Source organism: Polaribacter sp. IC073 (assembly GCF_007997075.1).
Classification (GTDB): domain Bacteria; phylum Bacteroidota; class Bacteroidia; order Flavobacteriales; family Flavobacteriaceae; genus Polaribacter.
In genome coordinates this window covers 460,853-656,477 of record NZ_VORS01000001.1, presented here as the reverse complement: position 1 = coordinate 656,477, position 195,625 = coordinate 460,853, and the positions used below count along the sequence as shown (strand labels likewise).

The window sequence follows — 195,625 nt, the reverse complement described above, 5'->3', positions numbered from 1 at the left end:
GTTATAATTTGATTCGCTGTTGCTGTCTCGCCATTTCCATCACTTATTACATAAGCAAATGTTGAACTTCCATTGTAATTCGCGGTCGGTGCAAAACTAATTGCCCCACCTGAAGTTACTGTTACAACGCCGTTAGAAACGGTAATTGTCTGTAATGTTCCTGGTGTTAATGCGGTTCCGTTGATACTTGTGATTGTTAAAGTATCTCCATCAATATCGCTATCTCCTGTTAAAGGAGTTAAAGTTACTGACGTATCTTCATTTGTTGTATAATTGTCATTTACCGCTACTGGTGCATCATTAATAGGATTTACGGTAATGTCTAAGGTAGAATTTGCCGTATTTGTTCCGTCACTAACCGTATACGTTACTTGTGGTAAGGTTCCGTTGAAATTTAATATTGGTGCAAATGTGTAACTACCGTCTGTATTTATTGTTAAAGTTCCTTTTCCTGCAATTAATGTTGATCCTGCGGTCGTTGGGCTTACTGTTATTGGAGATCCTCCATCTACTACAAATTTTGTAATATTTAAAGTAGTTCCTGCATCAATATCTGTATCATTTACATCTATCAATCCATTTTCTTTGACAACCGTTAAGGTTTCATCTTCATTTGTGCTTCCAGTATCTGGATTCGCTTGCGGCGCATCATTTACTGCAGTGATCGTTATAATTTGATTTGCTGTTGCTGTTTCGCCATTTCCGTCACTTATTACATAAGCAAATGTTGAACTTCCATTGTAATTCGCGGTCGGTGCAAAACTAATTGCCCCACCTGAAGTTACTGTTACAACGCCGTTAGAAACGGTAATTGTCTGTAATGTTCCTGGTGTTAATACGGTTCCGTTGATACTTGTGATTGTTAAAGTATCTCCATCAATATCGCTATCTCCTGTTAAAGGAGTTAAGGTTACTGACGTATCTTCATTTGTTGTATAACTATCGTTTACCGCTACTGGTGCATCATTAATAGGATTTACGGTAATGTCTAAGGTAGAATTCGCAGTATTTGTGCCATCACTTACGGTATACATTACCTGTGGTACGGTTCCGTTGAAATTTAATATTGGTGCAAATGTGTAACTACCGTCTGTATTTATTGTTAAAGTTCCTTTTCCTACAATTAATGTAGATCCCGCAGCACTTGGTGTTACATTCACATCAACGCCATCTACTACAAATTTTGTTACTGTTAAAACATCTCCTGCGTCAATATCTGTATCATTATCATCAATTAATCCATTAGCTTTTACAACCGTTAAAGTTACATCTTCATCTGTACTTCCGGTATCTGGATTCGCTTGCGGAGCATCATTTACTGCATCAATAGTAATGGTCTCATTTGCCGTTGCTGTCTCTCCATTTCCATCACTTATCACATAAACGAAAGTTGAACTTCCATTGTAATTTGCCGCTGGTGCAAAACTAATTGCGCCCGCTGTAGTTACTGTAACAACTCCGTTAGGAACGGTAATTAATTGATTACCTCCGGAAATATTTATCGTTTCTCCGTTGATACTTGTGATCGTTAAAGTGTCTCCATCAACATCACTATCTCCTGTTAAGGGTGTTAAGGTAACTGACGTATCTTCATCTGTTGTATAACTATCATTTACCGCAACTGGGGCATCATTAATAGGATTTACGCTAATATCTAATGTAGTGTTTGCTGTATTGGTACCATCACTAACCGTATAGGTCACTTGTGGTACCGTTCCGTTGAAGTTTAATACAGGTACAAATGTATAACTACCATTTGAATTGATGGTTATTGTTCCTATCCCTGCAATTAATGTAGAACCAGCTGTAGTTGGTGTTACAGTTATTGAGGCCCCTCCATCTACTACAAATTTTGTAATACTTAATGAATTTGCATCAACATCAGAATCGTTTTTTAATAAACCATTTACTGCTGTTACATTCAGTGTTGTTTCTTCATCCGTATTTCCAGAATCTGCTACTGCAACGGGTGCATCATTTACTGGAGTTACCGTAATGTTTAGAATAGCTTGATTAGAGATTAGACCATCATTATCCTTTACTGTATATTTTATATTTGCAGAACCATTAAAATTTTCTAAAGGTGTAAAAACGACTGTTCCTGCACCATTTACAGTATAAGTACCAACATTATCTATCACTAAAGGTGTTGCTGAATTACCTGTGTTACCTGCATCATTTGGATCAATTAAAATAATAGAAGTTGTATCTATTGTACCATCTACATCAGTATCATTTGCACCAATAGTTGTTAACGTTAATGTTGCTCCTTCTAAAATTGTTCCAGCATCAGTATTAGCAACCGGTGCATCATTTACAGAGGTTACCGTAATTTCAATTGTTGCTTCATTAGAAACATTATTACTACTATCTTTTATAGTATATTTTATATCTGCAGTACCGTTATAATTAAGTACTGGTGTAAACTTAACATTTCCTAAAGGATCAACTTCATAACTACCAATATTAGCAATTACTAAAGGGGTATCTGTTTTTCCTGTATTTGCTGCATCATTTGGATCTATTAATGTAATTGTTGATGCATCTGGAGTTGTATCTTCTACATCTGTATCGTTTCCGCCAACTGTAGACACGGTTATAACAGTATCTTCTAAAATTGTATTTCCTAAATCGTTAGCCGCAACTGGTGGATTATTATTTACCGTTAATTTTGCGGGTGGTGTTGAAGGAATAAAACAAGCATAATCTGTTTTCGAAACAATTACTTGATATTGGTAATTATTTTCTGTGGTTGATAAATTTGATATTGTTAATTTGTTTGTGGTTGCTCCTGCATATTTACCTCCGTTAGTTACATCTGTAAAAGTAGTACCTCCATCGATACTTTCTTGCCATTGAAAAACGGTTCCTGTTGAACTTACTTCAAAAGACGCGCTTCCTGCAATAAAACCTGATTGATCTTGAGGTTGTTGACTAATTACAACCGGAGTTCCTGCCGTTGTAACATTTGTATTTGTACCAGAGTAAGCTGTACTCGTTGGCGTTACTTTACCGTTTGTTTCATAACCACTACCAACAACTTCACCTGCTTTGGTTGTACTTTCTTTGTGGCCTGCTTCAGTAACATCCGGACAACCATCATTATCTGAATCGGTATCTTGATGATTTGGAATACCATCTAAATCTGTATCAAAATTGTCATTAACACCATCTGAATTCGTATCTACAAAACCAGCATAATCTGCATCTTTATAATCTGGGGTACCATCATTATCTGAATCTGCGTCTGGATTTACTCCATTTGGCGATTCCACAGTATCTAAAATACCGTCATTATCATCATCTAAATCTAAAGCATCTGCAACTCCATCATTATCAGCATCTAAAATATCTCTATAATCTACATCACCTCCTGTATTAACATCTCCATCTTCATCAGGAAAATCTGTTTTTGGATCATTGTAAATTCCGTTTGTATCATTATAATCATCTACATTTTCAGAATTATTATCTAAACCATTAATACCAATAGTATTATCAGTTTTTCCATCACCGTCTGTATCTGCGGTTCCATTTCCAACTTCTACAATGTCCTTTAGTGTATCATTGTCCGAGTCTAAATCTAAATAATCTGGAATTCCATCTCCATCTGTATCTACCGGAATTACTGCTGTTCCTACTCCGTCTGAAGAATCATAAGCATCATTTAGTCCATCATCATCTGCATCTGTTGCCGCATGAGTAATATACCCTGTAGTACTCTGACCTTCAACATTATCTGGAATTGTATCATTATCTGAATCTAAGTCTAAATAATTAGGAATTCCATCTAAATCTGTATCCGGAAGCGTTAATTTTTTATTCGGATTTAGAGCTGTATCTAAATTACCATCTCTATCATCATAAGGATCAATTTCATCTGCTAAACCATCTGAATCTACATCATTTATACTCCCTAATCCATATCTTCCATCTCCATCAGGATCTGTTCCTCCTGCTTCAATTGTATCTGTAATTCCATCATTATCAGAATCTAAATCAATAAAATTAGGATTGTCTGCTCCTGCAGTATTAGGAATTGTTAAATTCGAAGTTTCACTAGTTCCTGAAGTTTCTGTATCTGGTGATACTGCTAAAGGAATACCTTTTGCATTTACTTCTGATCTCTCTAAAACTCCCGTACCTGGTTGTCCATTTCCATCAGGATCATCTGTTCCACCTGCTTCTATATAATCTGTAATTCCATCATTATCTGTATCTAAATCAAAATAATTAGGAACTCCATCTCCATCTTTATCTGAAGGATTTGTTCTTGGATTACCATCTCCATCTTCATTAAAATCTTCATCGATATCTAAAATACCATCATTATCATCATCTAAATCTACAATATCATTAATACCATCTCCATCATAATCTTGTGCTGATGCTTCTCTCCAATCTCTATCTCCACCTGGTGCAGCAGGATCATCATCTGGATGTGTTTGTGAAGTTTGGCCACCATTTGTTGCATTATTTACTGTTCCATTTCCAGAAACTTCATCAAAATCATCATGCAATCCATCTCCGTCTACATCTACAAATTTCAGGATATCTACGATTCCATCATTGTCTGAGTCTAATGAATTTGTAGCCGTAATTGTTTTATAAAAACCTTCATCAATATCATCAATACCATCATTTTCTGAATCTGTATCTGCATAATCTGGTGCAGATCCCCCATCTGTATTCGTATATCCAATACCAACACCACCATTATCAACATCATAAGCATCATCAATACCATCTCCATCTGTATCAGTTCCCTTCGGAGCTTTGTATGCTGAAGTTGATTGTCCTTCAATATTATCTATAATTCCGTCATTATCAACATCAATATCTAAATAGTTTTTTACACCATCTCCATCTCTATCTTGGTTGAAACCAAAACCACCTAAAATATTTCCTGCGGCGTCTGGGTCATTTGTATCTGCCAAACCATCTGCATCTGCATCTGCAGGAGTTCCTGTACCAACAATACCATTATTATCTCCATCTGAAACTTGAAAATTTCCTTCAAACGTATCTGGTAAACCATCTCCATCTGAATCTAAATCTAAATAGTTAGGAATTGCATCTGTATCTGAATTTAAAAATGTTGGAAAAGTTCCTTCTCCATCAATAGTATCATGCCAACCATTATTATCTGAATCTACAAAACCATCTACAATACCATCATTATTCGTGTCATTATATATAGCATTGTTAGAAAATGCTTCTTCGGTATCTGAAATACCATCATTATCTGAATCTCTATCTAAAAAGTTATAAAGATTTACATTGATATCTGATGAAGCATCTGTATTAACTAACGTATAATTTGGTGTTCCGTTATCTGCAACCGTTTCTAAATTATCTGCAAAACCGTTGGTACCAAAACCTGTGTTATCTGCAATTCCATCATTATTTGCATCTGTTAAACCTGCTTCTAATACATCTGGAATAGCGTCATTATCTGCATCTAAATCTAAATGATTTGGAATTCCGTCACCATCGAAATCAAAACCTGCCGCAATTCCGTTTCCATCTAAAGTACCAGAATCTGCATCTAAATAATTTGGTGTTCCGTCTAAATCTGCATCTGCAGTTGGGTCTGTTCCTTGTCCTTCTACAGTATCTAAAATTCCGTCATTATCGGAGTCTAAATCTGCAACATCTGCAACACCATCATTATCTGAATCTACATTTAATGTTAAAGTTAATGTAGCGGAAGCTGAACCTCCTGTATTGTCTGTAATATTATATGTAGTTACTGGTATTGCGCCAAAATAATCTGTATTTGGTGTAAATACGTAACTACCATCTGCATTAATTTGTAAAGTACCAACACCTGTTATTGTGATGGTTTCACCTGCATTTTTTGTTTGTCCATCTGCAGTAAAGTTCGTAACATTTAATGTTGTGCCTGCATCTACATCTGTATCATTATTTAATACTCCGTTTGCAGCAGTTACTGTTAAGGTTGTATTTTCTGTTGTAGAGTTTGCATCGGCAACAGCAATCGGATTGTCATTTACTGGTGTTATTGCAATATCTAATAATGCTTCATTAGAAGCAAAACCACTATTGTCTTTTATTGTATAGTTAATATCTGCATCTCCATTAAAGTTTGCTTCTGGAGTAAAAATTACATTTCCTGCTGCATCAACTGTATACGTTCCTTTTCCAACAATTACTAAAGGCGTTCCTGTTTTACCTGTATTTGCTACATTTGCTGGATCGATTAAAATAATAGTAGACGGAACAACATTTCCATCTTCATCTGTATCATTATTTCCAATAGTTGCAATACTTACAGCATTGTCTTCTAGAGCTGTTCCCGAATCGGTTACTGCAACTGGTACATCATTTACTGCTGTAATAGTAATGTCTGTTGCTCCAGAAACAGGATCTGCGATTCCGTCTGAAACTGTATACGTAAAATCTCCTGCATCATCGGTTCCATTATAAGCAGTTGGTGCATCGTAAATTAATCCTATTAATTCTGCTGAAGTTAAGGTTGAACCGTTTGTTACAATTGCTCCGCCTGCTTTTTTTACCACACCTAAAATTGGTAAACCTGTAACCGTAATTGTTAATGGGTTTCCATCTGCATCTGTTGGTGCAGTTAATTCTAAAGAAGAACCTGTACTTTCTTCTAAAACTGTAATTGCACTGCTATCTGCAACTGGTGCTTCATTTGTAAATACAGTTAAGATTCCTGCATTTGAAGTGGTTGTACAAACATAATCTGCTTTAGAAATTACTACTCTATATTGGTAATTGTTTTGTGCTGATGTTACTCCTGTAATTGTTAATGTATTTGTAGTAGTACCTCCATATATAGTACCGTCTAATATTGTATTGTATGTTGCACCACTATCTGTACTTAATTCCCATTGAAAAACAGTACCATCTGTAGTTACTGGGAATGTGGTATTTTTACCTACTTCTATATCTCTATTTGGTGGTGGCGCATTAACTATCGCTGCAACTCCTGCAGAAGTTACATTTGTATTTGTACCTGTATAACCTGTTGTAAAACCGGTAACTTTACCGTCTGCTCCATAACCAGATCCTTGAACTTCACCTGTTTTTGTTGAACTTTCTATATGACCTGCTTCTGTAACATCTAAACAACCATCATTATCTGAATCTGTATCTAAATGATTTGCGATTCCGTCTGAATCAGTATCAAAAGTAGCTACGATACCACTACCATTTAAAGTACCAGTATCTGCATCTTTAAAATCTGGAATGCCATCATTATCTGAATCTGCATCTGGATTTACGTTTCCTGGTGTTTCTGCAGTATCTAGAATACCATCATTATCATCATCTAAATCTGTAACATCTGCAATACCATCATTATCTGAATCTGCATTTATTGTTAATGTTAATGTTGATGAAGCTGAACCTCCTACATTGTCTGTAATGTTATAAGTTGTTACTGGAATTGCTCCTGTATAATTTGTTTCTGGTGTAAATACATAACTACCATCTGCATTTATTAATAAAGTTCCTACTCCTGCAATTGTTGCAGTTTCTCCTGCATTTTTTGAAATTCCATCAACGGTAAAATTGGTAACGTTTAAAGTAGTTCCTGCGTCTACATCTGTATCATTATTTAAAACTCCATTTACAGCATTTACTGTTAAAGTTGTATTTTCTGTAGTTTCGTTAGCATCTGCAACTGCTATAGGATTATCATTTACTGGCGTAATTGAAATATCTAATAAAGCCTGGTTTGAAGTTGCTCCACTATCATCATTAATTGTATAGTTAATGTCTGCATCTCCATTAAAGTTTGCTTCTGGTGTAAAAATTACATTTCCTGCTGCATCTACCGTATACGTTCCTTTACCTACAATTACTAGAGGTGTTCCTGTTATACCTGTGTTTGCTGCATTTGCAGGATCTATTAAAATAATAGTAGATGGAACAACATTTCCATCTTCATCTGTATCATTATTACCAATAGTTGCAATACTTACAGCATTGTCTTCTAGTGCAGTACCAGAGTCAGCTACTGCAACGGGTACATCATTTACGGCTGTTATTGTTATATCTGAAGTTCCTGTAGTTGGTGCTGCTGTTCCGTCTGAAACGGTATATGTAAATTCTCCGGCATCATCTGTTCCATTATATGCTGTTGGTGAATCGTAAATTAAGTTGGTTAATTCAATAGAAGTTAAAACGGTTCCGTTTGTAACTACTGCACCGTTCGCTTTTTTTACAACACCTAAAATTGGCAAGCCTGTTACTGTAATTGTAAGCGGATTTCCATCTGCATCTGTTGGTGCTGCTAATCCTAAAGCTGTTCCTGTACTTTCTTCTAAAACAGTAATTGCATTACTGTCTGCAACAGGTGCTTGATTTGAAAAGACAGTAAGTGTACCTGCATTTGAAGTAGTTGTACAAGCATAATCTGCTTTAGAAATTAAAACTCTATACTTATAGTTATTTTGTGCTGTTGTTACTCCCGTAATTGTTAAGGTACTTGTTGTTGTTCCGCTATAAACAGCATCGTTTGATATTGAAGTGTATGATGAACCGCCATTTGTACTTAATTCCCATTGAAATACAGTACCATCTGTAGTAACAGGAAATGTTGTATTCTGACCAACTAATATGTTTCTATTGGGTGGTTGAGACGTAACTGATGCTGGTGTACCTGCAGAAGTCACATTCGAATTTGTACCTGTGTAAGCAGTTGTAAAACCTGTAACTTTACCATTGGCAGCATCATAACCTGTTCCTTTCACTTCCCCTGCTTTTGTGGTGCTTTCTAAATGACCTGCTTCTGTAACATCAGGACAAGAATCTCCGTCTGAATCTGTATCAAATTGATCTATAATTCCGTCCTGATCAACATCATATCTATCATCTATACCATCTGAATTAGCATCTACAAAACCAGAAAGTGCGGTGTCTTTATAATCTAAAACGCCATTATTGTTCGTATCTACTATTGGGTCTCCACTAATTGCATTTTCTGCTGTATCTAAAATCCCATCATTATCATCGTCTAAATCACAACCATCTGCGACACCGTCATTGTCATTATCTAAAGCATCATCAAATCCGTTACATTCATCAACAGAATCTAACACACCATCCCCATCAGAATCACCATCTACCACCACAATTATTTCTGCAGTATCACAGTTATTTGTATCAGAATTGTCACATATTTTATACGTTAAAATATAACTACCTGTTGCAGAATTCATTGAAACAGCAACGTCTCCATTAGCAGCTATGGTTGCTCCTGTTAAACCTCCATTAGAAACAAGTGTTGGTGTTACGTTTGTTGCTGTAGCTGTTGCCCCATCAACAGTATCATTAATAAAAGCATTACCAGCTGTTCCGCCTGCGATACCATTAATAACTGTTGTTGAAAAATCATCGTCTGTAGCAATAATATCTGAAATACCATAAACAGAAGCATAAGAAATATCATCTTCATGAACATTTTCTGTATGTGTTTCTGATTGAGCTGTTGTAATTTCTGTACTTGTAACACTAAATACATTATCTACTTTTGTCGCGTCAATATCTGCTTGTGTAAGAGTATGAAAACCGGTGTACACCCAGCACTCATCTGTATCTAAAATATTATTTGTATTTGAGTCTCCAGAACTTAATGTAACTGCAGTACCTATATCACTAGAAATTACTACACTATTAAGTGGAATACCTCCTGAGTTATAAACAGCAATACTATAGTTTATTAAATCTCCTACGTCATCACTACCTGCTGGTGTAGTTGCATTAGGAACAATAGTTACAGCCTGTGCAAAACTGGCACTGGTAGCAATAAAAAAGAAACCGAAGAGCATAATAAGCTGCCTCGTTTTTCTATTAAATTTATTCTGTAAGCTGAAAATTGTGTACATTTTTTTCATCTTTTATATTTCTTTGTTAGTTGTTACTGTTAGGTGTTGAATCTTTATCTGTTTCTGTTGCAGTAAAGATTTCTGTATTATTGGTAATAATGACACCAACAGCATTTACTGTTGCTTCAATTTTTAATTCTATTGTTTGATTTACTGCAATTGTTAAACTACTTAAATCCCATATTCCTGTTCCTGGTGTATATGTTGTATTAGTAGGTGTTATTGCAGAGCTAAAAGTTAACCCTGTTGGAAGCAAATCTTTTACTTGAACATTTGATGCAGGTTGAGAACCTTCATTTTTTAATATTAAAGTAAATACAACGTTTGTTCCTTTTTTTAATACAGGTTTGCTTACCGTTTTAGTAATTGTTAAATCGATAGCACAAGCGGTATTTTGATTCGCATCTGTAACTGCTGTGGTTTGATTTTGTGTATATCCTGATGCTCCTTCACCACTAACAATTGGACTTCCGTTTGCATCTACATTTGTTCCTAAATTCTTAGAACTTCCACCAGAGCTTCCACCAGAAAGTATTGTTAACTTATCTAAAGTTAATGTACCCGAAGCTTCAATTGCATCTGGACAACCATCATTGTCTGAATCTGTATCAAATTGATTCGGAATACCATCTCCATCATCATCTGGGCAAGTTGTTTGTGATAAAATAACATTATCAATTAAAACACCTGTTTGCCCTGAACCTAAACTAGTAGATTGGATAATAATTTTAACCGTACCTGTTGCAGTAGGCAATAAACTTGCGGTATAATTAACCCAAACTACTGTAGATATTCTTGCCCCAACCACACCAGGACTAGCTGTAGTAGCTGTAGTACTAGGTTTTAAAGTGGTTAACAAAACCGGTCCTGAACCGTAATCTACCGAAACCGTAGCTTCGAACAATTCTGCCACAGAACTATAATCTAAAGAAAAGTCTACTGCGACACCTTCTGTAAATCCTGAAAATGTTTTTTGAATACCTGTTGCTCCAGGCGTACCATACAAATCGATACTTTGTAAGCCTTTGGACGCGTTATAAATATCATAAGCAATATCAAAAGAATTTGTATTATCTGTTCGATTCCATCCTTCAATACTTGTTTGAGATAAAAACATATCTGCTTCACCATCTGCATCACTATCTGGTCTGGTTACATCTCCTACAGGACTTGGTCCCAATGCATCTAAATCTGGCACTTCAAAGGAATCGTTATAAACAACAGGTCCCGGACATTCATCAGTATCTAAAATACCATCATTATCATCATCTACATCTACAGCATCAATTACACCATCATTATCATTGTCTTCACACGTACTAACAGTTGCGTCTAAATAATAAGCATTTGGAGAAGAATATGCGGCACCAACTACTTTTCCTTCTAAATCTACCGTTGGGGTGCCAGAACCGTAAGTTCCATTATTATCTGCATCTGCATTATCTACAGCACCGTAATATGCTTCATCTGCATCGCTACATCCGTCACCATCACTATCTGTGTCTAAATAATCTGGTACGCCATCTGAATCTGTATCTTCACATTTTTCTTTAATAACATTTACTAAACTAAACGAAAGCCTATCTCCTGATGTATCTGGAATATTTGTTGCAGTATATCTTACTCTTTTTAAAAGATCGCCAGATTTTGAAGTTAACTTAAGAGCTACATTCAGAGTCTTATCCGTAGGGTTAGAACCAGTATCTGTAACTGTGTACTGAAAAACACCACTTCCTAAATCTGTTACTGAAGACAATGTACCTGTTGTATTAGGTAGCATAATGAAATTAATATCTGATGGTGAAGTATATTGTGCTGTTTCCGACCATACTTCTATTGTAAATGTTGTACTTGTTGTATCAAAATCTGTTATTACAAGCGAATTTGAAATTACACTTGAATTAGGTGCTGTTGTAGACGACACCTTATCTGCATCAATATCAACGATACCTAAAGTACCTGATGTTGTACCACCCGTAACTTGTCCGTTTTTAAAAAAATTTACACCTATCGAATTTGCATCTACAGCTGTTTCTCTAACATCTGTATAGGTATATGTACCATTTTGTGTTGCTGGTGACGAAGAAAAAACTAAATTATTTACAACCCCAGTTCTTGGAATAAACCCTGCACCAGTTGACGCTAATGCACCCCCTAAACTCTCATTAATAGGTGTTTTAACACTACATTCTACACTATCTAACACACCATCATTGTCTGAATCTAAATCTAAAATATCTGCAACCCCGTCATTGTCCGTATCTATAAAGTAAGTTATTATTACAGAGCCATCCGTTCCGTTTTGTTGAGTTCCTCCTGTAGCTGCACCATCTTCACCCGCTGTTATGGTATGACTAACATACTTGGTAAATAGAGTATTTACATAAGAGCCACCACCACCTGCAGAACCTCCTGCACCAGCAGCTCCACCACCAGAGTAACCTCCACCACCTGCAGAATACTGATAACTAGCACCACCTCCACCAGTAAGTCCTCTACCACCATTTCCTGCTACACCACCATTACTAGATGTGTATTCAAACCCTACACCACCTGCTGCAAGCGCATAATTTGGGTCCGATTTTGCTCCTCCCGAACCAGATAATGAAGCTCCGTTAGTATTAATACCAGCTCCAGCACCACCTGTGCCATCACCAGCTGTTGATATAGCTGTACCACCGTTACCGTTTACACCTCCTATACCTGGATCTGTACCAGTGGCATCATCTCCATTTGCGGTACTATTAGCACCTAAACCTACGGCATTAGCACTGTTATCTCCACCTCCAGCTCCACCAGCAACCATTACTAGTACATCGTTTATATAAACCCCTGTACTTCCACCTCCACCTCCTTCGGCAAAATCTCCCGTTCCCCCTTGACCTCCTTCAGCTACTAAGTACTGAATTACATCCCCTGAGACAAGATTAAACCTTGCTACTGTTTTAGCAGCTTTTCCTCCTTTAGTATTTGTGCCTTCTGCTCCTTCACCACCAACAATAGCAATTTCTATTAAGCCATCTACTGCAACAGTATAATTATTAGATACAACAGCTGTTTCATTAACTAAAACTGTCTGTGCATTTATAAAAAAACTAGAAAACATTAGAACAATATAGCATGCTACTTTACGTTCTTTAGCAAAGAAAGAAAGCTGTTCTACCGATTTATAAGTTAATAATAAGTAATTTTTTATCATAGTATAAAATAATAATATTGTTGCAATAATAGAATAGGTATGTTATAGCCTCGTTTCATTTAGATTTATTGAGAATAAATACATAAAACGAACAAACCTACTAAAAAGAAAGAGAGTGGTAAAAGAAGTCTTTTTATAATCATACGCGTTTTTTTTAGAGGAACTAAAAAGTATTATCAAGTCAAATCTAAATAATTATTTTAATTTATTAACACAATTTAACATTATTTTTAAATTTTAACACTAAAGTAATCATAACGTTATTGTACAAGAGCATAATTCGATGAATTGCCTTATTTTTATGTTGAATGTAACTTAATGCTTTAACTTATATTATTTGTTATAAAATCTACATCTATTTCACTTATCTTAATACTTCTGTCGGAGTTCACTTAAATTTATTACCAATAACTTAGAAATAGGTGTTTATTTTCTAAAAAAAGCAATAAGTAATCTTTGAAATAACAAACGTTTTAAAAAAAATTAATTTGAACTATTTGGAATAGAATCCTTATCGGTTTCTACTGTTATAAAAATCTCTGTCTTATTGGTAATGATTGCTCTAATAGTATTTACTATGGCTGCGATTTTTAATTCTATTATTTGATTTTCTGCAATTGTTAGACTACTTAAATCCCAAATACCAGTACCCGGTGTATATGTTGTATTTGTAGGTGTAATAGAGCCCACAGAACTATATGTTAAACCTGCTGGCAATATATCTTTTACTTTAACTCCGGTTGCATTTAAGCTTCCATCATTTTTTAATTGTATCGTAAAAATAACGATTTGCCCTTTTTTTAAAACTGCTTTATCTACCGTTTTTGTAGTGCTTAAGTCAATTAAACAAGCATCTTTATTATTAAGATCTTTTACTGCTGCTGTTGTAGCTTGCTCAAAACCTACATTATTTACTATTGGATTTCCGTCTGCATCTGAAGTTGTTCCTAAATTATTTGAGCTACCACCATTGCTTCCTCCTGCAAGTACTGTTAACTGATTGAATTGAATATTCCCCGCTCCTTCTAACGCATCTGAACAACCGTCGTTGTCTGAATCTGTGTCTAAATAATTTGGATTCCCGTCATTATCGTCATCACAACCACTTACTATTGATGCCACACCTTCAATTGCATCTGGACCATTACCATCAGGGTTTTGAATAACAAATGAATTACTTCCAATATTTTTAAAAATAATTGAATTAAAAGAAGACCCATCAGACATTTTCATTGATTCTAAAGAGGTAGAATTCGTTGTTCTCGTTCCTAATAACTTTACATTCCCATCATTCTCTACAACAATCCTAACTCTCGGAAGACCATTGTTGTTAGCAATCCACGGAGTATTAATATAGGCATTGTCTGATGAAAAATTAGCTGGAAGCGCATTGACAGAACTAGACTCAAAACCAATAATACTATTATGTATTCCTCTATCGTTAATACTTACACCTACAGCATCGTCTATAAAGGTTAAATCTATTTGAATGCGTATTGCGCCATTGACCGTAAAGTTTTTTATTGAACCTCCATTTCCTCCAGAAAAGTTTTCTAATTGAGTACAAAATCCTTCAACGGTATCTAATATACCATCATTATCATCATCTACATCTGTAGCATCTGGTACACCATCATTATCATAATCATTGTCTGTATTGTCTCTATAATCTACATCTCCTCCTGCAATTCCTAAATCATTATCTTCATCGGGCAAAGCACTTGGAGTGATATTACCGTCTACATCTTCTGGCCCTGAAGTTGCATCTGTAGCATCATCTAATCCATCATTATCTGTATCCTTATCCGCTAAAGTTATTCCTGCTTCTGTTGTATCTAGTATTCCATCTCCGTCTGAATCTGTATCTAGATAATCTGCATTTACATCACCATCGGTATTTACCGGCGCAATACCACCTGCAAAGTTTACAGGTACACCGTCTCCATTTACTGCCGTGTTTGCTGCAACAAAACCTGTGGTAGATTGTGCTTCTACATTGTCTGGAATTCCATCTCCGTCTGAATCTAAATCCCAATGGTTCATAATACCATCTAAATCTAAATCGAATCGATCATCTACCCCATCGGAATTTGTATCTATAAACCCTGGAAATTGAGGATCTATATAATCTGGAATTGTATCTCCATCATGATCTCCGTCTGGGTCAAAAGAACCTAACTCTACAGTGTCTAAAATACCGTCATTATCATCATCTAAATCTACATTGTCTGAATACGTATCATTATCTACATCGCAATTAGGAACGGATACTGATGCGTTTGGTGATGTTACTTCTTCACCATAAAACCAAGTATTTAAGACTCTTTCATTACCATAATCATCTAATGTAGAACCAGTAGAGCTTCCTTTAGAACCTGATGGAGCAGGATTATTCTCTAAATTATCTCCTGGAGGATTGTCTCCATTCCATTTATGGGTTGGCCCTAACTGACCGTCTTCTGCGTTCGATTTATTTAAGCCTCCAATAGTATTATTGTTCGGTGTAGTAACAATACCAGAATCATCCCAAAACATTCTCCTATTAGACAGCACAGGTGATAAAGCGTTGATAACTAATCCGTTAGGGTTTAATTCGGCATCTATCATTGGCACACTTGTTCTACCCCTTAAACTAGTTAAAGTAGCAGAAGTAGTTGTGTTTCCTAAAACTGGGTTCCCTTCACCATCTATTCCGTCCCAAGGAATTACAATATTTCCTTTTGGTTGATTAAATGCTTGCACAATAATATCTCTGGTATTTTCTTGAAAACCAATAACTCCGTTTAAATCTAAAGTTATATCTACATCTCCTGCTTCTACTGTTTTTACGGTAATTAGATAATTACCAGGGCAACCAAATATTCTACCTATAGAAACCGGAGGAACTGGAACCCCAATTGGAAACGCTGCAGCATCTGGTTCTGTAATAAAAACAGGATAACCATTTAGCAAGTTTGGAATAGAATTGCCTGTCGAACCACCATAGGAAATAGACTTTCTTGTTGCAGTCCATACATTGGCAGGATCATTATCATCATTTACAATTCCGAATTTATTCATTGATAACAAATAACCAAATGGTCTAAACCCTTCTTGAAACTCTACTGTTACAATTATCTTATCATCTGTATACCCAAAAAATTTTCCTTTAAAATCAAAACCAATAGCTGGTACAAAAGTTGCCGGATTGTAAGTAATGAAACCCCATTTTTGTGAAAAAACACGTCCTTCTGTTCTATTATTAGAAGTATCTGAAACTGTAAAATCAAAATATGGAATTACAACATCTGGCCCATCAACAGTTCTTGTAGCCCCACTATCGTTACTTTTATATATTTCTATATAATAATCTCCATTCGATGAAGGGTTAAAAGACAAAGGATTATATCCTGTTGGTACCGCATTATTAATATTAGGACCTGCAACGGCCTGATTGTAATTACTTATATAACCTGGGCTACCATCTGTTGTGTTAAATTTAAAGGGGCCAGCAACCGAATTTCCTGCAGCATTTTTTATTAAGTAATATAAATTTGTACTCAATACTAAAGGACTTCCATTTCGTTGCCTTGGGTTTAAACCAAAATATAAGTTTTCTGTTGTATGGTCTAAAATTCTAAACTGTAGCCTTTGCGAAGGTGATGAATTTAAATGAGGGCCATATTGCCCATTATCTGTAATATACATAGCTACTCCATTATTCGCGTCTGGCATAACTTGCTTAGTACCATCAGCAAACAAATTAGTAAACACTGCTAAAGCAAAAATTACTGACAGCAGTTTTCTTTTACTAATTTTATTCTGATAATTGAAAATTGTATGTATTTCTATCTTCATTAAGGTTTCGTAATTATTAGGTAATAGTAAAAACATATAAATGTAATTAAATCGTGTTATATGTATTATTATTTTTTCGTTAAAACGATTAAATTTTAAGTTAAACGGGTTAATAAGGCTTTTAAAAAAGATTAAGAACAAAAAATAATTCAACAGAAAAGATAAAAAAAAAGCATAAACATCTATTTAATTACCATTATTTGGTACAGAATCTACATCTTTTTGTTCTGTTCTAAATATTTCAGTCGTATTTAATTTGAAATCATTACCAGTTACCGAGGCAGCTATTTTTAAAATTATTGTTTCTCCGTTTGTTAGAGTTACCGCACTCACATCCCAAATACCTGTACCAGATATGTATGTGGTATTCGCAGGTATTGTTGAGTTTGCAGCATTATAAGTTAAACCAGAAGGCAGTAGGTCTTTAACTTGAACGCCTGTGGCAGCTTGGGGACCGTTATTTTTTAAACTTAATGTAAAAATTACTTCATCTCCAATTTTTACAACAGGTTTGTTAATTATTTTTATCAAGGTTAAATCTGCTTTTTTAGCTATAATTGTAAATGATTCTGTTAAATCATCTGCTGTTGTATTGCTATCAACTTCAGTTTGAGTGTTTGAAACCGTATTTGTGAACGTACCTTCTGTTGGTTTCTTAGGAACTTTAGATTCAAATTTTAAGGTATGTAAATCTCCCGGGTTCATAGTACCAATTGTCCAGTTTGGGCTATTCCAAGTACCAAAACTAGGCGCAACATTTAGCAAGTCTAATTGGGAAGGAAATGCATCTGTTATTACCAAGTCTGTAACAGGATTTACACCAAAACTCTCTACTTTTACTGTAAAATTAACAATGTCACCATCTGTAACATCTCCTGTAATATCGGATGTTTTTTTAACTACAATATCTGGGTCGCAGTTATATACTGCTATAATTGACGATGTGTAAGTACAAGTAGCATCTGTAACCTCTAAATAATAACTACCAATTTCTGTTGGTTGATATGTTCTAGAAGTTGCGCCAGCTATTAAATCCCCGTCAAGATACCATTGATAAGCATCAAATGACCCCGTAGTTTCTTCTAAAACCCCTGATGGAAAACAACCACCACCAGAAGTAGTAATACCTACAAACGGAACCGTATCAAACCCAGAAAAATAACCTGCTAAACCTGCATTTGTTCCTAAACTCATAAAAAGACCTACTGCTATTGGCCCTGTAGATTTTACATCTATTTCTCCTGTTAAACCTTTAACGTAATAGGCCTTCCAATCTGAAGTTCCTGATGGAAACACTGGAGAAGGAGTTGTAATTCGAACCCCATCTTGCCTAATTTCAATATCATTATTTGGCGTTAAAGCAGAGGCTATAATTGTAATCGCAGATATATTTGAATTTACTCCTGCAATAAGATCTATATCAGAAATTTCATCCATTATTTCTGGTAACAAACAATTTACAGGTGCTATAAAATTCATACCAATCGTCTGAATTTTATTACCTCCCGCTCCCTGTAAACATTGATATGCGTACGCTTCTTTTGAGGTTTCTACGTACATACTTGCACCTGCATTATTAGAAGAATAATAACTACCAGGTACTTCTAAATAATCTCCATCATTAATTACACCAAGCGAAACACCACCTGCAAAAACCTCTGTGTTATTTTGCGTAGCCACAATAATTGGAAACTCTGCTTCATTGGTTCCTAAACCTCTAATAAAAACATATTCTCTACCTAAAGACTCTATTGATACTGGTTGATCTATACCCACATCTCTAAACTGACTTCCTGCTCTAACACCAACATTTAAACCCCCATTACTTATAACTATAGGTTTTGTTGCTTGTATTTTTGTTCCCAACCAGCCATCTATATTATTAGTTGATGCATTCTTATTAGCTTCTAGTACAAAAGTTTCACCTTTCTCTAAATTTATAGTTTGCACACTCGCGGTAATTGCAGTTGTATTTCCGCCAACTCTAAATACAGCACCTTTATTATTAATAACAGTAACTACGGTTCCGTTTTCCGTAGCCATCATACCCAAACTAGTTGTTAGGTTAGAATTTGTTGCTCTGTTGGGTATTCCTCCCCATCTAAAATCTGTTCCTTTTGCTTTCGAACCTTTTGAAGTTAAAGACCCTGCTTGTGCATTAGATCTACCTCTGTAATTTACATAAAATTTTTGTCCGCCTGCGGCAACAATTCTTAATCCAGAATTTGTTAAAACTTTACCTGTATTCGCATTGGTAACTAATGTAATATTATTATCTCCATCTGCTAAACCATTTGAATTATCTAAAACTTTACCTGCTCCTTTTGCTAACCCATTAATAGTTAAAAAAGCCGTATTGCTATTTCCTCTGTATATTTTTATTGAAAAAGGGGTGGTTTCTGGTGTAGAAAAATAAACTGCCTGCTGCTTTATGCCCGCGTTGTTAGCAACTTGTTTTAAAGGGGGTAAATAATGTTCGCTATCTAATTGTGCGTAGCTATTAGTTACACAGAATATTATTATGGATAATATGAAAAAAGATTTTAACAATCTTAAGTTATTTCTTTTTGTTTTTTTCAAGATACTATGTCATTAGGGACGTCATTATAAATAATACAATTTTAGAATTATAAACAACAAACGAACAAACTTACATTTTTAAAATTAAAAATTAGTTAATTACATGTATCTAGAGTAATTAAAATTTCTCTAATCTCTTAAAATTTTACATTCCTCGCTCTTTTTTAATTCTGTCATAAGATTCTTGAATGCTTTGAAACTTTTCTTTTGCTCCTTTTAAATGTTCTTCCCCTAAATCTTGTAATTTATCTGGATGGTACTTTTTAACCATCTTTCTGTATGCTTTCTTAACATCATCATTAGAAGCCTCTTTTGTGATTTCTAAAATCTTATAAGCGTTGTCTGCCTCGTCATAAAACATGGCTTTTATAGAAGTGTAATCGCTATTATTTATATACAAATAGCCTGCAATTTTTCTTATTTCTTCCACTTCACTTTCTGTAACAAATCCGTCTGCTTTTGCAATACCAAATAAGAAATGCAATAGTTGTAAACGAGAAGCATGTGGCATGTGACTTCTTATCTGCATACAAACCTGTCTTGCAGAAATTTCTTTTTTAACAACATCTTTAAAAAGTTTAAATGCATTATTAGCACGCTCTTTACCATACATACCTGTAAATTGTGCGCGGACAAAATCTAACTCTCTTTGGTCTACTTTACCATCTGACTTTATAACAATAGAGGCCAAAACTAACAAACTCATTTCGAAATCGCCAGATTGTGTGTTCCCCTTATCTGAACCAACTCTTTCTTTATATGCTCTTTGCTCTGTCGTTAAATCTTCTACAGAAAAACCGTCTACAAAACTACCAATTGCAAAACCTAATGCAGCACCAATTGGCCCACCAAAGGTAAATCCTAATCCTGCTCCTAACCATTTTGTGAAACTTGCCATATACTTTTTGTTTTTAAAGAGCGGCAAAGTTACAAAAGTAATAGACTTAAATTGTCCTTTTTTTTAGATGTTCTAGTTTTGCATGAGGAACTATAACATTTTTTTGAGTTCTTTTTGGAGTAACGAAAAAAAACAAGTGTCTTTCGACAAGCTCAAAAGAAACTCCAAGCCAGACGATTTAAAAAAAAGGTAGTACAACGAAACATTTTTTTTAAAATAGACATGACCAAAAATTAAAAACTGACAGATATTTGGGTTTTAAAAGGTTTAATTGGCATCAATTTTATTGATGTTTCCATTGAAACTACCACTTTTAAGTATGTTAATTTTGACAAACAAATACCTATCTTTGTATTTTAAAATTATAATAATTATGTATCCAGAAGAATTAGTAAAACCAATGCGCGAAGAATTAACAAACGCAGGTTTTGAAGCATTATATACAAGTGAAGACGTTGATAACGCAATATCTAAAAAAGGAACAACTTTAGTAATGGTAAACTCGGTTTGTGGTTGTGCAGCTGGTACTGCTAGACCAGGAGCAATTGCTTCTTTAGGTGCAGAAAAAACGCCTACAAACTTAACTACTGTTTTTGCTGGTGTAGAAAAAGAATCTACACAGAAAGCACGTGAGTATATGATTCCTTTCCCTCCATCTTCACCAGCAATTGCATTGTTTAAAGATGGTAGCTTAGTACACATGTTAGAAAGACATCATATAGAAGGTAGATCTGCACAAATGATTGCTCAGAATTTAGCGCAAGCTTATGAGGAGTTTTGTTAAAATCCTTTTAAAATAAAAGACTTTTAAAAAAAATCCACTCTACCATGAGTGGATTTTTTATTTTTACAAAAAATAATTTTATGGCATTATCTACCTATTCAAAAGAAGAGTTATCAAAAAAACTAAAATCTCAAAAGACAATGTTTGCCGTAAAAGGTATTATAATTGTTTTAATGATTGTATTTGCAATCTTTTCTACCATTGAAAACGGATTCTCTTTTCATACTTTTTTACCATTATTTTTTATTCCGATGAGTATCTATATGTATACGGAAAAGAAGAAAATAGAAAAAGAATTGGCTTCAAGAAAATAAGTATGAATCAAGAAAAAATTATTACCGCTGCCATTGTTTTTGTAAAAGAAGCACTAAAAGATGCTGAAGGTGGCCACGATTGGTTTCATATAGAACGTGTTTTTAAAAATTCTATTTTAATTTCTAAGGAAGAAAAAGTAGATGTTTTTGTGGTTTCTTTAGCGGCACTTTTACATGACATTGCAGATCCTAAGTTTCATAATGGAGACGAAACTGTAGGCCCGAAAGTAGCTACTAAATTCCTAAAAAAACAAGAAGTTAGTAAAGAAATTATAGCTCATGTTGTAAACATTATCAACCATATTTCTTTTAAAAATTCTTTTGAAAAAGGAACTAAAAAATTCACTTCTAAAGAGTTAGAAGTTGTGCAAGATGCAGATAGATTAGATGCCATTGGTGCTATTGGTATTGCACGTTGTTTTAATTATGGTGGTTTTAAGAACAGGGCTTTGTATGATCCAGAAATTATTCCGAATTTAGAAATGACCAAAACCGAGTATAAAAAATCTAACGCACCAACAATTAATCATTTTTATGAAAAGTTATTGTTACTGAAAGATAAAATGAATACTGTTTCTGGTAAAAAAATTGCTACTCAAAGACACGAATTTATGGAAAGCTATCTAAAACAATTCTATGATGAATGGAATGGCTTTAAATAGTTTTTATCGATAGTTTTGTAATTATAATAATATAAAACTATTAAAAATGTGGTTTTTTTATATACTTTTAATGAATTTAAAAAACAACAAAACCCAATTATAAAGAGAGAAGCAGTACCCCTCTTAAATAACGTTAAAATCAATTTTAAATTTTAATTTTCGTTTTTAACGTCTAAAGTTGCTGTTTTATAGGCTAAAACAGAAAGTTCTACTACTTTCTCTAGAATGTCATCTACAGACAAGTTGAATTTTAAATTTATACAATACTGGTTTTTCCAAATTTTTAAAATTAGACGAACCGAAGACTTCTTCAATTTAACTATTTACACTTTCGTTCTATAGTTTTTTTATTTATTGAACAAGGCTCAACATTTCACTTCTATATTTTGAAGCAGATTTTCCCGTAAATTCTTTGAACAATTTATTAAAATGAGAAAAATTATTAAAACCACACTCAAAACATATATCTGTAATGTTCATATTACTTTCTGAAAGTAGTTTTGTAGCATGTACCACTCTATATTCATTTACCAATTTTGTAAATGTTTTAGAAGTTGTCTTTTTAAAAAAACGACAAAATGCAGGCACCGTCATACTAACCAAACTAGCAATTTCGTCTAAACTTATATGCTGATTAAAGTTCTCATTTATATGCTTAAAAATAATATCTATCTTACTACTGTCTTGTGGCTGTGTTTCAAAAGCAAAACCATCTGCATTTAGTATGGTATAGTCATCTGTTTGTGCTAATTCTTTTAAGATGTGTAAAAAGGAAATAATTCGGCTAGGTCCTTCTAAGTCTACTAATTCTTCAATTTTAGCACCAATTCTTTTCTTTATTTCAACATTAAAACGAATGCCCTTTTTTGCACGCTCAAAAAGTTGCGCTATAGCAATCATTTCTGGAATCTTAAAAAAATGGGCTCCTAAAAACTCGGGTTTAAATTGTATCAGTGTCTCAGAACCATTGGTTGTTAAGCGGTCCATAAAACCTAAATGCGGCAAATTAGAGCCAATTAACACTAACTGACTGTTATTAAAATAACTAATATGATTTCCAATATGTCTTTTTCCCTTTCCTTTATTTACATACACAATTTCAATTTCTGGATGAAAATGCCAAAAAGCCTTATTCTTCTTTAAAAACTGAACATGTTTTTTAACAAGTAAAGAGCTACCAAAACTTGGTGTAATTTTTTCTAATGTTGGTTTTGTTTTCATTTGAGAATCATTTGAAAAGCAAAACTACAACACTAAAGCATCATAAATGGTATAAAATTAACTTTATTATATGCTATATTAACTTAACGGTAATTTAACATTGCCTATCATGATAATTTAGCACACATATTTACCAATTTAGATGTTTTTAGAGCTTTAAATCTGTTATAAATTTGCAGTGTTCATAACAATGAATTTTAATAATATGAAAACAATAATTAAAAAGTATTTAGTAGCAATTATAATGTTAGTAACATCTATAAACTACGCAAACGAAAAAGCGACTTCTATTAATACAATTGATGGGAAAAAAGTAAGAGTTGAATTTAAAGCGGTTAAAAAAGGACATACTTTATCTATAAAAAATGAAGATGGCACGCTAATCTATAGTAAAGAGCTTAAAAATTCTGGTAACTTTTCTCAAATATTCGATTTATCTAAACTAGAAGAAGGAAATTATACTACAGAGTTAGAAAAAGATTATGAAATTACTGTAAAATATTTTGCAGTGTTAGACAATAAAATTTCTTTTAACAAAGAAGAAACAATCTTTAAACCAGTAATAAGAGCAGAAAACAATTTAGTTCTTATTTCTAAAATTACTTTTAATAAAGAACCTTTAAAAGTTTCTCTTTATTACAAAGATGAATTGATTCTTTCTGAAACAATCACAAGAACAGCTTCTGAAACTATTTTAAATAAAGTTTACAGAGTCTCTAAAGAAAAAAAAGGTGATTATAAAGTAATTGTTAGCAGCAACGACAGATCTTATCTTAAGAATTTTAGTCTCTAAAAAACAGTTAATTGTTCATCAAGTTACTGCTGTAATTTAATGTAAAAGTGAGCCTTAATTGGTTCGCTTTTTTTTATTGTATCATCTTAAAAGTAGGCATGCGTAGTAATTAAAATAATTTAGTTTACATCTCAAAAAAAGTAGTAGAACTAACTATGTATGAGTGAAACAAAAAAAGCGAACCTAATTGGTTCGCTTTTTTGTACTATATATTTAATGGAAGTTTCTTAAACTATTGCAGAAGCTTTCATTGATTTTCTATACGTAAAAGAATTAAAAATATTTCTTTTACCGAAATTGTTCATAGATTTTGCATTTACAAATTTTCCGAAAAGTATTTTACTAACACCAAAGTATTCGTATTTATTTCCGTCTGTAAAAGTAACTTCTAACAACATACTTTTATGGTGCCAATCTGAAACTTGAAACTCTGTAATTGTTGTTTTATAAGCGTCTAAATTAGCCGCTTTAGTTTCTGGTGCAATACTTACCAAAAAGTGATACCCGTCTATAATTTGAGTACTCATAACCTCTGCTTCATCCTTTTTTTCTTGATCTTGAAATTTATCTGGATGCCATTCTTTTACTAAACCTCTGTAAGACGTTTTTAATTCTTTTAAATTAATTGGACCTTCTACTTTAAAAATCTTTTTATATTCTTTAATACGTTTCATTCGTGTGTTTTCAAATTGCGTGCAAAAGTACTGATATTAAATGGATTGTGAACAAAAAATAAGTGTTAAATAAAATTTCAATTCTTTTTCTAAAACTGTATATACAAATTCAATAGCATTTTCGTTTTTAAGATAGTTTATTACTGATTTTTATCATTTTATACTCCCTTCTTAGTTGCAGCATTCTATAAATTTAAAAGTAATTTAGTACACCAACAAATGTTTCTTATTATAAAAAAAAAATGAGTTTCGTCTATTTGTAACCAAATGATATTCTAATTTAATTCAATTAAAAAAGGAAGAGAACCGAACTTTTTTTAATGATTTGGTCTTAAAATCTTACCAAAAATAAGAAAATAAAAGATTGCATAAACCATAAAAAAAGGACACTTTTCTAAAAAGAAATACAAAGAAGTTTGTTTAATAGGTATGTTAAAATTAAGAATAGTAGCAATTTATATTTTAATAATATCTGTAGGTGTCTCCACTAGAATGGTAATATCTCCATGTAAAGCAATAGGTTGTTTCATGATTTCAGGGTGATGTTGTATCATTTTTATCCAATCATTTGTAGATAAGTTATGATGTTCAAGAATAGATGTATAAGAAGGATGTTCTTGGTTTACTAAGTCTTCAACCTTAATTTTTAATCTATCTGCAAGTTCTACAATTTGAGTTCCTGTTATTTTTGTTTTTAATAAATCAATTTCTAAAATAGCCAAACCTTCTGCCTTAGCATACGCTAAAGTTTGTTTAGCTCTTACAGAACTTGAATTATAAAATAATGTAATCTGCCTTTCAGATGTAGCTATTTCTCCCATGATATTTGTTTATTAGTATTTATTTATTCGTTTTATGTGTTTCTATATGATGCCATAACAGTTGCTTTAAATTTTCTAAATATTCTTGCATTACAGTTGCATCTATATGCGGATGATTTACTGAAGGAATAGTCATTGGGTTTTCATCTAAAGACCTATATAACTCTGGGTAATTCGTTTCAATATTAGTGGTAAGTTGTGTAATTTGAGTTAAAATTGTTTGAAGATTTTTCATAATTAATCGTATTTTAGTACTGATACATACCGTAACAATTTAACACTTTTAATGAGATTTTAAATGATATTAATCAGTCTATAAAAATAGGGTTTATAAAATTAAATCGCTTTATTATTTAATAATTTTATAAATACAACTGTAAAGAAAACACAAAAGAGAATGTCATTAATACCATAGATTGCATAGAAAATACCAGCCATTATATCTTCATTAAAAATTAAAGAAACATCATTTTTAAATCTCCAATTGATCCATATAATTCCGTAAATTAACTTCTCAACAGCAAAAACAGCAATAATCCACTTTACTTTAGCGTAATTCTTTGCAACAGATATATACGCAAAACCCCAAACAACAATCATTAACAATCCGAAATTAGACATTACTGCATGGTCATACTTCGTAATAAATTCGTTCGTAAAAAATCGAGAGAGTATTAATACTGCAACAATATTTGATAATCCTGATAAGATGAAACCTTTTTTTATGATGTTTTTCATAATTAATTTTATTGCAAGCCTAATTCTTTTCTTTCTTCTACATCTGCAACTCCGTTTTTACTCCAATAAGCAGAAAGTATGGTGTTCATTTTCTCTGCTGTTGTAGTTAAAGTTTTTCCACGGCTGATTATTGTTTCTTCCCAAGATTCAATCGTAAACGGAAAATCTTTAGTCGTCTTTATTGCTAGTGTTCTTTTTAATTCTGGATAATTAATTGTGTACACCATAAAATTACCCTCCTTTTTTAAAGAAGCTTCGGCGTTGTATCCTTTTATTTCTTGATGGTTTAAAGCTAAAAATTCAAAAGACGGAACGATTTCTAATTTTCCTACGGGTAAATTTTCTGGCGAAATTCTTAATTGATTCCAAAGTTCATTTTCTAAAACAGCTTTTTCTAATACTACTTTTCTGTCTGCATTACTTTCAAAATACGAATGAAAATCGATCTCATATTTTTCTTTATTATTTAACTGAACAAATGTGTTTCCGCACCATTCTTGTGCTGAAAAAGAAATTTTAATTGCTTTTTTATTGAGATCTGCAGGAGAGAACGTACTTGTCATTATTGAATACGGATATATACCTGTTGTAAATTCTTTAGTACTATTCAGTTTTAAGACTGGCACATTATTTTCATTTCGACTGTCTGCTTTTACTTGTTTATTAGGCAGAAAATCTTCCGTAACAAAAACATTTACAGCAGTTCCCTCATAAATCTCTCCGTACCTAACTTGCGACAACTTATAAGAGGTTATTTCTGCTTTACCAGCATACCAATATGCATTAAATTTCAGATGCTTATCAATAGGTATAACAATTGTATTTTTTTTTGATTCAGTTTTATTTTCTGAACAAGAAATACATAGGAAGAAAGAAAATAGTAGCGTTTTAAAAAGTATAGATTTCATTTTAAATGGTTTTAGAAAGTACTAATTTACAAAGAACAATCTAGGTGTCTTATTAAATATAGATCACAATAAAAAAAAGCCATCAAATTGATGACTTTTAATTTTAATTTTAGAGAATTATGCTTTTTCATTCTTCTCTGTACTATCTTCTTTATACTCTTTACTACTTTTCTCTTTTTCTTTTATTTCTTCAAAATTGTGTGCATTTTTAATTTCAATATTTGTTGGAAACGGTAAATCAATTCCGGCTTTATCCATTGCGTTTTGCGTGTTTAAAATAACCTTAGAAAACGTGTTTACCACATCTGGCCTATCGCTATTTGTCCACCATCTTACTCTAATCGTCAACCAACTATCTGCCTGATCCCAAGGTAAAATATCTACGTTTTTCTCTTTACTAACACCTACTGTGTTTTCTATGGTTTCTTTTAAGATTTGCATTGCTTTGTCTCTATCTTGATCATACCCTAAACCAATATCATATTGAGAACGAATTAAATCGTTGGCAGTGATTACTTTTACAGAATTGGTATAAATTTCACTGTTAGGAACTACAATTCTTTTTCCGCTATATTCTTTAATAATGGTTGCTCTGGTTTCAATTCTTTCTACCGTTCCTTCAAAACCATTTACAACAATCTGATCTCCAATCTCAAAAGGTCTTCTCATTAAAATTAAAATTCCTGCCAACCAATTTTGCAAAATATCTTTAAAAGCAAAACCAATTGCTACAGAACTAACTCCTAAACCTGCTATTAAATCTGCCGGACTTAAATTTGGCGACATAATTGTAAGAGACAGCATTAGCCCCATCAGTAAGAAAACCCACTTAGAAAAACTTCCTAAAATCTCTCCAAAATTTTCTCTCCCTCTTTTCTTTAGTAATTTCCGAATACCTCGTCCTGCATATTTTGCGATGTATATAAAGGCAATAAAGACAAGAATGGCAATTAAAATGTTAGGTATGTTCTTAATGAATCCATCCAACCAAGTATCTAATTTCTCTATGATACTTTGGGTGTTGACATCAATTTCACCTGTTTGATCCTTTGGAGTTTCTTGTATAAATAGTGAGCGCATAATTTTATTTTTGTCAAAAATAATAATGATACTGGTTTCTAATTAACTGTATTGCTAAAATTTTTAACACAAAAAAGACCATCTATAAAGATGGTCTTTTAAACAAACAACTAATTCTTAAAACCTTGATCGTTTTAAAAAAAATTAAATATTTTTAAAAACAGTATTTATTTTCTGATTTCACTTTTTCTGCGATTTCATTACGTAAATCTACAATATCTGGGTAATTTGTATATTTAGTAAAACGCTTTAAGCCCATTAACATCATACGTTGCTCATCACCTTCTGCAAAAGAAATAATACTTTCTTTCCCTTTCTCTTCGATAATATCTACCGCATGATATAGGTATAATTTAGACATTGCAATTTGTACAGATTGTGCTTCTTTACTTGTACGTTTTACATTTTTTTCTGTTCTTAAAATCGCAGATTCTGCCATGTAAATTTCAATTAAAATATCTGAAGCCGCAATTAATAACTGCTGATGCTCTTCTATTTCTTGACCATATTTCTGAAGTGCTGCACCTGCAACCATTAAAAATGTTTTCTTCAACTTGGCAAGCATGTGTTTTTCTTCAGAAAATAATTCAGAATAATCTGGTGTATCAAAAGAAGGAATACCCATTAAGCTATTTGCTACTTCCGTTGCAGGGCCTAATAAATCTACATGACCTTTCATTGCTTTTTTAATTAACATACCAACAGAAAGCATTCTGTTAATTTCATTTGTACCTTCGTAAATACGAGCAATTCTTGCATCTCTCCAAGCAGACTCCATCGGCGTCTCTTCAGAAAAGCCCATTCCTCCAAAAATCTGAATTCCTTCATCTGCACAACTTTGCACATCTTCAGAAACGGCAACTTTTAAAATAGAACATTCAATCGCATATTCTTCTACCCCTTTTAATTCTGCTTCTTGGTGAGAATTACCAGCTTCAACTCGCATTGCAATTCTATCCTCGATATCTTTTGCTGCTCTATAAGATGCAGATTCACCAACATAAGCATTGGCAGACATTTCTGCTAATTTTACTTTAATTGCACCAAAATCTGCAATAGGTGTTTTAAATTGTTTACGTTCTGTAGCATATTTTACTGCATACGTAATTATCCTTCTTTGAGAATCTAAGCAAGCTGCTGCTAATTTTATACGACCAACATTTAAAGCATTCATGGCAATTTTAAAACCTTCACCACGACCCGCTAACATATTTTCTGCAGATACAACAGTATCATTAAAAAATACTTGTCTTGTAGAAGAAGCTCTAATACCTAATTTATGCTCTTCTTCTCCCATGGTAATTCCATTCGGATTTTCTTTATCATATTCAACAATAAAACCAGTAATGTTTTTATCATTTTCTATACGTGCAAAAACAATCATTAAACGACAAAAACCTGCGTTAGAAATCCACATTTTCTGACCGTTAATCTTATATGATTTTCCATCAGCAGACAATTCTGCAGTTGTTTTTCCTGAATTCGCATCAGAACCAGCTCCAGGCTCTGTTAAACAATACGCTCCAAACCACTCGCCAGTAGCCAATTTAGGCACATACTTTTCTTTCTGTTCTTGCGTACCATATAAGGTAATTGGCATGGTTCCAATTCCTGTGTGTGCACCAAAAGCAGTACTAAAAGAACCGGTTCCAGAAGAGATATAATCACAGGTTAACATGGTAGAAACGAAACCCATTCCTAAACCACCAAATTCTTCTGGTACAGCAACACCTAAGAAACCTAATTCACCAGCTTTACGCATAACCTCTTCCGTTAATGCATAATCTTTCGCTTCGAAACGTGCTTTGTGAGGAATGATTTCTCTGTCATTAAACTCCATTACTGCTTCCTTCATCATTTGTTGCTCCTCAGTAAAGTCTTCCGGAGTAAATACGTCTTCGCAATTTGTTTCTTTTACAAGGAACTGACCACCTCTTAATAATTCTTTTTTTGATTCTTCCATTTTTGATTAGATTAAAGAAGATAGAAAATAGAAAATAGAGTTTATTTAAGACTATTTTGGAACCCCATCGACATTCTTTGGAACTCTTCTATTTTTTCTTCTAATTTTTTTATTTATTTCTGTTATATATTTTCTGTGCTTTGCAACTAATAATTGAGTTCCTAATTCAAAAGAAAAGCCTAATGAAATGTCTATATAATTGCTAAAAGGTTTATTTGTTCTTGATGAACCTTCTGTTATATTACTAGGCATTGAAACTGAACATCTGCTTATTTGAGAACTTAAATCATATCTTTCATGTTTTGGAAACTCTAACAAAATATCAGAAATATCATTTGTAATCTCTAAACCGAGTTTCCAAATTTTTAAATTCTTATAAGTATGTCTTTGTTTAGCACACACAGTCTTTTCTCTTTTTTCTATATTCTCTTTTCTTTTTTAAGAAAGAAACTCAAATACACCAGCAGCACCTTGCCCTGTACCTACACACATGGTGACCATTCCGTATTTATTTTTCATATCTCTTTTACGCATTTCATCGAATAACTGTACAGATAGTTTTGCACCTGTACAACCTAATGGATGTCCTAATGCAATGGCACCACCATTTACATTCACAATTTCTTGATTCAAATTCAACTCACGCATTACTGCCAAAGATTGAGAAGCAAAAGCTTCATTCAATTCAATTAATTCAATGTCGCTTTGTTTTAAACCTGCTTGTTTTAAAACTTTTGGAATCGCAGCAACAGGACCAATTCCCATAATTCTTGGCTCTACACCAGCTGCAGCATAATTTACGACTCTTGCAATTGGTTCTAGATTTAATTCCTTTACCATTTCTTCACTCATTACCATTACAAAAGCTGCACCATCACTCATTTGAGATGAGTTTCCAGCGGTTACGCTTCCTCCAGCTGCAAAAACTGCACGAAGTTTGGCTAACGCTTCTTTTGAAGTTCCTGCTCTTGGCCCTTCATCTTTATTTACGGTGTAGTTTCTTGTGGCTTTTTTTCCATCAGCACCTAAGTACGTTTCTTCAACATTAATAGGAACTATTTGATCTTGAAAACGATTTTCTGCTTGCGCTCTTAAAGCTTTCATATGAGAATTAAATGCAAATTCGTCTTGGTCTTCTCTAGAAACCTTAAACTGTTTTGCAACTGCTTCTGCCGTGTTTCCCATTCCCCAATAATAATCTGCATGACCATCTTTTACAGTATCATAGTTTAATTCTGGTTTGAAACCTGTCATTGGAACAGAACTCATGCTTTCTGCACCACCTGCAATAATACAGCTTGCCATACCTGCTTGAATTTTAGCTGCTGCCATTGCAATTGTTTCTAATCCTGATGAACAAAATCTATTTACAGTAACTCCAGGAACATCTACAGAATTTAATCCTATTAGAGAGATAAAACGTGCCATGTTTAGTCCTTGTGAACCTTCTGGCATTGCGTTTCCTACAATTACATCATCTATTCGTTTTACGTCTAAATTCGGTAATTCTTTCATCATGTGCTGAATGGTTTCTGCACCTAACTCGTCTGCACGTTTAAAGCGAAAAACACCCTTTGGAGCTTTTGCAACTGCAGTTCTGTATGCTTTTACTATATATGCTGTTTTACTACTCATATCTTTTATTTTTGACTTATGATTAAAATTGACTTAAGACCTATGACTTTTCAATCAGTCTTGAAGCCATTCGTCATTCAGTCTTATATTTTTTTATTTATGCCTTTTTCAAATTCTCCATAAAACGTGTAATCATTCCTTGAGTAATTTGAATTTTATTTTCTAAATGTTTAAAAGTTTCTTCAGAAATATATCCCACTTCAAAAGAAATTATTAATTGTGTTTCCCACTCATAGGCAGAACCTAATGCAGTTTCTAAATATTGAGTAAAATGCTTGTCTGTTCCTTTACTTGTCCCTTCTGCTATATTCGAGGGAATTGAAATTGAACAACGTTGCATTTGACTTGACAAAGCGTAAACTTCAGACTTTGGAAACTTTTTAGTTTCGATATACGTATCTTTTACGATACTTATACCGTCTTTCCAAATAGTTAATTTTCTAAAGTTATGTCTTGCTGCCATTTCTTACTCAGTTTTTTATTCGACTTAAAACGCAAGCATAAAAGGCAATACTTTTACATATAGTCTTGTTGTCTTAAGTCATTTAGTCCTACGTCTTATTCATTTAGTTACGCAGCGGTTTACCAGTTTTTAACATCGCTTGAATACGCTCTAGTGTTTTACACTCTGTACAAAGAGATAAAAATGCTTCTCTTTCTAGATCTAATAAATATTGTTCGGTCACCAATGTTGGTTCAGATAAATCTCCACCAGCCATTACATACGCTAGTTTGTTTGCAATCTTCATATCATGTTCAGAAATGTAGTTGCTATCTTGCATCGCATCTGTTCCCACTAAAAACATTCCTAAAGCTTGTTTACCTAATACTTTTACGTCTTTTCGAGTAACTGGTTGTGTATAACCGCTTTCTGCCATTAATTTTGCGTGTGCTTTTGCTGTAGCAATTTGTCTTTCTTTATTTACAACAACAACATCTTTTCCTTGTTGAAGTAAGCCTAAATCGAACGCTTCATAAGCAGAAGTAGATACTTTTGCCATACCAATGGTTAAGAAGTTTTCTTGTAAAATGTTTAATTCAACATCTCCTTTATGAAAAAGGTCTGATGCTCTTAAAGCCATTTCCTTAGAACCACCTCCACCAGGAATTACACCAACTCCAAATTCGACTAGTCCCATATACGTTTCTGCTGCTGCAACTACCTTATCTGCGTGTAAAGAAATTTCACAACCACCACCTAAAGCCATTCCATGCGGAGCAGAAATAGTTGGTATTGAGGAATAACGCATGCGCATCATGGTATCTTGAAAATATTTAATAGCATAATTTAATTCATCATATTCTTGCTCTACAGCCATCATAAAAATCATACCAATATTTGCCCCAACAGAAAAGTTTGGTGCTTGGTTACCAACAACCAAACCTTGAAAATCTTTCTCTGCTAAATCAATTGCTTTATTTAAACCTGCTAAAACATCACCACCAATGGTGTTCATTTTAGATTGGAATTCTACATTTAAAATTCCGTCTCCGATATCTTGAACAGAAACTCCTGAGTTTTTAAAAACTTCAGTTGTTTTTCTAATATTATCTAAAATGATAAACGATTCTTGCCCTGGTTTTTTTGTTTGCTTTTTCGAAGGAATATCGTAGAAATAAGTTGCGCCTTCTTTTATAGAGTAGAAAGATTTAGAGCCAGCAGCTAACATTTCTGTTACCCAAGTTGCAGGCGCTGCACCTTCAGCTTTCATTAATTCGATTCCCTTTTCTACACCAACAGCATCCCAAATTTCGAAAGGTCCGTTTTCCCATCCAAAACCAGCTTTCATTGCATCATCAATCTTATACAATTCATCAGAAATTTCTGGAATTCTATTTTGAACATATGCAAACATTGCTGCAAAATTCTTTCTGTAGAATTCACCAGCTTTATCTTTTCCACCAACTAAAACTTTAAATCTATCTATTGGTTTATCTATTGTTTTTGTTAATTCTAAAGTAGCAAATTTTGCTCTTTTAGAAGGACGATATTCTAAAGTGTCTAAGTCTAAAGTTAAAATTTCTTTTTTACCTTCAGCATTTACCGTTTTTTTGTAAAAACCTTGTCCTGTTTTACTTCCCAACCATTTGTTTTCCATCATTGTGTTGATGAAACTTGGTAATTTAAAAAGCTCATGAGCTTCATCATTAGGGCAGTTTTCATAGATTCCATTAGCAACGTGTACTAAAGTATCTAAACCAACAACATCTACTGTTCTAAAAGTAGCCGATTTTGGTCTACCTATTACTGGCCCAGTTAATTTATCTACCTCCTCAACGGTTAAACCTAATTCTTTTACTTGGTGAAATAGAGATTGAATTCCGAAAATACCAACTCTATTTCCTATAAATGCAGGTGTATCTTTTGCTAAAACAGACGTTTTTCCTAAGAATTTTTCACCGTACGTCATTAAGAAATCTGTAACTTCTTGTTTACAATCTGGCCCAGGTACAACTTCAAAAAGTTTTAAATATCTTGGCGGATTAAAAAAGTGTGTTACTGCAAAGTGTTTTCTAAAATCTTCACTTCTGCCTTCATTCATAAATTTGATAGGAATACCAGAAGTATTAGAAGATATTATGGTTCCTGGAGTTCTATATTTCTCTAGTTTCTCAAAAACAATCTTTTTAATATCTAGTCTTTCAACTACAACTTCCATAATCCAATCTACATCAGCAACTTTTGCAATATCATCCTCTAAATTACCCGTAGTAATTCTACTTGCAAATTTCTGATTATAAATAGGCGAAGGTTTCGATTTTAAAGAAGCCGTTAATGCTTCATTAACCAATCGGTTTCTAACAACTTTGTCTTCTAACGTAAGTCCTTTTGCTTTTTCCTTATCAGTTAATTCTCTTGGAACTATGTCCAATAATAGAACTTCTACACCAATATTGGCAAAATGACAAGCAATACCACTTCCCATAATTCCGGAACCAATAATTGCTACTTTTTTAATTCTTCTAGTCATTTGTTTGATTTTTATACTGCTTTTTTGTTGATTTCTTTATAAATCTCTTTATCTGCAATCAATTCATTAATTCTTGACGTTACATTAAAAAAACCTTCTAGGTCTTTTTCTGTAACATTATTAACTACTGTTTCATTAAATTGAATCACATGGCCTTTAGAAACTTTACGCATCTCTTTGCCATATGCTGTTAATTTAATAATAACACTTCTACCATCATCTGGGTTCTTCTCTCTAGAAATGGCCCCTTTGTCTTCCATATTTTTTAAAATTCTAGAAAGACTTGTTGGCTCCATTCCCATTAAAGGTCCTAAAGCTGTAGAAGGTGTCCCTTTTTCTTTATCAATATTTAACAAAACAAATGCAGTAGCCATTGTACTGTCATGCTTTACAGCCTGTTCATTGTACACTTTTGCAACAGCTTGCCAAGTTGCTCTTAATTGATGATCTATGGATTTATGCTTATTCATTGGTTCAAATATAATAAAATTTATTATGCACGCATAGTAAATTGCAAAAAAGTTATGCATGCATAGTACATTTTAACATAATATTAAAAATGTAACGTTTTTATCTGTTTGTATACTAATAAATAGAAAATATGTAGATTTGTAAGCAATTCTACTCTAAAATAAATGAACTTTTATCGATGAAAAATTTATTAGAAATAAATAATGTAGTAAAAAAATATGGCGATTATACTGCTTTAAATGACGTTTCCATTCATATTCCCAAAGGAAGCGTTTATGGTTTATTAGGACCAAATGGTGCAGGAAAAACATCCTTAATTAGAATTATTAACCAAATTACAATGCAAGATAGTGGTTCTATTATTTTAGATGGCGAACCATTAGCACCAAAACATACCGCACAAATTGGGTATTTACCAGAAGAACGTGGTTTGTATAAATCGATGAAAGTTGGTGAGCAAGCTTTGTATTTAGCGCAATTAAAAGGGTTATCTAAAGCTGAAGCTAAAAAACGTTTAGAGTATTGGTTTGATAAATTTGATATTTCTGCTTGGTGGGGAAAGAAAATTGAAGAATTATCTAAGGGAATGGCACAAAAGGTACAATTTATTGTTACCGTGATGCACAATCCTAAATTATTAATTTTTGATGAACCCTTTTCTGGATTCGATCCTATAAACGCACAATTGATTGCGAAAGAAATTTTGCAATTACGTGATGAGGGTGCAACCATTATTTTCTCTACACATAGAATGGAGTCTGTAGAAGAAATGTGCGATGAAATTGCATTGATTGATAAATCGAACAAAATTTTAGACGGAAAATTAGACGATATCAAACGTGCATTTAGAACGCATACTTTTCAAGTTGGTTTACAAACAGCAAATCCTAAAGAAGTAGAAGCGCAGTTAAAAGAATACTTTGAAGTTTTTCCTTCAAACTTTAAATTATTAAACGATAGCTTAACTTTAAATGTGAAATTAACCAAAGGAAATTCTTCTAACGATTTACTGTCTTTTCTAACAAGTAAAGGAGAAGTACAGCATTTTGTTGAGTTAATACCAAGTGCAAACGATATATTTATTGAAGCAGTGCATAAAAATAGTTAAGAAAATGAGCAAGTTAAAACTAATTATACAGCGAGAATTTATTGCAAAAGTTCGTAATAAATCATTTATAATGATGACTTTTTTAAGTCCGTTATTATTGGTAGGTATGGGCGCTTTGGTATATTTTCTGATGCAAAAAAATGACGAGAAAATTAAAGAAATTGTCTATGTAGATAATTCTGCAATGTTTTCTAAAGAAGATTTTAAAGACACCAAATCTATCCATTATTTAGACTATACAGCTTTAGGAATTGAAGCAACAAAGAAAAAAGTAGAAGAAGGCGATTATTACGGGGCGTTAATTATTCCGAAGCAAGACAGTTTAGAGTTGTTGGCACAATCTATAGAATTTTATTCGACAGATTCTCCGGGAATATCTGTAATGAATTCTTTAGAAAATAAGATCGAACAGAAAATTAGAAATGAAAAATTAAACAGTTTTGGTATTGATTTAGAAAAAATAAAAGCTTCTAAAATTAGTACAGATATTAAAATGTTTAATTTTTCTGGCGAAGAATCATCAAAATTAATAAACGGATTAAAAATTGGTGTGGGTGCTCTTGCAGGGTACTTATTAATGATGTTTGTAATGATTTATGGTACTTCTGTAATGCGAAGTGTTATCGAAGAAAAAACAAGTAGAATTATAGAAATTATTGTTTCCTCTGTAAAACCATTTCAATTAATGATGGGTAAAATTTTAGGAAATGCATCTGCAGGTTTATTACAGTTCTTTATTTGGGGAATTCTCCTTTTTGTTATCGTTACAATAGCTTCATCTATTTTTGGTGTAGATATGGTAGAAATGCAATCGGCAAGAGTTCCTGCAGAACAAATGGATGCAATGAAACAAGCTACAGATGGCGACAAAGGACAACTAATTATTCAAGAAATTTTAAAATTACCTATTTTAAAAATGTTTGTATTGTTTATTTTTTACTTCTTAGGTGGTTTTATGTTGTATAGTTCTCTTTTTGCAGCAGTGGGTGCAGCAGTAGATAATGAGACTGATACACAGCAATTTATGTTACCTATAATGGCCCCTTTAATTTTAGGAGTCTATGTAGGGTTTGCTACGGTTATGAATGATCCGCATGGTTCTATTGCAGTACTCTTTTCACACATTCCGTTTACGAGTCCTATAGTAATGTTAATGAGAGTTCCGTTTGGCGTTTCTTGGACAGAATTAGCTATTTCTATGGCATTATTATTGGTTACTTTTATATTTATGGTCTGGTTGGCTGCAAAAATTTATAGAGTCGGTATTTTAATGTATGGTAAGAAACCAACTTATAAAGATTTATACAAATGGTTAAAATACAAAGGATAGATGCAGGATAAATTAGAGCAAGTTACAGATACTATTGTAGAGGAAGCAAATTCTATCTTAGATTATACTTTTACCTTTAGTAAAGAAATAAACATTTCTTTTAAAGGATTTTTATTTGTGGTGGTAGCTCTTATTGCTACCGCCTTTCTACTAAAGTTAATTAGGCGTTTTTTAACAAGAAATCTTCCAGAGATAGATAAAGTCAAATTCATAAGTGTTTTTAGCTATATAAGATGGCTTGTTTTTTTAGTGATATTTTTAATTGCTATGGATGCTTCTGGGGTTAATGTTACCGCAGTATTTGCCGCATCTGCAGTTCTTTTAATTGGTGTTGGTTTGGCTTTGCAAACCTTGTTTCAAGATATTATTTCAGGAATTTTTATCTTGGTAGATCAATCGGTGCATGTTGGTGATATTATTGAGCTAGAGGGACAAGTGGGTAGAGTTTTAGATATAAGACTTAGAACAACAAGAGCTGTAACTATAGATAATAAGATTCTAGTAATTCCGAATCACTTATATTTAACCAATATTTTGTTCAATTGGACAGAAAACGGAACCGAAACAAAAGAGTCTGTAAGCGTTGGTGTTGCTTATGGTAGTGATGTAGAACTAGTAAAACAAATTTTATTAGATACAACAAAAGTTCAAAACAAGATTTTAAAAATTCCAGAGCCAAAAGTATTATTTACAGATTTTGCAGACAGTTCTTTAAACTTTAAACTTGTTTTTACGTTAAATGATAGTTTTGAAACAAGATTTGTACAAAGTGATTTACGTTTTGCAATCGATAAGGCATTTAGAGAGCATAACATAACAATCCCTTTTCCACAAAGAGATGTACATATGTATTCAAATGTAAAATAAAATGAATAAAGGAGGTAAAATGAATAAATATTTAATTACTTTAATGCTGTTTACAAGCTTTTTTGCAAATGCACAACTAACAGATTTAGCAAGATTAGAATATTCATTTATTCCTAAAAATAATTCAGAAGATCAATATACAAGAATTAAAGCTTTGGTAAACTATCCGATAGAAGTTAAAGAAGATAGTTACATCATTTTAGGTGCAGAATACAACAGAATTATTTTAAATTTAAAAGATGAGTATCCGTTTGATACATCATCATTTGAAACCTTAACAGTGATAGATTTTAATATCGCCTACACCTACAAAATGAATAAAGATTGGAGAATAGGTTTTAAAATTACTCCAAGATTAGCCTCTACACTCACAGAAAGAATAACAAAGGATGATTTGTTTTTAAACGGAGGTGTTTTCTTCGTGAACGACAGAACAAACGAAACTTCTTTAAAACGACCTTACAGGTTAATTTTAGGTTTAACCTACAATACAACAACCGGTTTGCCTTTTCCGTTACCTTTTGTAAGTTACTACAGACGAGTAAACGAAAAGTGGTCTTTTAGTGCAGGCGTTCCTAAATCGAATATAAAATATCGTTTCAATGAAAATAGAAATTTACAAGCATTTATTGGATTAGATGGGTATTTTGCAAATTTACAGAGACCAACAACTGTATTAAATAAAGAAGCGAATACTGTTTCTTTGTCATTATTAATTACAGGTTTAGGATATGAATATCTCTTAAGTAAACATTTAGTTGTGTATGCTTATGGTGGTTACACATTAAGACTTAGTAATGTTTTAAGAGATAAAGACAGAGAGAATGTATATACTTTAGATGATGTAAATACATTTTATTTAAGAACAGGAATAAAATTTAAGATATAAATTATGTCAAAAATACTAATTATAGAAGACGAAGCTGCCATTAGAAGGGTTTTAACAAAAATCATTTCAGAAGAAAATGAGGCTTATAATGTAGAGGAAGCAGAAGATGGGTTGATAGGAATCGAAATGATTAAAAATAACGATTACGACTTAGTACTATGTGATATTAAAATGCCAAAAATGGATGGTGTTGAGGTTTTAGAAAAGGCAAAAAAAATAAAACCAGAAATACCAATTGTTATGATTTCTGGACATGGAGATTTAGATACCGCTGTAAATACCATGCGTTTAGGTGCTTTCGATTACATTTCGAAACCACCAGATTTAAATCGACTTTTAAACACAGTTAGAAATGCTTTAGATAAGAAAGTCTTAATTGTAGAAAATAAAAGATTAAAGAAAAAAGTAAGTAAAAGCTACCAGATGATTGGTGAAAGCACTGCTATTTCTTACATAAAAGATATTATTGAAAAAGTAGCACCTACAGATGCAAGAGTGTTAATTACAGGTCCAAACGGAACAGGAAAGGAATTGGTTGCGCATTGGTTGCACGAAAAATCTGACAGAGTGAAAGCCCCAATGATAGAAGTAAACTGTGCCGCAATTCCGTCTGAATTAATAGAAAGTGAATTGTTCGGACACGTAAAAGGTTCTTTTACAGGTGCAAATAAAGACAGAGCAGGTAAGTTTGAAGCAGCAAATGGTGGAACTATTTTTCTTGATGAAATTGGCGATATGAGCTTATCGGCGCAGGCAAAAGTACTACGTGCATTGCAAGAAAGTAAAATCTCTAGAGTTGGTTCTGATAAAGACATCAAAGTAAATGTTAGAATTGTTGCAGCAACTAATAAGAACCTAAAGGAAGAAATTGCAAAAGGTAGATTTAGAGAAGACCTGTATCACAGATTAGCAGTTATTTTAATTCAAGTTCCTGCATTAAATGATCGTAGAGAAGACATTCCGTTATTAGTCGATTTTTTCGCAAATAAAATTTCTGAAGAACAAGGAACTCCAAAAAAAGATTTTTCATCTGCAGCCCTTAAGTTATTGCAAGAATATGATTGGACGGGAAACATACGTGAGTTAAGAAATGTAGTAGAGCGTTTAATTATTCTTGGTGAAAAAGAAGTTTCTGCGAATGATATAAAACTATTTGCTAGTAAGTAAGGCTTAAAAAAACATAAATAAAAAGCTGAACAACGGTACCGTTGTTCAGCTTTAATTTATTCTTTTGACACGTAATCTAATACTTAATTTCCAGAGAAATTAGGCTTTCTTTTTTCTAAAAATGCAGTAGTTCCTTCTTTAAAATCTTCGGTTCCGAAACAGTCTCCAAAAGCTTTAATTTCTGTATCAAAACCATTTACACCGTCTTTAAAATTTGCATTTACAGCAACAATTGCTGCACTAATTGCGACAGAAGAATTTCTTAAAATTTTACTCGCTATCTTTTCTGCCAATGGTAACAATTCTTCTTGTGTGGTTACATGATTTACCAAGCCACAATCTTTAGCATCTTCAGCAGAAATCATTCCTGCAGTCATAATCATTTCCATTGCTTTTCCCTTGCCAACTAATTGTGGCAAACGTTGTGTACCTCCATACCCCGGAATCACACCTAGAGATACTTCTGGTAACCCCATTTTTGCGTTATCGGCTGCAATTCTAAAATGACAAGCCATTGCCAACTCTAAACCTCCACCCAATGCAAAACCATTAATTGCGGCAATTACTGGCGTGTCTAAATTTTCAATAAAATTAAACAACATCTCCTGTCCTGCTCTTGCTAAATCACTTCCTTCTTCAACAGAAAAATGTGCAAACTCAGAAATGTCTGCGCCAGCAACAAATGCTTTTTCTCCGCTTCCGGTAATAATAATGGCTTTAATAGTTTCATCTGTTTCTAAAGCATCAAAAGCTTTATGCAGTTCTTCTATAGTTGCCTTATTTAAAGCATTTAATTTTTTGGGTCTATTAATAGTTATTCGTGCTAAACTATTCTCTTTAGAAACTAAAATATTTTCGAAATTCATTTTTTATTAAGATTTTAAGACCCTTGAGCTGCTCCAAAGGTGATATTATTAAATTTTATTTTACTGTAAACTACAGCAGCCTACATGCATTACGTTTTTGGTAGAATCACTGTAAAAACAGTTCCAATTCCTACTTTTGAAGTGAAGGAAATAGTACCATCATAAGCCTCTATAATATTTTTTATAATTCCTAAACCTAAGCCCATTCCGCTTGACTTCGTCGTAAATTTAGGTTCAAAAATTAATTCTTTGACATCTTCAGAAATTCCTTTTCCGTTGTCTGAAACTGTTATTTTAACTGCATTTCCGTCAGAAAAAACTTTTACTTCTATTAAAGGATTTTCTTGTTTTTGTATTGCCTGACTCGCATTTTTAACCAAATTGGTTACAATTCTAATCAATTGTGTCTTGTCTAAATTCGCAAATAATTCTTGTTCTTGCGGATAGTATTTTATAGAGTCTTCATTAAAAATATCTAACGCTAACTTAACAACACCAATTACTTCAATCTTCTCTCTTTTTTGTGTTGGCATCTTTGCAAAATCAGAAAAAGCAGAGGCAATAGCACTCATAACGTCTATTTGCTGGATTAAGGTTTGGCTATATTCGGCTAATTTTTCTTTTGCATTTTCATCTTTCGGATCAAACTTTCGCTCAAAACTCTGCACCGTTAATCGCATTGGTGTTAACGGATTTTTAATTTCATGCGCTACTTGTTTCGCCATTTCTCTCCAAGCTTGTTCACGCTCGCTTTTTGCTAATCTCGCGGCACTTTCTTCTAGCTGATCTATCATATTGTTATAAGCATCTACCAAAACTTCAATTTCTGAACTTGCTTTATTCAATATAATTTTTTCATTTCTTTCATTTAAACGCGTTTGTTGCATTTTATCTGAAATGGTCTTTATAGAACGTGTAATGTAACTCGATAAGAAATAGGCAAATGAAATTGCCAACAAAAACATCAATACATAGACCAAACTTAATCTGTAAATAAACTCTTTTAGTTCGTGCTCAATTTCTGAATTGTCTTGTGTAAACTGTAACTCTAAAATACCAATTCGTTTAAATTTTGGGTCATGTATATACGAATAAGAGGTTTGATAACTTGTGCCGTCAATTTCTTTATTTTTGAAGATTCTATGGTTAGAGTTTTGTGCCAAATCAGCAACAATAAGAGCTGTAAGCGGTGTATTGTCTATCTTTTCAAATGCGTTGCCAAATGAAGTCTTTAAAAGCCTTCCTTCTAAATTATAAAAGGTAATGTTTAGTTTATTTATAGAAGAGATTTCATAGATTCTATTCTGAAATATTTTGGGTAAATTTTCTGTATTTACTGCGTACGAAGTTTTATTTGCAAGTTCTAACTCAATGGTCTTTGTTGCAATTGCTTCTTTACGCTCAAAACGCTGAATATTATAGTCTTTTGTTTGCTCGTCATATTGATAAACAGTTACTACCAAAATTAGAATTGATGCCAATAACACCAACAGTATCATGGATAAAAAGATACGAATTCTTAAAGAAATTTTTTTAAAACGATTCAATTTTTATAATTTTTATAATGCTCTTCAAAAACTGTACCTAAAGAAAGGCATTTTTAAATTTAGCTAAAGATAACCAAATAAAAAAGTCATTACAAATGCTGTAATGACTTTTAAAATATATTTATTTTTTTATAGCAAAAGTGACTCTTAAAATTTATACTAAAATTTCTCAACCACCTATAAAACAGCATCCTTTAAATAACGATGTTTATAATCTTACCAGGAACAATAATTACTTTTTTAGGAGTATTGCCTTCTAATTGTGCAATTGTTTTCTCGTTTTCCATGACTACTTTTTCTATTTCTTCTTTCGATAAATCTAAAGGAAGTTCTAATGTGAAACGCATTTTTCCGTTGAAAGAAATCGGATAATTCTTTGCACTTTCTATTAAATGCTTCGCTTCAAAAACAGGAAAACCTGCCGTAGAAATAGATCCTTTATTTCCTAATTTACTCCATAATTCTTCTGAAATATGTGGTGCGTAAGGCGATAATAAAACCAATAAAGGTTCTAAAATTGCTTTCTTATTACATTTTAAAGCAGTTAGTTCGTTTACCGCAATCATAAAGGTAGAAACCGATGTATTAAAAGAGAAATTCTCGATATCTTCTTCTACTTTTTTGATGGTCTTATGTAAAACTTTTAATTCTTCTTTAGTTGGTGCTGCATCAGAAACTTCAAAGACCTCTTCGTTAAAATACAGTTTCCATAATTTCTTTAAGAATGATGAAACACCAGAAATACCAGAAGTTTTCCAAGGTTTTGCTTGTTCTAAAGGGCCTAAAAACATTTCGAATAAACGCAAAGCATCTGCACCATATTCCACTACAATATCATCAGGATTTACAACATTGTATTTCGATTTAGACATTTTTTCTACTTCACGTCCTACTTTATAAGCTCCGTCTTCTAAAACAAATTCAGCGTTTTTATAATCAGCATTTAAAGCATGATTCTTAAAACCATCCACATCTAACTCATCAGAAGAGTTTACTAAAGAAACATCTGCATGTATCGCCGTTTTTGTAATCATTACTAAATCTGCAAAATTAGGATTCAATAATTTATTATCTAGCAAGTAATTTTTAACAACCGTTTCAAATTCATCATCTGAACTAAATAAGTTCTTAGAAACAAATATTGTTGGTATTTTCTCTAAAACGTCATCATTAGATTTATCTATAGAACAGCCATTTTGTACAAAAGCAGTAGCCTTGTATACAAAAGCAGAAGTTCCTAAAATCATTCCTTGATTAATGAGTTTTTTTGCAAACTCATCTACAGGTACAATTCCTTTATCGAACAAGAATTTTTGCCAAAAACGAGCATATAATAAATGTCCGGTTGCGTGTTCAGATCCGCCAATATATAAATCTACTTCTTTCCAATACTCTAAAGATTCTTTACTTGCAAATTCAGTTGCATTTGTAGCATCCATGTACCTGTTAAAATACCAAGAACTACCCGCCCAACCTGGCATTGTATTTAATTCTAAAGGATACACTGTCTTGTTTTTTAACTTATCGTTAGCAACCACTTTCTTACCACGAGAATCCCAAGCCCATACTGTTGCGTTTCCTAAAGGTGGTTTTCCATCTTCAGTTGGCAAGTATTTCTCTACTTCTGGCAATACGATTGGCAAGTGTTCTGCGTCAATCATTTGTGGCATTCCGTCTTTATAATATACAGGAAAAGGTTCTCCCCAATAACGTTGTCTACTAAAAACAGCATCACGCAAACGGTAGTTTATTTTTCCGTAACCAAAGCCACGTTTCTCCATTTCAAAAATGGCTAATTTTAATGCTTTCTTATATTTTAATCCTGATAAAAAGTCTGAATTTGCAATCTTTGTTCCGTCCTTTCCAGTATGTGCTTCTTCTGAAATATCTACGCCTTCAAAAATATTAGGAATTGGAATGTTAAAATGTTTTGCAAAATCATAATCACGTTGATCTCCACAAGGAACCGCCATAACTGCTCCTGTTCCGTAATTTGCCAATACGTAATCTCCAATCCAAATTTGAACCTTTTCACCCGAAAAAGGATGAATTGCATATGCGCCTGTAAAGGCACCAGAAATGGTTTTTACATCTGCCATTCTATCACGTTCAGAACGCTTTGCAGTTGCTTTAATATAATTTGCAACGTCTGCTTTTTGAGCGTCTGTTGTAATTTTAGAAACCAATTCGTGTTCTGGAGCCAATGTCATAAAACTTACACCGTAAATAGTATCTGGTCTTGTTGTAAAAACATCAATTTTATATTTATTCTCGTCTTTGGCAACTACTTTCTTTTCAACTGTTTTTTCAATCTTTTTTGGAAATTGAATTGCAGTATTAATGGCAGCAACAACTTTAAGCACGTTTTCAATTACTTCTTCGTTTTTAAAACGAACAACATTAAAACTTTCATTGTTAAAAAAAGCTGTTCTTTCAGCTTCATCTTCTTTGCCAGAAAATTCAACAATTAAGTTTTTTGCTAAACAAACATAATCTACCAAAAATGTACCAATCGTATATTTTTTTCTGAATTTTGCTGCTCCTTTTTTATTCTTTAATTCGTCCCAAAGAACTGTTTCTGCTTTCGATAAATTCTGACGTAATTCTTTTAAAGCTTCTAATTCTTTATACGATAATTTAACCTCAGACGATGTTTTTTCAGTACCATTTGCTACATCAAAAGAAACCATGGCTCCCTGCGATCTTCCAATCCAATTGGTTTGAGAATCTTTTAAAGGTTGTGGCCAATCAATTTTTTCTAATCCGTCTAACAAACGCTGTGCATATGCAGAAATTCGCATAGACCATTGTGTCATTTTCTTACGAACAACTGGGTGACTTCCTCGTTCTGAAACTCCGTTTACAATTTCGTCATTTGCTAAAACGGTTCCTAAAGCAGGACACCAGTTTACTTCTGTATCCGACAAAAATGTTAAACGATATTGCAATAAAATTTCTTCCTTTTCTGTTTTTGAAAATGCTTTCCATTCATCCGCAGAAAAAGTTTTTATATCTTCATCTGAAACTGCATTTATGGTCGCATTTCCTTCTTTTTTAAAGATTTTCTCTAAAGTCGCAATATCTTCTGCCTTGTCTGTATCTTTATTATACCAAGAATTAAATAATTGAATAAAAATCCACTGTGTCCATTTATAATATTCTGGGTTTGAAGTGCTCACTTCTCTGCTCCAATCAAAAGAAAAACCGATTTTATCTAATTGTTTTCTATACGTTGTAATATTTGCTTCTGTAGTTTTTGCTGGATGTTGCCCTGTTTGAATTGCGTATTGTTCTGCAGGCAAACCAAAAGAATCATATCCTTGCGGATGCAATACATTAAAACCTTTATGACGCTTGTAACGAGCATAAATATCACTTGCAATATATCCTAAAGGATGCCCAACATGCAAACCTGCCCCACTTGGATAAGGAAACATATCTAACACGTAATATTTTGGCTTTTCAGAATTATTTTCGGCTTTAAAAGTTTGATTCTCTGCCCAAAATTTTTGCCAATTTTCTTCTATTTCTTGATGATTGTATTGCATTTGATTCTTTTGTTAAAGTGTGCAAATTTACATTTATTCTCGTAAAGATTATCATTTGTAAACTGCTAAATTTTAGGCAAAAAAATGCCGCAAACAATGTTTGCGGCATTTTAAATTGTATCTTATAAAAAAGAAATGAATCTTCTTACATTTCTGCTGTAATTGGTACAGAAACTACGGTATTTGCCCAACCCATTTTTAAGGTCATGTCTTCATCAAACATCATAGAAAATGCTTCTATACTTTCACTTGAGTTAGAAACTACCCCAGAAACTCTAACAACATCTTCTTCCTCTTTGTAGGTGTAATGTCCCCAAACATTTTTTGCGGTGCTTAAAATAACCGTCCAATCTCCTTTTGCAACCGGAATTGTAAATAAAGAATAGGTTCCTGCTTTTACTTGTTTTCCTCCAAAAACTACATCTTTGTAAAATGTAATTTCTGCAGCTTCATTTGCACCAGTTCTCCAAATTTTATCTACTGGCGCTAATTTTGCTAAATCTCTTCCTTTTAATTGAGGTCTACCATAAACTACTTTTAATACTTTGTTAGATTCTCTCCAATTGTCTGGATATGTAGAAGCATCCATAGGACTTGCATCTAATTTTTTCCATTTTTGAGCAAAAGTGTCTGTTGAACTAATTAATGTGATTGCAAAAATTGCAATGGCTAAAACTGATTTTTTCATTTTAAATATATTTTATTGAGTTGTATGTTTCAAGTCTATCAAAAATAGAAATCATTACAAGAAAATGTTATTAATTTTCTGTTAATACTTTTAATGACAATCACAACCTGTGCTACAATCTCCTTTTTTCTTTGATGGAAACACGTATTTCTTCAATAGAAAAAACACCGCAAAAAGTAATAATAAATAAACGAGTATTTCTTGCATTAGCTTAATATTTGATAGATTATAAATGAGGAAACATACGCCAAACCTGTCATTCCGAAAAGCTGAATTAAGGGCCATTTCCATGTTTTAGTTTCGCGTTTTACAATGGCTAAAGTTGCCATACATTGCATCGCAAATGCGTAGAAAACTAACAAAGACATTCCTACAGGAAAGTTAAATAGCTTGCCTCCAGTTTCATTTACTTCAGAAGCCATTTTTTCTTTAATTGTTGCAGTATCTTCATCATCCGAACCTACACTATAAATGGTTGCTAAAGTTCCTATAAAAACCTCACGAGCTGCAAAAGAAGTAATTAATGCAATACCAATTTTCCAATCATACCCCAAAGGTTTTATTGCTGGTTCTATAGATTTTCCCATAATACCAATGTAAGAGTTTTCTAATTTTGCCGCCGCTATTTTCTGATTTAAGTCGTCTTCATTTAGATTTGTATTTGCAAAATTTTCAATCGTATTTTTTTCTGCATTTTTATAAGATTCTGGTCCGTTAGAAGCCAAAAACCATAATATAATAGACAGTGCTAAAATTATTTTTCCTGCTCCGAAAACAAATGCTTTTGTCTTTTCTACAACATCAAAAAATACATTTTTTATTGAAGGAAGCTTATAATTAGGCATTTCTATAACAAAAAACGACTTCGATTTTACTTTTAATGTTTTATGTAGAATATATGCTGAAATAATTGCGGTAGCAAAACCAAGCGCATATAAAGACAATAAGACCAAACCTTGCAGATTTAGAAATCCGAATATTTGCGTTTTAGGAATAATTAAAGATATTAAAATTGCATATACTGGTAACTGCGCAGAACAAGTGGTAAATGGAACTACTAAAATAGTTATCAACCGTTCTTTCCAACTAGAAATAGTTCTGGTTGCCATAATTGCGGGTATTGCACACGCGGTTCCAGAGATCAACGGAATAACACTTTTACCGTTCATACCAAAACGACGCATAATTTTATCCATTAAAAAAACCACCCGACTCATATAACCTGTTTCTTCTAAAATGGCTATAAACAAGAATAAAATAGCAATTTGCGGAATAAAAATAACAACTCCACCTATTCCCGGAATAATACCTTCGGCCAATAAATCTGTTAAAACTCCTGGTGCTAATTTGCTTCTTACAAAGTCTGATAGTTCTGCAAAAGTAGCATCTATAAAATCCATTGGTACGGTTGCCAAATTAAATATAGATTGAAAAATTATGAGTAAAATTAGAAGGAAAATGGCATAGCCAAAAATTTTATGTGTAAAAACTTTATCTAATTTAGCTCTTATATCTGTAGCTTTGCTTTTATCAATTATATAGGTTTTCTTTAAAATTTTATTAATTTCTTGGTACCGATAAATGGTTTCTTTGTGTTGGTATTTCTTCAACTTAGAAACGTCTTGCTTAAAAGCCAAAAGTTTATTTCTTTCTTCTTTACTAACGGTTTCTGGGTAATTGTTTTGAGTAACCATTAACCATAATTCGTACAAAGAATAATTAGGACTAATTTCTTTTAATTTTGAAAAATAATCTGGATCAATTTTAGAGTTTATTCCGCATAAAGGCGATGCTTTTGCCGCAACATGGCAACGAATAATTGCTGCTTTTACGTTGTCAATTCCTTGATTTTTTCTCGCACTAATTAGAACAACCTCTGTATTTAACTCTTTTTCTAACGCAGATAAATCAATAGTTATTCCCTTTTTTGTCATCTGATCTACCATATTGATAGCCAAAACTGTCGGGATTTCTAAATCTTTAATTTGCGAAAAAAGTAATAAGTTTCTTTTTAAATTCTCTACATCTGCAACGACTAAAATTACATCTGGCGATTCTTTAATATCTTTTTTAAGTAAGGTTTTTAAAACAATACTTTCATCTAAAGAAGTTGGGTTTATGCTATACGTACCTGGTAAATCTGTAATTAAAGCATTTTGTGTTGCTGTTAATTTACTGGTACCTTGTTTCTTATCTACTGTTACTCCTGGGTAATTACCAACTTTCTGATTTAAACCTGTAAGTTGATTAAATAGTGACGTTTTACCCGTATTGGGGTTTCCAATTAAAGCAACTTTTATATCGGTTTTAGACATTACAAATGTGCTTTTAAGATTTTTATTTTCGAAGCTGTTTCTTTTCTAATTGCCAAATGACTTCCGTTTACGCAAATATACAAAGGGTCTTTTAAAGGCGCAATTTGCACCAATTCTACCTCAGCTCCAGGCAAACAACCCATTTCTAATAATTTCAGCGGAATAAAGTCTAAAGATTCTTCAGAAATATAGCCCATTTCACCAATGTGTAAAGATGCAATTGTATTCAACGTTTTTTATTTGGATAGCAAAGATACTCATTTAGAATGATTCTAAACAAGTTATTTAGACGCATATTCTTCCTTTAACAAAACGATATCATTCTTTAATTTTATCATATCTTCTTTTTCGGTACCATCATAATACCCACGAATACGTCTTTCTTTGTCTACTAAAATAAATTGTTCTGTATGAATAAAATCATTTTCACCACCGTCACCCTCGTCTAAAACCGCAAAATAACTCTTTCTCGCCAACTCGTAAATGTGTTTCTTGCTTCCGGTAGTAACATTCCACTTGCCATCCATCACTCCTTTTCTTTCTGCGTAATCTTTTAGCACAGAAACACTGTCTATTACCGGCGTTACAGAATGAGAAAGAAACATTATATCGGCATCTTTTTTATAGAAATCTTGCAATTCACTCATATTATACGCCATTGCAATACAAATAGTTTGGCAACGTGTAAAAAAGAAATCTGCTACATAGATTTTATTTTTATAATTTTTATTGGTAATAATTTCTCCGTTCTGGTTGGTTAATTTAAAATCTGCAACCGTATGATCTTTGGTAATATGTTTCATCGAAAAATCTACCAACCTCGGGTTTACATCTGCAGGATTGTAAATTTTCAACTTTGTGTCTACTTTTAATAACTGATAAAAAACAGGAATAACTATTGCAGAAAACACTATTAAAAAAATAAGTGTAGGAATCGATTTTTTAAAGAATTTAATCTCCATAATATTGGTTTATACTACAAAAATACGACTTAAAAACACGGCAGAAAAGAGAACAAAGTCAACTTCTGTCTAAATTCTTTGTTAAAATAAAAAGCAACCTTTAATAGTTCTTTTAGAACTCTATCGAAAACCTTACATTTGCTTCTTTTTTAAATCTGATTTAACGCTGAATGGAAATATTAATAAAAGCATCTCAATTTATACTAAGTTTATCTTTACTAATTGTTTTGCACGAATTAGGGCACTTTATCCCTGCAAAATTATTTAAAACGAGAGTAGAAAAATTCTACTTATTCTTCGATTACAAATTCTCTATTTTCAAGAAAAAAATTGGTGATACCGTTTATGGTATCGGTTGGATTCCTTTAGGAGGTTACGTAAAAATCTCTGGTATGATTGACGAAAGTATGGATACTGAGCAAATGGCTTTACCGCCACAACCTTGGGAATTTCGTTCTAAACCCGCGTGGCAGCGTCTAATTATTATGCTAGGTGGTGTTTTTGTAAACTTCGTTTTAGGTATTTTTATCTATATTATGTTAATGTGGGGTTATGGTGAAAGATATTTACCAAACGAAAATGTAAAAGATGGTGTTTGGGTACAAGACTCTCTAGCGATGAGTTTAGGAATTAAAAATGGCGATAAAATCTTAACAGTTGATGGTCTAAAAATAAAAAAATTCTCTAGTTTAACATTAGAGTTTATCAATGGAAATAATTATCAAATTGAAAGAGATGGAGTCGTTTTAGACAAAGAAATTCCAGAAGATTTTATTTCTCAATTAATGGATAGAGGCAAAGATGCAGGTGCTATTTTACACCCACGTTATCCTTTTGCAATTGCGGGTATTTCTGAAGGATCACCGAACAAAGACTCTAATTTAAAAGCAAAAGATATTGTTACTGCCATTAATGGCAACCCCATAAAATATTTTGATGAAGTTCAAAATCAATTAGATAAATATAAGAATCAAGATATTTCTATTACCGTAAAAAGAGGTAAGGAAACAGAAGAAATTGCTGTTAAGGTTACTGAAGACGGTAAATTAGGAGTTGGTATTTTACAGCTGCCTTTCACAGATTTAGAAAAGCTAGGCTACTATACGTTAGCAGATAAAGAATATACTTTTGCAGAAGCGATTCCTGCTGGGTGGAACAAATCTTGGAAAACGCTTACAGATTACATCAAACAACTAAAGAAAATATTTAATCCAAGTACAGGAGCCTACAAAGGTTTGGGTGGTTTTATTTCTATTGGAAGTATTTTTCCTGATGAATTTAGTGCAGAGTCTTTCTGGAACATTACCGCTTTCCTTTCTATTATGTTAGGGTTTATGAACTTATTGCCAATTCCTGCTTTAGATGGTGGGCATGTAGTGTTTACACTTTGGGAAATGATTACAGGTAGAAAACCTGGAGATAAATTTCTAGAATATGCACAAGTTATTGGCTTTGTTCTATTAATTGCCTTATTACTTTTTGCAAACGGAAATGATGTCTTTAGACTCTTTAAGTGATAATTTAAAATTATAAAGCATTAAAAAAGCCTCACAATTTATAATTGTGAGGCTTTTTTTTTTAAATTCTTAAGGATAAATTTATAATAGAAACCCAAGTATATTTGGTTTTACACTTGTCACAAGCATATCCTTTTGTTCCTGGTATTAATTTCACAATTCCTTTTCTTTTCAATCTGTGTCTAGATACAGATTTACACCTTGGGCAAGCTTTCATAACATAGCATTTTTTACAACGGCAATATAATGAAACCCAAATACTTAAAACCTCCGTATTAATACTCCTTTTTAATATTGTTCCCCTTATTTGTTTGCACAATTGCTTTTTCATTTTTCCAATCAATCCATTTTTGCCCTTTTATTTTTCGCATAACCGTATCGATTGTTCTCATTACAAAAACATTATATATTGCTTTTGATAAGTTTTTTGGGGTTCTTGCAATTGCTCTTAAACTCATCGAAAAACCGGGCGTTATATACTTCATATAATGCCAATAACCTTCTGGCATATACAAAACTTGCCCATGCTCTAAATTTGTTTTATACCCTTTTGCCTTTTTTAAAGCGGGCCATTTCTTAAAATCCGGATTTGAAAAATCGATGTCTTCTCTTGTAATTAAAGAATACGGAACTTTATATAAATACTTATTTTGCTTTTGATTAAATAAAACAACTTCTTTTTTTCCTTCAAAATGAAAGTGAAAAATATTTGCTAGATCGATGTCATAATGCATAAAAGTATAAGAATTTGTTCCTCCAAAAAACAACATTGGCATCCCTTTCATTAATCGCAAACCAAAATCTGGAAATTTAAAATCTTTTTGTAAAACAGGTACTTCTTTCAAAACATTCCATAGAAAAATTCTAAACTTTGTCGGTTCGCGTTTTAACAAATCTACATATTCAGACATCTTCATTTTTGCGTGTGGCTCATTAAAACCATCTTTAAAATCTACAGGTCTGTCGTCATACAAAGGCACAACTTTATCCCCTGCAACTTCTTTTATATAGGCTAAATTCCATTTAGAATATGCTGGCCAATCTTCTATGAACCGTTCAATAACCACTGGTTTCTGTGGCTTAAAGTAGTTTTCTATAAAGTCTTCTTTCGTTAGGGTTTCAACCCTATCTATTTCCGATAAATTCAAGCTCGTTATTTTTTTTAGAGAGGCAAAGTTAAGGAATTGTTTTGTTCAAAAAAGAAAACCATCATTCAAAAGGATGAATGACGGTTGTATGCTAAAATTTGTGAATTTATTCTCTAATAATTATAACGCAACCCAAATAAAACATTGCTTGGTGGCATTGGTACAAAACCAGATTCTATATAATCTGCGTCAAAAATATTATTCGCAGTAACTGTGAAACTAAATTTATTAAAATCTACAATTACAGAAGCATCCCAAACATTATAACTTGTACCGATGGTTCTTTCTGCATGTTTGTAAATAATGTTTTGTCTTACGTTTTTAAATAATCTTGATGAAAAACGTGTTATAAATTGATGCTTTAAGGTGTTTAAAGAATACCGAGACAAATCCTTATTTTGTTCTAAAATATCATCTTCTAAAAAATTATAACCAAAAGACAATGTCTGGCTAAACTTATTTATTTTAAAATTATAAGCTGTATTTATCTCAAAACCTTGGGTATTTACTTTCGCGATATTGGTTGCTGTAAACTTAGAGTCTGTGGTGTTTTCTCTTACAAAATCAATTAAATTAGTTGCATTCCTGTTAAAAACTGCTACAGAAGTTGTAAACTTTCCTGAGTTGTATTTGAATCCTATTTCTTGCGCAAATGCTTCTTCTGGCTCTAAATTAGGGTTTCCTATTGTGCTAGGTGAATTGTAAAATAAATCTGTATAGGTTGGTATTCTATATGTAACCCCTAAATTTCCATACGCTTTTAAATTTTCTGAGATTTGATATCCGATATCTAAACCTGGAAAAGCATGAAATTTAAAATCAGAAAAGTACGTAACCGCAACTCCTGGTGTAATATCTAACTTGTCATTTGCTAATTTAAAACGGTGTTCTAAAAACAAATTTGCCATCGTTCTATTTCTTTTCCCTAGGTTGTTACTACTAATAAAAACCCTAGAAACATCTATTCCAAAACCTGTAATTCCTAAGTTTGATGTGTATGAGGCATTTGTTTCTACCCCCACTTTATTGGTAATATGTAAGTTTCTAAAAAAACTAGGATCGTCTCTCTTTAATAAAAAAATATCTTGCCCTCTTTTCCAATAAACTCTTGGTGTAATCTTAAATTTTTCTGTTTTAAAAGTAGTAGACACTCCAAATAAACTGCTTTGTGTTTCTTCATACTCATTCCAATTTGGGTTTGTAGTATAAAAATTTTCTGCGCCATATTTTTTATCGAAAAAAGTAGCTAACACTTCTATGGCTTGCTTTTTCTTATTGAAAACCCCTTTTAAGAAATAATTGTAATTGTTATAATCAGAATTAGTACGGTATCCATCTGAAGTTAACGCACCAACATGTGCAATTATTGATGAATTTTCGAATTCTTTACCAACCGTTACAGAACCATTTAATTGCCCAAAAGAACCGGTTTCAATATTTGCAGAAACCGTATTTTCTAACCTCTTTTTGGTGACAATGTTTATGGCTCCAGTAAATGCATTTTGTCCGAAGACTCTTGCTGCAGGTCCTTTAATAATTTCAATTCTTTCGATCACTTCAATTGGTAACGCTGCATTCATAGTGTGATGGCCGGTTTGAGAATCATCCATTTTAATACCGTCAATTAACAATAAAGTTTGATCGAAACCACCACCTCTAATGTATAAATCTGCTTGACTGCCTGCGGTTCCTCTTCTTCTAATATCTACCCCTGCAACTTGTTGTAATATATCAGCAACATTTGTAGCTGCACTATTTTTTATATCTTTTGAAGTAATAATATCTATAGTTCTAGAGTTTTCTTTAAATGGTAAATCTATTCTGGTAGATTTTATTATAATAGTATCTAACTTCTGGACTTCCTTTTTTTCTTGGGAAAACAACGTTGTCTGCAATACTAAGAATGCAATAATTAAGATTTTACTTTGGTTCATTTTAATTGTTATTTTGATTTTAAAACGTTGCAAAAGTCGTAACTTTCCGGACGACTAAACTAGTCCAGTTTTAAAATGATAGATAGTCCGGTTAGTGCCTTACTAAAACAACTCATCGATTTTGATAAATCGATACCTCAACCTGTATACATACAAGTTTCACAGCAACTTATAAATGCGATACAACGTAGGTATTTATCTAAAGGCATCATGCTACCAGGAACACGAGTGTTAGGGCAACTCTTACATGTTCATAGAAACACAGCCGTTGCTATTTATGAAGAGTTGGCTTCACAGGGTTGGGTAGAAATCATACCTAACAAAGGCACGTTTGTTTTAGAGCCAAAGCAAAAATCATCAAAAATAAAAGCTCCTTCTCAAAAAATAAATCAGGCATATACAACTGCCAAAACAACAGGATTTCCCTTTCAAGAATCATTTCATTTAGCATCCACTTCTCAATTAACAGCTGCGAAGTACACAATTAATGATGGAAAACCAGATTTAAGATTACATCCCGTTCATGAATTCACAAGATGGTACAGCGCTGCTATGAAGCGAAAAACGCTGATAAAAAAATGGAACAGCCCCAATGAACCTTCCTATTCTTTATTTCAAACGCAACTTTGTAATTATCTAAATGCAACAAGAGGATTTCATATCAATTCGAACAACTTAATAAATACACGAAGTACAGAAATGAGTTTGTACATCGTTTCTCAATTATTAATAAAACAAAAAGATGTTGTTTTAGTTGGTCATTTAAGTAATTATGCCGCCAATATGATTTTTCAACAAGCCAACGCAACTATCAAAACAATTCCTGTAGATGCTCATGGTTTAGATATCGAATACATAAAAAATCATTTTATAAAAGGAAGTATTCGATGTGTATATATATGTGCACATAGAGATTACCCAACAATGGTAAAGTTAAGTGTAGCGCGTCGTTTAGCCTTGTTGCAATTAGCTGCAGCATATGGTTTTGCTATTATTGAAGATGATTACGATTACGATTTTCAGTTTGATGGTTCTGCAATGTTACCCATGGCAAGTGCAGATACAAATGGAATGGTTATTTATTTAGGAAAGCTAGGACAATCCTTATTTCCTAGTTTTCAAACAGGATTTGTGGTAGCGCCAGAAAATTTGATTTCTGAAGCAAAGAATTATTTACAATTGCTAGACAAACAAGGCGATTTAATTCAAGAACAAATGTTGTCTGAATTAATTCATGAAGGTGAAATTTACCGTCTCATGAAAAAAAACAGTGTCATTTATAAGCAAAGACGCGATTGTTTGTGTGAACTCTTAACGCACTACTTTTCAGAAATAGCACAATGGAAAATTCCTTCTGGCGGACTAGCAATCTGGTTGCAATTTCAAACCAATATATCCTTAGTAAAACTAGCAGAAGAAGCCGAAAAAAACAATTTATTTCTACCAAAAACAGTTCTTTATCAAGATAAAAACACCTGTGCTATTCGTTTTGGGTTTGGGCATTTAAATCTAGAAGAAATAGAGCCTGTCATTACAAAATTAAAAGATGCTTATAATAAAGTATCTATGAGAGCTATTGAAAATTAGTGTTGTCTTTTTTAAAATTCTAATAATACAATCCGTTTTTTATAATTTCTGCTATCGCTTTCTTTTCATGCTTTACTAAAGCACTATATTCCTCTTGTTCAAAATTACTTTTTACTCCAAAAAAGGTCAGTTTATACTCTTTTAAAACCTCATTAAAAATTAGTTTTACGCGTTCTAAATGATAGTCTGAAGTAATAATTGTTACCTGTATATTTTCTAATACTGAAATAATATCTCGTGTTTTTACAGCATCTTCAACCGTGTTTGTTGATAAAGCAAATTCTAAAAAACGATCTTCTGGAATTCCTTTTTCGATTAAATAATTCTTGATATAAAAAGCATGGGGTTCACTAGCTGTATTAAAATGCGCTCCCCAACTTCCCGTGCACAAAACCAGCATTTCTTTTTGATATATTTCTAAACAAAAATCTACTCTTTCTTTTGAAATAGTACTTAATTCTCCTGTGGGCGAATTTGGAGATCCTAAAACAACTAAAATTTCTTTGGCCATAAATAACTTATAATTTTGAACAAAAATAATCAACAACTGTACTAATTTACAAATTATTTGATAAACCCATCAATACAAAAACAGGTAAATTTGCTATATCTTTACCGCCATGTTTGCATTGGTAGATTGTAATAATTTTTATGCTTCTTGTGAGCGGGTTTTTAACCCCAACTTACAACAAAAACCAGTTGCTATCTTAAGCAATAATGATGGCTGTGTTATTTCTATGAGCGATGAAGCTAAGAAGTTACAACTGCCTTTTGGTGCGCCTATTTTTAAGTGGGATGCCTTTTGTAAAGCAAATAATATTACCGTTTTGTCTTCTAATTATCCTTTGTACGGAGACATGAGTGCTAGAGTGATGAATATTTTGGCAGATTTTTCACCAGATGTAGAAGTCTATTCTATTGATGAATCTTTTTTAGAATTGAAAGGTTTTGAAAATTATAATTTAGAGGAATATGCAACAAAAATTAGAAGTCGGGTTTTAAAATGGACAGGCATACCAACGTGCGTAGGCGTTGCTCCAACCAAAGCACTTACTAAAGTTGCCAATAAAATTGCACGTTCTAACCTAAAACAGTCTAAAGGAATTTGTATTATAGATTCTGAAGAAAAACGAATTAAGGCTTTAAAATGGACGAAAATTGGTAATGTTTGGGGAATTGGAAGCCAATTAAAGAAGCGTTTGCAAGACAAAGGTTGTATTACTGCGTATGATTTTACACAACTTTCTAGTGATTGGGTTTTAAAAGAATTTTCTATTGTAGCATGGCGTTTGCAGAAAGATTTACAAGGCATTTCTAAAATACCTTTAGAAGACGCTGTTTCTTCTAAAAAAATGATTGCAACTACTAGAAGTTTCGAGTACACCTATTCTGATATCGATAATATAAAAGAACGAATTTCTACGTTTGCAGCAAGTTGTGCAGAAAAATTACGGAATCAAGAATCGAGTTGTCACATGCTAATTGTACAACTTTCTAGCGACCGGCATAAAAAAGAGCTTCAACAACACAGAGAAAGCACCACTGTTGTTTTTTCTTCTCCAACAGATTCTACTTTAACCATTGCAAATGCTGCTGTAGCAGCTGTAAAATCTATTTTTAAACCGGGCGTTAAATACAAAAGGGCAGGTGTAATTGTTACGGGATTGGTGCCAAATGATAATTTTCAATTGAATTTATTTTCAAGCGAAAATCCGAAACACAAACCTTTAATGTTTGCAATTGACAAACTGAATAAAAAGTTTAAAGCAGACAAAATTAAATTAGGAAATCAAGATTTACAACGCACTTGGAAAATGCGTCAAGAGCGTTTATCTAAAAAATTCACGACCAATATCAATGAAATTTTAATCGTTAAATAAAATACGAATAAGTTTAAAGAAAAGTTATAATTTGCACACAAATGGAAACATCAAAAACACTTACTTTTTTTACACCTAAAACTTCGTCTGGTAACGGGGCCGTTTTAGTTGATGTTGGCATTTCTGCGGGATTTCCATCTCCTGCAGATGATTTTAGAGAAACTAGAATTTCTTTAGATGATGAACTTATTCAGAATAAAGATGCTACTTTTTTCGCTAAAGTAAAAGGTCAATCTATGATTGGTGCTGGTTTAGACGACAACGATTTATTGGTAATTGACAGAAGTTTAGAACCTACAAACAATAAAATTGCCGTTTGCTTTTTAGACGGAGAGTTTACTGTAAAAAGACTTCGTGTAGAAAAAAATGAAGTTTGGTTGCAACCAGAAAATCCTAATTATCCGATCATACACATCACAGAAGAGAATGATTTTATGATATGGGGAATTGTAACAAGTGTCATAAAAAAAGTCTAAATTTCTACTTCACCTACACTTCTTTTCAAGAAAATTAATATCTTTATTTATCAATTTAAAAAACTATGGAAAACACTTTTGGAAACAAAGTATTGTTAATCGAATCTACAAATGAGATTCGGGTTGCATTTTATAAAAAAACATACGCACACGTTGCTGGTGGCGTTTTATTATTTGTACTTTTTGAATATTTACTATTACAAAGCGATACAATTGTAAACTTTATGATGTCTATGACACAAGGTTGGCGTTGGTTGGTAATGTTAGGTGGTTTTATGTTTGTTACTAGTTATGCAGAAAGTACTGTTTTAAAAACTGCCGATAAAAACGTACAATACATGGCGTATGCTTTATACGTTTTTGCACAAGCAATTATTTTTGTACCGCTTTTATACATGGCAATTTACTATACTGAAAGTGCCGAATTAGTGCAACAAGCTGCCGTTGTTACCTTGGCTTTATTTGCAGGTATTTCTGCAGTAGTTTTTGTAACTAAAAAAGATTTTTCATTCTTAAAAGCAGGTTTAACAGTTGGCTTTTTTATTGCCATGGGTTTAATAGTTGCAGGGGCTTTATTTGGTTTCGATTTAGGTTTGTGGTTCTCTGTAGGAATGTGTGTTTTGGCCGGAGGTGCTATTTTGTACCAAACGTCTAACTTGGTAAATAAATACGGAACAGAAGATTATATTCCTGCTTCTTTAGGTTTATTCGCTTCTTTAATGTTACTTTTTTGGTATGTGTTATCCATATTTATGTCTAGAGATTAATACTTAATTTAAAAATATAAATTATTATAGACCTCACATATTTTGAAAATCTGTGAGGTCTTTTTATGTCAATTTATTTTTTCACTAAAACTAAATAATTATCAATAAATAATATTTTATTATTGTTTTTCAATAATTTTTATATATTTGAAGTATTAAATTATATATAACTATGCGGAAAATTAATATTTTAAAAGCAATTGTAGATTTACTTTGGATATTTTCGATGCCAATAATACTATTAATCGTTGGCTTTTCATTTGCTGTTTTCTTTATTGACTTGGCTGATTTTAATATCAAGATAAACGCTGTAAACATCAATCAAAATGATCTGTTGTCAAAAGTATTGTTTGTGATTTCTGCCTTGAATTATCTATTAATTATTGCCGCTTTACATTTCTTTAGAAAAATATTAAATCACTTTATAAGAGTAAAAATATTTGAAGAGAGCGTTATAAAATCGTTTCAACAAACAGGAAACCTACTAACAATCTCTGGTTTCATTTCATTAACAATTTCAATAATAAGTAAAATCTATTTTGAGCAAAAAATAACTTTAGAGTTTGGGTTGAATCAACATTTAGTAATTATTTGTTTAGGCTTATTCTTTTTAGTTTTAAGTGAGGTATTTAAAATTGCAAAAAATCAAAAACAAGAAAACGACTTCACAATATAATTATGGCAATTATCGTAAACTTAGACGTTATGCTTGCCAAACGTAAAATGCGAAGCAAAGAGTTGGCAGAAATTATTGGCATCACTACCGCTAATTTATCCATCTTAAAATCGGGCAAAGCAAAAGCAGTTCGATTTTCTACTTTAGAAGCTATTTGTAAAGCGTTGGATTGCCAACCAGCAGATATTTTAGAGTATACAGAAGATTAATTTAAATAAAAAAACTCCGAATTTTCATTCGGAGTTTTTTTATGTTTTATCAACTTTACAAGAATAAAAAATATTTATTTATTCATCGGCTTATTTAAATTCATATATAAAATATCTACATCAGTTGCTTCTTCACCTAACAAATACTTGCTAAAATGATCTGCACGCAACCAAAAAGAATACTCTGTCATGCTTCCAAAACCGTGTCTTTGTCCAGGCATCATAACAAATTCAAAACGTTTGTGCGCTTTAATTAATTCGTTTGCCATTCTTATGGTTCCCGCAGGATTTACGTTATTGTCCATATCTCCATGAATCAACATTAAATGTCCTTTTAAATTTTTCGCTAAAGATTGGTTGTCGTCAATTTTGTAGGTATAAGAACTTTTTCCTTTTCCGTCAATCTCTTCTTTTACACCATGATGCGTTTCACTCCACCAAGAATTGTACACGTTATTATCATGATTTCCTGCAGATGAAACTGCCGCCTTAAAGAAATCTGGATAGACTAACATTGCTGCTGTAGACATAAATCCACCACCAGAATGACCGTAAATTCCTACTTTTTCAATATCGATAAATTTGTGTTTGTTTGCCAATTGTTGTGCAACATACTTTTTATCTGCCAGACCATAGTCACGTAAATTTCCGTAACCATAATTGTGATACCATTTAGAACGATCTGGATGACCTCCTCTATTTCCTAAAGTAATAACCACAAAACCAACTTGCGCCATTCTATCAACTCTATCCATTCTGTAAGAAAAAGCTTTGTTTACAGCTTCTGTTTGCGGCCCAGGATATACGTATTCTAAAAGCGGATATACTTTTGTAGAATCCATATCAAATGGCTTGTACATCACACCATAAATATCTGTAATTCCGTCATCTGCTTTCACTTTAAAAGGTTCTGGAAATTTATACCCAGAAGCCATTAATTGCGATAAATCTGCAGTTTCTAAATCTAGTACTTTTCGTCCGTTTGCGTCTCTCAATTCAGATTTTGGCACTGTATTTACTCTAGAATAATTACTTACAAAATACTCATTAGAATCTGCCATAGAAGAACTTGCTGTAAAATCTCCAGCATCTAACGTACGCATTCCGCTTCCGTTTAAATTAATTTTATACGTATGTAAATAATAAGGATCTTGCGCTTTATTTACACCATTTGCAGTAAAATAAAGGTTTCTACTTTTTTCATCTAAGCCCGCAAAATCAGCTACATGATAATTGCCTTCTGTAACTTGGTTTTTTAAGTTACCATCTGCATCATATAAATAGAAGTGTGCCCAACCATCTCTTTCTGCCCAATGCAAAATTTCTGTTTCATTATTAAATAAAATTAACGGACGAGATTCAATGTACGTATTAAAACGCTCTTCAATAATGGTTTTGTATTCACCAGTATTTAGATCTGCAACATTAATATCGTACTTTTTACGATCTCTAGAAATGACACTGAAATATATTTTTCCTTTCTTAGAAAGTAATAGAGAAGGTGTAAAATCATCATCTCTACTAGATTGTTTTCTAGGCGCTCTAAAAACAGAAATACTTTGCTGTTTAATAGTATCTAAAGCTACTTTTACGTGCGATTTTGTAGGAATATCAAAAATTAATAATTCAGATTTAGCGTATTCTTGTTCTCCTGGCATGTGATATTTATACGTTTCTAAGGTTGGTCTTTTCTTACCTGTAGAATTAATTACCCATAAATCTTTAATGTGTCTAGCGTCTGATTTTTGAAAAATAAACTTTTTAGAATCGTGAGACCAAGTTCCCCAAATTCCTTTTCTTTTGTCTTTATTCTTCTCTTTATCTACATTATCTTCTCTAGAACCACCGCCATAACCGTAGTTTTCTTCACCATCTTTAGTCCATTGATTCTCTACAACCGTACTATCTTTTTCATTTTTGATAAACTTTTTAAAGTTTACCTTATCCATCCAATGTAAATTGTAATTCTTAGAATATAAAACGATAGAACTGTCTGGCGCAACATTTGCCCACTTCTTCCAGTCTTCTTTTTCTTTCTTTTTAGTATCAATAATTGTCAAGCCATTTCCACCTAATCTGTACTCTAAACGGTAGACCTTTGGCTCCATTTTAGGCTTTTTACTTTTCTCTTTTTTTGTTGCTGTAGAATCCTTTTTGATTGCTTCTTTTTCTTCGTCCTTTTCATCATCAATAACTTCCACTTCTTCTGTTGCTGTTACTCTAAAACGAATGGCATTTTCGGCTTCGTTAAACTTAATACTCAAACGTGGTAAGTGTTTTGCATCATAAGGGTCTTTGGTTATTTCTGTTAACCATTTTGCCATTTTTACATTATCAAAAAGTAGTTTTTTAGATTTTTTGTCTGCATCAACTATATAGTAATTAGATCCTTCTGAAGTTTTATAAGAATACCAAAAACGATTTCCTTTTTTTAACCAATGCGGACTTACACTTGTAGAATGTACCATTTTCGCTAAGTTTGATGGCGAATATTTGGCGGCAGCTCTGTAATTTGGTTTTGGAGTTTCTTGTGCAGAAATTACTGAAACAGTAAATAAAAACACAAAAAGTAACGTAATTTTTTTCATTTGTAGTGCTTGTTAAGTTTGAATTAAAAGCTAAAGTTCTCTAAAACAAATTACCCCACAAATTTTATATTACTTTTTGTTAAAACATTAACAGTATTTAACACTAATTCAAATTACGTTTTTCAACAAAAAAACGCTTTAAAAGTTGCGAACATTCATTTTCTAAAACTCCGCCAACTACTTTTGTTTTTGGGTGAAGTGTTGTTTTTAAATTGATAAAACCTCTTTCTGGCTCAGACGCGCCATACACAATTTCACCTATTTGTGCCCAATAACTCGCGCCAGCACACATTTGACAAGGCTCTAACGTTACATATAAAATACAATCTTTTAAATATTTTCCTCCTAAAAAATCTGCTGCAGAGGTGTATGCTTGCATTTCTGCATGTGCCGTTACATCATTTAATGTTTCCGTTAAATTATGTGCTCTTGCAATTATCTGATCATTTAAAACAATAACTGCACCCACAGGAATTTCGCCTTTATCAAACGCATTTTCTGCTTCTTGATAGGCTTTTTTCATAAAATAAATATCGTCGAATGGTTGTATCATGTCTTATTGATTATAAGAGACAAAATTAAGTAAAATATTTGCGATAGATTTGTATTTATTAAACGGCTATTTTACAAACACACAAAGTTAAATTGTATTTTTGTATTCCAATGAAGAATTTGCTAGACAACATATCAAACCCAGAAGATTTAAGAAAGTTAAATCCGTCTCAACTGCCACAATTGGCAAAAGAGTTGCGTGCATTTATTATTGATATTGTTGCTACAAAAGAAGGGCATTTAGGTGCTAGTCTAGGTGTTGTAGAATTGACCATTGCCATTCATTATTTGTTTGACACGCCTAATGATTTATTGGTTTGGGATGTTGGGCATCAAGCATACGGACATAAAATTTTAACCGGAAGAAAAGACGTTTTTCACACCAATAGACAGTTTGGTGGAATTGCAGGATTTCCTTCAAGAAAAGAAAGTGAATTTGATACCTTTGGTGTTGGCCATTCATCAACTTCTATTTCTGCTGCTTTAGGAATGGCAATGGCATCGAACCTAAAAGGAGAAACAGAAAAACAACACATTGCCGTTATTGGAGATGCTTCTATTGCAAGCGGAATGGCTTTTGAAGCATTAAACCATGCTGGTGTTTCTAACGCAAATTTACTCATTATTTTAAATGACAATGCGATTGGCATCGACCCTTCTGTCGGGGCTTTAAAAGAGTATTTAACAAAGGTAAAAACAGACAGAAGACTAGCGGCTCAAAATAATATTATAAAAGCATTAAACTTTGATTATTCGGGTCCTATTGATGGGCACGATTTACCAAAAGTCTTATCTGAATTAGAAAGATTAAAAACGGTAAAAGGGCCTAAATTCTTACATGTTATTACCACAAAGGGCAAAGGTTTACAGCAAGCAGAAGAAGACCAAGTTACCTACCACGCTCCTGGTAAATTTGATAAAATTTCTGGAGAACGCATACCAAAAGCAGCTAGTTTGTACACAAAGTACCAAGATGTTTTTGGAAAAACAATTGTAGAATTAGCAGCGCAAAACGATAAAATTGTAGGTATTACACCAGCAATGTTAACAGGAAGTTCTTTAAAATTTATGTTCGAGAAATTTCCAAAAAGAACCTTTGATGTTGGTATTGCAGAACAGCACGCAGTAACACTTTCCGCAGGCATGGCAACACAAGGTTTAATGCCCGTTTGTAACATTTATTCTACGTTTTTACAACGCGCTTATGACCAAGTAATTCATGATGTTGCGCTTCAGAATTTACCCGTTATTTTTTGTTTAGACAGAGCTGGTTTGGTTGGTGAAGATGGTGCTACACATCATGGTGTTTTCGATTTGGCATATTTACGCTGTATTCCCAACTTAATTATTTTTGCACCACGAAATGAAATTGAGTTGCGTAATATTTTATACACTGCTCAATTAGGATTAAAAAATCCGATTGCAATTCGCTATCCAAGAGGAACAGGAACCATTATCAATTGGCAACAACCTTTCGAAAAGTTGGAAATAGGAAAAGGGTTTCAATTAAAAGAGGGAAATAAAATTGCTGTTTTATCTGTTGGTACAATTTCTAAAAATGTTTCTGATGCCATTGATATCTCAGAAAAAAGTGATAAAATTGCTCATTTCGATATGCGTTTTATAAAACCTTTAGACGAGCGTTTATTACATCGTATTTTTAAAAATCATACCACTATTTTTACTATTGAAGATGGCACTATAAAAGGTGGTTTTGGTACCGCTATATTAGAATTTGCTGCAGAAAACAAATATCATCATACAATAAAAGTCTTAGGTATTCCTGATAATTTTGTAGAACACGGTAGTGTTTTAGAACTTCAAAATAAAATTGGATTGGATGCTAAAAGCTTAGCAAACGTGTTTTCTACCACATCTTAAAATAAAAAGTTTGAAGATTGAAAATTACGTATTGTAATTTTATTTTTTCTTCATGATTCTTACCATTTTCCATTCCCAAGTTCTTCCTCCTAAGGTTGCAGTGTAATAGACCTTTTTACCTTTTACGCGGTCTACTTTTATGTTCATTGTAGTGCCTGTTTTAAATGGGAAATTTGGTAAAGTAGATTCTTGTATAATTAAATTGTATTCGCAATCTGTAATCCATTCAATATCAGACTTTATGTAGTATTTTTTCTCTTCATGATATTCTATATACTCATCTTCACCAAAAACAACTACTATTTCTTTATTACCTACTTTGTACTCAAAAGAATTATTTTTTAAAATTGAACAATCAATTACTGTAAAAGAACTCAAAATTCCTAGACTTAAAATAGCAACTAAAAAGTATAATTTGTTCATGTTTTAATTTAGACAAGCAATTTATAAAAAAAAATTAAAGTTTATATATTTAGATTAAGTGTTTTTTCCCCTTTTTCATCTTTAATAATAGAAGGGAATATTGTTGGGGCAATTTTCTTTACGGGCTTATATAGTATTGATTCTTCTAAGGTTTCCTTGTTTATAAACGGAATTGTATCATTCATTTTTCCGAAGAAAATAAAAACGATACTTAAAATTAATCCTATTTTTAAAGCACCGAAAACACCTCCCAAGAGTTTGTTTATAATACCTAAAGCTGCAAAATCTGCTAATTTGGTTAGCATTTTTCCTAACAAAGAAATTATAATAATAATTACAATAAAAGTTCCTGCAAATGCTGCTAAAGAAATGTATTCTTCGCTCCATGAAACAGATTCTTTTAAAAAATCTCCAATAAAATAAGAAAAATGAATGGCTCCATAGACACCACCAATTAATGCGACTAAAGAGGCAACTTCAATAAAAAGCCCTTTCATAACCCCTCTTACTGCACCAAAAATTAAAAGAGCAGCAATAATTATATCAAAAATATTCATTAAAATAATTTTTTCAAACGTACATCTTTTTTTTAATATTTAAAAATGTGCATTGTATCTTTGTAAACTTAAAATCGAATGCAATGCAGAAAGTTATTAACTTAAAAGAAAAGTGGGATTTGTTAGTTACTAAACTAACAGATCAATTTGCCGATGGAGACGAGTTAAATATGGATGGAATTATCTATTTAATTGGTGTTCAGGAATTAGGAAAAGGAAATACGCCTTTTAAGAAAGATGAAAAAGTAAATTTAATGCATATTGCCATTTGCAAATTGCTAGAGCCTTACGGTTATTATGAATTTGACTATTATGATGATGATAGCTGGCCACATTATAAAATAATTACTGAATTACCGAACTTAAAACCAGGAGAACAAACGGTTTTAATGAAAGAGGCTATTATTAATTATTTTGATGTTTTAACGTATTTAGAAGATTAAGTAACACGCATTTTTCTAACTAAAACAGAAAATAACTTTGGGAAAAATCGTTTTACACACACGCCCAATTTTTCTTTTGCGCCAGCAATGTAAACCTCTTCTTTTTTCTTATCAATTGCTTTTAACATTTGTTTTGCACAGTCTTCTGCCGACATTCCATTGCCAGTTGCAGCGTCCATTTTGCCTTGTGGAATTCCGTTTCCTGTTAAAGCATTCTTAGATACGTTGGTGTTTATAAAACCCGGACAAATTAAGGTTACAGTAATGTTATTTTGATGATTTTCTGCTCGTAAACTATCAAAAAAACCATGTAAAGCGTGTTTACTTGCAGCATAAGAAGAGCGCAAAGGAGTTCCTATCTTACCAACAATACTTGTGGTTACCGCAAACTGACCTGCTTTATTCTGAATAAAATGTGGCAAAATAGCTTTTGTTAATGCAACGGTTCCTAAATAATTAATATCCATAATGCGTTTGTCTACAGAAATCTCTGTGTTTTCGACTAAAGAACGCTGGCTAATACCACCATTATTTATTAAAACATCTATTTTACCAAAAGCTACAATAGCTACTGCTGCCTTTTCTTTGAAGTTGGAATAATCTTCTAAATCTAACGGAATAATTTTTATGTCCTGCGGATTTTTACATTCCTTTTTAACCAACTCTAGAGATGCTGTTTTTCTAGAAGATAAAATAACTTTGGCATTTTGTTTAGAAAGCTCAATAGCAAGTGCTTTTCCAATTCCAGATGAAGCGCCAGTAACCCAAACTACTTTATTAGAAAAAGACATATTAGATTTTTTTTAAGAGTTACAATATACCTAATTTGATACAGAAATAGTATTTTTGGTACACTTCTTGAAAATAGTTCTTCAGGAATCAAAATCAATATAAAAAATGAAAAAAGTAGCCGCTCTTTTATTCTTAATAACATCATTTGCACAAGCTCAATACTCTGTAAAAGGGACATTAACTAATAATTTAGAGACAGATTGGGTTATTTTATATCGAATTGAAGGTTCAATACAAAAATTTGTTCAGAATACAACCATCAAAAAAGATACGGTTTCAATTGACGGAGAAAAACAAGTAATTGGCACATTTCAGTTTCAACTTCCCGCAAACACAAAAGTGGGTTCTTACAGAATTAATTACAGAACAAGCGGCGCAAGTTTTGTAGATTTTATTTTTAATAAAGAAAATGTGAGTTTCGCATTTCATCCAGATTATCCCGAACAAACTACGTTGTTTTCTGAATCTGAAGAAAACATCATTTATAAAGAATACTTAAATGATATTTTTAAGCAACAACAAAAATTAGATTCTCTACAAATTAGCGCCATTAGAAATCCAGAAGTAGATTTAAAAACGAACTATAAAAATACGTTAGCAAAAATAAATACCATTCATCAAAAATATTTAGAAAGTACCAAAGAAATGTATGTTCAGCCTTTTATTAAAGCTAGTTTAAGAGCAAATCCTTCTGAAATAAAAACTATCGCAAAAGATTACATGTCTAATATGACAAGTTCCTTTTTTAATAATATGGACTTTTCTAACAAAACGCTTATAAATTCGGCTTTCTTAGTAGATAGAATTACAGATTTTGTTTTTTACATTAACTATTCCGACGATGTAGAAACCCAACAAAAACTATACAAAACATCTATTGAAACCGCAGTTTCTAAAATTAAAAACCCTAATTTTAAGAAAAATGTAATCGAATTTTTAATTGGTCAATTCGAAGAAACTAAAAACTTAGGAATGATCGATTTTCTTTTTGAAAACTATTATAATAAACTACCAGAATCTTTACAAAGTGACGCTTTTAAAACTGAAAAATTAACTTTATTAGCCACAGAAATTGGTAGAATTGCACCCGATTTTTCTTGGAAAGAAAACGGAAAAAACGTACAACTTTCTACTTTAAACAATGCAAAAAACTATGTATTGGTTTTCTGGAGTACCAGTTGCTCTCACTGTTTGCGAGAAATACCCGAATTGCATACATTTTTACAAGATAAAAGCAATGTTAAAGTAGTTGCTTTTTCTTTAGAAAGAAATGATGCTGACTGGAATAAGATGAAAGTTACGCTACCAAACTGGCATCATGTTTTGGGATTAAATAAGTGGGAGAATAAAACGGCTAGAACCTACAACATTAACGCCACACCAACTTATTTTGTACTAGATGCTAACAAGAAAATTATTGCAAAACCAGAAACTTTAAACGACTTAAAAATGTCTATAAATCAGTTGTAAATAAGGTGTTTATCTTTTTTATTCTAATTTTAAGAATTAAAAATGAAGAAAAGCATCTTCTAAATGTTCTATTTTTGTTTTATTTTTTTGATGAATGATGGCAATAATATCAAACCTTACTTCTACATCTAAGTCTTTATCAATCACATAATAATCGATGGCAGAAAGTAGTAGTTTTATTTTCTTCGGATTTACAAAGTCTTGCGGATTTCCAAAATAATCGGTAGAACGTGTTTTCACTTCCACAACTGCTAGAATTGCTCCTTTCTGAGCAATAATATCTACTTCTGCTTTTAAATAACGGTAGTTTTTCTCTAAAATTTTATAGTCGTTTTTAAGTAAAAAATCGATTGCTAATTTTTCTCCTTTCTCACCAAGGTCATTATGTTCTGCCATAATTTTAGTTTACAGTATTCAGTCATCAATTAAACTCTAAATCCAATTGGTTATTGAAATTACCAATGTGTTAATTTACAAATTATTGATTACTTTTATAAAAAAAAAGAGCTTATTACTTATCAAAAACCATAGAAGACTTCTTATTAGAAATTTCTAATTGAATATTTCTTCCAAAAATTAATGCTCTATTATCTTCTTTATGTCCTGCTGGGAAATTGAATAATACAGGAAAATCATACCCTTTCACAACATCTAAAACAAGTTGTTCAATTGAACTGCCCCATTTTGTTGAATTTGATTTAATTTTAGAAATATCGCCAATAATTAATCCTGCACAATTATCAAAATAACCTGCTCTTTTTAAACTCTGCAACATTCTATCGATGCTATATTTATACTCACCAATTTCTTCAATAAAAATTATCTTATCATTTGTATCGGTTTGACTTCTAGAACCTAACATAGAAGACAATAGCGCTAAGTTCCCGCCAACAAGCTGTCCTTCAGCCATCCCTTTTCTATTATATTTAGAAGAAGGAATGGTATATTTTAATTGACCACCAAAAATTGCTTTCTTAAAAGTAGCCAACGTTTCTATAATTAATTCTGGTTTGTCATCTATACTTGTTCCCATCATCGCATGCATGGTTTCTACACCTAAATTATGAATGTGGCTGTGAAATGCGGTAACATCAGAATATCCGATAATCCATTTTGGTTGTTCTAAAAATGCTGAATAATCTAATAAATCTAAAACTCTAACAGAACCATAGCCACCACGACCAGACCAAATTGCTTTTATATTAGGATTGTCTAATGCCTCTTGAATATCCTCTGCTCTTTCGGCATCAGTGCCAGCAAAATGACTATTCTGATTAAAAATATGTTTTCCTAAAACAACTTTTAATCCCCAACTTTCTGCAAGTTCTTTTGCTTTGTAGATGGCTTCCTTTCGGTTTTTTAAAATTCCTGCAGGCGCAACAATTGCAATCGTATCTCCTTTTTGCAAATAAGGTGGCGTTACTAATTTGTCTGTTTCTTGTTGTGCTAATACAGCTGAGAAAGTCATCAATAAAAATGTGGTAAATAGCATTATTTTCTTCAAAATAGGTCTTTTTTTAGTTTCTAATCGTCTAATAATCTTATTATGGTAAATGTATCCATTTTCAATGAATTTTAAAACTCCCTTTTTTGTACTTTTGCACTTCAAAAATTAGTCCAAAATTAATACATAGAACACATGAGTGCTCCAAAAAGATATACAATTACAGCAGCTTTACCTTATACAAATGGTCCAATTCATATTGGGCATTTAGCAGGTGTTTACGTTCCCGCAGATATTTATGCACGTTATTTACGTTTAACCGGTAATGATGTTGCCTATATTTCTGGTTCTGATGAACATGGTGCTGCCATACCAATGAGAGCAAAAAAAGAAGGGGTTTCTCCGCAAGTTATTATTGATAAATACCACGGAATCATTAAAAAATCTTTTGAAGATTTCGGAATTTCTTTTGATAATTACTCGAGAACATCTTCTAAAATTCATCATGAAACGGCATCAGAATTTTTTACAAAAATGTACAATGATGGTGAGTTTATAGAAGAAGTATCTGCACAATTGTATGACGCAGAAGCAAATCAGTTTTTAGCAGACAGGTTTGTGGTAGGAACTTGCCCAAAATGTGGTTTCGAAGAAAGTTATGGAGATCAATGTGAAAACTGTGGAACTTCACATAACGCAACAGATTTAATCAATCCTAAATCTGCAATTACAGGAAATGTACCTACAGTAAAAGAAACAAAACACTGGTTTTTACCTTTAGATAAACATGAAGATTTTTTACGTGAATGGATTCTAAAAGGTCATAAAAAAGATTGGAAGCCTAATGTTTACGGACAAGTAAAAAGTTGGATAGAAGACGGATTAAGACCAAGAGCAGTAACCAGAGATTTAGATTGGGGAATTCCGGTTCCTTTAAAAGATGGAGAAGGAAAAGTTTTATATGTTTGGTTCGATGCGCCAATTGGCTATATTTCAGCGACCAAAGAATGGGCCGCAAGAGAAGGAAAAAACTGGGAAGATTATTGGAAAAAAGACGACACAAAATTGGTTCATTTTATAGGGAAAGACAATATTGTTTTTCACTGTATTATTTTTCCAGCAATGTTAAAAGCACATGGAGATTATATTTTACCAGACAATGTACCTGCAAATGAATTTTTAAATTTAGAAGGAAATAAATTATCGACTTCTAAAAATTGGGCCGTTTGGTTGCATGAATATTTAGAAGAATTTCCAAATCAGCAAGATGTTTTACGTTATACTTTAACGGCAAACGCACCAGAAAGTAAAGACAATGATTTTACTTGGAAAGATTTTCAGGCAAAAAACAACAACGAATTGGTTGCTATTTTTGGTAACTTTATTAATAGAGTTGTGGTTTTAACTAATAAATATTATGAAGGAATTGTGCCTTCGCCAAATGATTTCTCTGAAATAGATGAAGATGTTTTAGCTGCTGTAAAAGAGTTTCCAAATACAATTGGTAAGTCTATTGAAAGATACCGTTTTAGAGAAGCTAGTCAAGAATTAATGAACTTAGCAAGACTTGGTAACAAGTATTTAGCAGATGAAGAACCTTGGAAAGTGATAAAAGTAGATGCAGAACGCGTACAAACAATTATGTATGTTGCTTTGCAAATTTCTGCAGCTTTAGCAGTAGTTTCGGAACCTTTTTTACCGTTTACTTCAACGAAGTTGAAAGGAATACTGAACATGCTGCATAACGAGGAGTTTTCTGCTGAATTGAAATGGGAAGACGTAGTAGAAAAGAACGTTTTATTGCCTGCAGCTCATCAAATAAACAAAGCTGAATTATTATTCTCTAAAATTGAAGATAAAACAATTGATGCTCAAATTGAAAAGTTAGCAGCAACTAAAATAGCCAATGAACAAGAAAATAAAGTGTTAGAACCTCAAAAAGAGACCATCGAGTTTGAAGATTTTACCAAACTAGACATTAGAGTTGGTACCATCTTAGAGGCTGAAAAAGTAGCTAAAACTAAAAAACTTTTAAAATTAAAGGTAGCTGTTGGTATTGATACAAGAACTATTGTTTCTGGTATTGCAGAAAGTTTTTCGCCAGACGAAATTATAGGTCAGCAAGTTGCTGTTTTAGTAAACTTAGCGCCAAGAAAAATACGTGGTGTAGAAAGCCAAGGAATGATTTTAATGACAGATACGCCGGATGGAAAATTAGCTTTCGTAGCACCTACAAAAGAAGTTAAAAACGGACAAGCAGTTAGTTAATGCTAAAAATAGCATATCATCCTATATACAAACATGAATTAGCAGAAGGTCATCGCTTTCCTATGGAAAAATATGACCTTTTACCCCAACAACTGCTGTACGAAGGAACTTGTGTAGAAGAAAATTTCTTTGAACCAGAAGTTCCCAATAGTAAGCATTTTTTCACAGTTCATGACCCTGAATATTTTTTCGATTTATTAAATATTACGCTTTCACAAAAGGCAGCAAGAAAAATTGGTTTTCCTATTTCTGAAGTTTTAATTGAACGAGAAATGATTATTGCAGACGGCACCATGAAAGCTTCTGAGTTTGCACTAAAAAACGGAATAGCAATGAATATTGCTGGTGGCACACATCATGCTTTTTCTAATCGTGGAGAAGCTTTTTGTATGTTAAATGACCAAGCAATTGCCGCTAAATATCTTCAAAATAAAGGTTTGGCAAAGAAAATACTAATTGTAGATTTAGATGTACACCAAGGAAACGGAACTGCAGAAATCTTTAGAAATGACGCGTCTGTTTTTACCTTTTCGATGCACGGGAAAAGTAATTATCCGTTTGTAAAAGAAAAGAGTGATTTAGACATTGGGTTAGAAAATGACACAAATGATGGGCAGTATTTATCTATATTAAAAGAAACGCTACCAAAAATCATCAATAAAGAGAAACCAGATTTCATCTATTATTTATGCGGTGTAGATGTTCTTAAGACTGATAAACTAGGCAAATTAGGTCTAACCATAGAAGGTTGTAAAGAAAGAGATTGGTTTGTTTTGCAAACATGTTTCAATTTAAAAATTCCTGTAATGTGTTCTATGGGAGGCGGTTATTCCGTAGATATTAATATGATTGTTAATGCACACGCAAATACTTTTCGATTGGCACAAGAAATCTACTTTTAGCCACAAAAGCTGTCTAATCACCTTTAAAACACTACTAATTAATTTATTACACCTATTTAAAAGTCTTTCTTCTTCTATTTTTGTGGTGTTCAAAGATGCACCTAAAAATTTTGAATGAAAAAAATCAGAAGATTCAAAACCCTACAATCTTTGTTTAAATTTTATATCCACCTATGTGTTTAAGTGGTTTTTTATATGTTATCTTTAAAAAAATACTCGACTTCTCTTTACTAAAGAATGCAACTATTCTTCTTTACCTTGATAATAGGCAACAAAAATTATTTCAAATGAACTCTTTTTAATTTGAATAGCGTTCATTTATCATTGTTTTTAATTGTTACTTTGTGTTACTAAAAAAACCTATTTTATGAAAAAATTAATTATTTTAATGTTTGTAGCGACCCTATTTTCTTGCGGTGCTTCAAAGAATGTGAGGTCTAAAGAGAAAACAATTAAAGGTAATTGGGTTTTAAACAAAATTACGTATAGTAAAACTGGTGATTATAACGTAACAATGTTTAACGACACTTCAAAAGAGTGTTTAGAGGGTAGCACTTGGAAGTTTGTACCGAACAATAATTCTGGTGTATATACTGTAAACGGAGTAAATTGTGAAACTGGAGATAGAGCGTTTATTTTTGTAATTCAAGAAATAGATGAAATTTCTGGTTATTATGATTTTTTATTGAAACCTAAAAATAACGAGAGTAATGTTGGCTTTAGAGTAGAACTATCTCATTTATCTGAGTACTCTATGAAATGGCAACAAAATTTAACCGTAAATGGAACTCCATTTATTATTAACATGGACTTTATAAAACAATAATTATTATGAAAAGAGTATTTAAAAAACTATCGATATTTACAGTAGCATTAACATTAGCTGTAAGTTTTACAAGTTGTGAAGCAACAAAAAATGCAAATAATAAACAAAAAGGAGCTGTAATTGGTACTAGTGCTGGCGCATTACTTGGTGCTATTATTGGTAATAATGTTGGTAGTGGAAAAAACAGCAAATTAGGTGCTTTAATTGGCGGAGTTGTTGGTGGTGGTGCTGGTGTTCTAATTGGTAAAAAGATGGACGACCAAGCGAAGAAAATTGAAACTGAAATTCCTGGTGCAAAAGTAGAAAGAGTAGACAATGGTATTGTGGTAACGTTTGATGAAAACAGTGGTGTTTATTTTGATACAAATAAATCGAATGTTAATAATCAATCTCAAGAAACACTAAACAAACTTTCTAGTGTTTTTGCAGAATTTCCAGACACTAATATTCTAGTTGTTGGGCATACAGATAGTTCTGGTAGAGATGATTATAATATGACTTTATCTCAAAAAAGAGCAATGTCTGTTACAGATTATTTAGTAAACAAAGGATTGCAAAGCACAAGATTTACAACGCACTGGTATGGAGAAACACAACCAAAATATGACAACTCTACTGCAGAAGGAAGAGAAAAAAACAGAAGAGTAAATGTTGCTATTGTACCCAACGATGTTATGATAGAGCAAGCAAAAAAAGAAGTGGGACAATAAATAGTTTCAACAAAAACTTCATAAAAAAAGCCGCTCTATAGCGGCTTTTTTGTTTTAAATAACTATTCTGTTTTAAAACATGTTTCTTGCACACGTAAATTTTTTTATACTGATTGCACTACAATTAATATAGAATTAAATTTATTTAGAAGCTAATTGCCAAAAAGATTCTTTATCTAAATTTATTTTCCTTTTTAATTCTCCTGCTGCTGTTGTGTACCCTCCCTCTGTTCCATCAACAAAATGAATGTGTTTCTCTTCTCTATCTTCAATATAACAAGACATTATAGACGCGTATGTTGCATGCATTCCGTAAATTATTTCTTCGTCTGACTCTAAAAAATCTAGCAGTAACTTTAATTTACTAATTTGCTTTTCTGTACCCGAAAAAACTGTATTTATAGAACCATCTAGCATGATGGTATCAGACAATTGAGATACTTTATATAAATATTCTTTACCACCTTTAAAGAACTTGAAATAATACTTACCAAAATTGGTTACTAACCAATTTTGAATTAAATATTTTCTATCAAACTTACCTAAACGTGCGTGCATTTCCTTATTAATTTTGGCTAGAGATGGGTTTAGCTTCAATTTTACAGTATTTATAGGAGTTCTCTCACTTAATTCTCCAAAAACAAAATCAATTTCATCCATAATTTTAGTAAAAACTTCGGCTTGTTTAGATTCATTTGTACACAATACTAACAAGCAAATAACTTTACTTTCATCATTTAATGGCTCGATTTCGTCCCACCTGCACTCCATTCCTTCTAAATACAATGGAATATTATTTTCTTTTATTTCTAAAGTGTCATTAAAGTTCTCTTTAATAAACTTTTCTGCAAACTTTAATCCGTTTCCAATCACCACCGGTGTAACTAGAAACTTATTTAATTTTAGTTTTGCTATTCTAAGTGTAGCGCCACTTTTGTAGACCTCTCCCACACTCATTTTACCAACTCTTAATATAAAATTAAAACTCTTCTCTACATGCAGACTATAATCTTCTAAGGCTGAAAAAACAGCTGCTAAAATTTCTTTGGGAACAATAAAAGTTGCACCATCTCCCCCAAAAAAATAGGGTATTACAATACTACTATCTATTGTTTTTATTTTATTTAAAACAGTAATAATACTTCCTGTTGCAACTAAATTTACGTCATTATGAAGCCCCTTTTTTATAGCGGTTGTAGAATCTATAATATCTGTTACAATAACAAACCAATCATTAGGTACAGAATTAAAAAAATTTTCATTTTTTAAAAGTTCTCGCAACGCCAAGTCATGAGAGGTCAAATTCTTATAGAAAATCGGGTTATCTATCATCGTAATTTTTTAAATCAATACTTAAATTAAATATTTGTAAATATCTACTATCTTAGCAAAGTAACAACTATATATGAAAATATTTATAAAATTTGATTTTACTGCAATTTGCAACAAAGTTATTGCAGAAAAATTGAGTGAACTAGATCTTAAATATAGAATTTTAGGATTTGGTGAAATTGAGTTTTTAGAAAAAGTGACCGACGAAAAATTAACAAAACTAAACCATGCTTTAAAAGAGTATGGGAGTGAGGTTCTTGAAAATCAAAAAAGCATTTTAGTACAGAAAATTAAGGATACAATTATAGATATGGTGTTTAATGAAGAAAGTAATATTAACGTTAAAAGTTCTGTTTATTTATCTGAAAAACTAGCCCATAGTTATGGGTATTTATCTAACTTATTTTCTGAAGTTACTTATACATCTGTAGAAAACTTTATAATTCTTCAAAAAATAGAATACACAAAACAACTCATAACAAATAACGAATTAACACTTACAGATATCGCTTTTAAATTGAATTATTCTAGTGTTGCGCATTTAAGCACACAATTTAAAAATACAACAGGTATTACACCTTCTGCATTTCAACGAATAATTACCAAAAGAAGAGAATTAAATACCCAAAATAGCTAACAAATGCAGGAAGAAGATGTTTTTATAATTTTGGCAGATGATGATGAAGATGATCGATTATTTTTTGAAGAAGCTTTTGAAGAGTTGAAAATAAATACCAACGTTAAAACCTTTAATGATGGTGTTCAATTGATGAATTTTTTAAATAAAACTACAACTGTTTTACCAAGTATTCTTTTTCTAGATTTAAACATGCCTAAAAAATCTGGAATAGAATGTTTGTTAGAAATAAAAAAAGACAATCGTTTTAAAGACATTGCAATAGCAATTTATTCTACCTCTGCCTCTGACGAGGATATTGAAAATACTTTTGTAATGGGCGCTAATATCTATATTAAAAAGCCAAACGATTTTAAGAAATTAAAAAAAATACTTTCTAATATTGTTACTATTAATTGGCAATATCATACCAGTGGTTTAAATAAAGATAACTTTTTATTACGTTTATAAGCGATGTTAAAATCAATAATAAAATCGGAGCGCGTTTTAAAAATAACTTTTGGTTTGAGCCTTTTTATAGTGTTATGTATGGGAGGTTTTGCTTACAAACACATACAAAAGCTTATTAAATCTTTTGATTTGGTAGCACATACTTATGAAGTTAATATAGAGCTTGAGCGCATTCTTACGTACCTTTTAGATGGCGAAACTAGTCAAAGAGGTTTTCTTATTTCTAAAGATACTGTATTTTTAGAACCTTTTTTTACAGGTAGAGAAAACACCAACAATAGTTTTGCTAAACTAAAAGAATTGACAAAGCAAGACACTATACAGCAAAATAACTTAAGAGCGCTTACGGTTCTAATTGATGAAAATTTAAAAAATATCGATCAGAGTTTTAAGTATTCCGATGAAGATAACTTGAACTCTAAAGAGTTTGATTTGCTTCTAATTGATGGCAAAAATACCATGGATGCTATCCGTCTTGAAATTAACAAGATGATTGCTTATCAAAATAAATTATTACACCTACGCAAAGAATTAAATAGTAAAAGTCTCACAAATACACCTCTTATTATCTATTCTATTTTAATAATTGCACTATTACTTCTTTTATTAACATACTCGAGAATAAGTAGAAATTTAAAGATCTTTAAGTTTAAAAATGAACAATTAGAAATATTTAAAGAATCTACAAATCAGTCTGAAATTGTAAGTAAACACGGTAATTGGACTTGGTTTGTTGAAGAAAATAGGTTTGAATTCTCAGATAATTTATATCGTTTATTGAGTGAGCAGCCACAATCATTTGAAGCAACTTTAACTAATTTTACAGCTTTTGTACATCCAGAAGATGTAGAAAAATTTAAAAATCAAATTCAAAAAATGATGGAGGAAGAAAATCTTCCTTTTATCTATTATAAAGTTGTTCAAAAGAATGGAAACATAAGGCATTTTAAAGCGTACGGTAAAACTCTTATTAATGACGATGGTCAAAAAAGACTTTTAGGAACAACTGCAGACATTACAGATGAAATTGAAAACTACAGACTGCTTGAAGAAAGAAATCTAGAGTTAGAACGAAACAACAAAGAGTTGTCTTCTTTTAACTATGTTGCAAGTCACGATTTGCAAGAACCTTTGCGTAAAATTCAAACATTTATTTCTAGGTTAGAAGACAAGGAAGCAATAAATTTATCTGAAAAAGGTACTTTATACTTAAAAAGAATAAAAAACTCTTCTACAAGAATGCGTTTGTTAATTGACGATTTATTACAATTCTCTAGAACTAATAAGTCTGAAGAAGTTTTAGAAGTAACAAATATGAATATTTTGTTAGAGAATGCAAAACAAGAATTGGCAGAAATTATTTCAGAAAAAGGTGCAATAATTACTTCAGATGCCATACCTGTTCTGACTGTTATTTCTTTTCAGATTCAGCAATTATTTATAAATTTAATTGGAAACTCTCTTAAATATAGTAAAACTAAAACAGTGCCAACTATTACTATTTCTTATTCGAAAGTAGACGCTAATAAGATTTCTAAATTAAAAAACACAAAATACAATTACTACCACTGCATAACTTTTGCAGACAATGGTATTGGTTTCGACCAAGAATATGCAGAAAATATTTTTGTCCTCTTTAGTAGATTACACAATAAGAACGAATATTCTGGAACAGGAATAGGATTGTCTATTTGTAAGAAAATAGTAGAAAATCATCAAGGCTGTATTTATGCAGAAGGCCAATTAAACGAGGGCGCAGTTTTCGAAGTATTTTTGCCTTTAAAATAATCTTTTATATTCCAACAGTAAAAAACTTCTATCTTTGATACAGAGTATGGCAATTCTATAAATTCTACACTTAATTCTATAACAATACAAACGCTTTCTTTTTAGACCTTTATAGTATCAAATATCAGATACATTATGAAGACTAATAAAAAAATAGTAAGAAGTTTTCTCTATGTTTTTTTCTTATTTACAATAATTTCTTGTGATTCAAATAATTCTAGTAAAATAGAAGAAGCTAAAATTTACAGCAATCAAGAAGACGCAAAGCTTTTAGTGATGGCAACTAAAAACTACATTCAAATAATTAGTTATAATAATTACATAAAAACTAATGAAAATTTATCAACAGAAGTAAAAATGTTTTTAAATTTTTTTAATAGAAACATCACAAAACGTTTAAATAATTTAAAAGAAATTTCTAGAGATGAATTAATTTTATTGCCTCATGTTAACGAGGTTGTATTCCATGATAAAAATTCATCCTATAAGGAAAAAAAAAATGAATTTAAACTTCTTAAAAACTTAAATACACTGATTGATAATCAATTAGATGTTCTCAAAAGGCTTGTTAATAATTCTAATAATACAGCTATACATGTTTTTGCAAACGACTCTGGTGACTTTATACAAGAGCAAAAATATAATATTAAAAGTATTATAAACAAAAATTAAATACAGCATGAAGACCTTCTTTTACACCTTAGCTGTTCTTATAGTAATAACTTGGTCCTTCGGTTATTTTGTTTTCTCTCTAGATTCTATGGGAATTCACTTACTGCTATTATTTGCAATACTTGTAGGATTATTTGGATACAAGATTGAAAACAATAATTTATTTTAGTTGTAAGCTTTCTCTAAGCTTATAGATTTTTACTGTTGAAAACCAGACAGTGTAACCATTTATTAATGTACAAGTTATGGTATTAAGACAAAAAAAAACATGCAAAAAATTGGTATACACCAAAAATTTTACATGAAAAATTATCTCGTAAAATTGCAGAAATTATACTCTATCCTTATTCTAAAAATAGAAAAATTAATTAATTAGCAATCCTTTTTAATGCTATAATTTTTGTGTTATTATAGGTGATTTCAAAATTATACCCAATATAATCACCAGCAACTAAATTATAATTTCTTACAACATTCGGCGCTATATTTTCAAATTGAAGTGCATTCTCTTGTGAATCTGTGAAGAAAAAATAATTTCCTTCTGCGCCATCAAAAGTTGCAATTATTTTATTTTCTTGATGTGTATTGTCTAAACCTACATTGTTAGAATCTATTGTTTTAGCTCCTGTTAATAATGTAACAGAAAAGAAAGCACATACTAATATTAAGTTTTTCATGTCTAATTGTTTTTAGAGGTTCATCAGAGGTCTAAAACTAAAGCATATTATAGTTAGTGAACTTATATAATTTCCTTAAAACATTATATAATTCATAAACAAAAACGAGAACCAATATTCAAAAACCTATTAAACAGGTGTTTATAAATAAAATTTTATCAAAAAATTAACAAATTCTGTAATTTTATAACAATCTGATAAAATTCTGTAACATGAAAAGTTTTAGGTTGTGCTTTCTTTGTAGCATGATTTTAAACATAGATTAAACAAACTTTAATTCAACTATTTAAAATCAACAATAAGTAATAATTAAAAAATCTACCCAACTATGATCACTGTAAATTCTAAATTAAACGGCTTAAATATTTTTTTTAATAACTTACAAAAAGAAATTGGTGGAACATTAAACGCAACACCTAAAGAACAATTTCTTACAATTAATAATAGCATAGGTACAGGAACCATCCGTTCTATTAGCTTTGAAGATGGTGTTAGTTTATTAGAATTTAATATTACTACAAACCATGACCTTCAGATAGATATAGACTCTAAAGTTGGCAAACATATTAACTTTGTATACTGTTCTAAGGGTAAAATTTCTCACTCATTTCAAAATAATAAAACTACAAATACAATTGAAACTTTTCAAACAAGTATTTTATCTAATATTGTTTCAGAAAAAAATACAATTACTTTATTTAAAGGTGTAGCAACAAACACAACTATAATTTCTATAAATACAGCGGCAAAAAATGGAACATCATCTGAAATTAACAGCGCTCTTAAAACGACATTTATTACAGAGAAGAAAGCAGATTATATTTACCTGGGATCATACAATCTTAAAATTGCTGAACATATTAAACAGTTAAAAGCGGTAAAAAATGAAGGTCTTGTTAGGTCATTATTATTAAAAGGAACTGTAAACCTTATTTTGGCTTTAGAAATAGAGCAACATAAAAAAGATACCAGTTCTACTAACACTACTGCGAACTCTCTAACAAAAAGCGAATTGGAACTAATTAAAGATTTAACTGAGTACATCAGCAATTATCCAGATTTAGACCACAAAATTAATAATTTAACTCGCAAAACAGGACTTACCGCAGCAAAGATACAAGAAGGTTTCAAACTAATGCACGGATTAACTATTTGTGAATATATTAGATCTGTTCGTTTAAAAAAATCTGAGGAGTTAATAATAAATACAGATTTAAGTATTTCGGAAATTGTTTACAGTTTAGGTTTTTCTAGTCGTAGTTATTTTTCTAAAAGGTTTAAAGAAAAATATAACTGCTCTCCTAGAGATTATAAGAAGAAAAATAAAATAGCTGCATCTGCATAATCTTTTTAAAAAAAATTAATATAAGTTGAGAAGGTGTACAAAGAAAAAGAACCTCGAGATAGTTGATATCTCGAGGTTCTTTTAATTTTAAGAAACTATTTATTTATTTCAATTGATTTATAAGATTATTAGAGTCTCAGTCTCACTACAATAATTATCCTAAAACATTACTTTTATTTAATTCTTTTATAAAAGGCTGGCTATAAATTCTTTTACCTAAAGCTGCATTAATGGCATTCGCAACAGCACCACCTGCAGGAGGTAAACCTGGTTCTCCTAAACCTGTTGGCGACAAATTATTTTCTACAAAATGAACCTCTACTTTTGGGGTTTCGTTCATTCTTATCAATCTAAAAGTATCAAAATTTTTGTATTCTGGTTTGCCATCCTTAAAAGAGAAATCCGAATACATCGCATGTCCTATTCCGTCTATAACACCACCTTCAACTTGGTTTCTTGCACCAGTTGGGTTTACAACAACACCACAATCTACAGCAACCGTTACTTTTTTAATAATAGGAAGTCCGTTTTTTAACTCAATATCTGCAACCTCTGCAACATGCGTATTGTGACTATAATACGCTGAAAAACCTTGGTAAACCCCTTTAGATACGTTGCCCCAATTGGCTTTTTCTCTTACTAATTTAATAGTATCTTCCATTCTTTGACCAGAATATTCTATTCTTTTATCTGTTGATCCTTTTACATTTTGCAATAAATCTAAACGTAATTGAATAGGATCTATATTTAATTCTGTAGCCAACTCATCAAAGAAACTTTGTTCTGCAAATGCTAAAAAGTTAGTGTACGGTGCTCTCCAAGCTCCTGTTGTAATATTACTATTATAGTTTCCTGTCTCCACTTTATAATTAGGAATACATCCCGCAGGAAAAAAGTTAGGAATTAAACCGTACATATTGCCGTTTATAGCAGCTTCTTTTAAGTGGTAGCCTGTTACTTTTCCGTCTTTTAAAGCTGCTTTTATTCTATATTTTACAGAAGGTTTGTAAATACCTGTGGTCATATCATCTTCTCTTGTAGAAACAACTTTAACTGGCCTTTTAATTACCGCAGCTATTTCTGCAGCCTCGTAAACAAAATCGCCGTACAGTCTTCTACCAAAGCCACCACCCATTCTTGTCATTTCTAAATGAACCTTTTCAAGGTCGCACTCTAACATTTCTGCAACAACAGAGGCTGCAAACTCTGGTGTTTGAACAGGCCCAACCAAATGAACTTTCTCTGCAGTTACATTTGCATAAAAATTCATCGGTTCCATACAATTGTGTGGTAAAAATGGTGAATGATAGGTTTTTTCAACAACTTTATCTGCCGTAGCAAAAGCTTCTTTTAAATTACCATCTTCTCTTTTTGTACTTAGGTTTTTACCATCTAAAATATCGGTTAGAATTGCGTCATGTGCTTCTGTAGTTTCTGCTTTAGAGGCTGTTTGCCAAACAGCAGAAAGTGCTTTCTTACCTTTTATTGCTGCCCAAGTATTTTCTGCAATTACAACAACCTTATCTGTTTCAGATAATTTGAAAGTCCAGTTTCCTTTACCGGCTGCAACGTATTTTCTTACTTTATCTCCGATGGTGATTACATCGATTACCCCGTTTACTTTTTTTGCTTCCGAAGCATTAAAACTTTTTAATTTTTGCCCAAAAGCTGGAGGTCTTAAAACAGATGCAATTACCATTCCTTCTGTCTTGTAATCTAGACCAAATAATGATGCTCCTGTGATAATTTTATCAATATCTACATTTACAATTTCCTGTCCGATTATTGTAAAATCTTTAGCATCTTTCAACTGAACACCTTCAGGAACCTCTAATAATGCCGCTTCTTTTACAACATCTCCATAGCCTAATGTTTCTCCGTTTGCATTTGTTATAATACCTTTAGAAGCTTTTAAAGTTGCTGCAGCAACATTCCACTTTACCGCCGCCGCATTTACCAACATTTGTTTTGCAGTTGCGCCTGTTTGTCTTAAAGCACCCCAACTAAAACGTATCGATTGACTACCACCAGCAACTTGTCTTGTATAATTATTTGTATCTAAAACACCTTGTGCAACCGTTACGTTTTTCCAATCTACATCTAGTTCCTCTGCAATAATCATTGGCATAGAGGTTTTTACACCTTGCCCTATTTCTGGATTTGGAGAAAAAATGGTGACATACCCTTCATCAGAAATTTTTATAAATGCGTTAAAATCGTTAAAGTTTAAATTTGCAATATCTACGGGCATTTTTACTCCTGGCTTGCAGGCTGTTAGCAAATTAAAACCAATTAACATTCCTCCTCCTGCTAAAACAGATGTTTTTAAAAAGTTTCTTCGACTAAAATTATCTTTATTGTGTAGTTTCATTTTTCTTAATTTTTAGATTCCTGTTTTCACTGGAATGACAATTTCAAGGTTTTCCTCTTCGTAAAAACTTCGGGAAATCATTTTTTGAATTATGACATTTTTTCTGAAGCAACTTTCACTGCCTTCTCTATTCTATTATAAGAAGCGCATCTACAAATATTACCATGCATTGCGTTTCGTATCTCTTCTTCAGACGGACGCTTATTTTCTGCTAAGAATGCAGAAGCTGTCATAATTTGACCTGCTTGACAATACCCACATTGTGGCACATCAATTTCTTTCCAAGCCTCTTGTACAGGGTGGTTTCCATCTTTAGACAAACCTTCTATTGTTGTGATTTTCACAGCATCTAGAATAGAAACTTGCATTTGGCAACTTCTTGTTGCAACACCATCTATGTGCACAGTACAAGCTCCACATTGTGCAATACCGCACCCGAATTTTGTACCTACTAAGTTTAGTTCATCTCGCAAAACCCAAAGTAACGGTGTATCTTCATCTGCAGAAACAGCAACTTGTTTTCCATTAACGTTTAAAGTGTAATTTGGCATAAAAGTGGTTTTAAATTATGGAGGTAAGTTACAAAAAATTGTGGTTATTTTTTTATTCTAATTTTACCTTAAGATTGTTTAAATTAAACCTTGTTTAAATAATGAAGTCTAAACAACATGAAATCAGCACACGTACAACATTTATTTAATAGAGTTGGGTTTGGTATTTCCCCAAAAGAATTAGAACGTTTGTCTAAGAAAAGTAAACGAAAAATTATTGATGAAATCTTTCATTCATCAATAAAAACGACTCCTTTAAAAGTAGATCTTTCCTTTTTAAAAGGTCTAAAACCTGCTGATTTTAAAAATAAAGAAAGAAGAAAAGAGCTTCAAAAAATAAGTAGAAAAAAAGTAGATGATTTTTCTATTGCTTGGGTAGATAGAATTCTAAACCCTACAGAAATGTTTAGAGAAAAAATGACGCTTTTTTGGACAAATCATTTTGTCTGCGAGAGTAGAAACATTCTTTACGCACAAAATTATAACAACATGCTAAGAACAAATGCTTTTGGCAATTTTGCTAATTTCACTAAAATAGTTTCTAAAGAAGCGGCAATGTTAGCATATTTAAATAACAAACAAAATAAGAAGAAAAGTTCCAATGAGAATTTTGCAAGAGAATTAATGGAACTTTTCACCTTAGGACAAGGCAATTATACAGAAACAGATATTAAAGAAGCTGCCAGAGCTTTTACAGGTTATAACCATAATTTTAGAGGAGAATTTGTAATGCGTAGAAAACATCATGATGAAGGTGAAAAAACTTTTTTTGGTAAAAAAGGTAATTTTAATGGAGACGATATTGTACATATAATTCTAGCACAAAAACAATGTGCAAGGCATATATCAGAGAAAATATACAGTTATTTCGTAAATGAAAACATCAATAAAAATCATGTAGAAGAAATGACAACCGTTTTCTTTAAAGATTATAATATTGAAAAATTAATGCGTTTTGTTTTACTTTCAGATTGGTTTTATACTACTGAAAATATTGGAACGAAAATAAAATCGCCAGTAGAATTGTTAGCAGGAATTCATACAATAATTCCTTATAGTTTTGAAAAACCAAAACAAGTCTTATTGGTACAGCGTTTATTAGGGCAAACACTTATGCGTCCGCCAAATGTTGCGGGTTGGCAAACAGGAAGAAATTGGATTGATAGCAACACCTTAGTAAGACGTTTGCGATTGCCTTCTATTTTGTTGAATAATGCCGAAATTACGTATTCAGATACGGGAGACGAGGAAACCATGGTTACAGATTTAAAATCTAAAAGATTAAAAAGGAAAGCTTTTATAAAAACAAAAGTAGCTTGGGTTTCTTTTGAAAAGAACTATAAAGAATATTCAAATAAAGAGTTAATTCCGTTTGTTTTAACCTCAGAGATAAATTCTGGAACACAGCAATTATTGCTAAAAAATCTAAGCATACCAATGAAAGATTTTTGTGTGCAATTAATGTCATTACCAGAATACCAACTTTGCTAAATGTAGCATAGAAACCTCATTGAAAGTATACTTCACCTATTTAATAGGTACATTTAAAGAAACCATTTAGTAGCTATAAAAATAATAAAATCGAACCTATGAAACGTAGAGATTTTTTAAAACAGACCACTTTTGCTTCGAGCATGTTTTTTGTTCCGCAGTTTTTAAAAGCTTTTGAACAAATTGCAACAGAAAAATTTGGCAATAAAAAAATTGTAATTATTCAATTAAAAGGAGGTAATGATGGGTTAAATACGGTGGTCCCTTTTAGAAATGACATCTATTATCAACAACGAAAAAACATCGCTTTAAAAGAGAATGAAACCTTAAAAATTTCTGATGAAGTTGGCCTTCATAAAAGCCTACAAGCGTTGCATAATTTGTACGAAAAAGGTTTTGTAAGTATTATAAATAATGTTGGGTATCCGAACCCTAATTTATCACATTTTAGAGCTACAGATATTTGGCAAACAGCAAGCGATAGTCATCAGTTTTTACAAAATGGTTGGGTGGGTCGTTATTTAGACTTCACCAAAGGAACACCAACAAAAGCGATAGAAGTAGATGAATCTTTGTCTTTATTATTGAAAGGGAAAACACAAAACGGATTGGCAGTTACAGACTCTAAAACCCTGTACAATTCTTTACGAGAGCCTTTCTATAGAAATGTAATAAACGCGAATGCAGACGCACATTTAAGCGAACATAATTTGGGGTATTTATACACTACAATGATTGATGCAAAATCTTCTGCAAAGTATATTTTTGAAAAGACAAAGATAAAAGCTGCCTCCAATAATTATCCGAAGAACTTATTTGGAAAGCAATTAAAAACCATTTCTCAATTTATAAATTCCGGATTAGATACGCAGGTTTTTTATGCCGGTTTAACAGGCTTTGATACGCATGCCAATCAGCCAAATACACAAGCAAGATTGTTAAAAACATACGCAGAAAGTATGGAGGTTTTTGTTGACGATTTACAAAAAAACAACAATTTTGATGATGTACTAATTCTTACTTTTTCTGAATTTGGAAGACGTGTGCAGCAAAATGAGTCTCAAGGAACAGATCATGGTGCAGCAAACAATGTTTTTCTAATTGGTAAAAACTTAAAGAAACAAGGTTTGTATAATGATGTACCAAATTTAGCCAATTTAGATGCCAACGGAAACCTACAATATGAAGTTGATTTTAGAGAAGTTTACGCTACAATTTTAGACAAATGGTTGCAAGTTGATGATAAAGCAATTTTGAATAATAATTTTTCTAAATTAAAATTTGTCTAATAGTTTAGGTGCATAAAATAAACGCATTTACTGTTGTTAAAAGAAGATAAATTATCGCGATTAAAAATAGCTATTATTATAAAATCTGATACTTTTCCTTATAAAAATTTAAACACCATATTAAAATTAGGTAAGATGAAATCTTATGGCTATCTTTATCTTTAATTATTATTTTTGATTGTAACACTGCAATGAACAGAATAAAAAGAAAATATTTACATGGTTTTTATGAGACGCTAGTCCGTAGCTTGTTTTGTGCTTCTTTTTATTTTGCAATGTATAGAAAACGTAAAATTATCTTTGTGCATTAGTCAGGCATATCGAGTGTGCCTGAACAACTCTACTACATTATTTCTCACAGAAGATATTCAAAAAACATATTGAATACCTCTACTCGCATATAGAATAGTGTATTAATTTAGGGTTTACGAAGATGTTCTTTTTTTACATAAACTTAAAATAATAATATCATGGCTGTATTAAGAAAAAAGCTTACAAAAGCAGAATTAAACGACAAAAAGCAAGAAAAAATTCTAAAGAAATTAGAAGATAAAAAAATGAAGAAACGCAAATCTAGAGCGTAATTATTTTTAATGAAATAAACAAAAAAGGCTGTAAATATAGATTTACAGCCTTTTTTATTTAATGATACTTTACTTTTCGAATAATACGCAGCGTTTCTTTATATTTTATGTAAGTAGACTCTTCTTCTAAGTTTTTTATATAACTCTTTGCCATTTTAAGTTGTTCTTCAGCATCTAAAAAACCATGTAAATAACAAATTAAATAATTTGTTGGCAAACGTAAAACCTCTTCCTGCTCTGTTAAAGAAAGCAATTTGTTTTGTTCAATTTTTCGAACAATTAAATTGCAATTATTATAAATATCAACCATAACTTCATTCTTAAAAACCGGTGGCTGAAAAAGAAATTCTCTTACAATATCATGTTTTCCGTTTTCTTTAAAGTGAATAATTGTTTTCTCTAAAGGAAAGTATTCCTCTTGCTTTTCTAAACCTAGATAAATATATTCGGTAATAATAAAAGACTTCTTATTATAGGTAATCTGCACATCATCTAACGCAGAAAAAAAGAGTTGAACTTGCTCATTTATCAACTCTATATCTACTCTAGAGAAGTAAACTTCGCCATTAATAATCTTTTGTTCTCCTGCCCAACACACTACAAATTGCTCGTTAAAAACCTTGTATTGTGGATTGTACTCTGGTTTATGATTCTTAATAAAATCGAAAACGCCATCTAGCGTTAATTCTATATTATTACTTGCATTTTTTTCAATGGCTGCAACTGTTTCTTTATTGGTGTTTTTAAGTACAAAATTATCTCCTAAAAAAGGCATAGAATTACTACCTCTTCTATAAAAAATGGTATCTTTTCTATATTTCCAAGCATTTTTAAGTAACGAAGTAATTTTGTTATTCGGATAAATAGTTACCAAACCAATTACTTTATGACGAGGCAAACTAGGAAAACGAACATTCTCATATTCAATCTTTGGTGGATTTTTCAAATACGCATTTACCAAGTTTTGTATTTTACTATCGTCAAAAAAATCGACTCCAAGAATCTTATTTTCTTCATCTTCGACACCAATTATAATGTAAGAATTGTTGAACGGATTCGAGTTTGAAAATGCACAAATATGCTTTAAGAACTTCGCTTTTCCATCTTTAGAATCAAAAGATAATTTTTGCTTTTTGTCATAAAAACTGTTCTCATCATTGTGAGAAAGTAAGTTTTTAATTAAAAGGCGTTTGTTTATCACAAGAACTTAGTTTTTATTCATAATCGTTGCACTTGCTTGTGCTGTTGGGTATACTATTAAATCTTCGATATTTACATGATACGGTCTTGTTACCACAAAATGAATAATATCTGCAATGTCTTCTGCTTGTAACGCTTTATAGCCAGCATATACATTTTTAGCTTTTTCTGTATCTCCCTTAAAACGAACTTCTGAAAATTCTGTTTCTACAGCTCCTGGATGAATTGCCGAAACACGAATATTATGTTTATTCAAATCGATTCTCATTGCCTTATTTAAGGCATTTACAGCATGTTTAGAAGCACAGTATACATTTCCATTCGGGTACACTTCTTTCCCTGCAATAGAGCCAATATTTAAAATAAAACCACTATTTCTTGCAATCATTTGAGGAAAAATTGCTTTCGAAACATATAACAATCCTTTTACATTGCTATCTAACATAGCATCCCAATCATCTATATCTCCATCTTGTATAGAAGACAATCCGTGGGCATTACCGGCGTTATTAATTAAAATATCTATTCTTTTAAAATTTTCTGGAAGCGATTTTATTGCATTTTCTACTTCATTTCTTTTAGAAACATCAAATTGCAAAGTAGTAACTTCTGTTAATTCACTTAATTCTTTTTGAATTTTTTCTAAACGATCTGCCCTTCTTCCGCAGAGAATTAATCGAATATTATTTTTTGCAAAAATTTCTGCTGTTGCTTTTCCAATACCAGATGTTGCGCCTGTTATAAATGCTGTTGGTTTCATACGTTATTTTAAATACTTAATTAAAAGAGAAATAGGATTAACGATTAAGTTTCGACTGCGCCAAACCCGACCTAAAATTATGAAAACAAAAGATGACAAGGGGTTCTAAAAGAAGATATTTTTCATAAATTATGAACAAGAAAAAACCGTCCTCCTCAGGACGGTTCCTCTTTCAATTGGTTATTATGAAGTAACCAACCAAAAATCAACTAACCAAACTTTATTTTAAATTTCTTCTAACCTTTGTTTTTCTTTCTATTTTAGTACGTTTTCTATCTGAATTCCTTACAACAGATTTCGCACTTTTTTCTATTTTGCTACTCTTTAAATATTGAATGAAACCTCTTCCTTTAAAATCATACGTTGTTTCCGAGTCTACGTTGTATAGACGAATCTTTCCATCATTTATAACGCTCAATTCAAACTCTTCAATATCTCCGCCATCATAATTAAGTGTTACGATTTTTAGGTCTTCATAACCCGTTACATCAAACACTTCATATCCGCCAACGTAGCTCCAATTTATATTTGCAATTTGTGTGCCAAAGTTGTCTTGAGAACTATAAAATGTTGTTATATTTTCTGGCGTAAATTGTAGGTAATTCTCCGCATCAAAAGCATTCGGAACTCCACCCGTTGTAGTTGTTTTTTCCCAAGCTGCATACTCTTGTAGAAAGTACTCTATGTTTTCATAAAACAACTTGTCATAGTCGAATGTATTTGTTTGGTACCCAATTAAAAAATAGGTAACATTTTGTCTATAATTATACAATCTAATTTCATTGTTAGAAGTAACTGTTACTTCAAAATCGTTTCTACCATCTAAATCGTGATTCGTTTCCAAAACTCCCGAGAAAGTATTATAACTTCCAACATCTATTCCTAACCCGTTTCCCGTAAAACCAATATCTGCAATGTTGTTGTTTGCATATAATGTTCCGTTTAAAAAAGACATTGTAAATGCTTTGGTTACAAAAGGAATTTCTCCGTTACCAATTGTTCTGTGATAATCTACATACCACAAGTCGTAACCAGAAACAACTTCTTCTAAAGAGGTTTCGTTGTCTCTAAAGTCGTCTTCAAAAACTGTGGTACATGAGCTTAATAATGCTCCTGTGATGATAAATGTAAAAAGTAGTTTTAAAGATTTCATACGCTGTAGTTTTAATGTTACAGTTACAAATATTCAAAATACGTGCCAAAAATAAAACCGCTAATAATTTAGCGGCTTACGTACTATTAATTAGGTGTTTAATTATTTTCTATTTGCAGATGGAAAGGCTACAGCTTGAACTTCTTTTATATTTAAAATCTTAAAAAACACTGTTTTTTTTCCTTTTTTATAACTAAGAATAGCTTCATTATCTTTTAAATCAAAAGGGAATTTCTCTAAATTAGGTGGTGTATTTTGAAATTCTTTAGCAGGATCTGCATCTAATATGATATCGTTCTTTTGTTTTTTTGATGTTGAAAAATGACCAATTAATTGTAATTTATCGTCTAATTGTATCACCTCTACTTTGGTGATTTTATTTTGAAAATATAAAGAATCAAAATTAATGGATGCAGCATTTTTTAAATGAATTTCTAACTTAGTGCCAGTAACTCCTGGTTGCCCACCAACCCAATTATTATAAACTGCTTGTTCTACTTTAAATGACGGATTTTTAACAAACTTATTACTTCCACATTGAGAAAAACTTACTATAATAGTTAAGATTGATAAAATTTTCATAATTTTCATTTTCTGAGGTTTCTATAAATTATTTCAAATGCTATGCCAAGATAAAATAAAATCCACTCAATTGAGCGGATTTTATTCTTTTCAAATCAAAATTATTCTTATTGTTTACTTCCTAACAACAACAATTCATTCACCAAAATCTCTGTAACATATCTTTTTTCACCTTCTTTAGTATCATAAGATCTATTGGTTAATTTTCCTTCTACAGCAATTTCCTGTCCTTTATTTACATAGTTTTCTACCACAGTAACCAAGCCGCCTTTAATAATAATGTTGTGCCAATAAGCACGTTCTACTTTGTTGCCATCTTTGTCTTTGTAACTGTCATCTGTTGCCATAGAAAATTTTGCCATTTTGTTCCCATCTTTAAAGGTTACTATTTCTGGTTCTTGACCTAATCTACCAATTAACTGTACTTTGTTTCTTAACGTATTCATAAGATAAGTTTTTTAAACACTTTTATTTGAAGTGTAATTTATAATTTGTTTTTGTCAATTTGTTTGACACTGCAAAGTTGCGACACAACCCTAGTTTTATTCGGTTACAAAACAATTACTTTCGGTTGTAATTATTTGTAGTCGTTTGTAAACGGATAATTTAATGTATCTTTACAAAATGGAAACAAGAGAATGTTTAGAATGTAAAGAACCCGTAAAAGGTAGAGTAGATAAGAAATTCTGTTCAGATTATTGTAGAAACGCACATAATAATAGCGTACATAAAGACAGTAAAAATCTCATTAGAAACATTAATAATCGACTTCGAAAAAATTATAAAATTTTATCTGAATTAAATGTTTCTGGTAAAATGAAAGTAACAAGAACCAAATTATATGACAAAGGTTTCGATTTTCAGTTCTTTACCTCCATCTATAAAACAAAAACGGGGAACACTTATTTCTATATTTATAATGAAGGATATTTAGCTTTAGAAAATGATACTTTTTTATTAATTCGGAAAGAAAAATAATTATTTCCAGGTATTTCCCTCTACTTTCATCGCAGCTTTTAAAACATCTTTCTGACTTAATTGTCCTATTAACTTTCCGTTTTCTACAACAGGAAATCTTCTTCTATGAGACGAAATAAACTTAAATGCAGCATCAAAAATATTCATATTTTTGTCAATGGTATCCACACCTCTAACCATGTATTTTCCTACAGTATTATTTGTATCCGAAGGCATGTTGTAATATTTACTTTCAGAAATATGTTTGATACAATCGGTTTCAGAAATAATACCAACCAATTCATTTTTATCATTTACAACCGGTCCTCCAGAGATCTTATGCGTAATTAACTGCTCTATTACATGATCTAAAGAATCTTCCTCTTTAAAAGTAATTAAGTTTATAGTCATATAATCTGACACTAAAATCTGTGCTTCGTCCTTTTCTTGATTGGTTTCTCTTTTTCCTTGAAAACTCTTAATTCCCATAATAATAGTAGTTTAGTTCGAATGAAAGTTAGCAAATTTTCTGACACTTATTACTTTTGATCAAAGTTTTTTTTATTTCATACATTTATAGAAATAAATTTTTCTCATGAAAAGATTCTCTACCATAATTTCTGTACTCATAATGTTAGGAGTAATTTATTGGAGTTTTGCCGATTTAAAGCCGTCTTTACCTTCCAATAAAACAATCTTAGGAACAGATTTCTCTATAGATAACGCCCTTCATCATCTAAAAGAAATTAGTAAAGAAGCGCATTTTGTAGGCTCTGAAGAACATAAAAAAGTTCAGCATTATATTGTTACTGAATTGCAAAAAATGGGATTTGAAACAGAAATTCAAACACAAACAGCCATCAATAAAAAATGGTTTGCAGCAACTACAGCAGAAAATATAATTGCAAAACTAAAAGGTACAAGTTCAGAGAAAGCATTAATGCTACTAACGCATTATGATTCGAATCCGCATTCTTCTCTGGGCGCAAGTGATGCTGGTTCTGGTGTTGTTACTATTTTAGAAGGTTTAAGGGCTTATTTAGCAAAGAAAGAAACACCTAAAAACGATATTATTATTCTAATTTCTGATGCTGAAGAATTAGGTTTATTAGGCGCGCAGGCATTTGTAGACAACCATCCTTGGACCAAAGATATTGGTTTGGTTTTAAATTTTGAAGCTCGTGGAAGCGGTGGCCCAAGTTATATGTTGATGGAAACCAATGGAAAAAACAGCAAATTACTCTCGGAATTTTTAGCAACTAAACCCAACTTTCCTGCAGCAAATTCTTTGATGTATTCTATCTATAAAAAATTACCAAATGATACCGATTTGACTGTTTTTAGAGAAAAATCTGATATCAATGGCTTTAATTTTGCCTTTATTGGCGATCATTTCGATTATCATACGGCACAAGATTCTTATGAACGTTTAGACAGAGAAACACTTTTACATCAAGCAGATTATTTTACAACTTCTTTAAATTATTTTTCAAATTCAGATTTAACAAACTTAAATTCAGAGGAAGATTTTGTGTATGTAAATTTTCCGTTTGTAAAATTAGCAACCTTTCCTTTTTCTTGGGTTTTTCCAATGGCTATTATTTGTACAATCATTTTTATCATCTTATTATTTTTCGGATTTACTTCAAATAAAATTGATGCAAAAGGAATTTTCAAAGGTTTCATTCCGTTTTTAGTTTCATTGGTTTTGTGTGGCGGTATTTCATTCGGATTGTGGCAGTTATTGTTACTAATTCACCCACATTATAATGACATTTTACATGGTTTCACCTACAATGGCTACCAATATATTGCTGCATTTGTATTTTTGAATTTGTGGTTGCTTTTTACTATTTACAGACGCACAGCTAAAGAAGAGAAAACGACCAATTTATTAATTGCACCAATCTTCTTTTGGCTCGTTATTAATTTTATAATTAGTAGCTTTTTAAAAGGTGCTGGCTTTTTTATAATTCCGGTTATTTGTGCGCTTTTAATTTTAGCAGTGGCTATTTTCTTGAATTTAGAAGACAAATCAAAACGAATTTTATTCACTTTTTTATCGATTCCAACCATTTATATTTTTGCGCCATTGGTAAAAATGTTTCCGGTGGGTTTGGGGTTAAAAATTCTATTTGTTAGTGCTATTTTTATTGTGTTGGTTTTTGGGTTGATGGTGCTCTCCTTTCATCAAAAAAAATCTTTTTGGACACAAAAATGGGCGGGATTTTTAGCGCTTTTATTTTTAGGAATTGCAACCTATAATAGCGGGTTTTCTATTGACAATAAGAAACCAAACAGTATGGTTTATGTTGAAAATTTTGATACTAAAACTGCTTATTATGGAACCTATAACACAACATTAGATAGTTATACAGCACAAGTTTTTAATGGTGATTTCACAAAAGGAGGTCTTGAAAATGCAGAAACAAAAAGCAAATACAATACTCGTTTTAAATATTCTAAAAAAACAGCTTTTAAGAACATACCAACGTCGGAAATTAATATCGAATTAGATACTTTAATTGGTGAAAAACGTTTTTTAGAATTGATTGTTTCTCCGAAAAGAAAAATTAATAAGTTAGAGTTTATCACAAAAAATAAATTGACTTTACAACAGTTTAAAGTAAATGATGTGTTGGTAAACGATGGAAAAAAATATCGTTTAGAAAGCGGCACTTTTCTAGTATATCATTTAGGAAATAACGACAAAGAGGTAACACTTTCTTTTACTGTGGATGTTGGGCAAGAATTAGAACTTATTTTAAATGAAATTTCTTACAATCTACTTTCTAATAAAAACTTTCATCTAAAACCAAGATCAGAGGAAATGATGCCAATGCCTTTTGTTACTAATGATGCCATTATGACTTCTAAAAAACTGAAGTTATAATAATTGAATAAAAAAATTACGTGGTAGCTACAAGTAACAAAAGCGTATTAACTAGTCTAGCCCTGATTGAAACGGCATCCTTTTTACCTTTTTCGGTAAAAAGATATAGTGGAAAGCAGGAAATAGCTTCTAATAACAAAAAGTATTACCATTAAATTTAAAGCATAAAAAAAGCATTCTAGAAAATTAGAATGCTTTTTAAAATTGTATTAAGTAGTATTTTAGTCTATTTCAGAAACTCTTAGTGTATTTACCATACCCTTTGCTTCAACTGGCATAGAGGTAAGATTAATCATTAAATCTCCTTCTTTAACATATCCTTTTTCCTTAGAAAGTCTGTTAATGTCTACAACTGTATCATCTGTGCTTAAGTTCTTATCGTAATAAAAAGCAGTTACACCCCAAAGTAAGTTTAATTTTCCTAAAATTCTTCTTTCAGATGAGAATGCTAATATTTTAGATTGTGGTCTCCAAGCAGATATTTGAAACGCTGTATACCCACTATTTGTTAAGGTAGAAATTGCAGTTGCATCGATATCATTTGCCATTAAAGCGGCATGATGACAAACAGCTTTTGTAATGAATCTATTGGTTCTAATATGAGGTGCATCTAACGGCACTTTAATCATTCTAGAGTTTTCTACAGCTTTAATAATCTCTGCCATTTTTTGAATTACTCTAATAGGGTGTTTCCCTACAGAAGTTTCACCAGAAAGCATTACGGCATCTGCACCGTCCATAATAGAATTGGCAACATCATTAACCTCTGCTCTTGTTGGTACAGCATTGTCAATCATTGTTTCCATCATTTGCGTTGCAATAATTACAGGAATTCTTGCTCTTTTTGCACGTCTTACTAATTTCTTCTGAATTAATGGAACGTCTTGCATCGGAATTTCTACACCTAAATCTCCACGAGCAACCATTAAACCATCACAATAAGGAATTAAAGAATCTATATTTTCTACAGCTTCTGGCTTTTCTATTTTTGCAATTACAGGAACTCTATAATCTGAATGCTCATCTATAAGATCACGTAACATTCTTAAATCTTCTGGCGTTCTTACAAAAGAAAGTGCCATCCAATCTACATTTAAGCTCAATGCAAAAATTGCATCTTCTTTATCTTTTTTAGTTAATGCTGGTAAAGAAATTGCTGTATTTGGTAAGTTTACTCCTTTTTTAGAATTTAAAGGACCCCCAACAATTGTTTTTACAACTACTTCTTTGTCTTTGTCTGTAGAAACTACTTCAAAAAGTAATTTCCCATCATCTACCATAATTTTCTCTCCAACTTTTACGTCTTTAGGAAAACGCTGATACGTCATAAATGCTTTTTTATTAGTACCAATACATTTTTCTGTGGTAAAAGTAAAAAGGTCTCCGTCATTTAAAACAACACCTTCCTCCATTACACCAACACGTAATTTTGGTCCTTGTAAATCTGCTAAAATGGCAACATTATAACCATTTTCTTCGTTAATTTCTCTAATTGTTTTTACAGTCTTCTTAACATTTTCATATTCTGCATGTGAGAAATTAATTCTAAAAACATTTACACCTTCTTTGGCTAAATTTGTTAAAATTTCTTTTGAATCTGTTGCCGGACCTAAGGTTGCAACTATCTTGGTTTTTTTATAATCTGTCATATTAAAATATTAAAAAGTCTTTAGACTTTAATGTGTTTTTATCTATTGAATAAGAGGTAATAATCTGTTCAATATTTTTAATTTTACTTACTGCGCTTTCAACATAATCTGCAGCGACTTCCCCAGAAATTTTAATAAAAAAATCTACTTTTTTCTTTTCTGGAATTAAGTATGTTCTTGTTTCTGTTGTTAACAGCAATCCGTTTGATTCTGTTAGGTTTTCTCTTTTAGAACTATTGGCTATTAAAAACCAATCAAAGTCGTATTTTTTACTAGAGAAATTAAAGATAGAAAATGATGCGCTATCTTTATCGTTCTCAAATTCTAAATTTTTTTGAGATTTAGAAAAGTGTGTGTTTAAATTTTTATTAAGTAAATACGCTAGCTTGTAGTCTTCTAAAGCTGTATGAATACCTATTAAAGAATATTCTTCTTCAGAAAAATCATCTAAACCTAAAGCATGAATTTGCATACGTTGTAAATTTACTCTTAGTTTTTTAATCTTGCTAAATTACTAATAGTTTACGAGTATTCTAAGTTATTTTAACGAAAACGTTATCGCTTTAATCTAAAGAAATTTGATTTTGGAAAGCGAAATACACTCTTTTTGAAGCTTGTTCTTCTGCTTTTTTCTTAGAAGTAGCTCTTCCTTTGGCTATTTGCTCGCCATCGATACTTATCTTAACACTAAAATGCTTTATAGGGTCATTGCCAGAATCTTCATACGTATCAAAAGTATATTTTTTCTTTTGTTTTTGGCACCACTCTATAATTAAGCCTTTGTAACTTGTAATTTTACCTTCTAGTTTTTCTATATCTACGTAAGGTACAATTACATTCTTGTAAATAAATTTCTGACAAAAATTATATCCTTTGTCTAAATAAATAGCACCTACTAAAGCCTCAAAAATATTACCATGAATATTGTCGCCAACACTGCCTTGGTCTATGTTACTTTTTACAAACCGAATTAGGTCTAAGTCTTTTCCTAATTCATTTAAATGTTCTCTACTTACAATTTTAGAGCGCATTTGCGTTAAATACCCTTCTGTACCTGTAGGAACTTTTTTATATAAATATGCAGCAATTACAGAACCTAAAATAGAATCTCCTAAAAACTCTAAACGTTCGTAATTAATAGGAATTCCCTTTCGATCTAACATTTGAATAGATCTGTGAGTAAACGCCTTTTTATATTTATTTATTTTTCTTGGAGAAAAATTAAGTAATTTTTTTAATTCGTTATGAAATTCTGCATCCTCTTTAGAATGAGACTGAACTATTTTACGAATAAAATTCATATACTACTCATCTAATTTCTTAAAAGCTACACATGCATTATGCCCTCCAAAACCAAAAGTATTACTCATTGCAACCTTAATATCTCTCTTTTGAGGCTTATTTAGGGTTAAATTTAACTCTGGGTTAATTTTCTCATCAATATGTTGATGGTTAATTGTAGGCGGTACAATACCGTGTTCCATTGCTAAAATAGAAGCAATAGACTCTATAGCACCAGCAGCACCTAATAAGTGGCCAGTCATAGATTTTGTAGAATTGATGTTAATATTCTTAGCATGATCTCCAAAAACAGCTGAAATTGCTTTCAATTCTGCAACGTCTCCAAGCGGAGTAGAAGTACCATGTGTATTAATATGATCTACATCTTCTGGTTTAATACCAGAATTTTCTAAACAGTTTTTCATCACAGCAATTACACCAATTCCTTCTGGATGTGGTGCAGTAATGTGATACGCATCAGAAGACATTCCTCCTCCAATTACCTCTGCATAGATTTTTGCACCTCTTGCTTTGGCGTATTCGTACTCTTCTAAAACGAGTGCTCCTGCGCCTTCTCCTAAAACAAAACCTTCCCTAGTTGCATCAAATGGTCTCGAAGCAGTTTCTGGTGTATCGTTTCTAGATGATAATGCTTGCATAGAACTAAAACCTCCAACACCCGCAATTGTAATTGCAGCCTCAGAACCTCCTGTAACAATAACGTCACAATATCCTAAACGAATATAGTTAAGTGCATCTATCATAGCATTTGCTGAGGATGCACAAGCAGAAACCGTTGTATAATTTGGCCCCATAAATCCGTTTTTAATAGAAATATGACCTGGTGCAATATCTGCAATCATTTTTGGAATGAAGAAAGGGTTAAACCTCGGACTTCCATCACCAGCAGCGTAGTCTAAAACCTCATTTTGAAAAGTTTCTAAACCACCAATTCCGGCTCCCCAAATAACACCAACACGCAACTTATTTATCGTGTCTAAATCTAATTTAGAATCTGCAATTGCTTCATCTGAAGCAACCATTGCATATTGCGTAAATCGATCCATTTTACGGGCATCCTTACGATTTATAAAATCGGTAGCGTTAAAGTTCTTCAACTCACATGCGAAACGAGTTTTGAACTTGGAGGCATCAAAATGCGTTATAGGCGCAGCTCCGCTAACTCCGTTAACTAAAGCGTTCCAATATTCTTCAATATTATTTCCTATGGGCGTTAATGCTCCAAGTCCAGTGACTACAACTCGTTTTAATTGCATATAATATAAATATTACTTTTTAGCTTCTTCTATATAACTTACTGCTTGACCTACAGTTCCAATATTTTCTGCTTGATCATCTGGAATTTGGATATCAAATTCTTTTTCGAATTCCATGATTAACTCAACAGTATCTAAAGAATCTGCTCCTAAATCATTTGTGAAGCTAGCTTCTGTTGTTACTTCGTTATCGTCAACGCCTAATTTGTCTACGATAATCGCTTTTACTCTTGATGCAATGTCTGACATAATTTTTTATTTTAAATTTTAAATCTGGGCAAAAATACAATTCTTATTAATTATAACTAATTTTTGTCCGTAAAATGATCATTAAAAGTAAAGAAAATAATTTAATCTTTACCTAAAAGAATCACTTTGTTAATAATTATTCCTTTTTTTGTAGCTTAGAAAGATAGATATGAAGCGTATTGTTATTTTTGCATCTGGTTCTGGATCGAACGCAGAGAATATTATTAAGTTTTTTAATCACACTAAGACCGCTACCGTTACTAACGTATTATGTAACAATGAACATGCCAAAGTATTTGACAGATGTAAGAGGCTAGAAATAAACTGCTTACACTTTAATAAAGATGATTTTTCTGCTACAAATAAAATTTTAAACCTCTTAAAAAATGAAGCAGATTATGTAATTTTAGCTGGTTTTTTATGGCGAATTCCGCAGAAAATTGTTGCTGCTTTTCCGAATAAAATCATTAATATTCACCCTGCATTATTGCCAAAATATGGCGGAAAAGGAATGTACGGAATGCACGTTCATATTGCCGTAAAAGAAAATAATGAAAGCGAAACTGGCATTACAATTCACTACGTAAATGAAAATTATGACGAAGGAGCCATTATTTTTCAAGCAAAAACGCAATTAAATGAACAAGATACCCCAGAAACGATCGCAGAAAAGATTCATTTATTAGAACAACGCTACTTTCCGAAGGTAATAGAAGAAGTAATTTTAAGTACAAATGAGTAAAAAAAAGTTTTATGTAGTCTGGAATGGACGAAAAAAAGGAGTTTTTACTTCTTGGAAAGTCTGTAAGAAACAAATTGATGGTTTTGAAGGTGCACAATACAAATCTTTTGCAGATTTAAGTGAAGCTGAAACTGCAGCTACTAAAAAATATGAAGATTATGTAGGTAAGAATACTAAAAAACCAACGTTGTCTTCTTCTGAAAAAGCAAAATGTGGCCAACCAAATTTAGAAAGTATCTCTGTAGATGCTGCCTGTGCTGGTAATCCTGGGAAAATGGAATACAGAGGTGTGCTAACGCACAACAAGCAAGAAATTTTTAGAAAAGGCCCTTATAAAAAAGGTACGAATAATATTGGTGAATTTTTAGCTTTGGTACATGGTATTGCTCTTTTAAAAAGTAAAAACAAAGAAAACATTCCTATTTATTCGGATTCTAGAATTGCCATGAGCTGGATAAAACAAAAAAGGTGTAAAACCAATATGCATTTCGATGCTTCTAATAAAGAGCTATTAGAGCTCATAAAAAGAGCAGAAAATTGGCTGAAAGAAAATACTTTTAAAAACCCCATTTTAAAATGGGAAACCAAAGCTTGGGGAGAAATACCTGCAGATTTTGGAAGGAAGTAAAAGCCCATCCCAACCTTACCAAAGAGAAAGAGCTCAAATCTTTATGGAAATTATAATTTTTATTAATTAACTGTAGTTTTTGGTTTACTAATAACTAAAAACTGAAGACTGAAACTACAAATTATACCCAATAGAAAACATAAATATTCTAGGTAAAATAAATGTTCTACTGTCTGAAACTAGATAATCTGAAAAGCGATTGCTTTGTTTAAATTGTGCATTGAACATATTTTGTGCAGTAATTTTATAAGACCAAGCACTATCTTCTTTTTTATAAGACAAGGTTGCATTTGCTATTTCATAAGTGTTTTTCTGACCTAAATCTTTATTTTCGTAAATACTCTTTTTGTAATCAAAATTGAAAATAAAGCCCTCTAAAAAATCATAATCTACAGTTACAAAAGGTTCTGTTGTTATAAATTTAGAAGTATTGTTACTAGAAATAAAACGTCCAATATCTCTACTTACTCCAAGTTCTATTGTTGGAAAATTATCGAACATCGTTTCGAAACCAACTTCATAATTATAACTATTATTTTTATTGGTTTGAATGTTACTATCTATTTCTTGTATGTAACTAGCGTTATTAAAACCAACATCAAATTTATATTTTATGCTTTTTATACTTTTTTCTAAATGCACAGTTCCTCTTAAATCTTCCGACGGATTGCTAAATAATTTCGCTGTTAAAAATTGATTAATTCTTTGAGATGCATCTGTATTATTAACATCAAAAGCAACTGTATTTCTAACACCTTGTATTTGTTTGTTGTAATTTAAGTTCACAAATAGCATTAAACCTCTGTATAAACTAAATCTGCTATAATAAATTCTTGCATTGTGGTATAAGCTATTTTCTAAATCTTCATTTCCTTTAAAAACAGAGTTGTAAGACTGTAAATAAAACCTGTTTGCAAATCTACTAGCATCAGAAAAAGAAGTTTTTAAATTGTAATTTATAGTAATTTTCTTAGATTTATTAGACTCAATTTTTGCTGAAAAATCTGGTAAAACCACCCATTTGTTTTTCGTGGTTTGGATTTGTTGGTTTACTTTCCAATTGTAATTGTGTAAAAAAGCGCCTTGTTTAAAAGTGAAAATACCCGTTCTAAACTTGTAATGAATTCCTGCAAACAAATCATTCAATTTAAAATTTACATCGTTGCCAAAACCACCTGAAGAAAAATTGTTGTTATTGCCATTGTCTAATTGCTGAAAATCGTTTGTAAAAAAATCTTCATTTAAAAACTTATTACCAGCTGTAGTATAAATATGGTTGCTATTATTTAACTCCCAAAAATACTTAAAAACAGCATCTATATTTTGTTCTTTGGTGTTTTTTTCTTGTAAAATTCTTAATAAATTCTGATTATTATCCGCAGGAATTAAACCTTGTAAAATTGGGTTTTTCGTTTCCCAAAAAGAGTTGTTGTTGTTTTTATCATAAATATAATTTACAATTGAAGAAAACGTATGCTTATCATTTTGTCTTTTATGCCATTCTATATTTTGGTTGATGTATGTTGCTGTTAAATTTCTATCTGTAGTAATTGTATTAGAAGTAGCATTTACCAAAGAAGTTAAACGATTGACATTTGCATTATTCGTTCTTTTTACTTGTGTTCTTACATACCATTTTTCTTGAGAATTTGGTGTATATTCTATATTCAAATTACCAATACCTAACAAGTTATCTGCATTGGTTTTATTGGTTCTTTCTTCTGTAAACGTATTATACTCATTAAAATCTTCTACAAAACTACTCGTATTTGTATTTGAAAAGATAGCAAAACCAGCAATATCTAATTTAGAAGTCGCTGTTTTAGAAATGTTTAATGCTCCAAATTTTTGTTTACTTACCAAAACATCATTGCTTTCCATAAATTGTGAAAAAGCACCACCTTTCCAATCAAAATTACCACTAAAAATGGCATTAACACCACCAGAGAAACTCATGTAATCTCGAAATGTAAATGTCTTTTCGCCAAGATTATTAATATTCCCAATAAAATTCACGTTTATTTTAGGTGCATAATAGAATAAATTTGTACTCGTTTTGTAAAAATCTTCGTTACCTTTCCCTACTTCAACATCACCAAAAACAAAGCGTTTTTTATCTTCTTTTAATTTGATGTTCATTGCCATTTCATCAGAATCTGTTAATCCCTTTAAAAATGAAACTTCGTTGTAATTGTCTATTACTTCTACATTCCCAACGGCATCTGCAGGAATGTTTTCTACGGCAAGTTTCGAATTTCCACCAAAAAACTTTTTACCATCTACCAGCATTTGGGTTACTTTTTTACCTTGTACAGTAACTCTACCATTTTTATCTACCTCAACACCTGGTAATTTTTTTAACACATTTTTTAATTTTCGCTCAGAACCATCAATAAATTTATCGGTTTTATAAGTAGTGGTATCGCCTCTAACCGTTACAGGCATTTCTATTACAATTTCATCTAAACTTTCTGAAGATTGTTGCAATACAAAATCTTTTTTGGTGTTTTTAAGCGTAATAAATTGATAATCTATGGGTTTGTACCCCAAATAAGAAATACTTATGTTAATCGTGTCTCCTTTTGCCAATTGCAAACGATAAAAACCCTCGTTGTCTGTAATGGCAAATTGCAAATTTTTAGAGACATCTTTGGGTTTTGCAATTACATTTGCATAGGGCATTGGGTTTTGTAAACTATCTTTTACAAAACCTGTTAAGGTTACTTTTTGGGAATAACTAAAACTTGAAATTGCAAATACTAAAATAATTAGGAGTTTCTTTTTCATAAATATAGTTATTATTTTTCTATGTTTTTCCATATAGCAGCTCCTCTTTCTCTAGATTCTCCAGCTGTTATTTTTTCGCCTTTTGTTGGTTTATTAATACTAATTTTATCTTTAGGATTTAATATTATTTCTGATACACTAATTGTTCTTTTAGACATTTCTACCAAAATAACCAAGCCAGGTAATCCATTGTATTTTAAAGGACCAAAACTCACTGGTATTTCTGGTGTAAACCAAACTATCGGTTTCATTTTTCTGTTTTTAGAGGTTATATCTATGGCTTTATAACATACATAATTTCCTATTTTTTTTAGATTCTTGCGTTATTTTCCACTTTTTGGGTTCAATTTCTATCAACATTAATTCTCCAAAAGTGCTACTTTCATTAAAGTATTCTTTAGTTTCGGTGTTTTTGTAATATATATTGTCTCCACCAGCAAAAGTTCTATTTACATTATAGGTTGCCTTTCCATCATTCTGCATTTTATCTTCTACAAAATATAAAGATTCGTTATTGTTGAATTCTAAAAATGCTTTTACATCTGGCGTGTTTTCAAAAATATCTCTCATCCATTTGTCCATTTTAACATTTTTGGTTTTTAAGTTTTTGGATATCGAATCTATTTTCTCTTTTGTATAAGACTCCATAGAAACTACATACGTTACTTTACCACTTAATTGTTGAGAAAGAACCGTTAGCGAACAAAATGATAAAATAAATAGAAAAATAAATTTCATAGCTGTTTTTTATAGATGATTTATTATTTTTAATATCAAAATTAGTTTCTTCTGTTTTCATACATTTTTTTACTAAGAATATTAAATTCTTCTAAAGTTATTTTTTTACCTTTAATAGGTTTTTTAATCTCAACATTCTTATTAATCAAATTTATTTTAGATGCTTTAATTATTAAATTACCTTCTTGTAATTCTAATATTAAACCGGGTAAACCGTTGAATTCATTAGGTCCAAAATTATATGGTAGTTCTGTTGTATACCAAGCTATAACCTCTACTTTATTTTTCCCTTTTGAATTTTCTACCTCTTTAAAAGTGGTAGCTTTGTAACAAACATAACTATCTATTTTTTTTCTTTCTTGAGTTAACTCCCATTTTACTTGTGAAACATCAATAATAAACAGTTGACCATAAGCTTCTTTTTGGTTTAAAGTTTCTTTTGTTTTTTTATTTGTGTAATAAGAACCATTTCCCATTATTATTCTAGTAAAATTAATCTTTCTTTCATTTATTTTAAGTCTTTTTTCTTCTTCGAAAATAGATTCATTCTTATTAAATTTCAACTTAAAATTAATACTATTTTGATTTTTCATATTAGAAATTATCATCTTTTTCATATTTTCCGATCCTTTCATTTTTTTAGCGATTGAATCTAATTTACTTTCATTTACTAACATATTTACTTCATAGTTTATTTCACCAGTATAAATTTGTTTTTGGCTGTATGAGTTAATACTTAATAAAAAGTAAGCACAAATAATTAAAATTTTTATTTTCATTTTTTGTTTTTTGTTTTTTGTTTTTAAAATTGAGGCACTTTGTTAGTGCCTCAATCAATTATATAATATACTTTAAATCTCAATTTAAAGCTTATTCTCTGTTCTTTTAATTCATACAAGTATCGTATGCTGCTGCCCAAACATTGAAACGTTGTTCATACGTCATTGTACGTCCTTCGGCTTCTGCCAAAGCATCAGAAAATCTTTCAGTCAAATCAGCAGACTCCTAACAATCAAATAAGGCCATATCGTTGGTTAAAGTTTCTTTATTCGATGTTGTTGCATTTATAAAGGTACTTCCTGTTGCTAGCACAAATACTAGACTTAAAATTAATTTTCTCATTATAATGTATTTTAAAACCCAATTATATTTTTAGGTTTATTAATTAAAATTTTGAGATTTTACCTGAGTAAACCAATTTAAAATTCTCTAAAAAATTAGTAGAAAAAGCAGTACTTTTGTAATACTTCCTCTGTTTGTTGTTGTTTATTTACATAAGCATTTGTTTAAGTGATACATTTATTTAGTAATTTTTATATTTCTTTTAACCACAAATGGAGGTTTTATTATTTTTTATAATAAATAAGAACTCTTTTTCATTTACTTAATTTCATGTGCTTTGTAGAGGGTTTTAATATTTCTAAATCATCTAAAAGACTTATTTAAAAAACAACAAATGGGAGAAATTTTTCTTTTTCATAGCTTTTTCTCTTTTCCAAATTTGAGAAACTTTTTTCTAATAACCTAAAAAACAACCCATCCGATTTCGACTAGCTGAATTCAGGGATACAAAAAAACATACTGTTTTCAGGGAGTCTAAAATGGACAGTTGATTGGTAATAATTTGTGCTGTTCTTTTTTTTATGAAAATATAATCGCTAAAAAAGTAGTTATATAAAAAACGCTTATTTCTGTATAAATATAGTTTTAAGAAATGTTTGTAGAAGAATAAATATGAACGAACTTAAACTAGTTTAACATAAAATCTAGACATTATCTTGGTGATTATTCCAAAATAGAAAAAAAATTAGTTTTTTATAAGTTTAAAGTGAAGTTATCTATTAAATATTTTAGTTAATTGATAAAACAAACGTTGAATCAAACGTAAATCTTCTGTTATAATTTCAGCTGCACCTCTCATTTCTTGTTTGAAAATAATATCCTTATTGTATGAAGTTACTAAATTTTTAGGTAACGAAACATCTATAGTATAGAACCCTTCTTTATTTGAAATTTCAGAAATATTATTCACGATACCTTTTAAAACACCAAATTCATAATCTGGGTAGTTATCTAATTTTATATGAACTACTTGACCAACTTTAACCTTACCTAAGTTTTGTGATGGGGTTTTCAGTTTTGCTATAAATGCAGAATTATTTCTTGGTATAATTGTAAAAACTAAATCTCCCTGACTCACTGTTTGATTTTTACTCCAATAATTTAAAAAAGAAACCTTGCCATTTATCTCTGAAATTAACAAATACTTCATTTCCCAATCTTTCACACTTTTTCTTAGCTGATTAAAAGATTGAATTACATTCTTTAACAACGTCATTTCCTCTCTAACTTTGGCAATTTCAGTTCCTTTAGAAGTTCTTTTATTATTTGAAATGGATTCTCTTAATTGAGATATAGAGGTATTCATGTTTTTATAACTTCTCTCAGACTGTAAAAAATCTAACTGCTTCAATTCATACTCTTTCTCTGAAATTACTCCTTTCCCAAAAAGAGATTTGCTTCTCTCTAAATCTTTCTTTTTAAACTTTAACTCCTTTTCATTTAGCCTTTTTTGAGATTGCATGTTAGACAACCTTCTTTTAAGCTCTGAGGTTGAAATTCTATTAGCATTTACTTCATGAGAAAATGGGTCTAAATCTTTATTCAAAACATATTTAATATAATTATCTTCAAATGAATCATAACTTGCTTCTATATCACCTATAAACAAAATTGGCAAGTCATTAATAGGAAATAAAAATGATTCTTTTTGAACTTTAATGGTGTCAATAATTGATTTCAACAGAAAAACATCTGAATAATCGGCTGTATTTTCTATTATAGCTAAAGGTTGATTTTTTATAACATTCTGAGCATCTCTAACAAAAATTGTATCTATTTTACCACTAACTCTAGCGTACTCTTTTTGAGGTGGTATTTTAGTAGTTAATATAACTTCGGCATTAATAATGTCTGGATATTTAATAAACCATGAAATGAAAAATAACATAAGTATCAGTAAAAAAAATAATGTATTTCCCCAACGAACCATCCAATTAGGTACATAAGATAGTATTTCTTGTACCTCTTCACTTCTAACTTCTATCTCATTCTTTTCTGGCATCTTACTTCCCTAAATTTAATTGATTTTTCACCAAATGATAATAACTACCTTTTAGATTTATTAAATCATTATGGTTTCCTTTTTCTATAATTTTCCCTTTGTCTAATACTACAATTTGATGCGCATTTTTAACAGTGCTTAGTCTATGTGCAATAACAACTGCGGTTTTATTTTTAAAGAAATTATCTAAATTCTCCATAATTACCTTCTCATTATTTGCATCTAAGGCAGAAGTTGCTTCGTCAAAAAATAAAATTTTCGGATCTTTATATACAGATCTGGCTATTAATAAGCGTTGTTTTTGACCAGTACTTAAACCAGAACCTTCTGCACCAATTTTAGTATTAAAGCCTAGAGGTAAATTATCTATGTAGTCATTTATATTAGCAACTTTTATGGCATAGTTTAATTTATCTTTATCTACATAATCTTCTCCAACTGCAATATTTTTAGCGATAGTGTCATTAAAAATATACCCCTCTTGCATTACTACCCCGCAATTTTTTCTCCATGCTTTTACAGAAATATCTTTTAAATTAAACTGATTCACATAAATCCCCCCTTTATCAATATTGTAAAAACCTAAAAGTAGTTTCATTAATGTAGTTTTTCCACTTCCGCTAACACCCACTATGGCGGTAGTTTTATTGGGTGGTATTTCTAAAGAAAGGTCTTTTATTACAGGCTCTAGCCCCCCAGTATATCTAAAAGAAATGTTTTTTAAACGAATTACTGCATCTTCAGGAACATCTGATATTTTATTTTCACCAGGTTTTTCTTCATCTTCCATATTGTGTATTTCCCCTAATCTATCCAGTGAAATTTGTGCGTCTTGCACATCTCTCATAAAACCAATTAGTTGAACAATTGGGCCATTTAATTGCCCAACGATGTAACTTATAGCCATCATCATACCAAGTGTAATTTCGCCATCAATTACCAATTTAGCAGATAATATAGTTATCAGCATATTTTTAATTTCATTGATAAAATTAGAACCAACGCTTTGTGTCTGTTCTAAAGCTAAGCTTTTTGTAGCAACTTTAAATAATCTGGCTTGAACATATTCCCAGTTCCAACGCATTCTCTTTTCTGCATTGTGCAGTTTTATTTCTTGCATTCCATTAATTAGTTCTATTACTTTACTTTGTTCTGTACTTACCTCTGAAAAACGTTTATAGTCTAATTCCTTTCGTTTTTTAAAGAAAAATAATACCCAAGTAAAATATAATAAACTTCCAATAGCAAAAACTGCAAAAATTTGCATGCTATAATATCCCAATACCAAACTAAATATAATTAGATTGAAAAAGGAAAAAAGAACCGTTAAAGAAGAAGTCGTCAATATTCGCTCTATTCTTTTATGGTCATTTATTCTTTGTAACAAATCTCCTGTCATTCTAACATCGAAGTAAGAGATTGGCAACTTCATTAGTTTTATGAAAAAATCTGAAATTAAAGAGATATTAATTCTTGCGCTCAAATGAAGTAAGATCCAACTTCTTATAATTTCTAAAGCAGCTTTACCAATAAACAGGAATAATTGAGCAAAAAGGATTAAATAGATAAAATTTATATCTTGATTTTTAATTCCAACATCTACAATACTCTGCGTGAGAAATGGAAGAATTAGCTGTAACAAACTACCCGCCAATAAACCAATTATAAGCTGAATGATAAACTTTTTGTACTTAAATATTTAAAAATAAATCTAAATCCGAATTTTTCGTCTTTGTCAAATTCAGATTGATAAAACTTAGGTGTAGGTTCTATAAGTAAAACGACTCCTTCTTCTGTAGTTTCGTCTGCATTATTACCTATCCAAAATTTAATAAAATCTTTTATACTATATGTAATTAGCCCATGTGCTGGATCTGAAATATAAACAACATCTTTTTTTATTTTATAGAGTACTACATAATGGTTTTTATTCCAATGGACAATGCAAGGCAATGGTGCTTCTAAGAGTTTATTAAAACTTAATTTAACTCCTAAAGATTTAAAACCAACAGATTCTACAGCATCGCTTAAACCTAATAGGCTACTTCCTTCTCTGGTAGTTTCACTTAATGTACGTAACTCTTGGGTATTAATTAGCTTACCATAATGTTTGGCTAATATTTTTATACAAGTAGGGCCGCAATCTTTGGCTTCAGTTTGTTTGTATGTTGGAAATTTATTTAGTTTCAAAAGTTAATTTATTTATTCTACCAAAATTTATAGTTTTTCACATCTTTAAGCTTTAACAAAAATTGTGGTTCACTGGGATGAAAGAAAGCCTGATCAATTAAATTCATCTTTTTATCAATTAAAATATATCTTGGTATAGATTGAAGTTCTATAAATTTCAAAAAAGATTTTCCAGTAACACTACTTTCGTCTAACCAATAAGTATAAGATTGCTTTAACTCTTTTGTTTTAGATATCCATTTTTCTTTATCTTTTTTCTTATCTAAAGAAATACTAATAATTTTTATATTTTTAGGCAAATCCATTTCCCTCATTTCTTTTACACCTCTTATACATGGTGCACACCAGGTAGCCCAAAAATCTAATAAATAATAATTTGCATGATGTTTTTTTAAGATTTCAGTTATTGAGTTTTTTTCGGTATTAATATCAAAAAAATTTAATGCTCTCAAATTCTCTTTAAATTTTAAATTATTTAATGGTATAATTTTCTTTTTTATAAAAACGGAATCTTTTTTATATAAATCTGTTGTTTTCAACCAATTAATTGCCTGTAAATATTTAATATCACCTTTATTATCCTCAGATCTTAAAAAAGAAAAATGGCCAAGAGCTAAGAGGTTTAAATAATTCTTAGAATAATTCTTAGAATTTAATTTTTCATATTCAATATTTTTTATTCTATTCTTGGTATAATTAAATAATAATGAATTTAATATAGTCGAACCAATCGGCTCATCAATACTCTTAATAAAAAAATCTATACTAGTTTCATTTATATATAGCATTTGTAATTTGTCATAATAATGCATAGTATTCAACCTTAATAGAGTTTCATTTTTAATTTTATTATATTTCATATTGTAAATATTATAAATAGAATCTAGTTCTGATTTTAAAATACTATTATTTCTACCCTTATCTTTAAATATTTTGATTCTAATATTCTTATAATCCAAATAAAATTTAGTGATTTCATTTTCATTAGGATCAAAGGTAGATTCTTTTGAATTGTATACTAACTTTAAAGTATCCATATTTTTTTCAACTAGGTATGTTTGTTCAATATTTTTAAGGCTTCCATTATTAAAAACATATGCCTTATATTGAAAAACCAAATTTTTAAATACTCTTGCTACATATCTCGTGATTTGTATAGAATCTGTAGTTTCATTTTTAAATTCAACAAAATCATTATTCAAATAAATATTTGGTGAGTTAAGACCAGTTTCAGTAGATCCATTAATTTTAATTAATAATACAATAGTATCAAGACTTTTAATAGATTGTTTATCTATTTTAGGGATGCCCTTTCTTTTTTCAATATTACAAGAAAATAAAACTACCAAAATAATAGGCAGTAAACCTATAATTGGTTTACTGCCAGATAATTTTATTCTCATTAATTGAAAATAATTTTTATCTTTAATTATCATGCGTACAGTCGTAAAAACATCTATCTGCTCCTCCATTCAATAAATCTCCACATGCATTATGTGCTCCTGCTGTTTGAGTCCCTTCATCTTCAGCCATCCCCATAATAAGGTAAGTATCTCTTACACCGTTAGTAAAGGTTGTTAATCTACAACCTCCACCACCATTAACCTCTTTTTGCTGTTTTTTGTCAAGTACAGTAACTCCGTCTAAATTTAAAATGTTATTTAACATAGTATAAAAATTTAAAAAATTATATTTGCCATGAACATTTAAAGACACTCACAGTTTGTGTCTATTCTTCGCGAGAGAACCGTTTAATATATTATACGTTTTAAGAATTATTATCATTCTTTTTCCTTTCTATAAATACGATCTATAATCTTTTCAAAATTTTCATTATCAGAAGGAGAAGGTGCATTATTTAATACTATCTTATTTTCTTTATTTAAAATAACATATCTGGGTATTTCTTTAACTTTAAATGTTCTTGCTAAAGAAGATTTAAGACCTTTTAAAAGAAAAAAAGAGTTATTAAAATTTAAAACATGTTCAAATTTTTTGTTAGCTTCTACCCATTTTTCATAATCCTTTTCAGGTGAAATATAAATCCATTCAACATTATTCTCAACCTGAAGACGATCTTTAAATGCTTTACCTTCTTTAATTTGTTTTATACAAGGCGGACACCAAGTTGCCCAAAAATCGATAACCTTAATTCTATTATTTGAACGAGCAAAAATTTTCTTTAGAGATAAGGTATCTCCATTAATATTAATAAACTTAGAATTTAGGGCATATTCTGATATTTCGAAATTAAATGATTTTAAGTCTTCTTTTATATCATTCATAAATTCGATATAAGATTGTTTTGTAAATCTTTGTTCGTATTCATTAATGGTATTTTTCAAGAGTTCAATACTATTTATACTATTTCCAAAACCTTTTAAATGATAATCTCTTATCATTCTAGCAATTGCATAATTTTCTATTTCACCTTCAAAATTATTTTGAATAAATTCTTTTTCAGCTAAAAATTTTTCTTTTGAATAGGCTAAATGTTTTGAATCGAGAAAATAATATCGTATGTATGGATTAATGTTATCTTTAAAGAAAACACTATTATTAAGCGCATTTACATCTTTAAATTCTTCAATGGAAATAATTTCAAAATAATTAGATAAATCAATAATTACTTCCGAATTTTTATCCGCTTCTATTTGAATTAATGGCATTAAACCGTCTATTTCTCCAAAATATAAACCATCAATTCGTGATTTAATATTTTTTGGATTAATAAGTGCATTTAAGTATTCATGCTTAAGATGAGTCTTTATCGTATTTAGAAATAATTCAGATTGTAAATTATGTTTTTCAATATATTGATTAAAAAAGTCAATCTTTTTTTTATAAATATATTTCAACTTTTTTTTGTAACGATTTAAGCTACCTAAATATGGATTTTTACTATACTTAGGCGTATGTTTATTCATTTCTGAATAATAATTATTATATATAGCATTCTTACCAAAAAACTTCATTACTCCTTTTTTTATTCTTATACTCATAGTATCTCCTGGAGTTATAAAAGCTTGCCCTCTATAAAAAGCTTTATCTGAAGAAGCAATCACCTCCATGAATAATGGTTTTTCAATTAAATTTAAAACCATATGAAGTGAATCAGGAAAAATTTCTTTAGTAGTGTTAAGATGTGATCTTCCAAATAAGTAAGTGTTATTCAATAAATTTAAATGTTTAAAAGCAATTATATCATCGGTTGTACCCGTTATAACAACTTTATTTAAGTATGAATCATTCTTTTCAATAATGCTATTTACTGATTTATACCCTTTTTTGGTTGTAATTTTTTTTTTACAATTAAGTAACAACGAAAAAACAATTAAGTAAATAATACCTCTTAATTTCATAATGTAGTTTTTAAATTTAGGTTAACACATAAAAACTGGGGCTAAAAACCCCAGCTACTTTAAAAGTAATTACCAACCCCATTCTGAACAATACAAAAATCCCGAATGATTTTCGCACATACTATCTGCATAGGATCCACAACCGTAAGATTTAAACATAGCACCATTTCCACATGTTACCCAGGCATTTGTACTATCTTGAGGTGGTTCTTCTGTAATTACATCTCCCCCAAAAACCTCTTTTTGTTCAGCTCTACTTAAAGCCTTTCCAATGTTTAAAATTTGTTTTTTCATAATTTATAAATTTAAAAAAATTATATTTGCCATGAACATTTAAAGACACTCATAGTTTGTGTCTATTCTTCGCGAGAGAATATTTTCATCAAATTAGTTTTAATTGTTAGTTTGTATTTAGTAATTTTTTAATCTCTTTTTCAATCAAGCTATCTTTCTTATAACCAATAAATTCTTTTTGTAAAACACCATTTTTATCTATTAAAAAACTATGTGGCAATAATTTAACTCCATATTGAAAAGCTACAGGATCTTTTACACCTAATAAATTAGAAATATTTACCCATTTGTAACTATGTTTTTCCGTAGATTTTTTCCAGACATCTTTTTCCTCGTCTAAGGAATAACTTATAATTACTAAATCATCTTTATACTTTTCATTTAAATAAGAAAACTCTTCTTTGTTCTGGACGTGACACCATTTGCACCAATATGCCCAAAAATCTAAAACTATAATTTTACCTTTATAATCAGATAACTTCTTATAATTTCCATTTAAATCTTTCGCTTTAAAATCACGAAATATTTCTCCTATTTTAATTCTTTTACTTAAAGTTTGCTTTTTTAATAATTCTCCATTTTTTGACGCTTTTAAGTTATCATCTAAACTATTATAAAAAATTAAAATACTATCCTTAGATATTTTTTCATTTAACCTAAAAAACTCGTCTAGTGTGAAAGCAGTATTAGGATTTTTAAAAAGGAAATTTATTTGATCCTTTTTTATTGTATCCATGTATTTTTTAAATATTAAATTTTTCTCTTTTTGATTTTTATTGGAATCAAATAATTTATCTATTTTATTAGAATATTTATTTGGTAATACTCTATACTTTTTCAAAACGTTATTTACTCTACTGTCTATAACTTTTATATTTTTCTTTGTTTCAAAATTCCCATTTATTACTATATTTTCTGGCTGACCTCCCCAAAAATTAAAACTATACAATTCTTTACCTGCTTTTGTGTAAAAAGTAAGATAAAATAAACCCTCTTGTATAGTAATTTTTTTATAATTTAAAATAAACTTTTCCTTTAAAGAATAAGTTGAATCGATATTTTGTTTATTTCCTGATTTTTCTAAAACAACTAAAGTACTATCCTTTAGCCCTCTTACATGTCCTAAAATTAAAATATTCTTTGAGTCCTCTTTTTTATTTGAAACACATGAAGAACAAATTAGAATTAATAAAAAATATTTTTTGAAATTTTGCATTACTTTTTTACTTTATAATCTAGATTAGAGATGTAATATAAGAAAAACTATGGCTCTCTTAATTTTGAGCCATAGTAAACGTTATTGTTTAATCTTTACAAAGTCCGTTACGACCAGCATCTGATGTCTTTTTACAAGACCCACAACATTGTAAGTCTTCATTAGTAACATCTGTTCGACAATAAGCACCTGCACTTAGACAACCTACATAGTCACCAGCGTCTACTAATGTCATATTACCACCAAAAACTTGTTTTTGTTCTGCCCTATTAAGAACCTTACCAATGTTTAAAATTTGTTTTTTCATAATAAATAAATTAAAAAAATTATATTTGCCATGAACATTTAAAGACACTCACAGTTTGTGTCTATTCTTCGCGAGAGAATTTTGTTTAAGACCCAAAGCTTTTTTTGCTTTGGGTTTTTATTTTTTAATTAGTTTCTATCAAATCTTCAATAAAAAATAATAATTCAGATTTTTCATATTGCTTGGGGTATGCTTTTCCATTAATTAAAAGTTCAGGAGTAAAATTGATGTTATTTTCAATACACCAATTCCGCTCCCTTTTTAAAATTTCTATTTGAACCTCTTTCTCATTGCACTTTTCCCATTTTTTTAACCATAGATTTGTTTCCATCCCTTTATAAATATCCTTCATTGCTTTTAAGCAAACCTGTTTTCCTTCATTTTTATAAAATTCTAAAATTCTGGTTGTTACTGTAACTCCATCACTTTCTATGTTTTCAGTATTTATATAAAAGCGTATAATTATTTTAACTTCATTTTCGTATTTTAAAAGTATGTTTTCTATGACCTCATGCACTGGTCTACAATGTCCACAAAACGGGTTTGTAATTACGACGATTTCAAGATTAGCATTCAAATTACCAAATACTACTTCGTTGGTAACTTCAATGGCTGTTTCTAAAGGTTTAGATTTATTTAGCATCGTATGAAAAACATCAAAATTTCTTTGAAATTTAAAAGCCTTAATTTTATCTTTTCTCAAAGTGTTTACTTCAAACAATATTGGTTTAAGGAAACTCCAAAAAAGAAAAGTAAAGGTGGCTATTATTAAAAAAGTAAAAACATCATTCAATCCAATTTTATAAAAATTATTGCTTTCCAATAAAATAAAGAATGATTGAATCCACAAAACACCCACAATAGTTAAGCAAAGCAAACACCATTTTTTTAAAATGAAATATTGGTAATAAATAGAATAAATTGTTATTGGAAGCGCTATAACACTTATAATAAATGAAATGTTTGGATTTTGAATTTGGACAAAGGTTAAAAAGGATAAAATTATAAAGTATAATAAACTAAAGTCACTTAGCTTATAACCTTTTAGAAGTTCTGCCCCTTTAGAGGTTAAAACAGCGTCACAATCTTTTTTTTCTGTACCTCCAGAACAAAAAGCATTTCCTATCGCAGTTTCCAAACCTAATTCTTGCTTTATTATTGCGATGCTAATAAATATACCTATTAATGATAATAAAAAATAAAAAATGTTTGGAAGAGATACCTCTAAATTGAAGAGAAATAAAACAAGGGCAATTGCAAGCCCTATTAATAAAAAATTATTATTTAATAAACTTAAGTGAGTTGTAACCTCTTTATGCTCTGGTTTCTCAACGGCAACTATTATACCTGTAAATTTCTTAATAAATTGACTAGTACTTAATTTTTCTTTTTTTCGCGCTCCTTTAATAACTGTGTAATTACTTTTGCCTTTTTCTACGGTAACTAATTCTTTACCATTATCATCAATAATCTGTGCAATAAAGCAATCTGGCAATTGCTTTAATGTTTCTATGCTAACAGGAACATCTGCAGCTACATTTTCTATGTTAAAATGATCTAGAACTCCTGTTATTGCGTGTAAACTAGGATAAGAAGGATGACTTTGAACTTGGAAGAACAGCTCTTTTCTATCAAATGAAATCTTATTAAGACTTAATAATTTGCTAATAATCTCTGTTAATTGATTTTTCAAAATTTATTTTTCTTTTTCTCCTTCCAAATTCGAGAAATTTTTTTCTAATAACCTAAAAAACAACCCATCCGATTTCGACTAGCTGAATTCAGGGATACCAAAAACATACTGTTTTCAGCTAGTCGAAAGTGGACGGGTTGACATATTATTTTTTTATTACTTTTGATTTAAAAAAAAATGAAAGAAGAATCAAATGCAAATTCTAAGTATTTTGCAGCCTTAGAAAAAATTGTAGCCACAAGAGTTGAGTCTGGAATTACTCAAATAAATATTGCGGATCATCTTAATTTGGGTGAAGGTGGTTATTTCAAAATAGAAAAAGGAAGAAGCAAATTAGACTTAAAAAGGTTTTTTGAAATTTTGGAATACTTAGAAGTAAGCCCAGAAGAATTTTTTAAAGGTATTAAATAATAGAGTTCGCATTTAGAAAAAATATAAAAAGTAAAAACCCAAAACTAATTTAGTTTTGGGTTTTTACTTTATAAATATTTATTGAGATTTCTCAATCGCCAAAAAAGGCTCATTTAGAAATGACAAACAGATTACTTCACTCTCACCGCGTTTCGTTCGCAATAACAAGTTTTAAATAGAAGCTTTCATTAACTCTCTGTTCATTCTTGCAATGTTGTCTAAAGAGATTCCTTTCGGGCATTCTACTTCACAAGCACCTGTATTTGTACAGTTTCCAAAACCTTCTAAATCCATTTGAGCAACCATGTTTTGCACACGATCTGCTGCTTCTACCTGTCCTTGTGGTAATAAAGCATACTGAGATACTTTTGCACCTACAAATAACATTGCAGAACTGTTTTTACACGTAGCCACACAAGCACCACAACCAATACAAGTTGCCGCATCCATTGCTTCGTCTGCTGCGTGCTTAGAAATAGGAATTGAGTTTGCGTCTTGTGTGTTACCAGACGTGTTTACAGAAATATATCCACCAGCATGTTGAATTCTATCAAAAGCAGATCTATCTACTACTAAATCTTTAATTACAGGAAAAGCACCTGCTCTCCAAGGTTCGATTGTAATTGTATCACCGTCCTTAAACATTCTCATATGTAATTGACAAGTGGTTACACCTCTATCTGGCCCATGTGCTTCACCATTAATATACATAGAACACATTCCGCAAATTCCTTCTCTACAATCATGATCGAAAGCTACTGGTTGTTCACCAGAGTTTACCAACTGCTCGTTCAAAACGTCCATCATTTCTAAAAAAGACATGTGTTCTGAAATTTCAGTCACTTTGTAATCGACCATTTTTCCCTTGTCGTTTGCATCTACTTGACGCCAAATCTTAAGTGTTAAGTTCATACTATCTTTTTATTTATAACTTCTTTCTTTAACTTCTATATTCTCATACTCTAAGGCTTCCTTATGCAAAATTGCATCTTTTGGTTCACCTTTATATTCCCATGCAGAAACAAACTGGAATTCTTTAACTCTTTGTGCTTCTCCATCTTCTGTTTGGTGTTCTTCTCTAAAGTGCCCACCAGCAGATTCTTCTCTTACCAAAGCATCTTTTGCAAATAATTCTCCTAATTCAAGAAAATCTGCAACTCTACCTGCTTTTGCTAATTGCTCATTATATTCTGTAGTGGTTCCAGGAACATTTACATTTTTCCAGAAATCTTTTCTTAATTCAGAAATTTCTTCAATCGCTGTTTTTAAACCTTCAGCGTTTCTAGACATACCACATTTGTCCCACATGATTTTACCTAATTTCTTGTGGTAATAATCTACAGAATGCGTTCCTTTATTGTTAATAAAGAATGCTATTCTTTCTGTTACCTCTTTTTCTGCAGCTTCAAACTCTGGGCTTTCCGTAGAAATTTTCCCCGTTCTAATATCATCTGCTAAGTAATCTCCAATAGTATATGGCAATACAAAATAACCATCTGCCAAACCTTGCATCAATGCAGAGGCACCTAATCTATTTGCTCCGTGATCAGAGAAATTTGCTTCTCCAATTGCGTAACAACCAGGTATTGTAGTCATTAAATTATAATCTACCCAAACACCACCCATGGTATAGTGTACTGCAGGATAAATCATCATTGGCGTTTCATACGGATTCTCATCTACGATTTTCTCGTACATCTGAAATAAATTTCCGTATTTAGCTTTTACAATTTCTTGCCCTAATTCTTTAATTTTTGCTTCCGAAGGATTTGAAATATTATGAATCTTTGCTTGTTCTTTTCCATAACGTTCAAAAGATGCCGCAAAATCTAAATAAACTGCTTCACCTGTTGCATTTACACCATAACCAGCATCGCAACGTTCTTTTGCTGCTCTAGATGCAACATCACGTGGTACTAAATTACCAAATGCAGGATATCGTCTTTCTAAGTAATAATCTCTTTGTTCTTCAGACAAATCGGTTGGTTTTTTACTTCCTTCTCTAATTGCCATTACATCTTCCATATTCTTTGGAACCCAGATTCTACCATCATTTCTTAATGATTCTGACATCAATGTTAATTTCGATTGATAATCACCAGATCTTGGAATACATGTTGGATGAATTTGTGTATAACAAGGATTCGCAAAATACGCTCCTTTTTTATGCACTTTCCAACCTGCTGTTACATTAGAACCCATTGCATTGGTAGATAAGAAATATACATTTCCGTAACCACCAGAAGCAATCACAACTGCGTGTGCAGAATGTCTTTCTATTTCTCCTGTAACTAAATTACGTGCAATAATTCCACGCGCTTTTCCATCAACAACAACAACATCTAACATTTCATGACGATTGAACATTTCAATCTTTCCACGAGCAATCTGACGGTTCATTGCAGAATAAGCACCCAATAACAACTGCTGTCCTGTTTGTCCTTTCGCATAAAAAGTTCTAGAAACTAAAACGCCTCCAAAAGAACGATTGTCTAACAAACCACCATAATCCCGTGCAAAAGGAACTCCTTGTGCCACACATTGATCGATGATATTTGCAGAAACCTCTGCCAATCTGTATACGTTTGCTTCACGAGAACGGTAATCTCCTCCTTTTACAGTGTCATAAAATAACCTGTACGTAGAATCTCCGTCTCCTTGGTAATTTTTTGCGGCATTAATTCCTCCCTGCGCTGCAATTGAATGCGCCCTTCTTGGAGAATCTTGATAAGCAAATGCTTTTACATTGTAGCCTAATTCTGCTAATGTTGCAGCAGCAGAACCACCTGCTAAACCTGTACCAACAACAATAACATCTATGTGACGCTTGTTTGCAGGATTTACAAGATTGATATGATTTTTATAATCTGTCCATTTATCTTTAATTGGACCTTTTGGTACTTTTGAATCTAAAGCCATAGTTTATTAAGATTAATGGTTAGGATTAAAATGATGATAAAGTGCAATAAAAATAAAACCTGCTGGAATTATAATTGCGTATGCTTTACCAATAGTTTGTAATGTTTTCTTTCTTCCTGCGGTTCCACCCATTGATTGAAAAGCAGATGTAAAACCATGTGCTAAATGCAATCCTAAGAATATAAATGCTAAAACATAAGCACCAACTCTAAATGGATTTGCAAATTTATGTACCAATTCTTCATGGTAACGGAAACTTTCGATTCCATCAACAATATGAGTACCAGACCAATCTCCTTGAATAAATTTTGTGTTGATTTCTGGAAACCAAAAATCGATAAAGTGTAAAATAATAAAAGCAAGAATTGTAATTCCACTCCAAATCATGTTTCTACTCATCCAAGATGAATTTGCAGCTCCATTGTTTTTGGCATACGATACATTTCTAGCGCTGGAGTTTCTTAACTCTAAAATAAAACCCATTACAAAGTGAAAAACAACTGCAAAAATTAAAACAGGCTGTAATGCAAATTGAACCAAAGGATTTGTGCCCATAAAATGCGAAACTTCGTTAAAAGTATCTGGGCTAAAAACCGATAAAATATTAATTGCTAAATGCTGAAGTAAGAAGAACATTAAGAAAAACGCTGATAGCGCCATTGCTACTTTTCTTCCAATTGAAGATTTAAAAAATCCGCTCATTGTATATGTTAGTTAAATGTGTAGCACAAAAATACGGCTAAAGTGGTTGCAATACAAGGCATTTAGATTGTTTTAATACGTATTTAGAACAGTTTTAAATAAAATGAGTTGTATTTTTTCTCTAAAAATCAACTTAAGTAAAGATAGTAATTTCACTACCTTATTTTTCGCAAGTCTTTTAAGTAGATTGAATGTTGCCTGCTTCTTCAATGGGTACACAACCGTTATAAAAACCAGGAGTTGGGTTGTAATTTAAAATTTCTGTACCAACTTCTTCTGATGTATAAAATCCAAAAAGGGTGTAACGCCTAATAAACATTAGATAATTATATATAAAATAGACCTCTTCATTTTTACTTAAAACAGCGTCACTTTCTAATAGTTTAAAAATTTCTACTTGTTTTTCTGAAGGAATTTTAAAGTAGATATTTAACATTTTAAGAAAATCCTTTTTTGTGCCTTCGGAAGTTTCTTTCGCAAAAGTTTCTTTAAAAATTTTCTTAAAGAAAATAGTCCCTTTTTTAAACTTTTCCTGTTCCTTTTTTGTCACAACTTTAAATAAAACCAAATCTATAAATTGCGGAACCTTAACATCTAAAGCTCCAATAGTTTTAGATGCTGGCAATATAAGATCTGTTAAATGAGAAACTATAAAAAATTCTTCTGTTGTTAAAAACATAGGAACCCATTGCTCAATGTTTTCAGTTTTACAAGAACTAAGTAATTGCATAAGCATAGGAGTCGCAATAATACCTCCTAAACCAAGTGTTAGCATTTTAAGGGATTCTCTTCTTTTCATTATTTAAATTTATTGCCTTTTAATTGCTGTACCGCATGATGGGCTGCTCTTGCAGTTAATGCCATATAGGTTAAAGACGGATTTTGATAGGGTGAAGAACTCATACAAGCACCATCGGTTACATATACATTTGGTACCGCATGTATTTGGTTGTTTCTGTTAAGTACAGATGTTTTTGGATTGTGCCCCATTCTTGCAGTACCCATTTCATGAATCGCATTTCCTGGAAAACACGGATCATCATATCCTTCTACATTTTTAAATCCGGCGGCTTTCATCATATTTACGGCTTCTTGCTGAATGTCTTTTCGCATGGCTTTTTCATTCTCTTTAAACTCACAATCAAACGTAACGGTTGGCAATCCCCATTCATTTAATTTTTCATAATTTAAAGTGATTTTATTTTCATGGTAAGGCAAACATTCTGCAAAAGCAGTCATTCCTATTTCCCATGGGCCAGGTTTAAATAATTCTTCTTTTAACTCTTCACCAAAACTCATTTCCTTTATCGCTCTACTCCATTTGGTTCTACTTGCACTTCCTTGAAACCCATAACCTCGTAAATATTTTTGTTTCGTTTTTGCATCTCCTAAGTTTCTAAATCTAGGAATATGAAAACTAGCAGGTCTTTTTCCTGTATAATATGTATCTTCAAATCCGTCTACAGTAGCTGTTGCCCCAACTTTAAAATGATGGTCCATTAAATTATGTCCCAATTCCCCAGAATCATTTCCTAATCCGTTTGGGAATCTATTTGAAGTTGAGTTTAATAAAATAGCAGCACTACCGACTGTAGAAGCACAACAGAAAATAATTTTTGCAGAAAACTGAATTTTCTCGTGGGTTATTGCATCAATTACTTCAACTCCTGTTGCTAATTTTTTAGCATCGTCATAGTTAATTTTACTCACAATAGAATTGGGTCTTAGTGTCATATTTCCACTTCTATCTGCTGCTGGTAAGGTAGAAGAATTGCTACTAAAATAGGCCCCAAAAGGACAACCTCTTATGCAACGGTTTCTGTGAAGACATTTTCCTCTTCCTTCATGAACCTTGTCTCCAGTAATATTTGCAAACCTTCCAATAGTTAAGTGCCTATCTTCATAGGTTTCATGAAGTTTGCTTCTAAATTCAGTTTCCACACAATTTAAATCCATTGGAGGCGAAAAAATGCCATCCGGTAATTGAGGTAAATTTAATTTTTCTGCACTTACCCCAATATAAGCTTCTACTTTATCGTACCATGGCTCAATATCTTTGTATCGAATTGGCCAATCTACAGCAATTCCTTCTTTCTTATTCGCTTCAAAATCTAAATCACTTAAGCGTAGCACTTGCCTTCCCCACATAATAGATCTTCCACCAACATGATAACCACGTAGCCAATCAAATCTTTTTTCTTCATTATAGGGATGTTTAAGGTCGTTTACAAACCAATGCTTGGTAGCCTCCCCTGTTGTATAGCCAGAGCGTGCCTGTTTTTCTTGTGATTTAGGTGCGTCAGCAGCTGTTAATCCGCGGTTTTCAAGGTCCCAGGTATCCATGTTCATCGTAGGATAATCTTCTACATGTGTAATCATTCTACCTCTTTCTAAAACCAAGACTTTTAAGCCTTGTTCACTCAACTCTTTAGCAGCCCATCCACCAGAAACGCCAGTTCCTATCACAATAGCGTCGTACATCACTTCATTCTTTTTCTTACTCATTCTAAGAATCAATATTAATTTTTGAAATCAAATTTGGACTACTCTTTTTTAGCTAAATCTTTAATCCTGATGTTTCTAAACTGCAATTCAGAACCATGACCAAGAAAAGCAATGTGCCCTTTGTTTCTTTTCAATCCCGGATGGTCTTTCTTGTCTAAAGTTCCGTTTTTAGAAGCTTCTGCCCAATTTGCATCAAGAATAACAGTTCCATTTAAAATAATTTTAATATGATTTCCAGTAACAATAACCTCTTCAGAATTCCATTCTCCAACAGGTTTTAAAAAACCTCTTTTCGCTGCAATTACACCGTAAACAGCACCGTGATATTGATAATCTTCTAAGTTTGCATATATAGATGCTGTATCGTCGAGAATTTGTAATTCTTTACCAACATAAGCGGCATCACCTTCTAAAGGAGTATGAATTCCCAAACCGTTATTAGCGCCGACTGTCAATTTAAACTCGAATCTAAAATTAAAATCTGAATATTCTTTTGCACTATATAAATTACCATGACCACCTTGTTTTGGGCGCACTACCAATTCGTTATTTTCTACTACATAATCTTTTTTATTTCCAATCCAATGATCTAGATCTCTTCCATTAAAAAGAGATGAAAACCCTTCTTTTTTTTCTTCTTCAGATAATGAGGCATTACTAGAAGAAATTTCTCTTACGTATACATTTCTAAATCCTAAATCTTCACCATGGGCTTGCAATTCTATGGCTTCTTTTGTGAAAATTGGTAATTTTCTATCCCAATAATTTTCAAGAATAACATTATCTGTCACCAAGATTCCATTTAAATGGATCGTTACACGTTCTCCAACCATTTTTATACGGAAAGTATTCCAATCATTTATTGGGTTGTCTGCAACCACTAAAGGAATACTTTTGTTTGTCTGATTGTTATACAAACCACCACTTCCTACTTGAGCACCAACATTGGTTCTTGCAACATCCCAAATTTGAACCTGTGGTGTTCCTCTTAAATAAATACCACTATCGCCGCCATTGGTAATCTTCCAATCTACCAACATTTCAAAATTGCCATACTCTTTTATGGTACAAATATTATTATAGCCTTCTCCCTTAAAACCAATAACGCCTTCTTTTACAAACCAATCTCTAAGCATTTGGGCATTTGCTTTTTCTTGCGCAGCTGCCAATTGTTTTGTCGGCATTTTTGCTCTTGCAATTGGGTTTTTAACAAGCCCTTTCCATCCAGATAAATCAGTACCATTAAAAATGGATTCGAAACCTTTTACATTTGGCATTTTTTCCAAGAATTCTGTCACATCAATTTTTATATATTGACTATCAGGTCCTGTAATATTATCCATACTTTTTGTCACAATTTCTCGAACAACGGCTCCACTTAATCCATTATTTTTCCCAGGAGTTGGCAACGCAATTTTAATAGCAGCGTTAGAAGCTGTACTTCTTAAAACTTCCTCTTCTAAATAGTTAGAAACAAAAATTAACGATAAAAAGGTTTTAATTGTGCTTGCACTTTTAAGAACTCTTTTTCGCTCTTCTGTATTTTTACTAAAAGGCATTATTTTTTTAATGAGCAATAACTTTTGATCTTCTGTGTGCTTCGATCTACCTACCTGAGAAAGATAAATAACAAACGCTTCTGAGTGCAGTTCTGTATTCTTACTTGCTGCTTCAAATAAATACGGAAGTGCATCATTATTTCTCCATTTAGACAAAGCATCTAAAGCATTTGTTCTTTCATTTTTATGTTTAGATTTTAATGATGAAGTAACTAAATTTAATGCAGCTTTATTATTTAAAATCGGCAAAATTGGGAGTAGTTTTTCTTTTTTTGAAATCGTTTTAAAAGCATCTAGAACCATAGCCGATAAATCTTCTGATGACGCATCTAAAACAACAGTAATTGCTCTTTGTGTGTTTGAAACATGTGCCGGAACTTCTGTTGTGCTTAATAAATTTATTAATTCTGATAAATGACTTGGCGTTGAGATTGCAGGCAATGCTTTAAAAACAGCTTCGTTTATTTGCTGATTCTTATCTTCTAACAAAGACAGAACTACCTCAAATTTTGAAGTTGCTCTTCTCGCAGCCAATACCTCTACAAGTGCAGTTTTTCCGTTGGTATTGCTTTTTTCTAAATGATTAGCAATCGTATGTATATCGCTCTTAGAAGTCAGACGCAATAAACTTCCTTTTATCGCAGAAATTTCTGAAGGAGTTGTTTCTTTTGATAAAGCATCAAATAAAATAGGAAACGCGCGCTCTTTTGGTTGAAATGCCAACGCTTTTATTCCAGAGATTTTAACGGACTCATTTTTACTATTGATTGCAGGAAGAATAAATGAAGAAATAATAGTTGTTTCTGGTCTGTTTTGAAGCATTCCTAACAATTGCACCTTTCCTTCTGGTGAGGCTTTCTTAAAACTTTTAGTCCATTTTAAAAGATTTTCAGAAGTTAAATTCTTTGATGCAATCTTTAAAACAGCTCCTCGATAAGCACCCTCTTTATGTTTAAATTCTTTTAAGAATCTTTTTGTCAAGGCTTTTTCTTCAGACTTACTTAGCAGTTGTAAACCGGCTATTCTAAAATGTAACTGACTATTAGCAGTACATTTTTTCAAAAGAACTTTAGCTATTTTCTTATTAATTTTAGCATTGTTTTGTTGCATTCCGAAATGAATAAAAGACAAAACAGCCTCTGTATTTTCTGATTGAAAGTCAACTTTTTTCGCAGCATTATAGAGCGTTTCGTACGAATTTACATCAGCAATATTTGCCAATGCTTTTAAAGTGTGTCTGCGTGTTTCAATTGAATTTGAATTGCTTAAATTTTCGATTGCTGCAACGGCAGGAGTGAATTTTAATGCACCCAAAGCAGCAATATAAGCAACTTGTTGTTGCCCTTTACTTTCTTCTAAAGCTGCTAAAATTGCTTGTGCAGCTTCTTTACTTTTAATATTCATTAGAACAGCCAACGCAGGTTTATAGAATTCATTCCCATATAAATAGCCGTTTAAATCTTTAATACTAGCATTGCTTGCACAGTACTGCAATCGCTCTATTAAGAACGTTTTTACTTCATGAGATTCAGTTTTTCGAATCGCAGTAAGTAATGCTTCTTCAACACTGTTTCTGTTGCTGGTATTCTTGTTTTCCCCAACATACATCACTAAACTATGTAACGTATAACGTACACTAGCATCATCCCCAGAGCCTAAAGGAACTAGCATGTCACAAAATTTAAGAATCCCTTCTTTTTTTAGACTTAAAACAGCTTCCATTAATGTATTGGAATGCTGCTCATTCTTAGCAGGCATTTGTGCTAAGATATCTGCAACTTTGGTGTCCGTTGTTCGGTTAATTTGAGCATATCCTACAGTTCCCATACAGAAAAAGAGTACGACTGTTATAATTGTATTATATATATTTTTCATCTGAGTTATTTGTGGTTGTTAGTATTCCCAAGAAGTTCTTTCTGGCTGGTTGATTAGTCTATTTGCTGCTTCATCATTGATAAATTCTTGCTTTACAGGATCAAAATCTAAACTTCGTCCTAATCTTAATGCTGCTAACCCCATATTTACAATCGTTGCAGAACGATGTCCGTTTTCTTCGTTTAAAGCAAATTTCTGTCGTGTTTTAACTGAATCTGAAAAGACACTAATTTGTTCTTCTGGATCTGGCAGACCATCAACTAAACCTTCAATATTTGGAATGGTAGATTTAAATCCGTTATAAATTTTTCCATTGGGCCCTTCAATATATGCGGCATCTTTATCTTTATTTTCGCCATCTAAAATAATCTGACAGCCATCTGCATACGTGAAAATAATTTTACGCCAAGTACCAATTGCATCATAATGTTGCTGTGGTGCGTCAATTTCAACTTTAATCGGACTTGTAGTATCTTTTCCTAAGAAGTATTGAACAGGGTCTATATAATGTTGCCCCATATCTCCCAATCCGCCGCCATCATAATCCCAATATCCTCTAAAAGTTGAATGCGTTCTGTGTGGGTGATATGGTTTTTCGGGTGCAGGACCTAACCACATATCATAATCGAAATGAGCAGGAACATCTTGCGGTTTTAAATTTTCTTTACCAACCCAATAAAATTTCCAGTTAAAGCCTGTTACTCCACTAATTGTTACTTTTAATGGCCACCCTAAAGCGCCACTATCCACTACTTTTTTTATTTTTTTTACCGGAGTTCCCATTCCGTAAAAATTATCTTTAAATCGGAACCAAGTATTCAAGCGAAACATTTTTCCGTGAACTTTCATTGCTTCAACAACTCGTTTTCCTTCTCCAATAGTTCGTGTCATTGGTTTTTCGCACCAAACATCTTTTCCTGCTTCCGCAGCCATCACAGACATAATTCCGTGCCAATGTGGTGGTGTTGCTATATGCACAATATCTATGTCTGGTCTTGCAAGTACTTCTCTAAAATCTCGATATCCTTTTACATCTGGCCCCACTTTTTTAAGTGTATTCGCTAAGTGTTTTCCATCCACATCACATATCGCTAATAATTTTGTGCCTTCGTAATTTAAATGTCCTTGTCCCATACCACCAACGCCAATTACTGCTTTGGTAAGTTGATCACTTGGTGCTAAAAAATTTGTGCCGCCCATTACATGCCTCGGAATTATTGAAATCCCTGCAGTTATTGCGAATGTTTTCTTAACAAAACTTCTTCTACTATTTAATTCATTGCCCATATAACACTTCTTTAGGTTTCGATTTATCATCAAAAATAGGAGTGCCTAGGTAAAAAGAGGGGTACTAAATGGGGTACTAAAATTTTAAAATAAAGATTTTATTTATTAACGATATATAGCGATATCTCCTGTTTTTACTAGGTAGGTATTAAGAAATACTATTCTCGAAGGTAATCGAGTAGTTTTCTTTGTAAATATTTTTGTAGAGTTTCGAGAAATTATCATACAAAAGACGCGCCAAACTTAGCTTTCCTTGATAGATAAGAATTTTGAGTTTTAATTGCAATGCTTTTTCATTTAAATCATCATAAAAATGAATAATTTCGATCGCTTCTAAAATAATTTCTGAATGTTTTTCAACTGACAAGGAATCTATATAAAGAAAACATTCTTTAGTAATCTGATAACTAAATTTTTCTATATGTGGATCTAGCCATCTTGCACTACTACTCGCAAACAAACGACCTCTTTTTAAAAGTGCTAATAAGGTAGGCAACTTTTCTTCTAAAATATTTTTGTTGTATTGTTCATCTGACAATAATGCTATGTAATTATTTACTACATCATAATCACAAAAACAATGATCACTAATTTCTAAAAACCAATGTTTATTTAAGAAAAGTAGTTTTAATTCCGAACAAGAAGAAAGTACGGTTCTTAAGTTCTGAATGCTTGTTCCTCGGGTATTTTTTGCACTTTTAGCATCCATACCAGGCCACAAAATTTCCGTCAATTTTTTAGTAGTAATTCCTTTTCCTTCCTTAGCACTGTATAAAAATATAATTAAGAAAAGTTGTTTTAGTTTGGGTGATAATTTTTGTGCTAAATCAATGCCATTTTCATTCAGTATTTGAAGCGAACCAAAACAAAAGAGTTGCACTTTATAAGCTTCAAAGGAAGAAATATTGGGTTTTTGAGGTGTTTTTTTTATAGGTTTTAACGTTGCTTTTCTTTTGATTCTTTTTTGGCGATATATAAAAAGAATACTCATCAATATAGAAAAGCCAATCCCAAGAAATAGATTTAAATGATACTTTTTATCAGCTACATTTCGATTGCTGAATTGCGTAAAAATTTCTGAACTATTTAACTCTCTTTCCCAAATTTTAATAGCGCCCAAATAGCCAATAAAAAACTCTTCCCATAAATCATTCCCTATAAATAAATTATGATCTGAAGTGATGTAATTTGAAATAAGCGGTACGGTATCTGTCTTTTTACCATCAATATAAAAGTACAATTCATTGTGTACTTCAGAATATACAAGAGAAATATGACTCCATTTATTTAAAGGGATTGGAGAAGAAAGTGAAATATAATCTTTAATTCCTGCCATTGTAAAAGTTAAATAGCCTTTATGTACTTTCAATACAAAATGGGCTCCTTTACCTAAAATGCTATGTGCAAAACCTAGCTCTGTAGGTTTTATCCATGCAGTAATTGTAAAACTAGTTTTTAAGGCAGACCTACTTTCTATTCCTGCATCTATATAAGCTCGCTTGCTAAAAAAACCTACTTTTCCATGAACAGCGTCTTTAACCACCAAAACTTGTTTAGAAATGATATCTTCAGTATTCTTACGCACATGATTTGAAACCTTCTTATCAAACTCAAAAGAATCTGTTAAACCAAAGGTTAGATCTAAAGGAAAACCAATAAATTCTTTTTGGTTCTCCATATTCTCATAAGTCGCATAAATAATATCTGGCGAAAAATAATAACCGGCTTTGTAGGGTATTAAAATTGGATTCTTTCCAGCAAAGTATAGTGGATAACTAAAGTAGCCGTTTGCTTTTCTATTCGGAAAATTTTTAAACGAGACATTTTTAAGTAACTTTTCATCTGTTTTTGCAACTCCGTATATTTTTTTTGTAGAATTTAAAAAAGACACAACTTTACTATTCTTGGCGATTGAGGTAGAGTCGGCATATATAAAATTAGGAATTTTACCAGATCTTTGCCAAAGGCGATACACAATACTATCTGTTAACGTTTCATTCTTACTAAAATTGATACTACCCAACTCCTCTAACCCTTTAAAAAGTATTTCTGTACGATCGGTTGCAACTGTATTTTGTAGATTGAGATGCTCAATTTCAGATGGTTTTATTAAAATTACTGAAGGATATTTTTCTAAAAAAGTAGTTAATTTTTCATTTGTAACAAGCGTTATTTTCTTTTTGTTTTTTAAGAAATATGCAATGAGAGATAAGTCACTTTTAGCAACATATTCTATTGCAAAACCTTTTTTTGATGCTAGTAAATTGTGAATAGAAGATTCATTTAAATCGGCAACTTTTAATAAAAGTTGCGACTGCAATCTAAAAACTTGTTTTTGTTCTGTTGAAAGCGTTTTATAAGATTGAGCAGAACTACTTGCAATGGCAAATAGAATGCAAAATAATTGAGTTAGATAGTGTGAAACTATTTTTTTCAAAAGGATTCATATTAATCTCGTTAAAACAAATGTACTGAAACTTTCTTAACGAATATTTGTATTAGAAGAAACCAAACATTTATCATTCTTCCATTTTCCTTTTAATTCTTCTTTAGAGATTATTTCACCAGCACAGGTTAAAAAACCTCCTTTGGTATTCTTTTTAATAATTTTCATTTTCCCTTCACAAATGGCATTAATTACCCTGTAAATCAATCCGTTTTTAGAAACCTTACTTCCTTTTCTAATTAACTTTAAACCCTCTTCATTGTTGTGCAAATCCATTTCTGATGCTATTTCATCTGGCACAAAACCATCTTCTAATTTTAATTTTTTATAGGTAAGGTAATTGTCTTTCTCATGTGCTTTTCCTAAGGAACGGGCAGCTCTTTCTCCTATTTCTTGACGCAATCTTGCCATCCAATACCCATGTCTAAAAGCATCTACTTGCCCACCAGCAGCATCTTTATCTAACAAATTTGTTTTTCGAATAGAATCTGCTATTTTGTTGGTTTCATTAGAAATTTTTAAAGATAATTTTGCCTTAAAAGGATGAAACAAAACCCATCTTTTTATGGGAACAGATAATTTTAAAAAGTTTTTAAAATCTGACTGACCACTCACAGAAATTGACAAAGAAAAGAATATTAAAATCAGTATTTTTTTCATCTTCAAATATAAAAAACCTCACAAGTTTTAAAACCTGTGAGGTCTGTTTTAGACTCTTATTTATTTCACCTCAAACTCACTTTCAGAAGCATTTATTTTTACAGTATATTTTCCTTTTGGAAGATAGTAAATACCGTTTTTAGCTACTGTAAATTCCGCTTTCTTATTTGCTCTCTTGAATGCTTTTTTCCCTTTTTCAGAAAAAGAAACATCAAAAACTATTTCATTAAAACCTTTGGTTGCTGCTACAGAAACGGTATTTACTTTTACTTTACCCGCGTAGATATCTGCAGTTACTTCTCTATTCGAATTCACGTAAAAAGGAATTGTAACCTCTGGTGTATACGCTGCTCTCCATTGGCTCCAAGAACGTCCCCAGTTTTTACTTTTTTTGAGATCATCCATCGTAAAAATATGTGCAGCCTTTTCTAAAATTTCTGTAGTAATTTCTTGAAGCGCCGCAACGTTTGCTTTATACAAACTTCTACCATGGGTACCAATAATTAAATCTTTTGCCGTTGGTTGAATTACCAAATCGTGTACCGCAACATTTGGTAAGTTCTTACTAAATGCTTCCCAAGATTCTCCGTTATTAAAAGAAATAAACAAACCATTATCGGTTCCTAAATATAAAATATGTTCATTTTCAGAATCTTCTTTAATTACGTTTACTGCTGAAGTTGGAAGGTTGTTGCTAATATTAGACCATGTTTGTCCGTAATTCTCTGAAACATACACATAAGGCGTAAAATCATCATATCTGTAACCGTTTAAAGTTGCATAGACACGTTCTTTTTTAAATTTTGAAGCAATAACTCTCGAAACCCATAAGTCTTGTGGCAAGTTGTTTGAAATTCGCATCCAACTTCCGCCGCCATTTTTAGTTACATTGATGTATCCATCATCTGAACCTACATAAATTAACCCGAATTGAAACGGACTTTCAGAAATTGAAGTTAACGTTCCGTACGCAACATTTCCTTTCTTTCCGCCAGTTGTTAAATCTCCTGAGATTTCTTCCCAGTCATCTCCTTTGTTTAAAGATCTGTGCAATTTATTACTTCCTAAATATAAAATATCTTGATTGTGTTTAGACAACTGAATTGGAGTCTGCCAATTAAATCGGTAAGGTTTTTCGTCCTTTTTGGGTGCTGGTTGTATGTAAGTACTTTTTTCAGTTTCTAAATTTAAACGAGAGTAATTCCCAAATTGATACCCTGTATATACAATATTAGGATTTCTGTCATCTACTTGTACCTGCATTCCGTCTCCGCCCATAATAGACTTGTAAGGATTTTGACCAGATTGATGCCATCTTTTGTCCATTTTTGCATTGTGTGAACCAAACCAAACACCATTATCTTGCATACCACCATACACATTATAATCTTTCTGATTGTCTGCATACACAGAATAAAATTGCCCAACAGCGGCGTTATTTAATTTTACCCAGCTTTCACCATCATCATAAGAAATATTTAAACCACCATCATTACCATCTAATAAATGACCGCTTTTTTTAGGGTTTACCCACAATGCTTGGTGATCTGAATGTACATTTTCTTTACTGATCGATGTAAATGATTTTCCTCCGTCTTTCGATTTTATAATAGAAACACCTAAAACATAAATACCATTCTCATCTTGTAAATCAACTCTAATTTCACCGAAAAAATATCCATAAGAACTGTAAATACCATCTAAATAATTGGTGTGTGTTTTTTGCCAGTCTTTACCTCCGTTAGTTGTTTTAAAAATTTCTGCGCCAATAACTGGTTCTTCAAAAACTACAGCCATTTCATCTTCTAAGAAGGCCATTAATTCTTTTGGTTTTACACCACCTGGTCTTAAAAGTTGCTTTGCATTTTCTGCTCTAAATTTCTCTTGAAAACCATGTGCTTTCAAATAGCTGTCTAATGTTTTATTTCTAAGCGCTAAAACATCCGCAGAAGTAAGATTCTTAAATTGTTCTTTTGTAAAGTTGAAGGCAGCCTTATCACTTTCTGGCGCTCTTCTATATTGACTATCATGTAAAGCATATACTGTGTTTTCATTAAAAACAGCCAAACCAATTCTACCAACACCGCTTCCTGTAGGAAAACCACTATTGTCTGCAATTTTTGTCCAAGAATTTCCTGCATCTGTACTTTTGTAAATTCCAGAGTTACTTCCGTTTCCAACAAAATCCCACGCTTTACGTTCTCTTTCCCAAGCTGCAGCATACATAACATTAAAATTATTTGGTGCATGTTGCACGTCTATAATTCCAGTATCCTTATTAATAAACAATGTTTTATTCCATGATTTTCCGCCATCAGTCGTTTTAAAAATACCGCGTGTTGCGTTTGGAGAATATAAATGGCCAATTGCACCAATAATTACTTCATCCGGATTGTTTGGATTCATTAAAATTCTACCAATATGATGTGAGTCTGGCAAACCAACATTTACCCAAGTCTTCCCTTTGTCTGTCGATTTTAAAATACCGATTCCGGCATAACTAGAACGAGAAGAATTATTTTCTCCGGTACCCACCCAAATTGTTTCAGAGTTCCAATCTACAGCAATATCACCAATATTTTGTGTTGGTGCATTGTCTAAAACTGGCGTAAAAGTGGTTCCATTATTATTTGTGTACCATAAACCACCAGAAGCATACCCAACATAAAACTCTGTAGTATTGTTGGGGTTTACATCTACATCTACCACACGACCACTCATTACTGTTGGTCCTATACTAGTAAAGGCTACGTTTTTTACCAGTGAAGATTTCATCATTTGAGACTTCTTCTGTATAGATTGTTGAATAGTTTCTGAATTTGTAGGATTTTGAGCAACGAGTGTTACCGAAAAGCATAGTAATAAAAACTTGAAAATAGATTTCATAAGAAATAAGATTTGATTAAGAAACGTTGAAATTACTACTTGTAAAATCAATATCAAAAGAATTAACATAAAAAGGATTTTTAAGATCTATTCTTGTTCAATTTTAAAGAATGTATCTTTGCGGGCTGAAACAACTACATAAAGTTGCTTTCATAAATATTATTTATGACATTTAAAGATTTAGGTTTATCTCCGGCATTGGTAAAAGCAGTTGAAGAGAAAGGATACACCAAACCATCACCAATACAAGAAAAAGCAATTCCACATATATTAGACGGAAAAGATATTTTAGCTTCGGCACAAACTGGTACAGGAAAAACTGCCGGTTTTACATTGCCAGTTTTACAACATTTAGTAGAAACCAAACACCCAAAATACAGGCCTTTACGTGCATTGGTTTTAACACCAACCAGAGAATTGGCTGCACAAGTGCATGACAATGTTAAGGAGTACAGTAAATATGTAGACATAAAATCTGCAGTTGTTTTTGGTGGTGTGAACGCAAAACCACAAATAGCGACGTTAAGAAGCGGTGTAGATATTTTAGTAGCAACCCCTGGTAGATTATTGGATTTGCACGATAGAAAAGCTGTTTCTTTTAAAAGAGTTGATATTTTAATTCTTGATGAAGCAGACAGAATGCTAGATATGGGTTTTGTTAGAGATATTAACAAAATTATTAGTTTTATGCCTGCAAAGCGTCAGAATTTAATGTTTTCTGCAACGTTTTCTAATGATATTAAAAAATTAGCTTCAGGAATTTTAAGAAATCCTGTTTCTGTTGAAACGGCTCCGCAAAATTCAACAGCAAAAAAAGTAACTCACAAAGTTTATAAGGTTGATAAAAACAAAAAAACTGAGTTTACGATAAAATTAATTAAAGACAATAATTGGAACCAGGTTTTAATCTTTACAAGAACAAAGCATGGTGCTAATAAATTGACGGAGAAATTAGTGAAATCTGGAATTTCTGCTGCAGCAATTCACGGAAATAAAAGTCAGGGTGCTAGAACAAAAGCTTTAAAGAATTTTAAAGACAATTCTATTAAAATTTTGGTTGCAACAGATATTGCAGCACGTGGTTTAGACATTCCTTTATTACCTCACGTAGTTAATTTCGAATTGCCAAATGTACCAGAAGATTATGTACACAGAATTGGTAGAACAGGAAGAGCTGGTGCAGCTGGGGAAGCAATTTCTTTGGTTTGTAGTGAAGAAAGTGAATACCAAAGTGAAATTGAGAAATTACTAAAAGAAAAATTAGAATCTACTATTGTAGAAGGTTTTGAGCCTACGGATACAGATGCTCCTAAGAGAGCCGCTTCACAAAGTAAAGGTTCTTTTGGTAAGAAGACAAAATCTCAAGGAAACAAACCAAAAAGCAAGCCTCATTTTAAAGGGAATAAACCTTCTGAACCTTCTGGAAGAGGAAGAACTAGCGCACCTAAAAAGAAGCGTTATTAACAAATAAGTCACAAAATTAACTTTATTTAAATACCCTTTTCTGTTTTTGAAAACAGAAAAGGGTATTTAATTATTAGCGAAGTTGTATCTCGTTGTAAGTTCGTCTTAATTATTCATACCTTTGTATTTCAACAAAATTTTTTAGTATGAAATACCATAAAATAGACGCACAATTATATTTAAAAAATCGTAAAAACTTTGCTGCTGCAATGAAGCCGAATAGTTTAGCAATTTTTAATTCTAATGATACCTACCCAATAAGTGCAGATAGCACAATGCCATTCGAACAACATAGAGATATTTTGTATTTAAGTGGTGTAGATCAAGAGGAAAGTGTTTTAATGTTGTTTCCAGATTGTCCGAATGAAAACTTACGTGAAGTTTTATTTGTTACAGAAACCAATGACCATATTGCAGTTTGGGAAGGAGCAAAATTAACCAAAGAAGCTGCTTTAGAAACTTCTGGAATAAAAACTGTTTTTTGGTTACAAGATTTAGAAAAAGTATTGTTCGAAATGTCTTCTTATTGTGATACTCTTTACATCAATACAAACGAACATTACAGAGCAAATACAACAACAGAAACACGTGAAGATCGTTTTACCAAATGGTTATTAGCAAAATATCCTGCGCATTCTGTCGCAAAAAGTAATCCCATTTTACAAAGATTACGCGCTGTTAAAGACCCTATTGAGTTAGATTTAATGCAAAACGCTTGTGATATTACAGATAAGGGTTTTCGTAGAATTTTAGATTTTATAAAACCGGGTGTTTGGGAATATGAGATTGAAGCAGAATTATTGCATGAATTTGTAAGAAATCGTTCTAAAGGATTCGCATACACGCCAATTATTGCTTCAGGAAACAACGCAAATGTTTTACATTATGTAGAAAACAATCAACAATGTAAAGCTGGTGATTTAATCTTGTTTGATGTTGCCGCAGAATACGCAAATTATAAAAGTGATTTATCTAGAACAGTACCTGTTTCTGGTAAATTCTCTGACAGACAAAAAGCAGTTTATAACGCAGTAAATCACGTTAAAAAAGAAGCTACAAAATTATTAGTTCCAGGAACTTTATGGAAAGAATACCATGTAGAGGTTGGAAATATTATGACTTCAGAATTGCTAAAACTAGGTTTATTAGACAAAGCTGATATTCAGAATGAAGATAAAAATTGGCCTGCATACAAACAATATTTTATGCACGGAACTTCGCATCATATTGGTTTAGACACGCATGATTACGGACTGTTACACGAGCCAATGCAAGCAAATAATGTATTTACCGTAGAACCTGGAATTTACATTCCTAAAGAAGGTTTCGGAATTCGTTTAGAAGATGATGTGGTTGTGCAAGCAAAAGGAGAACCGATTAATTTAATGGGAAATATTCCTATTGAAGCAAATGAAATTGAAGATATAATGCAAGGTTAAACCTTGAAATAAGTATTTTAAAAGCGGGTTGAAAAACTCGCTTTTTTTATGCCAAAGAATTTATAAAACCAATGGTTTGATTGTTAAACATTTCTGGTTGTTCTACATTTACAACATGACCACAATTTTCAATTACAAAGAGTGAAGAAGTAACATGTTTTGAAACAATGTTTTTTATGGATGGTAGAAACAAATGATCCTCTGCTCCCATGACGTATAAAGTCGGAATTTGAATGTCTTTCGTTCTAAAAAAACGTAAAAGTGGGTTGATTTCTGAAGTTAATTTAAACCAACGTAAAAATTCTTTTTGATATAATTTCTTTGCTTCGTTTACAAACAACAATCTCGATTTCTTATGATTTTTCTTCGGCATTATAATAAAAGCAAAGAGTTTGTAAAGCATCATGTAAGGCACTACAGATTTAAAGATATTGCCCACTTTCATTAAAACTTGCGAACGAAAGTTCATCTTTATAATTGCGCCCCCCATAATCATACTTTGTACCAATTCTGGTCTTTTTTCCGCAAGATTACGAATAAGAATTGTTCCTAAAGAAATACCAATAAAATGAGATTTTTCAATTTTTAAATGATCAATAACCTCAACAATATCTGCAGTAATAGAATCGAATGTATATTTCGCTTTAAAAGTATCTTTTAACTTTGGTTTGCTATTACCATGGCCACGTAAATCTAAAATTAAAACGTTAAAATGCTTTTTAAAATCACGTACTTGTTTAAACCAAATAGAACTGCTTCCTCCTGCTCCATGAACAAAAGTTACCCATTTCTTAGAAACCTCATGAGGATATGAATAGTAGTTTAACAGCTTATTTGAGTTTTAATTTTGAACAAAAATAGCCTTTTAAACTTAAGTATAAAAACCTTTAACTTTCTTGGTGCTGTTTTTAAAATTAATGTGCTATTTATAATTTAAAATAAAGTGATTTCTTACCAATATAATAAACCATTAAAATTTCCTAAAACAATAAAAGATATTATTGTCTTTTATTGTTTTTTTTGTAACTTTGCTTTTTTATTTAAAACCAATATATGTTTTCTAAAACTTGTGAATATGGATTGAGAGCTGTAATATTTATTGCACAACAAGCTAAAACCAATAAAAAGGTAAGTATTAGCGCTATTTCTGAAGCCATAGATTCGCCCCAAGCTTTTACTGCAAAAGTATTACAACAGCTTACAAAGCATAAAATAGTGCAGTCCATTAAAGGCCCTTTTGGCGGATTTTTCATTGAAGAAAAAAACTTAAAAACAATTTCACTAAGTCATATTGTTCAGGTTTTAGATGGAGACGGTATTTATACAGGTTGTGGTTTAGGATTGCAACAATGTAATGACAAAGAACCTTGTCCGTTGCACTTCAAATTCATAAATATTAGAGAAAATCTTAAAAAAATGCTCGAAAACACCACATTATTAGAGCTTTCTTCAGATAAAAACATTGCAAATTATTACCTAAAAAATTAAAAAAATTTAACAAATAAAAAGATATAAAGATCTTTTTATTTTTAATTAAAATTAACTTAAACTATAGATAGATATGATTACAGCCTCATTAACAACAAACTTAATTTATAAGGAAGATAAACCAGCAATTACGCTACTTATGGAAACAAATTCTACAAAAGAAATAAGAATTGTAATGCGTAAAAACCAAGAAATGAAAGAACATACTGCGCCAAAACCAATTGTAGTAGAAATTTTTGAAGGGGAAATTCTTTTTGGTGTTAACAATAAAGAATTACAGCTCAAAAAGGGAGATTTAATTGCACTAGACGCAAATGTACCACACAACTTATTCTGTGAAAAAGATGCCATAGTCCGATTAACTATTTCAAAAACAGACTCTATAAGTAGAGTAAATGACGTTGTTTCTTAGTTAAAATAATAGGTAAAATAAATCAAAATGAAAAAAATTTGGATCGCTTTTACAAGCGTAATTGTACTCTCTTTTGCAGTACTAATTTGGGTGGGAACACAAGTGTATCAAAAACAACCGCCAATTCCTCAAAAGGTTTTAGTTAAAGATACAAATGAAGTTTTCTATACCATTGAAGACATACAGATCGGACAAAATGTTTGGGAATCTATTGGTGGTATGGAAGTTGGCTCTATTTGGGGGCATGGAAGTTATGTAGCGCCAGATTGGTCTGCAGATTGGATTCATAGAGAAGCTGTTTTTATGCTAGAACTTTGGGCTAAAAGAGATTTTAATAAAGAATACAGTGCATTAGATGTAGAACAGAAAGCAGCAATTAAAGCCCGTTTAATTAAAGATATTAAAACGAATACGTATAATTCTGCAACAAAGACAATTGTAATTTCTAAAGAAAGGGTTGCTGCTATCAATAATAATATTCAGCATTTTAGTAAGATTTTTTCGGAAGGAAATGAACGATATGCCATACCCGAAGGTGCCTTAACAGATGAAGTAAAACTAAAGCAGTTAAACGCTTTTTTCTTTTGGACTTCTTGGGCCGCAAGTACAAACAGACCAGAAAAAGACTACACTTATACTTCTAATTGGCCACATGAACCTTTAATAGACAATAATATTACAGATGGTTCTATAATTTGGTCTGGTTTATCAATTGTATTGTTGCTTGTTTTTATTGGAATCTTAACCTTCTATTATTTAAGAAATCATGAAAAAGGAGAAGCTTTAACAAAACCAGACAAAGATCCTTTGGCTAACATGAAACTAGTGAAGTCTCAAAAAGCTGTTTTAAAATACTTTTTTGTCATCTCTTTACTAATTGGTCTACAAGTAATTTTAGGTGTTATAACGGTTCATTACACCGTTGAAGGACAAAGTTTCTTTGGTTTCGATTTAGCCAAGTTCTTACCTTATTCTATAACTAGAACTTGGCATACACAATTGGCTGTTTTCTGGATTGCCGCAACTTGGTTGGCAACCGGATTATTTTTAGCACCTATGATTTCAAAAAAAGAAATGAAATACCAACTTTTTGGAATCAACTTTCTTTTTGTCGCATTAATTATTATTGTTTTTGGCTCTATGTTGGGTGAATGGTTAGGCGTGCATCAATTTTTAGATTTAACCACCAACTTTTTCTTTGGACATCAAGGATATGAATACATGGATTTAGGTAGATTCTGGCAAATATTTTTAGGAATCGGACTTATTTTATGGGTGGTGATGGTAAGTAGACATATTATCTATGCGATTCGAAAAAATGATGAATCGAAACATTTATTAATCATCTTATTAATATCTGTAATGGCAATTGGTATGTTCTTCTTTTCTGGATTAATGTATGGCGAAAATAGTAGTTTGCCTGTAATTAATTACTGGAGATGGTGGCTAGTTCATTTATGGGTAGAAGGTTTTTTTGAAGTTTTTGCAACTGTAGTAATCGCATTTATTTTCTCTAGAATGGAAATCATATCTCCTAAAACAGCGGGTAGAGTTTCTGTAGCATCGGCTTCTATATTTTTAGCGGGTGGAATTATAGGTACTTTACATCATTTATATTATTCTGGTACACCAATACAAGCAATTGCTTTGGGTGCAACATTTAGTGCTTTAGAAGTGGTTCCATTAACTTTAATGGGATTCGAAATTAGAGAAAACTGGAATCTTTTAAAAAGTAAAAAATGGATTCAGAATTATAAATGGCCAATATTCTTCTTTATTGCTGTTTCCTTTTGGAACTTCTTAGGGGCTGGGGTTTTTGGTTTCTTAATTAATCCGCCAATTGCGTTGTACTATATTCAAGGTTTAAACACCACTGCTGTTCATTCACACACCGCTTTATTTGGTGTCTACGGAATGTTAGGAATGGGCTTTATAATTATCTGTCTGCGTTTTTATTCTGATAGAGTTTGGAACAGTAAAAAACTAAAAAGAGCTTTCTGGTGTCTAAACATTGGATTGATAGCAATGGTTGTTTTAAGTTTATTACCAATAGGAATTATACAAGCGTATACTTCTATAACTGAGGGATATTCATTTGCTAGAGAATCTGATCTTTTATACTCGCCAACCATACAAACCTTAAAATGGATGAGAATGATTGGAGATATTATTTTCTCTGTTGGGATTTACTATTTCTGTTGGTTTACAATAGATGAAGTAATCTACAATTACAAACGAAAAAAATAAATATTCACTAAAAAAGGCGAACAGCAATGTTCGCCTTTTTTATTACCACAAACTAAAAAAACTATTTTACGATTAATGACCAAGCTCAAAAGCAATTTCCTTAACCGTTTTATCTGTATAAATTAATAAACGTTTTGCTTCTAATAAAATTCGGTTTTTAATAAAGTCTGAAAGTGTTTTTACACCCAATTTCTGAAAATGCTTAGAAATAGACTTTGGCGAAACTCCTAATCTGTTTGCATAATCGGTTACCGAATGTATTGTTTTAAAATTCTGCTCTACCAACAAACTAAAATCTTTAAAAAGACGGGTTTCTACATCTTCTTTAATAATATGATTCTCTTTTTGAACACGAACTGCAGAAATAATAAATTGTTTTAAATAAGACTGCAACATATCATATTGTGCAGTTTCGTTTTGTTGAAATTCCTCAATTAAACTTTCTAATATAAAATTAAGTTTTTTAGTGTCTTTTTCGCAAGGTTTTACAAAGGGTGTTTCATAGATATTGTTAAATAGAATTCCGTTACACGCCAATTCTTGGTCGTGGGTTTGTATGCAATAGAAATCTCTTACAAAAGTAAGTTTATAGGCCGTTTTTATTTGTTCGGAATCTACGGTAAAAACTTGTCCTGGAGATAAAAAGAACAATACATTATCATCAAAAGTATATTGTTCAAAATCGATATTATACGTTCCTTTTCTTTCTTTAATCCAGTAAATAACATAGGCATTTTGTTGCACAGAATGATCTATTGTACATGCTTTTTCAAAAGCAACTTTACTTAAAGAAAAAGTATTCTGAAAAGAGTATTTTGTAATATCTTGAATTGCTAGATTTGAGTTTGTTTTGTCTGTTGGTCGTAAAAATAGTTATAAACTTAATAACTTTTTATTATGTTTGAAGCTCTCTTATTTCCTCTTCAAATTCAACCCAACAAAAACCAACAAAGCAGGTAAAACCCAACCCAAACTATGTTCTGCTAAAGGAATGATACTTTTAATACCTATTAAATTTTCTCTAGGAATTATAAAGCCTAAAAAATCGGTAATACTAAAGATAAAAGTTACCAAAATAACTCCTCTAAAAACAAGTTTAGATGCATACTTGTCTGGTACAATATTTAATAAAATTAGCATAATAGTTATTGGGTACAGAAACATTAATGCAGGTACCGCAACATCAATAATAAAACCAACATTGTAACTACCAACAATAATTCCGATAATAGCACAAACTGCTGCCGTAATTATATAAGCAGTTTTAGAGTTATTGCAAATCCCTTTGATATAATCTGCAGTTCCTGTTACAATACCAACCGCTGTTGTAAAACACGCTAAAGCTACTAAAATACTTAAAAAGGTGGTTCCGAAGTTTCCTAAAGTCTGTGTACTTAAACCAGATAAAACGTCTATTCTTGAAGCAGTCTCTGCAAATGTAGTTGCAAATAAAGCACCACTTAAAATTAAGCCTCCGTAAATTAATAACAACCCTGTTCCTGCAATATAACCTGCTTTTCTAATAAGTTTTCTTTTCTCGTTAAACGTAGTGTGATTGCTATAATCTAAAGAAATAATAATAACCGCTCCTACAACAACACCTGCAATAGCATCAAAAGTTTGATAACCCTCTAAAAGCCCGTCTATAAAAGGATTTTTAAAGGTTGATACGCCTAAATTTCCCGTAGATGTGAAAAATGAAATACCTATAATAACTAATAAAATAAGTACAATTATTGGTGTTAAAAACTTACCAATTAAACTAATAATCTTAGAACGATTGATGGCAAATAGAAAAACTAAAACAAAATAAACAATACTTGTTAAAATTGCGGGCGTATCAAAAAATGGCTGAATTGCCATTTCATGCGTTACAGCAGCTGTTCTTGGAGACGGAATTGCAACTGCAATTATATATATTAAGAAACAAAAGAGTGTACTAAAAGCAGGAGAAACTTTCTTACCGAAATCGTACAAAGTTCCTTGTAATCTTGCGTGTGCAAAAATTGCCAAAATAGGAATTGCAATGGCTGTTAAAATAAAACCCAAAACAACAACCCACCAATCTACACCAGCTTTAACTCCTAAATTCGGAGGTAAAATTAAATTTCCTGCTCCAAAAAATAATGAAAATAATGCAAAACCTGCAATCCAAATTTCTTTTGTTTTATTCAAAATTACTCTTGTTTTTTAAGTTTTAAATGTTCAAAATCGAAGCTAAAATCTGTAATTGGTGCTACATATTTCATTGTTGCACTGGTGGCATTTCCTTTTTCGTTAAAAGTAAAATTCACAAAAACATCTGCATCAAAACTTCTATTGTTCCATTTAGCAACAAATGTTGTTTGGTTGTAAGGTAATAACTCCCCTACAATATCCGAGGATCTTTTACTTTTTATAGTATACTTATTAGTATCAAAAGAAATAACAACATCTCCAAACCAATCATCAGAATACGTTCCAACAATCTGGTTTGGTTCTGGTAGGTTTGTATTTGTTTTTGCAAGAGCAACTTTAGTATAAACACTTGCTTTTATACTGTCGTTAAACTGTAAAAAGTTGTTGTTTTTGTCTCCGTACGTTTTTAACCAATTTCTATCTTCGTACCCTAAATAACTATCTTTTATGGTATTTGTAATGGTATTAAATGCATTTCCGTTCATTTGATTTGTCAACACAATAATTCCTAAATCTAAATTGGGAATCATTGTAAATTGTGTAACCGTACCTAATAAACCGCCTGTATGATACACTTGTTTATGGCCGCCTTTTACATCTGTTAAGAACCAACCTAAACCGTACCCATTAAAATTAGAATTGTAAGCGTCGTTTTTACCCACTTTTAACGGCGTTTGTAATTGCCACAATTCATGAAATTGATTTGCACTTAACAATCTTTTTCCTTCGGATGTCACAGCATCATTCATTAAAAAATTTGCCCACGTAAGCATGTCTTTTACGTTACTTACAATTCCGCCAGCAGCATTTGCAGTTTCGCTCCAATCATGCGGAATCTGAATTACCTTACCCTCTGTTCTTGTATGCGCATCTATTATATTTGTTCTATTTGTAACTCTATTATAAGATGCTTTACTGTTGTTCATGCCAACAGGATTCATAATTTTTGTTTCAATAAACTCTTCCCAAGAAAGACCACTAACACGTTTTAAAACTTCACCGGCAATAATAAACATGTTGTTATTGTACGCAAACTGACTTCTAAAAGAGGTTTCTGGTTCTAGATATTTTACATTATTGATGACATCTGAAACCTTAAAATCATTTCCTTCTGGAAAGAACATTAAATCTCCTGCGCCTAAAGCCATTCCGCTTCTATGCGTAACCAAATCTCTTACCGTAAATTCTTGCGTAACCCAGGCGTCATATAATTGAAATTCTGGAATGTGTTTTCTTACTTTATCGTCCCAATTTAATTTCCCTGCATCTACCATCATTGCCAAAGCAAAACAAGTAAAACCCTTACTATTAGAAGCAACACCAACTAGTGTATTTTCGTTCATCTCCTTTTTATTGGTTAGAGAACGAACACCATGCCCTTTTGCATAGACTATTTTTCCATCTTTTAAAATTCCGACAGAAATACCAGGAATATCAAAGGTTTTTAAAGTTTTTTCTACTAATTGATCTAACTTTTTCTCTTTAATTTGTGCATTCATTGTTACGGAAACAATGAAGATAGATAAGAGTATAATTTTTCTAAAAAACATAAGATTTATTTGGAATGAATTCACACCAAATATAGTAAATACTTTATGATTTTTAAATTTCTAAAAACGAATCAAATCTTATATTTGTCGTTATGATTTTAGAATATAAAAATGCGGATATTTTTTATACGGATGAAGGAAAAGGAACTGCTGTTGTGCTAATTCATGGCTTTTTAGAGAACGCTACAATGTGGCAAAATATTACCCCAGAATTATCTAAAAAAAACAGAGTGATTACGGTTGATTTGTTAGGTCATGGAAAAAGCGACTGTTTGGGCTACGTGCATTCTATGGAATTATTTGCAGAAACCATAGCTGCTGTTTTAAAACAGTTAAGAATTCGGAAAACATTTTTAGTTGGCCATTCTTTAGGCGGTTATGTTGCATTGGCTTTTGCAGAAAAACATCCGCAGAAAATAAAGGGTTTATGTCTAATGAATTCTACCTCTAATAAAGATGATGCAGAACGAAAAACGCTAAGAACTCGCGCTAACAGAATGATTCAGAATAACTTTACAAGCATGGTAAGAATGTCTTTTGCCAATTTGTTTGGTAAAAAAAGCAGCGTTCTTTTTAAAGCAGAAATGGAAGCTGCTTTGCATGAAGCTTTGCAAACTCCAATTCAGGGTTATATTGCTGCACAAGAGGGCATGAGAATTCGTCCAAACAGAAATGTTATTTTAGCTGAAAACGATTTTAAAAAGTTAATAATTATTGGTGAGAAAGACCCTGTTTTAGATTTTGAAACTTCTTTAGAAGAGGCTAAAAAAACAAATACAGAACTTGTTGTTTTCCCAAACGGCCACATGAGTCATATTGAAAATAAAGAAGAATTGATTACAGTTTTACAAAAGTTTGTTAAGAAATTATAAATTAACTTTCTCAAAAAAAACTATTTCGTTTAATTCATTGAAACTACATCATATTATCAATATAGTTAATTAGAAAATAAAGAGAGATTCACTTTGCAAGTAGAAATAAAAAATCCAAGAACAACATGTTACAAATGCATAAATCCTATAAGCACCTGTATTTGTAAACACATTCGTCCTTTTCATACTAAGACTCGTTTTATTATTCTTATGCACCCAAAGGAGTATAAAAAAGAAAAAAACGGAACGGGACACATGACTAGCCTTCAACTTGAAAATTCTGAAATTATAGTTGGCGTCGATTTTACTAATAATAATCGTGTAAATGAAATATTGACTGAAGAAAAAAATGCTTCTTTTTTACTTTATCCGGGAAAAGAGAATTTTAACTTATCTCAAAGAAAAAGTTCAGAAATAACTTCATTTATGGGTAATAATCCACACATATTTATTCTTGATGGTACATGGCCTTGTGCTCGTAAAATGCTTAAACTAAGTACGAATTTGCAAAAGCTAAAAAGAGTAAGTTTTGATAATAAAATCAAATCAAAATTTATTATCAAACAGCAGCCAGATCCACTTTGTCTTAGTACTATTGAGTCGGTTTATACAGTCTTAAATTTACTAAAAAAAGGTGATGTAGAACAATGTGAGACGAAAGGTTTCCTTGTTCCTTTTAAAAAAATGATTGCCCATCAACTAGAATATCTGTTTAACCCAAATAATAAAAACTATCGCTCAACTGCGAGCACAGAGATAATTTCTAAGAACATGTATAAGAAAAATACAGAAAGAAATATTATTTTTGAACAAGACAGTTAGAACAAGACAGTTAAATGTCCTTTTTATAAACCTTAGTTATTAAATGAAGCGTATTACACACTAATACAAGGTTATAATAAAAATAAAGGCGCGTTAGTTTAAGTTTTAAAGAGTTTCATTGAAAACAATTTAAAGCATGGTTATTGGAAAACGATTCATCTAGGTCCAAAGAAAATAGAAACTTTAAAGAAATATAATTTAGGAAAAGAAGAAAAGTTATTGTGACCAACTAAAATAAAATTCTATAACTTAAAGTTACATATATAAAAAAAAGCGCAAATTAAAATTTGCGCTTTTTTTATAACCTTACTTATTGTTAAAATTACTCGTTTTTCAAAGCATTCCAACCTTGTGCTTTCAACTCAATTTCTTGGCTCGCTCTAGTTACTAAATTTAAACCTTGATTTTCTGCTGTAATATGACCAATAATAGAAAAATTAGGATTTGTTTTAATACTCTCAAAAGCTGCAATTGGTACTGTAAAAAGTAATTCATAATCTTCTCCTCCACTTAAAGCAACCATCGTAGAATCTAATTCAAATTCTTCACAAGCAGAAATTACTTGAGGATCTAATGGCAATTTATCTTCATAAATTTTACAACCAACTTTAGACTGCGAACAAATGTGCATAATTTCAGACGAAAGACCATCAGAAATATCAATCATAGCCGTTGGTTTTATTTCCAACTCTTTTAACAAACCAGCAACATCTCTTCGAGCTTCCGGTTTTAATTGTCGTTCTATTAAATACGTATAATTATCTAAATCTGGCTGATTGTTTGGGTCTACCTTAAAAACTTGTTTCTCTCTTTCTAAAACTTGCAACCCTAAATAAGCCGCACCTAAATCTCCAGAAACCACAATTAAATCCGTTTCTTTTGCACCATTTCTATACACAATATCTTCTTTTTCTGCTTTACCAATTGCGGTCACAGAAATTAGAATTCCTTTGGTAGAAGAAGTGGTGTCTCCACCAACTAAATCTACTTTATACGTTTCACAAGCCAACTGAATTCCTGCATACAATTCTTCAATTGCTTCTAAGGGAAAACGATTAGAAACTGCAATCGAAACCGTAATTTGTTCTGCAACTCCATTCATTGCATACACATCAGACAAATTAACCATTACCGCTTTGTATCCTAAATGTTTTAAAGGCATGTAACTTAAATCGAAATGTACACCTTCAATTAACAAATCTGTGGTTACTAAAGTTTGCTTTTCAGACGCTGCTAAAACTGCTGCATCATCTCCAATTCCTTTCACTGTAGAGGAGTTTTCAATCTTAAAATATTTTGTAATATGATTGATTAAACCAAACTCACCTAGTTCAGCTAATGACGTTTTTTGTGTATTTTTATCTTCTAACATCTTGCAAAGGTAAGTACAATCTTAAAATTACAGAGTTCATTTAACAGAGAAGTAAAAATAATATGACTATTTTTACTTCTACACTTTCTAAATACTAAAAAACAATAATTACGTTATCTTAGTAAAGTTCGTTTAATACTTCACAAATAATAAAAATGATAAAAAAAAGTCTTTTCATATTCCTTCTAATCGCAATCAGTTGCTCAAAAAAAGATGTTTTCGAGGCTGAAAAACAAACAATTATAAATCCTATTGCAAAATGCGAAAATGGTTTTGCAGGAGAATTCCCTTGTAACGGTTATGATTTATTAACACATATTACTTTAGAGGAAATTGCCGGAGAAAACACAGAAGGAAACGATTCTTGGGGTTGGGTAGATCCGGTTACTAAAAGTGAATACGCACTAATGTGCACAAATAAAGGCGTTTCATTTATAGATATTACAAATCCTGCGGAAGCAAGAATTATTGGTTTTTTAAAATCGAGAACAGAAAATAGTCCTTGGCGAGATGTTAAAATCTATAACGACATTGCCTACATTGTAAGTGAAGCCACTGATCACGGAATGCAAATCTTCAATTTAAATAGATTAAGAGAAGTTATCGTTACACCGGTTGAATTTACATCCGATAAAGATTATACAGGTTTTGGTAGCGCACATAATATTGTTATTAATGAAGCAGAAGGATATGCATATCCTGTTGGCACCTCAAGAAGTGGCACGTATAAAGGTGGCCCTTTATTTATAAATATTCAAGATCCTTTTATGCCTGTAGAAGAAGGCGGATTTCTAAATTATGCTCATGATGCACAAGTAGTAACCTACAATGGACCTGACACAGACTATACTGGCAAAGAAATTTTAATTGGTAGTAATGAAACAGAAGTTGTTCTTGTAGATGTTACCGACAAAGAAAATCCTACCAAAATTTCTTCGATAAGTTATGCTAATATTGGGTACACTCACCAAGGTTGGTTTACAGAAGATTTTAACTATTTTATTTTGGGTGATGAGCTAGATGAACGAGACAAAGGGCTAAATACTAGAACTATTATTTTCGATTTTACAGACTTAGACAATCCAATTCATCATTTTAATTACTCAGGTAAAACGGCTGCAATAGATCATAATGGGTATGTAAAAGGAAACCTATTTTTTCAAGCAAATTACACCGCAGGCGTTCGAATTATCGATATTTCTAATATTGGAAATAAAAGCTTTACTGAAGTTGGTTTTTTCGACACGTATCCAGAAAACGACAATACCGCTTTTAGTGGTGCTTGGAATGTGTATCCTTATTTACCAAGTGGAAACATTATTGTTAGCGATATAAAACGTGGTTTATTTGTAATTAGAAAAAGTAAAACTTAATTTGTAGTGAAAAAATTCTGGCTCTTTATTGTTTTTTTATCTCTTTTAAACTGTTCCAAAAAAGAAGGTCTTTTTATTGATGAAATTCCCACAGAAACAAAGACAACCAGCACACATACTTTTGGCGGTTCTAAAAATGATGGCTTGCATTCCGTAGAAAAAACAGTAGATGGTGGTTTCATTGTTGCAGGATTTACGCAAAGTAATAATGCCGATATTGTTTCAAAAACAAACGAGTCTTTTGATTTTTTAGTTTCAAAATTTTCTTCGGATAATAAACTAGAATGGCAAAAAACTTTTGGCGGTACTCAAGATGATAGAGCTGCAGCTATTATTCAAACAGTAGATGGTGGTTTTGCTGTTTTAGGATATGCCAAAAGTTCAGATCTAGACGTTACTAAAAATGCCGGCTCTAAAGATTTTTGGTTATTGAAACTCTCTAACAACGGAACGCTGCTTTGGCAAAAAACATTCGGGTTTTCTGGCGCAGATTATGGCACTACTTTATTAGAAACTAAAAATGGCGGATTTCTAATAACCGGTGTTTTAGATGTTTCTGCTTCAAACGGACAAGGGAATGCAAAATCGGCTGCAACCCAACACGCCGGTGGCGATTATTGGGTTTTAAAAACAGACAATGCTGGTAATTTAGAATGGAATACATTCTTTGGAGGCTCATTTACAGATACTCCTTTAGGCATTGTAGAAACTATAAATAATAATTTTATAATTGCAGGCTCATCTGATAGTAACGATTTTAATATTGAAAATAATAAAGGAACCTATGATTTTTGGATTATCAAAATATCATCTACAGGAAATCTCATTTGGGAGAAAAGTTTTGGAGGTTCAGAAATTGATGAGGCCAGAGCAATTACAAGCACAAATGATGGTCATTTTATAATTGTTGGTGATACAAGAAGCAAAGACAAAGATGTTTCTATAAATAATGGCGCTGCTGATGTTTGGGCAATAAAAATTTCTACAGAAGGAATTCTTATCTGGGAAAAAACAATTGGCGGAACCAGTTTTGATGTTGCTAGAGCAGTTACAAAAACACAAGATAATGGTTTTTTAATTGCAGGAAGTTCTAGAAGTTTAGACAAGGGCTTTGAAAACAAGGGGCAGAATGATGCCTTGATTTTAAAAATAGATGCAAACGGAAAATTGTTGTGGCAAAAAACAGTTGGTGGCTCTCAAATCGATTTTTTATATGGTGTTGTAGAATTGAATAATAAAATAATTATTGCCGTGGGAGAAAGTAGCAGTTCAGACCAAGATATTTCAGAAAATAAAGGATTTACAGACGCATTAATTATTCAAATAGAAGAGTAGCATGAAAAAAATAATTACTTTATTAATTTTAACGATTTTTATAGTAAGTTCTTGTTCAAAAGAAGAAGAAAATTTATTGGTCACTTTAAATTTTACACATCATTGGAATGGAACAATCATTACAAACCAAGATTTAAACGAGTTAAAATTCACCAACGAAAATGGCGACAAACTAAGCGTCGAAAGATTGCGGTATCTTGTTTCTAATATTAGTTTAATTGGTGCTAAAAACTATCATTTAGTAGATTTTGGTGAAAATTACGGAGCTTCTATCACCGTTTCAGATATTACTCCTGGCAGTTACAACCTAAAATTTAGGTTTGGTTTTTCAGACGAAGACAATACAGATGGCGTGTATCAAGATTTAAATTCGGTGAATCTTAATGTCCCAGGAATGTTGGGTGGTGGTTATCATTACATGCAATTTGACGGAAAATATTTAGACAATAACAATCAAGAATCTGGTTTTAATTACCATACAATTAGAGCTGTAAATAACGCAGAACCAAATAATTTAAAATTTGAAGATACTTCTTTTGAGGTCGATCTAGGAACTGTGATTATTACAAATTCGGCAGAAATTGAAATTAAAATGAACCTTGCAGCATGGTTTAAGAATCCGAATACATGGAATTTAAACGAACTAAACACCGTTTTAATGCCAAATTTTGAAGCTCAAAAAATGATGAGTGCCAATGGAAAATCAGTTTTTAGTTTGGGTACAATAAATTAATACATAGTTCTCATTGCAAAGGAACTTTTAAAATGAAAAAAACACTTCTATTTCTTCTTTCCTTTTTTCTTCTGATGAATTGCGCATCTAAAGAAGAAGAAATCTACACCCCAATACCGTATAATTTAGAAGTCCCAACACTTTTTGCCGACAAATTAATTGCGCCAATTATTCCAGCAAACAATCCATTAACCCAAGAAGGAGTTTCTTTGGGCAAAAAACTCTTTTTTGATACCATTTTATCTGGAGACGAAACACAATCTTGTGCCTCCTGCCACAATCCGAAGAGAGCATTTACAGACAACAAACAATTTAGTGAGGGAATTAACGGTAATTTCGGAAAAAGAAATGCAATGCCATTGTTTAATTTAGCATGGAACTTTGACGAGCGTTTTACTTGGGATGGAAAAGAATTTAGCCTAGAAAAACAAGCTTTTGAACCGGTTTCAAATCCGATAGAAATGCATGCAAATTGGAAAATTGTTACAGAGAAATTACAACAGCATCTAGAATATCCTACTTTATTTTTACAGGCTTTTGGCACTTCAAAAATAGATTCTACATTAGTGACAAAAGCAATTGCTCAATTTGAAAGAACACTTATTTCTGGCAATTCTAAATTCGATCGATATTTACAAGGAGAAACAACTTTAACACCAGAAGAAGAAAACGGATTTGACATTTTTATGGACGAAGCAAAAGGAGATTGTTTTCATTGCCATGGAAGTAACAACAATCCGCTTTGGACAGATAACAAATTCCACAACAATGGTTTAGATACTAATTTTTCTGATTTAGGTTTGGGTAAAATAACAGGAGATCCTAGTGATAATGGAAAATTTAAATCTCCATCAATAAGAAATCTTACTTTTACAGCACCTTACATGCACGATGGCAGATTTGCAACTTTAGAAGAAGTGATTGATCATTATTCTGAAGGACTGAAAAGATCATCAACAATAGACCCTTTAATGAAAAAAATAAACCAAGGTGGCGTGCAATTATCAAGGCAAGACAAAGCCGATTTGAAAGCTTTTTTGCTCTCACTTTCAGACCCTAATTTTACTAGTAATACAAGCTTTCTAAAGTAATCAATAAAACCAATTGACATATTAGGTTTCATAATGAAAGTTCTTCGTTTTCTTCGACTTAAATTGTATATTTGCACTCAATTTAGATTTAATCTAGTTAAAATTATGATAAAAGTTTCAGACACAGCAAAGAAGAAAGTCGTAGAATTGATGACTGATGAAGGCTTTAACGCGATAACTGACTTTGTAAGAGTTGGTGTAAAGAGCGGTGGTTGTTCAGGTTTATCTTACGATCTAACTTTCGATAATAAAAAAGAAGATAACGATAAAGTTTTTGAAGAAAATAATGTAAAAATTATTGTAGACAAAAAGAGCTTTTTATATTTAGTAGGAACAACGCTAGAATACTCAGGTGGTTTAAACGGAAAAGGATTTGTTTTTAACAATCCTAACGCAAACCGAACTTGTGGTTGTGGGGAATCTTTCTCTTTATAAAAAGGTTCAGAATTTAATGTTATGGCAATCGCGAATATGTTCGAAAATTTAGAAACTTTCTAAAATTCTTTGTAACGATATTAACTAAATTGCAAATAACACAGAATTAAGGAAAGATTATAGAATCGAATAGATGGTTCTTCTGGTTCAGTTATGAACAATATTGCAGAAGGATTTGAAAGCAATGGAAATAAAGAGTTTATTCAATTTTTATCAATTGCAAAAGCATCTTGTGGGGAAACAAAATCTCAATTATACAGCGTTTTTGATAGGAAGTATATAAATTAAGAGGATTTCAACAAACTAAAGGAACAATCATTAGTTTTAAGTAAAATGATTGGAAGATTTATAAATTATTTAAAAACAGTGAATTTAAAGGAAGCAAATACAAAAGTTAACAAGCACAACTTTAAACTTTAAATTAAAAACTTTGAACTATGAAGTATACTGAAGAAGATTTAGAACAAGAATTAAAAACCAAAGAATATAAATATGGTTTTTATACAGATATAGAAAGCGAGACCTTTGCAAAAGGGTTAAGTGAAGATGTTGTAATCGCAATCTCTAAAAAGAAAAACGAACCTCAATGGATGACCGATTGGCGTTTGGAAGCTTACCGAGTTTGGGAAAAAATGGAAGAGCCAGAATGGGCAAATGTTCATTATACGAAACCAAATTTTCAAGACATTGCATATTATTCTGCACCTAAAGAAAAACCGAAATTAAATTCTTTGGACGAAGTAGATCCAGAATTATTAGACACTTTTAAGCGTTTAGGAATTTCTTTAGACGAACAAAAAAAATTAGCTAATGTAGCTGTAGATATTGTGATGGATTCTGTTTCTGTAGCAACTACGTTTAAGAAAACATTAGGTGAAAAGGGTATTATTTTTATGCCAATTTCAGAAGCAATTCAAGAACACCCAGAATTGGTTAAAAAATATTTAGGAACCGTTGTACCAACAACAGACAACTTTTATGCAGCACTAAATTCGGCAGTTTTTTCTGATGGATCTTTCTGTTACATTCCAAAAGGTGTAAAATGTCCGATGGAATTATCTACCTACTTCAGAATTAATGAAGGTGGAACAGGGCAGTTCGAAAGAACGTTAGTGGTTGCAGACAAAGGAAGTTACGTTTCTTATTTAGAAGGTTGTACTGCGCCAAGTAGAGATGAAAATCAATTGCACGCAGCCGTTGTAGAATTAATTGCTTTAGATGATTCAGAAATTAAATATTCTACTGTACAAAACTGGTACCCTGGTAATAAAGAAGGAAAAGGTGGTGTTTTCAATTTTGTAACTAAAAGAGGAATTTGCGAAAACAATGCAAAAATTTCTTGGACACAAGTAGAAACAGGTTCTGCTGTTACCTGGAAATATCCTTCTTGTATTTTAAAAGGAAACAATTCTGTGGGTGAATTTTACTCGATTGCTGTAACAAACAACCATCAGCAAGCAGATACAGGAACAAAAATGATTCACTTAGGTAAAAATACCAAGTCTACCATTATTTCTAAAGGAATTTCTGCCGGAAAATCACAGAACTCATACAGAGGTTTAGTTCAGATAAATGCAAGAGCAGAAAATGCTCGTAATTTCTCTCAATGTGATTCTTTGTTAATGGGTAATGAATGTGGTGCACACACGTTTCCTTATATCGAAGTGAAGAATAAGTCGGCACAAATAGAGCACGAAGCAACAACAAGTAAAATTGGTGAAGAACAATTATTTTACTGCAACCAACGTGGTATCGATACTGAGAAAGCAATTGCATTAATTGTAAACGGATTTAGTAAAGAGGTTTTAAATAATTTACCAATGGAATTTGCTGTGGAAGCTCAAAAATTATTGGAAATTAGTTTAGAAGGTTCAGTAGGTTAAAATTATATGAATTTGAACCGTTTAATTGTTTAAACAGTTACATGAATAAACAATTACACAATTTTAAAAAATGAAAAAAATACTATTCTTATTAATTGCTGTTAGCATTGTTGGTTGTAAAAAATTAGAAAAAAAAGCTGACACTGTTTCTAAACCAATTGTACAATTACATCAATTGGTTGGTGGTGCTATTTTTGTAAAAAAATTAGAAGTTTTTTCTCAAGACACAACCTATACAGGGCAAACAAAACAATTTACAGATACGTATTATGTAATTTCTCACCCAAAAGGAAACTTAATGTGGGATGCCGGTTTACCAGAACAATTGGTTATGGAAACTGCTTTTGATGAACCAAGCGGAGTGTATGCTATTAAAAGGCCAGATTCTTTGGGAAATCAATTAAAATCGATTGGTTATAAAATTGAAGATTTTAAGTATTTTGCAATGTCTCATTCGCATTTCGATCATACAGGTCATGCTAATTTGATGAAACATGCAACTTGGATTGTACAAGAAAACGAGTACAATGCAAATGTTGGCGATTCTGTAAAAATTAAAAACGCCGCAGTAACAGCACTTAAAAAGGTTCAAAAAATAACAGGTGATTATGATGTTTTTGGAGACGGAACGGTCGTTATTAAATACACACCTGGTCATACAATCGGGCACCAATCTTTATATGTTGAAGTTGCTGGTTTAGAAAAACCGGTTTTATTAACAGGTGATTTATATCATTTTGAAGAAAACAGAGCAAATAAAGGAGTTCCTTCATTTAATTATGATGCAGAAGAAACGCTAAAAAGTATGGAGAAATTTGAAGCTTTTGCTAAAGAAAAAAACGCAGAAGTTATTATTCAACATTCTCCAATAGCATTCAAAAAATTAGAAGAATTATTAAAAAATAAACGCAAATAGCGATGTTAAAAATAGAAAATTTACAAGCAAGTATAGACAATAAGTCAATTTTAAAAGGATTGAATTTAGAAGTAAAAGCAGGTGAAGTTCACGCAATTATGGGACCTAATGGTGCCGGAAAAAGTACGTTGGCCAACATTATTGCCGGTAAGGACGATTATGAAATTACCGCTGGAACGATTGAATTAAATGGTGAAGATATTAGTGAATTAGCACCAGAAGAAAGAGCGCATAACGGTGTGTTTTTATCTTTTCAATATCCTGTAGAAATTCCTGGAGTTTCTGTTACAAACTTTATAAAAACAGCTATTAACGAAACTCGTAAAGCAAAAGGTTTAGAAGACATGCCAGCGAAAGACATGTTAAAAATGATTCGTGAGAAATCTGAGTTGTTAGAAATAGATCGTAAATTCTTATCTCGTTCTTTAAACGAAGGTTTTTCTGGTGGAGAAAAGAAACGTAACGAAATCTTTCAAATGGCAATGTTAGAACCAAAATTAGCCATCTTAGATGAAACGGATTCTGGTTTAGATATTGATGCTTTGCGTATTGTTGCAAACGGCGTAAATAAATTAAAATCTAAAGACAATGCTGTAATTGTAATTACACACTACCAACGTTTATTAGAATATATCGTACCAGATTTTGTACACGTTTTACACGATGGAAAAATAGTAAAAACTGGGGATGCTTCCTTAGCTTTAGAATTAGAAGCAAAAGGATACGATTGGATTAAACAAGAACTCGTATAAGTTCGCAGAAAAATCAGTAGTAGTTTGCAGTGAGGTACTGCATGCTAAAAGTGAATTAATAATAAGAAAATAGTTAGTCATCAATCCTGTTTATGAAAAATCATAAATTGCCAACTGAAGACTAAACACTGAAGACTGAAAATAATGGAATTAAAAGACAAACTATTATCATCATACGTAGCGTTTGAGAACGATATAGACACAAATTCTGACATACACGAAATTCGTTCAAAAGCATTTAAAAATTTTGAAAGCTTAGGCTTTCCTACTAAAAAGTTAGAAGCTTGGAAATACACTTCTTTAAACTCCGTTTTAAAGCAAGATTATAGTTTATTTCCTAACAAAGAAAATGCGATTGAATTAGCAGACGTAAGAAAGTACTTTATACACGATATAGATGCATACAAGCTTGTCTTTATAGACGGTAAATACAGTTCTTTCTTATCTGAAACAACACACGATACTTTTGATGTTTGTTTAATGTCTGCTGCATTAACAAAGCCAAAATACAAAGCAGTAATCGAAAATTACTTCAATAAAATAGCGAAAGAAGACAACTTAACGTCTTTAAATACTGCTTTTGCCAATGAAGGTGCTTACATCTACATTCCTGAAAATGTTGAAGTAGAAAAACCGATTCAGATTATTAATTTTACAACAGGTTCTGAGGCTGCAACAATGTTGCAACCAAGAAACTTAATTGTAGTTGAGAAAAATGCACATGTTCAAATTATAGAACGACACCAAAGTTTAACTTCTAACCCAGTTTTAACAAATTCGGTTACAGAAGTTTTTGCGGCAAAAGATGCTACTGTAGACATTTATAAAATTCAAAATGATGATGAGAAAGCTTCTTTAGTAGACAATTCTTACATCGAACAAAAATCGAATAGTATTGTTTCTGTACATACTTTTTCTTTCGGAGGAAATATCACTAGAAATAACTTAAACTTTTATCAAAGAGGAGAACACATCGATTCTATTTTAAAAGGGATTACAATTTTAGACGGAAAACAACACGTAGATCATAACACTTTGGTACATCATATAGAGCCAAATTGTGAAAGTCACCAAGATTATAAAGGAATTTATGATGCGCGTTCTACAGGTGTTTTTAACGGTAAAGTAGTTGTTAATAAAGAGGCGCAGAAAACAAATGCATATCAAAAAAACAACAATGTTTTATTAAGTGATAAAGCTACTGTTAATGCAAAACCTCAACTAGAAATTTTTGCAGATGATGTAAAATGTTCTCATGGTTGTACTATTGGTCAATTAGATGACGAGGCTTTATTTTACATGCAACAACGTGGTATTCCTAAGAAAGAAGGGAAAGCCTTATTAATGTTTGCCTTTGCAAATACGGTTTTAGAAAGTGTAAAAATACCTGAAGTAAAACAACGTATTGCTAAAATTATTGCAAAAAAATTAGGTGTTGACATAGGTTTCGATTTATAAGCAACACAGTTGCCTTTTTATATATAAAACCACGCTCATTGCGTGGTTTTTTGTGTTTATTTATTTTTTTATAACTTTATTGAAAACAAAAAAATTATGAATAAAGCAATTAAGACAATATTATTAGTAGCCGGAATTATTTTATTAGGGTACGGAATTTACACGATGATACAACCAGAAGCACAAGTTTCTATTGGAGATTTAGACTTAGTAACAACGCAAGATAATACCAATTCATATATTACTATTGCCTTAGGAATTGTGGCAATAGCTATTAGTTTAGTGAAAGGAAAGAGTTAAATAGCCAAACATTAGATTGTTTTGTAAACCACTTAGAAATAAGTGGTTTATTTATTTAACAGCTTTTAGAACCTCTTTTAAAAACTCATTTTCATTAAAATTTGTCAAGCCAAAACGTACAATTACCATTTCTTCATCTGGTAAAACATACACTCTTTGCCCTTGATAACCATCTGCAAAATACATGTTTTTGGGTACGTCTTTAAACTGCTTTTCGGCATTTAACCAAAACTGTGCACCATACGTTCCGTTTGATGTTGGTGTTGGCGTGGTTACATAATCTACCCAATTTTTATTAAATAATTTCGCTCCATTCCAAGTCCCATTATGTAAATAAAGTAAACCAAATTTTGCCCAATCTCTAGCTGTTGCCCAAGCATAAGAAGAAGCTACATAATTCCCTACTAAATCTGTTTCTACAACCATAGAATTCATGCCAATTTTATCAATAAAATCTGTGTACCAGAAGTCTAAATATTCTTGATGTGTTTTAAATTGTTTTCTTAAAATTTTTGATAATAAATTTGAAGTTCCAGAAGAATAGTTCCAAGAAGCATTGGTTTCATATTTTAACGGTTTCTCTTCTTGCATTTTGGTCATATCCCTTTCTAAAAACAACATGGTAGTTGCGTCAGAGATTTCACTATAATTTTCATCCCATTCTAAACCAGAATTCATTTGTAATAAATTATTGATTGTGATGCTTTTTCGTGCATCCTTTTGCCAAGAATCTATTGGAGCAACCTCTTGCACGTTTATTTTATTCTGATGCTGTAAAACGCCAAAAACGGTGCTCATTATGCTTTTTGTCATCGACCAACCTAAAATTCTAGCATCCTTATGAAATCCTTCCGCATATTTTTCTGAAATAATTTGATCTTTATATAGCACAACAACTGCTCTAGAATTATCTTTTCCGAAGATAGAACTTACTGTTTCATCCAACTTTTTATAATCTACATTAGAGAAAACGGTGTCTTTTTGTGGTGCATTTCCATAAGGAAAAGGCGTAGCGTTGTTTGCTTTTAATCTTTTTGGAACTAGATATTGAGCAGTTTCATCACTTTTATCCAACGTTAAAACTGATCCTAAACCTTCTCTGTAAATTGCCTTTCTAGTTAACAAACCAAAAGCAGAAGAAGTTGCAAACTTACTTATAGTGTCTAATTTATCGGTTGCTAAATTTACTGGTGAAAAATTATTATCTGTGCTGTCTGTAAACTCTAAAGATCTTTCTCCGAGAAAAACAGAGGAAGCCGTATTTTTTGCTGAATAGCCTGCCAAAATATTCAATTTCGGATAGTTATAAATAACAGCAATTATAATTATTACAGATAAAAGAAGTAAAATACGTTTGAAAATTTTCATTAGAAATATAGTTTAGTGATGTAAAAATAAGAAAATCATATTCAGTTTATGAAAAGTTTAAAAATTCATGCTTTATCTTTGTAACTAAATATTTTTTCTATGATAAATGTTGATAAAATTCGTAAAGATTTTCCTATTCTAAAAAGAACTGTTCACGGGAAACCTTTGGTCTATTTAGACAATGCAGCAACCTCCCAAACACCACAAGTTGTAATTGATGCAATTGTAGATTATTATAGCAATTACAATTCAAATATTCACAGAGGCGTACATACTTTAAGTCAGGAAGCAACAGATAAATACGAAGAAGCGCGTATTAAAATTCAACGTCATTTTAATGCAAAAGAGGCGTATGAAATCATTCTAACCGCTGGCACAACGCATAGTATAAATATAGTTGCCTCAGGATTTGCATCTCTTTTAGACAAGGACGATGAGATTATCGTTTCTGCTTTAGAACATCATTCTAATATTGTGCCTTGGCAAATGTTGTGTGAAAAAACGGGCGCCATTTTAAAGGTAATTCCGATGCTAGAAAATGGTTCATTAAACATGGAGGTTTATCATAATTTGGTAAACGAAAAGACAAAATTGGTTTTTTGTAATCATGTTTCTAATGCCTTAGGCACCGTAAATCCTATTGAAGAAATTATTAAAAAAGCGCATCAATTTAATGCGGCTGTTTTAATTGATGGAGCGCAAGCAACACCTCATATAAAACCAGACGTACAAGCCTTAGATGCCGATTTTTATGTAGCTTCTGCTCATAAATTGTGTGGTCCAACAGGTGTTGGTTTGTTATACGGAAAAGAAGAATGGTTGCAAAAATTACCTCCTTATCAAGGCGGTGGAGAAATGATTGCAACCGTTAGTTTCGAAAAAACAACCTATGCGGGCTTACCTCATAAATTTGAAGCAGGAACTCCAAATATTTGTGGCGGAATTGCTTTTGGTGCAGCAATCGATTACATGAATGAAGTTGGTTTTGATAATATTGCTTCCTATGAACACGAACTTTTAGAATACGGAACGCAAGAATTGTTAAAAATAGAAGGCTTAAAAATCTACGGAACAACTGCAGAAAAAACGGCTGTAATCTCTTTTAACGTAAACGATATTCATCCTTATGATATTGGTGCAATTTTAGATAAACTAGGCGTAGCGGTTAGAACAGGGCATCATTGTGCGCAACCAATTATGGACTTCTATAAAATTCCGGGAACTGTTAGAGCTTCTTTTTCTTTTTACAATACAAAAGAAGAAATAGATGTTTTAGTAAGCGCAGTTAAAAGAGCGGTTAAGATGCTTTCTTAAAATACATATATTATAAAACAAAAAAAAGGTTGAGCAAATGCTCAACCTTTTTTTATACACTTAAGTGATCCTATTTATTACCTCAAAGTAGGAGAATAATTTGTTGGATAGTCATCTGCTTTAGCCAAACCATCTGTTGCTAATGTAAAATTAGAACCAAACTTAGCATCAATAGCGCCTAAGATTCTATTTGCCATTAACGCATATCCTCTTCCTGTAAGATGCACACCGTCTAAACCTACTAAACCACCAGTTACTAAACTAGTTGTCATCGTATAATTATCAAACTGAAGACCGTTTTCAGCCTCTCTTAAGATTGCATTTAAATCTATTAAAGCAAGATTTGCATTTGAGCTTGCAACGTCTAAAATAGTAGCGTTGTAAGAAGTTGTAGCTGCTTGTACGCTTGCTAATTCAGTAGTTGTTAAAACCCACATATCTGCTAAAGGAACACCTACTCCATTTACACTAGAAGGATTACTAGGATCTGCTAACGTACCAATAAAGGAAGAACTTGTTAAAACTAATAGATCATCTGGGGTAGCTTGTCTTAATTGAGGTAAAGTAGCAAAAGCAGGGTTAATAGCACCTAAATTTATTAAATCTTCATCTACAATTACAACTGCATTTTGACCAGCACTAAAAGAAATTGTTCTTTTCGCTATTTCGGCATCTGCTACCGATTGAGGAATTATCTGTGCTGTAACCAACGCTCCAAAAGCTTGTTGAATTCCGCCATTATATTGTGCGTATGCACCATTTACAGCAGTTGCAGTAGCTGCATCCATTGGTATTGGGTTGTAAGGAACTGTTGTAAAATACGGTAATAATGTAATGTCTGGTACTGTAGCAATTACTCCTTTTGCACCTCCACTGGTCATTGCGCCAACCATTCCTCTAAATACTTGATCAAAAACTAATGGGTTTGTAATATCATTCGATCCATAAGTTGAAGGATCTAAATTCCCTGTTGGATTTGCTGTTGTTGGAGATTGATCTGCACCAGAACCTCCTGAAATAGCAAAACCTAAAACATCATTACCTCCAACTTCACTTAAAGTAAAAAAGGTTGGTTGTTGCGCTAATGCATCCTCTAAAACACTTGCGCCTGCACTTGAAGCCATTCTTCCAAAATAAGGGTTTAGAGTACCATAACCATTAAAAGTTAAGTGAAAACTTTTTGCTCCTGGTATTCCAAAGTTATTAAAAGAAGTACCCGCAGCTCTTACACCTAAACTTGTTGTTGGTAAAACACTTAATCTTTTAGGCGCTCTATTTACAGCGTCAAAAAATAACCTTGGTGGCTGTACAGCATTTCCACTGAAAACAAGACCTCCAATATTATCTGCCATTAGCGGCTGATTAAAGTCACCTCCACCTGCTAACTTAAATTTAGAAGCTAGTGTATTTGGAAATGAATTCTCTTGCGCCTTAATAAAAAGTGCACCGTCTGTAAAACCTGCTGTAAAAGAAGCACCAACAGCAACGTATTTAGAGAAGTCTAAATTACTGGTATTTAATGCTACTTGTGCTGGTGCTGGTGCTCCTGCAATTGGATCCAACTCGTTGTTTACATCACAAGATGCAACACCAATTGACAAAAGAAGTAGCCCTATATATTTATAATTTTTCATAAAATAATGTGTTTTTTATTAGTTATTAATTGTCCAAGAAACATAGTACTGAGAACCTATTGCTCCTACCCCTGGTGCACTAAAGTATTCTTTACCTCCAAGATTTGCACCACCAACTTTAAATACAGATTTCCATTTAGGAACTGAATAGTTAACTTGAGCATCTAACATTGTTCTAGATTCTATTGTTGCATCTAAGAAAGTAGATTCCCATAAATACTCATCTTGCCATCTTGCATTAATATTAAAGCCAAAGTTTTCAAATAAATTTGTGTGACCAAACTGTAATTTTACTTTGTGCTCTGGTGTATTAAAACCAGCTTCAAAATCTGGATCTGAAGCTTGATCAAAATCAAACTTAGCATACGTATAACTTGTACCTAAATCAAAACCACCTGCTATTTTTGTATTCAAACCAATAGACGCTCCGTAAGAACTAATTTCTGCTGTTGTATTTGTATATATTTGAAAAGCTTTAAAATCTCCATTTTTAAGTGCTAATAGAGATAAACCGTTATCACCTACTTCTCCATAAAAAGGAACCAATACATTTTTACCAGAAATAAAGTCATTATAGCTATTATAGTATCCGCTTACATCTACTGTAATTTTAGAATCTCCTAAATAGATCAAACCTCTATACCCTAATTCAAAAGCTGTTACCTCTTCTGGTTTCACTAAAGCGCCATCAGCCGCAGCGGGTGCACCAGCCAGAACAGAACTTGCAGAAAAAGAATTCTCATAAGCCAATCTACCAGATAACGTTTTTGTTGCTCCACCAGCAAATGCCATACCTTCTGTACTCACATTTAAAGGAGCACTTGTATATCTATCTAAATTGTCTGGTGCAGAACCTACTAAAATAGCAGACCCAGCATCTAAACCAATATATTGATCTTGTGTTGTTGGGTTTCTAAATCCTTTTTGAAAAGAAGCTCTAAAGTTATCGTTCTTATTTTCACCTGCAGCATATGCTAATGAAACTCTAGGAGAGAAATTCCCATCAAAATTTTGTGCTTTGTCATAACGTAAAGAAGCGGTAAATTTTAAACGATCTTCTTCTAAAAATCTTCTTTGCATTTGAGTATAAACTCCATATTCATCATAATCAATTGCACCGTCATAATCTGTAAAAATACTTCCGTTAGAGTTTAAAGAGTATCTTCTATAAGAACCTCCTACTTGAAATTCTGCCCACTCAATTACATCTTGAAAATTGTAGTTTACGTCTCCGTGATATAATTTCGTTTGATCTTGGAATTTAGAACCTGTAACTAAGTTAGGGTCTGCTGTAACCGTATCAAAAGCAGACTTAAACGCTGGAGTTCCTGGAATTAAACGACCAGAATCTGCCACTGCTCTTGCTGCTGCATGATTTGAAGCAGGTACGTTTGGCACACCTCCAAGGTATGCTGCTGCATATTGACCAAACCAATCTTGGTCAGATTTCCACTTTCTGTTGATATTAATAGCTGTAAAACGAGAATCATAAGAATTACCAGCATCTTCTGTAGTAACATAACCTCTTATGAAAAAGTTTTTACCTTTTAACTCTAATTTTTGTTGCGCTAAATAAAAGTCTTTAATATTATATCTATTTGCTCCTTGATAAATAGTATTACCAACGCCATATTTTGAGTTGAAAATTAATTCTAAACGATCATCACCAAAAGGACGGTAATGTAAAGCGGTATTTAATTTCACACTTTTCGCTTCATAGTCTTCCATTAAATCTCTTTCTTGGTAACCTGTTCTACTCACTCTACCAATTGCACCACCTAAACTTATGGCAACTTCATCTCCATAAATATTTAAACCATCAAAATCATTTAAAGATCTGTCACCAGCTGCATATTCTCCGTTTGCTGTGTTTCTGTAATCTGTTGCAAACCATTCTGTTCCTTTTAAATAAGAAAGTGTTGCTTTTGCAGCAAATTTATTTGAAAAGGCATGTGCCATTCGAATGCTTACATCGTGAAAACTATTGTCTCCTGCTGCGTCTTGACTAGTAATACCTTGTTTGTATGAAAAGCTGATTCCTTGGTCATTAAAAGGACTTCTACTTGTCATAAACATAATACCGTTAAATGCATTTGCACCATATAATGCAGAAGAAGCTCCCGGCAATAACTCTACAGTGTTTACATCTAATTCAGACATTCCTAAAAGGTTACCAATTGCAAAGTTTAATGCTGGTGAAGAATTGTCCATTCCGTCTACCAATTGCATAAAACGTGTATTTGCAAATGTTGCAAAACCTCTTGTGTTTACAGATTTAAATGTTAAACTATTTGTATTAACATCTACTCCTTTTAAATTTTCTAAACCGTCATAAAATGATGGTGCAGAACTGTTTTTAATAGCCCTTGCATCTAATCTTTCGATAGTTACCGGAGACTCCATAACACGTTCTGGAGTTCTAGAAGCAGAAACTACAATTTCGTCTAAAGAAGTTTCATTTTCTGTTAAAGTAACAGCTATAATTTGATTGTTTTTTGTAACCTCAACTTTCTCCATTTTAAACCCTAAAACAGATATTTCTAATGTAAAAGGTGGGTTGTCTGTAACCTCTAAGACAAAATTCCCATCAAAATCTGTTGTTGTACCAACAGCCTTATTTTCAATTTTAATGTTTGCACCTGGAAGTGTCTCTCCTGTTTTTGCATCTTTAACCGTACCCGTTACAGTGGTTTGTGCAACCATTGTAATGCTACCAAAAGCTATACACGCAATTAATAAAATTTTTTTTATCATAATTTGAATTAATTTGTTAACTATTATGCAAAATACGATATTTTTTGAATAATTTATTATTTGTCCACTAATTTTATCTATTTAACAAAAAAGCGAGTTTACATTGCATTATTAAGACTTCTTAAAAGTTATTTTTTCTAACAAATTAAACTCTTATAAATTGTACATTTGTTTTTCGTAAAAATACATTCCTTTTGAAAATAGTTGAAAATATTGCTAATTTTTCTACAGACGAAAAAACTTTTGTTACTATTGGTACTTTTGATGGTGTTCATTTTGGGCATCAAAAAATATTAGAAAAATTAGTTTCTGAAGCTAAAAAAGCTGGCAAAAAAGCTGTTTTATTAACTTTCTTTCCACACCCAAGAATGGTTTTGCAGAAAGATGCAAAAATAGAATTGATTAATACGATTGAGGAACGTGCACATCTTTTAGAAAAAACAGGTTTAGATTACTTAATTATTCACCCTTTTAGCAAAGCTTTTTCTAGAACTACTGCTTTAGGCTTTGTAAGAGAAATTTTGGTAAACACCTTTAATATTTCTAAATTAATTATAGGTTACGACCATCATTTTGGGAAAAATAGAGAGGGAAATATCGATCAATTAACAGAATACAGCCATTTATACGGTTTTACAGTAGAAGAGATTCCTGCGCAAGATATAGATGATGTTTCTGTAAGTTCTACAAAAGTTAGACACGCTTTGGCTGCTGGAAATTTAAAAACTGCTAACAATTATTTAGGATACAATTTTATGCTGAACGGCATTGTTGTAAATGGAAAAAAACTAGGCGGACAAATTGGCTACCCAACAGCAAATATAGATGTTAAGGAAGCTTATAAATTAATTCCTAAAACGGGCGTTTATGTTGTAAAATCTGTCATAGAAAATAAACTTGTTTTTGGAATGATGAATATTGGAAACAGACCAACAGTGAATGGAAATCATCAAACGATAGAAGTCCATTTTTTTGATTTTAACCAAGATTTATATGGTAAAAATCTTACTGTAGAATTGATTTATTTTCTTCGTGATGAACATAAATTCGACTCTGTTGATTCTTTAGTTCTTCAATTAAAGGCAGATGAACAAACTGCACGAGAGTATATTTTAGAAAATATTAAGTAAATTTCTAATCATTTCTTTCTTTTCTTCCGTTTTTAGAGGAAATCATATTAAAGTTGTTTGATATTGTGTTTTTACTGCCATAAATTCACTAAAACCCTAGAAATGAAAAGCCTGAGTAGTTTTCGCGTACAGTTTGTCATTTCTATCTTTTAGGAAAAATGACAATTGTGGTGGTTTACTGCTATACTATAGGCCTTATCTGACTTCTCATTTTTGGAAATGATATTCTTATAAAAGACCTCACAGGTTTTAAAAATCTGTGAGGTCTGCGTTACTCTAAATTAACTTCCTTTTTTAGTATTCACTTCGCGTTAAGGATTGAGTAGTTGTTTGAGCTCTTTTTTGTTTTTTCAACAAAAAAAGCGAGTGCGAAAGCCTGACCCTTGTGGTAGCGCCCAAAAGAAGCAAAAATAATTCTTCCTACTACGTTTTTACATGCCTAAAGAGTAAAATTATTTATTATTGATTTCGTCGTAAATCAATCTCACAAATTATATATTTGCATTTCATAATTCTTAGAAAATATGCTACAAGTACAATTTATTAGAGAGAACAAAGAAGCTGTTTTAGTGGGTTTAGCAAAACGTAATTTTGCAAACGCAGAAACATTAGTAGAACAAGTGTTAACTGCAGACGAAAATAGAAGAGCAACACAGGTTTCTCTAGATGATGTTTTATCTGAATCTAATAAATTATCTAAAGAAATTGGTGGTTTATTTAAGTCTGGTGAAGTACAGAAAGCAAATGTTTTAAAAGAAAAAACGGGGCAGTTAAAAGAGCAGTCTAAAGAACTTGGTGAGAAACTAAGTGAGATTTCAGATGCGTTGCAAAATTTGTTATATCAAATACCAAATGTGCCACACGTTTCTGTAAAAGCAGGAAATTCTGAAGAAGACAATGAAAACATTTTTAGTGAAGGAATTATTCCTGACTTAGGTGAAAATTCATTGCCTCATTGGGAATTGGCAAAGAAATACGATATTATAGATTTTGAATTAGGGAATAAAATTACGGGTGCTGGTTTTCCTGTGTACAAAGGAAAAGGTGCTAGATTGCAACGTGCATTGATCAATTATTTTTTAGATAAAAATATTGAAGCGGGTTATAAAGAATACCAAGTTCCGCATTTGGTAAATACAGAATCTGCTACTGCTACTGGGCAATTGCCAGATAAAGAAGGACAAATGTATCATTCTAACGAAGATGATTTATACTTAATACCCACTGGTGAGGTGCCAATTACCAATATGTTTCGTGGGAATTTAATGCAAGAAGCAGATTTTCCTATATGTTGTACAGGCTACACACCTTGTTTTAGAAGAGAAGCAGGTAGTTATGGTGCACATGTAAGAGGTTTAAACAGATTGCATCAATTTGATAAAGTAGAAATTGTTAGAATTGAACACCCAGATAACTCTTACCACGCATTAAGCGAGATGGTAGAGCATATTAAAGACATTTTAAGAGAATTAAAATTACCGTATAGAATTTTACGTTTGTGTGGTGGTGACACTGGTTTTACAGCTGCTTTAACCTTCGATTTTGAATTGTTTTCTACGGCACAAGACAGATGGTTAGAAATTAGTTCTGCTTCTAACTTTGAAACTTTTCAAGCAAACAGGTTAAAACTTCGTTTTAAGAATAAAGAGGGCAAGAGTGAATTTGCACATACGTTAAACGGAAGTTCTTTAGCTTTACCACGTGTTTTAGCTGGTATTTTAGAAAATTACCAAACAGCAAACGGAATTAAAATACCTGATGTTTTGGTACCTTATTGTGGATTCGACATGATTAAGTAGTTTTAGTAAACAGTATTCAGTTATAGTTGGCAGTTTCCAACCTAACCGAAAACGGAGAACTAATTTGAGACTACTGCAACCATTAACCTTTTATATTTATTCATTTCTAAAAGAGCATTTAAATACGCGCTTATTTGTCCGTTTTCCATAAACTGGATCGCGTTATTTTTTGAGGTTTCGTATTGTGTAAAAAAAGTATTCATAATTTTAAGTTTTGATTGGTTATTTACTCTATAGACAATTTTGATGCCAAAATGTTACAGATAAGAATTGAAATACCCTTGGTTTAATAAAATTTTAACATTTATCTTGAGTATCTTTGATTGCGATGAAAAAAATTATTCTTCTTATTTTTCTAATTATTAGCAGTTTAAGTGTTGCTCAAAATGCAGCCCAAAATACGGCGCAGAATGAGTATCTCTTAGCTGAAAATTATTACCGAGAAGGTGCTTATGAAAAAGCGACTCAGATTTATAAAAAACTCTATGATAGCTCACCTTTTAACACCACCTATTTAGGACGCTTAATTTCTTGCTATCAAGAAACCGAGCAGTTTTTAGAAGTAGAAAACCTACTAAAAAGCAGAATAAAGGCGAATAAGAGTCAGGTTTATTTGTACGTGTATTTAGGCTATAATTACCAAAAACAACTTCAAAAAGAAAAAGCACAAGAAAATTACACACTTGCTTTAAATTCTTTGGATAAAAACCCTGCCTATGGTGGTTTAATCGGACGAATTTTTAAAGATTATAACTTGTTAGATGATGCTATTTTAGCGTATGAAAAAGCAATGGAAGTTAATAAGAATGCGAATTATAATTTTCAGATTGCGCAGATTTATGGTGAAAAGGGAAATTTCAAAAAAATGTTTGAATCTTATATTGATCTAGTAGATAAAAATGATCAATACTTTAGTTTGGTACAAAGATATACCAGCAAATATATTACAGACGATGCGGAAAATGAAGCAAACATTTTATTCAGAAAAACACTTTTAAGAAAGTCTGCAAGCAACCCAAAAGATGTTTGGAACACTTTGTTAAGTTGGTTGTTTACTCAGCAAAAAGACTACACAAAAGCGCTTATTCAAGAAAAAGCATTGTACCAAAGAAAACCAGAAGATTTAAGTGCTATTTTTACCATTGGTCAAATCGCTTTTAATGACATGGCTTTTGATGCTTCGCAAGAATGTTTTAATTTTATAATTGAAAAATCTACAACTAAAAGTAACGTTATTAACGCCAATTTATACTTGGTTAAAATTGCCGTTGCTACTAAGAATCCAGAAACAGAAACTTTATTTCAACATCTTTTTACCACTTTTGGAAAAAATACGGCAACTGTAAATTTACAAGTAGTTTATGCAGATTTTTTAACCTTTTCTAAAAACAAGCCAACACAAGCAAACAGCGTTTTAGAAGAAGCACTTTCTTATGCAAATTCTAAGTTTGACAAAGCAAGAATTAAGTTAAAACTAGGTGATGTTTTAGTATTTACAGGCAATTTTAACAAAGCGCTTATTTATTTTTCGCAAATTCAAACACAATTAAAAAATCACGAATTAGGACAAGAAGCACGGTTTAAAGTAGCACAAACCAGTTATTTTAAAGGAGATTTTGACTGGGCAAAAGCACAGTTAAAAGTGTTGAAAGGTTCTACCACGCAATTGATTGCAAATGACGCTGTAGCTTTGTTTTTAAAGATTTCTGATAACGAACCCGTAGACTCTATTCCTTCGGGATTAAAGCAATTGGCAAACGCAGAATTGTTGGCTTTTCAGAATAAGAATGAAGAAGCTTTGACTAAATTAAATAACTTGTTTGTTAAGAAAGATGTCTTTATCAATGGTTTAGTTCCTGGAGAAGTAATTTATGATGATGTCTTATTTTTCCAAGCAAAATTGCTCGTCAAACAGAAAAGGTACACAGCAGCCATTGTAAGTTTGGCTAAAATTATTGAAGCTGATAATCAAGGTTTTTTAACGGATGATGTTTATTTTATGATGGCAGAAATCTATAATAACGATTTAAAAAACACAGAAAAAGCACAAGAATATTATCAGAAAATAATTTTCGAACATCCTTCTAGTATTTATTTAGTCGATGCTAGAAAAAAATATAGAAAACTAAGAGGAGACAAGGTTTAACAATGTTAAACGCTCAAAAAAATAAACAATTACAAAAATTAATATGTACATATACAACGTAACAATAAATATTGATGGAACTGCACATGACGAATGGTTAACTTGGGTTGAATCTCACATTACAGCTATTTTAAATACAGGGAAATTTACATCCGCAAAACTTACAGAGGTTTTGGTAGCAGAAGAAATGGGTGGCAGAACCTATTCTATACAATATGCAGCAAGCTCAAGAGAAGATTTAGATGATTATTATACATTACATGCAGATGATTTTCGTTTGGCAATCTTAAAGAAATTTGCAGACAAAATGTTGACTTTCAATACAGAGTTAAAAATTGTAAACGAGTTTTATCCTACGAGTGTTAGTAATTAAAGTTCTTATTATTAACAAGCGTATTAAAATTTGTTTTTTTAAGTTGGTAGGTATCTAAACTGCATTATAAAAATTCTTCGATAAGCTAGACTGACAAGCGTCTTTTTTAATTAGAATTAAAAAAATAATTTCATTTAAAAAAACAAGCATCAATTTAGAATGCGAATGTGAAACTGAGCTTGTCGAAGTTCTTTTATGTAGTTAAAAAATAACTTTATCGGAAATTTATCTTTTTAAAAACTAGCTTCAACACCAATAGAAAAGGCATTTATATTAGAAACTCCTAATTTGTAATGTTCATAACCAGAAGAAATTCTGTAGTTCTTAATATGGTATTTTAATAACAATTTAGTGTTTCTAACAGATTGCCTATTTACTGTTGCCCATTTATGAGAAGCAACAAAACTGATAGGTTTTGCTATGAAGACTTCTCCACCAAATCCCATTAAAAACCGAGTTTCTTTTACATCATTAAAAATACGTCTAAAACCTAAACCAAACCAAGCATCTAAACGTTGGGTTCTAATTCTATGGTATTTTAATAAGGTAGAAAACATGTTAAAAGAATCTCTTTTTCCGTTTACTTTTTCTATAAGAGAGGTGTAATTAATGTCTAAGGAAAATCGTTTTAAGAACCTAAAATCTACTCCAATATCATTACCATATAAGTTCTTGCTTTCCATTAAAAAATGATTGTAGACATCGAATCTTGTAATGTTATAATTGGTAGCATCTGTATACACAAAATTACCATATTTAGATTCTTTATAAGGATAATTAGAAATTTCTGCTGTACTCATTCTACCTTTCATTTCCCAAGGAGATTCAAAAACAAAACCATAGACAGTATATGCAGCGGCATACCAAATAACTCTAACAAACGGATTTTCGATACCATCCTCATTATTTTTTTTGGACCTCGCTGAAGAACTTGAGCTCTTTACAGATGTTGTACCAGAGTTTCCAGAAGAATTTGTACTTCTTAAACTCTCCTTTCCTTTCTCTAGTTTACCTTCTTGAGTATAACTATGAAAACAAATAAAAGTAAATAGTAATGATAAGAACCGTACTTTTTTATACATTTTGGCTGATTTTTAAAAATCTATTTGAAACAAAAATTATACCAATTTAACTGTACCTTTGCTTTTAGAAGGATAAAAACAAAGATTGTGTCTGTAAAAGCAAAAAAACATTTAGGTCAGCATTTTTTAATGGATGAAAGTATTGCAAAAAATATTGCAGATGCTTTGTCTGGAAATGGATATGATGACGTCTTAGAAATTGGTCCAGGAATGGGCGTTTTAACAAAATATTTACTACCAAAAAAAGCAAAAGTTACTGTCATAGAACTAGACAGAGAATCCATTGCTTATTTACATGATACTTTTCCTTTAGAGCATATTAAATTAGACACTTCTAAAGAGCACTTTTCTATTGTAGAAGGCGATTTTTTAAGGAAAGATATCAAAGAAATGTTTCCGAAGAAACAAGTAGCAATTATTGGTAATTTCCCGTATAACATTTCTACTCAAATTGTTTTTAAAGCAATAGAAAATAGAGAATTTGTACCAGAGTTTGCAGGTATGTTTCAAAAAGAAGTTGCTAAAAGAATTGCAGAAAAAGAAGGTTCTAAGGTCTACGGAATTATGTCTGTTTTAACACAAGCTTTTTTTGATGTAGAATACCTTTTTACGGTTCCGCCAACGGTATTTAATCCGCCTCCAAAAGTAGATTCTGGTGTTATTAGGCTTACTAGAAAAAAAGATTATTCGCTTCCTGTAGATGAAAAAATATTCTTTAGAGTTGTAAAAACAGCTTTTAATCAACGTAGAAAAATGTTGCGTTCTAGCTTAAAGTCTTTTAATCTTTCTGAAACTTTAAAAGAAGACCCTATATTTGCGAAACGTCCAGAACAATTATCTGTTCAGGCTTTTATTTCTCTCACGCAAAAATTAATAGAAAATGGCATTTGAAATTACTGAAGAGTTTTTAGAAAAATTAGTTGGTTTTATCTATGAAAACAACGATTCTGAAATAAAACAACTTTTTGAGGAAGTCCATTTTGCAGATATTGCAGAAGTTTTAGACGAAGTAAGTTTCGAAGAAGCTATTTATATTATTAAACTTTTAGATAGCGAAAAAACATCTGAAATTCTTACCGAATTAGATGAAGATACCCGTGAAAAGATTCTAGAAAATTTATCAACAAAAGAAATTGCAAGAGAAATTGGTGAGATGGATTCTGATGATGCTGCAGACATTATCGGAGAACTTTCAGAAGAACGCCAGTTACGCGTAATTAATGCTTTAAAAGACGAGGAATTAGCTGCAGATATTAAAGAATTACTGTCTTATGAAGACGATACAGCAGGTGCATTAATGGCCAAAGAATTGGTAAAGGTTTATGAAACTTGGACGGTTGCTGGTTGTATGCGTAGAATTAGAGGACAAGCACAAGAAGTTACAAGAGTGCATTCTATTTACGTAGTAGATAAAGAAGATAAATTGGTAGGTAGGTTGTCTTTAAAAGATTTAATTATTGCCAAATCAGACCAAAAAATTGCAGACATTTCTAAATCGAAAGTAGATGCTGTAAATGTGCATGAAAATGATGAAGAAGTTGCTAAAATTATGGCAAAATACGATTTAGAAGCCATACCAGTTGTAGATGATAACAACGTTTTATTAGGTAGAATTACTATTGATGACATGTTAGACGTTATTCGAGAAGAAGCGGATAAAGATTACCAAATGGCTGCTGGTTTTTCTCAAGATGTAGAAGTAAATGATACTATATGGGAATTGACAAAAGCACGTTTACCTTGGTTAATTTTAGCGCTGTTTGGCGGCTTTGTTTCCGTTTCTGTTTTAGGAAGTTTTGACGGTGCCATGGGTAATTTTCCAGAACTTTTCTTTTTCACACCATTAATTGCTGCAATGGCGGGTAACGTTGGTGTACAATCTTCTGCAATTATTGTACAGGGTTTAGCAAATGATAGTTTAAAAGGATCCCTTTTTAAAAGATTGTTAAAAGAAATTTTACAAGGTTTATTAAATGGTTTTGTATTGGCAGCTTTGTTAATGTCTGCAGGAATGTTGTTTTTAGGCTTTCCTTTTAAATTAGGAATTACCGTTGCGGCATCACTAATTTCTGTGATTATTATCGCGTCTATTATTGGTACGTTTATTCCTATTATTTTAGCTAAAAAAGGAGTAGATCCGGCATTGGCTACAGGTCCTTTTATTACCACAAGTAATGATATTTTAGGAATTTTAATCTATTTTTCTATTGCAAAACTAGTATTAGGTTTTTAAAAAAACCTTTCTGAATTAACAGAAAGGTTTTTTCTTTTTCTTTTTAATATTAGAAATAAGACGCTAATCTTAAATCTGCAATTACTCCCATTTCAATTGTAGTATTTTAAACTAAAATAGCTACACAACAAAAATAGTTTACCTAAAGAGAATAACTTTACGAGAAACCGTAATTAAGAATGTATATTTCCGCAAAACCAAGAATTAATCTATAATACCTAATTCTTTTGCCTTAAGAATTAAATCTGTATTGTTGTTTGCGTTTAAATCTATTCTTAAGTTTGCTAGTTTTGTTTCGATAGAGCGAAGTTTCAAAAGAGAACCATCATTTTTTTTAATAACACCTTCTAAATTACCTATTTTCGGATGATTAGGAAGCTCTTTTAATACCTGAATAGCCACATCATCCATTTGTATCTGAACAATGTTTCTACGCATTATTTTTTGATGTATTTCGTGCGTATAATAAAAGTCATTTGCTAACATTTTTTGAACAGCAAAACCAATTTCTGTAGTATCACATTTACTTTTTAATAAATATGCATTGGGGTTTAAGTTACGAATTACATTGTACACTCTATTGGTTTCTGTATGACCAGTAATTACACCTATTCTAATATTTATTTCATTATTTCTAATGGCTTTAATCAGCTCTTCTCCACCGTCTAAATTCGTAGCTTCATTACAGTTATCAAAACTTAAGTCTGTAAATAAGATATGAAAAGGGTTGTTATTTTGATGTTTTATTATCAACTCAAAAGCCTCATCACAATTGTTCGTTGTAACCAACTCAAAATCTCCCACATCTTTTAAAGAACAAAGGATTCCTTGTAATACTAACTGATGATCGTCTGCAATTAAAATTCTAGTTTTATGTGCCACTTTTAGGGATTTCTATATTTATATTTGTTCCTTTTTCTAACTCGCTTTCAATAGAAAAAACACCATTAATTTCTTCAATACGTTCTTGTATATTTTTTAAACCAATGCCTTTCTTTTGACCACTCACATCAAACCCTTTTCCGTTATCAGAAATAGTTAAAAAAATAGCTTTTTTTGTTTCATTAAACGTTAAGGTAATTGCTGTTGCTTGCGCATGTTTTTTAGAATTCTGAATACTTTCTCTAATCGATAAAAATAAAGTTCTTTTAATAGCATTGTTTACGGTTTTCCATAAAACACGATCAATTTCTATTATTTTAATTTTAAAATCAATTTCAAAAAAATCTGAAACAATATTAATTATCTGATCTTTAAAAGGTACTTTGTCAAAACTTTCACTACTTAATTGATGCGATAAATTTCGAACATTTTCTTTAATAATGTCTAATTTTTTTGCCGCTTTTAATTGGTTTGTTTTTTCTAACTTTAAATGCAACATGCTAATATCTCCTGCAACCTCATCGTGTAAGGATTTTGCAACTTTCTGACGTTCTTTTTCACGAGCTTTAATTTGCTGCATCTTTGCTTCAAAAATCATTTTCTTTCTTCTTATCGAAACAATACTTAGACCAAAACCTATAAACAAAACACTTACTCCGGCAAGTAACCAACCTATTATTTTATGTTGCTTTTCTGTTTCTAATTCTAGCTGTTTTCTTTCGTTCTCTTGTTTTAAGCCAGCGTTTTCTTTATCCTTCTTTTCAGTTTCGTATCTAACTTTTGCAAACTGGTTTTTTAAGTTTCTCTCTCGAGTAAATAGACTATCGTTTAATATTATATAATCTTCTAAATACTTTTTAGCAGTTTCTCCTTTAGTAAGCTCTGATAAAAACTTTAGACATTCTAAAACTTGTTTATTGTTTCTTGTTTTTCTACCTAATTCTAAACCTCTGCTTGCATGTTTTTTTGCTAAAGAGTATTTTTTATTCTTTAAATACGCTTCTGCTAAAAAACTATGTGAAACACTTTGAGAGTAAAGGTTTTTAGTTTTTATTCTACTTTTTAAAACTATTTTATAGCCTTCTATTGCTTTCTCTATTTCTCCTTGTTTAAAATATACGGCAGATAAGTTTCCTAAAAGAGCTTGGTATTGTTCAGGGTATTTTGTTTCTAGACTATCGGTATTTAATCCTTCTTTAAACAAAGAAGTTGCCTTTGTTAAGTTCCCTTCATCTTTAAAGGTCATTCCGATATTACTCAATAGGTTTAAATAATTTTTTTCTCTTCTATATTTTACAGTATTAAACTTACAAATTTCCTTTGCTTTTAAATAATAACCTCTCGCTTCTTTAGGTTTTTTTAAGCTCCCTAAAGCGTTGCCTAAGGTTTGGTATAAAGAAATTAAAGTTCTATATTTTTTAATAGGCTCTACATATTTTAGGCCTTCAATAGTTGTTATTTCGCAGCCTAAAAAATCTAACTCTTTTACTTGTATAACAGCCATAGATAATAACCTTCTCCCTATTTCAATAGAATCTTTTAAGGCTATAGAAACATTTTTTGATTTATGGTAATAATAAAAAGTACTATCTAAATTATTTTTTATCTTATGATTCAAAGCTTCTAGATGATATGCTTTTGCTAGAGAAAAAGAATCTTTTTTAAGTTGAAAGTGTTTTAGTAATTTGTTTTTAGAAAATGTTAGCCCTAAAGTATCTTTGGCAAAATAACTGTGTTTTGCATACTCAATACTTGTTTGTTTTATGAGAGAGTCTATTTTTAATTCTTCAGAAAGCAGCACTGCTCTTTTTAGATATGAAAACTGGTGTGTTCCTTTCGCGTTCTTTAAATAAAAAGCAATAGAGTCTGTAGGTTTCTGGGGAAAAATGACTAGTACGGTAAAAAATAAAAACAGGAATATGTTTTTTTTCATAAGGTAAAAAAGAATTAACATATTACATTTTTAACATTTTAAATGTAGCTATTTCATTTTTAAAAAAAAAATTTCTATTGCATTTTCTGAAATAAATCCCAAATTACAACACCCGTTGTTACAGAGATGTTTAGTGAATGCTTAGTCCCTAATTGCGGAATTTCTAAACACAAATGGGAAGCATTTACAACTTCTTGCTGCACCCCTTTTACTTCATTTCCCATTACAATGGCATATTTTTCACCTTTCTTCGGATAAAAAGTATCTAATTTAGTGCTGTTTTCTGCTTGTTCAATAGCCAATACTTTAATGTTTTCTGCTTTTAAATTTTCAACTAAAGTAAGCGTATCTTCTACATATTCCCAGGCAACAGATTCCGTTGCTCCCAAGGCAGTTTTATGAATTTCTTTATTAGGCGGTGTTGCACAAATACCACACAAATAGATTTTTTCAATCAAAAAAGCATCACTAGTTCTAAAAACAGAACCAATATTATTTAAACTTCTAATATTGTCTAAAATGACAATAATTGGTGTTTTTTTTACCGTCTTAAATTCATCAACTGTAATTCTACCTAACTCGTTATTCTTTAATTTACGCATATTATTTTTTGATAGTCGTATATATGTTTACTTTTTGTATCTTTGTACTGTACAAAAAAGACATTTGTCTTTTAAAAATATTTCGGATTGAGGTGTCCTCGGTCGGCAATAAGGTTGGTTTTTCCAACCTTTTGTTTTTTTATGGAAACTTCTTCAATCCATAAATTTTTCCTTTTTTAGTATAAAAATTATTTTTAAAAACATTAAAAGACAAATGAACTCCTTTTGGATTTAAAATATATTTTGCTGTTGGATATGCAATTAAATCAGCTAATTGTAGTCCGTTTATATTTTCTTTTTTCCAAGAAAATTTTGTTTTAAAACCTATTTTTTTTATTCTTTCAGAAGTAACATAATAGGTTCCAACTTGTGTAATTTTTTGAATATGTTTTGCTAACTTTAAGTCTTCTTTTTTTCCTCTTTTCTCAATAATAATTTCTAATTCTGTACAGTCTCTAAAATCATCCAAACAAAAAACAGTTCTTTCTAAAACAAACGATAATGCTATTTCATACACATCATTTTCTAACTTTCCATACTTTTTAATAAATGCTAACTTACTTATAGAAGAAGATATAATTTTATAGTTATCTTTTGAGATTAAATCATTTATAGACTCATAAAATCTTTTTTTAACACCTAAATCAAAAAGTATTTGAAATTCATTATTACATTTTCTGATGTCTCTAGAATGAAAAATCACATTATTGTTGTTCCAAAACTCTAACTTTATTTTATTTATTTTTTCTTTTACGTTTTTATAATTTTTTTCAGAAACTAAAATACCGCACAATAGAAAAATTGGAAAATTCTCATCAATTTTTTTTAATCCGTGGTCACCACTTTCATCAAGAAATAAATAATACTTCAATTACAAACTTTTAAGTAAAGGTATTAAAGAATTTTCTAATTAAGTATTTAAATTCATCAACTGTAATTCTACCTAACTCGTTATTCTTTAATTTCCTCATATCTTGTGAATAAGTTCACAGCAAACTGCTACTGAATACTGCGTACTAATTTTTATCTTCGCAAAACTAACTGAAAATTTCTAAAAACTTGGCAAAACCGAAACTAAAAAAGGTAACTCCTTTAATGAAACAATACAATGCTATCAAGACCAGATATCCTGATGCGATGTTACTTTTTCGTGTGGGAGATTTCTACGAAACTTTTGGTGAGGATGCTAAAAAAGCTGCCGGAGTTTTAGGAATTACCTTAACCAAACGTGGCGCAGGAAGCGAAACAGAAACTGCTCTGGCAGGTTTTCCACATCATTCTCTAAACACCTATTTACCAAAGTTGGTAAAAGCAGGAATGCGTGTGGCTATTTGTGATCAGTTAGAAGACCCAAAAATGACCAAAACCATCGTAAAACGTGGTGTTACAGAACTGGTTACGCCTGGGGTTTCTTTAAATGACGAAGTTTTACAAACCAAAACCAACAACTTTTTAGCCGCGGTTCATTTTGATAAAAAACAACTCGGAATTTCATTCTTAGATGTTTCTACTGGTGAATATCTAGTGGCACAAGGAAATGCAGAATACATCGATAAATTGTTGCAAAATTTTAGTCCGAGTGAAGTTTTAGTCCAAAAACAACACAAGCAAGAGTTTTTAGAATTGTTTGAAAACCGTTATTATACATTTTATTTAGATGATTGGGTTTTTCAAAAGGAATATGCAAACGAAACGCTACACAATCATTTTGAGGTAAAAAGCTTAAAAGGTTTTGGAATTCAGGATTTAAAAAACGGAATTATTGCTGCCGGAGCAGTGATGTACTATTTATCTGAAACACAACACAATCAATTAAAGCACATTCAGCATATTAGCAGAATTGCAGAAGATAATTATGTTTGGATGGATCGTTTTACGGTGAGAAACTTAGAACTCTACAATCCGAATTCTATAAACGCCGTCACACTTTTAAATGTTATTGATAAAACCATTTCGCCCATGGGCGGAAGGCTTTTAAAACGGTGGTTAGCGCTCCCTTTAAAAAATATAGACGCCATTAAAAACCGTCATGAATTGGTGAAATTCTTCATAGATTCTGATGCTTTTTCACAGACAGTAACGTATCAGTTAAAACAAATATCAGATCTAGAAAGACTCATTTCTAAAGTTGCAACTGGCAAGGCTTCACCAAGAGAAATTGTCTTGTTAAAAGATTCTTTAAAAGCGATTTTACCGATAAAATCATCCGCAGAAAATAGCGAAAACACTACTGTTAAGGTATTAGGAAATCAATTACATACGTGTACCGATTTAATTGAAAAAATTAATGAAACCTTATTTGACAATGCGCCCGTAAACATTAATAAAGGAAATGCCATTGCTACTGGTGTTCATCAAGAATTAGATGATTTGCGTGCCATTTCCAATTCTGGAAAGACCTATTTAGACAATATGCTAAAGCGTGAAATTGACAGCACAGGAATTAGCAGTTTAAAAATTTCGTTCAACAATGTTTTTGGGTATTATATAGAAGTTAGAAATTCTCATAAAGACAAAGTTCCTTCAGCATGGATTCGTAAACAAACTTTGGTAAATGCAGAACGCTATATAACCGAAGAACTAAAAGAATATGAAACCAAAATTCTTGGAGCTGAAGAAAAAATAGCCAAACTAGAACAAGAAATTTTTTCTAAATTATTACAATATATCATTCAATATGTACAAATTGTACAAGAAAACGCGCAAGTTATTGCAAAAATTGACTGTTTGCTCGCTTTTTCTGTTTTGGCAATTGATAATAATTATGTGCGCCCAATTATGGATGAAAGCACCGATTTAGAAATAAAAAACGGAAGGCATCCTGTTATTGAAAAACAGTTGCCAATAGACCAAACTTATATTGCCAATGATGTGGTGTTGAATAGAAATCAGCAACAAATAATTATGATTACCGGACCAAATATGTCTGGTAAATCGGCTATTTTAAGACAAACTGCATTAATTGTTTTGTTAGCACAAATGGGAAGTTATGTGCCTGCTCAAAATGCAAAAATTGGTATTGTAGACAAAATTTTTACACGTGTTGGTGCAAGTGATAATATTTCTATGGGAGAATCTACATTTATGGTAGAAATGAATGAAACAGCTTCGATCTTAAATAACGTTTCTGAGCGCAGTTTAATTTTGTTAGATGAAATTGGTCGTGGAACTTCTACTTATGACGGAATTTCGATTGCTTGGGCAATTTCAGAGTTTCTACATGAGCATCCCTCTAAAGCTAAAACCTTATTTGCTACGCATTATCATGAATTGAATGAAATGACCACCACTTTTGAGCGCATTAAAAACTTTAATGTGTCTGTAAAAGAGTTGAAAGACAACATTATTTTCCTACGTAAGCTCGTTTCTGGTGGCTCTAATCATAGTTTTGGTATTCACGTAGCCAAACTTGCTGGAATGCCAAATATGGTGATTCACAGAGCGAATAAAATACTCGCACAATTAGAAAAGAACAATAAAAATGCAGATGTAAAAGACGCTTTAAAACAAACTCAGCATGAAGAAATGCAACTTAGTTTTTTTCAGTTAGATGATCCGCTTTTAGAAAACATTAGAGAAGAAATTTTAGCGACAAATATAGATACCTTAACACCTATTGAAGCGTTGATGAAATTGAATGAGATTAAACGGATGTTGTTGAAGAAGTAACGTGTTTGTGTATTGAAAGTAGCAGAATAAAAAAGCAATTACTTTCAGTCTAAAACAAAGATAACAGAAAAGCACAAACTTTGTAGTTTGCACTTAACTGCTATTTTTTATATACCGTGTTGTGGTTTGTATTTGTTTCTTTAAGGTGTTTGTTCAAATCTTTTTTTCCATTTACCATTTTGTTTTTCTAAAAAATATATTAAGGAATGAGAATTTGTTCCGCTAAAGCCCCTTGTTCCAATTAAGATAGCTTTTGAATAGTCATTATTGAAAACAATATTTGAAAATGAAATAAGGACATTAAATTTTTCGTATTCAACCCCAACTTTATCCTTTAATAATTCCTTTCTATATACAATTATTGAATCATTATTTTTAGGTAAAATATTATGAATATTTAAAGTGTCAGTTTTTTTTGACACAACAAATTTTTTATATAATTTTTCAAAGTCAGTTTTATTTTTCTCTATTCCTCTATCTTTTAAATTATGGTATTTCTCCATTTTTAAATCAAAAGCGAAAATTTGTTGATTTTCATTATTATCAATATATATATTTATTTTTAATAAACTATCGTTTTTACTTATTTTATTTGAGGAAGTAATTTTATGCAAACTATCCATATATGTTTCATCACCTAGCATTCTTCTGTAATCAATATCTGTATCAGGCAATACAGAGGGTCTTGCTGGAAAAACAAAAAATGTCATATATTCGTTTGAAAAGTTATCATATATCAAATTAATTATTTGATATTTATTTTCTTCTCTTATATCTTTTGTGCTAATACAAGATACAGTAAATAAAAACATTAATAAATATTTTAAAAACTTCATTTTAATTGCAATTTTTATTAAAATTAGTATTGCGTAGAACTATCGCTTGTTTTTTATAATATTCAGTGTCCTTTCCCTTGTCTAAAGAAACCCATTTTCCTTTGTCTTTATAACCAGCATAACCAAATGTTCTTAATCCATCCCATCCAAAACCCATATAATAATCTAAAGTATACTTATTGTTGTCTAATGCTCTAATTGCTCTTGCAATTGGTTTTACATAGTTATCTGCCATATATTGATGTTGAGCATTTGATGTTGCAAAGTCTGTAGAGTTTTTTGCTTTATAAATTTTATACCATATAAGTAATTCTTTTCTATTATTAGGGTCTAATCCTTTTTTATATTCGTCAACATATTTATAAATTTCAGCATGTATTCCTTCATGTAAAATTGTTGCAGCTACATCTAAAGTCCCTTTTTGTGGATCTTGAATATAAACAGTTATATTACCATTTTTTAAATCGCTAGCATCTGCAGAGCCTTCATCATAACTTGAGTTACATTTTCCACTGGTCCAACTTTTCAGAATTAAATTATAATTATCACTTTTTTCAAACTTCTTAATTGTTGATTTGAAAAGCTTTAAACTTTTAAGTTTTTCATAAGCACATTTTTCTTTTCCCGTAAGTTCATTAAAAATTTGGTCATCATCTTCTTCAAGTAAAGTTTGTTCTACAGTACAAGTAAAGTTTGTTCTACAGTACTTGATCCACCAATTTCACCTTGAGCACAATCAGAATCATTTGCAGGTTTGTAACCAGTTATTGTACAACTATAAGGCCAACAATAAATAATATTATCTTCGTTACCATACCACTGACAAATTCTTGTACATTGATAAGAAACTACTTCTCCTCTGCAAGGTTCTTCACTAGGAGCTCTGTAACCTAAATGTCTATTATCTTTATCTAACTCTTCAAAAGAATATTCATATTCAATATTAGATTTAATTCCATTATTATACCTTTTAACCTCTATTGCTTCATTATTATTGTCTAACAATGTAACAAAGCCATTAAATTTATCTATATTTTTAAAAGATAATTGATTAAAATTAGGGGTAGAATTATCTAAATCAAGAGCAAAATACCTTACAACATTAAAAATTATTTTATTATAATTGTTTTTGTAAACTAGTAGTTTGTAATAATTAATTGCATTATTTTTTCTTAAATCTTCATTTTTTAATTTATGGAAAGGAATTTCTAAATATTTTCTACCATTAATTTCAAATTATTTTACATCTTTCCAAATAGGTTTTTTAGGAATAAATCTAAAATTTTCTGAATTAAAATTTATAGAAAATTCTGCAATAGTTTCATCAATTGTAATGTTATATGAAGTAGGTGAAAAGTTTTCATTAGTTTCTTTTTCACAGTTCCATAGGAGTAATGAAATTCCAAAGAATAGAATTCCAATTTTTAAGTAGTTAGTTAATTTGTTTTTTTTCATTTTCATAATGTTTAAATTTAGTAATTATTATTCAGTTTTTTGTAAATAAGCAAAAGTTTAATAGCTCTTCAATTTCGTATTTAGATTGGCGAAATATAAACCACAACCATTAATATATAAGTAATTAGTTCTTTTATCACTAATCATTTATGTGTTATTCCCTACGCTTTCAATTTTCAGAATTTACACTTGTCTAACTATTTTTAACGTCTTTTTGTAGCTTTTACATATTTTGACAGGAGATGGTAAATCTCTTTTTCTTTTACCATAGCATTTTTAGCAATTATTTCTTTTAGTAAACTTAGAACATAAAAATGTGCATGTCAATCCCTGAAAATGGTATAAATTTAGTATCCCTGAAATCAGGGTTATGTATCCCTGATTTCAGGGATAGAAAACAACTCAAACTATTGGTTATAAGTATACTATAAGAATCTGTGATTTTCCATTTTTTAACATATTTTTTAAAATAAAGAGAAATTAAAAAAGGAAAAAAAAGAGATTTTTAAAAGTAATAAACAAATTTTAGCGACAAATATAAATACGTTAACGCCAATTGAAGCGTTGATGAAGTTAAATGAGATTAAACGGATGTTGTTGAAGAAGTAACGTTCAGCTATATGGAAAGTAGCAGAGTAAATTAACTTTTTCATTCAGTTTATAAATAAAAACAGCACAAAAGCATAAACCGAATAGTTTGCACTTAACTGCTATTTTTTATATACCGTATTGTGGTTTGTATTTTATTTTCAACTATGATATGGTCAATCCTTTTTCATGTTTTATGAACCACTTACCTTTTCTATTTTCAAGAAAATACATTGCAGAAAAACCATTCAATTTACCAAAACCAACTCCCATAATTATAATAGCTTTAGTATTGTTCTCATTAAATGCAATCCTCGAAAAATTTAATATCATATCATATTTATCATAACCTTTTCTTGGCATTCTACTGTAATATTTCTGATATGGTAAAATATATGAATATTTATTATTGGGTATTTCAGAAACATTAATTTCCAAAGTATTCTTGATTTTTTTTAAAGAGTCAAAAACTACTTCATAGTCTTCTAGATATTCTTCAATGTATTCTTTTTTAAAATCTTCTAAAAAAGAAACGAATAAAGTAGGATTTAATGCAACTATAAGTTTTCCATTTTCTTGTATAAATGACTTTAATTTTTTTACGGTATCTTTTTTTATTTTTCTATTTAATTCTAGAGTTTCATATATCGAATCCCAATTTGCATCATTATTTAGTGGAGGTTGAGGTGGAGGAAAAGAAAGAGTTTTGATATGATCAGTTGTAATATCATTATACAATAAATGTATTATTTTATAGGTATTCTCAACTTTATTTTCTCGCTTTTCTGAACAATTATAAAAAATAAAAACGGAAATTATGATTAATATTTTTCTCATAGGACTAGTTTTATTTACAATTTTCAGCAAAAATTGATGATGCTGATATAACATTTTTTTTGTCTATTACGTCTTTATACTTTTCTGGTGTCATAGTTTTTGTTTTATTATCTTTTGGGTCAATATAATCCTCATATTTATAAACTCTTAATCCTTCCCAGGCAAAACCATAATAATCTTCTAAAGGGTATCTATAATTATCAAGTTTTCTTAATGAAACTGCTAGGGGTCTAACATAAGCATCTTGCATATGTTGATGTTGTGCATATGCAGTCCCTCTGTCTCTTGCATTTTTAGCTTTATAAAAGTTATACCAATAAAATATATTTTCTTTTTTATTTGGATTTAACCCTTTTTTATACTCATCTACATATCTATATATACTTGCATGAATACCTTCGTGTAATAATGTTGCTGAATAATCTAACCCTTGAGATGCTGGTTCTAAAATTTTAATAGTTATATTTCCATTAGATAAGTCAATTGGATCTGTACAAGCTGCTTCTCCAGCTATGGCATTACATTTACCTTTATTTGTAAAGGTTAAATTATAATTACCATTTGCAAAATTCCCGATTGTTTGTTTAAAAAGTGAAAGACTTTTTAATTTATTATAAATCCTTACCCGTAAGTTCATTAATAATTTGGTCATCTTCATTTTCTTCATCCATTTGGTCTTCTTTATCACAGCCATGAACAATATCGCCACAAGGAGGATTAACTCCTGTATATGATCCAGTATCTTTATAGCCATCACTTCCTTCTCCCGAATCACTTGGAACTATAAATGTATCGACTTCATCATCACCTCCAAATCCACTTCCTCCTCCATTAAAACAACTTGGAACGCTTGTATAAACATATTCACTTTTTGTAGAATTACTACATTTACTATTATAATAACCATAACTTCCATGCTCACTGCATTGTCTGCAAGAAGCTATTGTAATATTTATACAATCTATATCTTGTTCTCTTTCTAAATAAGAAGGTTTATAATCTACTTTTTTAATATTTATTTTACCAGAAAATGGTAAATCTGTGTTTTTAATATATTCTTCTGAAGGTTGATATTCAATAATAAAAGCTATTATCTGATTTTTTCTTTTTTCTATAATTAAATTCTCAAAAGAGTTTTTGCCTTTAAATTTACGATCTCTTTTAATTAAGAAAGTGTAAGAAGTGTAATTTTCTATTTTAACTTTTTTTACTGTTTCCTTTATTATATAAAAAGATTCGGGTTGATTTGAAGATTTAAAATGGTTTTTACTAATTGATTCATTGAAATATTTTTCAGTATTAGATTCTTTTGTTATTTCGTTAAATTCTTTCTCTTCAACAATTTTTTCAAAAGTAATAGTTTCAAAAGGAGATTCATTACTTAAAGTTTGATTAGTGATGTCATTAATTTCTTCATTTTTTTCACAATTCCATAATAGTGTTATTCCAAAGAATAGAATTCCAATTTTTAAAAGTTTAGTTGATTTGTTTTTTCTCATTTTCATAAATTATAAATTTAGCAATTATTTCTTTTAGTAAACTTAGAACATAAAAACGTGCATGTCAATCCCTGAAAATGGTATAACTTTAGCACCCTTGAAATCAGGGTTATGTATCCCTGATTTCAGGGACAGAAAACAACTCAAACTATTGGTTATAAGTATATTATAAGAATCTGTGATTTTCCATTTTTTAACATATTTTTTAAAATAAAGAGAAATTAAAAAAGGAAAAAAAAGAGATTTTTAAAAGTAATAAACAAATTTTAGCGACGAATATAGATACGTTAACGCCAATTGAAGCGTTGATGAAGTTAAATGAGATTAAACGGATGTTGTTGAAGAAGTAACGTTCGGCTATATGGAAAGTAGCAGAGTAAATTAGCTTTTTCATTCAGTTTATAAATAAAAAAAGCACAAACCGAATAGTTTGCACTTAACTGCTATTTTTTATATACCTGGTTGTGGTTTGTATTTATTTCTCTCTTTTAATAAATTCCATCCAACTATTTATTAATTTCAAACCATTAATATTATGTTTTTTGAGTAATATAGAAAAAACAGCATTTTTATGAAAAATAGATAATTTAGCATAAATAATTTTTTCCGTTTCCTCGTATTCAAGAAATGAAATTTTATCATCTGATTTTATTTTATTTTTTAAAAAAGATAAAATAATTTTTTCTTTTTTTTTCTGTATTGTTATTTCCTCCTTCTTTCCTGAACAAAAAGAATTCTCAATCTCAATAGTCTTCTTATTAATTATTAAATTTTTAAATTGAATGTCAGTCAAGATGATTTTTATTATTTCTGTTTGATATTCACATTTATTTTTTTGAGAAAAACAATTATTAATGCTAACTAAAACAAATATTAGTAATAAAGATTTCTTAGTAAGAATATATTTCATATTAATTTCTTTTTAAAATGATTGAAGCATTATTTCTCCAAACAGATTGTCCATAAGCATCTATTTCAAATAATTCTCCCGATTCTGGACTGTTCCAACTACCATCAGTATATTCACTCAAATGAACATATTCATGAAGTATTGTAACACCTATTAAAAACGAAAAAGCATTTGCTAATTTAGTATTAGGTGTTGTGTTTTCTAAATCATTAACTAAATCAATATCAAGGTTTAAAGTATTTAGACTATTACCGTTGAATAAACCGTATTTATTGCCACCTAATTGTTTAATTTCAATAGTAGGACCCTTTCCCCATTCTAAATGTTCTCTTACATCTGATGCAGGTAAATCTCCATATTTAACAATCTTATTAATTATGGCTTGATTATTTTTGAGTGTTGGTAATTGGTTTTTTAAATATTCCGTAAGCTTTGGGTATAAAGTTCCATAATTACTACCTGGAGGATATTTTACAAAAGGAAAAGCGGAAATTAAATTTCCATTTAATCCTGCTAATATTATTTCTTTAGCTAAACTTTCAGCTTCAATAGAATTATTATTCTCATCAAGAAAATCATTGATAATATCTACCAACTCTTCGTTTTCTTCTAAATAATTAATTTGGCTTTGATTATTAATTCCTAATTCTTTTGCAAGTTTTAAGTGCGGCATTTTATCACAACCATGAACAATATCGCCACAAGGAGGATTAACTCCTGTATATGATCCAGGATCTTTATAGCCATCACTTCCTCCTCCCGAATCACTTGGAGCTATAAATGTATCGACTTCATCATCACCTCCAAATCCACTTCCTCCTCCATTAAAACAACTTGGAACGCTTGTATAAACATATTCACTTTTTGTAGAATTACTACATTTACTATTATAATAACCATAACTTCCATGCTCACTGCATTGTCTGCGAGAAGCTAGTGTAATATTTATACAATCTATATCTTGTTCTCTTTCTAAATAAGAAGGTTTATAATCTACTTTTTTAATATTTATTTTACCAGAAAATGGTAAATCTATGTTTTTAATATATTCTTCTGAAGGTTGATATTCAATAATAAAAGCTATTATCTGATTTTTTCTTTTTTCTATAATTAAATTCTCAAAAGAGTTTTTGCCTTTAGATTTACGATCTCTTTTAATTAAGAAAGTGTAAGAAGTGTAATTTTCTATTTTAACTTTTTTTACTGTTTCCTTTATTATATAAAAAGATTCGGGTTGATTTGAAGATTTAAAATGGTTTTTACTAATTGATTCATTGAAATATTTTTCAGTATTAGATTCTTTTATTATTTCGTTAAATTCTTTCTCTTCAACAATTTTTTCAAAAGTAATAGTTTCAAAAGGAGATTCATTACTTAAAGTTTGATTAGTGATGTCATTAATTTCTTCATTTTTTTCACAATTCCATAATAGTGTTATTCCAAAGAATAGAATTCCAATTTTTAAAAGTTTAGTTGATTTGTTTTTTCTCATTTTCATAAATTATAAATTTAGCAATTATTTTTTATGTAAACTTAGAACATAAAAACGTGCATGTCAATCCCTGAAAATGGTATAAATTTAGTATCCCTGAAATCAGGGTTTTGTATCCCTGATTTCAGGGATAGAAAAAAATTTAAACCTCTAATTATAAGCGTATTGAAATAACATTCGTTTTCCTATTTTAAAAATCTTATTTTAAACAAAGAAGAATTAAAAATGAGAATTAATAAGTTATTTAAAAGAAATTTATTTAAAAAGTTAATAAATAAAACAGCAGGCTAAACCGTTTTAACTTCCTTTTTACCAATATAATAATTAATAATACAAGCTAATGCACCAATAAAAGGGACACATAAAATAATTGCTCCCCAAATTAAAAAACGAGTATTGCTTTTATTTTTTGAAGCTAAAAACAAAGCCGTTACAACCAAAGAAAATAATAGAATTAAGAGGAGGATAATTTGGTAAGAATAAAGTATTAGAGGTGTCATAACTCATTATTTTTTACAAATATACTTATAACTAATACGTATCTCTTAACCACTCAAACGTAGTTTGCATTTTTTCTTTTACAGCATTGTTAGCATGTAAATAATGGTTGTTCATAAAACTAAATATTAAGACTTTTCCCGACTTGGTTATTAAATAACCACTTAGGTTATAATTATTACCTAGAGTGCCAGATTTTGCATGAATATAGGGGGTAGGGTTTCCCGAAAACCAGTTTTTTAACGTACCAGACGCTCCACCAACAGGAAAAAAATGAAATAACCTTTCTTCTGGAATTTCTTTGTACAACTTCGTTAATACTTCAACAAAAGAAATCGGCGAAAATAAATTGTACCTACTTAAACCAGAACCATCTACCCAACGTGGTTTTTGTTGCAAGTCTTTTAGTTGATTCTCTAAAATGTGTTTTCTCACTTTAGAAGAGCTTAAAGTGTCTGACAGTGTAGAGGATGCTAAAATTAAAATCTGTTCTGCCAAAAAATTATCACTTACTTCCATCATTCTTTTAAAGAGAGAGTCTTTAGGAATGCTATAGGCCGTTGTTGCCGGATGTATATTAGATTCTTTAATAATAGCAACTTTATTAGGTGCAATATCGTTCCATAGATTTGTAATTAATAAAGAGTCTATAATCATAGGAATTTCTGTTTCACGTGTTCTATTTTTGCTGAAATAAAAATTATTTCTCCGCTCTTCTCTTCCATAGCCTTTTTCTGTAATTTTTAAATCCTTCTTAAAAAACTGAGGAGCAACATTTAAACCATTTTCATTGTGTAGGGTAACTACATTTCCGTACATGGGAAAAGCACTTTTTTCTGGACTAAAATAACTATCAAAATCTTCCCAAGCCCAACCAGGACCATATCTTTTATCAGAAATATTGTCAACAATTAAATGAACCTTTTTAAAGTTTTTTATCATTTTTAAGGCAGTACTATCTTTAAAAAAAGGATGCAAAAAAGTTGGATCTCCCATTCCTTTAATGATAATTGTGTCTTTATTAATTGCGTATTTAAACGCAGGTATAGAGTCTGGTAACAATTTTAAACCTGCAAAAAGCGTAAATATCTTCGCATTACTTGCGGGTGTAAAGTACTTTTCTCCCTGGTAATTATAAACAACTTTATCTGCGGCTACATCATAGATATAAATTCCTGTAAATTGATTTTTATAGAAAGAAGAAGTTACGTTTTTAATAAGTTTTCTAGAGCTCTTTGTCGATTTACAACTCGTTATTAAAAAGATAAAAACTAAAAAACCGAGTAGTTTTTTACACATGATAAACCATTTTAAATTATTTCTGATTTCTAAACTACAAATAATTTATTTTCTTATCTTTATATCTTTAATAAATTTTTACCTTTGTACAACAATGAATACAACTTTCTTATTTATTAGCGGCCCAGAAATAATGGTTATCATGTTAATAGTGGTCATGGTTTTTGGTGCGGACAAAATTCCTGAAATAGCCAGAGGTTTAGGAAAAGGAATACGTCAAGTAAAAGATGCAACAAATGACATCAAAAGAGAAATAAAAGACAGTTCTGATAAAATTGATATTGATACAGACATCACAAAAGACATTACCAAAGAAATAGATTCTGTTAAAGACAATATCGATCATTTTACAGGACCAATAAAAAGACAGTTTTAGTCTTTTTCTATTTATTTCACTCTACTAATTGTTAAACCATCTCTAATTGGTAACAGCACTGTTTCTATTCTAGCATCTTCATTCATCAATTTATTATATTCTAAAAGTACTTTAGTATCCGTATCTTTTGGGTCTAATGCTTCTACAACTTTGCCGCTCCATAATACATTGTCAGATAAAATAATTCCGCCAGGATTCATTTTCTCAATAATTAAATGAAAATAATTAATGTAGTTAGACTTATCTGCATCAATAAAAACCAAATCGAATTTTGCATCAATAGTTGGTATTATTTCAATTGCATTACCAACAAGCTGCGTTATTTGGTTTCGAAATCCAGATTTTTCGAAGTACTTATTTTGAAGAGTTTCTAATTCTTCATTTTTATCGATTGTAATTATTTTTCCTTCGGATGTTAATCCTTCTGCTAAACACAACGCAGAATACCCTGTATAGGTACCAATTTCTAAGATATTTTTAGGTTGAATTAATTTGGAAATCATCGATAAAATTCGTCCTTGAAAAGCACCACTTAACATTCTAGGGTTTAATACTTTTTGCCAAGTTTCTTTAGTTAATTCTTGTAAAATACGAGGTTCTACTTGTGAATGGGCAACAACGTAATTGTCTATTTTTTCTGGAAGGAAGTGCATTCTTGTGTTTGGTCGAGCGCAGTCGAGACCATATTAAATTGTTATTAAGAAAACCTTTCAACTGCACTTAAAAGGACAACTTCAAAAGTACAAAAAAACGGAACTTAAATTATTAAGTTCCGTTTTTTTGTGTGCGTATTTATTTACTATTTATTTTGTTCTAATGCTTTTTTTAATTCTTCTTTTTCTTCGGAAGTTAAACAGTGTTTCACCTCTTTACAACTTTTAGAAAAAACCTTATAAAAGTTAGTTAACGTTATGTTTTGTTTGGTGTATAAAGTGCAAATTTTACACCTAATAAGATGAATATTTAACTTTATTAATTCTACTATAGTTGCTGCACCATATTGATTTTTATCACAAATGGTTGTGGCCTCGTCGCACGTTATTTTTAAACTTTTAAACATCTCTTAATTATTAAACCAGTTATCTTCCATACACTTTCTTAACTGAGTTCTAGCTCTATGAATAATAACCCATAAATTTGACGAAGTAATACCTAACTCCTTACAAATTTCTTCAGTTTCAAATTCTTGTACCGTTTTCATTCTAAAAACCATGGCATATTTTTCTGGTAATTTATCAATACAAGCTTCTAATTGATTTCTCAATTCTTCGTTTTCTATCTTTTTATCCGAAGTATTGTCCCAATTTTGAGGCACGCGTTCTTCTAACCAATCCCCTTCATTTTCGCCATCACTATAAAAATTCATTCTAACTTCGGCTTTCCCTTTATTAGAATTTATTTTTCTATAATGATCTATAATTTTTCTTTTTAAAATAGAAACCAACCAAGTTCTTTCAGAGGCTTTTCCTTGAAAATTCTTGGCAGATTTTAATCCTGCAAAAAAAGTCTCTTGTACAAGGTCTTTAGCTAAATCGCTATTATTTACTCGAGAAATTGAATAATTATACAAATAGTCTGCATAACTATCAATCCATTTATTAGGGTTTAAAGTGTGTTTTTCTTCTGCCATTAGTTAAATAAAGTATCAAATGTAACGTTATTTTTTTTCATTATTAATCTTACAATGCTCACTTCTTCTTATTTACTGTAACTAAATAGTGTAGAAAATGTAGATAGGATTCAGAATTAAAAAATAATTTAAGTCAATTTTCACATCAAAAAAAAGTCTTAAGGGGCTATAAATTGTTAAATATCTATTGATATTCCTTACTTTTACTGCCAATTAAAATGATAAAAATATGTCTGTAGCTAAAAAGCAATATAAACGTGTTACCGTAAAATCTTTGGTAGATATGAAAGCAAACGGAGAGAAAATCTCTATGTTAACTGCTTATGATTATACGATGGCAAAAATTTTAGACAGTTCTGGAATTGATGTTTTACTTGTAGGCGATTCTGCTTCAAATGTAATGGCGGGTCATGAGACTACATTGCCAATTACTTTAGATCAAATGATTTATCATGCAAGCTCTGTGGTTAGAGCAATAGAACGCTGTCTGGTGGTGGTAGATTTACCATTTGGTAGTTATCAATCGGACCCTAAAGAAGCGTTGCGTTCTGCAATTAGAATTATGAAAGAATCTGGCGGGCATTCCATAAAATTAGAAGGTGGTAAGGAAGTTAAAGAGTCTATCAAACGAATTTTAAACGCCGGAATTCCTGTAATGGGGCATTTGGGTTTAACTCCTCAATCGATTTATAAATTCGGAACCTATACCGTTAGAGCGAAAGAAGAGGAAGAAGCAGATCAATTGATGGAAGATGCTTTAATGCTAGAAAGAATTGGTTGTTTTGCTGTTGTTTTAGAAAAAGTGCCTGCAAAATTAGCTCAAAAAGTAGCAGAAGCAATCTCGATTCCTGTAATTGGAATTGGTGCTGGTAACGGTGTTGATGGTCAGGTTTTAGTTACCCATGACATGATTGGAATGACGCATGAGTTTCATCCGCGTTTTTTAAGACGTTATTTAGATTTGTATAAAGACATGACTGGCGCTTTCGAAAACTATATTTCTGATGTGAAAAGTGGAGATTTCCCTAGTGATAAAGAGCAGTATTAGAATTAGATACTCACTTAATAGCCCACAGATTTCAAAGATAAATGCAGAAAAGGCAAAAGAAATCTGCGCGCATCTGTGAAATCTGCGGAAATAAAAAATTATATTGACTATGTTTCTATTTGGTCAAAAAATAATAACAAATGAAAATTCTTCACCTAGATTCAAATCACCCATTATTAATAAATCAACTAAATACTTTAGGTTTTCAAAACGATGAAGATTACACATCTTCAAAAGCAGCAATTGAAGCTAAAATTCATATGTATGACGGTTTTCTTATTAGAAGTCGGTTTTCTATTGATAAAAACTTTTTAAACAAAGCAACCAACCTTAAATTTATTGGTAGAGTTGGCGCTGGTTTAGAAAACATAGATTGTGCATACGCAGAAAGCAAAGGAATTAGTTTAATTGCAGCTCCTGAAGGAAATAGAAATGCCGTTGGAGAGCATAGCTTAGGAATGTTATTATCGTTGTTTAATAAACTAAATAAAGCCGATAAAGAAGTTAGAAATGGGAAATGGCTGCGTGAAGAAAATCGCGGAATTGAACTCGACGGAAAAACGGTTGGTTTAATTGGGTATGGAAATATGGGAAAATCATTCGCTAAAAAACTACGTGGTTTTGATGTGGAAGTACTTTGTTATGATTTAAAAGAAAATGTTGGTGATGAAAATTGCGAACAAGTTTCTTTAACAGAATTACAAGAAAGAGCAGATGTTTTAAGTTTGCACACGCCACAAACCGATCTTACGAAAAATATGATAAATACTGCTTTTATCAAGAATTTTAAAAAGAATTTTTGGTTGCTAAATACAGCACGTGGAACCTCTGTAG

165 protein-coding genes and 1 pseudogene (1 of these 166 only partly in view) are annotated in these 195,625 nt (G+C 31.3%); 64 read left to right on the top strand and 102 right to left on the bottom strand.

Annotated features, from left to right (window positions below):
• The 5 genes from ES045_RS02870 to ES045_RS02850 form a co-directional block, all read right to left on the bottom strand.
• A partial coding sequence (locus tag ES045_RS02870; protein WP_147112048.1) for an Ig-like domain-containing protein occupies nucleotides 1-9,887 on the bottom strand: 9,887 nt, incomplete at its 3' end.
• A gap of 16 nt (nucleotides 9,888-9,903) precedes the next feature.
• Nucleotides 9,904-13,077 (bottom strand): DUF11 domain-containing protein, encoded by a 3,174-nt coding sequence (locus ES045_RS02865; protein ID WP_147112045.1) that lies wholly within the window; start codon nucleotides 13,075-13,077, stop codon nucleotides 9,904-9,906.
• A 483-nt stretch (nucleotides 13,078-13,560) separates the two neighbouring features.
• A complete protein-coding gene (locus ES045_RS02860) occupies nucleotides 13,561-16,950 on the bottom strand; it encodes a DUF11 domain-containing protein (protein WP_147112042.1) in 3,390 nt (1,129 codons plus the stop codon).
• Between the two features lie 150 nt (nucleotides 16,951-17,100).
• The gene (locus tag ES045_RS02855; RefSeq protein ID WP_189663007.1) at nucleotides 17,101-19,494 is read right to left on the bottom strand and encodes a DUF11 domain-containing protein; all 2,394 of its coding nucleotides are present in this window, start codon (nucleotides 19,492-19,494) and stop codon (nucleotides 17,101-17,103) included.
• A gap of 145 nt (nucleotides 19,495-19,639) precedes the next feature.
• A complete protein-coding gene (locus tag ES045_RS02850) occupies nucleotides 19,640-20,392 on the bottom strand; it encodes a TerB family tellurite resistance protein (protein ID WP_147112039.1) in 753 nt (250 codons plus the stop codon).
• 373 nt (nucleotides 20,393-20,765) lie between these two features.
• Here ES045_RS02850 and ES045_RS02845 point away from each other — a divergent pair, with 373 nt between their 5' ends.
• From ES045_RS02845 to ES045_RS02835, 3 genes are all read left to right on the top strand, one after another.
• The gene (locus ES045_RS02845) at nucleotides 20,766-21,176 is read left to right on the top strand and encodes a BrxA/BrxB family bacilliredoxin (protein ID WP_147112036.1); all 411 of its coding nucleotides are present in this window, start codon (nucleotides 20,766-20,768) and stop codon (nucleotides 21,174-21,176) included.
• Between the two features lie 80 nt (nucleotides 21,177-21,256).
• A complete protein-coding gene (locus ES045_RS02840; protein ID WP_147112033.1) occupies nucleotides 21,257-21,490 on the top strand; it encodes a hypothetical protein in 234 nt (77 codons plus the stop codon).
• A gap of 2 nt (nucleotides 21,491-21,492) precedes the next feature.
• Nucleotides 21,493-22,152, top strand: coding sequence for an HD domain-containing protein (locus tag ES045_RS02835; protein ID WP_147112031.1), 660 nt, complete (start codon nucleotides 21,493-21,495; stop codon nucleotides 22,150-22,152).
• 152 nt (nucleotides 22,153-22,304) lie between these two features.
• On the opposite strand, the gene ES045_RS16300 is transcribed toward ES045_RS02835, so the two are convergent.
• Nucleotides 22,305-22,466, bottom strand: coding sequence for a hypothetical protein (locus ES045_RS16300; protein ID WP_189663006.1), 162 nt, complete (start codon nucleotides 22,464-22,466; stop codon nucleotides 22,305-22,307).
• 37 nt (nucleotides 22,467-22,503) lie between these two features.
• Nucleotides 22,504-23,373, bottom strand: a complete 870-nt coding sequence (locus tag ES045_RS02830; RefSeq protein ID WP_147112028.1) for an AraC family transcriptional regulator — start codon at nucleotides 23,371-23,373, stop codon at nucleotides 22,504-22,506.
• 205 nt (nucleotides 23,374-23,578) lie between these two features.
• Between ES045_RS02830 and ES045_RS02825 the strand changes: the two genes are divergently transcribed.
• Nucleotides 23,579-24,166, top strand: coding sequence for a DUF3244 domain-containing protein (locus ES045_RS02825; RefSeq protein ID WP_147112026.1), 588 nt, complete (start codon nucleotides 23,579-23,581; stop codon nucleotides 24,164-24,166).
• Nucleotides 24,167-24,393: 227 nt separating this feature from the next.
• On the opposite strand, the gene ES045_RS02820 is transcribed toward ES045_RS02825, so the two are convergent.
• From ES045_RS02820 to ES045_RS02765, 12 genes are all read right to left on the bottom strand, one after another.
• Nucleotides 24,394-24,840 carry a KTSC domain-containing protein gene (locus ES045_RS02820; protein WP_147112023.1) on the bottom strand — a complete coding sequence of 149 codons (447 nt, stop codon included), beginning with the start codon at nucleotides 24,838-24,840 and terminating at the stop codon, nucleotides 24,394-24,396.
• A gap of 455 nt (nucleotides 24,841-25,295) precedes the next feature.
• Nucleotides 25,296-25,661, bottom strand: a complete 366-nt coding sequence (locus ES045_RS02815) for an arsenate reductase family protein (RefSeq protein WP_147112020.1) — start codon at nucleotides 25,659-25,661, stop codon at nucleotides 25,296-25,298.
• A 19-nt stretch (nucleotides 25,662-25,680) separates the two neighbouring features.
• A complete protein-coding gene (locus tag ES045_RS02810) occupies nucleotides 25,681-25,896 on the bottom strand; it encodes a hypothetical protein (RefSeq protein ID WP_147112017.1) in 216 nt (71 codons plus the stop codon).
• 101 nt (nucleotides 25,897-25,997) lie between these two features.
• Nucleotides 25,998-26,399 carry a hypothetical protein gene (locus ES045_RS02805; RefSeq protein WP_147112013.1) on the bottom strand — a complete coding sequence of 134 codons (402 nt, stop codon included), beginning with the start codon at nucleotides 26,397-26,399 and terminating at the stop codon, nucleotides 25,998-26,000.
• An 8-nt stretch (nucleotides 26,400-26,407) separates the two neighbouring features.
• Nucleotides 26,408-27,307: a septum formation inhibitor Maf gene (locus tag ES045_RS02800; protein WP_147112010.1), complete on the bottom strand. Its 900-nt coding sequence runs from the start codon at nucleotides 27,305-27,307 to the stop codon at nucleotides 26,408-26,410.
• 117 nt (nucleotides 27,308-27,424) lie between these two features.
• On the bottom strand, nucleotides 27,425-28,387 hold the full coding sequence (locus tag ES045_RS02795) for a mechanosensitive ion channel family protein (RefSeq protein ID WP_147112007.1): 963 nt from the start codon (nucleotides 28,385-28,387) through the stop codon (nucleotides 27,425-27,427).
• A 154-nt stretch (nucleotides 28,388-28,541) separates the two neighbouring features.
• On the bottom strand, nucleotides 28,542-30,350 hold the full coding sequence (locus ES045_RS02790) for an acyl-CoA dehydrogenase family protein (protein WP_147112004.1): 1,809 nt from the start codon (nucleotides 30,348-30,350) through the stop codon (nucleotides 28,542-28,544).
• A gap of 51 nt (nucleotides 30,351-30,401) precedes the next feature.
• A complete protein-coding gene (locus ES045_RS02785) occupies nucleotides 30,402-30,752 on the bottom strand; it encodes a four helix bundle protein (protein ID WP_317131294.1) in 351 nt (116 codons plus the stop codon).
• A 36-nt stretch (nucleotides 30,753-30,788) separates the two neighbouring features.
• Nucleotides 30,789-31,985 carry an acetyl-CoA C-acyltransferase gene (locus tag ES045_RS02780; RefSeq protein WP_147112001.1) on the bottom strand — a complete coding sequence of 399 codons (1,197 nt, stop codon included), beginning with the start codon at nucleotides 31,983-31,985 and terminating at the stop codon, nucleotides 30,789-30,791.
• A 97-nt stretch (nucleotides 31,986-32,082) separates the two neighbouring features.
• Nucleotides 32,083-32,448 (bottom strand): four helix bundle protein, encoded by a 366-nt coding sequence (locus ES045_RS02775; protein WP_147111998.1) that lies wholly within the window; start codon nucleotides 32,446-32,448, stop codon nucleotides 32,083-32,085.
• A 103-nt stretch (nucleotides 32,449-32,551) separates the two neighbouring features.
• Nucleotides 32,552-34,957 (bottom strand): 3-hydroxyacyl-CoA dehydrogenase/enoyl-CoA hydratase family protein, encoded by a 2,406-nt coding sequence (locus tag ES045_RS02770; protein WP_147111996.1) that lies wholly within the window; start codon nucleotides 34,955-34,957, stop codon nucleotides 32,552-32,554.
• Nucleotides 34,958-34,968: 11 nt separating this feature from the next.
• Nucleotides 34,969-35,427 carry a MarR family winged helix-turn-helix transcriptional regulator gene (locus ES045_RS02765; RefSeq protein ID WP_147111993.1) on the bottom strand — a complete coding sequence of 153 codons (459 nt, stop codon included), beginning with the start codon at nucleotides 35,425-35,427 and terminating at the stop codon, nucleotides 34,969-34,971.
• Between the two features lie 179 nt (nucleotides 35,428-35,606).
• On the opposite strand from ES045_RS02765, the gene ES045_RS02760 reads away from it, so the two are divergent.
• From ES045_RS02760 to ES045_RS02740, 5 genes are read left to right on the top strand one after another with little or no spacing between them, the layout of a single operon-like run.
• The gene (locus tag ES045_RS02760) at nucleotides 35,607-36,536 is read left to right on the top strand and encodes an ABC transporter ATP-binding protein (RefSeq protein ID WP_147111990.1); all 930 of its coding nucleotides are present in this window, start codon (nucleotides 35,607-35,609) and stop codon (nucleotides 36,534-36,536) included.
• A gap of 4 nt (nucleotides 36,537-36,540) precedes the next feature.
• Complete coding sequence (locus tag ES045_RS02755) at nucleotides 36,541-37,866, top strand: ABC transporter permease (RefSeq protein WP_147111987.1); 1,326 nt, start codon at nucleotides 36,541-36,543, stop codon at nucleotides 37,864-37,866.
• The gene (locus tag ES045_RS02750) at nucleotides 37,867-38,733 is read left to right on the top strand and encodes a mechanosensitive ion channel family protein (RefSeq protein WP_147111984.1); all 867 of its coding nucleotides are present in this window, start codon (nucleotides 37,867-37,869) and stop codon (nucleotides 38,731-38,733) included. It begins immediately after the preceding gene.
• Between the two features lies 1 nt (nucleotide 38,734).
• A complete protein-coding gene (locus ES045_RS02745; RefSeq protein WP_223267160.1) occupies nucleotides 38,735-39,622 on the top strand; it encodes a DUF6268 family outer membrane beta-barrel protein in 888 nt (295 codons plus the stop codon).
• Nucleotides 39,623-39,625: 3 nt separating this feature from the next.
• Nucleotides 39,626-40,789, top strand: a complete 1,164-nt coding sequence (locus tag ES045_RS02740) for a sigma-54-dependent transcriptional regulator (protein ID WP_147111981.1) — start codon at nucleotides 39,626-39,628, stop codon at nucleotides 40,787-40,789.
• A gap of 83 nt (nucleotides 40,790-40,872) precedes the next feature.
• On the opposite strand, the gene ES045_RS02735 is transcribed toward ES045_RS02740, so the two are convergent.
• The 7 genes from ES045_RS02735 to ES045_RS02700 all read right to left on the bottom strand — a co-directional run bounded on the left by ES045_RS02735 (nucleotide 40,873) and on the right by ES045_RS02700 (nucleotide 50,715).
• Nucleotides 40,873-41,655, bottom strand: a complete 783-nt coding sequence (locus tag ES045_RS02735; protein ID WP_147111978.1) for an enoyl-CoA hydratase/isomerase family protein — start codon at nucleotides 41,653-41,655, stop codon at nucleotides 40,873-40,875.
• A gap of 89 nt (nucleotides 41,656-41,744) precedes the next feature.
• Nucleotides 41,745-43,154, bottom strand: a complete 1,410-nt coding sequence (locus ES045_RS02730; RefSeq protein WP_147112131.1) for a sensor histidine kinase — start codon at nucleotides 43,152-43,154, stop codon at nucleotides 41,745-41,747.
• 242 nt (nucleotides 43,155-43,396) lie between these two features.
• On the bottom strand, nucleotides 43,397-46,750 hold the full coding sequence (locus ES045_RS02725; protein ID WP_147111975.1) for a leucine--tRNA ligase: 3,354 nt from the start codon (nucleotides 46,748-46,750) through the stop codon (nucleotides 43,397-43,399).
• Between the two features lie 145 nt (nucleotides 46,751-46,895).
• Entirely contained in the window at nucleotides 46,896-47,438 is a 543-nt protein-coding gene (locus ES045_RS02720) for a DUF2911 domain-containing protein (protein ID WP_147111972.1), read from the bottom strand.
• A gap of 206 nt (nucleotides 47,439-47,644) precedes the next feature.
• Nucleotides 47,645-49,753 (bottom strand): ferrous iron transport protein B, encoded by a 2,109-nt coding sequence (gene feoB, locus ES045_RS02710; RefSeq protein WP_147111966.1) that lies wholly within the window; start codon nucleotides 49,751-49,753, stop codon nucleotides 47,645-47,647.
• Nucleotides 49,753-49,983: a ferrous iron transport protein A gene (locus ES045_RS02705; protein WP_147111952.1), complete on the bottom strand. Its 231-nt coding sequence runs from the start codon at nucleotides 49,981-49,983 to the stop codon at nucleotides 49,753-49,755. The genes feoB and ES045_RS02705 overlap by 1 nt, the downstream gene beginning before the upstream one ends.
• Nucleotides 49,984-50,034: 51 nt before the next feature.
• On the bottom strand, nucleotides 50,035-50,715 hold the full coding sequence (locus ES045_RS02700) for an SCO family protein (protein WP_147111949.1): 681 nt from the start codon (nucleotides 50,713-50,715) through the stop codon (nucleotides 50,035-50,037).
• A 170-nt stretch (nucleotides 50,716-50,885) separates the two neighbouring features.
• Between ES045_RS02700 and rseP the strand changes: the two genes are divergently transcribed.
• The gene (gene rseP / locus ES045_RS02695; protein ID WP_147111946.1) at nucleotides 50,886-52,232 is read left to right on the top strand and encodes an RIP metalloprotease RseP; all 1,347 of its coding nucleotides are present in this window, start codon (nucleotides 50,886-50,888) and stop codon (nucleotides 52,230-52,232) included.
• A gap of 61 nt (nucleotides 52,233-52,293) precedes the next feature.
• Here rseP and ES045_RS16295 read toward each other — a convergent pair whose 3' ends face one another.
• From ES045_RS16295 to ES045_RS02685, 3 genes are all read right to left on the bottom strand, one after another.
• Nucleotides 52,294-52,449 carry a hypothetical protein gene (locus ES045_RS16295; protein ID WP_189663005.1) on the bottom strand — a complete coding sequence of 52 codons (156 nt, stop codon included), beginning with the start codon at nucleotides 52,447-52,449 and terminating at the stop codon, nucleotides 52,294-52,296.
• 58 nt (nucleotides 52,450-52,507) lie between these two features.
• On the bottom strand, nucleotides 52,508-53,380 hold the full coding sequence (locus ES045_RS02690) for a cupin-like domain-containing protein (protein WP_147111944.1): 873 nt from the start codon (nucleotides 53,378-53,380) through the stop codon (nucleotides 52,508-52,510).
• Between the two features lie 113 nt (nucleotides 53,381-53,493).
• Complete coding sequence (locus ES045_RS02685; RefSeq protein WP_147111941.1) at nucleotides 53,494-55,314, bottom strand: TonB-dependent receptor plug domain-containing protein; 1,821 nt, start codon at nucleotides 55,312-55,314, stop codon at nucleotides 53,494-53,496.
• A 75-nt stretch (nucleotides 55,315-55,389) separates the two neighbouring features.
• Here ES045_RS02685 and ES045_RS02680 point away from each other — a divergent pair, with 75 nt between their 5' ends.
• Nucleotides 55,390-56,901, top strand: coding sequence for a PLP-dependent aminotransferase family protein (locus ES045_RS02680; RefSeq protein ID WP_147111939.1), 1,512 nt, complete (start codon nucleotides 55,390-55,392; stop codon nucleotides 56,899-56,901).
• A 19-nt stretch (nucleotides 56,902-56,920) separates the two neighbouring features.
• On the opposite strand, the gene ES045_RS02675 is transcribed toward ES045_RS02680, so the two are convergent.
• The gene (locus tag ES045_RS02675) at nucleotides 56,921-57,412 is read right to left on the bottom strand and encodes a YdcF family protein (RefSeq protein WP_147111936.1); all 492 of its coding nucleotides are present in this window, start codon (nucleotides 57,410-57,412) and stop codon (nucleotides 56,921-56,923) included.
• A gap of 109 nt (nucleotides 57,413-57,521) precedes the next feature.
• On the opposite strand from ES045_RS02675, the gene ES045_RS02670 reads away from it, so the two are divergent.
• The 5 genes from ES045_RS02670 (at nucleotide 57,522) to ES045_RS02650 (ending at nucleotide 60,909) form a co-directional block, all read left to right on the top strand.
• Nucleotides 57,522-58,781: a Y-family DNA polymerase gene (locus ES045_RS02670; protein ID WP_147111933.1), complete on the top strand. Its 1,260-nt coding sequence runs from the start codon at nucleotides 57,522-57,524 to the stop codon at nucleotides 58,779-58,781.
• A 41-nt stretch (nucleotides 58,782-58,822) separates the two neighbouring features.
• Entirely contained in the window at nucleotides 58,823-59,257 is a 435-nt protein-coding gene (locus ES045_RS02665) for a LexA family protein (protein WP_147111930.1), read from the top strand.
• 65 nt (nucleotides 59,258-59,322) lie between these two features.
• Nucleotides 59,323-60,024: a Bax inhibitor-1 family protein gene (locus ES045_RS02660; protein ID WP_147111927.1), complete on the top strand. Its 702-nt coding sequence runs from the start codon at nucleotides 59,323-59,325 to the stop codon at nucleotides 60,022-60,024.
• A 172-nt stretch (nucleotides 60,025-60,196) separates the two neighbouring features.
• A complete protein-coding gene (locus ES045_RS02655; RefSeq protein WP_147111924.1) occupies nucleotides 60,197-60,700 on the top strand; it encodes a DUF2975 domain-containing protein in 504 nt (167 codons plus the stop codon).
• A 2-nt stretch (nucleotides 60,701-60,702) separates the two neighbouring features.
• Complete coding sequence (locus ES045_RS02650; protein ID WP_147111921.1) at nucleotides 60,703-60,909, top strand: helix-turn-helix domain-containing protein; 207 nt, start codon at nucleotides 60,703-60,705, stop codon at nucleotides 60,907-60,909.
• 74 nt (nucleotides 60,910-60,983) lie between these two features.
• On the opposite strand, the gene ES045_RS02645 is transcribed toward ES045_RS02650, so the two are convergent.
• On the bottom strand, nucleotides 60,984-63,497 hold the full coding sequence (locus tag ES045_RS02645; protein ID WP_147111918.1) for a S9 family peptidase: 2,514 nt from the start codon (nucleotides 63,495-63,497) through the stop codon (nucleotides 60,984-60,986).
• Between the two features lie 103 nt (nucleotides 63,498-63,600).
• Nucleotides 63,601-64,050 carry a nucleoside deaminase gene (locus tag ES045_RS02640; protein ID WP_147111915.1) on the bottom strand — a complete coding sequence of 150 codons (450 nt, stop codon included), beginning with the start codon at nucleotides 64,048-64,050 and terminating at the stop codon, nucleotides 63,601-63,603.
• 110 nt (nucleotides 64,051-64,160) lie between these two features.
• Here ES045_RS02640 and dxs point away from each other — a divergent pair, with 110 nt between their 5' ends.
• A complete protein-coding gene (gene dxs, locus ES045_RS02635) occupies nucleotides 64,161-65,930 on the top strand; it encodes a 1-deoxy-D-xylulose-5-phosphate synthase (RefSeq protein ID WP_147111911.1) in 1,770 nt (589 codons plus the stop codon).
• A gap of 39 nt (nucleotides 65,931-65,969) precedes the next feature.
• On the opposite strand, the gene ES045_RS02630 is transcribed toward dxs, so the two are convergent.
• Complete coding sequence (locus tag ES045_RS02630) at nucleotides 65,970-66,353, bottom strand: hypothetical protein (protein WP_147111908.1); 384 nt, start codon at nucleotides 66,351-66,353, stop codon at nucleotides 65,970-65,972.
• A gap of 41 nt (nucleotides 66,354-66,394) precedes the next feature.
• A complete protein-coding gene (locus tag ES045_RS02625; protein WP_147111905.1) occupies nucleotides 66,395-66,910 on the bottom strand; it encodes a CvpA family protein in 516 nt (171 codons plus the stop codon).
• A gap of 83 nt (nucleotides 66,911-66,993) precedes the next feature.
• Here ES045_RS02625 and ES045_RS02620 point away from each other — a divergent pair, with 83 nt between their 5' ends.
• The gene (locus ES045_RS02620; protein WP_147111901.1) at nucleotides 66,994-67,353 is read left to right on the top strand and encodes a hypothetical protein; all 360 of its coding nucleotides are present in this window, start codon (nucleotides 66,994-66,996) and stop codon (nucleotides 67,351-67,353) included.
• Here the strand turns inward: ES045_RS02620 and ES045_RS02615 are convergent.
• Nucleotides 67,350-68,144, bottom strand: a complete 795-nt coding sequence (locus ES045_RS02615) for an SDR family oxidoreductase (RefSeq protein ID WP_147111897.1) — start codon at nucleotides 68,142-68,144, stop codon at nucleotides 67,350-67,352. The two genes, ES045_RS02620 and ES045_RS02615, sit on opposite strands and share 4 nt — an antisense overlap.
• A 106-nt stretch (nucleotides 68,145-68,250) precedes the next feature.
• Between ES045_RS02615 and ES045_RS02610 the strand changes: the two genes are divergently transcribed.
• Entirely contained in the window at nucleotides 68,251-69,615 is a 1,365-nt protein-coding gene (locus tag ES045_RS02610; RefSeq protein WP_147111892.1) for a TlpA family protein disulfide reductase, read from the top strand.
• Nucleotides 69,616-69,651: 36 nt separating this feature from the next.
• Here the strand turns inward: ES045_RS02610 and ES045_RS02605 are convergent, their stop codons facing one another.
• Nucleotides 69,652-70,011: a YraN family protein gene (locus ES045_RS02605; RefSeq protein WP_147111887.1), complete on the bottom strand. Its 360-nt coding sequence runs from the start codon at nucleotides 70,009-70,011 to the stop codon at nucleotides 69,652-69,654.
• 115 nt (nucleotides 70,012-70,126) lie between these two features.
• On the bottom strand, nucleotides 70,127-71,083 hold the full coding sequence (locus ES045_RS02600; protein WP_147112128.1) for an LD-carboxypeptidase: 957 nt from the start codon (nucleotides 71,081-71,083) through the stop codon (nucleotides 70,127-70,129).
• 171 nt (nucleotides 71,084-71,254) lie between these two features.
• On the opposite strand from ES045_RS02600, the gene metG reads away from it, so the two are divergent.
• The 4 genes from metG to ES045_RS02580 all read left to right on the top strand — a co-directional run bounded on the left by metG (nucleotide 71,255) and on the right by ES045_RS02580 (nucleotide 75,765).
• The gene (metG, locus tag ES045_RS02595; RefSeq protein ID WP_147111884.1) at nucleotides 71,255-73,327 is read left to right on the top strand and encodes a methionine--tRNA ligase; all 2,073 of its coding nucleotides are present in this window, start codon (nucleotides 71,255-71,257) and stop codon (nucleotides 73,325-73,327) included.
• A complete protein-coding gene (locus ES045_RS02590) occupies nucleotides 73,327-74,229 on the top strand; it encodes a histone deacetylase (RefSeq protein WP_147111881.1) in 903 nt (300 codons plus the stop codon). The genes metG and ES045_RS02590 overlap by 1 nt, the downstream gene beginning before the upstream one ends.
• Nucleotides 74,230-74,596: 367 nt before the next feature.
• Complete coding sequence (locus ES045_RS02585; RefSeq protein WP_147111879.1) at nucleotides 74,597-75,055, top strand: lipocalin family protein; 459 nt, start codon at nucleotides 74,597-74,599, stop codon at nucleotides 75,053-75,055.
• A gap of 5 nt (nucleotides 75,056-75,060) precedes the next feature.
• Nucleotides 75,061-75,765, top strand: a complete 705-nt coding sequence (locus ES045_RS02580) for an OmpA family protein (protein ID WP_147111876.1) — start codon at nucleotides 75,061-75,063, stop codon at nucleotides 75,763-75,765.
• A 141-nt stretch (nucleotides 75,766-75,906) separates the two neighbouring features.
• Here the strand turns inward: ES045_RS02580 and ES045_RS02575 are convergent, their stop codons facing one another.
• Nucleotides 75,907-77,097, bottom strand: a complete 1,191-nt coding sequence (locus tag ES045_RS02575; protein WP_147111872.1) for a DUF3095 domain-containing protein — start codon at nucleotides 77,095-77,097, stop codon at nucleotides 75,907-75,909.
• Between the two features lie 73 nt (nucleotides 77,098-77,170).
• Here ES045_RS02575 and ES045_RS02570 point away from each other — a divergent pair, with 73 nt between their 5' ends.
• The 4 genes from ES045_RS02570 to ES045_RS02555 all read left to right on the top strand — a co-directional run bounded on the left by ES045_RS02570 (nucleotide 77,171) and on the right by ES045_RS02555 (nucleotide 80,644).
• Entirely contained in the window at nucleotides 77,171-77,734 is a 564-nt protein-coding gene (locus ES045_RS02570) for a helix-turn-helix domain-containing protein (protein ID WP_147111869.1), read from the top strand.
• A 3-nt stretch (nucleotides 77,735-77,737) separates the two neighbouring features.
• Nucleotides 77,738-78,184 carry a response regulator gene (locus ES045_RS02565; protein WP_147111866.1) on the top strand — a complete coding sequence of 149 codons (447 nt, stop codon included), beginning with the start codon at nucleotides 77,738-77,740 and terminating at the stop codon, nucleotides 78,182-78,184.
• A 54-nt stretch (nucleotides 78,185-78,238) separates the two neighbouring features.
• Nucleotides 78,239-79,972 carry a CHASE3 domain-containing protein gene (locus tag ES045_RS02560; RefSeq protein WP_223267159.1) on the top strand — a complete coding sequence of 578 codons (1,734 nt, stop codon included), beginning with the start codon at nucleotides 78,239-78,241 and terminating at the stop codon, nucleotides 79,970-79,972.
• 135 nt (nucleotides 79,973-80,107) lie between these two features.
• On the top strand, nucleotides 80,108-80,644 hold the full coding sequence (locus tag ES045_RS02555; RefSeq protein ID WP_147111860.1) for a hypothetical protein: 537 nt from the start codon (nucleotides 80,108-80,110) through the stop codon (nucleotides 80,642-80,644).
• A 368-nt stretch (nucleotides 80,645-81,012) separates the two neighbouring features.
• Here the strand turns inward: ES045_RS02555 and ES045_RS02550 are convergent, their stop codons facing one another.
• Complete coding sequence (locus ES045_RS02550) at nucleotides 81,013-81,321, bottom strand: hypothetical protein (protein ID WP_147111857.1); 309 nt, start codon at nucleotides 81,319-81,321, stop codon at nucleotides 81,013-81,015.
• A 328-nt stretch (nucleotides 81,322-81,649) separates the two neighbouring features.
• Here ES045_RS02550 and ES045_RS02545 point away from each other — a divergent pair, with 328 nt between their 5' ends.
• A complete protein-coding gene (locus tag ES045_RS02545) occupies nucleotides 81,650-82,666 on the top strand; it encodes a helix-turn-helix domain-containing protein (protein ID WP_147111855.1) in 1,017 nt (338 codons plus the stop codon).
• A gap of 154 nt (nucleotides 82,667-82,820) precedes the next feature.
• Here the strand turns inward: ES045_RS02545 and ES045_RS02540 are convergent, their stop codons facing one another.
• Both ES045_RS02540 and ES045_RS02535 read right to left on the bottom strand, forming a co-directional pair.
• On the bottom strand, nucleotides 82,821-85,037 hold the full coding sequence (locus ES045_RS02540; protein ID WP_147111852.1) for a xanthine dehydrogenase family protein molybdopterin-binding subunit: 2,217 nt from the start codon (nucleotides 85,035-85,037) through the stop codon (nucleotides 82,821-82,823).
• Nucleotides 85,038-85,126: 89 nt separating this feature from the next.
• Nucleotides 85,127-85,588 (bottom strand): (2Fe-2S)-binding protein, encoded by a 462-nt coding sequence (locus ES045_RS02535; RefSeq protein ID WP_147111849.1) that lies wholly within the window; start codon nucleotides 85,586-85,588, stop codon nucleotides 85,127-85,129.
• Between the two features lie 117 nt (nucleotides 85,589-85,705).
• Here ES045_RS02535 and ES045_RS02530 point away from each other — a divergent pair, with 117 nt between their 5' ends.
• Nucleotides 85,706-87,079, top strand: coding sequence for a DUF1800 family protein (locus ES045_RS02530; protein WP_147111846.1), 1,374 nt, complete (start codon nucleotides 85,706-85,708; stop codon nucleotides 87,077-87,079).
• Nucleotides 87,080-87,177: 98 nt separating this feature from the next.
• Nucleotides 87,178-88,368, top strand: coding sequence for a DUF1501 domain-containing protein (locus ES045_RS02525; protein WP_147111843.1), 1,191 nt, complete (start codon nucleotides 87,178-87,180; stop codon nucleotides 88,366-88,368).
• Between the two features lie 642 nt (nucleotides 88,369-89,010).
• On the opposite strand, the gene ES045_RS02520 is transcribed toward ES045_RS02525, so the two are convergent.
• The 5 genes from ES045_RS02520 to ES045_RS02500 form a co-directional block, all read right to left on the bottom strand.
• Nucleotides 89,011-90,153 carry an ATP-binding protein gene (locus tag ES045_RS02520; protein ID WP_147111840.1) on the bottom strand — a complete coding sequence of 381 codons (1,143 nt, stop codon included), beginning with the start codon at nucleotides 90,151-90,153 and terminating at the stop codon, nucleotides 89,011-89,013.
• 6 nt (nucleotides 90,154-90,159) lie between these two features.
• Nucleotides 90,160-90,912: an SDR family NAD(P)-dependent oxidoreductase gene (locus ES045_RS02515; RefSeq protein ID WP_147111837.1), complete on the bottom strand. Its 753-nt coding sequence runs from the start codon at nucleotides 90,910-90,912 to the stop codon at nucleotides 90,160-90,162.
• A 220-nt stretch (nucleotides 90,913-91,132) separates the two neighbouring features.
• Nucleotides 91,133-92,065 (bottom strand): hypothetical protein, encoded by a 933-nt coding sequence (locus ES045_RS02510; protein WP_147111834.1) that lies wholly within the window; start codon nucleotides 92,063-92,065, stop codon nucleotides 91,133-91,135.
• A gap of 102 nt (nucleotides 92,066-92,167) precedes the next feature.
• Nucleotides 92,168-92,647, bottom strand: coding sequence for a hypothetical protein (locus ES045_RS02505; protein ID WP_223267158.1), 480 nt, complete (start codon nucleotides 92,645-92,647; stop codon nucleotides 92,168-92,170).
• A gap of 107 nt (nucleotides 92,648-92,754) precedes the next feature.
• On the bottom strand, nucleotides 92,755-93,093 hold the full coding sequence (locus tag ES045_RS02500) for a single-stranded DNA-binding protein (RefSeq protein WP_147111828.1): 339 nt from the start codon (nucleotides 93,091-93,093) through the stop codon (nucleotides 92,755-92,757).
• Between the two features lie 178 nt (nucleotides 93,094-93,271).
• On the opposite strand from ES045_RS02500, the gene ES045_RS02495 reads away from it, so the two are divergent.
• Nucleotides 93,272-93,625, top strand: a complete 354-nt coding sequence (locus ES045_RS02495) for a hypothetical protein (RefSeq protein ID WP_147111825.1) — start codon at nucleotides 93,272-93,274, stop codon at nucleotides 93,623-93,625.
• Here the strand turns inward: ES045_RS02495 and ES045_RS02490 are convergent, their stop codons facing one another.
• Nucleotides 93,626-94,093, bottom strand: a complete 468-nt coding sequence (locus ES045_RS02490) for a CBS domain-containing protein (protein WP_147111822.1) — start codon at nucleotides 94,091-94,093, stop codon at nucleotides 93,626-93,628.
• 106 nt (nucleotides 94,094-94,199) lie between these two features.
• Between ES045_RS02490 and ES045_RS02485 the strand changes: the two genes are divergently transcribed.
• Nucleotides 94,200-96,497, top strand: coding sequence for a M28 family peptidase (locus ES045_RS02485; RefSeq protein ID WP_147111819.1), 2,298 nt, complete (start codon nucleotides 94,200-94,202; stop codon nucleotides 96,495-96,497).
• 221 nt (nucleotides 96,498-96,718) lie between these two features.
• Here the strand turns inward: ES045_RS02485 and pyk are convergent, their stop codons facing one another.
• The 5 genes from pyk to ES045_RS02460 all read right to left on the bottom strand — a co-directional run bounded on the left by pyk (nucleotide 96,719) and on the right by ES045_RS02460 (nucleotide 100,953).
• Nucleotides 96,719-98,146 (bottom strand): pyruvate kinase, encoded by a 1,428-nt coding sequence (gene pyk / locus ES045_RS02480; RefSeq protein WP_147111816.1) that lies wholly within the window; start codon nucleotides 98,144-98,146, stop codon nucleotides 96,719-96,721.
• 1 nt (nucleotide 98,147) lies between these two features.
• Nucleotides 98,148-98,618: an IPExxxVDY family protein gene (locus ES045_RS02475; RefSeq protein WP_147111814.1), complete on the bottom strand. Its 471-nt coding sequence runs from the start codon at nucleotides 98,616-98,618 to the stop codon at nucleotides 98,148-98,150.
• 91 nt (nucleotides 98,619-98,709) lie between these two features.
• Nucleotides 98,710-99,447, bottom strand: a complete 738-nt coding sequence (rnc, locus tag ES045_RS02470; RefSeq protein ID WP_147111811.1) for a ribonuclease III — start codon at nucleotides 99,445-99,447, stop codon at nucleotides 98,710-98,712.
• Nucleotides 99,448-99,450: 3 nt separating this feature from the next.
• The gene (fabF, locus tag ES045_RS02465; protein WP_147111808.1) at nucleotides 99,451-100,704 is read right to left on the bottom strand and encodes a beta-ketoacyl-ACP synthase II; all 1,254 of its coding nucleotides are present in this window, start codon (nucleotides 100,702-100,704) and stop codon (nucleotides 99,451-99,453) included.
• Between the two features lie 12 nt (nucleotides 100,705-100,716).
• The gene (locus ES045_RS02460) at nucleotides 100,717-100,953 is read right to left on the bottom strand and encodes an acyl carrier protein (RefSeq protein ID WP_004569249.1); all 237 of its coding nucleotides are present in this window, start codon (nucleotides 100,951-100,953) and stop codon (nucleotides 100,717-100,719) included.
• Nucleotides 100,954-101,122: 169 nt separating this feature from the next.
• Between ES045_RS02460 and ES045_RS02455 the strand changes: the two genes are divergently transcribed.
• Together ES045_RS02455 and ES045_RS02450 are read left to right on the top strand one after the other, a co-directional pair.
• A complete protein-coding gene (locus ES045_RS02455) occupies nucleotides 101,123-101,695 on the top strand; it encodes a phosphoribosylglycinamide formyltransferase (protein ID WP_147111805.1) in 573 nt (190 codons plus the stop codon).
• Nucleotides 101,688-102,323 (top strand): viroplasmin family protein, encoded by a 636-nt coding sequence (locus ES045_RS02450; protein ID WP_147111800.1) that lies wholly within the window; start codon nucleotides 101,688-101,690, stop codon nucleotides 102,321-102,323. Before ES045_RS02455 ends, ES045_RS02450 begins: the two co-directional genes overlap by 8 nt.
• Nucleotides 102,324-102,437: 114 nt before the next feature.
• On the opposite strand, the gene ES045_RS02445 is transcribed toward ES045_RS02450, so the two are convergent.
• The 13 genes and pseudogenes from ES045_RS02445 to ES045_RS02390 form a co-directional block, all read right to left on the bottom strand.
• Nucleotides 102,438-105,110 carry a carboxypeptidase-like regulatory domain-containing protein gene (locus tag ES045_RS02445; protein WP_147111797.1) on the bottom strand — a complete coding sequence of 891 codons (2,673 nt, stop codon included), beginning with the start codon at nucleotides 105,108-105,110 and terminating at the stop codon, nucleotides 102,438-102,440.
• Between the two features lie 11 nt (nucleotides 105,111-105,121).
• On the bottom strand, nucleotides 105,122-105,361 hold the full coding sequence (locus tag ES045_RS16540; RefSeq protein WP_262712852.1) for a GLPGLI family protein: 240 nt from the start codon (nucleotides 105,359-105,361) through the stop codon (nucleotides 105,122-105,124).
• Nucleotides 105,362-105,392: 31 nt separating this feature from the next.
• Nucleotides 105,393-105,848 carry a hypothetical protein gene (locus ES045_RS16535; protein WP_223267157.1) on the bottom strand — a complete coding sequence of 152 codons (456 nt, stop codon included), beginning with the start codon at nucleotides 105,846-105,848 and terminating at the stop codon, nucleotides 105,393-105,395.
• 41 nt (nucleotides 105,849-105,889) lie between these two features.
• Nucleotides 105,890-106,627 carry a GLPGLI family protein gene (locus ES045_RS02435; RefSeq protein WP_223267156.1) on the bottom strand — a complete coding sequence of 246 codons (738 nt, stop codon included), beginning with the start codon at nucleotides 106,625-106,627 and terminating at the stop codon, nucleotides 105,890-105,892.
• A gap of 1,055 nt (nucleotides 106,628-107,682) precedes the next feature.
• Nucleotides 107,683-108,972, bottom strand: a complete 1,290-nt coding sequence (locus tag ES045_RS02430) for an HlyD family secretion protein (RefSeq protein WP_147111794.1) — start codon at nucleotides 108,970-108,972, stop codon at nucleotides 107,683-107,685.
• A 1-nt stretch (nucleotide 108,973) separates the two neighbouring features.
• Nucleotides 108,974-111,162, bottom strand: a pseudogene (locus tag ES045_RS02425) (peptidase domain-containing ABC transporter).
• A gap of 17 nt (nucleotides 111,163-111,179) precedes the next feature.
• Nucleotides 111,180-112,598, bottom strand: coding sequence for a thioredoxin-like domain-containing protein (locus tag ES045_RS02420; RefSeq protein ID WP_189663004.1), 1,419 nt, complete (start codon nucleotides 112,596-112,598; stop codon nucleotides 111,180-111,182).
• Complete coding sequence (locus tag ES045_RS02415) at nucleotides 112,588-112,830, bottom strand: hypothetical protein (RefSeq protein WP_147111788.1); 243 nt, start codon at nucleotides 112,828-112,830, stop codon at nucleotides 112,588-112,590. The genes ES045_RS02420 and ES045_RS02415 overlap by 11 nt, the downstream gene beginning before the upstream one ends.
• Nucleotides 112,831-112,943: 113 nt before the next feature.
• A complete protein-coding gene (locus ES045_RS02410) occupies nucleotides 112,944-114,524 on the bottom strand; it encodes a TlpA family protein disulfide reductase (RefSeq protein ID WP_147111785.1) in 1,581 nt (526 codons plus the stop codon).
• 69 nt (nucleotides 114,525-114,593) lie between these two features.
• Nucleotides 114,594-114,818 carry a hypothetical protein gene (locus tag ES045_RS02405; protein ID WP_147111782.1) on the bottom strand — a complete coding sequence of 75 codons (225 nt, stop codon included), beginning with the start codon at nucleotides 114,816-114,818 and terminating at the stop codon, nucleotides 114,594-114,596.
• A gap of 106 nt (nucleotides 114,819-114,924) precedes the next feature.
• Nucleotides 114,925-116,034, bottom strand: a complete 1,110-nt coding sequence (locus ES045_RS02400) for a TlpA family protein disulfide reductase (protein WP_147111779.1) — start codon at nucleotides 116,032-116,034, stop codon at nucleotides 114,925-114,927.
• Nucleotides 116,035-116,122: 88 nt separating this feature from the next.
• Nucleotides 116,123-116,341 (bottom strand): hypothetical protein, encoded by a 219-nt coding sequence (locus tag ES045_RS02395; protein WP_147111776.1) that lies wholly within the window; start codon nucleotides 116,339-116,341, stop codon nucleotides 116,123-116,125.
• Between the two features lie 124 nt (nucleotides 116,342-116,465).
• Complete coding sequence (locus ES045_RS02390) at nucleotides 116,466-118,034, bottom strand: vitamin K epoxide reductase family protein (RefSeq protein ID WP_147111774.1); 1,569 nt, start codon at nucleotides 118,032-118,034, stop codon at nucleotides 116,466-116,468.
• 177 nt (nucleotides 118,035-118,211) lie between these two features.
• On the opposite strand from ES045_RS02390, the gene ES045_RS02385 reads away from it, so the two are divergent.
• The gene (locus ES045_RS02385) at nucleotides 118,212-118,445 is read left to right on the top strand and encodes a helix-turn-helix domain-containing protein (protein ID WP_189663003.1); all 234 of its coding nucleotides are present in this window, start codon (nucleotides 118,212-118,214) and stop codon (nucleotides 118,443-118,445) included.
• A 171-nt stretch (nucleotides 118,446-118,616) separates the two neighbouring features.
• On the opposite strand, the gene ES045_RS02380 is transcribed toward ES045_RS02385, so the two are convergent.
• From ES045_RS02380 to ES045_RS02335, 10 genes are all read right to left on the bottom strand, one after another.
• Nucleotides 118,617-119,357 (bottom strand): succinate dehydrogenase/fumarate reductase iron-sulfur subunit, encoded by a 741-nt coding sequence (locus tag ES045_RS02380; RefSeq protein ID WP_147111771.1) that lies wholly within the window; start codon nucleotides 119,355-119,357, stop codon nucleotides 118,617-118,619.
• A 9-nt stretch (nucleotides 119,358-119,366) separates the two neighbouring features.
• Nucleotides 119,367-121,364 carry a fumarate reductase/succinate dehydrogenase flavoprotein subunit gene (locus ES045_RS02375; RefSeq protein WP_147111768.1) on the bottom strand — a complete coding sequence of 666 codons (1,998 nt, stop codon included), beginning with the start codon at nucleotides 121,362-121,364 and terminating at the stop codon, nucleotides 119,367-119,369.
• 12 nt (nucleotides 121,365-121,376) lie between these two features.
• Nucleotides 121,377-122,066, bottom strand: coding sequence for a succinate dehydrogenase cytochrome b subunit (locus ES045_RS02370; protein ID WP_147111765.1), 690 nt, complete (start codon nucleotides 122,064-122,066; stop codon nucleotides 121,377-121,379).
• Between the two features lie 178 nt (nucleotides 122,067-122,244).
• A complete protein-coding gene (locus ES045_RS02365) occupies nucleotides 122,245-122,865 on the bottom strand; it encodes a gluconate 2-dehydrogenase subunit 3 family protein (protein ID WP_147111762.1) in 621 nt (206 codons plus the stop codon).
• Nucleotides 122,865-124,571 (bottom strand): GMC oxidoreductase, encoded by a 1,707-nt coding sequence (locus ES045_RS02360; protein ID WP_223267155.1) that lies wholly within the window; start codon nucleotides 124,569-124,571, stop codon nucleotides 122,865-122,867. Before ES045_RS02360 ends, ES045_RS02365 begins: the two co-directional genes overlap by 1 nt.
• 38 nt (nucleotides 124,572-124,609) lie before the next feature.
• On the bottom strand, nucleotides 124,610-128,005 hold the full coding sequence (locus ES045_RS02355; RefSeq protein WP_147111759.1) for a DUF1080 domain-containing protein: 3,396 nt from the start codon (nucleotides 128,003-128,005) through the stop codon (nucleotides 124,610-124,612).
• Between the two features lie 18 nt (nucleotides 128,006-128,023).
• Complete coding sequence (locus tag ES045_RS02350; RefSeq protein WP_147111757.1) at nucleotides 128,024-129,292, bottom strand: Gfo/Idh/MocA family oxidoreductase; 1,269 nt, start codon at nucleotides 129,290-129,292, stop codon at nucleotides 128,024-128,026.
• Nucleotides 129,293-129,440: 148 nt separating this feature from the next.
• On the bottom strand, nucleotides 129,441-131,729 hold the full coding sequence (locus tag ES045_RS02345) for a LamG domain-containing protein (RefSeq protein ID WP_147111754.1): 2,289 nt from the start codon (nucleotides 131,727-131,729) through the stop codon (nucleotides 129,441-129,443).
• 45 nt (nucleotides 131,730-131,774) lie between these two features.
• Nucleotides 131,775-132,398: a DUF6973 domain-containing protein gene (locus ES045_RS02340; RefSeq protein ID WP_147111751.1), complete on the bottom strand. Its 624-nt coding sequence runs from the start codon at nucleotides 132,396-132,398 to the stop codon at nucleotides 131,775-131,777.
• Between the two features lie 60 nt (nucleotides 132,399-132,458).
• A complete protein-coding gene (locus tag ES045_RS02335) occupies nucleotides 132,459-135,284 on the bottom strand; it encodes a WD40/YVTN/BNR-like repeat-containing protein (RefSeq protein ID WP_147111749.1) in 2,826 nt (941 codons plus the stop codon).
• Nucleotides 135,285-135,449: 165 nt separating this feature from the next.
• Here ES045_RS02335 and ES045_RS02330 point away from each other — a divergent pair, with 165 nt between their 5' ends.
• Entirely contained in the window at nucleotides 135,450-136,748 is a 1,299-nt protein-coding gene (locus tag ES045_RS02330) for a DEAD/DEAH box helicase (RefSeq protein ID WP_147111746.1), read from the top strand.
• A 146-nt stretch (nucleotides 136,749-136,894) separates the two neighbouring features.
• Entirely contained in the window at nucleotides 136,895-138,187 is a 1,293-nt protein-coding gene (locus ES045_RS02325; protein ID WP_147111743.1) for an aminopeptidase P family protein, read from the top strand.
• Between the two features lie 46 nt (nucleotides 138,188-138,233).
• Here ES045_RS02325 and ES045_RS02320 read toward each other — a convergent pair whose 3' ends face one another.
• Nucleotides 138,234-139,016 carry an alpha/beta fold hydrolase gene (locus tag ES045_RS02320; RefSeq protein WP_147111739.1) on the bottom strand — a complete coding sequence of 261 codons (783 nt, stop codon included), beginning with the start codon at nucleotides 139,014-139,016 and terminating at the stop codon, nucleotides 138,234-138,236.
• A gap of 224 nt (nucleotides 139,017-139,240) precedes the next feature.
• Between ES045_RS02320 and ES045_RS02315 the strand changes: the two genes are divergently transcribed.
• From ES045_RS02315 to ES045_RS02305, 3 genes are all read left to right on the top strand, one after another.
• Complete coding sequence (locus ES045_RS02315; RefSeq protein ID WP_147111736.1) at nucleotides 139,241-139,675, top strand: RrF2 family transcriptional regulator; 435 nt, start codon at nucleotides 139,241-139,243, stop codon at nucleotides 139,673-139,675.
• Between the two features lie 73 nt (nucleotides 139,676-139,748).
• Nucleotides 139,749-140,087 carry a cupin domain-containing protein gene (locus ES045_RS02310; RefSeq protein ID WP_147111733.1) on the top strand — a complete coding sequence of 113 codons (339 nt, stop codon included), beginning with the start codon at nucleotides 139,749-139,751 and terminating at the stop codon, nucleotides 140,085-140,087.
• A 27-nt stretch (nucleotides 140,088-140,114) separates the two neighbouring features.
• Nucleotides 140,115-142,334: a nitric-oxide reductase large subunit gene (locus tag ES045_RS02305; RefSeq protein WP_147111730.1), complete on the top strand. Its 2,220-nt coding sequence runs from the start codon at nucleotides 140,115-140,117 to the stop codon at nucleotides 142,332-142,334.
• A 72-nt stretch (nucleotides 142,335-142,406) separates the two neighbouring features.
• Here the strand turns inward: ES045_RS02305 and ES045_RS02300 are convergent, their stop codons facing one another.
• The 3 genes from ES045_RS02300 to ES045_RS02290 form a co-directional block, all read right to left on the bottom strand.
• Nucleotides 142,407-143,078 carry a helix-turn-helix domain-containing protein gene (locus ES045_RS02300; RefSeq protein ID WP_223267154.1) on the bottom strand — a complete coding sequence of 224 codons (672 nt, stop codon included), beginning with the start codon at nucleotides 143,076-143,078 and terminating at the stop codon, nucleotides 142,407-142,409.
• A gap of 168 nt (nucleotides 143,079-143,246) precedes the next feature.
• Nucleotides 143,247-144,509 (bottom strand): branched-chain amino acid transport system II carrier protein, encoded by a 1,263-nt coding sequence (brnQ, locus tag ES045_RS02295; RefSeq protein ID WP_147111725.1) that lies wholly within the window; start codon nucleotides 144,507-144,509, stop codon nucleotides 143,247-143,249.
• 2 nt (nucleotides 144,510-144,511) lie between these two features.
• Complete coding sequence (locus tag ES045_RS02290; RefSeq protein ID WP_223267153.1) at nucleotides 144,512-146,011, bottom strand: serine hydrolase; 1,500 nt, start codon at nucleotides 146,009-146,011, stop codon at nucleotides 144,512-144,514.
• 143 nt (nucleotides 146,012-146,154) lie between these two features.
• Here ES045_RS02290 and ES045_RS02285 point away from each other — a divergent pair, with 143 nt between their 5' ends.
• Both ES045_RS02285 and ES045_RS02280 read left to right on the top strand, forming a co-directional pair.
• On the top strand, nucleotides 146,155-146,934 hold the full coding sequence (locus ES045_RS02285) for an alpha/beta fold hydrolase (RefSeq protein ID WP_147111719.1): 780 nt from the start codon (nucleotides 146,155-146,157) through the stop codon (nucleotides 146,932-146,934).
• A gap of 93 nt (nucleotides 146,935-147,027) precedes the next feature.
• Complete coding sequence (locus ES045_RS02280) at nucleotides 147,028-147,756, top strand: tRNA-uridine aminocarboxypropyltransferase (protein WP_147111716.1); 729 nt, start codon at nucleotides 147,028-147,030, stop codon at nucleotides 147,754-147,756.
• A 322-nt stretch (nucleotides 147,757-148,078) separates the two neighbouring features.
• Here ES045_RS02280 and thiL read toward each other — a convergent pair whose 3' ends face one another.
• Nucleotides 148,079-149,128: a thiamine-phosphate kinase gene (gene thiL, locus ES045_RS02275; protein ID WP_147111714.1), complete on the bottom strand. Its 1,050-nt coding sequence runs from the start codon at nucleotides 149,126-149,128 to the stop codon at nucleotides 148,079-148,081.
• A 155-nt stretch (nucleotides 149,129-149,283) separates the two neighbouring features.
• On the opposite strand from thiL, the gene ES045_RS02270 reads away from it, so the two are divergent.
• From ES045_RS02270 to ES045_RS02220, 11 genes are all read left to right on the top strand, one after another.
• Complete coding sequence (locus ES045_RS02270) at nucleotides 149,284-150,501, top strand: choice-of-anchor B family protein (RefSeq protein ID WP_147111711.1); 1,218 nt, start codon at nucleotides 149,284-149,286, stop codon at nucleotides 150,499-150,501.
• Between the two features lie 6 nt (nucleotides 150,502-150,507).
• Nucleotides 150,508-151,836, top strand: coding sequence for a hypothetical protein (locus ES045_RS02265; RefSeq protein WP_223267152.1), 1,329 nt, complete (start codon nucleotides 150,508-150,510; stop codon nucleotides 151,834-151,836).
• 1 nt (nucleotide 151,837) lies between these two features.
• On the top strand, nucleotides 151,838-152,569 hold the full coding sequence (locus ES045_RS02260) for an MbnP family protein (protein WP_147111709.1): 732 nt from the start codon (nucleotides 151,838-151,840) through the stop codon (nucleotides 152,567-152,569).
• Nucleotides 152,570-152,601: 32 nt separating this feature from the next.
• Nucleotides 152,602-153,660 (top strand): cytochrome-c peroxidase, encoded by a 1,059-nt coding sequence (locus ES045_RS02255; protein ID WP_189663002.1) that lies wholly within the window; start codon nucleotides 152,602-152,604, stop codon nucleotides 153,658-153,660.
• 105 nt (nucleotides 153,661-153,765) lie between these two features.
• Nucleotides 153,766-154,095 carry a HesB/IscA family protein gene (locus tag ES045_RS02250; protein WP_147111706.1) on the top strand — a complete coding sequence of 110 codons (330 nt, stop codon included), beginning with the start codon at nucleotides 153,766-153,768 and terminating at the stop codon, nucleotides 154,093-154,095.
• A 153-nt stretch (nucleotides 154,096-154,248) separates the two neighbouring features.
• Complete coding sequence (locus ES045_RS16530; RefSeq protein WP_262712850.1) at nucleotides 154,249-154,383, top strand: four helix bundle protein; 135 nt, start codon at nucleotides 154,249-154,251, stop codon at nucleotides 154,381-154,383.
• A gap of 149 nt (nucleotides 154,384-154,532) precedes the next feature.
• On the top strand, nucleotides 154,533-155,978 hold the full coding sequence (gene sufB, locus ES045_RS02240) for a Fe-S cluster assembly protein SufB (RefSeq protein ID WP_147111702.1): 1,446 nt from the start codon (nucleotides 154,533-154,535) through the stop codon (nucleotides 155,976-155,978).
• A gap of 70 nt (nucleotides 155,979-156,048) precedes the next feature.
• Complete coding sequence (locus ES045_RS02235; RefSeq protein WP_147111699.1) at nucleotides 156,049-156,894, top strand: N-acyl homoserine lactonase family protein; 846 nt, start codon at nucleotides 156,049-156,051, stop codon at nucleotides 156,892-156,894.
• 2 nt (nucleotides 156,895-156,896) lie between these two features.
• Nucleotides 156,897-157,646 carry a Fe-S cluster assembly ATPase SufC gene (gene sufC / locus ES045_RS02230; protein WP_147111695.1) on the top strand — a complete coding sequence of 250 codons (750 nt, stop codon included), beginning with the start codon at nucleotides 156,897-156,899 and terminating at the stop codon, nucleotides 157,644-157,646.
• 144 nt (nucleotides 157,647-157,790) lie between these two features.
• The gene (gene sufD, locus ES045_RS02225) at nucleotides 157,791-159,104 is read left to right on the top strand and encodes a Fe-S cluster assembly protein SufD (RefSeq protein WP_147111692.1); all 1,314 of its coding nucleotides are present in this window, start codon (nucleotides 157,791-157,793) and stop codon (nucleotides 159,102-159,104) included.
• A 96-nt stretch (nucleotides 159,105-159,200) separates the two neighbouring features.
• The gene (locus ES045_RS02220; RefSeq protein WP_147111689.1) at nucleotides 159,201-159,404 is read left to right on the top strand and encodes a hypothetical protein; all 204 of its coding nucleotides are present in this window, start codon (nucleotides 159,201-159,203) and stop codon (nucleotides 159,402-159,404) included.
• A gap of 51 nt (nucleotides 159,405-159,455) precedes the next feature.
• On the opposite strand, the gene ES045_RS02215 is transcribed toward ES045_RS02220, so the two are convergent.
• Complete coding sequence (locus tag ES045_RS02215) at nucleotides 159,456-160,772, bottom strand: serine hydrolase domain-containing protein (protein ID WP_147111683.1); 1,317 nt, start codon at nucleotides 160,770-160,772, stop codon at nucleotides 159,456-159,458.
• A 99-nt stretch (nucleotides 160,773-160,871) separates the two neighbouring features.
• Here ES045_RS02215 and ES045_RS02210 point away from each other — a divergent pair, with 99 nt between their 5' ends.
• Nucleotides 160,872-162,086 (top strand): aminotransferase class V-fold PLP-dependent enzyme, encoded by a 1,215-nt coding sequence (locus tag ES045_RS02210; RefSeq protein WP_147111678.1) that lies wholly within the window; start codon nucleotides 160,872-160,874, stop codon nucleotides 162,084-162,086.
• A 77-nt stretch (nucleotides 162,087-162,163) separates the two neighbouring features.
• Here the strand turns inward: ES045_RS02210 and ES045_RS02205 are convergent, their stop codons facing one another.
• Nucleotides 162,164-163,720, bottom strand: coding sequence for a G-D-S-L family lipolytic protein (locus ES045_RS02205; RefSeq protein WP_147111675.1), 1,557 nt, complete (start codon nucleotides 163,718-163,720; stop codon nucleotides 162,164-162,166).
• An 18-nt stretch (nucleotides 163,721-163,738) separates the two neighbouring features.
• Complete coding sequence (locus ES045_RS02200) at nucleotides 163,739-166,474, bottom strand: TonB-dependent receptor (protein WP_147111672.1); 2,736 nt, start codon at nucleotides 166,472-166,474, stop codon at nucleotides 163,739-163,741.
• A gap of 194 nt (nucleotides 166,475-166,668) precedes the next feature.
• Here ES045_RS02200 and ES045_RS02195 point away from each other — a divergent pair, with 194 nt between their 5' ends.
• Together ES045_RS02195 and serS are read left to right on the top strand one after the other, a co-directional pair.
• Nucleotides 166,669-167,604 carry a bifunctional riboflavin kinase/FAD synthetase gene (locus ES045_RS02195; RefSeq protein WP_189663001.1) on the top strand — a complete coding sequence of 312 codons (936 nt, stop codon included), beginning with the start codon at nucleotides 166,669-166,671 and terminating at the stop codon, nucleotides 167,602-167,604.
• A gap of 524 nt (nucleotides 167,605-168,128) precedes the next feature.
• Nucleotides 168,129-169,403: a serine--tRNA ligase gene (serS, locus tag ES045_RS02190; RefSeq protein ID WP_147111663.1), complete on the top strand. Its 1,275-nt coding sequence runs from the start codon at nucleotides 168,129-168,131 to the stop codon at nucleotides 169,401-169,403.
• Nucleotides 169,404-169,462: 59 nt separating this feature from the next.
• Here the strand turns inward: serS and ES045_RS16290 are convergent, their stop codons facing one another.
• Nucleotides 169,463-169,606 (bottom strand): hypothetical protein, encoded by a 144-nt coding sequence (locus ES045_RS16290; RefSeq protein WP_189663000.1) that lies wholly within the window; start codon nucleotides 169,604-169,606, stop codon nucleotides 169,463-169,465.
• A gap of 125 nt (nucleotides 169,607-169,731) precedes the next feature.
• Between ES045_RS16290 and ES045_RS02185 the strand changes: the two genes are divergently transcribed.
• Together ES045_RS02185 and ES045_RS02180 are read left to right on the top strand one after the other, a co-directional pair.
• Nucleotides 169,732-171,549 (top strand): tetratricopeptide repeat protein, encoded by a 1,818-nt coding sequence (locus tag ES045_RS02185; RefSeq protein ID WP_147111660.1) that lies wholly within the window; start codon nucleotides 169,732-169,734, stop codon nucleotides 171,547-171,549.
• 43 nt (nucleotides 171,550-171,592) lie between these two features.
• On the top strand, nucleotides 171,593-171,922 hold the full coding sequence (locus tag ES045_RS02180; RefSeq protein WP_147111657.1) for a DUF4286 family protein: 330 nt from the start codon (nucleotides 171,593-171,595) through the stop codon (nucleotides 171,920-171,922).
• 233 nt (nucleotides 171,923-172,155) lie between these two features.
• On the opposite strand, the gene ES045_RS02175 is transcribed toward ES045_RS02180, so the two are convergent.
• Nucleotides 172,156-173,004, bottom strand: a complete 849-nt coding sequence (locus ES045_RS02175) for a hypothetical protein (protein WP_147111654.1) — start codon at nucleotides 173,002-173,004, stop codon at nucleotides 172,156-172,158.
• An 87-nt stretch (nucleotides 173,005-173,091) separates the two neighbouring features.
• On the opposite strand from ES045_RS02175, the gene rsmA reads away from it, so the two are divergent.
• Both rsmA and mgtE read left to right on the top strand, forming a co-directional pair.
• Nucleotides 173,092-173,895 (top strand): 16S rRNA (adenine(1518)-N(6)/adenine(1519)-N(6))-dimethyltransferase RsmA, encoded by an 804-nt coding sequence (gene rsmA, locus ES045_RS02170; protein ID WP_147111651.1) that lies wholly within the window; start codon nucleotides 173,092-173,094, stop codon nucleotides 173,893-173,895.
• Nucleotides 173,885-175,237 carry a magnesium transporter gene (gene mgtE / locus ES045_RS02165; protein ID WP_147111648.1) on the top strand — a complete coding sequence of 451 codons (1,353 nt, stop codon included), beginning with the start codon at nucleotides 173,885-173,887 and terminating at the stop codon, nucleotides 175,235-175,237. The genes rsmA and mgtE overlap by 11 nt, the downstream gene beginning before the upstream one ends.
• A gap of 204 nt (nucleotides 175,238-175,441) precedes the next feature.
• Here mgtE and ES045_RS02160 read toward each other — a convergent pair whose 3' ends face one another.
• From ES045_RS02160 to ES045_RS02145, 4 genes are all read right to left on the bottom strand, one after another.
• Nucleotides 175,442-176,119: a response regulator transcription factor gene (locus ES045_RS02160; protein ID WP_147111645.1), complete on the bottom strand. Its 678-nt coding sequence runs from the start codon at nucleotides 176,117-176,119 to the stop codon at nucleotides 175,442-175,444.
• Nucleotides 176,109-178,052 carry an ATP-binding protein gene (locus ES045_RS02155; RefSeq protein ID WP_189662999.1) on the bottom strand — a complete coding sequence of 648 codons (1,944 nt, stop codon included), beginning with the start codon at nucleotides 178,050-178,052 and terminating at the stop codon, nucleotides 176,109-176,111. The genes ES045_RS02160 and ES045_RS02155 overlap by 11 nt, the downstream gene beginning before the upstream one ends.
• Before the next feature lie 74 nt (nucleotides 178,053-178,126).
• Nucleotides 178,127-178,654: an RNA methyltransferase gene (locus tag ES045_RS02150; RefSeq protein ID WP_147111639.1), complete on the bottom strand. Its 528-nt coding sequence runs from the start codon at nucleotides 178,652-178,654 to the stop codon at nucleotides 178,127-178,129.
• Between the two features lie 139 nt (nucleotides 178,655-178,793).
• Nucleotides 178,794-179,525: a DUF3800 domain-containing protein gene (locus ES045_RS02145; protein ID WP_147111637.1), complete on the bottom strand. Its 732-nt coding sequence runs from the start codon at nucleotides 179,523-179,525 to the stop codon at nucleotides 178,794-178,796.
• Nucleotides 179,526-179,713: 188 nt separating this feature from the next.
• On the opposite strand from ES045_RS02145, the gene mutS reads away from it, so the two are divergent.
• A complete protein-coding gene (mutS, locus tag ES045_RS02140; protein WP_147111634.1) occupies nucleotides 179,714-182,323 on the top strand; it encodes a DNA mismatch repair protein MutS in 2,610 nt (869 codons plus the stop codon).
• A gap of 140 nt (nucleotides 182,324-182,463) precedes the next feature.
• Here mutS and ES045_RS02135 read toward each other — a convergent pair whose 3' ends face one another.
• The 11 genes from ES045_RS02135 to ES045_RS02085 all read right to left on the bottom strand — a co-directional run bounded on the left by ES045_RS02135 (nucleotide 182,464) and on the right by ES045_RS02085 (nucleotide 191,737).
• A complete protein-coding gene (locus ES045_RS02135) occupies nucleotides 182,464-183,159 on the bottom strand; it encodes a hypothetical protein (RefSeq protein ID WP_147111631.1) in 696 nt (231 codons plus the stop codon).
• Between the two features lies 1 nt (nucleotide 183,160).
• Nucleotides 183,161-183,394, bottom strand: coding sequence for a hypothetical protein (locus tag ES045_RS02130; protein WP_147111628.1), 234 nt, complete (start codon nucleotides 183,392-183,394; stop codon nucleotides 183,161-183,163).
• A 440-nt stretch (nucleotides 183,395-183,834) separates the two neighbouring features.
• Nucleotides 183,835-184,164, bottom strand: a complete 330-nt coding sequence (locus ES045_RS02125; RefSeq protein ID WP_147111625.1) for a hypothetical protein — start codon at nucleotides 184,162-184,164, stop codon at nucleotides 183,835-183,837.
• A gap of 231 nt (nucleotides 184,165-184,395) precedes the next feature.
• Nucleotides 184,396-184,614: a hypothetical protein gene (locus tag ES045_RS02120; RefSeq protein ID WP_147111622.1), complete on the bottom strand. Its 219-nt coding sequence runs from the start codon at nucleotides 184,612-184,614 to the stop codon at nucleotides 184,396-184,398.
• Between the two features lie 753 nt (nucleotides 184,615-185,367).
• Nucleotides 185,368-186,039, bottom strand: a complete 672-nt coding sequence (locus tag ES045_RS02115; RefSeq protein WP_147111619.1) for a hypothetical protein — start codon at nucleotides 186,037-186,039, stop codon at nucleotides 185,368-185,370.
• A 10-nt stretch (nucleotides 186,040-186,049) separates the two neighbouring features.
• The gene (locus ES045_RS02110) at nucleotides 186,050-186,691 is read right to left on the bottom strand and encodes a hypothetical protein (protein WP_147111616.1); all 642 of its coding nucleotides are present in this window, start codon (nucleotides 186,689-186,691) and stop codon (nucleotides 186,050-186,052) included.
• Nucleotides 186,651-187,544: a hypothetical protein gene (locus ES045_RS02105; protein WP_147111613.1), complete on the bottom strand. Its 894-nt coding sequence runs from the start codon at nucleotides 187,542-187,544 to the stop codon at nucleotides 186,651-186,653. Before ES045_RS02105 ends, ES045_RS02110 begins: the two co-directional genes overlap by 41 nt.
• 469 nt (nucleotides 187,545-188,013) lie before the next feature.
• A complete protein-coding gene (locus ES045_RS02100; protein WP_147111610.1) occupies nucleotides 188,014-188,448 on the bottom strand; it encodes a hypothetical protein in 435 nt (144 codons plus the stop codon).
• 1 nt (nucleotide 188,449) lies between these two features.
• Nucleotides 188,450-189,946, bottom strand: coding sequence for a hypothetical protein (locus tag ES045_RS02095; RefSeq protein WP_147111607.1), 1,497 nt, complete (start codon nucleotides 189,944-189,946; stop codon nucleotides 188,450-188,452).
• A 281-nt stretch (nucleotides 189,947-190,227) separates the two neighbouring features.
• Nucleotides 190,228-190,440: a hypothetical protein gene (locus ES045_RS02090; protein ID WP_147111605.1), complete on the bottom strand. Its 213-nt coding sequence runs from the start codon at nucleotides 190,438-190,440 to the stop codon at nucleotides 190,228-190,230.
• Nucleotides 190,441-190,471: 31 nt separating this feature from the next.
• Nucleotides 190,472-191,737 carry a D-alanyl-D-alanine carboxypeptidase gene (locus ES045_RS02085; protein WP_147111602.1) on the bottom strand — a complete coding sequence of 422 codons (1,266 nt, stop codon included), beginning with the start codon at nucleotides 191,735-191,737 and terminating at the stop codon, nucleotides 190,472-190,474.
• A gap of 94 nt (nucleotides 191,738-191,831) precedes the next feature.
• On the opposite strand from ES045_RS02085, the gene ES045_RS02080 reads away from it, so the two are divergent.
• Entirely contained in the window at nucleotides 191,832-192,113 is a 282-nt protein-coding gene (locus tag ES045_RS02080) for a twin-arginine translocase TatA/TatE family subunit (RefSeq protein WP_147111599.1), read from the top strand.
• Between the two features lie 11 nt (nucleotides 192,114-192,124).
• On the opposite strand, the gene ES045_RS02075 is transcribed toward ES045_RS02080, so the two are convergent.
• Both ES045_RS02075 and ES045_RS02065 read right to left on the bottom strand, forming a co-directional pair.
• Nucleotides 192,125-192,766, bottom strand: coding sequence for an O-methyltransferase (locus tag ES045_RS02075; protein ID WP_147111596.1), 642 nt, complete (start codon nucleotides 192,764-192,766; stop codon nucleotides 192,125-192,127).
• Between the two features lie 410 nt (nucleotides 192,767-193,176).
• Nucleotides 193,177-193,743 carry a sigma-70 family RNA polymerase sigma factor gene (locus tag ES045_RS02065; RefSeq protein WP_147111590.1) on the bottom strand — a complete coding sequence of 189 codons (567 nt, stop codon included), beginning with the start codon at nucleotides 193,741-193,743 and terminating at the stop codon, nucleotides 193,177-193,179.
• Between the two features lie 229 nt (nucleotides 193,744-193,972).
• Between ES045_RS02065 and panB the strand changes: the two genes are divergently transcribed.
• The gene (gene panB, locus ES045_RS02060; protein ID WP_147111587.1) at nucleotides 193,973-194,791 is read left to right on the top strand and encodes a 3-methyl-2-oxobutanoate hydroxymethyltransferase; all 819 of its coding nucleotides are present in this window, start codon (nucleotides 193,973-193,975) and stop codon (nucleotides 194,789-194,791) included.
• A gap of 140 nt (nucleotides 194,792-194,931) precedes the next feature.
• On the top strand, nucleotides 194,932-195,625 hold the 5' portion of the coding sequence (locus tag ES045_RS02055) for a 2-hydroxyacid dehydrogenase (protein ID WP_147111584.1). It continues 245 nt past the right edge of the window; 694 of the gene's 939 nt are visible here — the first part of the coding sequence; it begins with the start codon at nucleotides 194,932-194,934; its stop codon lies off the right edge, out of view.

What these genes read in the sequence shown, in the direction of transcription:
- ES045_RS02865 (WP_147112045.1), bottom strand. Translation starts at nt 13,077, where the DNA reads ATGATAAAAAATTACTTATTATTAACTTATAAATCGGTAGAACAGCTT.
- ES045_RS02860 (WP_147112042.1), bottom strand. Translation starts at nt 16,950, where the DNA reads ATGTTTTTACTATTACCTAATAATTACGAAACCTTAATGAAGATAGAA.
- ES045_RS02850 (WP_147112039.1), bottom strand. Translation starts at nt 20,392, where the DNA reads ATGGCAAGTTTCACAAAATGGTTAGGAGCAGGATTAGGATTTACCTTT.
- ES045_RS02845 (WP_147112036.1), top strand. Translation starts at nt 20,766, where the DNA reads ATGTATCCAGAAGAATTAGTAAAACCAATGCGCGAAGAATTAACAAAC.
- ES045_RS02840 (WP_147112033.1), top strand. Translation starts at nt 21,257, where the DNA reads ATGGCATTATCTACCTATTCAAAAGAAGAGTTATCAAAAAAACTAAAA.
- ES045_RS02835 (WP_147112031.1), top strand. Translation starts at nt 21,493, where the DNA reads ATGAATCAAGAAAAAATTATTACCGCTGCCATTGTTTTTGTAAAAGAA.
- ES045_RS02830 (WP_147112028.1), bottom strand. Translation starts at nt 23,373, where the DNA reads ATGAAAACAAAACCAACATTAGAAAAAATTACACCAAGTTTTGGTAGC.
- ES045_RS02825 (WP_147112026.1), top strand. Translation starts at nt 23,579, where the DNA reads ATGAAAACAATAATTAAAAAGTATTTAGTAGCAATTATAATGTTAGTA.
- ES045_RS02820 (WP_147112023.1), bottom strand. Translation starts at nt 24,840, where the DNA reads ATGAAACGTATTAAAGAATATAAAAAGATTTTTAAAGTAGAAGGTCCA.
- ES045_RS02815 (WP_147112020.1), bottom strand. Translation starts at nt 25,661, where the DNA reads ATGGGAGAAATAGCTACATCTGAAAGGCAGATTACATTATTTTATAAT.
- ES045_RS02810 (WP_147112017.1), bottom strand. Translation starts at nt 25,896, where the DNA reads ATGAAAAATCTTCAAACAATTTTAACTCAAATTACACAACTTACCACT.
- ES045_RS02805 (WP_147112013.1), bottom strand. Translation starts at nt 26,399, where the DNA reads ATGAAAAACATCATAAAAAAAGGTTTCATCTTATCAGGATTATCAAAT.
- ES045_RS02800 (WP_147112010.1), bottom strand. Translation starts at nt 27,307, where the DNA reads ATGAAATCTATACTTTTTAAAACGCTACTATTTTCTTTCTTCCTATGT.
- ES045_RS02795 (WP_147112007.1), bottom strand. Translation starts at nt 28,387, where the DNA reads ATGCGCTCACTATTTATACAAGAAACTCCAAAGGATCAAACAGGTGAA.
- ES045_RS02790 (WP_147112004.1), bottom strand. Translation starts at nt 30,350, where the DNA reads ATGGAAGAATCAAAAAAAGAATTATTAAGAGGTGGTCAGTTCCTTGTA.
- ES045_RS02780 (WP_147112001.1), bottom strand. Translation starts at nt 31,985, where the DNA reads ATGAGTAGTAAAACAGCATATATAGTAAAAGCATACAGAACTGCAGTT.
- ES045_RS02775 (WP_147111998.1), bottom strand. Translation starts at nt 32,448, where the DNA reads ATGGCAGCAAGACATAACTTTAGAAAATTAACTATTTGGAAAGACGGT.
- ES045_RS02770 (WP_147111996.1), bottom strand. Translation starts at nt 34,957, where the DNA reads ATGACTAGAAGAATTAAAAAAGTAGCAATTATTGGTTCCGGAATTATG.
- ES045_RS02765 (WP_147111993.1), bottom strand. Translation starts at nt 35,427, where the DNA reads ATGAATAAGCATAAATCCATAGATCATCAATTAAGAGCAACTTGGCAA.
- ES045_RS02760 (WP_147111990.1), top strand. Translation starts at nt 35,607, where the DNA reads ATGAAAAATTTATTAGAAATAAATAATGTAGTAAAAAAATATGGCGAT.
- ES045_RS02755 (WP_147111987.1), top strand. Translation starts at nt 36,541, where the DNA reads ATGAGCAAGTTAAAACTAATTATACAGCGAGAATTTATTGCAAAAGTT.
- ES045_RS02750 (WP_147111984.1), top strand. Translation starts at nt 37,867, where the DNA reads ATGCAGGATAAATTAGAGCAAGTTACAGATACTATTGTAGAGGAAGCA.
- ES045_RS02745 (WP_223267160.1), top strand. Translation starts at nt 38,735, where the DNA reads ATGAATAAAGGAGGTAAAATGAATAAATATTTAATTACTTTAATGCTG.
- ES045_RS02740 (WP_147111981.1), top strand. Translation starts at nt 39,626, where the DNA reads ATGTCAAAAATACTAATTATAGAAGACGAAGCTGCCATTAGAAGGGTT.
- ES045_RS02735 (WP_147111978.1), bottom strand. Translation starts at nt 41,655, where the DNA reads ATGAATTTCGAAAATATTTTAGTTTCTAAAGAGAATAGTTTAGCACGA.
- ES045_RS02730 (WP_147112131.1), bottom strand. Translation starts at nt 43,154, where the DNA reads ATGATACTGTTGGTGTTATTGGCATCAATTCTAATTTTGGTAGTAACT.
- ES045_RS02725 (WP_147111975.1), bottom strand. Translation starts at nt 46,750, where the DNA reads ATGCAATACAATCATCAAGAAATAGAAGAAAATTGGCAAAAATTTTGG.
- ES045_RS02720 (WP_147111972.1), bottom strand. Translation starts at nt 47,438, where the DNA reads ATGAAAAAATCAGTTTTAGCCATTGCAATTTTTGCAATCACATTAATT.
- feoB (WP_147111966.1), bottom strand. Translation starts at nt 49,753, where the DNA reads ATGTCTAAAACCGATATAAAAGTTGCTTTAATTGGAAACCCCAATACG.
- ES045_RS02700 (WP_147111949.1), bottom strand. Translation starts at nt 50,715, where the DNA reads ATGGAGATTAAATTCTTTAAAAAATCGATTCCTACACTTATTTTTTTA.
- rseP (WP_147111946.1), top strand. Translation starts at nt 50,886, where the DNA reads ATGGAAATATTAATAAAAGCATCTCAATTTATACTAAGTTTATCTTTA.
- ES045_RS16295 (WP_189663005.1), bottom strand. Translation starts at nt 52,449, where the DNA reads ATGAAAGCTTGCCCAAGGTGTAAATCTGTATCTAGACACAGATTGAAA.
- ES045_RS02685 (WP_147111941.1), bottom strand. Translation starts at nt 55,314, where the DNA reads ATGAACCAAAGTAAAATCTTAATTATTGCATTCTTAGTATTGCAGACA.
- ES045_RS02680 (WP_147111939.1), top strand. Translation starts at nt 55,390, where the DNA reads ATGATAGATAGTCCGGTTAGTGCCTTACTAAAACAACTCATCGATTTT.
- ES045_RS02675 (WP_147111936.1), bottom strand. Translation starts at nt 57,412, where the DNA reads ATGGCCAAAGAAATTTTAGTTGTTTTAGGATCTCCAAATTCGCCCACA.
- ES045_RS02670 (WP_147111933.1), top strand. Translation starts at nt 57,522, where the DNA reads ATGTTTGCATTGGTAGATTGTAATAATTTTTATGCTTCTTGTGAGCGG.
- ES045_RS02665 (WP_147111930.1), top strand. Translation starts at nt 58,823, where the DNA reads ATGGAAACATCAAAAACACTTACTTTTTTTACACCTAAAACTTCGTCT.
- ES045_RS02660 (WP_147111927.1), top strand. Translation starts at nt 59,323, where the DNA reads ATGGAAAACACTTTTGGAAACAAAGTATTGTTAATCGAATCTACAAAT.
- ES045_RS02655 (WP_147111924.1), top strand. Translation starts at nt 60,197, where the DNA reads ATGCGGAAAATTAATATTTTAAAAGCAATTGTAGATTTACTTTGGATA.
- ES045_RS02650 (WP_147111921.1), top strand. Translation starts at nt 60,703, where the DNA reads ATGGCAATTATCGTAAACTTAGACGTTATGCTTGCCAAACGTAAAATG.
- ES045_RS02645 (WP_147111918.1), bottom strand. Translation starts at nt 63,497, where the DNA reads ATGAAAAAAATTACGTTACTTTTTGTGTTTTTATTTACTGTTTCAGTA.
- ES045_RS02640 (WP_147111915.1), bottom strand. Translation starts at nt 64,050, where the DNA reads ATGATACAACCATTCGACGATATTTATTTTATGAAAAAAGCCTATCAA.
- dxs (WP_147111911.1), top strand. Translation starts at nt 64,161, where the DNA reads ATGAAGAATTTGCTAGACAACATATCAAACCCAGAAGATTTAAGAAAG.
- ES045_RS02630 (WP_147111908.1), bottom strand. Translation starts at nt 66,353, where the DNA reads ATGAACAAATTATACTTTTTAGTTGCTATTTTAAGTCTAGGAATTTTG.
- ES045_RS02625 (WP_147111905.1), bottom strand. Translation starts at nt 66,910, where the DNA reads ATGAATATTTTTGATATAATTATTGCTGCTCTTTTAATTTTTGGTGCA.
- ES045_RS02620 (WP_147111901.1), top strand. Translation starts at nt 66,994, where the DNA reads ATGCAGAAAGTTATTAACTTAAAAGAAAAGTGGGATTTGTTAGTTACT.
- ES045_RS02615 (WP_147111897.1), bottom strand. Translation starts at nt 68,144, where the DNA reads ATGTCTTTTTCTAATAAAGTAGTTTGGGTTACTGGCGCTTCATCTGGA.
- ES045_RS02610 (WP_147111892.1), top strand. Translation starts at nt 68,251, where the DNA reads ATGAAAAAAGTAGCCGCTCTTTTATTCTTAATAACATCATTTGCACAA.
- ES045_RS02605 (WP_147111887.1), bottom strand. Translation starts at nt 70,011, where the DNA reads ATGGCAGAACATAATGACCTTGGTGAGAAAGGAGAAAAATTAGCAATC.
- ES045_RS02600 (WP_147112128.1), bottom strand. Translation starts at nt 71,083, where the DNA reads ATGACTTTCTCAGCTGTATTAGCACAACAAGAAACAGACAAATTAGTA.
- metG (WP_147111884.1), top strand. Translation starts at nt 71,255, where the DNA reads ATGAGTGCTCCAAAAAGATATACAATTACAGCAGCTTTACCTTATACA.
- ES045_RS02590 (WP_147111881.1), top strand. Translation starts at nt 73,327, where the DNA reads ATGCTAAAAATAGCATATCATCCTATATACAAACATGAATTAGCAGAA.
- ES045_RS02585 (WP_147111879.1), top strand. Translation starts at nt 74,597, where the DNA reads ATGAAAAAATTAATTATTTTAATGTTTGTAGCGACCCTATTTTCTTGC.
- ES045_RS02580 (WP_147111876.1), top strand. Translation starts at nt 75,061, where the DNA reads ATGAAAAGAGTATTTAAAAAACTATCGATATTTACAGTAGCATTAACA.
- ES045_RS02575 (WP_147111872.1), bottom strand. Translation starts at nt 77,097, where the DNA reads ATGATAGATAACCCGATTTTCTATAAGAATTTGACCTCTCATGACTTG.
- ES045_RS02570 (WP_147111869.1), top strand. Translation starts at nt 77,171, where the DNA reads ATGAAAATATTTATAAAATTTGATTTTACTGCAATTTGCAACAAAGTT.
- ES045_RS02565 (WP_147111866.1), top strand. Translation starts at nt 77,738, where the DNA reads ATGCAGGAAGAAGATGTTTTTATAATTTTGGCAGATGATGATGAAGAT.
- ES045_RS02555 (WP_147111860.1), top strand. Translation starts at nt 80,108, where the DNA reads ATGAAGACTAATAAAAAAATAGTAAGAAGTTTTCTCTATGTTTTTTTC.
- ES045_RS02550 (WP_147111857.1), bottom strand. Translation starts at nt 81,321, where the DNA reads ATGAAAAACTTAATATTAGTATGTGCTTTCTTTTCTGTTACATTATTA.
- ES045_RS02545 (WP_147111855.1), top strand. Translation starts at nt 81,650, where the DNA reads ATGATCACTGTAAATTCTAAATTAAACGGCTTAAATATTTTTTTTAAT.
- ES045_RS02540 (WP_147111852.1), bottom strand. Translation starts at nt 85,037, where the DNA reads ATGAAACTACACAATAAAGATAATTTTAGTCGAAGAAACTTTTTAAAA.
- ES045_RS02535 (WP_147111849.1), bottom strand. Translation starts at nt 85,588, where the DNA reads ATGCCAAATTACACTTTAAACGTTAATGGAAAACAAGTTGCTGTTTCT.
- ES045_RS02530 (WP_147111846.1), top strand. Translation starts at nt 85,706, where the DNA reads ATGAAATCAGCACACGTACAACATTTATTTAATAGAGTTGGGTTTGGT.
- ES045_RS02525 (WP_147111843.1), top strand. Translation starts at nt 87,178, where the DNA reads ATGAAACGTAGAGATTTTTTAAAACAGACCACTTTTGCTTCGAGCATG.
- ES045_RS02515 (WP_147111837.1), bottom strand. Translation starts at nt 90,912, where the DNA reads ATGAAACCAACAGCATTTATAACAGGCGCAACATCTGGTATTGGAAAA.
- ES045_RS02510 (WP_147111834.1), bottom strand. Translation starts at nt 92,065, where the DNA reads ATGAAATCTTTAAAACTACTTTTTACATTTATCATCACAGGAGCATTA.
- ES045_RS02505 (WP_223267158.1), bottom strand. Translation starts at nt 92,647, where the DNA reads ATGAAAATTTTATCAATCTTAACTATTATAGTAAGTTTTTCTCAATGT.
- ES045_RS02500 (WP_147111828.1), bottom strand. Translation starts at nt 93,093, where the DNA reads ATGAATACGTTAAGAAACAAAGTACAGTTAATTGGTAGATTAGGTCAA.
- ES045_RS02495 (WP_147111825.1), top strand. Translation starts at nt 93,272, where the DNA reads ATGGAAACAAGAGAATGTTTAGAATGTAAAGAACCCGTAAAAGGTAGA.
- ES045_RS02490 (WP_147111822.1), bottom strand. Translation starts at nt 94,093, where the DNA reads ATGGGAATTAAGAGTTTTCAAGGAAAAAGAGAAACCAATCAAGAAAAG.
- ES045_RS02485 (WP_147111819.1), top strand. Translation starts at nt 94,200, where the DNA reads ATGAAAAGATTCTCTACCATAATTTCTGTACTCATAATGTTAGGAGTA.
- pyk (WP_147111816.1), bottom strand. Translation starts at nt 98,146, where the DNA reads ATGACAGATTATAAAAAAACCAAGATAGTTGCAACCTTAGGTCCGGCA.
- ES045_RS02475 (WP_147111814.1), bottom strand. Translation starts at nt 98,618, where the DNA reads ATGCAAATTCATGCTTTAGGTTTAGATGATTTTTCTGAAGAAGAATAT.
- rnc (WP_147111811.1), bottom strand. Translation starts at nt 99,447, where the DNA reads ATGAATTTTATTCGTAAAATAGTTCAGTCTCATTCTAAAGAGGATGCA.
- fabF (WP_147111808.1), bottom strand. Translation starts at nt 100,704, where the DNA reads ATGCAATTAAAACGAGTTGTAGTCACTGGACTTGGAGCATTAACGCCC.
- ES045_RS02460 (WP_004569249.1), bottom strand. Translation starts at nt 100,953, where the DNA reads ATGTCAGACATTGCATCAAGAGTAAAAGCGATTATCGTAGACAAATTA.
- ES045_RS02455 (WP_147111805.1), top strand. Translation starts at nt 101,123, where the DNA reads ATGAAGCGTATTGTTATTTTTGCATCTGGTTCTGGATCGAACGCAGAG.
- ES045_RS02450 (WP_147111800.1), top strand. Translation starts at nt 101,688, where the DNA reads ATGAGTAAAAAAAAGTTTTATGTAGTCTGGAATGGACGAAAAAAAGGA.
- ES045_RS02445 (WP_147111797.1), bottom strand. Translation starts at nt 105,110, where the DNA reads ATGAAAAAGAAACTCCTAATTATTTTAGTATTTGCAATTTCAAGTTTT.
- ES045_RS16540 (WP_262712852.1), bottom strand. Translation starts at nt 105,361, where the DNA reads ATGAAACCGATAGTTTGGTTTACACCAGAAATACCAGTGAGTTTTGGT.
- ES045_RS16535 (WP_223267157.1), bottom strand. Translation starts at nt 105,848, where the DNA reads ATGAAATTTATTTTTCTATTTATTTTATCATTTTGTTCGCTAACGGTT.
- ES045_RS02435 (WP_223267156.1), bottom strand. Translation starts at nt 106,627, where the DNA reads ATGAAAATAAAAATTTTAATTATTTGTGCTTACTTTTTATTAAGTATT.
- ES045_RS02430 (WP_147111794.1), bottom strand. Translation starts at nt 108,972, where the DNA reads ATGCCAGAAAAGAATGAGATAGAAGTTAGAAGTGAAGAGGTACAAGAA.
- ES045_RS02420 (WP_189663004.1), bottom strand. Translation starts at nt 112,598, where the DNA reads ATGATAATTAAAGATAAAAATTATTTTCAATTAATGAGAATAAAATTA.
- ES045_RS02415 (WP_147111788.1), bottom strand. Translation starts at nt 112,830, where the DNA reads ATGTTAAATAACATTTTAAATTTAGACGGAGTTACTGTACTTGACAAA.
- ES045_RS02410 (WP_147111785.1), bottom strand. Translation starts at nt 114,524, where the DNA reads ATGAAATTAAGAGGTATTATTTACTTAATTGTTTTTTCGTTGTTACTT.
- ES045_RS02405 (WP_147111782.1), bottom strand. Translation starts at nt 114,818, where the DNA reads ATGAAAAAACAAATTTTAAACATTGGAAAGGCTTTAAGTAGAGCTGAA.
- ES045_RS02400 (WP_147111779.1), bottom strand. Translation starts at nt 116,034, where the DNA reads ATGCAAAATTTCAAAAAATATTTTTTATTAATTCTAATTTGTTCTTCA.
- ES045_RS02395 (WP_147111776.1), bottom strand. Translation starts at nt 116,341, where the DNA reads ATGAAAAAACAAATTTTAAACATTGGTAAGGTTCTTAATAGGGCAGAA.
- ES045_RS02385 (WP_189663003.1), top strand. Translation starts at nt 118,212, where the DNA reads ATGAAAGAAGAATCAAATGCAAATTCTAAGTATTTTGCAGCCTTAGAA.
- ES045_RS02380 (WP_147111771.1), bottom strand. Translation starts at nt 119,357, where the DNA reads ATGAACTTAACACTTAAGATTTGGCGTCAAGTAGATGCAAACGACAAG.
- ES045_RS02375 (WP_147111768.1), bottom strand. Translation starts at nt 121,364, where the DNA reads ATGGCTTTAGATTCAAAAGTACCAAAAGGTCCAATTAAAGATAAATGG.
- ES045_RS02370 (WP_147111765.1), bottom strand. Translation starts at nt 122,066, where the DNA reads ATGAGCGGATTTTTTAAATCTTCAATTGGAAGAAAAGTAGCAATGGCG.
- ES045_RS02365 (WP_147111762.1), bottom strand. Translation starts at nt 122,865, where the DNA reads ATGAAAAGAAGAGAATCCCTTAAAATGCTAACACTTGGTTTAGGAGGT.
- ES045_RS02360 (WP_223267155.1), bottom strand. Translation starts at nt 124,571, where the DNA reads ATGAGTAAGAAAAAGAATGAAGTGATGTACGACGCTATTGTGATAGGA.
- ES045_RS02355 (WP_147111759.1), bottom strand. Translation starts at nt 128,005, where the DNA reads ATGAAAAATATATATAATACAATTATAACAGTCGTACTCTTTTTCTGT.
- ES045_RS02350 (WP_147111757.1), bottom strand. Translation starts at nt 129,292, where the DNA reads ATGGGCAATGAATTAAATAGTAGAAGAAGTTTTGTTAAGAAAACATTC.
- ES045_RS02340 (WP_147111751.1), bottom strand. Translation starts at nt 132,398, where the DNA reads ATGAAAAAAATACTGATTTTAATATTCTTTTCTTTGTCAATTTCTGTG.
- ES045_RS02335 (WP_147111749.1), bottom strand. Translation starts at nt 135,284, where the DNA reads ATGAAATCTATTTTCAAGTTTTTATTACTATGCTTTTCGGTAACACTC.
- ES045_RS02330 (WP_147111746.1), top strand. Translation starts at nt 135,450, where the DNA reads ATGACATTTAAAGATTTAGGTTTATCTCCGGCATTGGTAAAAGCAGTT.
- ES045_RS02325 (WP_147111743.1), top strand. Translation starts at nt 136,895, where the DNA reads ATGAAATACCATAAAATAGACGCACAATTATATTTAAAAAATCGTAAA.
- ES045_RS02315 (WP_147111736.1), top strand. Translation starts at nt 139,241, where the DNA reads ATGTTTTCTAAAACTTGTGAATATGGATTGAGAGCTGTAATATTTATT.
- ES045_RS02310 (WP_147111733.1), top strand. Translation starts at nt 139,749, where the DNA reads ATGATTACAGCCTCATTAACAACAAACTTAATTTATAAGGAAGATAAA.
- ES045_RS02305 (WP_147111730.1), top strand. Translation starts at nt 140,115, where the DNA reads ATGAAAAAAATTTGGATCGCTTTTACAAGCGTAATTGTACTCTCTTTT.
- ES045_RS02290 (WP_223267153.1), bottom strand. Translation starts at nt 146,011, where the DNA reads ATGAATGCACAAATTAAAGAGAAAAAGTTAGATCAATTAGTAGAAAAA.
- ES045_RS02285 (WP_147111719.1), top strand. Translation starts at nt 146,155, where the DNA reads ATGATTTTAGAATATAAAAATGCGGATATTTTTTATACGGATGAAGGA.
- thiL (WP_147111714.1), bottom strand. Translation starts at nt 149,128, where the DNA reads ATGTTAGAAGATAAAAATACACAAAAAACGTCATTAGCTGAACTAGGT.
- ES045_RS02270 (WP_147111711.1), top strand. Translation starts at nt 149,284, where the DNA reads ATGATAAAAAAAAGTCTTTTCATATTCCTTCTAATCGCAATCAGTTGC.
- ES045_RS02260 (WP_147111709.1), top strand. Translation starts at nt 151,838, where the DNA reads ATGAAAAAAATAATTACTTTATTAATTTTAACGATTTTTATAGTAAGT.
- ES045_RS02255 (WP_189663002.1), top strand. Translation starts at nt 152,602, where the DNA reads ATGAAAAAAACACTTCTATTTCTTCTTTCCTTTTTTCTTCTGATGAAT.
- ES045_RS02250 (WP_147111706.1), top strand. Translation starts at nt 153,766, where the DNA reads ATGATAAAAGTTTCAGACACAGCAAAGAAGAAAGTCGTAGAATTGATG.
- ES045_RS16530 (WP_262712850.1), top strand. Translation starts at nt 154,249, where the DNA reads ATGAACAATATTGCAGAAGGATTTGAAAGCAATGGAAATAAAGAGTTT.
- sufB (WP_147111702.1), top strand. Translation starts at nt 154,533, where the DNA reads ATGAAGTATACTGAAGAAGATTTAGAACAAGAATTAAAAACCAAAGAA.
- ES045_RS02235 (WP_147111699.1), top strand. Translation starts at nt 156,049, where the DNA reads ATGAAAAAAATACTATTCTTATTAATTGCTGTTAGCATTGTTGGTTGT.
- sufC (WP_147111695.1), top strand. Translation starts at nt 156,897, where the DNA reads ATGTTAAAAATAGAAAATTTACAAGCAAGTATAGACAATAAGTCAATT.
- sufD (WP_147111692.1), top strand. Translation starts at nt 157,791, where the DNA reads ATGGAATTAAAAGACAAACTATTATCATCATACGTAGCGTTTGAGAAC.
- ES045_RS02220 (WP_147111689.1), top strand. Translation starts at nt 159,201, where the DNA reads ATGAATAAAGCAATTAAGACAATATTATTAGTAGCCGGAATTATTTTA.
- ES045_RS02215 (WP_147111683.1), bottom strand. Translation starts at nt 160,772, where the DNA reads ATGAAAATTTTCAAACGTATTTTACTTCTTTTATCTGTAATAATTATA.
- ES045_RS02210 (WP_147111678.1), top strand. Translation starts at nt 160,872, where the DNA reads ATGATAAATGTTGATAAAATTCGTAAAGATTTTCCTATTCTAAAAAGA.
- ES045_RS02205 (WP_147111675.1), bottom strand. Translation starts at nt 163,720, where the DNA reads ATGAAAAATTATAAATATATAGGGCTACTTCTTTTGTCAATTGGTGTT.
- ES045_RS02200 (WP_147111672.1), bottom strand. Translation starts at nt 166,474, where the DNA reads ATGATAAAAAAAATTTTATTAATTGCGTGTATAGCTTTTGGTAGCATT.
- serS (WP_147111663.1), top strand. Translation starts at nt 168,129, where the DNA reads ATGCTACAAGTACAATTTATTAGAGAGAACAAAGAAGCTGTTTTAGTG.
- ES045_RS16290 (WP_189663000.1), bottom strand. Translation starts at nt 169,606, where the DNA reads ATGAATACTTTTTTTACACAATACGAAACCTCAAAAAATAACGCGATC.
- ES045_RS02185 (WP_147111660.1), top strand. Translation starts at nt 169,732, where the DNA reads ATGAAAAAAATTATTCTTCTTATTTTTCTAATTATTAGCAGTTTAAGT.
- ES045_RS02180 (WP_147111657.1), top strand. Translation starts at nt 171,593, where the DNA reads ATGTACATATACAACGTAACAATAAATATTGATGGAACTGCACATGAC.
- ES045_RS02175 (WP_147111654.1), bottom strand. Translation starts at nt 173,004, where the DNA reads ATGTATAAAAAAGTACGGTTCTTATCATTACTATTTACTTTTATTTGT.
- mgtE (WP_147111648.1), top strand. Translation starts at nt 173,885, where the DNA reads ATGGCATTTGAAATTACTGAAGAGTTTTTAGAAAAATTAGTTGGTTTT.
- ES045_RS02155 (WP_189662999.1), bottom strand. Translation starts at nt 178,052, where the DNA reads ATGAAAAAAAACATATTCCTGTTTTTATTTTTTACCGTACTAGTCATT.
- ES045_RS02150 (WP_147111639.1), bottom strand. Translation starts at nt 178,654, where the DNA reads ATGCGTAAATTAAAGAATAACGAGTTAGGTAGAATTACAGTTGATGAA.
- ES045_RS02135 (WP_147111631.1), bottom strand. Translation starts at nt 183,159, where the DNA reads ATGAAGTTTTTAAAATATTTATTAATGTTTTTATTTACTGTATCTTGT.
- ES045_RS02130 (WP_147111628.1), bottom strand. Translation starts at nt 183,394, where the DNA reads ATGGCAGATAACTATGTAAAACCAATTGCAAGAGCAATTAGAGCATTA.
- ES045_RS02120 (WP_147111622.1), bottom strand. Translation starts at nt 184,614, where the DNA reads ATGAAAAAAAACAAATTAACTAACTACTTAAAAATTGGAATTCTATTC.
- ES045_RS02115 (WP_147111619.1), bottom strand. Translation starts at nt 186,039, where the DNA reads ATGAGAAAAATATTAATCATAATTTCCGTTTTTATTTTTTATAATTGT.
- ES045_RS02110 (WP_147111616.1), bottom strand. Translation starts at nt 186,691, where the DNA reads ATGACCAAATTATTAATGAACTTACGGGTAAGGATTTATAATAAATTA.
- ES045_RS02105 (WP_147111613.1), bottom strand. Translation starts at nt 187,544, where the DNA reads ATGAAAATGAGAAAAAACAAATCAACTAAACTTTTAAAAATTGGAATT.
- ES045_RS02100 (WP_147111610.1), bottom strand. Translation starts at nt 188,448, where the DNA reads ATGAAATATATTCTTACTAAGAAATCTTTATTACTAATATTTGTTTTA.
- ES045_RS02095 (WP_147111607.1), bottom strand. Translation starts at nt 189,946, where the DNA reads ATGAAAATGAGAAAAAACAAATCAACTAAACTTTTAAAAATTGGAATT.
- ES045_RS02090 (WP_147111605.1), bottom strand. Translation starts at nt 190,440, where the DNA reads ATGACACCTCTAATACTTTATTCTTACCAAATTATCCTCCTCTTAATT.
- ES045_RS02085 (WP_147111602.1), bottom strand. Translation starts at nt 191,737, where the DNA reads ATGTGTAAAAAACTACTCGGTTTTTTAGTTTTTATCTTTTTAATAACG.
- ES045_RS02080 (WP_147111599.1), top strand. Translation starts at nt 191,832, where the DNA reads ATGAATACAACTTTCTTATTTATTAGCGGCCCAGAAATAATGGTTATC.
- ES045_RS02075 (WP_147111596.1), bottom strand. Translation starts at nt 192,766, where the DNA reads ATGCACTTCCTTCCAGAAAAAATAGACAATTACGTTGTTGCCCATTCA.
- ES045_RS02065 (WP_147111590.1), bottom strand. Translation starts at nt 193,743, where the DNA reads ATGGCAGAAGAAAAACACACTTTAAACCCTAATAAATGGATTGATAGT.
- panB (WP_147111587.1), top strand. Translation starts at nt 193,973, where the DNA reads ATGTCTGTAGCTAAAAAGCAATATAAACGTGTTACCGTAAAATCTTTG.